The organism is Rahnella sp. WP5, assembly GCF_000745615.1.
Lineage (GTDB): Bacteria > Pseudomonadota > Gammaproteobacteria > Enterobacterales > Enterobacteriaceae > Rahnella > Rahnella aceris.
In genome coordinates, this window is record NZ_JQJR01000006.1 from 115,343 (window position 1) to 346,028 (window position 230,686).

The 230,686-nt window shown below is 52.4% G+C and carries 188 protein-coding genes, 1 riboswitch and 1 other annotated feature (2 of these 190 cut by a window edge); of the genes, 65 read left to right on the forward strand and 123 right to left on the reverse strand.

The annotated features are described in order from the left end of the window. The 5 genes from EX31_RS03155 to dgt form a co-directional block, all read right to left on the reverse strand. A protein-coding gene (locus tag EX31_RS03155) for an enolase C-terminal domain-like protein (RefSeq protein WP_013576924.1) crosses the window boundary here: on the reverse strand, positions 1–671 show its 5' portion. It extends 673 nt beyond the left edge of the window; the window shows 671 of its 1,344 coding nt (coding positions 1–671); it begins with the start codon at positions 669–671; its stop codon lies off the left edge, out of view. Next, positions 668–2,041 carry an MFS transporter gene (locus tag EX31_RS03160; RefSeq protein WP_013576925.1) on the reverse strand — a complete coding sequence of 458 codons (1,374 nt, stop codon included), beginning with the start codon at positions 2,039–2,041 and terminating at the stop codon, positions 668–670. The genes EX31_RS03155 and EX31_RS03160 overlap by 4 nt, the downstream gene beginning before the upstream one ends. Positions 2,042–2,267: 226 nt before the next feature. Beyond that, positions 2,268–3,428 (reverse strand): CdaR family transcriptional regulator, encoded by a 1,161-nt coding sequence (locus EX31_RS03165; RefSeq protein ID WP_037033363.1) that lies wholly within the window; start codon positions 3,426–3,428, stop codon positions 2,268–2,270. A 238-nt stretch (positions 3,429–3,666) separates the two neighbouring features. Next, the gene (gene degP / locus EX31_RS03170; protein ID WP_037033364.1) at positions 3,667–5,118 is read right to left on the reverse strand and encodes a serine endoprotease DegP; all 1,452 of its coding nucleotides are present in this window, start codon (positions 5,116–5,118) and stop codon (positions 3,667–3,669) included. A 207-nt stretch (positions 5,119–5,325) separates the two neighbouring features. Continuing rightward, entirely contained in the window at positions 5,326–6,840 is a 1,515-nt protein-coding gene (dgt, locus tag EX31_RS03175; RefSeq protein WP_037033365.1) for a dGTPase, read from the reverse strand. 183 nt (positions 6,841–7,023) lie between these two features. On the opposite strand from dgt, the gene mtnN reads away from it, so the two are divergent. The 3 genes from mtnN (at position 7,024) to EX31_RS03190 (ending at position 9,111) form a co-directional block, all read left to right on the forward strand. Next, the gene (mtnN, locus tag EX31_RS03180; RefSeq protein WP_013576929.1) at positions 7,024–7,728 is read left to right on the forward strand and encodes a 5'-methylthioadenosine/S-adenosylhomocysteine nucleosidase; all 705 of its coding nucleotides are present in this window, start codon (positions 7,024–7,026) and stop codon (positions 7,726–7,728) included. Continuing rightward, positions 7,728–8,540, forward strand: a complete 813-nt coding sequence (btuF, locus tag EX31_RS03185; RefSeq protein WP_037033367.1) for a vitamin B12 ABC transporter substrate-binding protein BtuF — start codon at positions 7,728–7,730, stop codon at positions 8,538–8,540. The genes mtnN and btuF overlap by 1 nt, the downstream gene beginning before the upstream one ends. 325 nt (positions 8,541–8,865) lie before the next feature. Further along, a complete protein-coding gene (locus tag EX31_RS03190) occupies positions 8,866–9,111 on the forward strand; it encodes a hypothetical protein (protein WP_037033369.1) in 246 nt (81 codons plus the stop codon). Between the two features lie 107 nt (positions 9,112–9,218). On the opposite strand, the gene erpA is transcribed toward EX31_RS03190, so the two are convergent. Both erpA and clcA read right to left on the reverse strand, forming a co-directional pair. Continuing rightward, entirely contained in the window at positions 9,219–9,578 is a 360-nt protein-coding gene (gene erpA / locus EX31_RS03195) for an iron-sulfur cluster insertion protein ErpA (RefSeq protein ID WP_013576932.1), read from the reverse strand. An 88-nt stretch (positions 9,579–9,666) separates the two neighbouring features. Next, entirely contained in the window at positions 9,667–11,130 is a 1,464-nt protein-coding gene (gene clcA, locus EX31_RS03200) for a H(+)/Cl(-) exchange transporter ClcA (RefSeq protein ID WP_013576933.1), read from the reverse strand. A 186-nt stretch (positions 11,131–11,316) separates the two neighbouring features. On the opposite strand from clcA, the gene hemL reads away from it, so the two are divergent. Further along, positions 11,317–12,597 carry a glutamate-1-semialdehyde 2,1-aminomutase gene (hemL, locus tag EX31_RS03205; protein ID WP_037033371.1) on the forward strand — a complete coding sequence of 427 codons (1,281 nt, stop codon included), beginning with the start codon at positions 11,317–11,319 and terminating at the stop codon, positions 12,595–12,597. Between the two features lie 103 nt (positions 12,598–12,700). Here hemL and fhuB read toward each other — a convergent pair whose 3' ends face one another. From fhuB to hrpB, 6 genes are all read right to left on the reverse strand, one after another. Continuing rightward, positions 12,701–14,689, reverse strand: coding sequence for a Fe(3+)-hydroxamate ABC transporter permease FhuB (gene fhuB, locus EX31_RS03210; RefSeq protein ID WP_037033373.1), 1,989 nt, complete (start codon positions 14,687–14,689; stop codon positions 12,701–12,703). Beyond that, entirely contained in the window at positions 14,686–15,588 is a 903-nt protein-coding gene (gene fhuD, locus EX31_RS03215) for a Fe(3+)-hydroxamate ABC transporter substrate-binding protein FhuD (RefSeq protein WP_037033375.1), read from the reverse strand. The genes fhuB and fhuD overlap by 4 nt, the downstream gene beginning before the upstream one ends. 1 nt (position 15,589) lies before the next feature. Next, a complete protein-coding gene (gene fhuC / locus EX31_RS03220; protein ID WP_037033376.1) occupies positions 15,590–16,402 on the reverse strand; it encodes a Fe3+-hydroxamate ABC transporter ATP-binding protein FhuC in 813 nt (270 codons plus the stop codon). A 95-nt stretch (positions 16,403–16,497) separates the two neighbouring features. Next, the gene (fhuA, locus tag EX31_RS03225) at positions 16,498–18,753 is read right to left on the reverse strand and encodes a ferrichrome porin FhuA (RefSeq protein ID WP_037033379.1); all 2,256 of its coding nucleotides are present in this window, start codon (positions 18,751–18,753) and stop codon (positions 16,498–16,500) included. A 296-nt stretch (positions 18,754–19,049) separates the two neighbouring features. Continuing rightward, on the reverse strand, positions 19,050–21,680 hold the full coding sequence (gene mrcB, locus EX31_RS03230) for a bifunctional glycosyl transferase/transpeptidase (protein ID WP_037033380.1): 2,631 nt from the start codon (positions 21,678–21,680) through the stop codon (positions 19,050–19,052). A 190-nt stretch (positions 21,681–21,870) separates the two neighbouring features. Further along, positions 21,871–24,327, reverse strand: coding sequence for an ATP-dependent helicase HrpB (hrpB, locus tag EX31_RS03235; protein ID WP_231576025.1), 2,457 nt, complete (start codon positions 24,325–24,327; stop codon positions 21,871–21,873). A gap of 84 nt (positions 24,328–24,411) precedes the next feature. Between hrpB and thpR the strand changes: the two genes are divergently transcribed. The 6 genes from thpR to folK all read left to right on the forward strand — a co-directional run bounded on the left by thpR (position 24,412) and on the right by folK (position 29,676). After that, entirely contained in the window at positions 24,412–24,954 is a 543-nt protein-coding gene (gene thpR / locus EX31_RS03240) for an RNA 2',3'-cyclic phosphodiesterase (protein ID WP_037033382.1), read from the forward strand. Between the two features lie 48 nt (positions 24,955–25,002). Further along, the gene (gene sfsA, locus EX31_RS03245) at positions 25,003–25,737 is read left to right on the forward strand and encodes a DNA/RNA nuclease SfsA (protein ID WP_013576942.1); all 735 of its coding nucleotides are present in this window, start codon (positions 25,003–25,005) and stop codon (positions 25,735–25,737) included. 230 nt (positions 25,738–25,967) lie between these two features. Beyond that, positions 25,968–26,423 (forward strand): RNA polymerase-binding protein DksA, encoded by a 456-nt coding sequence (gene dksA, locus EX31_RS03250; RefSeq protein WP_013576943.1) that lies wholly within the window; start codon positions 25,968–25,970, stop codon positions 26,421–26,423. Between the two features lie 62 nt (positions 26,424–26,485). Further along, positions 26,486–27,361 (forward strand): tRNA glutamyl-Q(34) synthetase GluQRS, encoded by an 876-nt coding sequence (gene gluQRS / locus EX31_RS03255; RefSeq protein ID WP_013576944.1) that lies wholly within the window; start codon positions 26,486–26,488, stop codon positions 27,359–27,361. Positions 27,362–27,874: 513 nt separating this feature from the next. Further along, a complete protein-coding gene (pcnB, locus tag EX31_RS03260) occupies positions 27,875–29,200 on the forward strand; it encodes a polynucleotide adenylyltransferase PcnB (RefSeq protein WP_037033568.1) in 1,326 nt (441 codons plus the stop codon). Next, positions 29,197–29,676, forward strand: coding sequence for a 2-amino-4-hydroxy-6-hydroxymethyldihydropteridine diphosphokinase (folK, locus tag EX31_RS03265; protein ID WP_037033383.1), 480 nt, complete (start codon positions 29,197–29,199; stop codon positions 29,674–29,676). Before pcnB ends, folK begins: the two co-directional genes overlap by 4 nt. 5 nt (positions 29,677–29,681) lie before the next feature. Here the strand turns inward: folK and qseC are convergent, their stop codons facing one another. Both qseC and qseB read right to left on the reverse strand, forming a co-directional pair. Beyond that, a complete protein-coding gene (qseC, locus tag EX31_RS03270) occupies positions 29,682–31,040 on the reverse strand; it encodes a quorum sensing histidine kinase QseC (RefSeq protein WP_173362117.1) in 1,359 nt (452 codons plus the stop codon). Positions 31,041–31,063: 23 nt separating this feature from the next. Next, a complete protein-coding gene (qseB, locus tag EX31_RS03275; protein WP_013576948.1) occupies positions 31,064–31,750 on the reverse strand; it encodes a quorum sensing response regulator transcription factor QseB in 687 nt (228 codons plus the stop codon). A 158-nt stretch (positions 31,751–31,908) separates the two neighbouring features. Here qseB and panB point away from each other — a divergent pair, with 158 nt between their 5' ends. The 3 genes from panB (at position 31,909) to panD (ending at position 34,061) form a co-directional block, all read left to right on the forward strand. After that, positions 31,909–32,703, forward strand: coding sequence for a 3-methyl-2-oxobutanoate hydroxymethyltransferase (gene panB / locus EX31_RS03280; RefSeq protein WP_013576949.1), 795 nt, complete (start codon positions 31,909–31,911; stop codon positions 32,701–32,703). Between the two features lie 14 nt (positions 32,704–32,717). Further along, positions 32,718–33,572: a pantoate--beta-alanine ligase gene (gene panC / locus EX31_RS03285; protein WP_037033384.1), complete on the forward strand. Its 855-nt coding sequence runs from the start codon at positions 32,718–32,720 to the stop codon at positions 33,570–33,572. 108 nt (positions 33,573–33,680) lie between these two features. Further along, on the forward strand, positions 33,681–34,061 hold the full coding sequence (gene panD, locus EX31_RS03290; protein WP_013576951.1) for an aspartate 1-decarboxylase: 381 nt from the start codon (positions 33,681–33,683) through the stop codon (positions 34,059–34,061). Positions 34,062–34,204: 143 nt separating this feature from the next. Here panD and EX31_RS03295 read toward each other — a convergent pair whose 3' ends face one another. After that, positions 34,205–34,975 carry an ABC transporter permease gene (locus tag EX31_RS03295; RefSeq protein WP_013576952.1) on the reverse strand — a complete coding sequence of 257 codons (771 nt, stop codon included), beginning with the start codon at positions 34,973–34,975 and terminating at the stop codon, positions 34,205–34,207. Further along, positions 34,975–35,898: an ABC transporter ATP-binding protein gene (locus EX31_RS03300; protein WP_013576953.1), complete on the reverse strand. Its 924-nt coding sequence runs from the start codon at positions 35,896–35,898 to the stop codon at positions 34,975–34,977. The genes EX31_RS03295 and EX31_RS03300 overlap by 1 nt, the downstream gene beginning before the upstream one ends. A 135-nt stretch (positions 35,899–36,033) precedes the next feature. Here EX31_RS03300 and can point away from each other — a divergent pair, with 135 nt between their 5' ends. Beyond that, positions 36,034–36,690 carry a carbonate dehydratase gene (can, locus tag EX31_RS03305; RefSeq protein ID WP_037033385.1) on the forward strand — a complete coding sequence of 219 codons (657 nt, stop codon included), beginning with the start codon at positions 36,034–36,036 and terminating at the stop codon, positions 36,688–36,690. 1,602 nt (positions 36,691–38,292) lie between these two features. On the opposite strand, the gene tssD is transcribed toward can, so the two are convergent. The 11 genes from tssD to cueO form a co-directional block, all read right to left on the reverse strand. Further along, on the reverse strand, positions 38,293–38,784 hold the full coding sequence (tssD, locus tag EX31_RS03315; protein WP_013576956.1) for a type VI secretion system tube protein TssD: 492 nt from the start codon (positions 38,782–38,784) through the stop codon (positions 38,293–38,295). A gap of 1 nt (position 38,785) precedes the next feature. Then, positions 38,786–39,286, reverse strand: coding sequence for a hypothetical protein (locus tag EX31_RS03320; protein ID WP_013576957.1), 501 nt, complete (start codon positions 39,284–39,286; stop codon positions 38,786–38,788). Beyond that, positions 39,283–39,642 carry a tlde1 domain-containing protein gene (locus EX31_RS03325; RefSeq protein ID WP_013576958.1) on the reverse strand — a complete coding sequence of 120 codons (360 nt, stop codon included), beginning with the start codon at positions 39,640–39,642 and terminating at the stop codon, positions 39,283–39,285. The genes EX31_RS03320 and EX31_RS03325 overlap by 4 nt, the downstream gene beginning before the upstream one ends. Positions 39,643–39,904: 262 nt before the next feature. Then, the gene (gene hpt, locus EX31_RS03330) at positions 39,905–40,441 is read right to left on the reverse strand and encodes a hypoxanthine phosphoribosyltransferase (RefSeq protein WP_013576959.1); all 537 of its coding nucleotides are present in this window, start codon (positions 40,439–40,441) and stop codon (positions 39,905–39,907) included. A 213-nt stretch (positions 40,442–40,654) separates the two neighbouring features. Then, the gene (locus tag EX31_RS03335) at positions 40,655–41,428 is read right to left on the reverse strand and encodes a glucitol operon DNA-binding transcriptional repressor SrlR (RefSeq protein ID WP_013576960.1); all 774 of its coding nucleotides are present in this window, start codon (positions 41,426–41,428) and stop codon (positions 40,655–40,657) included. Between the two features lie 79 nt (positions 41,429–41,507). Further along, on the reverse strand, positions 41,508–41,870 hold the full coding sequence (gutM, locus tag EX31_RS03340; RefSeq protein ID WP_013576961.1) for a transcriptional regulator GutM: 363 nt from the start codon (positions 41,868–41,870) through the stop codon (positions 41,508–41,510). 103 nt (positions 41,871–41,973) lie between these two features. Continuing rightward, the gene (gene srlD / locus EX31_RS03345; protein WP_037033386.1) at positions 41,974–42,753 is read right to left on the reverse strand and encodes a sorbitol-6-phosphate dehydrogenase; all 780 of its coding nucleotides are present in this window, start codon (positions 42,751–42,753) and stop codon (positions 41,974–41,976) included. A 22-nt stretch (positions 42,754–42,775) separates the two neighbouring features. Continuing rightward, positions 42,776–43,138 carry a PTS glucitol/sorbitol transporter subunit IIA gene (srlB, locus tag EX31_RS03350; RefSeq protein WP_013576963.1) on the reverse strand — a complete coding sequence of 121 codons (363 nt, stop codon included), beginning with the start codon at positions 43,136–43,138 and terminating at the stop codon, positions 42,776–42,778. A 9-nt stretch (positions 43,139–43,147) separates the two neighbouring features. Continuing rightward, positions 43,148–44,137 carry a PTS glucitol/sorbitol transporter subunit IIB gene (locus EX31_RS03355; RefSeq protein ID WP_037033387.1) on the reverse strand — a complete coding sequence of 330 codons (990 nt, stop codon included), beginning with the start codon at positions 44,135–44,137 and terminating at the stop codon, positions 43,148–43,150. Positions 44,138–44,184: 47 nt separating this feature from the next. After that, on the reverse strand, positions 44,185–44,733 hold the full coding sequence (locus tag EX31_RS03360) for a PTS glucitol/sorbitol transporter subunit IIC (RefSeq protein WP_013576965.1): 549 nt from the start codon (positions 44,731–44,733) through the stop codon (positions 44,185–44,187). A 258-nt stretch (positions 44,734–44,991) separates the two neighbouring features. Beyond that, positions 44,992–46,596, reverse strand: a complete 1,605-nt coding sequence (gene cueO / locus EX31_RS03365; protein WP_037033389.1) for a multicopper oxidase CueO — start codon at positions 46,594–46,596, stop codon at positions 44,992–44,994. 210 nt (positions 46,597–46,806) lie between these two features. On the opposite strand from cueO, the gene EX31_RS03370 reads away from it, so the two are divergent. The 5 genes from EX31_RS03370 (at position 46,807) to yddG (ending at position 51,368) form a co-directional block, all read left to right on the forward strand. Then, positions 46,807–47,154, forward strand: coding sequence for a YacC family pilotin-like protein (locus EX31_RS03370; protein WP_013576967.1), 348 nt, complete (start codon positions 46,807–46,809; stop codon positions 47,152–47,154). A gap of 214 nt (positions 47,155–47,368) precedes the next feature. Next, positions 47,369–48,244, forward strand: a complete 876-nt coding sequence (gene speE / locus EX31_RS03375; protein ID WP_013576968.1) for a polyamine aminopropyltransferase — start codon at positions 47,369–47,371, stop codon at positions 48,242–48,244. 28 nt (positions 48,245–48,272) lie between these two features. Beyond that, positions 48,273–49,067, forward strand: a complete 795-nt coding sequence (speD, locus tag EX31_RS03380; protein ID WP_013576969.1) for an adenosylmethionine decarboxylase — start codon at positions 48,273–48,275, stop codon at positions 49,065–49,067. A gap of 430 nt (positions 49,068–49,497) precedes the next feature. Next, positions 49,498–50,373 carry a hypothetical protein gene (locus EX31_RS03385; protein WP_015690452.1) on the forward strand — a complete coding sequence of 292 codons (876 nt, stop codon included), beginning with the start codon at positions 49,498–49,500 and terminating at the stop codon, positions 50,371–50,373. A gap of 104 nt (positions 50,374–50,477) precedes the next feature. Next, positions 50,478–51,368: an aromatic amino acid DMT transporter YddG gene (gene yddG, locus EX31_RS03390; protein ID WP_013576971.1), complete on the forward strand. Its 891-nt coding sequence runs from the start codon at positions 50,478–50,480 to the stop codon at positions 51,366–51,368. On the opposite strand, the gene yacL is transcribed toward yddG, so the two are convergent. The 10 genes from yacL to EX31_RS03445 form a co-directional block, all read right to left on the reverse strand. Continuing rightward, on the reverse strand, positions 51,358–51,723 hold the full coding sequence (gene yacL, locus EX31_RS03395; protein ID WP_013576972.1) for a protein YacL: 366 nt from the start codon (positions 51,721–51,723) through the stop codon (positions 51,358–51,360). The two genes, yddG and yacL, sit on opposite strands and share 11 nt — an antisense overlap. 76 nt (positions 51,724–51,799) lie before the next feature. Then, a complete protein-coding gene (acnB, locus tag EX31_RS03400) occupies positions 51,800–54,397 on the reverse strand; it encodes a bifunctional aconitate hydratase 2/2-methylisocitrate dehydratase (protein WP_037033391.1) in 2,598 nt (865 codons plus the stop codon). 706 nt (positions 54,398–55,103) lie between these two features. Next, the gene (locus EX31_RS03410; RefSeq protein WP_037033569.1) at positions 55,104–56,087 is read right to left on the reverse strand and encodes a fimbrial protein; all 984 of its coding nucleotides are present in this window, start codon (positions 56,085–56,087) and stop codon (positions 55,104–55,106) included. Positions 56,088–56,095: 8 nt separating this feature from the next. Next, entirely contained in the window at positions 56,096–58,609 is a 2,514-nt protein-coding gene (locus EX31_RS03415) for a fimbria/pilus outer membrane usher protein (RefSeq protein WP_037033395.1), read from the reverse strand. Between the two features lie 8 nt (positions 58,610–58,617). Beyond that, complete coding sequence (locus EX31_RS03420; protein ID WP_369794755.1) at positions 58,618–59,259, reverse strand: fimbrial biogenesis chaperone; 642 nt, start codon at positions 59,257–59,259, stop codon at positions 58,618–58,620. Positions 59,260–59,428: 169 nt separating this feature from the next. Continuing rightward, positions 59,429–59,953 carry a fimbrial protein gene (locus EX31_RS03425; RefSeq protein WP_037033399.1) on the reverse strand — a complete coding sequence of 175 codons (525 nt, stop codon included), beginning with the start codon at positions 59,951–59,953 and terminating at the stop codon, positions 59,429–59,431. Between the two features lie 262 nt (positions 59,954–60,215). After that, on the reverse strand, positions 60,216–61,271 hold the full coding sequence (locus tag EX31_RS03430) for an extracellular solute-binding protein (protein ID WP_369794759.1): 1,056 nt from the start codon (positions 61,269–61,271) through the stop codon (positions 60,216–60,218). Between the two features lie 57 nt (positions 61,272–61,328). Then, positions 61,329–62,165, reverse strand: a complete 837-nt coding sequence (locus EX31_RS03435; RefSeq protein ID WP_013576978.1) for an ABC transporter permease — start codon at positions 62,163–62,165, stop codon at positions 61,329–61,331. Next, positions 62,162–63,025, reverse strand: coding sequence for an ABC transporter permease (locus EX31_RS03440; RefSeq protein WP_013576979.1), 864 nt, complete (start codon positions 63,023–63,025; stop codon positions 62,162–62,164). The genes EX31_RS03435 and EX31_RS03440 overlap by 4 nt, the downstream gene beginning before the upstream one ends. Beyond that, complete coding sequence (locus tag EX31_RS03445; RefSeq protein WP_037033400.1) at positions 63,012–64,103, reverse strand: ABC transporter ATP-binding protein; 1,092 nt, start codon at positions 64,101–64,103, stop codon at positions 63,012–63,014. Before EX31_RS03445 ends, EX31_RS03440 begins: the two co-directional genes overlap by 14 nt. Positions 64,104–64,331: 228 nt before the next feature. Between EX31_RS03445 and EX31_RS03450 the strand changes: the two genes are divergently transcribed. Both EX31_RS03450 and EX31_RS03455 read left to right on the forward strand, forming a co-directional pair. After that, positions 64,332–65,162, forward strand: a complete 831-nt coding sequence (locus tag EX31_RS03450; RefSeq protein WP_037033402.1) for a glycerophosphodiester phosphodiesterase — start codon at positions 64,332–64,334, stop codon at positions 65,160–65,162. 22 nt (positions 65,163–65,184) lie between these two features. Continuing rightward, positions 65,185–66,297 (forward strand): ROK family transcriptional regulator, encoded by a 1,113-nt coding sequence (locus tag EX31_RS03455; protein WP_037033404.1) that lies wholly within the window; start codon positions 65,185–65,187, stop codon positions 66,295–66,297. A 24-nt stretch (positions 66,298–66,321) separates the two neighbouring features. Here EX31_RS03455 and EX31_RS03460 read toward each other — a convergent pair whose 3' ends face one another. The 5 genes from EX31_RS03460 to pdhR form a co-directional block, all read right to left on the reverse strand. Continuing rightward, the gene (locus EX31_RS03460) at positions 66,322–68,733 is read right to left on the reverse strand and encodes a glycerophosphodiester phosphodiesterase family protein (protein ID WP_231576026.1); all 2,412 of its coding nucleotides are present in this window, start codon (positions 68,731–68,733) and stop codon (positions 66,322–66,324) included. Positions 68,734–68,982: 249 nt separating this feature from the next. Next, positions 68,983–70,407 carry a dihydrolipoyl dehydrogenase gene (lpdA, locus tag EX31_RS03465; RefSeq protein WP_037033407.1) on the reverse strand — a complete coding sequence of 475 codons (1,425 nt, stop codon included), beginning with the start codon at positions 70,405–70,407 and terminating at the stop codon, positions 68,983–68,985. 211 nt (positions 70,408–70,618) lie between these two features. Then, positions 70,619–72,517: a pyruvate dehydrogenase complex dihydrolipoyllysine-residue acetyltransferase gene (aceF, locus tag EX31_RS03475; RefSeq protein WP_037033408.1), complete on the reverse strand. Its 1,899-nt coding sequence runs from the start codon at positions 72,515–72,517 to the stop codon at positions 70,619–70,621. 13 nt (positions 72,518–72,530) lie between these two features. Further along, positions 72,531–75,194, reverse strand: coding sequence for a pyruvate dehydrogenase (acetyl-transferring), homodimeric type (aceE, locus tag EX31_RS03480; protein ID WP_037033409.1), 2,664 nt, complete (start codon positions 75,192–75,194; stop codon positions 72,531–72,533). A gap of 163 nt (positions 75,195–75,357) precedes the next feature. Further along, positions 75,358–76,128 (reverse strand): pyruvate dehydrogenase complex transcriptional repressor PdhR, encoded by a 771-nt coding sequence (pdhR, locus tag EX31_RS03485; protein ID WP_013576986.1) that lies wholly within the window; start codon positions 76,126–76,128, stop codon positions 75,358–75,360. Positions 76,129–76,557: 429 nt separating this feature from the next. Here pdhR and aroP point away from each other — a divergent pair, with 429 nt between their 5' ends. The 3 genes from aroP (at position 76,558) to EX31_RS03500 (ending at position 80,554) form a co-directional block, all read left to right on the forward strand. Beyond that, a complete protein-coding gene (gene aroP, locus EX31_RS03490) occupies positions 76,558–77,928 on the forward strand; it encodes an aromatic amino acid transporter AroP (RefSeq protein WP_015690460.1) in 1,371 nt (456 codons plus the stop codon). 216 nt (positions 77,929–78,144) lie between these two features. After that, complete coding sequence (locus tag EX31_RS03495; RefSeq protein WP_037033410.1) at positions 78,145–79,587, forward strand: glycoside-pentoside-hexuronide (GPH):cation symporter; 1,443 nt, start codon at positions 78,145–78,147, stop codon at positions 79,585–79,587. Then, positions 79,580–80,554: a glycoside hydrolase family 43 protein gene (locus EX31_RS03500; protein WP_037033411.1), complete on the forward strand. Its 975-nt coding sequence runs from the start codon at positions 79,580–79,582 to the stop codon at positions 80,552–80,554. The genes EX31_RS03495 and EX31_RS03500 overlap by 8 nt, the downstream gene beginning before the upstream one ends. Positions 80,555–80,625: 71 nt before the next feature. Here the strand turns inward: EX31_RS03500 and ampE are convergent, their stop codons facing one another. Beyond that, positions 80,626–81,480, reverse strand: a complete 855-nt coding sequence (gene ampE, locus EX31_RS03505) for a beta-lactamase regulator AmpE (RefSeq protein WP_013576990.1) — start codon at positions 81,478–81,480, stop codon at positions 80,626–80,628. Between the two features lie 59 nt (positions 81,481–81,539). Continuing rightward, the gene (gene ampD, locus EX31_RS03510; RefSeq protein WP_013576991.1) at positions 81,540–82,112 is read right to left on the reverse strand and encodes a 1,6-anhydro-N-acetylmuramyl-L-alanine amidase AmpD; all 573 of its coding nucleotides are present in this window, start codon (positions 82,110–82,112) and stop codon (positions 81,540–81,542) included. Positions 82,113–82,206: 94 nt separating this feature from the next. On the opposite strand from ampD, the gene nadC reads away from it, so the two are divergent. The 4 genes from nadC to hofC all read left to right on the forward strand — a co-directional run bounded on the left by nadC (position 82,207) and on the right by hofC (position 86,551). Beyond that, the gene (nadC, locus tag EX31_RS03515; protein ID WP_013576992.1) at positions 82,207–83,100 is read left to right on the forward strand and encodes a carboxylating nicotinate-nucleotide diphosphorylase; all 894 of its coding nucleotides are present in this window, start codon (positions 82,207–82,209) and stop codon (positions 83,098–83,100) included. 291 nt (positions 83,101–83,391) lie between these two features. Then, positions 83,392–83,838: a prepilin peptidase-dependent pilin gene (gene ppdD, locus EX31_RS03520; protein ID WP_013576993.1), complete on the forward strand. Its 447-nt coding sequence runs from the start codon at positions 83,392–83,394 to the stop codon at positions 83,836–83,838. Continuing rightward, a complete protein-coding gene (gspE, locus tag EX31_RS03525) occupies positions 83,838–85,334 on the forward strand; it encodes a type II secretion system protein GspE (protein WP_037033412.1) in 1,497 nt (498 codons plus the stop codon). Before ppdD ends, gspE begins: the two co-directional genes overlap by 1 nt. After that, complete coding sequence (gene hofC / locus EX31_RS03530; RefSeq protein WP_037033414.1) at positions 85,331–86,551, forward strand: protein transport protein HofC; 1,221 nt, start codon at positions 85,331–85,333, stop codon at positions 86,549–86,551. The genes gspE and hofC overlap by 4 nt, the downstream gene beginning before the upstream one ends. 53 nt (positions 86,552–86,604) lie before the next feature. On the opposite strand, the gene EX31_RS03535 is transcribed toward hofC, so the two are convergent. Then, positions 86,605–87,648, reverse strand: coding sequence for a GMP reductase (locus EX31_RS03535; RefSeq protein WP_037033416.1), 1,044 nt, complete (start codon positions 87,646–87,648; stop codon positions 86,605–86,607). Positions 87,649–87,890: 242 nt separating this feature from the next. On the opposite strand from EX31_RS03535, the gene coaE reads away from it, so the two are divergent. The 3 genes from coaE to yacG are packed head-to-tail and all read left to right on the forward strand — an operon-like array spanning position 87,891 to position 89,472. Next, the gene (gene coaE, locus EX31_RS03540; protein WP_037033418.1) at positions 87,891–88,487 is read left to right on the forward strand and encodes a dephospho-CoA kinase; all 597 of its coding nucleotides are present in this window, start codon (positions 87,891–87,893) and stop codon (positions 88,485–88,487) included. A gap of 25 nt (positions 88,488–88,512) precedes the next feature. Continuing rightward, the gene (gene zapD, locus EX31_RS03545) at positions 88,513–89,265 is read left to right on the forward strand and encodes a cell division protein ZapD (protein ID WP_013576998.1); all 753 of its coding nucleotides are present in this window, start codon (positions 88,513–88,515) and stop codon (positions 89,263–89,265) included. Between the two features lie 9 nt (positions 89,266–89,274). After that, the gene (yacG, locus tag EX31_RS03550) at positions 89,275–89,472 is read left to right on the forward strand and encodes a DNA gyrase inhibitor YacG (protein WP_013576999.1); all 198 of its coding nucleotides are present in this window, start codon (positions 89,275–89,277) and stop codon (positions 89,470–89,472) included. 69 nt (positions 89,473–89,541) lie between these two features. Here yacG and mutT read toward each other — a convergent pair whose 3' ends face one another. The 3 genes from mutT to secM form a co-directional block, all read right to left on the reverse strand. Continuing rightward, positions 89,542–89,943 (reverse strand): 8-oxo-dGTP diphosphatase MutT, encoded by a 402-nt coding sequence (gene mutT / locus EX31_RS03555; protein ID WP_037033571.1) that lies wholly within the window; start codon positions 89,941–89,943, stop codon positions 89,542–89,544. Between the two features lie 114 nt (positions 89,944–90,057). Continuing rightward, a complete protein-coding gene (gene secA, locus EX31_RS03560) occupies positions 90,058–92,775 on the reverse strand; it encodes a preprotein translocase subunit SecA (protein WP_037033420.1) in 2,718 nt (905 codons plus the stop codon). Positions 92,776–92,855: 80 nt separating this feature from the next. Next, complete coding sequence (secM, locus tag EX31_RS03565; RefSeq protein WP_037033422.1) at positions 92,856–93,383, reverse strand: secA translation cis-regulator SecM; 528 nt, start codon at positions 93,381–93,383, stop codon at positions 92,856–92,858. 26 nt (positions 93,384–93,409) lie between these two features. On the opposite strand from secM, the gene EX31_RS03570 reads away from it, so the two are divergent. Continuing rightward, complete coding sequence (locus EX31_RS03570) at positions 93,410–93,934, forward strand: DUF721 domain-containing protein (RefSeq protein ID WP_037033424.1); 525 nt, start codon at positions 93,410–93,412, stop codon at positions 93,932–93,934. Between the two features lie 15 nt (positions 93,935–93,949). On the opposite strand, the gene lpxC is transcribed toward EX31_RS03570, so the two are convergent. The 21 genes from lpxC to leuO form a co-directional block, all read right to left on the reverse strand. Beyond that, positions 93,950–94,867, reverse strand: a complete 918-nt coding sequence (lpxC, locus tag EX31_RS03575) for a UDP-3-O-acyl-N-acetylglucosamine deacetylase (protein ID WP_015690467.1) — start codon at positions 94,865–94,867, stop codon at positions 93,950–93,952. Between the two features lie 99 nt (positions 94,868–94,966). Next, complete coding sequence (ftsZ, locus tag EX31_RS03580) at positions 94,967–96,121, reverse strand: cell division protein FtsZ (protein WP_013577005.1); 1,155 nt, start codon at positions 96,119–96,121, stop codon at positions 94,967–94,969. A gap of 71 nt (positions 96,122–96,192) precedes the next feature. Next, the gene (ftsA, locus tag EX31_RS03585; protein WP_009634688.1) at positions 96,193–97,449 is read right to left on the reverse strand and encodes a cell division protein FtsA; all 1,257 of its coding nucleotides are present in this window, start codon (positions 97,447–97,449) and stop codon (positions 96,193–96,195) included. Continuing rightward, on the reverse strand, positions 97,446–98,282 hold the full coding sequence (gene ftsQ, locus EX31_RS03590) for a cell division protein FtsQ (RefSeq protein ID WP_013577006.1): 837 nt from the start codon (positions 98,280–98,282) through the stop codon (positions 97,446–97,448). Before ftsQ ends, ftsA begins: the two co-directional genes overlap by 4 nt. Before the next feature lies 1 nt (position 98,283). Further along, a complete protein-coding gene (locus EX31_RS03595; protein WP_013577007.1) occupies positions 98,284–99,204 on the reverse strand; it encodes a D-alanine--D-alanine ligase in 921 nt (306 codons plus the stop codon). After that, the gene (murC, locus tag EX31_RS03600; protein ID WP_015690468.1) at positions 99,197–100,672 is read right to left on the reverse strand and encodes a UDP-N-acetylmuramate--L-alanine ligase; all 1,476 of its coding nucleotides are present in this window, start codon (positions 100,670–100,672) and stop codon (positions 99,197–99,199) included. Before murC ends, EX31_RS03595 begins: the two co-directional genes overlap by 8 nt. Before the next feature lie 78 nt (positions 100,673–100,750). Next, on the reverse strand, positions 100,751–101,818 hold the full coding sequence (gene murG / locus EX31_RS03605; RefSeq protein ID WP_013577009.1) for an undecaprenyldiphospho-muramoylpentapeptide beta-N-acetylglucosaminyltransferase: 1,068 nt from the start codon (positions 101,816–101,818) through the stop codon (positions 100,751–100,753). Next, on the reverse strand, positions 101,815–103,017 hold the full coding sequence (ftsW, locus tag EX31_RS03610; protein ID WP_037033429.1) for a cell division protein FtsW: 1,203 nt from the start codon (positions 103,015–103,017) through the stop codon (positions 101,815–101,817). The genes murG and ftsW overlap by 4 nt, the downstream gene beginning before the upstream one ends. Next, a complete protein-coding gene (gene murD, locus EX31_RS03615) occupies positions 103,017–104,333 on the reverse strand; it encodes a UDP-N-acetylmuramoyl-L-alanine--D-glutamate ligase (RefSeq protein ID WP_037033430.1) in 1,317 nt (438 codons plus the stop codon). The genes ftsW and murD overlap by 1 nt, the downstream gene beginning before the upstream one ends. Positions 104,334–104,335: 2 nt before the next feature. Beyond that, the gene (mraY, locus tag EX31_RS03620; protein ID WP_013577012.1) at positions 104,336–105,418 is read right to left on the reverse strand and encodes a phospho-N-acetylmuramoyl-pentapeptide-transferase; all 1,083 of its coding nucleotides are present in this window, start codon (positions 105,416–105,418) and stop codon (positions 104,336–104,338) included. Next, on the reverse strand, positions 105,412–106,773 hold the full coding sequence (gene murF, locus EX31_RS03625; RefSeq protein WP_037033433.1) for a UDP-N-acetylmuramoyl-tripeptide--D-alanyl-D-alanine ligase: 1,362 nt from the start codon (positions 106,771–106,773) through the stop codon (positions 105,412–105,414). Before murF ends, mraY begins: the two co-directional genes overlap by 7 nt. Beyond that, positions 106,770–108,257: a UDP-N-acetylmuramoyl-L-alanyl-D-glutamate--2,6-diaminopimelate ligase gene (gene murE, locus EX31_RS03630; protein WP_013577014.1), complete on the reverse strand. Its 1,488-nt coding sequence runs from the start codon at positions 108,255–108,257 to the stop codon at positions 106,770–106,772. The genes murF and murE overlap by 4 nt, the downstream gene beginning before the upstream one ends. Continuing rightward, positions 108,244–110,007, reverse strand: coding sequence for a peptidoglycan glycosyltransferase FtsI (locus EX31_RS03635; protein WP_013577015.1), 1,764 nt, complete (start codon positions 110,005–110,007; stop codon positions 108,244–108,246). The genes murE and EX31_RS03635 overlap by 14 nt, the downstream gene beginning before the upstream one ends. 27 nt (positions 110,008–110,034) lie before the next feature. Further along, positions 110,035–110,355 carry a cell division protein FtsL gene (gene ftsL / locus EX31_RS03640; protein WP_013577016.1) on the reverse strand — a complete coding sequence of 107 codons (321 nt, stop codon included), beginning with the start codon at positions 110,353–110,355 and terminating at the stop codon, positions 110,035–110,037. Next, a complete protein-coding gene (rsmH, locus tag EX31_RS03645) occupies positions 110,352–111,293 on the reverse strand; it encodes a 16S rRNA (cytosine(1402)-N(4))-methyltransferase RsmH (RefSeq protein ID WP_037033435.1) in 942 nt (313 codons plus the stop codon). The genes ftsL and rsmH overlap by 4 nt, the downstream gene beginning before the upstream one ends. Positions 111,294–111,295: 2 nt before the next feature. Further along, on the reverse strand, positions 111,296–111,754 hold the full coding sequence (gene mraZ, locus EX31_RS03650) for a division/cell wall cluster transcriptional repressor MraZ (protein ID WP_013577018.1): 459 nt from the start codon (positions 111,752–111,754) through the stop codon (positions 111,296–111,298). Between the two features lie 708 nt (positions 111,755–112,462). Beyond that, positions 112,463–113,467: a catabolite repressor/activator gene (cra, locus tag EX31_RS03655; protein WP_013577019.1), complete on the reverse strand. Its 1,005-nt coding sequence runs from the start codon at positions 113,465–113,467 to the stop codon at positions 112,463–112,465. A 166-nt stretch (positions 113,468–113,633) separates the two neighbouring features. Beyond that, positions 113,634–114,125 carry an acetolactate synthase small subunit gene (gene ilvN, locus EX31_RS03660; RefSeq protein WP_013577020.1) on the reverse strand — a complete coding sequence of 164 codons (492 nt, stop codon included), beginning with the start codon at positions 114,123–114,125 and terminating at the stop codon, positions 113,634–113,636. Positions 114,126–114,127: 2 nt separating this feature from the next. Continuing rightward, a complete protein-coding gene (gene ilvI / locus EX31_RS03665; protein ID WP_013577021.1) occupies positions 114,128–115,846 on the reverse strand; it encodes an acetolactate synthase 3 large subunit in 1,719 nt (572 codons plus the stop codon). A gap of 427 nt (positions 115,847–116,273) precedes the next feature. Next, positions 116,274–118,070 (reverse strand): AMP-dependent synthetase/ligase, encoded by a 1,797-nt coding sequence (locus EX31_RS03670; RefSeq protein WP_037033437.1) that lies wholly within the window; start codon positions 118,068–118,070, stop codon positions 116,274–116,276. 289 nt (positions 118,071–118,359) lie between these two features. Continuing rightward, positions 118,360–119,307 carry a transcriptional regulator LeuO gene (leuO, locus tag EX31_RS03675; RefSeq protein ID WP_037033438.1) on the reverse strand — a complete coding sequence of 316 codons (948 nt, stop codon included), beginning with the start codon at positions 119,305–119,307 and terminating at the stop codon, positions 118,360–118,362. A gap of 740 nt (positions 119,308–120,047) precedes the next feature. Here leuO and leuA point away from each other — a divergent pair. Genes leuA through leuD form a run of 4 tightly spaced genes read left to right on the forward strand, consistent with a single transcriptional unit; the run spans position 120,048 to position 124,746 of the window. Next, complete coding sequence (gene leuA / locus EX31_RS03680) at positions 120,048–121,637, forward strand: 2-isopropylmalate synthase (RefSeq protein ID WP_013577024.1); 1,590 nt, start codon at positions 120,048–120,050, stop codon at positions 121,635–121,637. Between the two features lie 2 nt (positions 121,638–121,639). After that, positions 121,640–122,731, forward strand: a complete 1,092-nt coding sequence (leuB, locus tag EX31_RS03685) for a 3-isopropylmalate dehydrogenase (protein ID WP_013577025.1) — start codon at positions 121,640–121,642, stop codon at positions 122,729–122,731. Position 122,732: 1 nt separating this feature from the next. Continuing rightward, positions 122,733–124,133 (forward strand): 3-isopropylmalate dehydratase large subunit, encoded by a 1,401-nt coding sequence (leuC, locus tag EX31_RS03690; RefSeq protein ID WP_037033439.1) that lies wholly within the window; start codon positions 122,733–122,735, stop codon positions 124,131–124,133. 10 nt (positions 124,134–124,143) lie between these two features. Continuing rightward, positions 124,144–124,746, forward strand: a complete 603-nt coding sequence (leuD, locus tag EX31_RS03695) for a 3-isopropylmalate dehydratase small subunit (RefSeq protein WP_013577027.1) — start codon at positions 124,144–124,146, stop codon at positions 124,744–124,746. A gap of 283 nt (positions 124,747–125,029) precedes the next feature. Here leuD and EX31_RS03700 read toward each other — a convergent pair whose 3' ends face one another. The 3 genes from EX31_RS03700 to sgrT form a co-directional block, all read right to left on the reverse strand. Next, positions 125,030–125,722 carry a hypothetical protein gene (locus EX31_RS03700; protein WP_037033440.1) on the reverse strand — a complete coding sequence of 231 codons (693 nt, stop codon included), beginning with the start codon at positions 125,720–125,722 and terminating at the stop codon, positions 125,030–125,032. Between the two features lie 227 nt (positions 125,723–125,949). Next, a complete protein-coding gene (locus EX31_RS03705) occupies positions 125,950–127,113 on the reverse strand; it encodes an MFS transporter (protein WP_037033441.1) in 1,164 nt (387 codons plus the stop codon). Positions 127,114–127,273: 160 nt separating this feature from the next. Next, positions 127,274–127,459 (reverse strand): glucose uptake inhibitor SgrT, encoded by a 186-nt coding sequence (sgrT, locus tag EX31_RS03710; protein WP_037033442.1) that lies wholly within the window; start codon positions 127,457–127,459, stop codon positions 127,274–127,276. 102 nt (positions 127,460–127,561) lie between these two features. On the opposite strand from sgrT, the gene sgrR reads away from it, so the two are divergent. From sgrR to thiQ, 4 genes are all read left to right on the forward strand, one after another. Next, a complete protein-coding gene (gene sgrR, locus EX31_RS03715; RefSeq protein WP_037033443.1) occupies positions 127,562–129,223 on the forward strand; it encodes an HTH-type transcriptional regulator SgrR in 1,662 nt (553 codons plus the stop codon). 40 nt (positions 129,224–129,263) lie between these two features. Next, positions 129,264–129,379: riboswitch (TPP riboswitch) on the forward strand. 43 nt (positions 129,380–129,422) lie between these two features. Beyond that, positions 129,423–130,406, forward strand: coding sequence for a thiamine ABC transporter substrate binding subunit (gene thiB, locus EX31_RS03720; protein WP_037033573.1), 984 nt, complete (start codon positions 129,423–129,425; stop codon positions 130,404–130,406). After that, positions 130,382–131,992: a thiamine/thiamine pyrophosphate ABC transporter permease ThiP gene (gene thiP, locus EX31_RS03725; protein ID WP_037033444.1), complete on the forward strand. Its 1,611-nt coding sequence runs from the start codon at positions 130,382–130,384 to the stop codon at positions 131,990–131,992. Before thiB ends, thiP begins: the two co-directional genes overlap by 25 nt. Next, positions 131,976–132,686 (forward strand): thiamine ABC transporter ATP-binding protein ThiQ, encoded by a 711-nt coding sequence (gene thiQ, locus EX31_RS03730; RefSeq protein ID WP_013577034.1) that lies wholly within the window; start codon positions 131,976–131,978, stop codon positions 132,684–132,686. Before thiP ends, thiQ begins: the two co-directional genes overlap by 17 nt. On the opposite strand, the gene EX31_RS03735 is transcribed toward thiQ, so the two are convergent. Further along, positions 132,676–133,443 (reverse strand): DedA family protein, encoded by a 768-nt coding sequence (locus EX31_RS03735; RefSeq protein ID WP_013577035.1) that lies wholly within the window; start codon positions 133,441–133,443, stop codon positions 132,676–132,678. The two genes, thiQ and EX31_RS03735, sit on opposite strands and share 11 nt — an antisense overlap. A gap of 238 nt (positions 133,444–133,681) precedes the next feature. On the opposite strand from EX31_RS03735, the gene EX31_RS03740 reads away from it, so the two are divergent. The 4 genes from EX31_RS03740 to EX31_RS03755 all read left to right on the forward strand — a co-directional run bounded on the left by EX31_RS03740 (position 133,682) and on the right by EX31_RS03755 (position 143,991). After that, complete coding sequence (locus EX31_RS03740; RefSeq protein WP_255347811.1) at positions 133,682–136,087, forward strand: DNA polymerase II; 2,406 nt, start codon at positions 133,682–133,684, stop codon at positions 136,085–136,087. Positions 136,088–136,298: 211 nt separating this feature from the next. After that, positions 136,299–139,196, forward strand: a complete 2,898-nt coding sequence (gene rapA / locus EX31_RS03745; protein WP_037033447.1) for an RNA polymerase-associated protein RapA — start codon at positions 136,299–136,301, stop codon at positions 139,194–139,196. Positions 139,197–139,262: 66 nt separating this feature from the next. Continuing rightward, positions 139,263–139,964: a bifunctional tRNA pseudouridine(32) synthase/23S rRNA pseudouridine(746) synthase RluA gene (gene rluA / locus EX31_RS03750; protein WP_015690474.1), complete on the forward strand. Its 702-nt coding sequence runs from the start codon at positions 139,263–139,265 to the stop codon at positions 139,962–139,964. Between the two features lie 205 nt (positions 139,965–140,169). After that, the gene (locus tag EX31_RS03755) at positions 140,170–143,991 is read left to right on the forward strand and encodes a S6 family peptidase (RefSeq protein ID WP_037033449.1); all 3,822 of its coding nucleotides are present in this window, start codon (positions 140,170–140,172) and stop codon (positions 143,989–143,991) included. A gap of 68 nt (positions 143,992–144,059) precedes the next feature. On the opposite strand, the gene djlA is transcribed toward EX31_RS03755, so the two are convergent. Next, a complete protein-coding gene (gene djlA / locus EX31_RS03760) occupies positions 144,060–144,881 on the reverse strand; it encodes a co-chaperone DjlA (protein ID WP_013577040.1) in 822 nt (273 codons plus the stop codon). 181 nt (positions 144,882–145,062) lie between these two features. On the opposite strand from djlA, the gene lptD reads away from it, so the two are divergent. From lptD to apaH, 6 genes are all read left to right on the forward strand, one after another. Further along, the gene (gene lptD, locus EX31_RS03765; protein ID WP_013577041.1) at positions 145,063–147,438 is read left to right on the forward strand and encodes an LPS assembly protein LptD; all 2,376 of its coding nucleotides are present in this window, start codon (positions 145,063–145,065) and stop codon (positions 147,436–147,438) included. A gap of 86 nt (positions 147,439–147,524) precedes the next feature. Continuing rightward, positions 147,525–148,820: a peptidylprolyl isomerase SurA gene (surA, locus tag EX31_RS03770; RefSeq protein WP_013577042.1), complete on the forward strand. Its 1,296-nt coding sequence runs from the start codon at positions 147,525–147,527 to the stop codon at positions 148,818–148,820. Beyond that, entirely contained in the window at positions 148,810–149,817 is a 1,008-nt protein-coding gene (pdxA, locus tag EX31_RS03775; protein ID WP_037033575.1) for a 4-hydroxythreonine-4-phosphate dehydrogenase PdxA, read from the forward strand. Before surA ends, pdxA begins: the two co-directional genes overlap by 11 nt. A 5-nt stretch (positions 149,818–149,822) precedes the next feature. Then, positions 149,823–150,650 (forward strand): 16S rRNA (adenine(1518)-N(6)/adenine(1519)-N(6))-dimethyltransferase RsmA, encoded by an 828-nt coding sequence (rsmA, locus tag EX31_RS03780; RefSeq protein ID WP_013577044.1) that lies wholly within the window; start codon positions 149,823–149,825, stop codon positions 150,648–150,650. 4 nt (positions 150,651–150,654) lie between these two features. Then, entirely contained in the window at positions 150,655–151,032 is a 378-nt protein-coding gene (gene apaG, locus EX31_RS03785) for a Co2+/Mg2+ efflux protein ApaG (RefSeq protein WP_037033452.1), read from the forward strand. A gap of 5 nt (positions 151,033–151,037) precedes the next feature. After that, positions 151,038–151,892: a bis(5'-nucleosyl)-tetraphosphatase (symmetrical) ApaH gene (apaH, locus tag EX31_RS03790; protein WP_013577046.1), complete on the forward strand. Its 855-nt coding sequence runs from the start codon at positions 151,038–151,040 to the stop codon at positions 151,890–151,892. 82 nt (positions 151,893–151,974) lie between these two features. Here apaH and folA read toward each other — a convergent pair whose 3' ends face one another. The 3 genes from folA to EX31_RS03805 form a co-directional block, all read right to left on the reverse strand. Further along, on the reverse strand, positions 151,975–152,460 hold the full coding sequence (folA, locus tag EX31_RS03795) for a type 3 dihydrofolate reductase (protein ID WP_013577047.1): 486 nt from the start codon (positions 152,458–152,460) through the stop codon (positions 151,975–151,977). A 269-nt stretch (positions 152,461–152,729) separates the two neighbouring features. Beyond that, positions 152,730–153,194 (reverse strand): threonine/serine exporter, encoded by a 465-nt coding sequence (locus EX31_RS03800; RefSeq protein WP_037033453.1) that lies wholly within the window; start codon positions 153,192–153,194, stop codon positions 152,730–152,732. Beyond that, the gene (locus EX31_RS03805; RefSeq protein WP_037033454.1) at positions 153,191–154,000 is read right to left on the reverse strand and encodes a threonine/serine exporter family protein; all 810 of its coding nucleotides are present in this window, start codon (positions 153,998–154,000) and stop codon (positions 153,191–153,193) included. The genes EX31_RS03800 and EX31_RS03805 overlap by 4 nt, the downstream gene beginning before the upstream one ends. 105 nt (positions 154,001–154,105) lie before the next feature. Here EX31_RS03805 and EX31_RS03810 point away from each other — a divergent pair, with 105 nt between their 5' ends. After that, a complete protein-coding gene (locus EX31_RS03810; RefSeq protein WP_013577050.1) occupies positions 154,106–154,720 on the forward strand; it encodes a LysE family translocator in 615 nt (204 codons plus the stop codon). Between the two features lie 55 nt (positions 154,721–154,775). Here the strand turns inward: EX31_RS03810 and kefC are convergent, their stop codons facing one another. From kefC to dapB, 6 genes are all read right to left on the reverse strand, one after another. Further along, the gene (kefC, locus tag EX31_RS03815; RefSeq protein WP_037033455.1) at positions 154,776–156,629 is read right to left on the reverse strand and encodes a glutathione-regulated potassium-efflux system protein KefC; all 1,854 of its coding nucleotides are present in this window, start codon (positions 156,627–156,629) and stop codon (positions 154,776–154,778) included. Continuing rightward, complete coding sequence (gene kefF / locus EX31_RS03820; RefSeq protein ID WP_037033576.1) at positions 156,622–157,176, reverse strand: glutathione-regulated potassium-efflux system oxidoreductase KefF; 555 nt, start codon at positions 157,174–157,176, stop codon at positions 156,622–156,624. The genes kefC and kefF overlap by 8 nt, the downstream gene beginning before the upstream one ends. 118 nt (positions 157,177–157,294) lie before the next feature. Next, positions 157,295–159,886, reverse strand: a complete 2,592-nt coding sequence (locus tag EX31_RS03825) for a glycosyl hydrolase family 18 protein (protein WP_037033456.1) — start codon at positions 159,884–159,886, stop codon at positions 157,295–157,297. Positions 159,887–160,221: 335 nt separating this feature from the next. After that, complete coding sequence (gene carB, locus EX31_RS03830; RefSeq protein WP_037033457.1) at positions 160,222–163,446, reverse strand: carbamoyl-phosphate synthase large subunit; 3,225 nt, start codon at positions 163,444–163,446, stop codon at positions 160,222–160,224. A 16-nt stretch (positions 163,447–163,462) separates the two neighbouring features. Beyond that, positions 163,463–164,614: a glutamine-hydrolyzing carbamoyl-phosphate synthase small subunit gene (gene carA / locus EX31_RS03835; protein WP_037033458.1), complete on the reverse strand. Its 1,152-nt coding sequence runs from the start codon at positions 164,612–164,614 to the stop codon at positions 163,463–163,465. A gap of 477 nt (positions 164,615–165,091) precedes the next feature. Next, complete coding sequence (gene dapB, locus EX31_RS03840; protein WP_013577056.1) at positions 165,092–165,913, reverse strand: 4-hydroxy-tetrahydrodipicolinate reductase; 822 nt, start codon at positions 165,911–165,913, stop codon at positions 165,092–165,094. Positions 165,914–166,603: 690 nt separating this feature from the next. Here dapB and EX31_RS03845 point away from each other — a divergent pair. Then, a complete protein-coding gene (locus tag EX31_RS03845; RefSeq protein WP_037033459.1) occupies positions 166,604–167,749 on the forward strand; it encodes a porin in 1,146 nt (381 codons plus the stop codon). Between the two features lie 160 nt (positions 167,750–167,909). Further along, positions 167,910–168,785, forward strand: a complete 876-nt coding sequence (locus EX31_RS03850) for an SMP-30/gluconolactonase/LRE family protein (RefSeq protein ID WP_013577058.1) — start codon at positions 167,910–167,912, stop codon at positions 168,783–168,785. A gap of 65 nt (positions 168,786–168,850) precedes the next feature. On the opposite strand, the gene ispH is transcribed toward EX31_RS03850, so the two are convergent. From ispH to ribF, 5 genes are all read right to left on the reverse strand, one after another. After that, positions 168,851–169,804: a 4-hydroxy-3-methylbut-2-enyl diphosphate reductase gene (ispH, locus tag EX31_RS03855; protein ID WP_013577059.1), complete on the reverse strand. Its 954-nt coding sequence runs from the start codon at positions 169,802–169,804 to the stop codon at positions 168,851–168,853. After that, the gene (gene fkpB / locus EX31_RS03860) at positions 169,785–170,255 is read right to left on the reverse strand and encodes an FKBP-type peptidyl-prolyl cis-trans isomerase (RefSeq protein ID WP_013577060.1); all 471 of its coding nucleotides are present in this window, start codon (positions 170,253–170,255) and stop codon (positions 169,785–169,787) included. The genes ispH and fkpB overlap by 20 nt, the downstream gene beginning before the upstream one ends. 5 nt (positions 170,256–170,260) lie before the next feature. Then, positions 170,261–170,767 carry a signal peptidase II gene (gene lspA, locus EX31_RS03865; protein ID WP_013577061.1) on the reverse strand — a complete coding sequence of 169 codons (507 nt, stop codon included), beginning with the start codon at positions 170,765–170,767 and terminating at the stop codon, positions 170,261–170,263. Next, positions 170,767–173,583, reverse strand: a complete 2,817-nt coding sequence (ileS, locus tag EX31_RS03870) for an isoleucine--tRNA ligase (protein WP_037033461.1) — start codon at positions 173,581–173,583, stop codon at positions 170,767–170,769. Before ileS ends, lspA begins: the two co-directional genes overlap by 1 nt. 61 nt (positions 173,584–173,644) lie before the next feature. Continuing rightward, positions 173,645–174,583 (reverse strand): bifunctional riboflavin kinase/FAD synthetase, encoded by a 939-nt coding sequence (gene ribF / locus EX31_RS03875; protein ID WP_037033462.1) that lies wholly within the window; start codon positions 174,581–174,583, stop codon positions 173,645–173,647. A gap of 439 nt (positions 174,584–175,022) precedes the next feature. Between ribF and rpsT the strand changes: the two genes are divergently transcribed. Continuing rightward, positions 175,023–175,286, forward strand: a complete 264-nt coding sequence (gene rpsT, locus EX31_RS03880; protein WP_013577064.1) for a 30S ribosomal protein S20 — start codon at positions 175,023–175,025, stop codon at positions 175,284–175,286. An 82-nt stretch (positions 175,287–175,368) separates the two neighbouring features. Here rpsT and nhaR read toward each other — a convergent pair whose 3' ends face one another. The 4 genes from nhaR to dnaK all read right to left on the reverse strand — a co-directional run bounded on the left by nhaR (position 175,369) and on the right by dnaK (position 180,837). Continuing rightward, entirely contained in the window at positions 175,369–176,256 is an 888-nt protein-coding gene (nhaR, locus tag EX31_RS03885) for a transcriptional activator NhaR (RefSeq protein WP_037033463.1), read from the reverse strand. 39 nt (positions 176,257–176,295) lie between these two features. Then, a complete protein-coding gene (gene nhaA, locus EX31_RS03890; RefSeq protein WP_013577066.1) occupies positions 176,296–177,471 on the reverse strand; it encodes a Na+/H+ antiporter NhaA in 1,176 nt (391 codons plus the stop codon). A 231-nt stretch (positions 177,472–177,702) separates the two neighbouring features. Then, positions 177,703–178,836, reverse strand: a complete 1,134-nt coding sequence (gene dnaJ / locus EX31_RS03895) for a molecular chaperone DnaJ (RefSeq protein ID WP_013577067.1) — start codon at positions 178,834–178,836, stop codon at positions 177,703–177,705. A 99-nt stretch (positions 178,837–178,935) separates the two neighbouring features. Next, positions 178,936–180,837 (reverse strand): molecular chaperone DnaK, encoded by a 1,902-nt coding sequence (dnaK, locus tag EX31_RS03900; RefSeq protein ID WP_013577068.1) that lies wholly within the window; start codon positions 180,835–180,837, stop codon positions 178,936–178,938. Between the two features lie 319 nt (positions 180,838–181,156). Between dnaK and satP the strand changes: the two genes are divergently transcribed. Next, entirely contained in the window at positions 181,157–181,756 is a 600-nt protein-coding gene (gene satP, locus EX31_RS03905) for an acetate uptake transporter (protein ID WP_037033464.1), read from the forward strand. A gap of 60 nt (positions 181,757–181,816) precedes the next feature. Here satP and EX31_RS03910 read toward each other — a convergent pair whose 3' ends face one another. The 3 genes from EX31_RS03910 to tal form a co-directional block, all read right to left on the reverse strand. Next, the gene (locus EX31_RS03910) at positions 181,817–183,139 is read right to left on the reverse strand and encodes an MFS transporter (RefSeq protein ID WP_037033465.1); all 1,323 of its coding nucleotides are present in this window, start codon (positions 183,137–183,139) and stop codon (positions 181,817–181,819) included. Between the two features lie 142 nt (positions 183,140–183,281). Next, positions 183,282–183,869: a molybdopterin adenylyltransferase gene (gene mog / locus EX31_RS03915; RefSeq protein WP_037033467.1), complete on the reverse strand. Its 588-nt coding sequence runs from the start codon at positions 183,867–183,869 to the stop codon at positions 183,282–183,284. Positions 183,870–183,995: 126 nt separating this feature from the next. Continuing rightward, entirely contained in the window at positions 183,996–184,949 is a 954-nt protein-coding gene (gene tal, locus EX31_RS03920; RefSeq protein ID WP_037033577.1) for a transaldolase, read from the reverse strand. A gap of 275 nt (positions 184,950–185,224) precedes the next feature. On the opposite strand from tal, the gene EX31_RS03925 reads away from it, so the two are divergent. Together EX31_RS03925 and yaaA are read left to right on the forward strand one after the other, a co-directional pair. Then, entirely contained in the window at positions 185,225–186,652 is a 1,428-nt protein-coding gene (locus EX31_RS03925; protein ID WP_037033468.1) for an alanine/glycine:cation symporter family protein, read from the forward strand. A 111-nt stretch (positions 186,653–186,763) separates the two neighbouring features. Continuing rightward, positions 186,764–187,537, forward strand: a complete 774-nt coding sequence (gene yaaA / locus EX31_RS03930) for a peroxide stress protein YaaA (protein ID WP_037033470.1) — start codon at positions 186,764–186,766, stop codon at positions 187,535–187,537. Positions 187,538–187,604: 67 nt separating this feature from the next. Here the strand turns inward: yaaA and thrC are convergent, their stop codons facing one another. The 5 genes from thrC to EX31_RS03950 all read right to left on the reverse strand — a co-directional run bounded on the left by thrC (position 187,605) and on the right by EX31_RS03950 (position 193,370). Continuing rightward, complete coding sequence (thrC, locus tag EX31_RS03935; protein WP_013577075.1) at positions 187,605–188,894, reverse strand: threonine synthase; 1,290 nt, start codon at positions 188,892–188,894, stop codon at positions 187,605–187,607. 24 nt (positions 188,895–188,918) lie between these two features. Further along, positions 188,919–189,848 carry a homoserine kinase gene (gene thrB / locus EX31_RS03940; protein WP_037033471.1) on the reverse strand — a complete coding sequence of 310 codons (930 nt, stop codon included), beginning with the start codon at positions 189,846–189,848 and terminating at the stop codon, positions 188,919–188,921. 1 nt (position 189,849) lies between these two features. Continuing rightward, complete coding sequence (gene thrA / locus EX31_RS03945) at positions 189,850–192,309, reverse strand: bifunctional aspartate kinase/homoserine dehydrogenase I (protein WP_013577077.1); 2,460 nt, start codon at positions 192,307–192,309, stop codon at positions 189,850–189,852. 34 nt (positions 192,310–192,343) lie between these two features. Then, positions 192,344–192,460 (reverse strand) — a sequence feature (Thr leader region). Then, positions 192,399–192,467, reverse strand: coding sequence for a thr operon leader peptide (gene thrL / locus EX31_RS25125; RefSeq protein ID WP_071823645.1), 69 nt, complete (start codon positions 192,465–192,467; stop codon positions 192,399–192,401). (Overlaps the previous feature by 62 nt.) A gap of 216 nt (positions 192,468–192,683) precedes the next feature. After that, positions 192,684–193,370 (reverse strand): tRNA/rRNA methyltransferase, encoded by a 687-nt coding sequence (locus EX31_RS03950; protein WP_037033472.1) that lies wholly within the window; start codon positions 193,368–193,370, stop codon positions 192,684–192,686. Positions 193,371–194,036: 666 nt separating this feature from the next. Between EX31_RS03950 and arcA the strand changes: the two genes are divergently transcribed. Continuing rightward, positions 194,037–194,753 (forward strand): two-component system response regulator ArcA, encoded by a 717-nt coding sequence (gene arcA / locus EX31_RS03955; RefSeq protein ID WP_013577079.1) that lies wholly within the window; start codon positions 194,037–194,039, stop codon positions 194,751–194,753. Between the two features lie 91 nt (positions 194,754–194,844). Here arcA and creA read toward each other — a convergent pair whose 3' ends face one another. Next, positions 194,845–195,327: a protein CreA gene (creA, locus tag EX31_RS03960; protein ID WP_013577080.1), complete on the reverse strand. Its 483-nt coding sequence runs from the start codon at positions 195,325–195,327 to the stop codon at positions 194,845–194,847. A 208-nt stretch (positions 195,328–195,535) separates the two neighbouring features. Here creA and robA point away from each other — a divergent pair, with 208 nt between their 5' ends. Next, positions 195,536–196,399 (forward strand): MDR efflux pump AcrAB transcriptional activator RobA, encoded by an 864-nt coding sequence (gene robA, locus EX31_RS03965; RefSeq protein WP_013577081.1) that lies wholly within the window; start codon positions 195,536–195,538, stop codon positions 196,397–196,399. Positions 196,400–196,411: 12 nt separating this feature from the next. Here robA and gpmB read toward each other — a convergent pair whose 3' ends face one another. Continuing rightward, positions 196,412–197,059, reverse strand: a complete 648-nt coding sequence (gene gpmB, locus EX31_RS03970) for a 2,3-diphosphoglycerate-dependent phosphoglycerate mutase GpmB (protein WP_013577082.1) — start codon at positions 197,057–197,059, stop codon at positions 196,412–196,414. A gap of 51 nt (positions 197,060–197,110) precedes the next feature. Between gpmB and yjjX the strand changes: the two genes are divergently transcribed. Continuing rightward, a complete protein-coding gene (gene yjjX, locus EX31_RS03975) occupies positions 197,111–197,644 on the forward strand; it encodes an inosine/xanthosine triphosphatase (RefSeq protein ID WP_013577083.1) in 534 nt (177 codons plus the stop codon). Between the two features lie 23 nt (positions 197,645–197,667). On the opposite strand, the gene trpR is transcribed toward yjjX, so the two are convergent. Then, complete coding sequence (gene trpR / locus EX31_RS03980; RefSeq protein WP_013577084.1) at positions 197,668–198,003, reverse strand: trp operon repressor; 336 nt, start codon at positions 198,001–198,003, stop codon at positions 197,668–197,670. A 56-nt stretch (positions 198,004–198,059) separates the two neighbouring features. Beyond that, complete coding sequence (gene sltY, locus EX31_RS03985; protein ID WP_173362118.1) at positions 198,060–199,979, reverse strand: murein transglycosylase; 1,920 nt, start codon at positions 199,977–199,979, stop codon at positions 198,060–198,062. Positions 199,980–200,575: 596 nt separating this feature from the next. Between sltY and EX31_RS03990 the strand changes: the two genes are divergently transcribed. From EX31_RS03990 to ettA, 3 genes are all read left to right on the forward strand, one after another. After that, on the forward strand, positions 200,576–203,314 hold the full coding sequence (locus tag EX31_RS03990; protein ID WP_037033578.1) for a cation-transporting P-type ATPase: 2,739 nt from the start codon (positions 200,576–200,578) through the stop codon (positions 203,312–203,314). Positions 203,315–203,637: 323 nt separating this feature from the next. Then, on the forward strand, positions 203,638–204,318 hold the full coding sequence (gene rcsA, locus EX31_RS03995; protein ID WP_037033474.1) for a transcriptional regulator RcsA: 681 nt from the start codon (positions 203,638–203,640) through the stop codon (positions 204,316–204,318). Positions 204,319–204,521: 203 nt separating this feature from the next. Continuing rightward, positions 204,522–206,189 (forward strand): energy-dependent translational throttle protein EttA, encoded by a 1,668-nt coding sequence (ettA, locus tag EX31_RS04000; protein ID WP_015690481.1) that lies wholly within the window; start codon positions 204,522–204,524, stop codon positions 206,187–206,189. Between the two features lie 64 nt (positions 206,190–206,253). Here ettA and EX31_RS04005 read toward each other — a convergent pair whose 3' ends face one another. Then, a complete protein-coding gene (locus EX31_RS04005; protein ID WP_013577089.1) occupies positions 206,254–207,162 on the reverse strand; it encodes a LysR family transcriptional regulator in 909 nt (302 codons plus the stop codon). Between the two features lie 100 nt (positions 207,163–207,262). Between EX31_RS04005 and EX31_RS04010 the strand changes: the two genes are divergently transcribed. After that, positions 207,263–208,264 (forward strand): zinc-binding alcohol dehydrogenase family protein, encoded by a 1,002-nt coding sequence (locus EX31_RS04010; protein WP_037033476.1) that lies wholly within the window; start codon positions 207,263–207,265, stop codon positions 208,262–208,264. 69 nt (positions 208,265–208,333) lie between these two features. Here EX31_RS04010 and EX31_RS04015 read toward each other — a convergent pair whose 3' ends face one another. The 5 genes from EX31_RS04015 to serB all read right to left on the reverse strand — a co-directional run bounded on the left by EX31_RS04015 (position 208,334) and on the right by serB (position 214,791). Then, positions 208,334–209,191, reverse strand: a complete 858-nt coding sequence (locus tag EX31_RS04015; protein WP_037033477.1) for a DUF2950 domain-containing protein — start codon at positions 209,189–209,191, stop codon at positions 208,334–208,336. A 17-nt stretch (positions 209,192–209,208) separates the two neighbouring features. Further along, complete coding sequence (locus EX31_RS04020; protein ID WP_037033479.1) at positions 209,209–210,744, reverse strand: DUF3300 domain-containing protein; 1,536 nt, start codon at positions 210,742–210,744, stop codon at positions 209,209–209,211. A 346-nt stretch (positions 210,745–211,090) separates the two neighbouring features. Then, the gene (gene nadR / locus EX31_RS04025; RefSeq protein ID WP_013577093.1) at positions 211,091–212,350 is read right to left on the reverse strand and encodes a multifunctional transcriptional regulator/nicotinamide-nucleotide adenylyltransferase/ribosylnicotinamide kinase NadR; all 1,260 of its coding nucleotides are present in this window, start codon (positions 212,348–212,350) and stop codon (positions 211,091–211,093) included. Positions 212,351–212,422: 72 nt separating this feature from the next. Further along, entirely contained in the window at positions 212,423–213,805 is a 1,383-nt protein-coding gene (gene radA, locus EX31_RS04030) for a DNA repair protein RadA (RefSeq protein ID WP_013577094.1), read from the reverse strand. A 20-nt stretch (positions 213,806–213,825) separates the two neighbouring features. Next, positions 213,826–214,791: a phosphoserine phosphatase gene (gene serB, locus EX31_RS04035; RefSeq protein ID WP_037033481.1), complete on the reverse strand. Its 966-nt coding sequence runs from the start codon at positions 214,789–214,791 to the stop codon at positions 213,826–213,828. Between the two features lie 234 nt (positions 214,792–215,025). Here serB and EX31_RS04040 point away from each other — a divergent pair, with 234 nt between their 5' ends. Then, positions 215,026–215,814: a YtjB family periplasmic protein gene (locus EX31_RS04040; RefSeq protein ID WP_013577096.1), complete on the forward strand. Its 789-nt coding sequence runs from the start codon at positions 215,026–215,028 to the stop codon at positions 215,812–215,814. Position 215,815: 1 nt separating this feature from the next. Here EX31_RS04040 and yjjJ read toward each other — a convergent pair whose 3' ends face one another. The 12 genes from yjjJ to EX31_RS04100 all read right to left on the reverse strand — a co-directional run. Next, positions 215,816–217,162 (reverse strand): type II toxin-antitoxin system HipA family toxin YjjJ, encoded by a 1,347-nt coding sequence (yjjJ, locus tag EX31_RS04045; protein WP_037033484.1) that lies wholly within the window; start codon positions 217,160–217,162, stop codon positions 215,816–215,818. Between the two features lie 173 nt (positions 217,163–217,335). Beyond that, positions 217,336–218,055, reverse strand: a complete 720-nt coding sequence (deoD, locus tag EX31_RS04050) for a purine-nucleoside phosphorylase (RefSeq protein ID WP_013577098.1) — start codon at positions 218,053–218,055, stop codon at positions 217,336–217,338. Positions 218,056–218,138: 83 nt separating this feature from the next. Then, positions 218,139–219,362 carry a phosphopentomutase gene (deoB, locus tag EX31_RS04055; protein ID WP_037033486.1) on the reverse strand — a complete coding sequence of 408 codons (1,224 nt, stop codon included), beginning with the start codon at positions 219,360–219,362 and terminating at the stop codon, positions 218,139–218,141. Positions 219,363–219,450: 88 nt separating this feature from the next. Then, a complete protein-coding gene (gene deoA, locus EX31_RS04060) occupies positions 219,451–220,779 on the reverse strand; it encodes a thymidine phosphorylase (RefSeq protein ID WP_037033487.1) in 1,329 nt (442 codons plus the stop codon). Positions 220,780–220,869: 90 nt separating this feature from the next. Then, on the reverse strand, positions 220,870–221,649 hold the full coding sequence (gene deoC / locus EX31_RS04065) for a deoxyribose-phosphate aldolase (protein ID WP_013577101.1): 780 nt from the start codon (positions 221,647–221,649) through the stop codon (positions 220,870–220,872). Between the two features lie 548 nt (positions 221,650–222,197). Continuing rightward, on the reverse strand, positions 222,198–222,983 hold the full coding sequence (locus EX31_RS04070) for a TatD family hydrolase (protein WP_037033489.1): 786 nt from the start codon (positions 222,981–222,983) through the stop codon (positions 222,198–222,200). Beyond that, a complete protein-coding gene (locus tag EX31_RS04075) occupies positions 222,980–224,152 on the reverse strand; it encodes a patatin-like phospholipase family protein (protein WP_369794760.1) in 1,173 nt (390 codons plus the stop codon). The genes EX31_RS04070 and EX31_RS04075 overlap by 4 nt, the downstream gene beginning before the upstream one ends. A gap of 273 nt (positions 224,153–224,425) precedes the next feature. Beyond that, complete coding sequence (locus EX31_RS25130) at positions 224,426–224,587, reverse strand: DUF1328 domain-containing protein (RefSeq protein ID WP_013577105.1); 162 nt, start codon at positions 224,585–224,587, stop codon at positions 224,426–224,428. Positions 224,588–224,906: 319 nt separating this feature from the next. Continuing rightward, entirely contained in the window at positions 224,907–225,500 is a 594-nt protein-coding gene (gene osmY, locus EX31_RS04080) for a molecular chaperone OsmY (protein ID WP_037033492.1), read from the reverse strand. 423 nt (positions 225,501–225,923) lie between these two features. Next, positions 225,924–228,479 (reverse strand): PKD domain-containing protein, encoded by a 2,556-nt coding sequence (locus EX31_RS04090; protein WP_037033496.1) that lies wholly within the window; start codon positions 228,477–228,479, stop codon positions 225,924–225,926. Between the two features lie 412 nt (positions 228,480–228,891). After that, positions 228,892–230,481, reverse strand: coding sequence for a peptide chain release factor 3 (gene prfC, locus EX31_RS04095; protein ID WP_013577108.1), 1,590 nt, complete (start codon positions 230,479–230,481; stop codon positions 228,892–228,894). 164 nt (positions 230,482–230,645) lie between these two features. After that, a protein-coding gene (locus EX31_RS04100; RefSeq protein ID WP_037033498.1) for a type II toxin-antitoxin system HipA family toxin crosses the window boundary here: on the reverse strand, positions 230,646–230,686 show its 3' end. The gene runs 1,219 nt beyond the window's last position; 41 of the gene's 1,260 nt are visible here — the last part of the coding sequence; the start codon falls outside the window, past its right edge; its stop codon occupies positions 230,646–230,648.

Consider the following 230,686-nt stretch of genomic DNA (forward strand, 5'->3'; position numbering starts at 1 on the left):
GCCAGTGCTTTAACCGCCTCGATCTCCTGCTCGCCCGGCAGCACGCCGCCTTTGAGTTTGAAATCTTTGAAGCCATAGCGATCCTGCGCCGCTTCGGCCAGCCGCACCACCGCCTCACTGTTCATCGCTTCCTGATGACGCAGGTGATACCAGTCGTGATGGCTGCGTTCCCCTTCCTGATACGGCAAATCGGTTTTCTGCCGGTCACCGATATAAAACAGATAACCGAGCACCGTGACTTCGTCGCGCTGTTTGCCCGGCCCGAGCAGTTCACACACCGGCACGCCGAGGAATTTGCCCATCAGATCCAGCAGCGCGGCTTCCAGTGCGGCGACGGCGTTAACGCGCAGTTCGAACGTCCACGCACCTTTACCGAAAGAGTCAAAATCCGATGACTGATTGCCGACGTGGATCTGATGCACCAGCCGGTTCATGCGCGCCACTTCCTGGCCTTTTACCTGAGCAATGGCCTCCACCAGCGTGTTGTAAATCACCTCCCCGCCGGGCGCTTCGCCGACACCGGTGTTCCCGGCGCTGTCCTTGAGGATAACGATATTGCGGGTGAAGTAAGCACCGTGCGCGCCACCAATATTCATCAGCATGCTGTCATGCCCTGCCACAGGAATGACCTGCATATCCGTGATAACCGGTGAGGATTGCGTACTCATCATCTTTCCCCTTTTACTGTGCCTGTACCGTGGTACGGGCGAAGCTGAATACGTTCGATTTTTCCGACAATAAACACGTAACTGACGACGGCGAGCAGTGCGTGGATGCCGACATAAATCAGCGCGCCGTTGAAGGAACCGGTGGTCCCGATAATGTAGCCGATAGCGATCGGCGTGATGATGCCGGAGACGTTACCGAACATGTTGAACAATCCGCCGCTCAGCCCGCTGATTTCTTTCGGTGCGGTATCGGCCATCACCGCCCAGCCCAGCGCACCCAGACCTTTACCGAAGAAGGCGAATGCCATAATGCCAACCACCATCCATTCGGTATCGACGTAGTTGCAGAAAATCATCGACATCGACAACAGCATACCGATCACAATCGGAGCCTTACGCGACAGTGTCAGGTTGCTGGTTCTGCGCATCAGCCAGTCGGAGATAATTCCACCCAGTACGCCGCCGAGGAATCCGCAAATCGCCGGTACTGAGGCCACCATGCCCGCTTTAAGTATCGACATACCGCGCGCCTGAACCAGATACACCGGGAACCAGGTGATGAAGAAATAGGTCAGCGCGTTGATGCAGTACTGGCCGATGTAAATACCAATCATCATGCGGGATTTCAGTAACTGTTTCATCTGGAAGGTTTTTTCGCCTTTTACGACGGCTTTTTTGGTGATTTTCTGATCCATATTGATCAGCGCACCACCGGCTTCCATGTAATCAAGTTCGGCCTGATTTACGCCCGGATGATCTTTCGGATCGTGGATCACTTTCAGCCAGATGAAACTCAGCACGATCCCCAGACCGCCCATGAAGAAGAAGACGTGTGACCAGCCCACTTCGTGCGTCAGCCAGCCCATGATCGGGGCGAAAATAACCGTGGCGAAGTACTGCGCTGAGTTAAAAATAGAGACTGCGGTGCCACGTTCCTGAGCCGGGAACCAGGCTGCGACGATACGGCTGTTGCCGGGGAAGGACGGCGCTTCGGCCAGGCCAACCAGAAAACGTAAAGCAAACAGCGATACCACAATGCCGAAGCCGCTGAAGACATCGACAAAGCCTTGCAGCAGGGTGAATAACGACCAGATGAAAATGCTGTAGAAATAAACTTTTTTCGAACCGAATTTATCGAGCAGCCAGCCACCGGGTATTTGCCCGATGACATATGCCCAGGAAAATGCCGAGAAGATATAACCCATCCCGACGGAATCCAGCCCGATATCTTTGGCCATCGCCGAACCGGCAATGGATAACGTGGCACGATCGCCGTAATTAAATGAGGTGACAATAAATAACATCACCACTATCCAGTAGCGCGCGTTAGTTCTTTTTTTGACGGCACTGGCTGCTGAAACGGTAGTTTCCATGGTGTTCTCCGGAATTAATGACAACGCCTCTAAACAGAGATAAAAGTCATTCCATTCACAGAACTGTAGGGTTCAGAGAGGAAGGAACGCAGCCAGTATATGAACAACATTCCCTTTACTCATTGGGCAATCAACCAAGCATAAATAGCCCTTTGCATTTATCCTGAGGCAAATGCCCAGCGACGTGCGAGTTGTTTCACAAAAAATGAAACGGCTGTGATGGCGGTCACAGATGGTTGTTATCTAATTGCAGGGCCACGTACAGCAATAAACGATCGTCGAAGTTCCCCAGATCCAGGCCGGTTAATTCCGAGATACGGTTGAGGCGATATTCCAGCGTATTACGATGAATATACAGTGCCTTAGACGTAGCGGTCGGCTGAACATTATGGTGGAACCACAACGTCAGCGTGCGGCGCAGTAATCCGTTGCCATCCGTCGCTTTCAGACGCGCCAGCGGACGCACCAGTTCATCGGCCTGCCAGCCACCGCGCAGGCTGTCGAGCAGCACGGGTAAGATCAGATCCTGATAGAAGTAACACCGCTGTTCCGGCATCCGCTGTTTGCCCACACTCATGGTGGTACGTGCGGTGCGATAAGAACGGGCGATGCTGCCAGGGCCGGTAAAAAAGTTGCCAAGGGAAATGCGCACGCGCAGACGACCGGTTTCGGTCATGCGCGACAGCAGATGATCAATGCGCTGGCGGTGGCCCTCCGGATCCCAGCGATCGTAGCTGTTCAGGGCCGGTTTCAGCACCACCATTTCGGTGAGGGAAACGATAGCGATCAGGTTGTCACGCTCCGGCGTGGTCAGTAAAGTTTGCAGTTGTTGCAGTTCTGCCATGGCAGAGTCGACGCCGAGCTGGCCGCTGTCGACTTCCACCACCGCCGCGACACGTGGCCGGTTGAGGTCGATGCCCAGACGCTGCGCCCACTCCATCAGCGCCGGAGAGAGTTCATCCACACGAATCAGGTTAAGCACCAGTTCTTCCCGCAGACGGCTGTCCTGCGCCAGCATATGCAGCAGACGCGCCTGTTCGAGCATCATTTCGGCGGTCATACACACCAGCTCGCCATACTGACGCAACTGGGACGGATTGCCCGTCAGGCCGATAACGCCCACGATCTGACCGTCAATACGCAACGGCAGGTTGATGCCCGGACGTACACCGTGCAAATGCCGTGCAACGCCCTCGTCGATGTCGACAATGCGCTCCTGCGAAATCGCCAGCAGTGCGCCTTCGTGCAATTCACCAAGACGCTGATCATCGCCGCTGCCGATAATCCGTCCGCGACCATCCATGACATTCACATTACTATCAATAATTTGCATTGTGCGGGCAACAATTTGTTGCGCCAGCTTTGCATCGAGATGATATGCCGACATGGAACCCCTGCCTTGCTGTTTTATCGTTGTTAAAACAGCATACTCAGGCCGCGATGCCCATACATTATGCAAATGCCCAAAGAGCGAAAGCACCTATTGAAGTTGCGGGGAATATCACATTTTTAAGCAAATGCCCAACCGGCCTCGGCTAAATCCACATGATTGATGAGAGTCACTGAAAGACAGGCAAAAAAAAGCACGCCGGAGCGTGCTTTGTGTGAGGTATAGCAGGCGGAAATTACTGCGCCAGCAGGTAAATTGAGGTATCACCACGCTGAATATCCAGCGCCAGAACGTTTGGTTTGGTGTCGAGAATTTTACGCAGCTCGCCCAGATTGGTCACTTTCTGCTGGTTCACACCCAAAATGACGTCGCCTTTTTTCAGGCCGATGCGCGCCGCCGTTGAACCCGGCTTCACTTCATCGACTTTCACGCCTTTCTGATCACCTGCCGCACCGTTACTCAGTTCAGCCCCTTCGATGCCGGTATAAATGTTGCCGGATTCGATTTTCGATGTCTGAGTGCTTTGCTCAATGGTCACGTCAATGTTCATCGGTTTGCCTTCACGCAGCAGGCCGAGCGTCACTTTGGTGCCGATTGGCAGGGTGCCGATATCAGCACGGAACGAGGCGAAGCTGCTGATCGGTTTACCGTTCATGCTCAGGATCACGTCACCGGCTTTAATGCCCGCTTTCTCTGCGGCAGATTTCGGCATGACCTGACTGATGAATGCACCGCGCTGTGCGTCAACTTTCATGGCTTTCGCCAGTTCAGAGTTCAGCTCGGTCCCCATAATGCCCAGTTCGCCGCGTTTCACCTGACCGAATTCGATCATTTGTTTGGACAGGTTTTTCACCATGTTACTTGGGATCGCAAAACCGATACCGATGTTGCCGCCGTCCGGTGCCAGGATCGCCGTGTTAAGGCCAATCAGTTCACCATTCAGGTTCACCAGCGCACCACCGGAGTTACCGCGGTTGATCGCAGCATCCGTCTGGATGAAGTTTTCGTAGTTCTCAATATTCAGGCCGGAACGACCCAGTGCAGAAACGATACCGGAAGTCACGGTTTCGCCCAGACCATACGGGTTACCGATAGCCACGGTGTAATCGCCCACACGCAGTTGTTCGGAATCCGCCATCTTAATGGCCGTCAGGTTTTTCGCATTCTGTAACTGAATCACCGCGATATCAGAACGCGGGTCCTTGCCGATGACTTTGGCGTCGAACTTACGGCCATCGTTCAGCTGTACGCTGATTTTGGTTGCGTTATCAACAACGTGGTTGTTGGTAACCACATAACCTTTGTCGGCATCAATGATGACGCCGGAACCCAGCGCGCGGAAATCTTCTTTCTGTTCAGGCGCAGGCTGACCGTCAGACCCCTGACCGCCGCCCTGACACACCGGAGACCCCTGGAACGGCGAACCGTCCTGGCACAGCGGCGAATTCTGGCCAAAGAATTGCTGGAACTGCTGACCCATGCGCGGTGTTTTTACCGGCGCACTGCCTTCAACATTGACGCTCACCACCGATGGCATCACTTTTTCAAGCATAGGTGCCAGGCTAGGAAGCTGAGTGGTGCTGGTGCTGGAAGACGCAGTTTCAGCAGCCAGTGCAGAAGAAACCGGGGCCATTGCCATACCGATGCTTAACGCTAATGCGCTGAGGAATAAACTCGATTTTTTCATTTTTCAGGATCTCTTAAAATTATTGTGGCAACCAAAATAGTCGCATTGCTTGGTAGTCGTGATACTGAGATGGTATTAATAGCGTGAAGTTCATCAGGGTCGAAATGACAATGGTAAAAAATTATTGTCAGCATTTACAAATGGCGTTTTTTCAAACAGTTCCGTAAAGAAAATTAAAGAGAGTTCAATTTGTCTTTTTAAAACAAATTACTCAGCCGCCATGAGTCTTCTGTATTCATCGTATGCATAAAGGTCAGTCATTCCGCTGATATAATCCTGAATCATTCGCGCACGGTAATAAAACTCTTGCGCGGCATGTTCCGCGACCGGTAATCCTTCCAGCGCCGCCACGGCATTGTTGTAAGCCAGACGATGTTTGGCTGAAATCTTATGCAGCAGACGGGTTTCAATCGGATATTTCCTGTGCGTATCCTCCTGAACTAGCTGGTTAAAATCGGTCAATGGCATATCCAGCAACGGGCTATAAATATCAAGTAATCCGCTGATCACCCGATAGCCTTGTAATTCCAGCTCCTCCACTTCGTGATGATTGAATACCTGTTTGAAGGCCACCGCTTTATAAATCTCTAACAACCGGTTGGCCTGGCTGTCATCTTCCAGCAACGCATGATTAAAGGTGCCCTGATAAATATCTTCTATATTATCAATGAACCGGCGGGCAGCATGCGGCACCAGTTGTTTTACTGTCTGAACGCGCAGTTCCATAAAGAAGTAATCCACCGGATTACGGAACGTTTTCGCTTTATCCATTTTCTCGTAAGCAGTGCGAACCACTTTATCGAAGAAGTCATTTTTCTCTATCGCGCCCCACTCACGGCACAGATAATTATAAAGCTGTTCCACGCTGAAAATACTTTTCTCAACCGCATCTTCCAGATCGGCAATGCAGTAAGAAATATCATCGGCCGCTTCCATAATGTAGGTAAGCGGAAAGCGGTTAAATTCACCCAGCCCGAGTTCACTGCGCAGTTTTTTGATGAACGGCTCTTCCGCCAGATAAAAACCCGGTTTTTTCATCAGGTAATCATGCGAAGGAAGTTTAGTCATTGAATACGCAGGGCGGGTATATTTCAGAATGCAGGCGGTCTGGCTGTAAGTCAGATTGAGTTTCAGCAAGGTGAAGACCAGCCGGATGGCCTGCGCATTGCCTTCAAAATTAGACAGGTCGTAGCGGATTTTACTGCGCAGCTGGTTCAGTTCAGTATCGTCTGGCGTCAGGCGCAAACACGTCACCAGACAGGCATCCGTTTCCTGTGGTGTTTCGCCGCAACCGGCGGTGTCCATCCGCTTAGCAAACCAGTTGTTAATGGCGGATTCACCAAAGTGGCCAAATGGCGGATTACCGATGTCGTGCATCAGGCAGGCCATTTCAACCACGCTTTCAAAGGGATCGGTCACCTCGTCCAGCCCGTAAGCCTCAAGCTTGTTCTGCCTGCGCAAACGATGGAGGATCTCTTTGGCGATGTGACGACCAACCTGCTGAACTTCAAGGGAATGGGTCAGACGACTGCGGACGGCAGCATTTTTCTCCAGCGGAAAAACCTGAGTCTTTTGTTGCAGACGGCGGATGGCAGCCGAGTTGATAATGCGCCCGCGATCGCTTTCGAACTGACGGACGACATCATAGTCATCGCGTGCCTCGATCGGGGCGCTGAAAGGACGCTGAAAATTGAATTTCGTTTTAAAATCGATCCCGGACATGATTTCCCACCTTTTCAGCCACTCACACATCAAACCGACGCGCTTTTTGCAGTAACAACCTGCACCCCAAACGGATTATTTCTTACCTTTAGCCATGATAGACTATCGCACATTGTTTTCGTGATTAAACCGTCAATTCCGCACACGCTGCGGCTCATTCCAACCACATCTGCGAGTATTCATATGAAAGTAGGCATTATCGGTGCAATGGAGCAGGAAGTGACCCTGTTGCGCGACAAGATTATCAACCGTCAGACTATCGAACGCGCAGGCTGCGAAATCTATACTGGCCAGTTAAACGGTGTGGACGTGGCGCTGCTTAAATCCGGCATTGGTAAAGTGTCTGCCGCCATGGGCACCACATTGCTGCTGGAACATTGCCGTCCTGACGTGGTGATCAATACCGGTTCCGCAGGCGGGCTGGCGAAAACCCTGAAAGTCGGTGATATCGTCGTGTCTGATGAAGTGCGTTATCACGATGCTGACGTCACCGCGTTTGGCTATGAACCGGGCCAGATGGCCGGTTGCCCGCCTGCGTTCACTGCTGATCCGGCGCTGATTGAACTGGCAGAAAACTGTATCCGTGAACTCAACCTGAACGCCGTACGCGGTCTGGTTTGCAGTGGCGATGCGTTCATCAATGGCGCAGCGCCTCTGGCACGTATCCGCGCAACCTTCCCGAATGTTGCTGCTGTCGAAATGGAAGCCGCGGCTATCGGTCACGTTTGCCACCTGTTCGGTACCCCGTTCGTGGTCGTTCGCGCAATTTCTGATGTTGCTGATGGTGAATCCCACCTGAGCTTTGAAGAATTCCTGGTGGTTGCCGCACAGCAATCCACCCTGATGGTAGATGCGATGCTGACAGCGCTGGCGGCTGGCGAAGAATAATGATGCGCCGGTTCGGCCTCATACTGAGTTGCCTGCTGCTGCCTGTGGCAGCAACTGCGGCGCCGGCCCAACGGGTGATCAGTCTGGCACCCAATCTGACAGAACTGGCATTTGCCGCCGGTCTGGGCGACCGGGTAATCGGAGTTAGTGCTTACTCCGATTACCCGCCACAGGCCAGCAAGCTTGAGCAGGTGGCGAACTGGCAGGGAATCAACGTCGAACGTATTGTGACGCTGAAACCTGATGTAGTCCTCGCCTGGCGTGGCGGTAACCCGCAACGTCCGCTGGATCAGCTGATTTCGCTGGGTATCCACGTTATCTATCTTGATCCGCAAAATGCGGAACAGGTGGCACAAGCGCTGGAACAACTTGCGGTGTACAGCCCTTCTCCGGAAAGCGCAAAACGCGCCGCTGCTGATTTTCGCCAGCAATGGCAGGCGCTGAAACTGAAATATCATCGCCAAAAGCCGGTTTCTGCCTTTATTCAGTTCGGCACCCAGCCGCTGTTTACTGCCGCCGCGACCACAATGCAAAGTGAAGTGCTTAACGTCTGTGGTGCAAAAAATATTTTCGCCGACAGTCGTGTGCCCTGGCCTCAGGTCAGCCGGGAACAGGTTTTAAGCCGTCATCCTCAGGTTATTGTTATATCGGGCGGAAAATCACAAAAACAGGTGATCGAGGATTACTGGCGTTCCATGCTCAGCGCGCAGGTTATCGCACTGGATCCTGACTGGTTCAGCCGCGCCGGGCCACGTATTCTTCTTGCCGCACAACAACTTTGCCCTCAGCTTGCAGCATTGCCTGAGAGGTGAATGCTCACTAACTATTTAGCCATGCCCCCGCGAAATACCGGCATGGCGCTTTTCCGAATTGTTGGTTTATTAACCGAAATCAATAATTCTGCCCTGTCATCTGGTAACATGTCCGGCGTAAAATCCTACGTACGTTGCCAGCCCTCGACTTAAGATTATCTCTTTGTATTACAAGCGAAATAATAAGAATAACGGCGCGATACACGATAAAAACGTGACTTATTTCCCGATCATAAGAAATCTGGATTAAAGGCCGTAAAATTTAGACCGATAACCTTTTCAGCCAGGCTGATTTTGTTGAACTACACCAGCAGGAATAACAATAATGAAAGCTCTTTTACTCAGTGCGCTGCTCGCACTGATCCCGCTGTCGGCTGTTGCGGGCATGGCGGGCGGTCAGATTGGCGTCAGCCTGACCATCCTGCCGGGTTGCAAGATTGATGCTGCGCACACAGGCACTTCCGTCATCTGCGCCAGCCACACGATGATGCAACCGCATATCAGCGAAATCATGCTTAATGCCGTGCCGGGAATTAGCATCGGTTCGAAGCTGGTGACTGTCGAGTGGTAACCCCCTTGTGAATGCTCACTTACCTGAGCACCCTGTTCACACCGACGGTTTCAACATAAAAAAAGCCCGTCTGCATAGCAAACGGGCTTTTTCTTTAAGACGGATATTTAGATACTAAAGGAAGAACCGCAACCGCATGTCGTTTTTGCATTCGGGTTGGTCACCACAAAACGTGAACCTTCCAGACCTTCGGTATAATCCACCGAACCGCCAACCAGATATTGCAGGCTCATCGGGTCAACCACCAGCGCCACACCGGCTTTTTCGATGGTCATGTCGCCGTCATTAATTTTGTCGTCAAAGGTGAAACCGTACTGGAATCCGCTGCAACCGCCGCCGGTGATGTACACGCGCAGTTTCAGGTTCGGGTTTTCTTCGTCGGAAATCAGGTTTTTCACCTTACGCGCCGCGGCCTCAGTAAACTGTAACGGCAACGCGGTTGTTTCATTCAACAATGCTTCACTCATAATTTCTCACTCCCAATCCGCATTTGTTCAGGCCGCCGGATTGACTGTCTGAATAATATACTCATTATCTTATACCTGAGTTAATGCTTCAAGTATGGGCATTTTTGGCTGCGCTGTCCTGCTTATTGATGCCTTCAGCGGCGATCTCACCCTGCGCTTTTTCCGCGTTCTCACGTTCCTGCCTCTGTAAGGTGCGGGTCAATATGGCGGAATACAAGGGTTTACCCCCCAGAAACTGCGCCAGCAGGGTCGCGCCCAGGCAGGTAATGATCATCGGTAAAATCAGCTGATAATTATCGGTCATCTCCAGTACCAGCACGATACCCGTCAGCGGTGCACGCACGCTGGCGGCAAATAACGCGCCCATCCCGGCGATGGCAAAGGTGGCAGGCTGAATACCATATTGCGGAAACCACGCCAGCGCGGCGGTGCCGAATGCGGTGCCGAGCAAAGTGCCCAGCGCCAGCATCGGAGCGAAAATCCCGCCCGGTGCGCCGGAGGCAAAGCACAGCAGCGTAGTCACCACCCGGACAACAAAGATCACCAGCAACATCATCAGGCTGTATTTTCCTGCCGCCGCCAGCGGGATCAACGCAAATCCGCCACCGGTGACTTCCTGATGCACCAGCCCGAGCAGGCCGCAGAATCCGCCCAACATGCCGCCGATGATCAGGATTTTTCGCAGATTTCCGCCATGCACACGGGCAAACATATCCTGTGTGCGGAAAATCAGCGCATTGAAACTGACGCCGACCACACCAAAGACCATGCCCAGCACCAGATACAACCACAGCGTATTGAGCGGCGCACTCGCCAGCCTGCCGACTTCAATCACCGCGCCGTCGCCGTTAAAAATACGGAAAACGATACTCGACATGATCACGCCGATAAACACCGCTTTTATCGAGATCAGGCTGTAACGGAACTGCAGGCGCATCTCTTCGAGAATGAACAGGATACCGGCGAGCGGTGCGTTAAATGCCGCAGAAAGCCCGGCCGCCGCGCCGGTAGCCAGCAACGAATGCCGCGCCTCCGCGCTGCGCAGCCGGAAAATATCGACCATCATTTTCCCGACATTCGCGCCCATCTGCACGGTTGGCCCTTCCCTTCCCAGCACCATACCCGCACCCAGCGTGCCCATGCCGCCAAAGAATTTCACCGGGATCACCCGCCACCAGCGCACCGGCCGTAATTCCTCCAGTGCGCCTTCGATTTCAGGGATCCCTGAACCGCCCGCTTCAGGCGCATAACACCGGACCAGATAATAGCCGACCATCGCCAGCGCGGCAGAAAACACAAATGTCAGCGGCCACAGCAGGATCCAGTAATCATTGAAGACGCCCAGCCCGGCAAGCCGGACCGCCATCACCCAGTTCACTGCTTTCTCAAAAGCCACGCCGAGTAAGCCGGCAACCGTACCGACCACTGCGGCGACCAGCAAAATGGTGACCGGCGTTTTATCACGACGCAGTAAAAGGCGCAGGATTTCGCTGCGTTTACGCGGGCCGCGCACGGGCGCATCCGCTAAAATTTCAGTGTCTGATTCATTCATCTCAGAAAGGGAAATATAAAAAATGTTATGGAAGATGGATGGATTTAATCATACAAATTGGCGTCCTGACAGGATCTGCAACAAAATGCCGCACGGTTAGCGGTTTGATAACGCCGCTCAGTTCACTAGAATGGGCGCATTAATCTTTCCGTGACATATTGAACCCAGCAATTCAGGAGCCGAATAATGAGTAAGTCAGAAAGTCTGTTCACGCAGGCGCAAGCGCTAATCCCGGGCGGTGTTAACTCGCCGGTACGTGCCTTCTCCGGCGTTGGCGGCGTCCCCTTATTCATCGCGCGCGCTGACGGCGCTTTCCTGTTTGATGCCGATGGTAAAGCCTACATTGACTACGTGGGTTCATGGGGACCGATGGTGCTTGGCCATAACAACGCCGAAATCCGTAATGCGGTGATTGAGGCGGCTGAGCGCGGCCTGAGCTTTGGTGCACCGACCGAGATGGAAGTGAAAATGGCCGAGCTGGTGACCGGCCTGGTGCCTAGCATGGACATGGTGCGTATGGTGAACTCCGGCACCGAAGCGACGATGAGCGCGATCCGTCTGGCGCGTGGTTTCACCCATCGCGACAAAATCGTTAAATTCGAAGGCTGCTATCACGGCCACGCCGACTGCCTGCTGGTGAAAGCCGGTTCCGGCGCGCTGACCCTCGGCCAGCCGAACTCGCCGGGTGTCCCGGCTGATTTCGCCAAACATACGCTGACCTGTACCTATAACGATCTCGATTCCGTCCGTGCTGCATTCGAGCAATTCCCTGACGACATCGCCTGCATCATCGTGGAGCCGGTCGCAGGCAACATGAACTGCGTGCCGCCATTGCCTGAATTCCTGCCGGGTCTGCGCGCAATTTGTGATGAATTTGGCGCACTGTTGATCATCGACGAAGTGATGACCGGTTTCCGCGTCGCACTGGGCGGTGCTCAGGAGTATTACGATGTGATGCCTGACCTGACCTGTCTGGGTAAAATCATCGGCGGCGGCATGCCGGTGGGCGCATTTGGCGGACGCCGCGACGTGATGGAAGCGCTGGCACCGACCGGTCCGGTTTATCAGGCAGGCACGCTTTCCGGTAACCCGATTGCCATGGCGGCCGGTATTGCCTGCCTGACGCAGGTCGCGCAACCGGGCGTACATCAGACGCTGACCGAACGCACCACCCAACTGGCCGAAGGCTTGCTGGACGCGGCCCAGAAAGAAAATATTCCGTTCGTGGTGAACCACGTCGGCGGCATGTTCGGGCTGTTCTTCACCGATGCAGAAACCGTGACCTGCTATCAGGACGTGATGAAATACGACGTTGAGCGTTTCAAAAAGTTCTTCCACCTGATGCTGGAAGAAGGCGTCTATCTGGCGCCGTCCGCCTTCGAAGCAGGCTTTATGTCTCTCGCGCATACGCCGGAAGATATTCAGCGCACGATTGATGCCGCACGTCGTTGTTTCGCTAAGCTTTAAGCGCCAGTCAAGTCCGCTCCCTCCCCTGCGAAGGGGAGGAACTAAGGCCGCGTCCAAAGAAAAATCTGCTCTAACATCCCTATTTTCTATTGGCTGAAATTCTCTATCCCGCCTGCTTTCTCAGCAGATAAATAAAGTACGGCGCACCGATAAAGGTGGCGAGCAGACCAGCCGGGATCTGATCCGGGAAAATGATCATCCGTCCGCACCAGTCCGCAAAGACCATCAGCAACCCGCCGAGAATACTGGCGACCATCCACTGCGGAACCGCCCGGCGAAAGCCCATCATGCGCGCCATATGGGGTGCCATCAGCCCGACAAAACTCAGCGGCCCGACAGTCAGCGTTGCCGCCGCCGTCATCACCGCCGCCAGCAGTAAAATCGCCAGACGGGTGGGCGTCAGCGCCAGTCCGACTGATTTCGCGGTCACGCTCCCCAGCGGTAAAATATTTATCCAGCGGCGGCAGAATGGCACAAGAACCATCAGCACCCCGGCCAGAATCAGCGTTCGCCAGGCGGCTTCAGCGGATACGGAATAGGTTGAACCTGAAAGCCAGGTCAGCAGGCCGCCCATTCGCGGATCGCCGCTCGCCAGCAGCAACGTCATCAGCGTGGTGAAAGCGGTACTGAGCGCGATACCGGTCAGTAACATACGTTCGGCCGAAAAACTTCGCAGCCCCGAGGCCACCATAATCACCAGCAACGTCAGCGCCGCACCCGCACTGCCCGCAGGCAGCAGCCAGACAAAGGCATCGCCCGGGACGATAAACATCATCACCACCACGCCGGTCGCCGCACCGGAACTGATCCCCAGCACTTCCGGGCTGGCCATCGCATTACCGGTCAGTTTTTGGATCAGCACACCGGATGACGCCAGCATAATACCCGCAGCCAGCGCCGCCATCACGCGTGGCAAACGCCACGGCAGCAGCGCCTGTAAATCTGCACCGGTGGACCAGCTCCAGCCAGTGGCGTTGCGTCCGGCCATCAGTGCAACCATCAACCCGAGTAACAGCACGGCGAGCGCCAGTGACATCCAGCGCACCAGATGCTGACGTTCAACCGGTACGTGATCGCCCTGATCCATTGGCGGCGGTGTCATGTTATTGCGCAAACGCGGCAGCAGCCATAACAGCAGCGGCGCGCCCACCAGCGCTGTCGCGGCACCGGTCGGAATCTCCATCCAAAATGTGGTGAGGGTTTGCATCACCTGATCGGTAAGCCAAAGCAGCAGCGCACCGATAACCGGCGCAATGATCAGCCGTGCAGCCAGACGACGAGCACCGAGCATTTTCGCCAGAAGCGGTGCAAACAGGCCGATAAAACCGATGATCCCGACCGCATTGACCAGTTGCGCACTCATTAAAATCGCCAGCGTCAGCACAGCAAGACGCGCCGCTGACAGGCCGAGGCCAAGATTTTTGGCGATGCCATCATCCAGCCCCAGGAGCGTCATCGGACGCTGCAACAGAAACGCCAGCAGCCAGACGATAATCACCCGCGGCAGCAGGAAGTTCGCGATATCCCAGTCCTGCTGGTTCAGCGCCCCGCTGCTCCACATGTACAGACTTTGCAGGTTCTGGTAGTTGAAGATGCCAATCAGGCCATTCACCGCTCCGCAATACAAGCCCAGCACCAGACCGGCGAGGATCAGCGTGACCGGTGACATGCGTTTGCCCCAGGCGATGCCGAACACCAGTGCACCAATCACCACCGCGCCAGCCATGGCGGCAAACTGCTGGGTGATCATCCCGCCCGGCAGTGCCCACAACGTGGCGACCGTCAGACCGAGCTGCGCGCCTGCCGAAACACCCAGCGTCGCGGGCTCTGCCAGCGGATTACGTAATACCTGCTGGAACAGCAAACCAACCAGCCCCAGCCCGGCACCGGCCAGCAAGGCCACAGCGACGCGCGGCAGCAGGCTGTAATGGAAAAGCATCTGCTGGACATTATCGATATCAGGCTGCCACAACGCCCCGCGCCACTGCGCATAAGGCAGTTGCTGATTCAGGTTGTAGAGACTGAGCGCACCGGCGGCCAGCGCCAGCAGAATCAGGAGAGTCAGCGAAACGCTGAATGAACGGCGGTTCATACCGGTTTCCCCAGAGTGCTGGTGAGAATTTTGCAGAAATTCATCGCGCTGAAGGTTGCACCGTAATACCAGACGGCGGGCACGATGCTGAACTGGTTCGCGCGCACAAACGGCATGGATTTCCACAGCGGCGTTTTTGCTACTGCCTCCATCATGTCGGCGTTGTCGTGTTCGAAACACAATACGCGGGCGTTTTTAATGCTGGTCAGGCGTTCGACGCCGACCGATACGCTGCCCCAGAAACTGCCTTCCCCGGCCCAGGCGTTGGTCAGCCCGAGCTCACCCATCACTTCATGGAACATGCTGCCCATGCCAAACACCAGAACGTGGCGCGTATCAATAAAGGTGATTAACAGCAGCGGCTGCTGCGCGACCGGCTTCAGCTGTTCGCGGGTTTGCAACAGCGTGTCACGGTACAGCTGCAAATGCGTTTCGGCGCGATCCTGTAAACCGAGACGATCCGCCAGTTTATGCAGGGAACTGATGGCCAGATTGAGCGGTTTTGCCGAACCGTCATTGGCTTTGACACCCAGAACCGGCGCGATGGATTCGAGCTGACTGGTCGTCGGACCATAACCGGCGGTGATCAGCAGCAGCGAAGGTTTTAGCTGCTGGATAAGTTCCATATTGGGTTCGGTACGCTGACCGACATCAATCACGCCCGGTGCCAGCGGTGGTTCAACCACCCAGGTGTTGTAATTACGGATATCGGCAATTGCCAGCGGCATCACGCCGAGTGCGATCAGCAGTTCAGCCGGTAACCATTCGAGAGCAATAATGCGGCTGAGATCGGGACGCGATGCCGACAGCGCAGGCACCGAGGTCAGCAACGGAGAAAGCGCCATCATCTGCAACAGACGACGACGGGTGATTCCGGAAAAATTTGAAATATCAGACATATCAGTATACGAAGCTCACCGGCGCGCCACCCGCAGGATGCGGCAGAATACCCATCGGAATGCCATAAATCTGTTCCAGTACCTCGCCGCGCATCATCTCTTCCGGCGCGCCCTGGGCAATCATTTCACCACCGCGCAGCGCCATCAGTTGATCGCAATAGCGGGCAGCCATGTTCAGATCATGCAGCACGGCGATCACGGTTAAGCCCTTCTCACGGCTCAGACGCTGGATCAAGGCCAGCACATCTTTCTGATGGGCGATATCCAGCGCAGAGGTCGGTTCATCGAGCAGCAGGCAACGACTGTCCTGCGCCACCATCATCGCCAGCCAGGCACGCTGACGTTCGCCGCCGGAGAGGCTGTCCACCAGACGCCGGGCGAACGGTTTGAGGCCGACCAGCGCAATGGCTTCTTCGACCTTTTCTTTATCCTGATGTTTGAAACGACCCAGTGCGCCGTGCCACGGATAGCGGCCAATCGCCACCAGTTCCTGCACTGTCATGCCTTCTGCGGCGGGGAGCTGCTGCGGCAAATAGGCAACCTGACGCGCAAAGGCTTTGCTGTCCCACTGCGCCAGCGGCGTTTCATTGAGGTAAATCGTTCCAGATGTCGCAGACTGATGCCGCCCGAGCATTTTTAATAACGTCGACTTTCCTGACCCGTTGTGACCAATCAGGCCACACACTTTCCCCTGCGCAAAGGTCAGGGATAATGGCGCGAGAAGCGTGCGTCCCGGGACGCTGAAACTTACGTCCTGCAGGCGGAAGACGCTGTCTGGCAGCGGGGAAGACGGATGTACGTTGTTATCAGGCATAAGATTTTCTACGTCGACATCGGGTTGAGAACAGGAAACGGGCACGACCTGCGTGCCCGGATTTTAGTGCTTACATACTGACTATTCGAAGACTCTTAAAAACGGAAGGTTGCGGTGGCAACCACCTGACGCTCCGCGCCCCAGTAACAGGCGTAATCGCGGTAGCAGCTTGCCACATACTCGCGATCCAGCAGGTTATTGACGTTCACGCCAACGGAAGAGCCCGGCAGACCAAAGCGTGCGAGATCGTATTTGATCGTCGCATCAACCAGTGTGTAACCGGCAACATTAAAGGCTTCGTTAGTCTTATCGCCCGTCGTGTAGAAGCTGGAGGTTGAACCGAAGTAACGAACGCCGGAACCCACAGTCAGGCCGCTCAGTGCAGTTTCGTGGAAGGTGTAATCCGCCCACAGTGATGCCATGTTCGCAGGCACTTCAGCAGGACGCTTGCCTTCATAAGCAAGGTCGTGCGTGTACTTCGCATCGGTATAGGTGTAAGACGCCGTCATGTTGATGTTGGCGTTGAGTGCGGCTTTCGCTTCCAGTTCCAGACCACGGGAACGAATCTCACCTGACTGAACGCTGAAGGTATTCGTCTGATCGGTAGGATCGTTGGTCAGGTTTTTGGTTTTCGTCAGCTGATATACGGCTGCCGTCAGACTGATCGGACGATCGTTCGGAATGTATTTCACACCCGCTTCGTACTGTTTACCGATTGATGGATCAAACGGCTTCCCATCCTTGTTCGAACCCGCTGTCGGTTCAAAGGATTCGCTGTAGCTGAAGTACGGGGAGATACCGTTATCAAACAGGTAATTCAGACCGCCGCGCCAGGTGAACTGTTGGTCATTAATTTGCGTAGCGCTGTTGCTTGAACGGGTAAACGTCGAGCTTTTTGCGAAATCGTAACGACCGCCGACGGTCAGGATCCACTTGTTCCATTCCGCCTGATCCTGTGCGTACAGACCGGTTTGCTCCTGACGGTTGAGAACTTCATACGGGAAGTACAAGGACACATTACTGTTGCCGTACTGCGGGTTGCTCATGTTCAGATTACTGGCGGAACCATAATCGGCATCAATGTCGTTACGCATACGCATGTAATCCACACCCATCAGCAAGGTGTGATCGACATCTGCGGTGGCAAATTTAGCCTGCGCCTGGGTATCCACATCGAAGTTAGCCAGTTTCTCTTTTGACTGAACGTACGCACGGCTCATCACGCCATTCCCTACATAACCGGTGCCGTAAACGCCTTTGTATTGGGTATCAAGTTTGGTGTAACGCAGGTTCTGACGCACGGTCCAGGTGTCGTTAAAGCCGTGTTCGAAGCTGTAACCGACCATTTTCTGGTTGCGGGACATCTTGTTGCTTTCTTCGCCTTCGTTGAAGTCGGTCGGCAACTTGTGTGCTTTTCCGTTGGCGTCGTAATACGGCACCACGGTGCCCTGACGCGGTAACCAGCCGTAGAAACCGGTATCCGGATCGTTCTGGAAGTTGCTCAGGAAAGTGAAGTTGGTTTTATCATCAGGACGCCAGGTGAAAGACGGCGCGATACCGTAGCGTTTCTCTTTCGCCATCTCCTGCTGAGTATCCTGGCTGTGCGCCACGCCGGTCAGACGGTAGGAATACACGCCCGCGTCGTCGATGGCGTCGCTGAAATCAAAGCCGGTCTGGTACAGGTTGTCTGTACCCATTTTAAACTGCACTTCTTTCAGCGGTTCAGTGGTCGGGCGTTTACTGACCATGCTGACTACACCGCCCGGATTACTCTTACCGTACAGAACGGAAGACGGCCCGCGCAGCACTTCAACACGCTCGAGCATGTACGGATCCATCGACACTTCAGAATAGTTGTCACCCTGAAGTTTGATGCCATCGAGATACTGGTTGGTGTTCACCGATGTGAAACCGCGGATAGCGATCGCATCATAGGTGGAGGAACTGCGGATAGCGATCGCATCATAGGTGGAGGAACTGCCACGGCTGGCGAAAACGCCCGGCGTGTAGCCTAAGGCTTCTTTTACTGAAGCAGGCTGTTTCATGTCCATTTCTTCACGGGTCACCACGGAAATAGATTGTGGCGTTTTCACCAGTGGCGTGTCGGTTTTTGTGCCGGTCGCGCTGTGTTTTGCCGCGATAGTGGCCGCCGGCCCCCACGCAGATTCGGGTGCCGCTTCGGCCATTGCCGAGCTGGTCACGTTTATAGTGTCTTCTTTTGCCGGGGCGGTGGTGGCTGCACTCGCATAAAACGCGGCAGAGCCCAGCGCAGCGGCGAGGGTTAAAGCTAACGTCCGGCGCTTAAATGCACCTTTTTGGACTGAAGTTGAAAGCGAGCATTGAGAAGCCATTGCATAATCTCTGGAAGAGTAATGGGAATGTAAACGATAATTATTATTATGAACGTTGCATATTATGCTCAATGCTTACGCGGCTGCAAGCCTATTTAATGCATGGCTTTTCCGAATGAATAAAAAGTATCCTCATGTTAAACGTGGGTAAAAACGCTTATAAATTAAACGGGAATGAATGTGACTTGCTTGCTGGAAATGTGAAATGGGGTGGGTAAATTTGGATTAAGAATGACAAATAAAAAAGGGCGCAATTTTCATTGCGCCCTTTTTAGCTTTACGGAATCAATTAATTATCAGTTGCCTGAACCAAACATATCCTTGATCCAGCCCGCCACGCCGTTGCTGTCTTTCTTCTCATCCTGAGATTGTGGCTGTTGCTGCTGTCCGGATTGCTGCTGTTGTTGCTGTTGCTGCTGCTGCTGGATCTGTTGTTGCTGTTGCTGAACAGCGCTCACAGAAGCCTGACACATGGCGTCCGGCGAATCAGTCCAGACCGGGATTGAACGCACCGCGCCACTGCCGCCCAGCAAGCCACCGCTGTTGCCACAAACAAAGTTACCGCTGCCATCAATATTCATCGTACTGATGCCTTCCGGCATTTGCAGATCCAGGGGCTGAGGTGTGCCGTTTTCCAGATACCGTCCGTAAAGCACCAGCGCACCGGTAGAACCCCACAGTTTGGACGGGCCGTTGTTGTCGCGGCCTACCCAGGTGATCGCTACCTGATTGCCATCGATACCGGCAAACCAGCTGTCACGCAGTTCGTTCGACGTACCGGTTTTCGCCGCCAGATGCAGTTTCGGGAACTTGTTCGCCAGCGCGCGCGAGGTCCCTTCCTGCACGACCTGCTGCATGGCATACAACGTCAGATACGCTGCCTGAGAAGGGATCACGCGCACAGCCTGCGGGAAGCTCTGATAGAGCACGGTGCCGTCTTCCGCAATTACCGAGCGCACCGCAGACAGTGGCGCTTTGTTGCCGCCACTGGCAATGGTCTGGTATTCCTGCGCAACTTCCATTGGCGTTAACGCAATCGCACCCAGCAACATTGATGGCGTCTGGTTCAGCGACTCTTTAGGGATCCCCAGATCAATCAGCGTTTTAGTGATGTTGTCGAGACCAACAGCCATCCCCAGATTAACTGTCGGGACGTTCATCGAGCGCGCCAGGGCATCCACCAACAGAACCTGACCGCGGAACTGATGGTCATCGTTTTTCGGCGACCATGTCTGACCATTTGCCAGTTTCAACGTCAGCGGCTGATCGGCAAGGATGGTATTGAGCCGGTATTTATCCGGCTGAGACAACGCGGTCAGATAGGTCGCCGGTTTCGCCAGCGAGCCGACCTGACGTCGCGCCTGCATCGCACGGTTGAAGCCCGCGAACTGCGTTTCCGCGCCGCCGACCATCGCCCGCACTTCACCGGTATAACGGTCAACCACCACCATCGCCGTCTCGATATCATTCAAACCGCTTTTCTTGCGCAGTAACGGAATGCCTTCCTCGACCGCTTTTTCCGCCGCATCCTGAGAAATCGGATCCAGCGTGGTGAAGATTTTCACCCCGGACATATCCTGAACTTTATCGCCCAGTTTGGCCTGCAGTTCCTGACGCACCATCTGCATAAACGCAGGCTGCGGCGAAATTACCCCGCCTTTCGGCTGCACGCCCAGCGGACGCGCGCTGAGCATGTCATACAGTTCCTGATCGATAACTTTCTGATCAACCAGCAAACGCAGCACCAGATTACGACGCTGCAAGGCCATTTGCGGATTACGCCACGGGTTGTACAGCGAGGCACCTTTCACCATACCCACCAGCAATGCCTGCTGATCCAGACTCAGTTCGTTCACCGGACGGCCAAAATAATACAGGCTTGCCAGCGGGAAACCGCGGATTTGATCAGAACCGCTCTGGCCGAGATACACTTCGTTCAGATACAGCTCAAGAATGCGGTCTTTGCTGTAATCTGCATCCAGCAGGATCGCCATCACCGCTTCACGCGCTTTACGGCTCAGCGAACGTTCGTTGGTCAGGAACAGGTTTTTCACCAACTGTTGCGTCAGCGTTGATCCCCCCTGCACCGCATGACCGGCGGTGAGGTTAGCCACCACGGCACGACCGATGGAATAGAAGTTGATACCGTCATGCTCATAGAAATGACGGTCTTCCGTGGCCAGCAGCGTATCGACCAGCAAATCAGGGAAGCCGGAACGTGGCACGAACAGACGCTGTTCACCGTTGGCGTTAGACGCCTGCAACATAGTGATCAGACGCGGATCGAGGCGGAACAGCCCGAAATCACGCTGGTTATCCAGGTTTTTAATCTCGGAAAGACTGTTGCCGTCAAACATCAGGCGGGCGTTGACCTGCCCTTCTTTCCCTTCCGGAAAATCAAACGGACGGCGCAGCAAATCAATGTAATTCGCGTGAACCGTAAACTCGCCCGGACGGGTGATGCGCGTCACTTCGCGATACTGCGTGCCTTCCAGCAATCCGACCATTTCAGCTTTGCTGATTTGCATGTCCGGCTCAAGATTGACCTGACGGCCATACACCGCCGCAGGTAACTGCCAGACTTTGCCGCCATCGATGCGGTCATGAATTTGCTTGTTGAGATAAACCGCGTAAATCCCCAGCAAAATCAGGAAGACGACAAACAGTTTGACTAATAACCAGAACAGACGGCGCCTGGCGCTTTTCTTCCCGCCTTTGTTCGCTTTACGCGGCGGGGCTTTACGGCTCATGCGTGACTCCCGTTCTTCTTCGTAGTCATCATCATCCTCATACTCGTCATCGATTTCCTCTTCGTATTCTTCGTAGTCGTCATCCCGGCGGCTACGGCGAACGGGACGAGCCCGCGCAGGCTTGCGCCCGGCAGGTTTACCTTTACGGCCAATCGGCTCGCGATCATCGCCAGACATCAGTCAATCTCCCAACGTGCTGCTGTGTTCGTCATAATGATTCTGCTTAGCTGAGTCATTTTCATTTTTGATTTCAAATGGATAGTCTATCTGGCCTGAAGTTCAGGCCGCAAGGCGCTTACTCTGTGCCCCGCTTTATGTTTCGCCCAGAAGAAATGTCTGAAAAATTGTTCTTTCCATGCACATTTCATCATGGCGCTGAAGACTTCTTGGTACGGCGCGTCGGCAATGCCTGCGCCGGATTGTCCGGCCACGGATGTTTCGGATAACGCCCTTTCATTTCTTTCTGCACTTCGCGATAAGAACCCTGCCAGAATGCCGCCAGATCGGCGGTGATCTGCAACGGCCTCTGTGCCGGTGACAGCAGTTCCAGCACCACAGCAACACGCCCTTCCGCCAGTTGCGGGCTACGCTGCTCGCCGAACATCTCCTGCATTCTCACCGAGAGCGCCGGTGGCTGGTCTGCATGATAACGGATTGGCAGACGACTGCCAGTCGGCACGGTGTAATGAGTCGGCAATGCGCTGTCCAGACGCTGACGCTGTTGCCAGTCAAGCAGCCTTAGCAAGGCATCATGTAAATCAACCTGCTGCAACGATTTCAGCGAACGAACACCCTGTAAAGAAGGCTGTAACCAGCGTTCCAGACCGTCGAGCAAAGCCTGATCGTCAACCGAAGGCCAGTCGGCTTCCGGCAACCATTTTGCGGCACAAAGAAGCCGCACGCGCAATTGCTCCGCGGCGACCGACCAGTTCAGCGCCTGCAAACCCTGCGTGCGGATCCAGTCGATCAGCGCCTGTTGCAGCTCTCCGTCGTCCGGCTTTGCCAGCGGATTGGCTTTCAGCACCAGACGCCCGATCTGCCAGCGGCGCCAGGCGCGCAGCGTGCCTTTTTCTTCATCCCATTCTACCGCCGTCTGTTCTTTGACGACATCCGGCAGGCGCGACGGAAGTTGCGAAATATCCAGCGTGATCGCCAGCAAAATACGGGCATCCGGGCTGTTGTTGCCCTGTAATAACTGCGGCGCGACCAGCCACGGTGCGCGGGTTAATCCGTCATCCTGCGGCAAGGATGCCCCCAGTCCGTTCGCCAGCAGATAACGGCCATCTTCGCCGCGACGCTGGGCAATACGGTCGCTGAACGCCCGCGCCAGTAACCACGGCGCGAGCGAAGCATCCGGCTCACCGTTTTTCGCGCCGGTACGCTGCGCCAGTTGTTTTGCCCGCCGCTGCCAGTTTCCCTGCGGACGGCTGAACCAGTAATCCATATCCGGTAATCCGCCGCGTGGCGGTTCTTCAAGCATTGCCGCCAGCAGCGCCGACGTTGCCAGCGCATCGGGACTTTGTGCTGTGGCAGAAATCAGCATCGCCGCCAGCCGCGGCTCACAACCAAGCCGGGCCATGCGTTGTCCGGCAGCGGTGAGTTTGCCCTGCGCATCGGTTGCGCCAAGCTGCTGTAAAAGATTTTTTGCGGCGGACAGCGAAGCGGGAGGCGGCGCATCCAGCCACTGAAGTTGCGCCGGATCCTGACAGCCCCACTGCAACAACTCCAGCCAGAAACTGCTCAGGTCGCTTTGCAGAATTTCGGCTTCCGCCTGAGCACTGGCGCGTTCCGCCTGCTCTTTGCTGAAAAGATGCCAGCACAAGCCCGGCTCCAGACGACCTGCACGGCCCGCACGTTGGGTCATCGACGCCTGGCTGATGCGTTGTGTTACCAGCCGCGTCAGGCCGCTGCGCGGGTCAAACTGCGCGCTGCGCTCCAGACCACTGTCGACCACCAGACGGATACCTTCGATGGTCAGACTGGTTTCAGCAATATTCGTCGCCAGCACCACTTTGCGGCGTCCGGCCGGTGAGGGCTGAATGGCTTTTTGCTGTTGTTCCAGCGACAGCGCACCGTACAACGGGCAGAGATCGACATCGTCCGCCAGTCTGCCGGTCAGCAAATTCTGTACACGGGTGATTTCCGCCACACCGGGTAAAAACAGCAGCATCGAGCCGTGATTTTCACTCATCAGACGGCTGACTACCCGCGCCACGCCTTCATCCAGCCGTTCGTGTGTCGCGAGAGAAAGATACTGCCTGTCGACCGGAAAACTGCGGCCTGCGGATTCAATCACCGGCGCATCCGGCAGTAAAGAAGACAGGCGCAGGTTGTCGAGCGTGGCCGACATAATCAGAATTTTTAAATCATCGCGCAGCGCATTCTGCACATCGAGCAACAATGCCAGCGCCAGATCGGCCTGCAAACTGCGCTCATGGAATTCATCAAGGATCACCATCGACACGCCGGTCAGTTCGGGATCAGCCTGTACCATGCGGGTCAGAATGCCTTCGGTCACCACTTCAAGACGGGTCGCCGCACTGGTTTTGCTTTCTGCACGCATGCGATACCCCACTGTCTGCCCCGGCGTTTCATTCAGTTGCTGCGCCAGACGGAAAGCGACGTTTTTCGCCGCCAGACGGCGCGGTTCAAGCAGCAGGATCTTACCCGGCAGGTTGGCCTGTTTCAGCAATTGCAACGGCAGCCAGGTGGATTTACCGGCACCGGTTGGCGCAAGCAACAGCACCTGCTGAGCCTGTTGCAGTGCAGCTAAAAGCGGTTCGAGTACGGCGCTGACCGGCAAAGAAGACAATGAATGCTCCATGAGAGTTAACTTTAAACGGCGGGCATTGTAGCATTTAGCCCCACATCCGGCATGTTGCCGTGATTTGTCTTCACAGGAATCTCTATGTCTGCCGAACGCCGCCTGTTTTTCGCCTTATCGCTGCCCGCAAAAATGCAAAAGCAGGTGATTAAGTGGCGCGCGGACCACTTCCCGGCGGACACTGGCCGCCCCGTCACAGCCGCTAATCTGCATATTACGCTGGCGTTTCTCGGTGAAGTCAGCGCCCTCAAAGAGGCCGCGCTGACCCGCGTCGCCGGGCGTATTCAGGGACAGAAATTCAGCGTAGTACTGGATGATATCGGCCACTGGCCAGGCTCCGGCGTGGTCTGGATTGGCACAAAACGCGCGCCCAATGCCTTGTTGCAACTGGCCTCCGTATTGCGATCTCACGCTGCGCGCAACGGTTGTCATCAGAGTACACTGCCGTTTCATCCGCATGTGTCGCTGTACCGCAATGCGACCCGTCCGGTCGCGGTTCCTCCGGCCACACCTGGCTGGCAACTGGACGCCACAGAATTCAGTTTGTACGAATCCCTGTTTGAGCGGGGGAGCACCCGTTATCACTGCCTGCAAACCTGGCCGCTGGGCGATACGCAGGCAACCTGATCTCTTTTAGCCCTCTTTTTAACAAAAACATTTCACACGGAAACTTTCATGCACTTCGAGCCTGCGCTTCAATCGGCTACGCTGATCAAACGTTACAAACGGTTTCTCGCTGACGTGATTACGCCGGACGGCACGGAACTGACCTTGCACTGCGCCAACACCGGCGCGATGACCGGTTGCGCGACTCCCGGCGACACCGTCTGGTATTCCACCTCGGACAATCTCAAACGTAAATATCCACACAGCTGGGAACTGACCGAAACCCAACAAAAACACTGGATTTGCGTCAATACGCTGCGGGCCAATCAACTGGTCCGTGAGGCTATCAATGAACAGCAAATACCGGAATTATCCGGTTACAGTAAATTAACAACAGAAGTAAAATACGGCGCCGAAAACAGCCGTATAGACTTGATGTTACAGGCAGAAAATCAACCGGACTGCTATATTGAAGTGAAGTCTGTCACGTTGCTGCAGGAGGGGTTGGGATTCTTCCCCGACGCAGTCACACTGCGCGGTCAGAAGCATTTACGCGAGTTACAGTCGATGGCAGAGCAGGGGCAGCGGGCGGTACTTTTCTTCGCTGTTTTACATTCAGGTATTGAAAGCGTATCCGCTGCACACCATATTGATCCGCGTTATACCGATTTACTGAAGTATGTCCAAAACAAGGGTGTCGAAGTGATGTGCTACAGTGCTGAACTTTCTGCTGAGGGTATGCGCCTCACAAAAAGGTTACCGCTGCTGGCAATATCAGCCAGTGAACATAAAGAGTTCGGATAACCCTGTAATAACCTGTCGGCGGCATAAAAAACAGGTCGCGAATACGCTTTTCCTCACAGGCTTGTCAAGCACCTGCGATGAATAATTGCCAACCTCGTTGCCTTCTGTTATTTATAGCGGCCTGATTTTTTCCCCCGTTGGGGATCGAAATGTTCGAAGCCTGTACGTTGCGGCTATGCCGGAACGGGAAAAGTGGATGAACATAGTGCGTGTTATGTAGGAGAAGCATCATGCAAGAAGGCCAAACCCGTAAGACGTCGTCCTTGAGCATTCTCGCTATCGCTGGGGTGCAGCCGTATCAAGAGAAGCCGGGCGAAGAGTATATGAACGACGCTCAGCTGGCTCACTTCAAAAAGATTCTTGAAGCATGGCGCAATCAGCTCAGGGATGAAGTCGATCGTACCGTTTCACACATGCAGGATGAAGCCGCAAACTTCCCTGATCCGGTAGACCGTGCCGCTCAGGAAGAAGAATTCAGCCTCGAACTGCGTAACCGTGACCGTGAACGTAAGCTGATCAAAAAGATTGAAAAAACACTGAAAAAAGTGGAAGACGAGGATTTCGGCTATTGCGATTCCTGTGGTGTTGAGATTGGCATCCGCCGTCTTGAAGCCCGTCCTACCGCTGATTTGTGTATCGACTGTAAGACTCTGGCAGAAATCCGCGAAAAGCAGATGGCTGGCTAAGTCCCCGGGTTCCACGCGGTGCGTCATGCACCGCGTTCCCTTTTAACGCTGTCCCCATTCGTATGCCGCAAGAACAACACTACACAGGCCGTTTCGCCCCCTCACCTTCCGGTGACCTTCATTTTGGTTCCCTGATCGCCGCTCTCGGCAGTTATCTGCACGCCCGCTCACAAAATGGCATCTGGTTAGTGCGCATTGACGATATCGATCCGCCGCGTGAAATCCCCGGTTCTGCTGACCGTATCCTGAGAACGCTGGAGCGTTACGGGCTGGAATGGGATGGCGATGTGCTCTGGCAGTCAAAACGTCACGGCGCTTACCGCGACGTGCTGGACTGGCTGTATCAGCAGCAGAAAAGCTATTACTGCACCTGTACCCGCCAGCGTATTGCGCAAATCGGTGGCACCTATGACGGCCACTGCCGCAGCCTGCAACTCAGCCCGGAAAATGCGGCCATACGTCTGCATCAGACGTTGCCGGTGTACGGTTTTGACGATGATTTTCAGGGGCATTTACAGGCCAGCCCTAAACTGGCCGAAGAAGATTTTATTATCCGTCGCCGCGACGGGCTGTTTGCCTATAATCTGGCAGTAGTGATCGATGACCATTTTCAGGGCGTGAATCACATTGTGCGCGGCGCGGATCTGATTGAACCGACCGTGCGCCAGATTTCGCTGTACCGGCATCTGGGTTATCCGCAGCCGGGATATCTGCATTTGCCACTGGCCGTCAATGAAGAAGGCAACAAGCTTTCCAAGCAGAATCACGCGCCGGCGCTGCCCGCAGGCGATCCGCGACCAGTTATCATTAAGGCGCTGAAATTTTTAGGGCAAACGTTGCCGGAAAACTGGCAGGATTATACTTTGCCTTTATTATTACGCTGGGCGACAACGCACTGGACACCATCAGCGATACCGCGTCAGAGCGCTAATGCGTAGCAGATGTGACTTCGGCATTCTCAAAGCGCCTGTCGTGAGCTATGATTAGCCGCTGTTTTTGCGTCACGTCAATTTTTTCAGTCACTATCGAGGTGTACCATTTTTACCCGAGTAGCCAATTTTTGCCGTAAGGTGCTAGTTCGTGAAGATAAAGTCGTTCGTGAAGAAAAGGCTGTTCATGACGAAGCCGCGCTTCATGGAGAACCTAATCGCGAGGAGAATTCCCGTCGTGATCCGTCTCCTGTGGCCGAAGGCAATGTGAAGGCAAACAATCCTGAACGTCGTGAAAATCGCGGCCGTCGGGAAGACAACGCGAACAGAGGCGAACGCCGCAATAACAACAGCCGCCGCTCTTCTTCATCTTATCCGCCGCGTGGTGAACGCAGCGATAACCGTGGTGATCGTAATAACGAGCCGCGCGCCGACCGCAACGTACAGCGCGCTCCGCGCCCTTCTGTCGAACATGTACAGAAACCGCGCCCCTCATTCGATTACGCCGGTGAAACCCGTGCGATGACCATTATTCCCCGCGATGAGCACAATATTTCTCGTCGTGATATCAGCGAAAACGCCCTGAAAGTCTTGTACCGCCTGAACAAGTCTGGCTTTGAAGCCTTCCTGGTCGGCGGCGGTGTGCGTGATTTGCTGCTGGATAAAAAACCCAAAGATTTCGACATCACCACCAACGCTACGCCGGATCAGGTACGCAAACTGTTCCGTAACTGCCGTCTGGTTGGTCGTCGTTTTCGTCTGGCTCACGTGATGTTTGGGCCGGAAATCATCGAAGTGGCGACGTTCCGCGGTCACCATGAACAGCACGAAGAAACCGAAGATAAAAACGTATCCCAGCAGGCTGTGAACGGCATGCTGCTGCGCGACAACATTTTTGGCACCATTGAAGACGACGCACAGCGCCGTGACTTCACCATTAACAGCCTGTATTACGGCGTCGCGGACTTCACCGTACGTGATTACACCGGCGGTCTGCGCGACCTGGAAAACGGCATCATCCGTCTGATCGGTGATCCTGAAACCCGTTATCGTGAAGATCCGGTGCGTATGCTGCGTGCAGTACGTTTCGCTGCCAAACTGGACATGAAAATCAGCCCGGAAACGGCCGAACCGATCCCACGTCTGGCGACGCTGTTACAGGAAATCCCGCCAGCGCGTCTGTTCGAAGAATCCCTGAAGCTGTTGCAGGCCGGTTACGGTTACGAGACGTATAAAAAGCTTTGTGAATACCAGCTGTTCCAGCCGTTGTTCCCGCTGATTGCCCGCCAGTTTACTGAGCAAGGCGACAGCCCGATGGAACACATTCTGATTCAGGTGCTGAAAAATACCGACCACCGTCTGCATAACGATCAGCGCGTCAATCCGGCGTTCCTGTTCGCCGCTATGCTGTGGTATCCGGTGATCGAGCATGCACAGAAGCTGGCGCAGGAAGGCGGTCTGACCTATTACGACGCCTTCGCGCTGGCAATGAACGATGTGCTCGACGAGCAATGCCGTACGCTGGCCATTCCGAAACGTATTACCACGCTGGTACGTGATATCTGGGCGCTGCAACTGCGCCTGTCACGTCGTCAGGGCAAACGTGCGCACAAGCTGATGGAGCATCCTAAGTTCCGCGCGGCGTATGATTTACTGGTACTGCGCGCGGAAGTCGAACAACACCGCGAATTGCAGAGTCTGGCGCAGTGGTGGGGCGAGTTCCAGGAAGCGACACCGGCATCGCAGAAAAGCATGCTCGGTACGTTGGGTGACGACGCTGTACCTGCACGCCGTGCACGTACCCGCCGTCCGCGTAAACGGGCGCCGCGTAAGGATGGCGGTCAATGATCCGCGTTTACCTGGCTCTGGGCAGTAATCTTGCCCGTCCGCTTGACCAGGTAAACTGTGCGCTGGAGGCGCTGGCACATTTGCCGCGCACCCGCTTTGTGGCCGCATCCCCGTTTTACCGCAGTAAACCGCTGGGGCCACAGGATCAACCTGATTATCTGAATGCAGTGGTGGCGCTCGATACGCTGCTGCCGCCGGAAGAGTTGCTCGATTGCACACAAGGGATCGAGCAAAATCAGGGACGCGTTCGCAAAGCCGAACGCTGGGGGCCGCGGACGTTAGATCTTGATATGCTGATTTATGGCGATCAGGTGATTAACACCGAGCGTTTAACGGTGCCGCATTACGACATGAAAAACCGCGAATTCATGCTGTATCCGCTGGCCGATCTGGCACCAGAACTGGTGTTCCCTGACGGCGAAACCTTGCAAACTCTGCTCGCCCGCGTGCCGCTTAACGGTCTGACCCAATGGTAAGTCGCTCAGCGACTTACCCGCACTTCCAGCCCACCTTCTGCTCTATTTTGATAAACAACATTCAGATGATGTAACTGCGCGATCCTTTGTACGATCGAAATCCCCAATCCGCTGCCCGTTTGTTCCTGTCCCGGTGGCCGGTAAAAACGCTCGCCGAGCCTTGCCAGATGTTCATTGCTGATGCCCGGCCCCTGATCTTCAACCGTCATTCCCCACGGTTTCAGTCGCACCGTCACACAGGTTCCGGCCGGAGAATAACGGATCGCGTTATCCAGCAGATTGCGCACCATCAGCGAAAGCAGCAGCGACTGACCACGCATTTCAGGCGGAACGCCCTGCTGTTCAAAACGTAATTCGATACCTTTGCCGTGCGCGCGGTAATCCTGTTCCGCCAGACTTTGAGTGACCAGCGAAGGCCAGTCGATACGTTCCAGCTCTTCAGGCGTGGAAAAACTTTCCAGCCGCGAAAGTGTCAGCAGTTGATCCACCAGCCGCGTAGCGCGATCGATACTGATCGTCAGATTTTCCAGCGCATGGTCGCGCATTTCAGCGTCATCGCCGGAAAGCTGTACGACTTCGGTTTGCACACGTAAAGCCGCCAGCGGACTGCGCAGCTCGTGAGCGGCATCAGACGTAAACCGCCGTTCACGCACCAGCATCTCACTCGTACGGTCGAACAGAGAATTGAGCGCATTTGCCAGCGGCAACACCTCGCCGGGCAACTGATGAGTCTCGATGGGCGCGGCATCTTCCGGCGAGCGCTGACGCAAACCTTCCGCCACGCGGCGCAGCGGCCGCAGTTCAAGCGTCACCATCACAATCAGCGCCAGTAACAAAATGGGCAACGAAGCCAGCCACGGCGTCAGTTGGCCACTCACCAGGCTCCAGGCCATATCATTGCGGTAATCCTGTTCCTGCCCGACCGCGACGCGATATTGGCCGTCCGGCGAAGTCAGCCAGACCATACGCCAGACATCGCTGTCCCCTCTCAGCTCGACATCGTTAAACCCCTGCGTGTCACCGTCAAAACGGATGCGTTTGCCGTTCTCGCCATCATTGAGCAGCATCTGCCCGTGACGATTGAAGATGGCAAACGTCAGCGCGTCGTCATCGGTATGGCCGCGTGAGCCCTTGCGGACCATTTTTTTAGTGTCCGGCAGCTCAGTGTCTTTTTGCAGATTGAGCCGGTCGCCTAAGCCGGTGGCAGCCAGACGTTTGGCGAACAGCATCTGCTGGGTATCGAAAACTTCGTTGATATGTTTGCGGGTCTGATGCCACGCCACACCGCTGGCAATCAGCCAGGTCAGCAGCGCCAGCAGGGAAAAAAGCAGGATAAGGCGCAGGCGCAGACTCAGATTGTTCAGCTTTTGCAGTTTCTTCAGCCGCCTCACGCTTCCCCTCCTTCACCCGGTTTTATCTCATCCCCGAGCGTGTACCCCACGCCATGCACGGTGCGAATAAAGCCTTTGCCAAGTTTGCTGCGCAGATGGTGAATATGGACTTCCACCGCGTTACTGCTGACCTCGTCTTCCCAGCTGTAGAGCTTTTCCTGAATAAGCGTACGCGCCAGCACACGACCTTTGTTGCGAAGAAACAACTCCAGCACAGTCACTTCACGCGGGGTCAGCGTCACGGCTTCTCCGTTGAGCGTCACACTGCGGGCTGCGGGATCAAATTCCACTGCGCCATGTGTGACCTTCGGCGTTATCACCCCGTGGCGACGGCGGATCAGCGCCTGCAACCGTGCTGCAACTTCCACCAGCGCAAACGGCTTACACAGATAATCATCGGCACCGGCCTGCAACCCGCCGACGCGCTGCTCCAGCGCATCGCGCGCGGTGAGGATAAGCACTGGCGTATCCCGGCCAGCCTTTCGCCATTCACGCAAAAGCTGCATACCATCCATACCCGGCAGGCTTAAATCGAGGATCACCGCATCGTACGGCGCACTGTCAAGCGCGGCCTTGCCGGTCAGCCCGTCGGTAAACCAGTCGAGCGTAAAACCCAGTTTCGCCAGCCCGGCTTTGATGCCGTCGCCAATCATCTTGTCGTCTTCAATCAATAGAATTCGCATGGTTCCCTCCGTTTTTGCCATTATAGCCGAGGCTTCTTAATCACTTCTTAAGACACAGATCATCCTGCCCGTTATCAAACAAGCTGTCTGACTTTCGGCTCATACAGTAGAATACTGGCATCGTATTCATCCGATGAATTATTCAAAGGAACGTGTTCATGAAACCAACCACGCTGAGCCAGCTTCGCCAATGGAAGCAGGAAAAACATAAATTTGCGACCATTACCGCGTATGACGCCAGTTTTGCGCAGCTGTTTGCGGAACAAGGGATCAGCGTCATGCTGATTGGCGATTCTCTGGGCATGGTCGTTCAGGGTCAGGATTCCACCCTGCCAGTGACGGTAGAAGAGATTGCTTACCATACGCGCTGTGTGCGTCGCGGCGCACCTCACGCGTTATTGCTCGCTGACCTGCCGTTCATGAGTTACGCCACGCCGGAGCAGGCGTTTGAAAGCGCCGCCGTGCTGATGCGCGCGGGCGGCAATATGGTCAAACTCGAAGGCGGAAGCTGGCTGTGTGATACGGTCAGAATGCTGACCGAACGCGCCGTGCCGGTGTGTGGCCATCTGGGGCTGACACCGCAGTCGGTGAATATTTTCGGCGGCTACAAAGTTCAGGGTCGCGATGAAGTCGCCGCCAATCAGCTGATCAAAGATGCGATGATGCTCGAAGAAGCGGGTGCACAACTGCTGGTGCTGGAATGTGTGCCGGTCGATCTGGCACGCCGCGTCACCGAAGAACTCAGTATTCCGGTTATCGGCATCGGCGCAGGCAATGTGACCGACGGCCAGATTCTGGTGATGCACGACGCATTCGGCATTACCGGCGGCCATACGCCAAAATTCGCCAAAGACTTCCTCAGCGAAGCGGGCGATATTCGTGGCGCGGTGCGTTTGTATGTTGATCAGGTCGCGCAAGGCGTGTATCCGGGTGAAGAACATTCCTTTAAATAATCGGGAGAAGGCTGGTGTTGATAATTGACAGCGTGGCGCTGCTGCGTCGCGAAATCCGGGATTTTCGTAAGAATAACAAACGTATCGCGCTGGTGCCGACCATGGGCAATCTGCACGAAGGCCATATGACGCTGGTGGAAGAAGCCAAAGCCCGCGGCGATGTGGTCGTGGTGAGTATTTTCGTCAACCCGATGCAGTTCGAGCGCCCGGATGACCTCGAGCGTTATCCGCGCACCTTGCAGGAAGACTGCGAGAAGCTGAACAAACGCGGCGTGGATCTGGTTTTTGCACCGTCACCGGCAGAAGTCTATCCGAAAGGTCTGGCGACCCAAACACAGGTTGATGTGCCAGTGATTTCCACCATTCTGGAAGGTGCGAGCCGTCCGGGGCATTTCCGTGGCGTCTCCACCATCGTCAGCAAACTGTTCAATCTGGTGCAGCCGCAGGTGGCCTGTTTCGGGCAAAAAGACTTCCAGCAACTGGCGCTGCTGCGCACCATGGTGGAAGACATGGGCTACGATATTGAGATAGTGGGCGTGCCAATTGTGCGCGCTAAAGACGGTCTGGCACTGAGTTCACGCAACGGCTATCTGACTGCCGAGGAACGTAAACTTGCGCCCCAGCTTAACAAAATCATGAATGCGCTGGCTGAACGGCTGAGCCAGGGCGAGCGCCATGTCGATGAAATGTTGCAGGAAACCGCGCAGCAGCTTCGCGATGCGGGTTTCACGCCGGACGAACTGTTTATCCGTGATGCGAAAACCTTGCAGGAGTTGTCCGTCGACAGCACATCTGCGGTGATCCTGATGGCGGCCTGGCTGGGTAAAGCCAGACTGATTGATAATCAGGAGGTTGATCTGACGCAGTAGACAGCGCAGGTCAAATCGGCAACTATGTTGGCCGCCGGAAAACATCAGTATTTGGCTATGTCAGCCCGGCGGGTTCCCAGACTATTTACGCACGAAGGGTCACACGCAATGGTACGTACAATGCTGCAAGGCAAACTGCACCGGGTTCACGTAACTCAGGCAGATTTGCATTACGAAGGCTCCTGCGCCATCGATCAGGACTTTCTCGATGCCTCAGGCATTCTGGAATACGAAGCAATTGATATTTATAACGTTGATAACGGTCAGCGTTTCTCGACATACGCCATCGCGGCAGAACGCGGTTCGCGTATTATTTCGGTCAACGGCGCGGCAGCGCGTTGTGCCTGTGTCGGCGATCTGCTGATCATCTGTTCTTACGTGCAGATGTCAGATGAACAAGCCCGCCAGCACAAACCGAAAGTGGCCTATTTCGAAGGTGAAAACCAACTGAAACGCACCGCCAAAGCCGTGCCGGTTCAGGTGGCTTGATAAAAAGCCTTCCCCTGCGAAGGGGAAGGATGGGAGGGGGTTTTAAATACAAAGCAATGAGTTAAAGCACACTTTGAATTTAGTTTTTGACCTTGATACCCCACCCCAGCCCTCCCCTTCGCAGGGGAGGGAGCATAGAAAAATCAACTTCTCAGACCACGCCCGCGCTCGATCAAGTACCACGCCAGCCAATAAAACACCGCGATAAATGCCACCAGCACGCTCATGGTAAACACCAGCGGCACGTCTGAAATCCCCAGGAAACCGTAGCGGAAACCGCTGATCATGTAGACGATCGGGTTCAGCTTAGAGATCGCCTGCCAGATTGGCGGCAACAGGGAAAGCGAGTAAAACACGCCACCCAGATAGGTCAGCGGGGTCAGCACAAAGGTCGGGATCAGGCTGATATCGTCAAACGTTGTTGCAAACACGGCGTTCAGCAGACCGCCCAGCGAAAACAGGATTGCGGTCAGTAACAGTGTCAGCGCAATGATCCACCAGGAATGGATCACCAGCGGCACGAAGAACAACGAGATCGCCGTGACCAGGATCCCCACGCAGATCCCGCGCGCCACGCCGCCGCCGACATAACCGGCAATAACGACATGCGTCGGCACCGGAGCCACCAGCAGTTCTTCAATATTGCGCTGGAATTTGGCGCTGAAGAACGACGAGGCCACGTTGGCGTAGGAGTTAGTGATCACCGCCATCATGATAAGCCCCGGCACGATAAACTGCATGTAGGTGAAACCGTGCATGTTGCCAATCTGTGCGCCGATCAGATTACCAAAGATGATGAAATATAAGGTCATGGTGATGACCGGCGGAACCAGCGTTTGGATCCAGATGCGACCAAACCGGTTGATCTCTTTCAGCCAGATACTTTTGAGTGCCACCCAATACAATTGCGACATTATTTCTTTTCCTCGCTGCCGTTCACCAGCGTGACAAACAGCTCTTCCAGACGGTTCGCCTTGTTACGCATACTCAATACCTGCACGCCCTGCTTGCTCAGCTGGCTGAACAGGGAGTTCAGTCCCTGCTCGCGCATGACTTCCACTTCCAGCGTTGACGTATCCGTCAGCTTACTGCGATAACCTTCCAGCACCGGCAGCGGACTTTTCGCCCCTAAATCCAGAATGAAAGTTTCAGATTTCAGCTTCGAGAGCAGTTCCTTCATGCTGGTGTTTTCCACCAACTGGCCGCCCTGAATAATACCGATGTTACGGCACAGCATTTCCGCTTCTTCCAGATAGTGCGTGGTCAGAATGATGGTCGTACCCTGTGCGTTCAGCTCTTTCAGGAAGCCCCACATTGAGCGACGTAATTCGATATCCACACCCGCCGTTGGCTCATCGAGGATCAGCAATTTTGGCTCGTGCATCAGCGCACGGGCGATCATCAGACGACGCTTCATCCCGCCGGACAGCATGCGCGAACGCTCGTTGCGTTTGCCCCAGAGATCCAACTGCGTCAGATATTTTTCAGCACGTTGCAATGCCAGCGGACGTGGCACGCCGTAATAACCGGCCTGATTAACCACCACCTGCATGACGGTTTCAAACGGGTTGAAGTTAAATTCCTGCGGCACCAGCCCGAGCTGACGTTTAGCGTTGACGATATCTTTATCGATGTCATAGCCAAACACCTGCACTTTGCCGGCGGTTTTGTTGACCAGTGAACTGATGATGCCAATGGTGGTGGATTTACCCGCACCGTTTGGCCCAAGCAGGGCATAAAAATCGCCAGCTTCGACGCGCAGATCGATTCCACGCAAAGCCTGTACACCACCGGCGTAAGTTTTGGTTAACTTTTCCAGTTCCAATGCATAATTCATAAAGGGAGCGTACCTTCTTGTGAAAACCCTGTTGTAAGAATGAGTAAACGGAGATGCCGAATCAGTTTGAAAAGTCGGGGCATTGCCCTATATTACTCCATCGCAGTCAGCTCGTAACACAGGCTATTAACATCAATGAATGACATAGAAAGACTCATCAGCAATAACGCAGCCTGGTCCAAAACCATGATTGATGAAGATCCTGGTTTCTTTGAGCGGCTTTCCCAATCTCAAAAACCCCGCTTTCTGTGGATTGGCTGTTCTGACAGCCGTGTTCCCGCCGAGCGCCTGACAGGGCTTGAGCCAGGCGAACTGTTCGTTCACCGTAACGTTGCCAACCTGGTCATCCACACCGACCTTAACTGCCTGTCCGTTGTGCAATATGCTATCGACGTGCTGGAAGTCGAACACGTGATTATCTGCGGTCACTACGGCTGTGGCGGTGTGCAGGCGGCGGTTGAAAACCCTGAACTGGGTTTGATCAATAACTGGTTGTTGCATATCCGGGACATCTGGTACAAACACAGTTCCCTGCTGGGCGAACTGTCGCCAGAGAAGCGCCTCGATAAGTTATGTGAACTGAACGTGGTTGAGCAAGTTTACAACCTCGGCCACTCCACCGTGATGCAATCGGCCTGGAAACGCGGCCAGAAAGTCACGCTGCACGGCTGGGTTTACGGCATTCTGGACGGACGTCTGCGCAACCTGGAAGTTGACGCCACCAGCCGCGAAACACTGGAACAGCGCTACCGTCAGGGCGTCTCCGCCCTGCTCAACGGCGACCCGCAATAACAAGCCGCCCTACTCTACAGAAATTCAAAAAACAAAAGGCACAAAAATGTGCCTTTTTTAGTGCCTTTTTATTACTCAGCGCCGTTCAACAGTATCTGAACCTGTCAGTCTGATGTTCTCAATTGTCGACGGAGATATAAGCACGCACCAGAATAGCGCATCGTTGCTTCTGCCCCTGATCCGGAGGTTTTGACCGCAAAAAGCGTCTCCGGCGCGCCCCGGCGTTCTGCCAATAACTGCGGGTTGACTAAAAGCTCAGTCACGGAGAATCGACGCCTGTCGGTGTTCAACACAGGGAGAGGAGATTAGTATCACTTGTATCTGTCCAGAAAATCTAATCATAAACAAAGCCCTGAGTAAGTATTACGAAACAAAAATGAGTTTAAATGACACCGGATGCCAGACAAGCGAGCAAATAACGTGTAAATAAGAACAATGTCTTGTTCTCTCAGCGCATGGATAGTCAGACACATTAGCGTATGAGCTTTTTACAATTCCTGGCCTGTTCTTTTCGCTACCCCTGCCGATTTTTATTTCAGCCGCATTAAGAAGTAGTCAGCAAGGTATTCAATAAAAATTCACATGGCAAGCTTACTAGGAAATGTCTTAGCCATAATTTATATTACAAAACCTATCCCCTGTTCAGATAAGGGTTGTATATAGAAATTCAAAATAAGAACAATCTTGGTAAAAGGAGTCATTACTAAAAACTAACAGAACCCCCACATATTCCCTTACGGTTTGCAAGAAAAATCCCCTTGCTAATTTCAAAAGAAATTATGTAAAGTACACTCGAGATAAAGAGTACTAATTAAGATAATAAAATCAAATAAATAACATTTAGCAAAAATTCATACACAGCAAAAGTCAGTCCGAGAGGTTTACGTGAAAAGTAATCATGTTGATGAGCATGCTACATGCGGATTCTGTGATAGTAAATTAAAGGAAAACAGCACCCTATGTCCTTATTGTGGTGCTGAAATAATCATGGCCTATATTGACAGACCTACGAGGAAGTTAATTTTATATTTACGGATCATTTTGATTTTTATTTCAGCTCTTTTAATCCTGTTACTCTACCAAAACTATAACTTTGTTAATCTATCTGTCATTTTAGCGATACCTTTATTCTTACTTGCCTGGGTTATGCCATGGTTATTTTTCAGAATAAAAAACAAGGATAACTATATTTGGAGGAAAAAGAACCCGCTGATTTAGTGTAAAATATTTTTTGTAATATAAGGCACTGAGGTTATAGCACTATGATTTAGTTACCTCCTCTTTCTACCCTCTTACTTTATTCAACCAGGCAACATTTTTGCAGACGCAGAGGTCGCTTTGGGCCTGAAATCGTAACGACGGTAAATGAGGAGGTTACTTGAAGTTATTTTCCTGGGAAAACCACTGCATTCCAACCCCGGCTTTATGGAGGAGTACTGCATGCAGTACCCGCAAGGATTTTTTACATCGAAGGATAATGTCGATGTGGTCAATGCATGGATACTGAAATAAAAACCATTTAATTCATGTCATTAATATCGTTCCCTGAGACAAAGAATAGGTGTTTTTTAGCGAGATTTTACGTCGTCATCTGCGTACTAACTATACCGTCGCCCTTTCGTTCCAGGCATCAGTGTGTTGAATATTTCCATCAAGATAAAGCCAGGTAATTTTCTGATAACGAAATTCTACGATTTCCATATGATTAAATTTTTCTTTTGCGGGATCTTTGATATCGAACATCACGGGCATCAGGTTAACGACTTTCACGTTTTCCAGCAGAATAGTAAAATACTCCGCCTCTTGTCCTGCATCGTTGATCCGATAATATTTCAGTTCTACGCGCTTCAGCGCTTGCCCCATAGAGAGGGCTTTATAGAGATAAGGTGAAGACGAATCGATTTCTTTTTCTATCAGAAATGGGAGATGCCGGCGGGTGCCGGTGAATTTACCGTTATGGTTATCGGTCGGAATATGTACACTGTGATGCAGCCCTAACACTTCCACGCTGTATTCACGGCCTTGAATGTCAATACCTCCCTTAATAATATTACCGCTATCATCATACAAAAACATATAAACAGGAATGCCCATATTAGTTATCCTCAACAAATCCGTTTGATTGACCAATAGTCTTAACAATAGTATCGATACACGCTTTGCTGTTCGAAACCTTATAAAGAGCCTGAATAGCATTAACGATATATTGATTAAATTCCGGTTCTTTGATGCTATAAAAGGGTAAAGCGCATACGTTATCGGTACTGAAGGGTAAAACCTCGCCTTTAAGAAGGGAGAGCACACCCGCTGGGTTATGTGGAATGGCCGTGGCAGCTGCAGTAGCAAGAGACTCCGCCGAATCAGCATCACTACCGGGCGCTAATAATGCGGCCACGTCCAGCCAGTTTTGTTCACCACTGCCTATTTTAGTCAGCACATACTGCCATTGGGATTCATCATCTTTGTATAAATCAGCGATAACTGCCTGAGCCCCCCGATTTTTTATCTGCTGAGTTAACTGCATGGAAGTTATTTGCATCGTGGCGACTGCCGAAAATGAAAACGTTAATAAAAAAGACAGTAAAATTTTCATCATCTGACCACCAGAATCGTGTCACCGCTATTCATGATTTGTTCGCGATTACGTACGCCATCAATAATGATGCAACCATTCGATGCATTGCGTCCGCCACTCCTTGAACCGCCATGGATTCTGAACAGGTCTCGCCCATACGTATTAGTCCCCAAAATAGGTTCCAAAATAATGGTGACAGGCGTAACAGTATTATGCGCTCCTGTTATACGATAATAACCTTTTGGGATTGGACCCTGGCTGCTCACAGACTCCATAGCTGGATTATTTATTCCTGCACCATGTCCGCTATAGCCCTGTTGGAATAGTTGTCCGTTATGCTTCAATTCACCGCTGCTTTGATTATATTCCCACGTCATAATATCCATCCTTGTAAAATAAGAACGCATTACCTATTCATTTAAAAAACTCACTTACTCATTGAATAACCACCCGCCACTTCAAAAACATACTCTTATAAAATAGCTATTACCACATGAAAAAACGATACTCGTTAATTATTCATGAGTTGAATTAAGTATTTATTTACCACACTGATCATTGATTAAAAATATATTCGATAATGACATATAAAAACGGCTTCCATTAGGAAGCCGTTGCAAAAATACTCGTTGTGAATCGCTACTCGTCCAGCATCACAACCTTACCAACATACGGCAGATGGCGATAACGCTGGGCGTAATCGATGCCGTAGCCGACAACGAATTCGTCGGGGATCGGGAAACCGACATATTCGACTTTTACGTCCACTTCGCGGCGCTCGGGTTTATCCAGCAGGGTACAAATGGCCAGGGATTTCGGGCCACGCAGTTGCAGGATTTCACGCACTTTGCTCAGCGTATTGCCGGAGTCGATAATGTCTTCGACGATCAGCACATCTTTACCGCGAATGTCTTCGTCGAGATCTTTGAGAATCTTCACGTCGCGGGTGGTGGACATGCCGTTGCCGTAGCTGGAGGCAGTCATGAAGTCCACTTCGTGCGGCACGTCCACGGCGCGACACAGGTCAGCCATAAACATGAAAGAACCGCGCAGCAATCCAACCAGCACCATTTCGCTGCCGCTGTCGCGGTAGTGTTCGGTGATTTCACGGCCCAACTCGGCAATTCGGGTTTTGACTTCCTCTTCGGAAATCATGACGTCAACACGATGTTTCATATAAAGACTAACCACCTGATTTAAGAATACTTATCGCTGTTTTTCAGAAAAACAGCGACCATATAGTGGGAAGGATTATATCAAAGAACCCGCCGATGAGTAACGCTGGTGTCAGCTTCCTGTGTAACCGGGTCAGCTAAACTTGATCATTAGATAACGCGATATTTTTTATCCCAAAAGCACCATTTTTCAGATACGTAATTGAGTAATGCGTCACTCATCGTCTTCCCCGACCAGAATAATGCGGATCCCCAATTTTTCGATGGCATCGCGGTATTGGCTGCTAAGCCCGCTGTCCGTGATCAGCGTATCGACCTTGCCTAAGTGGCATACCACATTCGGGCTTTTGCGGCCAAATTTTGACGAATCCACCAGCAGGAAAATACGCTCAGCCGCTTTACACATCGCCTGACTGACGCCGTGAACTTCGTTGAATGTGGTGACGCCGCCGTCGAGATCGACGCCATCTGCGCCGATAAACAGCTTGTCGAAATTGAATTTATCAAACGCGCTTTCGGCCAGACTGCCGTGGAAGGAGGAGGATTTTTTGCGATAGGTGCCGCCCGGCATCAGGATAGTCTGGTCATTATCCAGTTCCACCAGCGCATTGACGATATGCAGGCTGTTGGTCATGACGGTGATGTTATTAAACTGACTGAGGAAAGGCACCATCTGCATCACGGTGCTGCCCGCATCAAAAATCAGCGAGTCGCCGTCCTGAATTTCCTGAATAGCTGCGCGGGCAATGCGCAATTTTTTACCGGTATTAATGTGGGTTTTACGGTCGATAGGCTGGTCGCCTTCTTCACGGCTGAGCACCACACCGCCGTAAGTGCGGATTACTGCACCCTCTTCTTCCAGCAGGGTGAGATCTTTGCGGATAGTGGTGCCGGTTGTGGCGAAATGCGCGGCGAGATCGTCCACCGCCGTCTTTCCAAATTGCTGTAAATGCTCCAGTATCGCCGCCTGCCGTTGCTTAGGTTTCATCACGATTTTCGCTCAAATTTTAAGATAAATTCACAGCCATCATTCTTTTTGAAAGATAATAGCTTTTAAAATGAAAATATCATGATTTCGGTTCAATCGCTAATGATAGTGCAGTTTGAATATTCGGATCTTTCGGGAAGATCACACCTGTCATCAATTGTTCCCGGCTCATGCCATTAAGCGACGTTACCGGCCGGGGGCGGGCGAAAATCGTCAGGCCGCGCAGTAAAAAGCCGTCACAGACTTTTTCTTGTTTATCGAAAGCCAGCGCCAGTACCACTCTCGGTTTGAAACGTCCGCCGGAACGCCCGACGCCCACATTTCCCTGTAAACACAGTCTGTCGAATGCCCGGTTAAAACGCTGTAACTGCCACCAGCCAAGCGCGATTTGTGCCACCCAGGCCAGCACCGCACAGAATATTAATGCCGCAGTAGGGGTCATCATTTTCTCCTTAACATGATTTTGTTAATAACATGATGTTGTTAATAACATGATGTTGTTAATGACAGAATAATCCGCCCCTGCATAACAGAGGCGGAATACATCAGAACATCACCTGACCGCCGGTGATATTGATCGACTGACCGGTACAATACGAGGCTTTATCGCTGGCATAAAACAGCAGCATATCCAGCACATCCTGATAGTCGCACCCGCGTTTCAGCGGTACTTTATCGATGTAATACTGCTCGACTTCATCGGCCTGAATGCCCAGTTTTTTGGCGTATTGCGGTAATAATGACTGGAACATCGGTGATTTGAGTAAATTGCCGAGCATCAGCGAATGCACGGTAATACCGTACTCTGCCAGATCCAGCGCCAGAGACTGTGTCAGCCCCACGCCGCCGAATTTGGCCGCGCTGTAACCGGCATTATGTTTGCTGCCCACTTTGCCGGATTTGGAGTTGATCTGAATAATGCGTCCCGGAATACGGTCGCGGATCATCAGGCGCGAAAACTCACGGGCGCAGAGGAAATATCCCACCAGATTGACCTGCAACGAGAGATCAAAGTCGTTGAGGGCAAAATCCGTGATTGGCGATGCCTTCGCCATCCCTGCGCTGTACACCAGCAAACTGACCCTGCCGAACGTCTGATCCACCGCTTGCGCCAGTTGTTCTACGCTGGCTTCATTGGTGGCATCGACTGCAAATCCGAACGCCCTTTCCTCGCCAAACTGCCGGTTAATCTGCTCTGCCACCGATGCGGCATTCTTCTCATTCAAATCCGCCACCGCCACGCGATAGCCGGATTCAGCCAGCCCCTGACAGAGAAATGCGCCCAGCGTCTGCCCCCCGCCGATCACGACTGCAACCTGTTCCATAACTGACTCCTGACTCTGATAGTTAATCGATAAATTTCAATACGCTGCCCAGCGGAATATCGTCGGGCGTGGTGCCTTTTACATGTACGCTGCCGGGAAACTCAGCCTCGGCACTGCCGTCAAAACGCAGGGTGATATGCCCCAGCTCGCGCAGATTTTGCATCGCCACCTCTCCCACGGCGGTCACCGGATAACGCACATCAGCCAGTTCCATATACGCGCCACGATGCAATTCCCCTTCCATTTTCCCGGGCTGGTGAATGAAGCAATAATCCTGAATATCCGCTGGCGCCCCTTCACGGAAGGTGATCAGCATCTGGTCGGTTAAGGCTTCACGGGCGAAATCGCCGATTTGCGTAATAGTGGTTTGATAAATGGTTTGCACAGTGACTCCTTACTGGTAAATGAAAGCGGAAGCGGCCCAGGCGATAAGTACCGTCGGTGCGCCGGTCAGAAAACGGCTGACCAGCACCGAAGGCACGCCGACGCGCACGGTGTCCTGTTTGGCTTCGGCGAGCGAAAGTCCGACAGGAATGAAATCGCACGCCGCCTGAGCGTTGATGGCGAAAAGTGCAGGCAGCGCCAGATGTGGCGGGATATTGCCCAGCCCGATCTGCACCCCCACCAGCACGCCGATAACCTGCGCGATCACCGCGCCCGGGCCGAGGAAAGGAGAAAGCAACGGGAAGGAACAGATCAGCGCCAGCATCACCAGCCCGACGGGGCTTTTCGCCAGCGGCGTCAGCCCGTGCGCCACCAGATCACCCAGCCCGGAGGCCATAATGATGCCGATCAGCGCCGCCACGAACGCCATAAATGGCAGGATGGTTTTGAGCACGGTGTCGATGGTGTCGCGCCCGGCCTGGAATAAAACGGCTACGCCGGAGCCCATCCCCATCCCGACTTTCGCCAGCAGGCCGTCGCTTTGTTCGGTAATTTTTTTAGTGGTGTCGTAGTCGCGTCCTGCCGCAGCCGGTGCGGGTTTAGCCGCTGCGCTTACCGGCTCAACCGCCTCTGCGCTTTCCAGCACGATGTCATGCTCACGGACACCGGAAACATAAATGTCTTCGGTAATAAATTGTGCCAGCGGGCCTGATTTACCGGTCGAATGGATATTAACCGTCGGGATGCGCCGCTTTGGGTAGATGCCGCAGCGCAGCGTGCCGCCGCAGTCGATTACCGCCACACCGATTTCCTCTGCCGGTGGCTCACCTTCTTTAAAGCCGTCTACCGTTTCCCAGCCGGTCAGTTCTGCCAGCTTGTCGACAATCGCCGGGCGCGTGCCCGCCGTGATATACATCACTTTTTTGCCGGGTACCGCCTCAATCAGCAACGGACCACCCCAGCCACCTTCACCCCGGTTAATGCGAATCGTAACGCTCATTTTCTGCTCCGCTTTTTAGAATTTGACCTGATTAGAATTGAACCTGATTACAACTGAACCTCACGATCAAGCTGAATGCCCATCTTGCGTTCAAAGATGCGGGTGGTGAGATCCGTTACCCAGCCGCGGAAGAAGTTAGTCACCATACCGACCAGGAAATAACTGACGGCCAGCGGCCCGAGCGGTAATCCCAGCGTGGTCAGTCCGCTGGCAACGCCGAGATACACAAACAGTTCGCCGGGGTTAATATGCGGGAAGAGTCCGTTCATGGAATGGCAACTGTAGGAGCCTGCGGCGTAATAGCTGGGTTTGTAGATTTCAGGCATAAAACGCCCGAGGCTGAGGGTCATCGGATTGCAGAAAACAAAGGTGCCAATCACCGGTAACAGCAGATAACGTGAAACCGGATTTCCGGCACAACGCTGCGCCAGACGTTCGATCCGCCGCTGTCCGACAAACACGATCAGCGCGTTCATGACGACCAGCAAACTAATTAAGAGAGGCAGAATGCCGGTGACCATGCCGACAAACACCTCTCCCCCTTTTTGAAACAGGCCGATAAACCACTCGGCACCGTGCGTTATTACATCGATCATCATCTTCTCCTGTAGGGATACGTGGGTTTAAGCTTTCATGTTTTGTTACTCCACGCTGAAAATATAATCATATTGAATTTATATTAATTATATATTGATCACATTTTGAAAGTTTAATCTTTCAAATTGAAAGATAGATGTTCGAAGGAGTAGCACAGGCAAAGAAAGAAACGGGAGGGAAAGGAAAGAGGCGGGCCGGAGGATCGCCCCCGGCCGCTGATTTTTAAGAAATTACAGAAAGGAAAGCAGTAAACCGGATCACGCGGATACCGTAAAGCCGAGCATCATGCCGGTGTCTTCGTGTTCCAGCAGATGACAGTGCGCCATGTAAGCATGTTGTTTATCCGCCAGATGATTAAAGCGCACCAGCACTTCGCTGCGGGCGCCTTCAACGCGCACGATGTCCTTCCAGCCCTGACGATGAGGCGCGACCGGCTGACCGTTTTCAGAAAGAATACGGAACTGTGTGCCGTGGATATGGAAAGGATGCAGCATCATGTCGCCTTCGCCCGAAAGGGTCCATTTCTCATACTGGCCTTGTTTCACATCGAAAGCGGGCAGGTTCATGTCGTAGGCTTTGCCGTTAATTTTGTTGCCCTGCATGAAATCATAACCACCGGACGATTGACTCATGTCCATTCCTGCCATACCGCCATGACCGTCGTGACCGGAACCGGACATACCCGGCATTGCGGCCATCTCGCCCCCGCCGTGATCCATGCTCATGCCGGCCATCGCCTTGTGGCCATAACGTTTCATCAGCGCCGCCATACCCTGCTGATCAAGCTGCGGATCCATCATCAGTTGCAGCCAGCGGGTCGGCAGATTATCCACTGACACCAGCGCCGGAAGCGGCACCAGCGTGTCCGGCAATGAACTGCCGCTTTGGGTCAGCGTCGGCTGAATGCGTAACACCGGCAACGGTTTGTCGAACGGTGCCAGCGTCATGCCCATTTGCTTCACCGGCAGCGTGACCAGATCAAAGGCTTTGCCGTCGCTGCAATCAATCAGCACTTCAAAACGCTCGCCCATCAGCAGCGGCAAATCGCTGACTTTCACCGGCTCAGGCAGGAAACCGCCGTCACTGGCGATGACATACATCGGCCGCTGATCGCTGGTGGCGATATGCAGCGAGCGTGCATTACAGCCATTGAGTAAACGAAAACGTACCCAGCCACGGGAAATTCCGTGCTGCGGATACACCGCGCCGTTGGTCAGCATGTGTTGCCCGAACCAGCCGACGGCGGCGGTCATGACGTCCATCTGATAATCGATTTTACCGGCGTCGTTCAGGCGCTTATCCTGCAAAATGACCGGAATATCATCCACGCCCCAGCGTTTTGGGATCTGCAACAGGTCACTGCTTTCATCTTCGATCAGCACCAGCCCGGCGAGCCCCATCGCCACCTGATAACCGCTGGTCTGATGCGGATGCGGGTGGAACCAGCAGGTCGATGCGGGTTGATCAAGTTGCAAACTGACTTTGCGATTCTGGCCGGGTTCGATTAATCCCTGCGGCCCGCCATCCACGTCACCGGGAATTTCCAGCCCGTGCCAGTGAACGGTGCTGGCCACATCCAGCCGGTTATTGATGGTGACGCTGACCGGTTTCCCACGACGGATACGCAGCGCGGGGCCGAGAAGATTACCGTTTACGCCCCAGGTTTCAGTGTTCACGCCAGGCAGAAACTGGCTCTGCCCGCGCTGTAATGTGAGCGTAATGGCGCTGCGGATATCCGGTTCGAGTAACGCCGGGATGGGCAATGCCGGGCGGTCAGCGGCGAGCGCGAAACGGCTCCAGCCGGGCAGCATACTGGCGGCGCCCATCAGGGTCGTCCACTTCACGAAATCGCGTCGGTTCATTTTTCGGTCCTTTTGAAGGGTGATAACCAGACAGATGGCGCAGGCGTGCCATAATAGTACGACAGCCTATCCCTTCCCCTAAGGGGAAGGTCAAGCGGTTCAGCGGTAAAAGAAATTTGGTGCCGCTCAGTGCAAATATGGTAACGTCCTTTTAACTGCCTGTGAGCCAAGTCCTTCTGACTTTCAATCTACAAGAACAAGAACACACCCATGAAAAAAACAACACTGTGTTTGTTATTACTGTCGCTGCTCGGTTTCTCCTCCGCCAGTCAGGCGCTGAGTGAATCAGAAGCGGAAGATCTGGCGGATCTGACGGCAGTCTTCGTTTATCTGAAAAATAACTGCGGTTACGAACAACTGCCGAACACCCAAATCAAACGGGCTATCGTGTTTTTCGCCCAGCAAAATCGCTGGGACCTGAGCAATTACAACAGCTTTAACATGCAGTCGATGGGCGAAGAAAGCTACCGTGATCTGAGTGGGATCGCCGTGCCTAAACCGACAAAATGTAAGTCTCTGGCCCGCGACTCGCTGAGTTTACTGGCCTACACCAACTGAATCCTGTCAGCCGTTTTTCAGCCGTGTGCTCCGTCATTCTGATGCCGGAGCCTGTTTGCTTTCCTCCCTGTCCCCCGATTTTTCGCACCACGCCTGCCTCGTCTACACTTAATCTACATTCACCTGTCTGAAATTCAACCGTGCATGGACAGGCAGAGTTAGCTATCATGTGCGCCCATTTTTATGGCTGCGATTGATCAGGAGAAACAACGACATGTCCCGGAACTCGTCATCCAAAGAAATATGGTATGAGACGCTGCACGCCCATTTTGGCCAGTACTTCAGCGTCGATAAAGAGTTATACCGAGAGAAAACCGATCATCAGGATCTGGTGATTTTCGAGAACGCGGCGCTGGGTCGCGTCATGGCGCTCGACGGCGTGGTGCAAACCACCGAGCGTGATGAATTCATTTACCACGAAATGCTGACCCACGTCCCGTTGTTCGCCCACGGCAGCGCCCGCAAGGTGCTGATCATTGGTGGCGGCGACGGCGCAATGCTGCGCGAAGTGTCTCGCCACAAAGGCGTGGAGTCGATCACGATGGTGGAAATTGATGCCGGCGTGGTGGAGTTTTGCCGCCAGTATCTGCCCAACCATAATGCCGGTTCTTATGACGATCCGCGTTTCAAACTGGTGATCGACGACGGCGTGAACTTCGTTAATCAGACCACTGAAACCTTCGACGTGATCATCTCCGACTGCACCGATCCCATCGGTCCAGGAGAAAGCCTGTTTACGTCGGCATTCTACGAAGGCTGTGCCCGTTGCCTCAATCCGGGCGGCATTTTCGTGGCACAAAATGGCGTGTGCTTCCTCCAGCAGGATGAAGCGGTGAACAGCCACACCAAACTGAGCCACTATTTCAGTGATGTCAGTTTCTATCAGGCCGCGATCCCGACCTATTACGGCGGCATCATGACCTTTGCCTGGGCGACCAACAGCCCGGAATATCGCCAGATTGACAGCAAAACCTTGCAGGCGCGTTTCGACGCCGCAGACATAACTTGCCGTTATTACAATCCGGCGATTCATCACGGCAGCTTTGCCCTGCCGCAATATTTACTGAATGCCCTGTCAGCCGCACGCTGATACAGCATCCATAAGGGGGTGAACTAAATTGCAAAAGCTGAAACTGCATGGCTTCAACAACCTGACCAAAAGCCTGAGTTTTTGTATCTACGATATCTGCTACGCCAAAACCGCAGACGATCGTGATGGCTACATTGCCTACATTGACAAAGAATATAACGCCAACCGTTTGACGGAAATCCTCACCGAAACCTGCTCCATTATCGGTGCCAATATCCTCAACGTGGCGCGACAGGATTACGAACCACAGGGCGCCAGCGTGACGATTTTAGTGAGCGAAGAGCCGATGGACCCGCGTGATGTCGATACCACCGAGCATCCGGGCCCGTTGCCGAATTCCGTGGTCGCGCATCTGGATAAAAGCCATATCTGTGTGCATACCTATCCGGAAAGCCATCCCGAAGGCGGGCTGTGTACCTTCCGCGCTGACATTGAAGTCTCGACCTGTGGCGTGATTTCACCGCTGAAAGCGCTGAACTATCTGATTCATCAGCTTGAATCCGACATCGTCACCATCGATTACCGCGTCCGGGGTTTTACCCGCGACGTGAACGGTGTTAAACACTACATCGACCATTCCATCAATTCGATTCAGAACTTCATGTCGCAGGATATGAAAGCGCTGTACGACATGATGGACGTCAACGTGTATCAGGAAAACATCTTCCATACCAAGATGTTACTGAAAGAGTTCGATCTCAAACATTACTTGTTTAATGCCAAACCGGATGAACTGAGCGCGCAGGAGCGTAAAGAAATCACCGATTTGCTCTACAAGGAAATGCAGGAAATCTATTACGGCCGCAATCTGCCGTCAGTCTGATCAGAGCTGAATAAAGGAGAGGCCGGGCATTTTTGAAATGTCCGGCCTTTCTTTTGTATAGACAAATTCTGATATTGAATATTCCCCCGCCTGAAACTCAATAAGCATTACTTAAGTAAAATATATTTACATGGATGAATACCCGCTATACTCCTTAAGACAAATTAATATCAAAACAGTCATTAAATCTTTATTTAAGCTAAATTTAACGATGAAGGATCTGCTATTTAAGCCAAATTACAGAAATAATATACAGATATTAAGTCAAACAAAATAGTTATATAACCAATAATTTAGCTTATGGCAGATCAAAAGATCGCTTTTTTACTAAAAACAGATAAATAACTTTAATTATCCCCCTCCTGACATTAGCATCCCCTTATTGCTTACTAAGCAACCAGCTCCATCCACCCGTAAGTAGAAATAAAACATGAAAATGATTAAATTAAAGACCGTATCCAGCTTGCTGGTCGCGAGTTCTTTATTGGTTTCCGGGGTTTCCCGGGCCGGGGAAAGTTTGTTGAGCAGCAATACCGAAGGGATGCGGCACTATGTGAGTTATGGTGCCGAATATTATAAGTGGGACGAATCCGTCAGTAATATGGACGGTAAATATGTTGCTGAACATGGCCCGCGCCTGCGCGTTAATTTCGGATCCAATAACTATCTCGATACCCAAAGCGGCTTATTAAAAGCCTGGGACATGAGCGTGATGTTCGGGATCGTCCGTTATAAAGGCAGTACGCTGGACGATCAGGCCAACGTGCCGAACGGCTCGCTGAAGGGCAAAACCTATTACACCGGCTACAGCGCGGACATGACCCGTGGCTACCGTTACCGGGCATCCGACAGTGTGTCTTTCGATATGAAAGGCGCTGTCGGCGGCCAGGCGTGGGTGCGAAATATCCGCTCTGACGATGTGTATATTGCCTCACAAAACACCACCCGGCAGTACACCGCCGTTGAAGTGTCTTTGCAGCCTTACGCCAAAGCGTCACTGGGGGCGAACTGGCAAATGACCGCAGATTCACGTCTGAGTCTGGAAGGGGGTGCGCTGTATCCGATTAAAACCTGGACGCACAGCAATCAGGGAGGGGTCTGGCTGGAGCCGAAATCCAGGCTTTCGCCATTTACCAGCCTGACCTGGAATATCAACAAAGATGTTTTTGTGAAAGCCAGTTATGTGCATCAGAAATACGGCAAGTCGGACGAGAAACAGGGTGATCTGAACGGACGCACCGTTGGCTATTATCAGCCCGCGACCACCACTTCCACCGTGGGTCTGGAAGCCGGTTTCTACTTCTGATGATTTCAGACAATAAGCGCCTCTCAAGCGAGATTGTTCCGGTGTAAATAACCGGAACAATCGCTTATCTTAAAAGTCTCCTTTTCCAGAGGCTTACCTTTCTTATGGATCGTTTTGCAACACTGTCTGGCGTTCTCGCCATTTTATTGTGGAGCATGAGCGTGGCGCTCACCCGCAGTTTGTCCGAATCTCTGGGGCCTTTTGGTGCGGCCGCCTCTATTTATACTGTCAGCGGAATTTTAGTCTGGATGGTCGGCGGCAAACCGTCGCTGCGTGGTGAATCTGCAGCTTATCTGATCATCTGCGGTCTGTTGTTTATCTTTTATATGGTGGCATTTTCACTGGCGATCGGTCTGGCGCATACCCGCCAGCAAACGCTGGAACTCGGGCTGGTGAATTATCTCTGGCCCAGTCTGACGTTGCTGTTTGCGGTTCCGCTGCTGAAATTACGTGTCCGCTGGTGGATCTGGCCGGGAGCGGTGCTGGCATTTGCGGGAGTGCTGTGGGCAATCAGCGGCGGTCACGGGCTGGATATTCACCAGATGATGCGCAATGTGCGCGGCAACCCGGTGGCCTACGGTCTGGCACTGGGCGCGGCCGTGTCGTGGGCACTGTATTCCAATCTGGTCCGCGTATTGTGTAAAGGCAAAGGCGTGCTGCCGCTGTTTCTGCTGGCAACCGGCGGCGTACTGTGGGCGCTTTACTTCACGTATTCCTCCAGCCGTATCAGCCTGACATTACCTGCCATTCTCGAATTACTGGCGATGGGCGCGGTGACCGCGGTGTCGTATCAGTGCTGGGATATTGCGATGAAAAAAGGCAATGCGACACTGGTGGCCGCGCTGTCATATTTCACGCCGCTGTCATCGATTCTGATTGCCGGATTGTGGCTGCATACGTTGCCAGGCGCCAGTTTCTGGCCGGGCGTGCTGATGGTGGTCGGCGGTTCGCTGCTGTGCTGGACCGCCTCGCGGGGCAAGTCACTCAGCGGTTAGTCATCACGAAAGAACGGTATTTGGCGAGGACTTGCAGAAAGTCCTCGACGCCGCAAAACGCCAGACTCTCCTCGTCGTAATAACTCATCCCTTCTTCAATCTCATCGCCGTCGAAATCCAGCTGATTGGCACGGATCATCACTTCATCGTCGGCTAACAGCAGCGTGTATTCATGGCCGGCCATCTGCGTCTGGCGTTCGCTGCCCTTCAGATCGCTCAATGCCGCTTCGACGTTATCGAGCACGCTCAGGTCGCCCTTCACTTCTTCATTCAGCCAGTGACCAAGCACTTCATGGCCCATTGAAAAACGCACTTTGACCTCACCGGTGATGTCGCGCAAAAAATCGTAATCCATGGTGCAGACCTCTGAAAAAATCACAATAAAAAAGGGAGCCGAAGCTCCCTTTCAACACTGGCGCAAATATAGCGACTTAGACTGCGGTTTGGAAGATCACGCCGTCAGCTTTATCGGTATATTCACTCAGCTTGTCGAAGTTCAGATAACGGTAAGTATCCACTGCGGTCTTATCCACTTCCGCCATATAACCCAGATATTCTTCCGGCGTTGGCAGACGGCCCAGCAGGGAGGCGATCGCCGCCAGTTCCGCCGAAGCCAGATAGACGTTAGCGCCGTTGCCCAGACGGTTCGGGAAGTTACGGGTAGAGGTGGAAACGACGGTAGAGCCGTCCGCCACACGCGCCTGGTTACCCATGCACAGTGAACAGCCCGGAATCTCAACACGCGCACCGCTCTTACCAAAGACGCTGTAATAGCCCTCTTCCGTCAGCTGAGCCGCATCCATTTTGGTCGGTGGCGCAACCCATAAGCGGGTTGGCAACGCGCCTTTATGGCTGTCGAGCAGTTTACCCGCCGCACGGAAGTGACCGATGTTGGTCATGCATGAACCGATAAAGACTTCATCGATTTTGCTATTCTGTACGGAAGACAGCAGACGCGCATCATCCGGATCGTTTGGCGCACAAAGAATTGGCTCTTTAATGTCGGCCAGATCGATTTCGATCACTGCCGCGTATTCAGCATCCGCATCGGCTTCGAGCAGGGTCGGATTCGCCAGCCACTCTTCCATGCCTTTGATACGACGCTCGATGGTACGACGATCGCCGTAACCTTCAGAGATCATCCACTTCAGCAGCACGATGTTAGAACTGAGGTATTCTTTGATCGGCGCCTGATCCAGTTTGATCGTACAACCTGCCGCTGAACGTTCCGCGGACGCATCCGCCAGTTCAAACGCCTGTTCGACTTTCAGTTCCGGCAAGCCTTCGATTTCCAGAATACGGCCAGAGAAGAGGTTTTTCTTGCCCTTCTTCTCGACGGTCAGATGACCTTCTTTGATCGCGTAGTAAGGGATCGCATGCACCAGGTCACGCAAGGTGATGCCCGGTTGCATTTTGCCTTTGAAACGCACCAGAACGGATTCCGGCATATCAAGAGGCATCACGCCGGTCGCTGCCGCAAAGGCCACCAGACCGGAACCCGCCGGGAACGAAATCCCGATCGGGAAACGGGTATGGGAGTCACCGCCGGTGCCGACAGTGTCAGGCAGCAGCATACGGTTCAGCCAGGAGTGAATGATGCCATCACCAGGGCGCAGTGAAACACCGCCACGGTTCATGATGAAATCAGGCAGCGTATGGTGGGTGGTCACGTCAACCGGCTTAGGATAAGCAGCGGTATGACAGAATGACTGCATCACCAGATCGGCAGAAAAGCCCAGACACGCCAGGTCTTTCAGTTCATCACGGGTCATCGGACCGGTGGTGTCCTGAGAACCCACGGACGTCATTTTGGGTTCGCAATATTCGTTCGGACGAACACCGGCAACGCCACAGGCGCGCCCCACCATTTTCTGCGCCAGCGAGAAACCTTTGTTGCTTGCAGCGACAGGTTTCGCAATGCGGAACACTTCGCTCTGCGGCAATTTCAGGGATTCACGGGCTTTGGTGGTTAAACCACGGCCGATGATCAATGGAATACGGCCGCCTGCGCGCACTTCATCGAGCAGGACATCGGTTTTCAGTTCGAAAGTCGCGAGCACTTCGTCGGTTTCGTGATTCCGCACTTCACCTTTATACGGATAGATGTCGATAACATCGCCCATATTCAGGTTGGACACGTCCACTTCGATCGGTAAGGCACCGGCATCTTCCATGGTGTTGAAGAAGATTGGCGCGATTTTACCGCCGAGCACCACACCACCGCCGCGTTTGTTTGGCACATGAGGAATGTCATCACCCATGAACCACAGCACGGAGTTAGTGGCCGATTTACGCGAAGAACCGGTACCGACAACGTCACCCACGTAAGCCAGCGGGAAACCTTTTTTGTTCAGTTCTTCGATTTGTTTGATCGGACCGACGCTGCCCGGTTGATCCGGATGAATGCCTTCGCGTTCATTTTTCAGCATTGCCAGCGCATGCAGAGGAATATCTGGACGGGACCAGGCATCCGGAGCTGGTGACAAATCATCGGTATTGGTTTCGCCAGTCACTTTAAACACAGTGACGGTGATTTTCTCAGCCAGTTGCGGACGTGACAGATACCATTCGGCATCCGCCCATGACTGGAGGATTTTTTTTGCGTGTTCGTTGCCCGCGTGTGCTTTTTCTTCCACATCGTAGAAGTTATCAAACATCAGCAGCGTGTGAGACAGCGCTTTCGCAGCAATGGGTGCCAGCGTTTCGTTATCCAGTGCGTCGATCAGCGGGTGAATGTTATAACCGCCCTGCATGGTGCCCAGCAGTTCAACGGCTTTTTCAGGAGTGACCAACGGAGAGGTAGTTTCGCCTTTGGCGACTGCAGCCAGGAATCCGGCTTTAACATAGGCGGCTTCGTCGACGCCCGGTGGAACACGGTTAATCAGCAGGTCTAACAGAGTGTCTTCTTCGCCTTGTGGCGGATTCTTCAGGGACTCAACCAACGCTGCCATCTGTGAAGCATCAAGTGGCTTAGGGACGATGCCCTCTGCAGCACGCTCGGCTACGTGCTTACGGTATTCTTCTAGCACGACTTTCTCCTCGCTCTCATTGTCATTTATTATGCCTGGCTTCCATCATCAGCCTCGCGTCATGCCTGTAGGGACAGGGGAATTCAAACGGTCTGATGATTCGGGGACACTGCGGGTATGATTGTTTCTTTGTCGGTTTACGACACATCCTGAACCTGAGCACAGTGCCCTTTAGCGCCCGGGCAGCATAGCAGGATTTTGCCCGCTTGTTAATTCGTTCACATAAAAGCAACATTAAATCTTTGCTGAATCGTTGAGCACAGACGGATCGGCTGTTCATCCCAATTCGCCTTCTAGATCATCACAACAACCCTGATCACACAAGGGAATAAACGGCGGGAAATGCAGAAAAAAGACACAAAAAAACCGCCCCAAAGGACAGCCGGTTTGTATCTTCGAAGTGCTGGCAGGTCGGTGCTTCCTGAACAGAAAGTGAGTGAAAAGCAATCTTATAACCCCCGGACTCATCTTGGGATCGCAAAACACAACATTGGCAGGAAATACTTATTGCTCGGGAAAAACGATTTTGCTCTATTTTTGTACATTGAATTATTTGCCCTCATTCCAAAGCAGCCCGCAGTATGATTTTGATGATAAATAGCCGGAAACCGACACTCAGTGCGGACACGCCGGGAGGTCATCGTACATATCTCACTGTTTTATGAGAACAAACTTCACTTCATGTCGTCTGCAAAGGCGACCTTTCTCAATAATAAATCATCGTAAACGTGGCCGTGCCATTCGCACTCCCGCTGCTGAGTGTTTGCCCGTTGAGATAGTAGCGGGCAAAAAAGGGAATACTCAGGCTTCCTTCGCTGGCCGAAGGGGTGATTGCCCATTGTTGTCCGAGGCTCACAGGCGAGGTATCGCCTTTCAGGATCTGAATTCCCACTCCGGATGCCTGCCCTTCCGCACCATTGCTGATTTTGATCACACCGGCGGCCAGCGAATCGTCAGCAGTGCCATCGATACGGATATTCACATTCGCCCCGGCATCACAATTGAGCTCGATGCTAAATGGGACATCGGGCGTGACGCCGCCAGCGGAGGCACTGGAAAAAAGCCCCGGCCAGACCGTGCCCAGAGAGACATTAATGGTGTTATTCAGCACATCGCAGCTTTCCGTTCTGATATTGATATTGCCTGTATAAGAGAGCGTGTTGGCTCCCCCGCCCCCGAGGCCGGATTTGCCATACACCCCCAGCCCGAAACGGGTCTGGCTTTGCGCCAGTGCCGTATCCGAAATGTCATTGGCGGTTTTGACTAACGATAACGTGACAGCTATCTGATAGCTGAGGCTGCTGTCCAGGTTACCCAGCGATGTGTTGCGCGTATCGCAGCTTACCCCGCCGCCAACCACACGTTGTCCGCTGGAGTTAGTCAGGGCAATACCGATACCCTCGACACCGGTAGAGTAAACGCCGGGGAAACCCGCGATTTCTGTGCCGTTTCCGTAGTAACAGGCGATGATCGGGTCGCCGGAGAGTTCGTTGCTGCCGTTTGTACCGCAAGTACCGCTGATGCTGAAAGTATGCTGACTTCCGGGAATATCCGCCCCAACAGGCAAAGAGGATGTCACCGCAACCGAACTTAAATCCCAGGACTGCGGCATTACCGGTGCGGTAGAACAGGCTGCCCATAATTTGCCAGAAAACAGGGTCAGACAGACCAGCAGTATCATCATTTTCATATAAAGCCTCATCGACATACGCTGCTGGCCTGAGAGACCGCCGCTTTTTGCGCACCAGATAATGTAAACGGTGCTTCGCACTGTCCCCCTTGCCATGTCACTCTGACTGCGCCCTGATCCGACAGGCCACTGAGATACACCTGCCCCTGGTCGCCGACGATGGCGCGGTTTCGTTCGTCGCCCACCACAAACGCCTCTGCGCCGAAAGGCACAGGCTGCCCGTTATAGATAAGGTTGAGCAATAATCTGCTACCGGCCCGCGTGGTAAAGGACGCCATAACCACGGCACCGGCAGTGGGAACAACGGAAAGGATGTTGTCGTCAATATCGACGTTTTCGTCCAGTGATGTGGTATCCAACGCCACACGGGTTCGCTTGTACGGGCTGAGATAATTCACCACCGCGTAGCCGCGCCAGTCGGTATACACGCCGGTATTATTTTGCAATTTCACGCCCGCCGCCCCCGGGGCGCGGACAATGGCAATGGCAGAGAGATCGCTGGCAAGAGGCTGCGCGAAAGTGACACCGAAGGGATGGCCCACAATGGCGCCCTGCCATCCGTAATTGACCTGATGAGTGTCCTGATTGTAGTTGTAGCCCCCGCTGAGCTGCGCGGCGCTGCCCAGATAATTCAGGCTGGCGCTACCGCTGTTTCCCTGCCCGTGAGTGCCATAACCTTCACTGACGGCATAAGAGAGGTTGTTATCCTCAAGCAGCATGCCGTTGATACCGGTCTGATAAAGCGTCCGCCCGTGACTGGCGCTGTTCACGTTAGCCGTGGCCCAGGCGTTTGACAGCCAGCGACCCAGGGGGATACTGACATTAAAGGCGATCTGTTTATCGCTCTCAGTGCCGTAAGTACGGTTATCCGATACCGATAAGGCGTAATCGATACTGGCAATATTGACGTTGTAACTGATCCCCAGACTGCGCTGATTAACTTGCGACTGTCGGTAGTTTTGCTGATACCACGAAAGCGAAAGCGATCCCCACTGCCCGTTATTAATCATCTGAGTCAGGTTAAGGCGATACTGTTCCCGTGGCTGACCATAGTAATTTCCGTTGCTTGCGTCCTCACGCCAGTTACTGGCATCACTGAAATGATAAAAATCCCCGGCAAAGCGGATCCCTGCCAGCGACAGCGTTGAGCCTGTTGCAGTCACACTTTTGGCATATTGCAGCCGGTATGCCTGACCGCGTTCTGTGTGATTGTCCGTCAGTTCGCTGTTGGCCAGCGTGGTATCAAACGACAAAGATCCCCAATCTCCGACCATACTGCCGATACCGGCATTCGCCGCTTTATAGTTCTGCGCCAGCTGACTGCCGCCAAACAGCGTCACGCCATAACCCAGACCATAAATCAGTGATCCCTGAAGAAATTCAGGTTCATTACCCCCGGACTGATAGGTGCGGTATTTCCCCAGTGTCAGGGCATATTTCAACCGGCCTTCGCGCTGCATGATCGGGATAGCAGAAAATGCCTGGGTAAAATGTCGCTCTTCGCCATTACTTTCCCTGACGGTTATCTCCAGATCCCCGGAAGCGGAAGTCGGGTATAAGTCGTCGATGCTGAAAGCGCCGGGCGGCACATAGGTCTGGTAGATCACCATGCCGTTTTGCTTAATCGTCACCTGCGCGTTGCTTCGGGCAATACCGCGGATCACGGGGGCGAAGCCGCGTAAGCTGTCAGGCAACATATTGTCATCGGAAGACAACTGCACGCCGCGAAAGGTAAAACTGTCAAAAATATCCGCAGGTGTCGTGCTTTCTCCCGCGATAAATTGCCCTTTGAGCACCGGCACATCGCGCTGGAGAAAGCTGTACGCCGAATCCCAGTCCTGCTGCGATTGCCCGTCAATGTTGCGGCTGTAACGCCAGGTGCTGTAGTTGCGCAGCCGCCAGCCGCCCCAGTTGGCACCACTTCTCAGGCTCAGAAACTGGCTCTGATCGCTGCCGCCTGAATTTTGCCAGGTACGGGCCCCGCTGAGGTTGTAATTAAGCAGTAAGGCCGGCGTTCCCTCATCCCATAACTCCGGGCTGACCGCGCCCCTTGCCAGCGTGTCGAGCAACCCCTGCGGGATGGTGATCAGGAGTTTCTGGCGGGAAAAGTCAAACTGGCTGACCACGCCGGGCATCAGCGGCGTGAAATCCTCAACCGGCTTTTGTGCGGGCCAGTCGCGTAATGCCGGAATGCTGCGGGTTCTGAGTCCCAGATCTTGCCATTGTGCCGGAGTAAAAAGCGGGGAGAGTGTCAGATCCTTCAAGGCGATAAACGTCACATCCTGCCGCCCTTTCGGCACATTGTTCACCAGCACATCCACACGGTAAACACCCGGCTTCTGCCCGCCAGCCCGGGAAAATTGCGATATATCCACCGGCGCGCCCGGATGTTCTATTTCCAGTGCCTGAACGTTAAAACGGTCATCCGCAAGTGTTTCGGATGTTCCCAAAGCAATCCCCGCCAGAAGCCATGACCGCAAAAGGGAAGATGAAAGATGCGTAACGACATGATTTTTATTCATAACATGCCTCAGCGCATCCGGGTTTTTTCCACTGAACTGGTACCGCCATAATCATTGACGACCTGCCAGCTGACCTCGCCAGTGACCGCTCCCTGAGGCCAGGGATAGCGGGCTTCCCCAAAGGGCGGAACCATGGTGTTACCTGTCGCCACACGGTTGCTGCCAAGGTTTAACCTGAAAAAGGTGAAGTAATAAGGTGTCGGATTGGTCACCCGCAGCGTTGAGTCCTGACGGGAGAACTGCAACTGCCGCCAGGCGCTTTGCGCTGTGGGGGCGAGCAACGCTGCGGGCCGGTAAAAAAGCTTCAGGCGCGTCTTCACCACGATTTGCAATAAACCGGCGGGGGCATTTTCAGGCAAACGGGGGATGGATTTGATATTCAGCCAGAACAGGGATTCGCGATCTTCAGGCAGCACGCCGCCTGTACGGATAATTCGCAGACTGTTATCTTGACCGGCATTCAGCCGAAATAAAGGGGGAGTCACGATAAAAGGCGCAGGAACGGAGGATTTTTGTGTCCCGTCAGGTCCGTTATTATCCACCCATGACTGGATCAGAAAGGGCTCTGACTGTGCACCCTGATTACTGACGGTCAGCGAGGTTTCTTTTTTATTACCCGGATATATCACCCGCGTGGCTTCTGTAATCACACCCGCATAAACCGGAGGCACAGAAAAGAGAACAAATAACATCCCTGATAAAATAATAAAAAAACGCCGCATATATTCCTCTCATATTTCCGTCAATAAAAACAAAAGACATCCGCGTCTGAAGCTCTGGCATCCTTGCCAGTCTAAAGAGATTATTTGTTGATTATTATTATTGATAATTAATGGTGAACTGAGAGGTCCCATTTGCTGCGCCTTCGCCTACGGTTGCCTCGGTACTTTTGTAGCGGGCGATAAAGTTCATATCTACCCCTTCGGCGGTCGCATCAATGGGATAAAAACGTGAGGCCGTGTAAAGAGGAATTGGTGTCCCCTGACTATCCGCAATTTCAATACCTATACCGGTTGCGCCACCGCTAACTTCCAGCAACTGATTATCCACTGCATCGGCGGTACCATCGAATTTGACGGCAGCAGCGGTGAAGGCTGTCGGGCAGTTGGTGAGTGAAATCGTAAACGCAGTCGGCGAAGAGGTATCACCGGCTGCCGTAAATGAGGTCGCGGCGACAGTGCCTAAATCCACATTAATGGATGCGTTATTTCCGCCATTCACATCACACGTCGTGGCAACAATTTGTCCGATGAAATTAATGGTGCCATCAGCTGCATGTACGACGGGCTGACTGAAACACAAAACCGTACCGAGAAGTAAAATAAAAGGATTACGCTTATTCATGGAATAATACCTGAGATTAAAATTAAATAAATCCCACCAGATTCATTTATCAAAGCTGGCGATATACATTCACTTTAAACAAGCAGGTATATTTGAGGTAATCACATCGCCTCACATTATTTTATCGATAACATTGAGCTGAAGAAAATAAATGAATGAGGATGTAATGAGATAAATGAGGACAGGCACGGTGTATGCCACGGGTGAAAAAAGGCAAAAAAACCGGAAATGAGAAATATTTCCGGTTTTAGACATGGACGACTTATTGCATAGAAACCTGGCGTACAAACTCTTTTCTGAGCTGCATGCTGTATTCCTTGCCGTAAAACTGCGTGGCAATGTCTGGCTGCACCACGTCTGTTTTCACTTGTTTGTTCATCGGCACCGCGCCGAAAGCGACATTCAACGCACGCTGGGTTTCAGCTTGCGTTAACCAGTTCAGGAACACCGCCGACGCCGCCGGATGTGTGCTGTTTGCGGCAATAGCCGCAATATTGCCCCCTCCCGGCATACCAAAAGCCGGAATATAAAATTTCAGGCGCCCGGTAATCGCCCCGGATTTTTGCAAACCTGCCAGATGATCTTCCCAGGCGGGTACCAGCAATAATTCGCCATCATTCAGACGGGTCAGGCTATCTGCACCCGATGCGGTCTGGGTGATTTTTTCTTTATTACCGACGAACCATTCCCAACCCTTTTTCCAGTTTTTAATAATGTCAGGATCGACTTGCGTGGCATCGGCATCAAATGTGCCGGAGGAGAGGGTGACCACGCGCTGAATAAAGGCTTCGCCTGCCCCGCCGTTATTCGGATCGTTGTAACCAAACTTCTTCGGATTCGCATCGATAAAGTGTTGTAAATCATCGAGTGATTGCGGCAAAGGTTGATTGCCCATCTGTTGCGGATCGTAGGCCATACCGGTTTGGTTGCCCCAAAAGGCAACCGCATATCCTTCAGTATTCACGCTTTGCAACTGATGCACCGCATCCCCGTAACCCGGCAGCCAGTCTACCTGCGCCAGGGCATTGGCTTTACGGATGATCGGTAACTGCGCCACCGACAAGGCCACCACGTCCATTTTGCCTTTCTCGCGGCGAGCTTCCGCCAGCAGTTTATTCATGTTGCCATCAATCGACCCTTCCGGAATACGCACTTTAATTCCGTACTGTTTTTCAAAATCAGCAACGAAACTGCGCCATTGCGGTTGTAAATACCAGACGTTGAAGGTGACTGAGCCTTCTTTTTTGGCCTGTGCGACGACAAGATCCCAATCTTGTTGTGCCAGTGGTGTGGCGGTCGCTGCCCCGCTCAATAACATGCCACTGAGAAATAAAACCGTGCCTGTTTTCATGTTGAATGACTCCCTTATCAAGGATCACGCCTTGCCGGTTGACTGTGACAGATAATTCCCTTTCAACAGCTTCTCAATAATGACCATCAGGACGACATTCGGGATCACCAGGATCATTGAGACTACCGCCGCATCCGGGCGCACAAAGGAATAGCCGAGAAAAGAATAAAGAATGGTCGGCACGGTAATAAAATCTGGCGCGCCCAGGACGTATGAAATGCTGAACTCTTCTAAACTGCGCACCAGACAAAAAATCAACGCGGCCAGGAAACTTGGCTTGAGCATCGGTAAAAAAGCATTGCAGAACGTTCCCCAATGGCTGGCACCGAGATCGCGACTGGCATCAATTAAATCCTGCGGCACCGCTTTAAACCCTGCGGACATAATGCGGATCGAGTAAGGCAGTGTCAGCACAGTGTGCCCTAACACGATGCTGATAAACGGGTTGCTGATATTCAGATTCATCAGCATGGCGCTGAAGAAGATCCCGATGATCATACCTGGCATGACCAGTGGGATCAGCGTGAGCATTTCCGCAACGGCTTTGCCCCGAAAAGTCATGCGCCCAAACGCATAAGCGGTGGGTAACGACAGCAGTAAACTCAGCATCGCCACGGCAGGTGCAATGGTGTAGCTGTTAAAGAGGGCTTCTGACAGCGAAGTTTGCTGCCACACCTGTATCCAGCGGTTAATCGACAACACTTGCGGGAATAAGTCCGGGTAGCTCCACGGGTGTTGCGGGTCAACCAGCGACCATAAGATAGCCATTGAAAATGGCAGTCCAAGCCAGACCAGATTGACCAGAATAAAGAACAACAGTGAAATCGTGACGATCAGGCGTCCATTCGCCGTGCGGTTCATTTGACCTCTCCTTTGCGGGTGGCGAGCGGTGTCAGGAGGATGGCGATAAGCAAGGTACCCAATGCTGCCGTCAGCATGATAATCACGGCAATAACCGCAGAGTTATTCCATTCGCCGTATTCCATAGCCGTGGCCTGCATCAGGCGAGCCAGCGAGTAGGTATTGCGCGGACCAGCGACGGAGAAGAAGGCAAAGTCGCCCAGCGCACCGATAAAAATAAGGATCAGGGACACTTGCACTGCGGGTAACGTCAGGGGAAAGATAACGTCCCGAAAACAGCGCCAGCGGCTGGCACCCAGGTTACTCGCCGCGTCCAGTACATCGGTACGGATTGCGTTAACTGAGCCACCGACCAGAATCAGCGCGAACGGCAGATTCTTCCAGATTTGTAAGATAACGACGCCCCAGCCAAAGTCATCGTTCTGCATACGCAGCGGTTGATCAATAACGCCCAGCGCCAGCAATAGCTCATTGATCACGCCGTGATAAGCAATAATATTGATGAACAGAAATGCCGCCACGAGGCCGGGAATAAACATCGGCGCACGCAAAACAGCAACGATACCTTCTTTCGCCACCAGCGGCTGACGGAGCCACAACGCCAGCGGGTAAGAGAGCAGCACCGCACCGAAAGCCCCCAATATTGAGACTTTAACCGAATAGATCAGCGCGCTGTGCAGCACCGGATCTTGTAATACGTTTTGCCAGTATTCGAGCGAAAACTGGCTGTCGCCGGAAAGATTGAAATAGCCGATGCTTTGTACCAGCACCACGTAAAAGGTCGATCCCATCAGCAACACAATGGTGCCTAGTCCACTGATCATCAGCAGCCAGGCGGTCAGCTCATTACGCCATTTCATCGTGCCCCTCCACTACTGGCTCGAGGAAGTGAATCGCATCCTCGGGTAAACGGAAGCAAACCCGCGCCCCGCTTTCAGCCTGCGGTTTTTTGATCAGTTGCAGACGTACCGACAATTTACCGTCATCGTTATCGCCCCATGCTTCGGTCAGGTTGCCCATAAACGCCATTTTGCGCAGCGTGAGGAAGAAATGGTTATCGCCGGTTTGTGGCTGCGGCACAAAGCGCGCATCTTCAGGCCGCCAGCAGATATAGCAATGCTCAGCGAGCGGAGGACGCGGAGAACGTACATAAAACTCACCTAACTGGCAGCGAACCCGATAAAAACCAGGCTGTTCCGCAGGAGTGATGTGGGCGATATCGATATTGGCTGCACCAATAAAATCAGCGACGAAACGGTTAGCAGGACGGTAATAAATCTCTTCTGGCGGCCCAATTTGCTCCACGTTGCCCGCATTGAGCACCACGATCTTATCGGACATGGTCAACGCTTCGGCCTGATCATGGGTGACATAAATGGACGTGAGTTGATATTGCCGCTGTAATTCTTTGATTTCAAAACGCACACTTTCACGCAGTTTCGCATCCAGATTGGACAGCGGCTCGTCAAACAACACCACATCCGGGCGCGTAACCATCGCTCTGGCCAGTGCCACGCGTTGCTGCTGCCCGCCAGAAAGTTGCACCGGCATTTTCAGGTGCTGATCCTGCAAGCCAACCTGCTTCAACGCCTCCGCCAGCCGCAGTTGCTGCTCGGCAAGAGGTAAGCGTTTTTGCTTCAAACCAAAACAGATGTTATGCGCCACATTCAGGTGCGGAAACAGCGCGTACGACTGAAAACACATTGCCGTGTTGCGCTTTTCCGGCGGCAAATTATTAACGGATTGCCCGTTAATCAGAATGCGTCCGCTGTCTGGCTGATGAAACCCGCCGATCATTTTGAGCAGCGTGGTTTTGCCACAACCGCTCGGGCCAAGCAGGGTGACAAATTCACCTTCCTCGGCGGTGAAGGAGATCTCGCGGGCGGCGTAAAACGCGCCAAATTGCTTTGTAACCTGTTCCAGTGAAAGCGTCGACATAGTGTACAAATCCTGTGTTAAAACTCCGGCAATTAAATTTACACACTAAATATAAAATTTATGTGACAAAGATCCTCAAAATCAAAAACAAGCCATAAAAATACAAAAACTTATTATTTATCATGCATATGTATAACAAAAATAATCACTATAATTATTTTATTTCCATAATTAAATTTAAAGAGTAAATTTAATGGCCATATGTTCACACCATAAAAGGAACAGGCAATGGCGTTTAACTTTCATCAGGCCGCACAAGGCATCGTGCTGGCAAACAGTCACCGCGGCTACTCCAGCCGTTATCCGGAAAACACTTTGCCCGCGTTTATCGGGGCAAAAGAGGCAGGGACTCATTGCATTGAGTTAGATATTCATCTGACCGCAGATAATCATCTGGTGGTCACTCACGATCACCGCATTGATCGCGTGTCGACCGGCACAGATTTTGTCGAGCAAATGACGCTCGCGCAGTTACGGCAATTTGATTTCGGCGTTAAGTACCATGCGCAATTTGCGGGCACGCCGATCCCTTTATTGCAGGATATTCTGCGTTGGGCGGTAGAGAATGGCATGGGCCTGATCGTGGAAGTGAAGCAACGTCGTCGACATGACGAATTTGTGTATCATCTGGTTGCCTTGTTGCAGTCAATGCCAGAGGCGCTGTCACATATTCAGTTGCTGGGGTTTAATCATGTGTTGATTAACCGCGTCAAAGCCCTGATCCCAGATTTAGCATTGCAGGTCGTGACGCTGGAGCGTTACAACAATCAACTGGCCGCCGTGCAGCATTCCCATGCCAGTTGCGTCTGTTTTGAATATGAGTTCGCCCATGTTGACGATCTTCGGGCCTATAAACAGGCGGGACTGGGGGTACGCATGTACCTGCATGAAGTGAAAAATGGCATGACGCCACTGGAGCAGTACCAGCACAAATTCGGGTATGATAGTCGCCCCGAGATCATGGGCTGGCTGCGTGAAGGTCTGATCGATATGCTCAGCCATGATGATCTTCCGTACCTGCAGGCGCTGATTGAAGAAGCGGGACTGCGCTGGGCCTGATAACAAAAACGATAGCCATATTATGAATGTAAAACCTGACCGTCTGGAACTGCGTCCTACCCAACGTTTGCTGCTGGAGCTGATTCGTCGCCATGCACCGGTGACACGCGCCGAACTGGCGCGCTATTCAAATCTCACTGCGGGGGCAATCACCCAACAATGCCGGGAGCTTTTATTTTCGGGTCTGGTTATCGAAGGCGAACGCAATATGGGACAGCGCGGACAACCGTCGCTGCCCCTGCGGCTCAATCCTGGCGGCGCGTGTGCGGTCGGGCTGGCTTTCAGCCCTGGCTTTATCGACATGACGCTGGTCGATCTCAGTGGCCGCAAACTGTTCAGTATTTCTGAGCCTCATCAGGAAAATCAGCCGCTTGCCACCACACTAAAACAGATTAAAAACCTGGTGGAGCTGACGTTAAAAAAACGCCAGCTTAAACATGCGCGCATCCTCGGCATGGGTTATGCCGTGCCGGGTTTTCTCAAGCCCGATGGCAAAAAGCGTCACTGTGTGGCCTGGCTTTCAAGCTGGCGCGATGTCGACCTGCAACAGGCGTTTGAGGACAATTTGCCGTGGCCGACATGGGTTGAAAACAACGCCAATGCCTCGGCGATTGGCGAGCTGTATTCAGGTACGTGGAATTCCTATCGTGACATAACCTTTATCGATCTCGGTTACGGGATCGGTGCCGGGATTATCGCCGATGGCAAACTCCTGCGCGGCGGGTTTCTGAATGCCGGTGAAGTCGGTATGGCATTTCCGGGCGATAAACCGCGTCCATCCTATAAAGATCTGGTCGCGACGCTCACACAAGCAGGGTTAAGCGAAGCGCAACTACCGGCACTCACCGCAGAACAGCATCCCTTGCTGGAAGTCTGGTTTTCACGCTGTTGCGATCAGGTCGAGCAGAGCATCATGGGATGTCTGCAATGGCTGGATCCACAGTTGATTATTTTAGGGGGTGCCATGCCGAAAACCATCACCGAAAGGCTGACTGAGGTTTTAACGCAAAGGCTCGATGCCAGGCTTGATCCAGACCGCCCGAAAGTCCGGCTGGCGAACTCCCCGATGGGTGCCGAAAGCGCCTCGTGGGGCGCGGCGATGATCCCGTTGTATCAGGTGATTAATCAGGCATAGCGCACTATGCCTGACGACCGCGTGTTATTTTGCTGTGCCGAATGACCAGTAGTAAGGATCCGATAGCGTTGACGGTTTATCGACGTAGACATAGCCATAGGAATAGGCGTAATACAGTTTGCCCGAGTATGCCCAACCCAGGCTCATATGATGGGCATCAATTAGCGAAAACCAATCATCACTGCCGCTTTTAGGTTGCATCTCCCACAATGTATTCTCCGAGGTGCAATCCTTTTTCCAGCCAACATAATCCCACGAATGGTTGCTCAACGCTGAGCGCAAGCATTGCTCCTTATTATATGCGGGTGAAATACGTACCCGTCCATCGGGCTGTCGTTTAACTGACATCCATGCGTAATAGCCGGCTCGCATCACCGCAATAGGTGGGTCGGAACGATAGGTCCATGCATAGGAATCATCGTTATTATAGAGAGCATAAGCATCTTTCCCGGAAGCCAGACTCTTGTCTTCCATGACTGCACTACCCAATTGCCAGGACAAAATCGATTGCATATAAAAAGAAGGTGTCCAGACATGTGGCGTTAATGCTCTATCGAGCACTCCAGTGCCAGAAAAATAAGTATTAATTGAATCCGTGTCGTCAGCCGTAATGACATTTGCGCCGATATCCCGCAGCCAGCCGAGGTTCATGCGATAATCATTTTTTTCTGCCGCTATTGTTGACGGACTGAGCTTATCCAGCACGCGGTAACAGCATGATGAGTCGTTATTATAAAATGCTTCTCTGACCGAGATATCCTGCGGGATATTTTTGTCATAGACCGTTTCGGTGTAGAAATTTAAATTTTTCCATAACATGTAATCTGGTACGGGTGAGAATATCTCCAGCGCTTTCCCTGCCCCTTTAATTACCGCCACCATTTCAGCCACCGTACCACTCACCGTATTTGATAACTCGAAATTGGCTGGCGCGTCATAGCTGCCCTGTTCATTTTGTTTGGTGCTCACTTCCTCAAAATCGGCGGAATCTTTAATTAACACAGAGACCATCGGGGCCAGTGTCGCTGGCGCGTTTGCCCATGCGCGAACGGCACAAACCGCCTTGCTATCGGAGATCCCGGCAGGACAGGCAAAGGTGGTGTCAGGCAAGTCATTTATTTTACTGGCATCATTAGGTGTAATCACCGGATCGATCATGATGGTGACCCCCGCCGGGATACCGGCGTTAATCAGTGCATTATTCCAAAGGTCTGGCGAGGGATATTCCGCCATATTCACTTTCATAATGATCCGCTGTAACAGGTTGCTGCCCGAATACGTAACCGATTTATTATACAGGGCCAGTGCAGTGGGCATGATGACGGAAGATGACTTGGTTTCGAGATAAATGAGTGACTGGCCATTATAGGCAATGTAATCATCTATCAGTTGATTGACCGTCGGTACCGTATACGTGGTCGGTTGTCGCGTGGCAACATTGACGAGGTACTTTTGCTGCAATTCTGCCAGTGTCAAACTACTCAGCGCCACATTCGGCCCGGAGTTCGCGATAGGATCATAAGTTGGCTCAAGCATCTTACCGATGTTGAGATCATGAAACACAACCAGTTCACCGTCTGACGTCGCGCGGACGTCCGTTTCTACGTTAGCGCGGCAACGATCATAGGACAGATGAAAAGCACCGAGGCTGTTTTCTGGCTGCGTGTCATTAAAATCCCCTCGATGCTGGGCCGTGACTATTTGGTTATTCTTCGCAAGCTTGTTTTGTAATTCATTCAACAATGTCGCCGACGTTGGACATTCCGTGGCATTCTTCCTTAATTCAGCGACAAACTGCACCGTTTCAACCGTAGCCTTCCCCTGCGCATCATCACCATCCGTACCGGAAAGTTTGAAATTGCCGTGTTCCTGTATCGGGATATTTTGAATCGCGATGGTATCTTCCCGCGGCTGGTAATCTGAATTCATAAAGAAAGCCAGGTCAAAATAATAAGGCTCATCACTTTTCAAACACGATTTTTCATCGTCATCGCCAACATCATAGAGAAACGTCCAGTCTTTACTCGGGGGAACATAGCCCCCCATTTCCGGGCATTTTTTGCTATACATTTTTACCGCATAAAATATGCCGGGAATAGACGTGCCATAAAGTTGCACGTTTTTACCATTTATGGCGGTAAAAATATCTAATGATCCCTGATATCCGGCAACACTGCCTGAAAAAGCTTGCCCGTCCTGACCTGCATTACAGGTTGAATGAATCTCGGTTGAAGGAATATATTGCGTACTGGTTTGCGTGGTGAGTTGCTTAAAACCATTGGCAGGCGGCGCTTCATCAGTAATTACAATCGTATCGCTGTAGGTGATATTTACGTTTGATTGTGAGGTAAACATACATTCGGTTGCGGCCTTAGCCGACGGACATAATGACAATAAACATAATACGCTGAGCGTAGTCCTTAATTTAACGTCCATTGTTGCTCCATTTATATATCCAATGTAATTAAAACAATTAACCCCCTCCGTTTTAACATTGAATTTAAAATAAAATGCTACCAAGCTCACGAATAAAGCAATCAGACACCAAACATTAAACAATCAACGCATTAAACATATTCAATTTATATTTATCATTAACAACCCATTTGATATATAAATAACTAGCACCTAATATCAGGCAAAAAAAAACGCCTCCGGAGAGGCGTTTATCAGCAAAGGAGAAAATTACTTTTTCTTCGCTTTCGGGTTTGGCAGGTCGGTAATGCTGCCTTCGTAGATTTCTGCTGCCAGACCCACGGACTCGTGCAGAGTCGGGTGAGCATGGATGGTCAGCGCGATATCTTCTGCATCACAACCCATTTCGATCGCCAGACCGATTTCGCCCAGCAGCTCGCCGCCGTTGGTGCCGACAATCGCACCACCGATGACACGGTGAGATTCTTTGTCGAAGATCAGTTTGGTCATGCCGTCTGCACAGTCGGAAGCGATAGCACGGCCGGAAGCTGCCCACGGGAAGGTGGCGGTTTCGTAGCTGATGCCTTTTTCTTTCGCTTCTTTCTCAGTCAGACCCACCCAGGCAACTTCTGGCTCAGTGTAGGCAATGGATGGAATGACTTTCGGATCGAAGTAGTGTTTCTTGCCGGAGATAACTTCGGCAGCCACGTGGCCTTCGTGAACACCTTTGTGCGCCAGCATTGGCTGACCGACGATATCGCCGATAGCAAAGATGTGTGGCACGTTGGTGCGCATTTGTTTGTCGACGTGGATGAAACCACGGTCGTCCACTTCAATGCCAGCAGCGCCCGCTTCCAGCAGTTTACCGTTAGGCACACGGCCGATAGCCACCAGCACGGCGTCATAACGCTGTGGTTCAGCAGGGGCTTTTTTGCCTTCCATCGTGACGTAGATGCCATCTTCTTTGGCTTCTACGGCTGTCACTTTGGTTTCCAGCATCAGATTGAATTGCTTGCTGATTTTCTTGGTGAAAACTTTCACCACGTCTTTATCAGCCGCAGGGATCACCTGATCAAACATTTCTACCACGTCAATCTGAGAACCCAGCGCGTGATAAACGGTGCCCATTTCCAGACCGATAATACCGCCGCCCATGACCAGCAGACGCTCAGGGACGGTTTTCAGTTCCAGCGCATCGGTAGAATCCCAGACACGCGGGTCATCATGTGGAATGAATGGCAGTTTGATTGGACGGGAACCCGCCGCAATGATGGCATTGTCGAAAGTGATGGTCGTCGGACCATTTTCGCCTTCAACAACCAGAGTATTCGCGCCAGTAAATTTGCCCAAGCCGTTAACGACTTTGACTTTACGGCCTTTCGCCATACCGGACAGACCGCCGGTCAGCTGGTTGATGACTTTTTCTTTCCAGACGCGGACTTTATCGATGTCCGTTTTCGGCTCACCGAAAACAATACCGTGTTCAGCCAGTGCTTTTGCTTCAGAGATCACTTTCGCGACGTGCAGCAGAGCTTTAGAAGGGATACAGCCAACGTTCAGACACACGCCGCCAAGCGTGGAATAACGTTCAACCAGAACAGTTTCAAGACCTAAATCAGCGCAACGGAAAGCAGCAGAATAGCCCGCAGGACCCGCCCCAAATACCACGACCTGAGTTTTAATTTCAGTACTCATCATGACCTCTTAATTTATGTCCGGCGGGTCTGACGTCATTTTATATCGTAACGCCCATCATCCACCGGGTCGTTCTATCCGCCCGCAGTTTACAAAATTGTTAACAAATTTGAAACAACAAACGGCATCCGATTTGTGCTTTGCCCTGGAAAATCTCAAACAGCATGAAGAGATTATCAGAAAAAAGCCGGCCGTCTGGCCGGCTTTTCACTTACATCACCAGGCGGCGAATGTCTGACAACACGTTGTTGATGATGGTGATGAAGCGCGCACCATCGGCACCGTCAATGACACGGTGGTCGAAGGAGAGCGACATTGGCATCATCAGACGCGGTGTGAACTCTTTGCCGTTCCAGACTGGCTCAATGGCAGACTTGGAAACACCGAGGATAGCCACTTCCGGCGCATTAACGATTGGCGCGAAGTGGGTCGTCCCGATACCCCCGAGGCTGGAGATAGTGAAGCAACCGCCCTGCATTTCGCCAGCAGTCAGCTTACCGTCACGGGCTTTCTTGGAGATAGCCATCAGCTCACGGGACAACTCGGCGATGCCTTTCTTGTTCACGTCTTTGAAGACCGGAACAACCAGACCGTTTGGCGTATCAACCGCCACACCGATGTTGATGTATTTTTTCAGCGTCAGTTTCTGACCATCTTCGGACAAGGAACTGTTGAAGCGTGGCATCTGCTCAAGGGCAGCGGCAACGGCTTTCATGATGAAGACCACCGGAGTGAATTTCACGTCCAGTTTGCGTTTAGCGGCTTCATCGTTCTGCTGTTTACGGAACGCTTCCAGCTCAGTGATATCAGTTTTGTCGAAGTGCGTAACGTGCGGGATCATCACCCAGTTACGGCTCAGGTTCGCACCAGAGATTTTCTGGATACGGCCCAGTTCAACTTCTTCAATCTCACCGAACTTGCTGAAGTCCACTTTCGGCCAAGGCAACATGCCAGGCAGACCGCCACCCGTTGCTGCTGCCGGCGCGGCTTCAGCACGTTTGACCGCGTCTTTCACGTAAGTCTGTACGTCTTCACGCAGGATACGACCTTTACGGCCAGTGCCTTTGACTTTCGCCAGGTTAACACCGAATTCACGGGCCAGACGACGGATAACCGGCGTGGCGTGAACGTAAGCATCGTTCTCTGCGAATTCGCCTTTGCTTTCTGCTTTAACAGCAGGAGCAGCGGCTTTTTGTTCCTGTTTCGCCGGGGCAGCCGCTTCTTCTTTCTTAGCCGCCGGAGCAGCAGGCGCAGCGCCTTCTACTTCGAAGACCATGATCAGAGAGCCGGTGCTGACTTTGTCGCCCGCAGCAATTTTGATTTCTTTCACGGTACCCGCGAACGGAGCCGGGACTTCCATTGAGGCTTTGTCGCCTTCAACGGTGATCAGTGACTGTTCTGCACTGATTTTGTCGCCCACTTTCACCATGATTTCAGTGACTTCAACTTCGTCGCCACCGATATCAGGCACGTTCACTTCTTTGCTGCCGGACTGAGCCGCAGCCGCAGGTGCCGCGTCTGATTGGGTTTCTGCAGCGGCGGCAGGTGCGGCTGCACCAGAACCTGCCACTTCGAAGACCATGATCAGGGAACCGGTGCTGACTTTGTCGCCCGCAGCGATTTTGATTTCTTTAACTTTGCCCGCGAACGGCGCAGGGACTTCCATAGAGGCTTTGTCGCCTTCTACGGTGATCAGCGATTGTTCCGCTTCTACTGTGTCGCCCACTTTCACCATGATTTCAGTGACTTCAACTTCGTCGCCACCGATATCAGGTACGTTCACTTCTTTGCTTTCGCTGGAAGCAGGGGCGGCGGCAGCAGCAGGTTTCTCTTCTGCTTTGGCTTCCTGTTTCGCAGGTGCTGCATCAGCAGCACCGTCAGCGGCGTCAAAGATCATGATCAGTTTGCCGGTTTCGACGGTATCGCCGACCGCAACTTTAATTTCTTTGACCACGCCAGCCTGTGGAGAAGGCACTTCCATAGAAGCTTTATCGCCTTCAACGGTGATCAGCGATTGTTCTGCTTCAACTTTATCGCCCACCTTCACCATAATTTCGGTGACTTCCACTGCATCTGCACCGATGTCCGGTACGTTAATTTCAATAGCCATCTGTCTTTACCTCTTATGCCAGACGCGGGTTAACTTTTTCTGGATTGATATCGAATTTCTTAATGGCTTCAGCCACTACAGACGTTTCGATTTCGCCGCGTTTAGCCAATTCACCCAGCGCAGCAACCACAACGTAAGACGCATCCACTTCGAAGTGGTGACGCAGATTTTCGCGGCTGTCTGAACGACCAAAGCCATCCGTACCCAGTACGCGATAATCGCTGGCCGGAACGTATGTACGAACCTGTTCAGCAAACAGTTTCATGTAGTCAGTAGACGCCACCGCTGGCGCGTCGCTCATCACCTGGGCGATGTACGGAACGCGTGGGGTTTCAGTCGGGTGCAGCATGTTCCAGCGCTCACAGTCCTGACCATCGCGGGCCAGTTCAGTGAAGGAGGTCACGCTGTAAACGTCAGAACCTACGCCGTAGTCTTTGGACAAGATCTCTGCCGCTTCACGTACGTGACGCAGGATGGAACCGGAGCCCAGCAACTGCACTTTCCCTTTGCTGCCTTCCAGCGTATCCAGCTTGTAGATACCCTTACGGATGCCTTCTTCCGCGCCTTCCGGCATGGCTGGCATGTGGTAGTTTTCGTTCAGCGTGGTGATGTAGTAATAAATGTTTTCCTGCGCTTCACCGTACATACGCACCAGACCGTCATGCATGATGACAGCCACTTCGTACGCGTAAGACGGGTCGTAAGAAATACAGTTAGGGATAGTCAGAGACTGAATATGGCTGTGACCATCTTCGTGCTGCAGACCTTCGCCGTTCAGGGTAGTACGACCTGACGTACCGCCGATCAGGAAGCCACGCGCCTGTTGGTCACCCGCTGCCCAGCACAGGTCGCCGATACGCTGGAAACCGAACATGGAGTAGTAGATGTAGAACGGGATCATTGGCAGATCGTTGGTGCTGTAAGACGTCGCTGCGGCCAGCCATGAAGACGCGGCACCCAGTTCGTTAATACCTTCCTGCAGGATCTGACCTTTCTCGTCTTCTTTATAGTAAGCAACCTGCTCACGGTCCTGCGGGGTGTACTGCTGGCCGTTCGGGCTGTAAATACCAATCTGACGGAACAGACCTTCCATACCGAATGTACGCGCTTCATCGGCGATGATCGGCACCAGACGGTCTTTAATGGAGTCGTTTTTCAGCATCACGTTCAGTGCACGGACGAAAGCGATAGTGGTAGAGATCTCTTTCTTCTGCTCTTCCAGCAGTTGTGAGAAGTCTTCCAGTTTCGGCATTTCCAGCTTCTGAGTGAAGTTTGGCAGACGGGTCGGCAGGTAGCCTTTCAGCGCAGCGCGACATTCGTGCAGGTATTTGTATTCTGCAGAGTCTTTTTCCAGCGTGATGTACGGCAGTTTTTCCAGATTTTCATCGGTTACTGGCACGCTAAAACGATCACGGATATAGCGCACGCCATCCATGTTCATTTTCTTCACCTGGTGAGCGATGTTTTTACCTTCGGCAGCGTCGCCCATGCCATAACCTTTAATGGTATGCGCAAGGATAACGGTCGGCTGACCTTTGGTGTTCTGTGCTTTGTTCAGCGCAGCGAAGACTTTCTTCGGATCATGGCCGCCACGGTTCAGCGCCCAGATTTCGTCGTCGGTCATATCTTTGACCAGAGCGGCGGTTTCAGGGTATTTGCCGAAGAAGTGGTCACGAACGTATTTACCGTCGCGGGACTTGAAGGTCTGGTAGTCGCCATCCACGGTTTCGTTCATCAGCTGGATCAGTTTACCGCTGGTGTCTTTACGCAGCAGTTCATCCCAGCGGCTGCCCCAGATGACTTTGATCACGTTCCAGCCAGCGCCTGCAAAGATGCCGTCGAGTTCGTTGATGATTTTGCCGTTACCGGTGACAGGGCCATCAAGACGCTGCAGGTTACAGTTGATGATGAAGCACAGGTTATCCAGTTTCTCACGGGTCGCGATGGTGATCGCCCCTTTGGATTCTGGTTCGTCCATTTCACCGTCGCCCAGGAATGCGTAAACGCGCTGTGCGGAGGTGTCTTTCAGACCACGGTGTTCCAGATATTTCAGGAACTTGGCCTGATAGATGGCACCGATCGGGCCCAGACCCATGGATACGGTCGGGAACTGCCAGAATTCAGGCATCAGTTTAGGGTGCGGATAAGACGACAGACCTTTACCGTGAACTTCCTGACGGAAATTGTTCATCTGGTCTTCAGTCAGACGGCCTTCAAGGAAAGCACGCGCGTACACGCCCGGAGAGATGTGGCCCTGGAAGTACACCAGATCGCCGCCGTCTTTTTCGTTGCGCGCACGGAAGAAGTGGTTGAAGCACACTTCGTACACGGTCGCAGAAGACTGGAAGGAAGCCATGTGGCCGCCGAGTTCCAGGTCTTTCTTGGACGCACGCAGAACGGTCATGATGGCGTTCCAGCGGATAGCAGTACGAATGTTACGTTCCAGCTCCAGGTTACCCGGGTATTCAGGTTCGTCTTCAACAGCGATGGTATTGACGTAGTTACGGCTGGCTGCGCCAGCAGCGACGCTTACGCCGCCCTTGCGCGCTTCACTGAGAACCTGATCGATCAGGAACTGTGCACGCTCAACACCTTCTTCACGGATGACCGATTCGATCGCTTGTAGCCAGTCGCGAGTTTCGATCGGATCCACGTCATTATTTACACGTTCTGACATGGTGCTTTTCCTTATCTGTCTCTAATACGTTGGTTTATCTGGAGCCTGTCTTCCTGCGCTCTTTCTAAAACGCGCTTCGCCGCTAAGAGAACGCACGAAGACAGGCCCGTCATGTAGTTGCCGTGAGCCCTCAAATGAAGGCTCTAAAAATTAACCCTGATGGTTAACTTTCATCTTTTCGTTGCTGGAGCCGTCGTAAAGACCGATCCCGCCGGGTGTGTTCCCTGCTGAGATCCAGCAAAACTTCTTCAATGAACGCCAGGTGACGGTGAGATGCGGCACGCGCTATTTCTGGTTCCCGTGCAACAATCGCCTCGAAAATACTGGCGCGGTGGTTGCTTACCGTCGCCAGCATTTCCCGGCGTGAGTAAAGCAATTCAAAGTTCTGTCGAACGTTCTTCTCGAGCATCGGCCCCATACAGCGAACCAGATGCAGCAGCACCACATTATGGGCTGCTTCTGTTACAGCGACCTGATACTGCATAACCGCGTCGGCTTCTGCGTCCAGATCTCCGCTGTCTTGTGCGGTCTGAATGACCACGTGACAATCGCGAATGCGCTGCAGATCTTCCTCTGTGCCACGAAGCGCCGCGTAATACGCAGCGATACCTTCAAGGGCGTGTCGTGTTTCAAGGAGATCGAATTGTGATTCAGGATGGTCGGCCAGTAACTCAGCCAGCGGATCACTCACGCTTTGCCACAGGTTACTTTGTACGAAAGTACCACCACCCTGACGGCGCAGGAGTAGCCCCTTCCCTTCCAGGCTTTGGATTGCCTCTCTGAGAGAAGGTCGCGATACATCAAACTGTTTGGCAAGTTCGCGCTCTGGCGGAAGCTTTTCCCCGGGTCTCAAGGTGCCTTCGAGGATCAGAAACTCAAGTTGCTGCTCGATCACATCGGATAACTTAGGCTGTCGGATTTTGCTGTAAGCCATATATGTGCGGTTCTCTGCGAGTAGCGACTCTGTTAAGTTGCCGGAGTCAATTGGTAATACCAATTTAAAAAACGTGGCCGTAAAGTAACAAAGTATTCACCTTGTGTCCATATGGCTACCCAGTAAATGCGTCGACCCCGCACATTTTAACAAATTTTTATCATTTATCTTTTTTACCCGGCCTCAGATCACATTTTATGGATCCTGAACAAATTTACAGTCAATTTGGCTATTTGTTATGCAGATGATGCATAAACCCCGTGCAAACTTTTCCGCATAACATTATTCTTGCCCGAACGGTAGATGATCCTGATTTTTAGGCACAATCCAGCCGTAAATAATTAGATACAAAAAGTGTAATTATCGCCTTACATTCTCTCTAACACACAGAATGTTATGGGTTTTGCCCCAATGACAGAGGACAGGTAAATGGTTGATCAACAACAAGGCGATGAGCTGAAGCGCGGTCTCAAAAACCGGCATATTCAGTTGATTGCATTAGGTGGGGCCGTCGGTACAGGGCTGTTTCTGGGCAGCGCTTCCGTCATTCAGTCCGCAGGGCCGGGGATTATTCTCGGTTATGCCATTGCGGGTTTTATCGCATTCTTAATTATGCGTCAGTTGGGTGAAATGGTGGTTGAAGAACCGGTTGCCGGTTCATTCAGTCATTTTGCCTATAAATACTGGGGCGGATTTGCAGGTTTTGCTTCCGGCTGGAATTACTGGGTGCTGTACGTTCTGGTCGCGATGGCCGAACTGACTGCCGTCGGTAAATATATTCAATTCTGGTGGCCAGAAATCCCGACATGGGCTTCTGCCGCGGTTTTCTTCGTGCTGATCAACGCTATCAACCTGACTAACGTTAAAGTGTTTGGCGAGATGGAGTTCTGGTTTGCGATCATCAAAGTGGTTGCCGTGGTGGCGATGATTCTGTTCGGTGGCTGGCTGCTGTTCAGCGACACGGCAGGCCCTCAGGCAACAGTTCGCAACCTGTGGGAGCAAGGCGGTTTCCTGCCCCATGGCATGACCGGGCTGGTGATGATGATGGCGATCATCATGTTCTCTTTCGGTGGCCTGGAACTGGTCGGGATTACTGCTGCTGAAGCGGATAATCCGGAAACCAGCATTCCTAAAGCGACCAATCAGGTTATCTACCGTATTCTGATTTTCTATGTGGGCTCACTTGCCGTCCTGCTTTCCCTGATGCCATGGACCCGTGTCGGGCCGGATACCAGCCCGTTTGTGCTGATCTTCCATGACCTGGGTGATGCACTGGTAGCGAATGCTCTGAACGTGGTGATCCTGACGGCAGCGCTGTCGGTTTATAACAGCTGTGTTTACTGCAACAGCCGCATGTTGTTTGGTCTGGCTCAGCAAGGCAACGCGCCTAAAGCATTGCTCAACGTCGACAAGCGCGGCGTGCCGGTGGCTTCTATCCTCGTTTCTGCTGCCACCACAGCGCTGTGTGTTCTGATTAACTACCTGATGCCGGGTGAAGCGTTTGGTCTGCTGATGGCTCTGGTGGTGTCTGCACTGGTGATCAACTGGGCGATGATCAGTCTGGCGCACATCAAATTCCGTCAGGCGAAACGTCGTGAAGGCGTGGAACCTAAGTTCAAAGCGCTGCTGTATCCGCTGGGTAACTATATCTGCCTGCTGTTTATGGCGGCAATTCTGGTGATCATGGCTATCACCCCGGGCATGGCGATCTCCGTATGGCTGATCCCGGTGTGGCTGGTAGTTCTGGCCATCGGTTACTGGGTCAAAAATCAGCAAAGCGGGAAATCCGTTAACGCTTAAGTATTCGTTTTAAAATTGAAACGGAAATGCGCCCCGGTTAAGTGAAGACTTACCGGGGCGCTTTGTTAGGTACGTCACATTTCCTCCCGTATGACCAAAATGTCCATCTTCATGACTCTTACCTCCTGACCCCTCTTCCCTTCTCCGGCCAATACTCAGGGCTAACAAACAGTTTTTTAACAAAATCCTTTTATCCACAATCCGGAGAGAACATCCATGAAGGAAGGCGCACTGTCGTTCAAAGAGAAAGTGGCGTACGGAATGGGGGATGCGGGCTGCAATATGATTGGCGGCGCCATCATGCTGTTTCTTAATTATTTTTACACAGATATCTTCGGTTTAGCCCCGGCACTGGTTGGCGTATTGCTGCTATCAGTGCGTGTTATCGATGCCGTCACCGACCCGATCATGGGCGCGATTGCTGACCGTACCACCACCCGCTGGGGCCGTTTCCGCCCGTATTTGTTATGGGTTTCGGTGCCATACGTACTGTTCAGTGTGCTGATGTTCACTACACCAGAATGGAGTTACAACAGCAAAGTTATCTATGCGTTTGTAACCTACTTCCTGATGTCCCTGACTTACACCGCCATCAACATCCCCTACTGCTCGCTGGGCGGCGTTATTACTGCCGATCCGCATGAGCGTGTTGCCTGCCAGTCTTACCGCTTCTTTATGGTAGGGATCGCGACACTGATCCTGTCTTCCACCTTACTGCCGATGGCCGACTTTTTCGGTGGCGCAGACAAAGCCAAGGGCTATCAGATGTCGATGGGGGTGATGGCAATCATCGCGCTGTTCATGTTCCTGTTCTGCTTCAGCTCGGTAAAAGAACGTATTCAGCCTGCTGTACCGTCAAAACATGCCTTAAAATCTGACCTGAAAGATGTGTGGAAAAACGACCAGTGGGTAAGCATCCTGCTGCTGACGTTCTGCAACGTGTGCCCGGGCTTTATCCGTATGGCAGCCACTATGTATTACGTCACCTGGGTAATGGAAAAATCCACATCCTTTGCCAGCATGTTTATCAGCCTCGGCGTGGTGGGCATGATGATCGGCAGTGCACTGGCAAAACCGCTGACCGATAAATACTGCAAACTGAAAGTGTTCTTCTGGGCCAATATCATCCTGACCATTTTCTCCTGCGGATTCTATTTCCTCGACCCGCACGCCACCACGCTTATTCTGGTGGCGTACTTCATCCTTAACATCATGCACCAGCTCCCTTCCCCGCTGCACTGGTCGCTGATGGCCGACGTTGACGATTACGGCGAATGGAAAACCGGCAAACGTGTTACCGGCATCAGCTTCTCCGGTAACCTGTTCTTCCTGAAATGCGGACTGGCGGTAGCGGGCGCGATGGTCGGCTTCCTGCTCTCCGCGTATGGCTACAATGCCAGCGCAACGCAGCAAAGCGACCATGCCATCAACGGCATCATGTTGTTGTTCACTGTCATTCCTGGCGTGGGCTACCTCATCACTGCCGGTGTTGTACGCTTACTGAAAGTTGATCGCGAAACCATGCGTACCATTCAGGCAGATCTGGAGATTCGCCGCCGTAATTACCGCGAGCTGAATGAATATCACGACGAGAAAAATGCACAGGACGCAGAAGCACTCAGCGTCCCACTGACCAGCAAGGAGCTGAAACATGAGTAATTATCCCAACCCGCTGATTGAGCAACGTGCAGATCCGCATATCTGGCTGCACAGCGACGGAAACTATTACTTTATCGCATCAGTGCCTGAATATGACCGGCTGGAGATCCGCCGCTCGCCAACGCTGACAGGGCTTGCCGACGCGCCTGCCACCATTGTCTGGCATAAACCTGATACCGGCCCGATGAGCGCACTTATCTGGGCACCGGAGTTGCATTTTATCGACGGACAGTGGGTGATCTATTACGCAGCCGCCCCCTCGCAGGAGATTGTTGACGGTTTATTCCAGCACAGAATGTATGCGCTGGTGTGTGAAGAGGCGGATCCGCTCACAGGGAAATGGCAGGAGAAAGGCCGGATCCAGACGCCGATCGACAGCTTCTCGCTCGATGCCACGCACTTTGAGCATCAGGGCAAAAGCTATTATCTGTGGGCGCAGAAAGACCCGGAAATTCGCGGAAACTCCAATTTGTATCTGGCTGAAATGGAAAACCCGTGGACGCTGAAATCACCGCCCGTCATGCTCAGCAAGCCGGAGCTGGACTGGGAAATCATCGGTTTTTGGGTTAATGAGGGGCCGGCGGTGATCAAACACGGTGATAAAATTTTCATCACCTATTCCGCCAGCGCCACAGACGAAAATTACTGTATCGGCCTCCTCACTGCAGACATCAACAGCAATCTGATGGATCCGGCGAGCTGGCATAAATCCCAGCGTCCGGTATTCACCACGCAGGCTCAGAACCGGCAGTTCGGGCCGGGACATAACAGCTTCACTCGCAACGAACAGGGCGCAGACGTGCTGGTATACCACGCCCGAAATTACACTGAAATTGAGGGTGATCCGCTGTACGACCCGAACCGGCATACGCGCATTAAAACCTTCCGCTGGGACGAGAATGGCATGCCCGATTTCGGAGAACCCGCCGCCGATAACCGTCCGCTGACGTTACAAAAACAGCACTGACAAAAAACAAAAAGCCCGGACACTAAAAATGTACCGGGCTTTTTTATGCAATATCGGATGATAAAAGAGAATTAAATCAAGGTGCCGTAAATCGTCAGCAGCGCAACAACCACCAGGATTATCATCGTCACTTTACGCGCGAGGCTCACAGCAGCGCGAGGTGTCTGTACCGGATCGGTATGCGGATCGCGCGCCAGAGAGAACTGCGCCAGCCGCGTTAATACATGATATTGCGAAGAGTGAATATCGCCCAGCGAAGCAAACCAGGCCGGTAAGGCTTTCTCGCCATGACCAAGCAATGCATAAGCCACGCCGGCCAGACGAACAGGGATCCAGTCGAGAATATGTAACAGGGCATCCACGCCGGACTGCGAACGTTTCAACGGCGGCATATGGCGCGCCAGCCAGGTCTGGTAACCGCGCAATACGGCATAACCGCCCAGCGCTATCGGTCCGTAAGGCCCACAAACCACGAACCAGAACAACGGCCCGAGATAGTAACGGTAGTTAATCCAAAGCAGCGCATTTTGCAGCTCTCTCAGCCGGGCTTCTTCGCTGCAATCTGTCGGCAACCCATGGATCAAGGCCAGCTCTTCTGCCATTTCCTTACAGGCATCAGCATCGCCCTGACGGGCGGACTTAAGGTAAGCGCGGTAATGCTTGCGTTTGATGCCAGCGCCAATACACAGCAGACATAAAATCACCCAGAAAATCAGGGTTGGCACCCCGAAGAAGATCCCCTGCACTGCGCGCAATACTGCCCAGATGATCACCATCCAGACAATCGTAATGACCAGCGTTTTAGCCAGAGAAGCCTGCCGGCCGCGGCGGAAAATCACCTCAAACCGATGATCCAACTGCCAGTGTTCACCCAGTTTGAACAAGCGTTCCCAAGCCAGCACCAGGAGCAAAGTAAATAACGTCATCGATTGTCACTCTCTCTCAACACATCACACCCGTAAAAACGAAACCGAAAACCGGTTAATTACAGGTCAGAAAGGTCATTCTGCCCTACCGGCAGCGCTAACAGCTTGCGATAAAATGCCCAGTCGAATTCAGGGCCGGGATCGGTCTTACGCCCGGGGGCAATATCACTGTGTCCGGTAATCGCCTCAAGACTAATGGGATAATGCTTCATTAACAACTCAGTAACGGCAACCAGGTTGCGATATTGCGCATCAGTAAAAGGCTCAAAATCCGTCCCTTCCAGCTCAATACCAATCGAAAAATCATTACAGCGCTCACGCCCCCGCCAGCTGGATACACCCGCATGCCAGGCGCGTTTATCAAAGGGCACATATTGCACAATCTCGCCATCACGACGAATTAAACAATGCGCAGCAACGCGTAAGTGACTGATCCCTTCAAAATAAGGATCATCCTGCGGATTCAGTGTACCGGTAAACAATTGATCAATATAAGGACCGCCGAATTTTCCAGGCGGCAAACTGATGTTATGGATCACCAGCAATGAGGGAATTTCATCTTCAGGACGGAGATCAAAATGAGGGGAAACGACCTGCCGGGCTTCTGTTATCCAGCCTTGTTTTAAGTGCATCAAAGACCTCAATGATGTGCTCAGGTGGTACTTATCACAGCAACAGGGTAGCATGTTTTTTTGTCCTTCTTATCCGCCATTTCGGAGTATTTGTATGTCTACCCGCAGCTACAGCCGTGAAAGTCGCCGCGCACAGTTACTCGAACGTATCCAGAATGATATTCCTTCTCTTGTTACTCAGGCTCTCGGTGAGGATCTTGGGGGCGAAGCCAATGCCAACAATGACTTAACTGCTCAACTGTTGCCGCAAGACAAAAATGCTAACGCCACCATCATTACCCGCGAAGCCGGTATTTTCTGCGGACAGCGCTGGCTGGACGAAGTCTTTCTCCAACTGGCAGGCGATAAAATCACCGTCAAATGGCATGTCAAAGACGGCGACCACGTTTCTGAAAACCAGACCTTATGTGAACTCTCAGGCTCCGCACGCATGCTGCTGACCGGTGAGCGCACCGCTCTTAACTTCGTGCAAACCCTGTCCGGTGTGGCAACCGAAGTGAATCACTATGTGAAAATCCTTGAGGGCACAAAAACTCAGTTGCTCGATACCCGGAAAACCTTGCCTGGCCTGCGTACGGCACTGAAATATGCCGTGTTATGCGGTGGCGGAAGCAACCACCGCCTTGGTCTTGCCGATGCATTTCTGATTAAAGAAAACCACATCATTGCCTGTGGCTCGATAAAAGCCGCCGTAGAACGCGCCTTATGGATCCACGCCGACGTGCCCGTCGAGGTAGAAGTCGAATCCATGGATGAACTTCAGCAGGCGCTGGATGCGGGTGCTGACATTATCATGCTGGATAACTTCACCGTGCCGATGATGCGTGAAGGCGTTGCCCTCACCGCAGGCCGTGCGCTACTTGAAGTCTCCGGTAACGTGACGGAAAAAACGCTACGCGAATTCGCGGAAACCGGCGTGGATTATATTTCTGTCGGCGCGCTGACCAAGCATGTCAGGGCCATGGATCTTTCCATGCGCTTCAGCTAATCGCTGCGCTGTTGCCCCTGAATTCCTTTCGAGGGGCAACACGAATTCTTGCGATCTATTTCATCTTGCCGCACTACCCTCGCATTCACCCTTTCTGAACACCACCCCCTTTTTCATTTCATCTTTATTGTTGCGAGACATCGCACATATGTTTTGCCTGCCTTGCTGGCATACATATTTATCCTGGCAGATGTCGTGGAAAAGCCAGCAATAGCGCTGGAGTCAGGCTTTTTCTCCGTTTAGTTTGCTGCCTGAGAAACAACCACGCAGTCTTACGAAACGGAGAACGCCATGAAACGGCAACAAGGATTTACCCTCATTGAACTGATGGTAGTGATCGCGATTATTGCGATCCTGAGTGCCATCGGCATACCCGCTTACCAGAGTTATATCCAGAAAGCAGCCATGACTGACATGCTGCAAACTATGGTGCCCTACAAAACCGGCGTCGAACTGTGCGTCATCGATACGGGGGCGCTGACGAATTGCAGCGCCGGCAGTCAGGGAATTCCGGCGGCAGCTACCAGTCGTTATGTCAGCCAGATTCAGGTTAATGCGGGCGTAATTTCACTGACAGGTCAGCAGGCACTGGACGGTCTCAGCGTTGTGATGACACCGGTCCGGGATAATCAGGCGGGCGGTATCACATGGAGCAGAATCTGCACCAATGCCAGTAATACTTCGATGGTTGAAGCTTGCGAAAGCGTTTTTCGGTTTGACACCACAGGAGCGCCATAATGAGTGATATGCCACTGCGCCCCGAGTCTCCGCCCGATAATGATCGCCTGCAAAGCGAAGCGTCACTTGAAGCACTGTGTCAGCGCTACAAAGCCGTTGTATTGCATCGCGACAACCAGACTCTTCATGTTGCATGCCATGAAACAGAAGCAGACACGGATGCCTTAAGTAATGTACTGCGCTTTACCACTGGCTTAAAAGTGCAGCTTGAACGCTGGCCACAAACGCGGCTTGAACAAGTCATGGAGCAAGGAAATTCAGAAATAAAGAAAAAAACGGCCGCAGACGAATCGTGGGCATCCGCACAAACCGATGAAAACAATGAACTGAATAATCAGAGTGATGCGCCGGTCATTAATGCTCTCAATCAGATACTCAGGCAGGCCATCACCCGCAGGGCTTCGGATATCCACTTTGAGCCGTACGAGCACAGTTTCCGGGTTCGTATGCGAATTGACGGAGTATTGCAGGAAGTCCCCGGACCTGAATTTTCGATGACAGCGGGCGTGTGCGCACGACTAAAGATTATGGGGCAGCTGAATGTCGCTGAGCGACGGTTACCCCAAGATGGCCAGCTCTCAGTCATGCTGCAAAATCAGAGATATTCTATGAGAGTATCTTCTCTGCCGACCTTACACGGCGAAAAGATCGTGCTGCGCATTCTGCATATGACTCAGCAGGATCTCTCTATGCCTCAACTGGGCTTCACACCACGGGATCTGGACTATTTCAAAGCCGCACTTAAACATCCACAAGGGCTAATTCTGGTCACCGGCCCGACAGGCAGCGGAAAAACGGTCACGCTTTACAGTGGTCTTCGTCATCTTAATGCCATCTCCCGCAATATTTGCAGCGTGGAAGACCCGATTGAGATCCCGGTCAGTGGCATCAATCAGACCCAGATTAACAGCAAAACAGACCTCAGTTTTGCCAGTGTCCTGCGTGCGTTATTACGTCAGGATCCTGATGTAATTATGGTCGGAGAGATCCGCGATAAAGAAACGGCCGAAATCGCGGTAAAAGCCGCTCAGACCGGACATCTGGTGCTCTCAACACTGCATACCAATTCCACTTGCGAAACACTGACCCGCCTGCGACAGATGGGGATTGAAGGTTTTCATATTGCTGCCAGCTTACGTTTGGTTATTGCCCAGCGGCTGGTACGAAAACTCTGCCCGCATTGCCGTAAACCGCATGTATCACTGGTCGAAAAAGGTGCTGATGGCAGCAGCGGACACATGCAGTTGTGGCTACCTGCAGGATGCCATCAATGCTTTTCGGGCTATTACGGGCGCACCGGTATTTATGAAACGCTGAACATAACACCCGGTTTGCAGCAGGCGCTGGTGGCAGAGGCAAGTGTCAATGAGTTGAGTAAGATTGCCCGCGAACAAGGGCAGAAAACGTTGCAGGAAGCCGGTATGGCGCTGGTCGAACAAGGGATCACCTCACTTGAAGAACTTTATCGTGTTACCGGTGAAGGCGCGGATACATGAAAACTGACAGCGGCGCGCCTCAGTCCTGGCGGTTATATCACTGGCAGGCTATCGACACTCTGGGAAGCCTTCAGCAAGATCACTGCATTGAGGTGGGTAAGGACGGCATTTACCAGCAGCTTTTTGCTGCTGGATTGCAACCGCTGAAAATCAGAATGAAGCAGCGATTGGGACGACGTTTCTGGAAAAATCAGGAACGTGTTGCATTCGTCAGGCAACTTGCAACGCTGCTACAAGCCGGGCTACCGCTGGTCAATAGCCTGACGTTGCTGGCCAACGAGCACCCGAAACCCGCGTGGCATTGTGTACTGTCAAATGTTGCGAAAGGCGTTCGCGAAGGAAAACCGCTGTCGGTAACACTGAATCATTATCCCGATGTATTTCCTGATATTTACAGACAGATAATTTCTATTGGTGAGATAACGGGACAACTGGACAAATGCTGCCTGCAACTGGCGACTCAGCAGGAACAACAGGCTGAATTAAGAAGCAAAGTAAAAAAGGCGTTGCGGTATCCGCTGATTGTCAGCGTTATCGCTATCGTGGTCACTCTGCTGATGCTGACTTTAGTATTGCCTGAGTTTGCCAAAATCTATGCTTCCTTTGATGCCGAACTCCCCTGGTTTACACGCATGCTGGTCATTGCTTCTGGTGCCCTCATCAGCACCGGCCCCTGGCTGGTGGGTATTTTTTCGCTTTGTTGTTTCGGCTATCTGCAGAAGTTACACCCGCTTAAGCACTGGCAACTGCGTGAGCAGATGTTACTGCTCAGGTTACCTCTGACGTCACGACTGGTGACAGACAGTTGCCTCAGCCAGATATTTCAAACGCTGGCAATGACACAACAGGCGGGCATGACGTTAATTGCCGGGCTGGCAGCAGCGTCTGCATCAATGTCCAATCTGCATTTTCAGGCCGCACTGAACCAGATACGTGAGCAAATCATGCAAGGAACACCGTTACACAAAGCTTTTGTCCAGTCGCCACTGTTCCCGACCTTATGTCATCAGCTGATAAAAATCGGTGAAGAATCAGGGTCTCTGGACGAGTTACTGCTGAAACTCGCATATCTGCATCATGACAAAGCTAACTCGCTGGCAGAAACGTTGTCACAAACGATTGAGCCGGTACTCATGGCCGTAATGGGGGTGATTGTCGGTGGGCTGGTGATTGCGATGTATCTGCCAATTTTCCAGCTAGGTTCGGTTATGGGATAAATCAAAGAGGAAAAAGCGGCGAAAAATGTTTCGCCGCCATTGTGGTCATATCCTTACTTACTGCCGAACAGACGGTTTTCCTGTTCCGCAACGCGGATGAAGGTTGTACGTTTGGTCAGTTCTTTCAGGCGCTCTGCACCGACGTAAGTACAGGCAGAACGCAGCCCACCGAGAATGTCACGCACGGTGTTTTCAACCGGACCACGCAGAGGCAATTTGACTGTTTTACCTTCCGCTGCGCGGTATTCAGCAACACCGCCGACGTGGCGTTTCATCGCAGATTCTGAGCTCATACCGTAGAAAAGCATGAACTTTTCGCTATTCTCTTCAACGACCGTGCCTTCACACTCGTCATGCGCAGCCAGCATCCCGCCAAGCATAACGAAATCAGCACCGCCGCCGAACGCTTTTGCCACGTCACCCGGAACAGCACAGCCGCCGTCGCTGACAATCTGTCCGCCCAGACCGTGAGCAGCATCAGCACATTCGATAACAGCAGAAAGCTGCGGATATCCCACGCCGGTTTTTACGCGAGTCGTACATACCGATCCCGGACCGATGCCGACTTTTACAATATCCGCGCCAGAAAGAATAAGTTCTTCCACCATTTCACCGGTCACCACGTTGCCTGCACAAATGACTTTATCGGGGCAAGCTTCGCGTACACGTTGCAGGAAACCCACAAAGTGCTCGGAATAACCATTAGCGACATCCAGGCAAACAAACTTCAGCAGAGGCGACAAAGCAAGAATTTGCAGGGTTTTAACGAAATCAGCTTCTGACGTCCCGGTCGATACCATGATATTACGCAGCACGGATTCATCGGAGGAAGTCACGAATGCCTGCCACTGTTCTACGGTGTAATGTTTGTGCACGGCCGTAAGCAAACCAAAAGACGCCAGTACGGTCGCCATACGGAATGTGCCGACGGTATCCATATTCGCAGCAATAATCGGGGTGCCGGTCCAGTTAAAACCTGAGTGTTTGAATGTGAATGTGCGCTCCAGTTCAACTTCGGAACGACTTTTGAGGGTAGAGCGCTTAGGGCGGATGAGTACGTCTTTAAAACCTAACTTTAAATCTTCTTCAATGCGCATGGCGGGTTAGTCCTGGTTTGGCGACGGGTCGCTAGGGTGCACGAAAAATTTTTACACACCCTTTCCAGTGGTTTTATCATACACAGGAAAATGACAACGGCAAGATGGCTTTTACAACCTTCATCACAGACTTTTGATTGTGCAGATTAATAATTTTTCGCATCAAAACCGAGAACACCACGGCTTGCACTTACTCATAATCTCTTTATCATTTACCTAACTAATTTTATCAGAGCACCAGCATGAGCTATATCGTTGCATTGACCGGGGGTATCGGTAGTGGCAAAAGTACCGTTTCCGAAAGCTTCGCCCGTCATGGCGTAAGCATTGTCGATGCAGATGTGATTGCCCGCCAGGTCGTTGCTCCAGGTGAGCCAGCGCTGGAAGAATTAAGACAGCGATTTGGTGAAAGCATTATTTCCACTGATGGCTCACTGAACCGCCCGGCCCTTCGGGCGCGGATTTTTAGCAATCCTGATGAAAAAGAATGGGTTAATAAATTATTACACCCCATTATTCATGCCAGAACACAACGTTTGATTGCTGAGGCGCAGACGCCGTACGTGCTCTGGGTCGTACCGCTGCTGATTGAAAATGGATTACAGACGCAAGCAAATCGCGTTCTGGTGGTGGATGTTGAGCCACATATTCAACTTTCCCGGACGATGTCGCGCGATGGCATCAGCCGCCAGCAGGCTGAAAGTATTATTGCTGCACAGGTCAGTCGTGAAAAACGTCTGGCCTGTGCGGATGACATTATTGATAACAGCGGTGATCCGAAATTAATTGAACCGCGTGTTGCCCAACTACATCACCGCTATTTGCAACTTGCGGTGTGAGTAAACAGACAGGATATTGCCAAGCATGACTGATGTAGCTGCAACCGTTCTCTTTGAACATCCACTGAATGAGAAAATGCGCACCTGGCTTCGCATCGAATTTTTGTTGCAACAGATGCATTCCAACGCACAACTCACTGATATTGCTTCTGCTCTGCTATTTTTTCGCACCGCTTCAGATTTACTGGATGTACTGGAACGTGGTGAAGTCCGTACCGATTTACTGAAAGAGCTTGAACGCCAGCAGCAAAAATTGTCTCAATGGAAAGATGTCCCGGGCGTTGATTTAGCAAGGATCGAGGGGCTGCGCGCTGAGCTTAAGCAATGTGCATCTGTGTTAATGAAAGCACCACGCATAGGGCAAGCGCTGAAGGAAGATCGCCTGATGGCCCTGGTTCGCCAGCGTCTGAGTATCCCCGGCGGGTGTTGCAGCTTTGATTTGCCGACACTGCATATCTGGCTGCATCTGGCACAATCACAACGTGATCGTGAAGTGCAAAACTGGCTCGAAACACTGGCTCCGCTGAATAATTCGCTCATGATGGTACTGGATCTGATCCGCCAGTCAGGCGCGTTTCGCAATCAAATCAGTCTGAATGGTTTTTTCCAGGACAACGCTGAAGGCGCAGATCTGTTACGATTGCGGCTCTCGATGGAAAATCAGCTTTACCCGCAAGTATCCGGGCATAAAACCCGTTATGCCATTCGCTTTTTACCCCTCGACAGCGAACATGGCGTGGTTCCCGCGCGACTGAATTTTGAACTTGCCTGCTGCTAGGAGTTGCAAATGGACCCTGAAATCATTGAAGTAAATTGCCCGACCTGTCAGAAAATCGTGGTTTGGGGTGAGCAAAGCCCTTACCGCCCTTTTTGTTCCAAGCGTTGCCAGCTTATTGATCTCGGCGAATGGGCCGATGAAGAGAAACGCATCCCAAGTAAGGGTGACGTGAATGATCTGGACGACTGGAGTGAAGAAGAGATTTAATCCAGACAACGGGTATAGAAAAAGGGGCTTCGGTCCCTTTTTCTATATGCCATCAAATTCTACACGTAATCAGTACTGATTGTTTTTGAGGGCTGTAACAACCACTTCGTTGGCGGGAGGGAATTCCTCCTCTTTCAAATCGGCCTGCGCAACCCAGCGCTTCGGCTGCCCTTCTTTGCCATACGGCTCGCCCTGCCAGTCTTCCACCAGGAAAAAATAGAGTGTAATGATGCGATCCGGGAATCGGTGCTCCAATGTTTTCAGCAGCACAGGAGATTTAGCATCAATGCCGACCTCTTCCTGTAATTCGCGAATAACAGCCTGTTCAGGTGTTTCACCCGCTTCAATCTTACCGCCCGGAAACTCCCAGAACCCCGCCATATGTGATGATGCATCGCGTTGAGTGATAAAGATTTCTTTGCTGGCATTCCGGATAATGCCCGCTGCGATATTAAGTTGTTTAAGCGCCACAGTTTCCACCTATCCGCTGACTGCAATGACTGTCTTTATGGGGACTTTTTAGACAAAAATAAAGGCGGCAATTACGCCGCCTTCAAGATTAACACGATGACTTAGCCGGAGATCTTACTTTTGCAGGCGGCCATGGCATTGTTTGTATTTTTTACCAGAACCGCACGGGCAGAGATCATTACGACCCACTTTGCGATCACCAGAAGAAGCAAGACGTGCAGCTTCAGCTATTTCGATTTCTTGCTGATCCTGATGGCTAAGCTGCTGCTGACGAGCCAGACGTTCAGCTTCTTCACGACGCTGAATTTCCATCGCTTCAACTTCTTCAGGCATACGAACCTGAACTTTGCTTAGTACGCTGACCACTTCATATTTCAGAGATTCCAGCATGGCAGCAAACATCGCGAAGGATTCGCGTTTGTATTCCTGCTTAGGATCCTTTTGAGCGTAACCACGTAAATGGATGCCCTGACGCAGGTAATCCATTGCCGCCAGATGTTCTTTCCACAGAGAATCCAGCGTTTGCAACATCACGCCTTTCTCAAAATTGCGCATCATTTCAGCGCCAACCACTTCTTCTTTACGGGCATAAGATTCTTTCGCGATTTCCATGATACGTTCGCGCAGGGTTTCTTCATGCAATTCCGGCTCTTTGTCCAGCCATTCTGCAATCGGCATTTCCAGCTCGAAGTCTTTTTTCAGACGTTCTTCCAAACCCTGTACATCCCACATTTCTTCCAGAGACTGTGGCGGAATGTAGCTGTCGATGGTCGCCTTGAACACGTCTTCACGGATGCTGGCGATGGTTTCGCTCACATCAGACACGTCCAGCAATTCGTTACGCTGGCTGTAGATCGCACGACGCTGATCGCTTGCCACATCATCGTATTCCAGCAGTTGCTTACGGATATCGAAGTTACGGCTTTCGACTTTACGCTGCGCATTGGCAATCGCTTTGGTCACCCATGGATGCTCAATCGCTTCGCCCGGTTTCATACCCAGTTTACGCATCATGCTTGATACACGGTCAGAGGCGAAAATACGCATCAGTGCATCTTCCATAGACAGGTAGAAGCGGGATGAACCGGCATCACCCTGACGACCCGCACGGCCGCGCAGCTGGTTATCAATACGACGGGATTCATGACGCTCGGTACCAATAATATGCAAACCGCCGGAAGCCAGAACCGCGTCGTGGCGAATCTGCCAGGCAGCTTTGATTTCTGCAATTTTCTCATCGGTGGCTTCTTCACCCAGGTTTTCAACTTCAACCTGCCAGCTGCCGCCCAGCACGATATCGGTACCACGACCCGCCATGTTAGTAGCGATGGTCACTGCGCTTGGCTGGCCTGCCTGCGCGACGATATCCGCTTCTTTAGCGTGGAATTTGGCGTTCAGAACGCTGTGCGCAATGCCTGCTTTGGTCAGTTCGTTAGAAACAACTTCTGATTTTTCGATGGAAATAGTACCGACCAGAACCGGCTGGCCTTTGGCAGTACACCGACGGATATCTTCGATAATCGCGCCAATCTTTTCCATTTCAGTCATGTACACCAGGTCGGCCATATCTTTACGCACCATAGGGCGGTTAGTTGGCACAACAATGGTATCCAGCTTGTAGATAGAGCTGAATTCGAACGCTTCGGTGTCCGCAGTACCGGTCATGCCGGCCAGTTTTTCGTACAAACGGAAGTAGTTCTGGAAAGTAATGGAAGCCAGTGTCTGGTTTTCGTTCTGAATGTCCACGCCTTCTTTGGCTTCAACCGCCTGATGCAGACCGTCTGACCAGCGACGACCTTGCATGGTACGACCGGTGTGTTCGTCAACGATGATAACTTCGCCGTCTTTGACGATGTAATCGACATCGCGGGTGAACAGGACGTGTGCGCGCAGTGCTGCGGTCACGTGATGCATCAGCATGATGTTAGTCGGGGAATACAGGGATTCACCTTCTTCCATAATACCGGCTTCAACCAACAATTCCTCGATCAGGACCAGACCACGTTCAGTCAGGTGAACCTGACGTGATTTCTCATCAACAGAGAAGTGACCTTCCCCCTGGAAGGAATCGGAATCTTCTTTTTCCTGGCGGATCAGTTTAGGGATCAGTTTATCCACACGGGTATACATTTCTGAGCTGTCTTCGGCCGGGCCGGAGATAATCAGCGGAGTACGTGCTTCATCGATCAGGATGGAGTCAACCTCATCCACCAGCGCGTAGTGAAGTTTACGTTGCACGCGTTCTTCGGGGCTGAATGCCATGTTGTCACGCAGATAGTCAAAACCGTATTCGTTGTTTGTGCCGTAAGTGATATCAGCAGCGTAAGCAGCACGTTTAGCCGGAGAAGGCATGCCTGGCAAGTTGATTCCGATGCTCAGGCCAAGGAATTCAAACAGCGGACGGTTATTTTCGGCGTCACGCTGTGCCAGGTAATCGTTGACAGTGACGACGTGAACGCCCTTTCCGCTCAATGCGTTCAGGTAAGCGGGCAGGGTTGCGGTTAACGTTTTACCTTCACCGGTACGCATTTCCGCGATGCAGCGCTCGTTCAGTACCATACCGCCGAGTAACTGCACGTCAAAGTGACGCATCCCGAAGACACGTTTACTGGATTCACGCACCACAGCAAAAGCTTCCGGGATCAGGTTTTCCAGCACTTCACCTTTCGCCAGACGCTCACGGAACTCATTGGTTTTCGCCTGCAGTTGCTCATCAGTCAGCTTTTGGATTTCAGGTTCCATGCGGTTGATCAGGTCAACCACTTTACGCATGCGGCGCAATGTGCGGTCGTTACGGCTACCAAAAACTTTGGTCAATAATTTGATTAACATAGTGCTTAATATCTCTTGGAGGCCACCAAATGCAGCCAATAATTTGTTGATTTATAAATAGAGTTTAGAATTACAGTCTGTTAAATCAGAGAGAACGGGCCGGCACGAATGCCTTGCACCTGTGCTAACCACAGGCCGGTTTGATGCGATGAAGCAAGAGGGAGGAATGGCTGTTGCGTCTGACGGATGATAACCGGAGGTTTTGGCTCATGGGTCAGTAAAGCATTAAGGGTAACCAGCAACGCGAGTTGCTGAACATGCAACGGCTCAGCGGCCTGCATTTCTGCTTCCGGCTGCGCTACGGTGTAAACCACCTGCGGGGCCAAAGCAAAAGAAAGATGACGGATGACCGTGCGTAATGCATGCTGTTGCCAGTAATCAACACCAAAAGCCGGGCGGCGATTCGCCTGGAGTAACGCAAGATTACTCAGCCCTGTACTGGCGATGTTAAGACGATTTAGACTTGAGGACGTATTAGGAACCGCTGGCAGTTCCGTTTGCGACAGGCTCGTGGACACGCCAAGGCTTGCCGCGACCATCCCCAACAGGAGATGCGGCCAAAAATACCTTCTGCCAAATTGTCGCCAACGATTTAGAATGCCAATCACAAGTTTACAATCCGCCGGAGCCCATCATGCGCGATAGTCGCCCACAATTATTAGATATCCTGTTCGATGATGCCTCTTCGACTGAACAAAGCCCGCTGCGTATTGTTCAACAGCGTGCTGCGGCGTTATTGAAACTCAACCGCGCAGTGAAAGGTCTGTTACCGACGCCCATGCAACCATGGTGTCGTGTCGGTAATTATCGACAGGGAGTTTTAGTACTTGAAATAGCTAATGCCAGCTGGATGATGCGATTACGCTATGAACAACCCGCATTACTCTCTGCACTTCGAGCGCAAATTCTACCATCATTGTCATCAATCGACATCAGGATTAATCCTTCGCTCATGGCGAAAATGGAAAATGCTTCGCAGATCGCGATTAAAAATAAAGCGATCGCTGCAGAATCTATGCCCGTCAGGCATTTAAGCGCGCAGAGTGCAGAAGAATTAAGGGGACTTGCGAGCCGTAGCCCGGAGAAACTCAGAAAGGCTTTAGAACGACTGGCTGGCCTGGCCGGAGAGAGTGCCAAACCAACCAGTCGTAATAAGTAATACCAAAAGTACCGATTACGCCAATACTGTAGACGGTGCTTTAAAAGCCAGTGGCATTTCAGCTTCATCTTGGAATGTAACTAATTCCCAGGCTTCCTGCTTAGCCAGTACCGCTTGCAATAACTTGTTGTTCAACGCGTGACCCGATTTGTATGCGGTAAACGCACCAATGATGTTATGGCCACACATGAACAAGTCACCGATAGCATCCAGCATTTTGTGACGAACGAATTCATCTTCAAAACGCAGGCCATCTTCGTTAAGCACGCGGTAATCATCCACAACAATTGCGCAATCAAAGCTGCCACCCAGGCACAAACCGCGTGACTGCAGGTACTCGATATCACGCATGAAACCAAAAGTACGTGCGCGGCTGATTTGGCGAACAAATGCTTCTGCGGAGAAGTTCATTTTGTAGCGCTGTGAGCTGGAATCAATCGCCGGGTGATTGAAGTCGATAGTGAAGTCCAGAGAGAAACCATTAAATGGTTTGAACTCGGCCCACTTATCACCGTCTTCAACACGCACGGTATCTTTGATGCGCAAGAATTTCTTCGCGCTGTTCAGCTCTTCAATCCCTGCATCCATCAACAGATAGACGAAAGGTGCAGCACTGCCGTCCATAATCGGCACTTCAGGCGCATCGACTTCGATAACAATATTATCGATGCCCAGGCCAGCTAATGCCGCATTAAGGTGCTCTACCGTAGAAATACGTACGTCATGCTCATTAACCAGGCAAGTACAGAGCATGGTATCACGCACGGATTTTGCATCTGCCGGGAAATCAACCGGTGGATTCAAGTCAGTGCGACGATAGATGACCCCGGTATTTGCCGGTGCAGGACGCAGAGTCAGGGTGACTTTCTTGCCGGTATGCAAACCGACGCCCGTCGCCTGAACGATACGTTTTAATGTACGTTGTTTGATCATCGTTTTTATCTCGCAATGTTTATCCATCCAACCGACCTAAGCATACCTTAAGGTCGGCGGGACAGTTTAGCACAAAGAGCGGAGATCCTACAATTCGGACTAGTCTGCCTGCTTACGCAGGAAGGCCGGGATGTCCAGATAGTCGGGCTCTTTATTAGATTGCGCGCTTTGATCATTGACCACTTTCGCCGCGGGTTTCGTTTCCTGCGGCAACGGAGACATCCCGTGCTGCTGGTAACGATGATCCATGACTGGCTGGCTGGCCGGTTTGTTGGTCACCAGAGTGATCTCAGGACGTTTGTCCATGCCGATACCCGTTGCAACAACGGTCACACGCAATTCGTCGTTCATTTCCGGATCAAGAGACGTACCGATAACGACGGTTGCGTTGTCTGATGCGAAAGCACGAATGGTGTTACCCACGGTTTCGAATTCATCCAGACGCAGGTCGAAGCCCGCAGTAATGTTGACCAGAACGCCGCGCGCGCCGGACAAATCGATGTCTTCCAGCAGCGGGCTGGAAATCGCCATTTCAGCGGCTTCTTCAGCACGGTCTTCGCCACATGCCACACCGGAGCCCATCATGGCATAACCCATTTCGGACATAACTGTGCGCACGTCAGCGAAGTCGACGTTCATCAGACCTGGACGGGTGATCAGTTCAGCGATACCCTGCACCGCACCTTTCAGCACGTCGTTGGCCGCACCGAAGGCGTCCAGCAGAGAGATACCACGGCCCAGAACTTTTAAAAGCTTGTCGTTCGGGATAGTGATCAGGGAGTCCACATGTTTGGACAATTCAGCAATACCCTGCTCCGCGAATGCCATGCGCTTTTTGCCTTCGAAGTTGAAAGGCTTAGTCACAACAGCAACAGTCAGAATACCTAAATCTTTTGCTACTTCAGCAACCACTGGCGCTGCACCGGTCCCGGTACCGCCACCCATGCCCGCTGCGATAAAGACCATGTCAGCACCTTCAAGCGCAGCGCGGAGGGCTTCACGGTCTTCTTCTGCAGAATTGCGACCCACTTCCGGGTTCGCACCAGCTCCCAGACCTTTGGTAATACCGCTACCGATCTGAATCGTCTGGCCTACTGCCGTTTTACGTAACGCCTGAGCGTCTGTGTTAACGGCAAAGAATTCAACACCTTCGATGCGCTCACGCACCATGTGTTCGACAGCATTACCGCCGCCACCACCGACGCCGATGACTTTAATCACCGCGTCATTGGTCAGTTCCATAGGTTCAAACATAGTTTCTCTCCGTTTTGTGCCTGTCGCGTCGGGATCAAAAACCTTAACAGCATGATCCCGTTGTTAAAACATTAGAACTCTTTTCTCAGCCAGCTGTTGATTCGTTTGAACCAGTTGCCCACTGAGGCACGTTTTTCTACTTCGGCCTCACCGCTCAGGTGAGACTCCTTCCCGTAGTGCAGCAGCCCTACAGCCGTTGAGTAGTAAGGTTCCTGCGCATAATCCGTCAGCCCGGTGATGTTCAGGGGTTGCCCGATACGCACCTGGGTATGGAATACCCGCTGCGCACAAGCTGCCAGACCATCAATTTGTGCTGCACCGCCTGTCAGAACAATGCCGGCGGCCAGATGATGTTTTACGCCTTGCTGACGTAACTGCTCCTGCAATTGCAAAATTTCATCGTTCACTAAATTCAGCAATTCTGTGTAACGAGGCTCGATAACTTCAGCCAGTGTCTGACGCTGCAGACTGCGTGGTGGACGCCCACCGACGCTCGGCACTTCGACGTTTTCGTCTTTGCCGACAATTGAACCTAATGCACAACCGTGGCGAACCTTGATCGCTTCGGCATCGGTCGGTGGCGTTCCAAACGCATAAGCGATGTCGCTGGTGACCACATTCCCTGCATAAGGGATTACCTTAGTATGACGTAGTGCGCCGCCGGTATAAACCGCGATATCCATGGTTCCACCACCAATATCAACGACACAAACACCTAATTCACGTTCATCTTCCGTCAGAACGGCATAACTGGCTGCCAGACCGGCAAAAATAAGCTGGTCGACTTTTAAGCCACAGCGTTCTACCGCTTTCACAATGTTCTTCGCCATATCGTTATGGCAGGTAATCAGGTGAACTTTAGCCTGCATACGCACGCCGGAAAGTCCGACCGGGTTTTTAATCCCTTCCTGATAATCAATGGCATATTCCTGAGGGATCACATGCAGAACCCGATGCTCATCACGTACGCGTACCGACTTAGCGGTATGCACCACGTTCTCTACATCTTCCTGCGTGACTTCCTCTTCTGAAATAGGAACCATCCCTATTTCATTCTGACAACTGATATGTTTACCAGACAAAGCAAGGTAAACAGAGGAAATTTGGCAATCCGCCATCAATTCAGCCTGATCGATGGCGCGCTGTACGCATTTCACCACCGATTCCAGGTCATTCACGCCACCCTTGTCCATGCCACGGGATGGGCAACTGCCCACGCCAATAATATTGACCATGCCATCGGGCAGAACTTCCCCCACCAATGCGGCGACCTTTGCCGTACCGATCTCCAGCCCAACTACCAGTTTTCTGTCCGTCGACTTGATCATTGTTGTTTAGCCTGTGCCTGATTCTGTTGCTGATTACTGTTTTGCTGGTCAATAAACTCTGGTGCCCAACCTACTGACGCACCGCTGTCATAACGTAAATCGACATAAGTGATGCGTTTTTTATCGGCTTCAGCCTGTTGCTGGAATCGCGGGTAAAGCTCGATAAAACGTTGTAAACGCCCCATCCGGTCATCTCTCCCCAATTCCAGCCGGACGTCATTATCCAGAGTTAACTGCCACGAGTGACGTGCACTCATTGCCACTGCTTTCAACGTGAACTTGCCGGCGGCCAGCGCCTGACTCATCGTTTGAAAGCCCTGCAAAACATCCTGTTCGCTGCCTTCCGGACCGTAAAGCAACGGCATTTTTTGTTTGACCACACGCTCGGCGGGTATGCTGAAAGATTTGCCATCGGCATCAACCATATGCAGATCATTCCAGTGTGCGACCGGCACATACTCCACGAGATGTATCTTCAGTTCATTCGGCCATTGCTTACGTACGCTGACCTGTTTTATCCAGGGTAAACGCTCAATCTGCTGCTGAATGACGTTTACATCCTGCGTCATGAACGTTCCCGGTGCCCCTAAGGACAGAATCGCCTGACGAATATCATCGTTGGTCGTGTAATGCCGCTCCCCGGTGACAACTAACTGGGACAACGGCAATCGGTTTGCATCCTGCATCCAGCCCACAACGGCCCACGCACTCCATAAAATCGTTCCTACCACCAACAGCAGAAACACGATCCCTGCCAGCTGGCCACCGTTACTGCGACGGCCGTTGCTCTCGGCCGTCTCACGCTCTCGGGTATTCAGGGCGGCTTGAGACATATCAGTCTGCCAGTTCCAGAATACGGAAAACGAGTTGCGGGAAACTCAGCCCGGCGTGTTTAGCCGCCATCGGCACCAGACTGTGGCTGGTCATTCCCGGCGACGTATTCACTTCCAGTAAGTTGAAGTTGCCGTCACCGTCCTGCATGACGTCGACACGTCCCCAGCCGCTGCAATCAAGCGCCTGATAAGCCTGCAAGGCCAGTGCAGTCAACTGCTGCTCCTGCGCTTCGCTTAAACCGCTCGGGCAAAAATATTGTGTTTCATCAGACAGATATTTTGCCTGATAGTCATAAAACGTACCGGCTGGCTGAATGCGAATCGAGGGCATCACCTGGCTGCCCACGATAGCCACGGTATATTCCGGGCCACTCAGCCATTTTTCGATCAGTACGTTATCGTCATGCCTGAAGCCTTCCTGCAGGGCGGGTAACAACTCTTTTTCAGTCGTCACTTTGCTCATCCCGACGCTGGAACCTTCACGGCTTGGTTTGACGATCACCGGCAGGCCTAATTCGGCGATTTTTGCCGCCAGAGCGCCCTGCCCTGCTTCCTCAATTTGTGCACGATGCAGTGCGACAAACGGCGTGACCGGTAACCCTAAAGCCTGCCACACCAGTTTGGTGCGGAACTTGTCCATAGTGAGCGCCGACGCCATCACGCCGCTGCCGGTATAAGGCAAACCGATTTGCTCCAGCAAACCCTGCAACGTTCCGTCTTCGCCACCGCGACCGTGAAGTGCGATAAAGACTTTGCTGTACCCTTCTTCTTTGAGAAGCGCCACATTAAACGTTTTGGTATCAATGCCGTGGGCATCAACACCGGATTCGCGTAAACCAGCCAGCACTGCGGCACCTGACTGTAATGACACATCGCGTTCTGCGGAAGTACCACCCAACAATACCGCTACTTTCTCAGACATGATGTTCTTCACCTTTCTTTACTGGTTGCAGCTTTTGATCTGCCAATTTACGGGCCACTCTGCCGACATTACCGGCGCCCTGAACCAGAACTAAATCGTCGCCTTCGAGGATTTGCGCCAGACTTTCCGGCACCGCCTCAATATCAGAAACCAAAATCGGATCAAGCTTGCCGCGTGCGCGAATAGTGCGGCACAACGAGCGGCTGTCTGCGCCAGGGATCGGCGCTTCACCGGCCGGATACACATCCAGCATGATCAGCACATCAACCTGCGAAAGCACATTTGCGAAATCGTCGTACAGATCGCGAGTACGGGTATAACGGTGCGGCTGGAAGATCATCACCAGGCGCTTGTTTGCCCAGCCCGCACGCGCGGCTTTGATCGTCGCATCCACTTCTGTCGGATGGTGGCCGTAGTCATCGACCAGCATCGCGCTACCTGTTTTACCGTTCACATTTTCCAGCGCGTATTCGCCCAGAAAATCGAAACGGCGGCCGGTACCCTGAAAACCTGCCAGCGCACGCAAAATAGCATCGTCGCTGATATTTTCGTCCGTCGCGACGGCAACTGCGGCCGCGGCGTTCAGCGCATTGTGACGACCCGGCGCATTGAGCGTAACGCTTATCAGCGGCAAGTCCTGACGGCGCAGCGTGAAGTGACCTTGCGCGCCCACCTGACGGTAATTTTCGATAATCACATCGGCGTCTTCGCTGAAACCGTACGTCGTCATATGACGTCCTACGCGTGGGATCAGCTCACGGATAACCGGATCATCAATACACATCACTGCGCGCCCGTAGAACGGCAGGTTGTGCAGGAAATTGATGAACGTCTGCTTCAGGATTTCAAAGTCACCCTGATACGTGTCCATGTGATCCGCTTCAATGTTGGTCACGATGGCCACCATCGGTTGCAGATGCAGGAAAGACGCGTCGCTTTCGTCTGCTTCAGCGATCAGAAAACGGCTTGACCCCAGACGCGCATGCGTACCTGCCGCTTTCACCAGTCCACCGTTTACAAAGGTCGGGTCTAGTCCGGCCTCGGCATAAATACTGGTCACCATCGCCGTGGTCGTTGTTTTACCGTGCGTACCTGCCACGGCAATACCGTGACGAAAACGCATCAGTTCAGCGAGCATTTCTGCGCGACGGATCACCGGAATACGGGCTTCACGCGCCGCAACAATTTCCGGGTTATCGGATGAAATAGCGGTGGAAACTACCACCACACTGGCATCCAGCACGTTCTCCGGGCGGTGATTGAAATAAATCGTCGCGCCCAGCGCGGTCAGTTGCTGAGTCACCGCGTTAGGTGCTAAATCAGAACCGCTGATCTGATAGCCTTCATTGGCCAACACTTCGGCGATACCACCCATGCCGGCACCACCGATGCCAACAAAGTGAATGTGCCGGACACGATGCATCTCGGGCACGAAGGTACGCAGTTTCGCCAATTGTTGTGTATTCACGTTTTTATTCACTATTTCAGGTTACTGATTAATCCGTTTCTTACGGCTGGGACCCCACACTGCGTGGCCCGTTCATTTTCATTTTTTGCTTGCGGCAACCACTTCAGCGGCTACACGCTCTGTCGCATCAGGGATGGCGGCGGCACGTGCTGCCATCGCCATTTCCATCAGATGGGTTCTGTCCCATCCGGCCATCAGATCAGCGACGGCGGCGGCACTAAAATCTTTCTGTTCGATAATCTTCGCGGCACCGGCTTTTTCCAGCGGTAGCGCATTCCAGTACTGTTGACGGTCTTTATGCTGGAAAGGCACAAAAATCGCGGGTAAACCTGCGGCGGCAATTTCACTGACCGTTAACGCACCGGAGCGGCAAACCACCACATCGGCCCAGGCATAAGCCTCTGCCATGTCATCAATGAATTCGGTCACTTTATGCTGCGTCTGACCGGCTTTTTCATAAGCCTGATTCACTGACGCCAGAGCACCTTTACCGACCTGATGCCACAACGTAATCTTATCGCCCATCAGCGCTGCCACTTCCGGCATGCTCTGATTAAGGACTCGCGCGCCCTGACTGCCACCAATCACTAATACGCGGATTGGACCTTCGCGGCCGGCCAGTCGGGTTGCCGGTAATTCCAACGCCAGCACGTCAGTACGCACCGGATTGCCAACTACGTCAGCATTAGGAAATGCCCCCGGAAATGCCTGCAATACTTTTTTGGCAATGTGCGACAAACCTTTATTGGTCATGCCGGCAATGCCATTTTGTTCGTGTAACACCACCGGAATACCCAGTGACCAGGCAGCCAGGCCTCCGGGACCGGACACATATCCGCCCATACCCAATACCACATCAGGCTGGAAGCGCTTCATGATGGCCTTCGCCTGACGCCACGCATGATATATGCGAACCGGTGCCGTTAGTTGCGCTTTCAGACCTTTCCCACGCAATCCGGCAATTTTAATGAAATCAATCTCGATACCATGTTTTGGAACCAAATCCGCTTCCATTCGGTCTGCTGTACCCAGCCAGCGAACTTCCCAACCTTGCGCGATAAGATGATGGGCTACTGCCAGTCCCGGGAAAACATGTCCCCCGGTACCACCTGCCATCACCATTAAACGCCGGGTATTGCCACTCATCGGGCACTCCTTACAAACGCCTGGGCTTTTGCCAGCCGCGTTTCAAAATCCACTCGCAGCAATAACACGATTGCCGTCGACATAATTAACAGGCTCGACCCACCGTAACTGATGAGCGGCAATGTCAGGCCTTTAGTTGGCAACATGCCCGCCGCAGCCCCGACGTTAACCAACGCCTGGAAGCTAAACCACACGCCAATTGAACAGGCTAAAAACCCAGAAAAACGCTGGTCGGTTTCTAACGCGCGACGCCCGATGGACATGGCGCGAAAAGCGACGAAGAATACCATTAACAAGGCGAGAACCACACCGAAATACCCCAATTCCTCGCCTAAAATGGAGAAGATAAAGTCGGTGTGTGCTTCAGGTAAATACTCCAGTTTCTGGACTGAATTACCTAAACCTTGTCCCCAGAATTCGCCACGACCAAATGCCATCAGTGACTGAGTTAACTGGTAGCCACTACCAAACGGATCCGCCCACGGATTCCAGAACGATGTCACACGGCGCATACGGTATGGCTCGGCAAGAACCAGCAGTACCACTGCGAATACGCCCGAACCGATAATGGCCAGGAACTGCCACATTTTGGCCCCTGCCAGGAATAACATCGCCAGCGTGGTGATGAACAGTACAACCACCGTACCAAGGTCCGGCTGAGCCAACAGCAATACTGCCAGCACGACCATCACACCCATCGGTTTGCAGAAGCCCCAAAAGTTACTGCGCACTTCATCCACTTTTCGCACCAGATAGCTGGCGAGGTAGCAGAACAGTGACAACTTGGAGAACTCTGCCGGCTGAATACGCAGCGGCCCGAGAGAAATCCAGCGAGATGCCCCGTTAACCGAGCTGCCCACCACCAGCACCACCAGCAACATGATGACCGACAGCAGCAGCAGGACATTGCTGTACTTCTGCCAGATCGCCATCGGCACACGCAATGTCACCAGTGATAAACCAAAGGCCAGACCGAGATAAATAGCATCACGTTTAGCAAACAAAAACGGATCGTCTGCCAGACGCTGACCAATCGGCATCGACGCTGATGTCACCATCACGAAGCCGACGATAGCCAGCCCGAAGGTCAGCCACAGCAAAGTCCGGTCATACAACACCAGTGTGACGGACTCGCTTTCTTTGGCGCCCATCACCCAATCATTAAATTTGCCGACGAGGCTCAGCCCGGGTATCCGCATCAACCCAACTCCTTCGCCAGCGCGGTAAAGATATCGCCGCGTTGTTCAAAACTGCGGAACTGATCCAGGCTGGCGCAGGCTGGCGACAGTAAAACCATATCGCCGGAAACCACACGCGTGCTGATATCACGCATCGCCTGTTCCATCGTTTCAAACAAGGAAGAAACGTCAGGGCGCAAATCCGCCAGCTCTGCGCCATCACGGCCAAAGCAGTAAATACGCAGATTGTCGCCCTGCAAATAACGCGTCAGTGGCGAGAAATCAGCAGATTTACCGTCACCGCCTAATAACAGATGCAGCGTGCCTTCAACGTGCAGACCGTTCAATGCGGCTTCGGTACTGCCGACATTGGTCGCTTTAGAGTCGTTAATCCAGCGAACGCCGTTATGTTGCCATGCCACCTGAAAACGATGAGCCAGACCGGTAAAGGTCGTCAGGGCTTTCAGGCTGGACGCATGAGGAATACCGACTGCATCCGCCAGCGCCAGCGCCGCCAGGGCATTGGTGTAGTTATGGCGTCCTGTCAGTGGCATCTCACGGGTATTCAGGACTTTCTCGCCACGCACACGTAACCAGATATCATCCTGCTGACGGGTCAGATGGTAATCACCCACATCAACACCAAAACTCACGCAGCGTTTATCCGCGCCACGTACCGGCATGGTCAGCGCATCGTCGGCATTGACGACGCATAATGCTGCGTTCTCATAAACTTTCAGTTTGGCTGCACGGTATTGCTGCAAACCAAACGGATAGCGGTCCATGTGGTCTTCAGTTACGTTGAGAATAGTCGCCGCCGCCGCATGAAGACTGTGTGTGGTTTCAAGCTGGAAGCTGGAAAGCTCAAGCACAAACAGATCGTATTCGTGATCCAGCATGGTCAGCACAGGCAAACCGATATTGCCGCCCACGCCCACGCGCCATCCGGCCGCTTTCGCCATCTCGCCGACCAGCGTGGTGACGGTGCTTTTACCGTTCGAACCGGTGATAGCCACAATTGGGGTTTGCGTTTCGCGGCAGAACAATTCGATATCGCCAATGATTTCCACGCCAGCCTCTGCAGCTGCGCTCAGTGCTGGCGTTGCCAGCGCAACACCCGGACTTGAAATGATCAAATCAGCGTCCAGCAGCCAGTCTTCATTGAGTGAACCGAGATGACACTCAATGTTATCCGCCAGTTTATCGAGTCCTGGCGGGCTGACGCGGGTATCAATGACACGCGGCGTGACGCCACGTGCAACAAAGAAATCAACACAAGACAGGCCGGTAAGACCCAGCCCGATGATGACCACTTTTTTACCCTGATAGTCAGCCATAATTACCGTACCTTCAGCGTCGCCAGGCCAATCAGCACCAGCATCAGCGAAATAATCCAGAAGCGCACAATAACGCGCGGTTCCGGCCAGCCTTTAAGTTCGTAGTGATGATGGATAGGCGCCATACGGAAAATGCGCTGCCCACGTAACTTAAAGGACCCAACTTGTAAGATTACCGACAGGGTTTCGACAACAAACACACCGCCCATAATCACCAGCAAAAACTCCTGACGCAGCAGCACAGCGATAGTGCCCAGCGCGCCACCCAGCGCCAGAGAACCGACATCGCCCATGAAAACTTGTGCCGGATAGGTGTTGAACCACAGGAACCCAAGCCCGGCACCGACAATTGCGGTACACACGATCACCAGTTCACCTGCATGACGCAGATAAGGGATGTGCAGGTAGCTGGCGAAATTCATGTTACCGGTCGCCCACGCCACCAGCGCAAAGCCCGCCGCGACGAAAACCGTTGGCATAATCGCCAGCCCGTCCAGACCATCCGTCAGATTGACAGCGTTACTGGTACCGACAATCACAAAGTAGCTCAGCAGGATGTACATCAAACCCAGCTGCGGCATGATGTCTTTAAAGAACGGCACCACCAGCTCGGTCGCTGGCGTGTCTTTACCAATGGCATACATCGTGAAAGCGGCGGCCAGCGCAATGACTGACTGCCAGAAGTATTTCCAGCGGGCGATCAGCCCCTTGGTGTCTTTACGCACGACTTTGCGATAGTCATCGATAAAGCCCACCACACCGTAACCCAGCAATACGAACAGTACGCACCACACGTATGGATTGGACGGATAGGCCCACATCAATACGGAAATCGTGATAGACGCCAGAATCATCAGGCCGCCCATCGTTGGTGTACCACGTTTACTGAAATGTGATTCCGGGCCGTCGTTACGGACAATCTGGCCGAAAGACATTTTCTGCAGACGGGCAATCATGCGAGGCCCAATCCACAGCGACAGGAATAAAGCGGTCAGCAGGCTGACAATGGCGCGAAACGTCAGATAAGAAAAGACGTTGAAGCCGGAATAATATTTGACCAAATGTTCGGCCAGCCAAACTAACATGTTGCATTCTCCTGTAACGCGCGTACTACCTGCTCCATTGCGGCACTACGTGAACCTTTAATCAAAACGGTAATTACCGCATGTTCAGACAGTAAGCTCGTTAAACGGGCCGTCAGGGCTGCCTTATCTTCCAGATGTTCACCACACCCGCTGACATCACTGATGATGCGGCTGTCATGACCAATACTGAATACTTTGTCGATACCGGCGTCGCGGATAGCTTCACCGACCTGACGATGGCACTGTTCGCTTTCAGCGCCCAGTTCAGCCATATCGCCCACTGCCATCACGCGGTAGCCCGGCATCTCCGCCAGCACCTGTGCGGCAGCGGTCATTGAACCCACATTTGCGTTGTAGCTGTCATCAAGCAAGGTTTTGCCCTCGCTGATAACGATCGGGAATAAGCGCCCTTTCACGGATTGCAGCGTCGCCAGCCCGGCGCGCACGTTCTCCGGCGATGCACCGACAGACATTGCCAGCGCAGCCGCAGCGAGTGCGTTAGCGATATTGTGACGACCCGGAACCGGCAGCGAGACATCAATGCTGCCCTGAGGAGAATGCAGTGTGAACGCGGTATTCAGCGGGCTGATGTTGACATCAGTCGCACTGAAATCGATGCCTTCACCGAAAGCGGGAGAAAAACGCCAGACGGTTTTACCGTTCAGCTTATGCTGCCAGTTCGCCCAATCGTTGTTATCCGCATTGATCACGGCAATGCCGTTTTCCGGCAGCCCATCGAAAATCTCGCCTTTCGCACGGGCCACGCCTGCGAGGGAACCGAAACCCTCCAGATGTGCGGCGGACAAGTTATTCACCAGCGCCGTTTCAGGTCGTGCCAGCGCAGTGGTGTAGGCGATTTCACCCGCATGATTCGCGCCCATTTCGATGACAGCAAAATCATGTTCTGCCGTTAAGCGCAGCAACGTCAGAGGAACGCCAATGTCGTTATTGAAGTTGCCTGCGGTATACAGCACATTGCCGCACTCGCGCAAAATCGCCGCGGTCATCTCTTTCACAGACGTCTTGCCGGATGAACCGGTCAGGCCGACGACACGCGCCGGAACCTGCTGACGCACCCAGCCGCCCAGTTGCCCGAGCGCAATACGGGTGTCAGCAACCACTAACTGAGGAACATCTACCGGTAAGCGCTTACTTACCAGTAAAGCCCCTGAACCGGCTTTTACGGCATCAGCGGCAAAGTCGTGGGCATCGAATTTTTCGCCTTTCAGGGCGACAAACAAACAGCCTTCAGTGATCTGACGGGTGTCCGTCGTCACGCTGTCAATTTGAGTATCAGTGCCGATGAGCTCAGCGTTGAGCGCATCAGCCAGCGTTTGCAGGGAAACACGGATCATGCGATCACCCCCAGCAAACGTGCAACCGTCACACGGTCGGAATAGTCGAGACGCTGGTTTCCGACGAGCTGGTAATCCTCATGCCCTTTACCGGCAATCAACACAACGTCGTCTTCTTTCGCCTGCATGATCGCGCTGGTGACTGCTTCTGCGCGGCCATGGATTTCCTGCACACGTCCTGCATCAAGCAGACCGGCAAGGATATCTGCAACGATAGCGCGAGGCTCTTCGCTGCGAGGATTATCATCGGTAACAATCACGCGGTCAGCGTATTGCTCAGCAATAGCGCCCATCAGCGGACGCTTGCCTTTATCGCGATCTCCACCGCAACCAAAAACGCACCACAACGTGCCGCGACAATGTAGCCGCGCTGCCGCCAGCGCTTTTTCCAGTGCGTCAGGAGTGTGCGCATAATCAACCACTGCCGTAGGTTTACCCGGCGCATTGAAAACTTCCATACGGCCACAAACCGGTTGCAGCTGAGAGGCGGTCGCCAGTAATTGCGCCAGCGGATAATCCAGAGAAAGCAGCGTGGCCAGCGCAACCAGCAGATTGCTGACGTTGAAGGCCCCCATCAGGCGGCTCTCCAGCTTGCCTTCACCCCAGCTTGAATCGATGTTTACGGTGGCACCGTTATCGTGATAATTCACGCTACGTGCCACCAGCCAGCGGCCACTCCAGCCTGCCGGAATTTTGTCTTCCATGCTGACCGCAATAGCATTTGGCGTTTTCGCCAGCCAGCGTGCACCGACTTCATCGTCAGCATTGATAATTTTTTGACCGACCTGATGTGAGGCGAAAAGCTGCCATTTGGCATCTTCATAGCTTTGCATATCACCGTGGTAATCAAGGTGATCACGGCTCAGGTTGGTAAATGCGGCAGCGGCAAACGGCAGTGCGGCAACACGGTGCTGAACCAGCCCGTGTGAAGAAACTTCCATTGCGGCAAAGGTTGCACCCAGTTTCACCAGGTCAGCCAGAATGTGCTGAACCTGTACGGCAGAACCGGTGGTGTTTTCCGCTGGTATCACGTTATCCAGCAGGCCATTGCCCACAGTGCCCATCACGGCACTGGTTTCGCCCAGCAACTGGCTCCATTGCGCCAGCAGTTGCGTGGTCGTGGTTTTGCCGTTGGTGCCAGTTACGCCAACCAGACGTAATTCTTTGCCCGGTTGCTGGTAAAAACGTCCCGCCAGCTCTGACAGCAGAATATTGAGATCCTCAAGATAAACCACCGGTACGCCATGCATCTGGCAGACCGTTCCGTGCTGTTGCTCACCCTTTGCCTCGGCCACAACGGCGGCGACGCCCTGGGCAATTGCCTGGGGAATAAAACGACGCCCGTCACTGGTATGGCCTGAAACCGCGACAAACAGATCGCCGGCAGCCGCAACGCGGCTGTCCAGAATCATGTCTTTTAGCGCTACCGCCGGGGCATCACTCACCCAGGGCGCTAAGATGTCGCGCAAATTACGATCTGCCACCTGAAGCCTCTTTTTGATTATTCACTATGTCTGCGTTTTCATCGGCAGTCAGCGCATCCGGTTCAACGTTCATGGTGCGCAATACGCCGCCCATGATGGCGCCAAACACCGGTGCGGAAACGGCCCCACCGTAATATTTCCCTGCCTGTGGATCGTTGATAACCACCACAAGGGCAAATCTTGGATTGCTTGCTGGCGCAACGCCGGCGGTATAGGCAATGTATTTGTTAACGTACTTCCCATCCGGGCCGACTTTTTTTGCGGTACCGGTTTTAATCGCAATGCGATAGCCCTTGATTGCCGCTTTCACGCCACCGCCGCCAGGCAGTGCCACGCTTTCCATCATATGTACAACGGTACGTACCAGCGGTTCAGGGAAGACGCGCTCGCCGGAAACCGGCGGATCAACTCGTGTGATCGACAATGGGCGATAAACGCCCATGCTGCCGATTGTTGCGTAGACTCGCGCTAACTGGAGAGGTGTCACCATTAGCCCGTAGCCGAAAGAGAAGGTGGCCCTCTCTATGTCAGACCACCGTTGTTTTTTAGGGTATAAGCCACTGCTTTCTCCGACCAGCCCCAAATTGGTCGGTTTTCCCAATCCGAATCGCGAGTAAGTATCTACCAGCTCAGCGGATGGCATCGATAACGCCAGTCGTGAAACACCGACGTTACTCGACTTCTGCAAGATACCCGTAACGGAAAGCTCCGCGTAACGGGCCACATCTTTAATCTCATGACCGTTAATCCGGTACGGCAAGGTATTCAGTACGCTGTTCTCGCGCACCACACCGTTTTTCAATGCCGTCATCACCACCATCGGTTTCACTGTGGAACCCGGTTCGAAGATGTCGGTGATGGCACGGTTACGCATCACGTCTTTTGGCGTATCCGGCATGTTGTTCGGGTTGTAGGACGGGCTGTTAGCCATCGCCAGCACTTCACCGGTTTGCACGTCGACCAGCACCGCAGTGCCCGACTCGGCTTTGTTGAATGCCACGGCGTTGTTAAGCTCGCGGTAAACCAGCGCCTGCAAACGCTCATCGATGCTGAGCGCCAGATTGTGTGCCGCCTGGCTGTCTACAGTAGAAATATCCTCGATGACGCGCCCGAAACGGTCTTTACGAATGGTACGTTCACCCGGTTTACCGGTCAGCCAGCGGTCAAAACTCTTCTCGACGCCTTCAATACCTTCGCCGTCGATATTGGTGACGCCAATAACATGCGACGTCACCTGCCCGGCCGGATAATAGCGGCGGGATTCCTGACGCAGGGAAATCCCCGGCAGTTTGAGTTTACGGATATATTCGCCGACCGCAGGATTGACCTGACGCGCCAGATACACGAAGCGCCCATTTGGATTGGCAGTAATGCGGGAAGAAAGTTGGGCAAGAGGCATATTCAGTGCATCGGCCAGCGCTTTCCATTTGGTATCGGAGGTGATACCGCCGCGATCGCTAATTTCTTTTGGGTCAGCCCAGATGGCATTAACCGGTACACTGACCGCCAGCGGGCGACCAGAGCGATCGGTAATCATGCCACGGGAGGTTGGAATGGTTTGTACGCGAAGGGAACGCAGGTCACCTTCCTTCACCAGCTTATCCGGATTAATCACCTGCAGATACGCCACACGCAACATCAGGCCAACCAATGCCAGCAGGATACAAGCGCACAACAACGCAAAACGCCAGCTGATAAAGCTGGCTTGATTTTCGGGACGCTTTAACTTCGCGGTGCGTGTTGCTTTCATTCGCTGCCTGTATTCTCCGTGCGCATTTTAAGGCTGAACCACAATAATTTCTTGAGATGGATCAACGTGTTGCATTTGCAATTTCTCCGTTGCGATGCGTTCTACCCGGCTGTGATCACCGAGGGCGTTCTCTTCAAGGATCAGGTTGCGCCATTCAATGTCCAGCGCATCCCTTTCCAGGACTAATTGTTCACGCTGAGCCGTCAGCAAACGCGTACGGTGAGCGGTAGTGACCACTAAAATTGCGCTGACCAAAACGGCGATCATCAGAATTAACGGGATCTTGCCGTTGCGAAGGATATCGCTGGCGATCACTCCTACTAATCCGTGGCGTTCGTTGCCTATCACGCGGTTGTTCTCTCAGCAAAACGCAGAACAGAACTGCGTGCCCGCGGGTTTTCTGCCACTTCGGCTTCAGAGGGCATCATTTTCCCGACTGATTTCAGAGAACGTCCACCAAGTTCCGCGATTTGCGCTTCCGTCATCGGGATACCGGCTGGCACCTGCGCGCCACGGCTATGCTGACGGATGAAGCGTTTCACAATCCGGTCTTCCAGAGAGTGGAAGCTGATCACGGATAAACGTCCTTCAGGTGCCAAAATTTCCAGTGCGCCATCCAGCGCACGTTCAATCTCTTCCAGCTCACTGTTGATGTAGATACGGATCGCCTGGAAGCTGCGCGTGGCCGGATGCTTGTGCTTCTCACGCACTGGCGAGGCATTAGCGATCAGATCCGCCAGCTCTTTAGTCCGGGTCATCGGCAATTCGCGGTTACGCTCAACGATCGCGCGTGCAATGCGTTTGGCAAAACGCTCTTCACCAAAAGTTTTCAACACCCAGGCAATATCTTCGGCTTCGGCTTTCATCAGCCATTCAGCTGCTGAATAACCACGGGTAGGATCCATGCGCATATCCAGAGGCCCGTCACGCATAAATGAGAATCCACGTTCAGGATCATCAAGCTGAGGAGAAGAAACGCCTAAATCCAGCAGTACGCCGTCGATCTTGCCTTCGAGCCCCCGATCCCGCACATAGTCGGCCAGATCAGAAAAAGGTCCGTGAACGATAGAGAAACGCGGATCATCAATAGATTCTGCGGCTTTGATCGCCTGTGGATCACGGTCAATCGCCAGCAAGCGTCCGTCCGGCCCAAGCTGGGACAGAATCAGACGTGAATGGCCACCACGGCCAAAAGTTCCGTCTATGTAAATGCCGTCCTGTCGAATGTTGAGGCCGTTAACGGCTTCATCCAGCAAAACGGAAGTGTGTTTGTAGTTTTCAACCATGCTTATAATGACAAGTCCTGTAATCGGTCAGAAAGTGGCTCCTGAGACGATTGTTCAGCGTCGATGTCTTCCTTAACTTGTTGATACCAGGTCTGTTCATCCCACAATTCAAACTTATTGAACTGCCCAACCAGCATCACTTCTTTTGCGAGCCCGGCATGCTGACGCAATGTTGTTGCAATCAGCAAACGCCCGGCGTTATCCATCTGACATTCACTGGCATGCCCCAGTAAAAGGCGCTGAATACGGCGCTCAATGGGGTTCATACTCGACAGACGGGACAATTTTTGTTCGATAACTTCCCACTCAGGGAGGGGGTAAAGGAGGAGACATGGGTGATGGAGGTCTATGGTGCACACCATTTGACCTTGCGATTCTTCGCTCAGTAAATCCCGATAACGGGTGGGTACGGCAAGTCGCCCTTTACTGTCGAGGTTAACCATCGTCGCGCCACGAAACATGACCGCTCTACCCCTCTGTGACCCTTTTCACCACTTTCCCCCACAAATTCCCACAGAAAAGAGTTTACGGATGGTTTTAAAACCTTGTCAAGCCAGAGCGGAGACGGTTTGGCAATATTTACGCAGCCACACAAATGCTTAGCGCAATGTGATGAGGTTTTTTAGAGGGGGTATAGAAAATAACGTCATGATTAGTTGAAGAAATTTCGGAGGGTTAATAATTTCGTTTAAAAAAAAGCCAAACTGAACATTATTTAACTATTTATATTCTTCTGCTATCCAACTCTCATTTCCTGACCGTTTTGCCTTAACAAAAATCATTTTCAATTTTTTTCTGGCTGTCACGTCTAAATCAACATCATTTTACATGCCAACCCGCATGGCATAAGCCTTCGGGCAGATTTAAAAGCCATCAGTACCGCAGCAAACTCACACCGCTGGAATTTAAGCGGGGAATTCTACAGCACTTTTGCGGCGAGCATTAACGTATTTTAGAAATTGATTGGAAGGTTTATATCAGCAGAAGGAAAGCAAAAACATTTGTTAATAATTCAGCAGTATGGGAATGCTCCTAAATTGCCCATTAAAGTCATATGGGAATTCTCGTATTTTGATTATCAGAAACGGCAACGCAAATTACCGGAATGTTTTAACGCGATTCAGCAACGGTGAAAAAGACGGGCAGTCAGGTGAATACCCGTCCGGGGTTTATTTGCGGCTCAGGCGACCACGGCGGAACAAATTACGGCGGATACGGGTCAGCCCGGCTTTCGGCTTCTTCGGCTCATCCAGGCAGGCCAGAACCAGCTCCAGTACACGTTCAGCCACATCGCGGTGACGCTGCGCCACGGCCAGAACAGGGCATTCGAGGAAATCGAGCAGCTCGTTATCGCCGAATGTGGCAATAGCGAGATTGACCGGTAAACGCCCTTCCATTTTCAGCGTAACGTCCATCACACCCTGCAACAGCTGGAATGACGTCGTAAATAACGCCTGCGGCATCGGGTGCGTTTTTAGCCATTCGGCAAACACTATGGCCGCTGATTCACGATCATAAGCATTGGCATAAAGGTATTCCGGCTGGCGTGGATCTTCAGCCCATGCCTGGCGGAATCCCTGCTCGCGCAGAAAACTCACGGAAAGCTCAGGCAACGCGCCGAGATACAATACCGATTCAGCAGGAAAGGTGCGCAACTCCTGCGCCAGCATCAGTGCGTCATCCTGATCGGCACCCACAACACTGATGAAGTGTTCGGGATCCAGAGCGCGATCAAGCGCAATGATCGGGAAATCATCGTTGGCCCAGCGCTGATAGAAAGGATGTTCCGGCGGCAATGACGTGGAAATAATGATCGCATCTACCTGACGTTGCAGCAGATGTTCGATGCAGCGCATTTCGTTGTCAGGCTGATCTTCTGAACAGGCGATTAGCAGTTGATAACCCCGCTGACGGGCCTGACGCTCGAGGAAGTTGGCGATTTTGGTGTAACTGGTATTTTCCAGATCGGGGATCACCAGGCCAATAGAACGGGTGCGACCGGCGCGTAAACCCGCTGCCACCGCATTCGGGTGATAGTTATGTTCCTTCACGACAGCCATAACTTTTTCGACTGTCTTATCGCTGACACGATACTGTTTCGCTTTGCCATTAATCACATAACTGGCCGTTGTACGCGAAACGCCCGCTAACCTCGCGATCTCATCCAGCTTCACTGAGAAACCCCTTAATAAAGATAATGCTTTATCTAACCGCAGAAGCCTCCGGCGGGCAAGGTGTTTTACCGAATCGCTTCACCTGTCTCGCAAAAAATAAAGCCCAACTCAAGAGCCGGGCTTTTAAATATCAGATAAGTTTCACATCTTGCTGATTATTTACGCTTTAGCGCATGATTTTGTCGCCACGGGAGACACCCACTACGCCGGAGCGCGCAACTTCGACGATTTCAGCCACATCACGGATACTGGCTAAAAACGCGTCCAGTTTGTCACTGGTACCCGCCAGCTGAACGGTGTAAAGCGTTGCTGTGACATCCACAATCTGACCGCGGAAAATCTCGGTAGAGCGTTTAACTTCTTCCCGGCCATAACCGGAAGCCTGCACCTTCACCAGCATGATTTCACGCTCAACGTGAGCGCCCTGCACCAGTTCCGTGACTCGTAATACGTCTACCAGCTTATGCAGCTGTTTTTCGATTTGCTCGAGTACCTTGGCATCACCCACGGTCTGAATCGTCATGCGCGACAAGGTAGGATCATCCGTCGGTGCAACGGTCAGGCTTTCAATGTTATAGCCACGCTGAGAGAACAGGCCAACCACGCGGGACAACGCGCCCGATTCGTTTTCCAGTAATACTGATAAAATCCGGCGCATGATCAGGTCCTCTCCGTTTTGCTTAACCACATTTCGTCCATCGCACCGCCACGGATGTGCATAGGGTAAACGTGTTCTGTTTCATCCACGCTGATATCAACAAATACCAGACGATTTTTCTGTTCCAGCGCCAGCGCCAGCTTGCTTTCCAGCTCATCCGGCGTGCGGATAGCAATACCCACATGCCCGTAAGCTTCCGCCAGTTTCACGAAATCAGGCAGCGATTGCATGTAAGACTGAGAATGACGGCCGGAGTAAATCATGTCCTGCCACTGCTTCACCATGCCCAGATAGCCATTGTTCAGGTTCACGACGATCACTGGCAAATCGTATTGCAGCGCGGTCGACAGCTCCTGAATGTTCATCTGGATACTGCCGTCACCGGTCACACAAATTACCGTCTCATCCGGCAGGCCAAGTTTCACACCCAGCGCAGCAGGCAGGCCAAAGCCCATCGTGCCGAGGCCACCGGAGTTGATCCAGCGACGCGGTTTATCGAACTTATAATACAGTGCAGCAAACATCTGATGCTGCCCGACGTCCGACGTGACGTAGGCATCGCCTTTGGTCAGACGGTGCAGCGTTTCGATAACCGCCTGTGGCTTGATGGTACCGGTATTTTTGTCGTAGCTCAGGCACTCACGCCCGCGCCAGTTCTCAATATTTTGCCACCAGTCGCGCAGCGCATCGAATTCCTGCTTTTCGTCGCTTTGTGCCAGCAATTCCAGCATCTGAATCAGCGTCTGCTTCGCATCACCCACAATCGGAATATCCGCATTCACGGTTTTGGAAATGGACGTCGGGTCGATATCAATGTGCATAACCGTCGCATTCGGGCAGTACTTCGCCAGATTATTGGTGGTACGGTCGTCGAAACGCACACCCACACCGAAGATTAAATCCGCGTTGTGCATCGCCATATTGGCTTCGTAAGTACCGTGCATGCCGAGCATACCGAGGCTCTGGCGATGGGTTCCGGGAAATGCGCCCAACCCCATCAGGGAACTGGTGACGGGCAGATTCAGTTTCTCTGCCAGTTGCAACAGTTCAGCATCACACTCAGAATTAATCGCACCGCCACCGACGTACAGCACCGGTTTCTTCGCCGCCAGTAAAGTCTGGACTGCGCGCTTGATTTGCCCGCGATGGCCTTGCACCGTCGGGTTATAGGAGCGCATCGCAACCTGATCAGGATAGGCGTAAGGCAGTTTAATCTGCGGGTTCACCACATCTTTTGGCAGGTCGACAACCACCGGGCCAGGACGGCCGGTAGAGGCAAGATAAAACGCTTTTTTCAGCACAGTCGGAATATCTTCCGCACGTTTTACCAGAAAACTGTGTTTCACCACCGGGCGTGAAATCCCTACCATGTCGCATTCCTGGAATGCGTCATAACCGATGAGTGAACTGTGTACCTGGCCGGATAGCACCACTAGCGGAATGGAATCCATATAAGCCGTGGCAATGCCGGTGATCGCATTGGTTGCGCCGGGACCGGAAGTCACCAGCACGACGCCCACGTCACCCGTGGCACGCGCATAACCGTCAGCCATATGAACAGCACCCTGTTCATGTCTCACCAGCACATGATCTATCCCACCGACCGTATGCAGGGCATCATAGATATCCAACACCGCACCGCCGGGATAACCGAATACGTGCTTAACGCCCTGGTCGATTAACGACCGGACGACCATCTCGGCTCCTGACAACATCTCCATGGTTTTGCCTCCAGGCTTTTTGCTTCTTTTATAGGATGACTTGTGTTTCAGCTAGCTGTTCTATCAGCAGCAATTTAAAGATAAATTGCTGAATTTTAGGACTCTCTATCGGGCTCACAAAACCCTGCTGTTCTTATTGGCGTTCAAGAATCTAACTCAGTACCTTAGCGTCAGAACCGGAGTCAGGCAAACGCCAAAAATTCTGCACAGGCATGATTTTATCGCCTCGCACTGCCTTCATTCTCCCGCTCGGGACAAAACACTGCCTGTGAGCACTAATCAGTCAGAAATATCAGGAAGGCTGGAAAAATTACAGTATTAAATTATGTCCATAGCGGACCTGAAACTAAAACGAGGGAAGAAAACCGGCGAAGTGACATACGCCGGTGATTAAGAAAGGAAAGTGATGAAACGGGCAGATGAAGCATTACTCCTGATAAAGCTGATCGATTTCCTTCTGATAACGGCTGAAAATATTTTTGCGGCGCAGTTTAAGGGTCGGGGTCAGTTCACCCGCTTCCATCGTGAAAGGTTTGGTCAGCAACACAAACTTTTTCACCTGCTCAAAACCGGCAAGATCATGCTGAATCTCGCGTAGCTGGTGGGCAAACAGCGAGAGGATCTGCTCGTTTTTCACCAGTCCGGCGCGATTGAAATAATCAATACGGTGCGCCTGGGCATACACGTTCAGCACATCAAAATCAGGCACGATCAGCGCAGAAACAAAGTGCCTTTCATCGGCGATGACTGCCGCCTGCTCGATATAACGATCCTGCACCAGCGTGCCTTCGATACGCTGCGGAGCGATGTATTTTCCGCCCGACGTTTTCATCAGATCTTTGAGTCGTTCGGTAATAAACACATTCCCTTGTGCATCCATTTTCCCGGCATCACCGGTTTTAAACCAGCCGTCGGCAGTGAAACTGGCCGCCGTCTCTTCCGGTTTATTGAAGTAACCCCGCAGGAGTGTTGGGCCGCGAACCTGAATCTCATTCTCCTCGCCGATCCGCACTTCAATCTCTGGTAACGCCGTTCCGACAGAACCAAAGCGGAAATCATTTTCTTCCCAGCAGGTCACCGTCGCGCACGTTTCCGTCAGGCCGTAGCCGTATTTGATTTTCAGACCGAGTGATTCGAAAAACAGAATGACATTGTCGTCCAGACTTGCACCGGCGGCAGGCAGAAAACGCAGATTGCCACCCAGCAAATCACGCAGCTTTTTTAGCACCAGTTTATCGGCGAGAAAATGCGCAGGCGCCAGCCAGAACGGATAACGTTCGCCACGGCGCTCGATCAAAAACTTCTCTTTGCCCTGCCCGACGGCCCAGTGGAAAAGCCGCTTTTTGAGGGTTCCCGCGCGAGAGACTTTGTCGTGGATCGCGCTGAACACTTTTTCATAGAAGCGCGGTACCGCACACATTACTGTCGGTTTAATGACCTGCAAAGCATCACGCACCAGATCAGTTTCGCGCAGGAAGACGTTTTGCGCACCGCAATGCATCACGAAGAAACTCCATGCGCGTTCAAAAACGTGCGCCAGCGGCAGAAAACAAAGGGAAACATCATGCTCCGAAATGCTCAGACGCCTTTCATGCTGCATCAGTTGCGTCGCCATGCTGCGGTAATCCAGCATCACGCCTTTTGCTTCTCCGGTGGTGCCCGAGGTATAGATGAGCGTGAACAGATCACTCAGGTCACGGGCATTCACCCGCACTTCACGCTCAGCAGCTAAAGCAGCATCCCGGGGAACAACGCCTGAAACATGCCGGGCAATGGGTACGCCACGTAAATCGACATCATTGTCCAGCACCAGTATGTGTTTCAGCTGCGGGCAGAGATCACGCACAGCCACCGCCGCGTCATATTGTTTCTGACCGACGACAAACAAAATACGGACATCCGCATCATTGAGTACATATGCAGACTGCGCGGGTGTATTGGTGGCATAAACCGGCACGGTGACAGCACGCAATTGCAGGATCGCAAGATCTGCTGTCGCCCAGGCCATCGAATTATTCCCGCAAATGGCGATCCGTTCCTGAACGCCCACTTGCTCCTGCAATAACACGTCGGATAAGGCATCCACTTTCTCGCCCAGCTCACGCCAGGTCAGGGCAGATTCTGCCGCTGGCGACCACTCGCGAAATGCAGTCTGTTCAGCGCGGGCAACGACTTGCTGACGAAAACGGGAAATCAGATGGTAATCATTTAAGGTTGGATTCATTGAGCGTTTATACCGGCGTCCAGCGTAGTCAGTAAAAGGAGGGAGCTGACTGCATTGCTCTGTTACAAAGATTTAACGCAGTCTACCGACAAAGATTGCAAGGCGAAATGAAATTGTAGGAGCTGCAGCAGGGTTTTGGAAATATCACGCGGAATTTCTAAGACAAAAAAAACCTGCAGGACTCTAACGAGGAGAAAAAAACCTGCAGGATAAAAAACTATCTGATAAAGAACAGGCAGCCACTTTCGCTGCAATCGCGGCTGCCAAAAAAGTCGTAATGACTGACTGATTACAGAGAAACAACACACTGGCTCAATAATGTTTTCATCCACATATTACCTTTGTCTTTGCTGGATGATTCGTGCCAGGAAAGATAACAAGTCAGCGTATTTTTCATCCACGGCAATGGAATGACGGATAAATTAAGTATTCCTGCATTTGCCTGTGCCAGCCAGCGCGGCACCAGTGCAACCATGTCGGTTTTGGAGACAATTTCCATGACACTGAACAGATCGGTTCCTTGATAGGAAATCAGCGAAACTAATTCAGAGTCGTCGTAATAAGGTGAACTGAAAGAATAGAAGCGGTCCATCATCATGACAGCATGTTTTTCTTTCAGATACTTTTCATCAGACATATGCGGGCTGATGCGGGGATGATTTTGCGCTGCAACCAGAACCAGCTCATCATTAAATAAGGCATGATTGCAAAAATCAGCACGCTCAAATTTACGATAACTGATCACAAATTCTATATTCTGGTAACGCAGCTGATGTTCAATATCATCGTTAACAATCGTTTGCAGTTTAACACTGACACCCGGCGATAATTCTTCGGCGGCATTCAGCACCAGGCTGGTGAAGCGTTTATCGAGCGGGCTGCAAATAGCGACATTAAACTGGCGTGTGCTGAGATAAGGGTCAAAACCTGCCCCCGGCAGTTCGTTCATCACCAGTTGCAAAGCCTGTCTGATCGGGCCAAACAGTTGACGTGCGCGCATCGTCGGTTGGATCCCGCGCCCGAAACGCACAAACAAGTCATCATTAAACATCACTTTCAAACGGGCAACGGCATTACTGACCGCTGGCTGGGACATCCCCAACATATTGGCTGCACGTGTAATATTTTGTAATTGCATGACGGCATCAAAAACCGTTAATAAATTTAAATCAACATTGCGAAGGTGCGTTTCTGCCTCAGCGGTTTTAGGTTGTATTTCTGTATCGGCGTCAGACATGATATCCCTCATAATAGACATTCGAATCCAAATAAAATGATTATCTTCAATAATCTATTTCGTAAAGCGCAGCATTGAGATGGTATTGGGGAACATAAATATTGGCAGAGAAAACGCAGCAAATTCTCATCAATTCATTTTCAGAAAAATATGAATTTTTGTTTCCAATAATCAGAAACAGAAATACAAATTTTATTTCCCACAAAGAAACTGATGATATCAAACAGCAAAATATTTCCGTAAACAACATTCTAAAAATGAATAATAAGTTAAGCCATACTAAATCATTTTTAATTCACTGTATTAAATAGAGTATTTATCCAGGTGCCCCCGGGCGGGTGCATTTTTTTTGTTCTTATTTTTCCGCCCCCCCTTTAAAACCTTCATCCCGAGCACCTCCGCGACGCCAGTGTTTTATGCTAAATGAGATTCAATATCATTTTGGCGATTTTCTGGAATTTCCACACAGTGAAGGTTGACATACCGCACACATTCCCGTATCACTTTAGTCACTGTTTGAACGATATCCGTTCTGACCACCCGATGATGAGAAGCTGAAACACATGTTCATGATGACCCGTCTCCTAGGCCTACTACTCAACGCAGAATATTTGCGCGGTAAGCCAGTGGGCGAAAATCAGAACTGATTCAACTTCCACAGACAATAAACCCGCGCCGATGCGCGGGTTTTTTTTTATCTCCCGCAGGGCGCGAAAGTAAAAGCAGACAAGGAATAACCCATGAGCGAGCAAGTCATTATTTTCGATACCACGCTGCGTGACGGTGAACAGGCGTTACAAGCCAGCCTGAGTGTTAAAGAGAAGATTCAAATTGCAATGGCGCTGGAAAGAATGGGCGTTGACGTGATGGAAGTCGGCTTCCCGGTCTCCTCTCCCGGCGATTTCGAGTCGGTACAAACTATCGCGCGCCAGATAAAAAACAGCCGTGTTTGCGGTCTGGCCCGCTGTGTGGACGGTGATATCGACGCCGCTGCCGAAGCATTACGCGTCGCAGAAGCTTTCCGTATCCACGTCTTCCTGGCCACTTCTACCCTGCACATTGAATCCAAACTGAAGCGCTCGTTTGATCAGGTATTGGAGATGGCCACGCATTCCGTGAAACGCGCCCGTAATTACACTGACGACGTCGAATTCTCCTGCGAAGATGCCGGCCGTACCCCACTGGATAATCTGTGCCGCGTGGTCGAAGCTGCAATCAAAGCCGGGGCGACCACCATCAACATTCCTGACACCGTGGGTTACACGACGCCGGTTCAGTTCGGTGGCATCATCACCAATTTGTATGAGCGTGTTCCAAACATTGATAAAGCGATTATTTCCGTTCACTGCCACGATGATCTGGGCATGGCTGTCGGTAACTCCATCGCCGCGATACAGGCCGGTGCGCGCCAGGTTGAAGGCACATTGAACGGTATCGGTGAACGCGCCGGTAACACTGCGCTGGAAGAAGTGATCATGGCGATCCGCACCCGCAGCGACTACATGAACGTTCACACCAACATTAATCACAAAGAAATCTACCGCACCAGCCAGATTGTCAGCCAGATAACCAACATGCCGATCCCGGGCAACAAAGCCATTGTCGGCTCTAACGCCTTCGCACACTCCTCCGGGATCCATCAGGACGGCGTGCTGAAAAACCGTGAAAACTACGAAATCATGACCCCGGAATCCATCGGTCTGAATCAGGTTCAGTTGAACCTGACTTCCCGTTCCGGTCGTGCTGCCGTTAAGCATCGCATGGAAGAAATGGGCTACAAAGAAGCTGATTACAATCTGGATCATCTGTATGCCGCGTTCCTGAAGCTGGCCGACAAAAAAGGTCAGGTTTTCGACTACGATTTAGAAGCACTGGTCTTCATTAACAAGCAGCAGGAAGAACCTGAATTCTATCGTCTGGATAACTTCAGCGTGCAGTCCGGCTCAAAAATTACCGCCACTGCGTCAGTCAATCTGGCCTGTGGCGAAGAAATCATTACCGAAGCCGCTACCGGCAACGGTCCGGTAGATGCCGTTTATCAGGCTATCAACCGCATCACCGGTTATCAGATTGAACTGGTGAAATACCAGCTGAGCGCCAAAGGTCAGGGCCGCGATGCTCTGGGTCAGGTTGACGTGGTCGTCTCCTTCAATGGCCGCCGCTTCCACGGTGTCGGGCTGGCGACAGACATTGTCGAATCCTCCGCAAAAGCGATGGTACACGTACTGAATAACATCTGGCGCAGCAAACAAGTTGAGATCGAAAAACAACGTTTGCAGCAGACAGGTCAGCAACACAACAACATTCAAAATAATCAGGAAACGGTGTGAACATGAGCAAGACCCATCATATTGCCGTCTTACCCGGAGACGGAATTGGCCCGGAAGTCATGGCCCAGGCATACAAAGTTCTGGACGCAGTACGTCAGCGTTTTGGCCTGAAGATCACCACCAGCGAATACGATGTGGGTGGCGCAGCCATCGACAAACATGGCAGCCCGTTGCCGCCAGCGACCGTTGCCGGTTGCGAACAAGCCGATGCGATTCTGTTCGGCTCCGTGGGTGGCCCGAAATGGGAACATCTGCCCCCAAACGATCAGCCTGAGCGTGGCGCATTATTGCCACTGCGCAAACATTTCAAGTTGTTTAGTAATCTGCGCCCTGCGCGCCTGTATCAGGGGCTGGAAGAGTTTTGTCCGCTGCGTGCCGATATCGCCGCAAAAGGCTTCGACATTCTGTGTGTTCGTGAACTGACGGGCGGTATTTACTTCGGTCAGCCTAAAGGTCGCGAAGGTCAGGGCATGCACGAGAAAGCATTTGATACCGAAGTGTATTACCGTTTTGAGATTGAACGCATCGCCCGCATCGCCTTTGAATCAGCGCGCAAACGCCGCAGCAAAGTGACCTCCATCGATAAAGCGAACGTGTTGCAGACTTCCATTATGTGGCGTGAAGTGGTTAACGAAATCGCTAAAGATTACCCGGATGTCAGCCTGAGCCACATGTACATCGATAACGCGACCATGCAGCTGATTAAAGATCCGTCGCAGTTTGACGTGTTGCTGTGTTCAAACTTATTCGGCGACATCCTGTCGGACGAATGCGCGATGATCACCGGTTCGATGGGGATGTTGCCTTCTGCCAGCATGAACGAGCAGGCGTTTGGTCTGTTCGAGCCTGCGGGGGGGTCAGCCCCGGATATCGCCGGTAAAAACATTGCCAACCCGATTGCACAAATTTTGTCCGCCGCACTGTTACTGCGTTACAGTCTGGGTGCTGATGATGCAGCCAATGCTATCGAGCAGGCGGTTAATAAAGCACTGGAAGCAGGCCACCGCACCGGCGATTTAGCTAACGGTCAGCAGGCGCTGGGTACCAATGAAATGGGCGATATCATTGCCCGCTTTGTGAAAGAAGGGGCATAACATGGCCAAAACTCTGTATCAGAAATTGTTTGATGCGCATGTAGTTTACGAAGCGCAAAACGAAACGCCATTGTTATACATTGACCGCCATCTGGTTCACGAAGTGACCTCTCCGCAGGCGTTTGACGGCTTGCGTGCGATGGGCCGCCAGGTTCGCCAGCCAGGTAAAACCTTTGCGACCATGGACCACAACGTGTCCACGCAAACTAAAGACATCAATGCGAGCGGCGAAATGGCGCGCATCCAGATGCAGGAATTAATCAAGAACTGTGCTGAATTCGGCGTGCAGTTGTATGACCTGAATCACCCGTATCAGGGCATCGTTCACGTTATCGGCCCTGAACAGGGCATGACGTTGCCGGGTATGACGATTGTCTGCGGTGATTCCCATACCGCCACGCACGGCGCATTTGGCTCACTGGCATTCGGTATCGGGACTTCGGAAGTTGAACACGTTCTGGCGACACAAACCCTGAAACAGGCTCGCGCTAAAACCATGAAAATTGAAGTGACCGGCGAAGCTCCTGTCGGTATCACAGCGAAAGATATCGTTCTGGCGATTATCGGGAAAACCGGCAGCGCAGGCGGCACCGGTCACGTTGTGGAATTCTGCGGTAAAGCGATTGAAGCGTTAAGCATGGAAGGTCGTATGACCCTGTGCAACATGGCGATCGAAATGGGGGCGAAAGCCGGTCTGGTTGCACCGGATGAAACTACGTTTGCTTATCTGAAGGGCCGTCAGTTTGCGCCGAAAGATCAGAACTGGGACGCGGCGGTCGAATACTGGAAAACCCTGAAAACCGAAGATGGGGCGAAGTTCGACAGCGTTGTTACGCTGGATGCGTCTGAAATCGCACCACAGGTCACCTGGGGTACTAACCCGGGTCAGGTGATGGCCGTGAATCAGACCATCCCGGACCCGGCATCCTTTGCCGATCCGGTAGAACGTGCCTCAGCGGAAAAAGCACTGGCGTATATGGATTTGCAGCCGGGCATTAAACTGACCGACGTGGCGATTGATAAAGTGTTCATCGGCTCCTGCACCAATTCCCGTATCGAAGATTTACGCGCTGCGGCAGCGGTGGCCAAAGGCCGTAAAGTGGCGAACGGCGTACAGGCCATTGTGGTACCGGGATCCGGCCCGGTAAAAGCGCAGGCGGAAGAAGAAGGGCTGGATAAGATCTTCATCGAAGCGGGCTTTGAATGGCGTCTGCCAGGCTGCTCTATGTGTCTGGCGATGAACAATGACCGTCTGGAACCGGGCGAACGTTGCGCGTCTACCAGCAACCGTAACTTCGAAGGCCGTCAGGGTCGTGGCGGTCGCACGCATCTGGTCAGCCCGGCAATGGCGGCGGCGGCGGCGGTCACCGGCCGTTTCGCTGATATCCGTGAACTGAACTGAGGAAAACACCATGGCTAAATTTACCCAACACATCGGTCTGGTGGTTCCGCTGGATGCAGCTAACGTCGATACCGATGCCATCATTCCTAAACAGTTTTTACAGAAAGTCACCCGTACCGGTTTCGGCCAGCATCTGTTTAATGACTGGCGTTTTCTGGACGATGCCGGTCAGGTGCCAAATCCTGATTTCGTGCTGAACAAACCGCGCTACAAAGGCGCGAGCATTTTGCTGGCACGCGAAAACTTTGGCTGCGGTTCTTCCCGCGAACATGCGCCATGGGCACTGACCGATTACGGTTTCCATGCGGTGATCGCGCCAAGCTTTGCCGATATCTTTTACGGTAACTCATTCAACAACCAGTTGCTGCCAATCACGCTGAGCGACGCCGAAGTGGATGAACTGTTTGAGCTGGTGAAAGCTAACGAAGGCATTCAGTTCGAAGTGGATCTGGAAGCGCAGACTGTTAAAGCGGGCGATAAAAGCTATCCGTTTGTCATCGACAGCTTCCGTCGTCACTGCATGATCAACGGTCTGGACAGCATCGGTCTGACCCTGCAACACGAAGAAAATATCTCCGGCTACGAGAAGAATCAGCCTGCGTTTATGCAGTGATTATTATCTGTAAACGATGAAGAAGGCGGGCCCAGCCCCGCTTTCTTCATCAGCCTTCAGACATCCCCGAAAGCCTCTGCAAAGTTACTCCTGCATAGTCATCCGGTCTTCAGTTTCTTTGTCACGATTATTTCACTTACAGCGATGGGATCCTGGTACTTGCCTGATAAAAAATCGACTTAACCATAATTTTTTTCGATGGAAATGACATTAATCATATTCAAAACACTTCTACTATTTTTACTCAACAACGGCGAATGCACAAAAATCGGCCACCATTTAATTAGCTTTTCTTAGAAACTATAAATTCCATTAATGGAACAGCCTCTCTGTATACTTGTTTAATATATTTAGTAATATCTAACATAGGATAAGAAGAGGATGTTTTAAATAATCCTAAATTGGGATCGAGAAAAAAACATTCCGAAGCACTGTAGCGAAACGCCGCAACGGCATGATAGCCAACCTCACCCGGCACCTCAGAAAACCGGAAAGCAATGATCGCTCCGGTGAGAGGGTGAGCCTGACCAAAACTGTTTACCCCGTTAAATAACATGAAATCATTACGTGTTATCAGACGATACTGTAAACCGGGAACGCCAGTTATTCTTTCCTTTTCTGCCTGACGGAAATTTTTATAATTAACAAAGACCTGATGGCGTCCTGCCTGACGTGTCGGATCCTGCTGGCTCTCCTTGCAGCTCCTCAGATAGCTCTCGTGCCGCCGGTATGAACGTTCAAGCAATAGCCTCAGCTTCTCAGTATCAGAGGGGATTAAGGCTTTCTTGTCAGGTGTCAGTGGCGTGGAGAACCAACCGGAAAGCCAGCCGGAAAACCAGCCCCCCCTTTGTTGTACCGGCCTTTCTTTTAATATATCGCCCAGCCACGTCAGGCATAACCCAATACAGCAGCCCTCAGATTTTTTCTCATCAATAAATGAATTATATGTTTTCCTGATAAGTACAACTGGAATCATATTTAACACCCTGCATTAGAATTTTAAGAAAGACGCTATTATAGAAAATACTTTTCATTAGCCATACAGGTAAAGAGGATGCGAAGCACTTAAAATATTAATCTTTGCAGGATAAAAACAGATACTTCAAAATCATTAAGACGTTGCCGGAACAAGCAAAAAACGGAATATATTATTCAGTTGAATAGGTTAAAGAGCGAATAAATCGCTCATTAACCTTACGTCATTTAAACATCTTTGACTTTATACATCAGCCCGAGCGCCACCACCGCCAGCACAGTTGCCGCCCAGTAGACCGGATAATGGCCGAAGTTTTCCACGATAAAGCCCTGCAGCAACCCCGCGCAAATCACACCGGTGGAAATGCTGTTGGTGAATAGCGTAGTCGCTGAACCTGCCCTTCCCGGCATCAGATCCTGAAAATACAGCATGCCGATCCCCGCCACGATGCCGATGAAAATCGCATTGAACAGTTGCAGGATCATCAGCGCCGCCTTGAACTGAAACGCCACCAGTCCGGCATAGAAAATCACACCACTCGCCACGGCGTACAGCATCAGCTTGCGTTTGCCGGTACGTTTCACCAGATATCCGGCCAGCAGCATGGCAGGGATTTCCAGCCCGGCCGCCGTCCCCATCAGCAAGCCTGCCAGCCCTTCCGGCAGGCCCAAATCGCTGGTGATGTACAGCGGCATATCAATGACATACATGATATTGCAGGTCCACATCAGCAAAGAAGAAAAGAACAGCAGACGAACATCTTTGTTACGCCAGGCGCTGGCATGCACTACTTTTTCGTCCACTGGCAGTTCAAGGCGTGGTACTGAGGGCAGGAAAAACAGGATCATCAGTATGCTGCCGACAAACACCGCTGCCGCACTCAGGTACATTGGCGTAAAGCCGTAGTTCAACGCCACCATGAACGACAGCGGCGGGCCAAGCACCCAGGCCAGCGAGAGCATCGCACGCATCATCGAGCTGAACATCACCACTTCACTGGCGGAGCGATCCGCATGTTCCCGCGCCAGTGCAAAGAGCTGGGGCATCGACGCGTTACCTATCGCTGCCAGCAACACACCGACAGTGATCAGCACCAGATAATCGCGGCTGAAGGCAAAGACCAGACTGTTGCCGATCGCCATCAGGCAGCAGAACATCAGTAATTTCCGCCGGTCGCCTTTGTTATCCGAGCGGTTAGCCAGCAGGAAGCTGATGGCAATCCCGGCGATAGCGTTAACGGTATAAAAGAAGCCGACCCACAATGGCCGGACTTTCACTTCATTGGTCAGAAACAGACTCAGCGTCGGCGCCTGTAATGCACCCGCCACGCCGCACAGCAAGGAGACCACCAGAAAGGTGACATAAATACGATTAAAACGAGGTTTTGACATGACGTCGTCCCTGAGAAATGAATGCAGATAAAGCAAGACAGACAGTGTAGCGAAGTTTCAGTCGGTTCAGGAAAATGAGCATAAAAAAACCAGTGAGTTTCCTCACTGGCTGGTGACAATACACCATTACTCAGAAAATCGAATTTAGTCAGACCTGAAGTCACAGTCGCCGGCGGTATTGTTCGTCGTCCATCGTTTCCATATCCCACTGCGTGAGACGGGACAGAATATCCAGACGGTACTGCACCGGTACCCATGACAGCCAGTCTGCATGATTTTTAGAGGCGTTCTTTTTGATGGCTTCAAAATAACGCTGATAGAAACGGGCGTTCAGACTGCGTTTCATGATGATCTCCGGTTGTTCACAACAGGCTTTCGTTGAGAAACAGTATCGGCGTAATATGAGGAAAGATAAATTGATGAAGATCGGCCACGGAGTTCCTCTTTTATGTCCTCATCCCGTTTGCAACAACAGTTCATCCGCTTATGGCAAAGCTGTCACGGTGAAGAAACTGAAACGACATTACAGGCACTGTCAGAAGTCCTGAACTGTTCACGCAGACACATGCGCTCGTTGCTCAGCACCATGCAGGGACAGGGCTGGCTGACGTGGGATGCAGAGGCCGGACGCGGCAAACGATCCACGCTGAAATTTCTTTATACCGGGCTGGCACTCCAGCAACAGCGAGCTGAAGAGCTGCTGGAACAGGACAGCATTGATCAGCTGGTACAACTGGTCGGCGACAAAACCCTGGTGCGTCAGATGCTGCTGTCCCAGCTCGGGCGCAGCTTCCGTCAGGGCAAACATATTCTGCGCGTACTGTATTATCGCCCGCTGATGAATCTGCTGCCCGGCACCATGTTGCGCCGTTCAGAAACCCACATTGCCAGACAAATCTTTAGCGGCCTGACACGCATAAATGAGGAAAATGGGGAAGCAAAAGGCGATTTAGCCCATCACTGGCAGGAAGTTTCGCCGCTGCACTGGCGGTTTTATCTGCGCCCCGCCATTCATTTTCATCATGGTCGCGAACTCGAGATGGCAGATATTATCGCCACGTTTATTCGCCTGAAATCACATCCGCTGTTCAGCAACCTGAAATCAGTCACGACGCCCACGGCAAATGTCATAGATATCCACCTGAATGAACCCGACCGCTGGCTGCCGTGGTTGTTTGGCAATATCCACGCGATGATCCTGCCGCAGGAATGGCAGTCACTGCCTGATTTTGCCCGCCATCCGGTCGGCACCGGCCCTTACGCCGTGGTGCGTAATCTGAAAACACAGCTGCGCATCCGCGCCTTTGACGATTATTTTGGCTTCCGGGCACTGATCGACGAGGTGAATATCTGGGTATTACCGGAACTGAGTGAAGAGCTGGTGCATTCCGGCGTACAGCTTCAGGCTGATGAATCAGGCAAAAGCGAGCTGGAAAGTCGCCTTGAAGAAGGCTGCTATTTCCTGTTATTTGACCAACGTTCGCCGGTCGGACAATCTGAAGAAACACGCCAGTGGTTGTGCGATTTACTCAATCCCATCGCCTTACTGAATAATGCCGAACCGATTTACCAGCGCTACTGGTCTCCGGCGTATGGCCTGCTGCCGCGATGGCATCACAAAGCGCCCCGGCCACGTCCGCCCAAACCGCAAAACCTGACGCAGGTAACGCTGACATTTTACGGCGAGCATTCCGAACATCAGGCGATCTGCAACGCCCTGCGCCCGTTGCTGGCGGAAGAAGGTATCGAACTGATTATTCAGATAGTGGATTACGCAGTCTGGCACCGCGGCGATGCCAAAAGTGATCTGTGGCTCGGCAGTGCCAACTTCACCCTGCCGCTGGAGTTTTCACTGTTCGCGCATTTCTACGAATTGCCGCTGGCAAAGCATTGCTTTAGCGAAGAGATGAACGACGATGCCGCCCTGTGGCACGCCGGGAATTTATCGATGGCGAAATGGAGCCAGAAACAGACGGTCAGCCATCAGATCCATCCCCTGTTCCATCACTGGCTGGTGCTACAGGGGCAACGCAGTATGCGCGGCGTGCGTATGAACACCCTCGGCTGGTTCGACTTTAAATCCGCCTGGTTTGCACCACCGGACAGTTAATCGGACTATCGCATCGCGCCGTTAGTCTCTAGAATGACATCCGTTCTCAACGGGGTGCCAGCACTTGTGAAAGCAAGTTTAAATATGGCTGAGACCTGATACCCGTCGAACCTGATCCGGTTAATCCCGGCGGAGGGATTTGAGACTGCGCGATGCTTACTCAAAATCCTTTGCCCTTTCATTTTTTTGGAGCGCAAAGTTGAAAAAATTACTGTCCTGCCTGCTGTTACTTTCTGCACCTGCATTTGCGGCAAAACCTGTTCTGACGGTTTATACCTACGATTCTTTCTCTGCTGACTGGGGCCCCGGTCCCGCCATTAAAAAAGCCTTTGAAGCCCAATGCGGCTGCGAACTGAAATACGTGGCGCTGGAAGATGGCGTGTCTTTGCTCAACCGTCTGCGGATGGAAGGTAAAAACAGCAAAGCCGACATCGTGCTGGGGCTGGATAACAACCTGTTGCAGGCCGCTGAACAAACCGGTTTATTCGCCAAAGCACCGAAAACCAACGCCAGACTGACGGTGCCGGGCGGCTGGAATGACAGCACTTTCGTGCCTTACGATTACGGTTATTTCGCCTTCGTCTACGACAAAAATAAACTGAAGAATCCGCCAAAAAGCCTCGATGAACTGATCAACAGCGACCAGAAATGGAAAGTCATTTATGAGGATCCACGCACCAGTACACCGGGTCTGGGCCTGATGCTGTGGATGCAAAAAGTCTACGGCGATAAAGCGCCGCAAGCGTGGGAAAAACTGGCGAAGAAAACTGTCACCGTCACTAAAGGCTGGAGCGAGGCTTACGGTTTATTCCTCAAAGGCGAAAGCGACCTGGTGCTGAGCTACACCACCTCTCCGGCATATCATATTGTCGAAGAGAAGAAAGATAACTACGCCGCAGCCGATTTTACCGAAGGGCATTACATGCAGGTCGAAGTGGCGGGCCAGCTGGCAAACAGCAAGCAACCGAAACTGGCTGAACAGTTTATGAAGTTCGTCACTACGGAAGATTTCCAGAAAGTGATCCCGACCGGCAACTGGATGTATCCGGTGGTGGATACGCCGCTGCCTGACGCGTTTAAACAGCTGACGGTTCCGGCCAAATCTCTGCAATACAGCGCACAAGATGTCGCAACTCATCGTTCACAATGGATCCAGGCATGGCAGAACGCCGTCAGCCATTGATCCCCCGCTGGCTGTTGCCGGGCGTCATCGCATCACTGGCTATGTTGCTGGTGGCCGTACTGGCTTTAGGCTCTCTGTGGCGTCATGCGCCACAGATGAACGGCACCTCGCTCTGGCAGGATCCTTATCTCTGGCATGTGATCCGCTTTACTTTCTGGCAGGCGCTGCTTTCAGCGCTTTGCTCGGTGCTGCCCGCGATTTTGCTGGCACGCACCTTGTTCCGCCGCCGTTTTCCCGGCCGTCAGCTGTTACTGCGTTTATGCGCGATGACGCTGGTCTTGCCGGTTTTAGTCGCCGTGTTTGGCATCCTCAGTGTTTACGGAAGACAGGGCTGGCTGGCGCAAATTTGCGGCTGGCTGGGCATGGATTACCGTTTCTCGCCGTATGGTTTACAGGGCATTTTGCTGGCGCACGTGTTTTTCAATCTGCCGCTGGCAACCCGTCTTTTAGTGCAGGCACTGGAAAATATCGCCGTTGAGCAGCGCCAGCTCGCCGCACAACTCGGTATGAATATCTGGCAGCAATTCCGCTTTGTGGAATGGCCTGCCATTCGCCGGCAGATATTCCCCGCCGCCGCCTTAATCTTTATGCTGTGTTTCGCCAGCTTCGCCACGGTGCTTTCACTGGGTGGCGGTCCGCAGGCAACGACCATTGAACTCGCCATTTATCAGGCGCTAAGTTACGACTACGATTTAAGCCGCGCCGCCACGCTGGCCCTGATCCAGCTGTTTTGTTGCCTGGCGCTGGTGTTGCTCAGTCAGAAACTCAGTCAGGCGTTGCCGGTGGGCCAAACGCATTCTCAGCGCTGGCGTAATCCTGACGATTCCTGGCTGCGGCGCATCGCCGATGCCGTACTGATTGGCCTGGCGTTGTTGCTGATCCTGCCGCCGTTACTCGCCGTCATTACCGATGGCGTAAACCGTGCAGCGGTCGGTGTCTTGCAACAACCCGCGCTCTGGCAGGCATTATGGACATCCGTGCGTATCGCGCTCGGCAGCGGATTATTGTGTGTGCTGCTGACCATGATGCTGCTGTGGAGCAGCCGCGAACTGCGGTTACGCAAGAGAAATAGCTGGGCGCAGGCGATGGATCTGAGCGGCATGCTGATCCTCGCGATGCCGGGTATTGTGCTGGCGACCGGTTTCTTCCTGTTGCTCGGCGATACCACCGGTTTGCCACAATCGCCATGGCCGCTGGTGATCCTCACGAATGCGCTGATGGCCGTACCTTATGCATTAAAAGTGCTGGATAACCCGATGCGTGATGTGGCAGAACGCTACACGCTGCTGTGTCTTTCGCTGGATATGCATGGCTGGCAGCGGCTGCGCCGGGTTGAACTCAGCGTACTGAAACGCCCGATTGCGCAGGCACTGGCTTTCGCCTGTGTACTTTCGCTGGGGGATTTCGGTGTGATTGCCTTGTTCGGCAACGAGAATTTCCGCACCCTGCCGTTTTATCTGTATCAGCAGATTGGTTCCTACCGCAGCCAGGACGGCGCGGTGACGGCGCTGTTATTACTGCTGCTATGCTTCCTGTTATTCACCCTGATTGAGAAACTGCCGGGCCGCCATGCTGACGCTGAATAAACTGACGTATTTGTACGAACATCTGCCGATGCGCTTCGATTTACAGATCGACGCCGGTGAACGTGTGGCAATCCTCGGCCCGAGCGGCGCCGGGAAAAGTACCCTGCTGAGTCTGGTCGCCGGTTTTCTGGCGCCGGTCAGCGGGCAGATCCTGCTCAACGGCGCAGATCACAGCGTGACGCCACCGGCAAAACGTCCGGTGTCGATGTTGTTTCAGGAAAATAATCTGTTCTCGCATCTGACGGTGCGTCAGAACATGGGGCTGGGATTGCATCCGGGGCTGAAACTTACCGCGCAGCAGAAGCAGGAACTGGAAGAAATTGCCCGGCAGGTCGGGCTGACTGAATGTCTGGACCGGCTGCCATCACAACTTTCCGGTGGCCAGCGTCAGCGTGTCGCGCTCGCGCGTTGCCTGCTGCGCAGTCAGCCGGTTTTATTGCTCGACGAGCCCTTTTCAGCACTCGATCCGGCGCTGCGCAGTGAGATGCTGACGTTGCTGGATAAGGTATGTGAGCAACGCCATCTCACGCTGCTGATGGTGTCGCACAATCTGGATGATGCGGCACGGATCGCGCCGCGCACGTTGCTGATCGTCGATGGCCGGATTTTTTACGACGGGCCGACGCAGGCACTGACCGACGGCAGTGCACCGCAGGCCAGCGTGTTGGGGATAATGCCGGGGATCAGCGGGTGATCACTTGCCACAGCAAATGACCATAAACCGGCATCATCGGCTGTTCGCTCAGCATCACCAGACTCACTGCGGTTGCGACCAGACTTAGCACACAGACGATGCGCAAACGCGCTAAGGGCAACCATTTTGTCATCGCATCAGGTGAAGCTTTGCCCGAACGGAACCAGCGCCACAGCAACCAGGCACTCAGCCAGATCAGCACCACGGCGGCAAACAGCATCCATTTGAAGACCGAACTGTTGTGGCTGGCCGGAATATCAATGGCCACGCCCGCCAGAATACCCGGCAGGAAATACACCGGTGGCCAGGTGATGCAGCCAATAATATTCGGCGGTGCAAATTTGTAAGGCGGAAGGTTCAGCATACCGGCAACCATCGGCACCAGCGGGCGTGTTGGTCCGATGAAACGCCCGATAATCACCGTCGCAAAACTATGGCGATCCAGCGCATAACCGGTTTTATCCAGTAATGACTGGTAACGTTTGAGGAAGCGCCAGCGATGCAGCGGTTCCTTGAAACCGCGGCCAATGAAATACGAGGCCCAGTCGCCGAAGAAACATCCCAGCCCCGCCGCCAGCCAGGCTTCGTACAACCCCACCTGACCGCTGCCGATCAACGTCCCGAGCGTCGCCATCATGACGGTACCCGGCAGGATCAGGCCCACCAGCGCCAGCGACTCGAAGAAAGCCACCACCGCGACGATAATTAATGCCAAGCCCACCGACTGAGCGACCAGATGTTGTAGATAGGCTTCCATATCTTCCCAGAATTCAGTTGCGCCAATTGCGCAGATAAATGAGACAAGTGTGAGTTTTCTGCATTCTCATTGTAGTAAATACATCAAGCGGCTGAATTGTCAGCGCATGAACTATCACAGTCAACCGGGTAATTGTATGCGTATTTGGCAGAAACCTGAGCCATAGACAAAGACTGTATAAATAACCATACTCTGTTCTGATTCCTTATCTGTTCATCTTTACCGTTCCGAGGCGCTTATCACTTCCACCTTTGTCCGTCCCGCTTCTGCTGCCACTGACACCCCGCCGCGTCAGGGATTTGTGCTGACCCGCCACTGGCGCGACACGCCACGCGGTACCGAGGTGGAATTGTGGCTGGCGACCGACGAAGGTCCGCAGAAAGTGCGCCTGCCTTTACAGGAATCGGTGGCGTTTATTCCGGCCGAACAACGCGCGGCGGCGGAGCGCATTCTCATTGATGAAAAAAATATCAGTCTGCGTCCGTTGCCGTTGCAGGATTTCCATTCCCGCGCCGTTCTCGGCCTGTATTGCCCGCAACACCGGCAGTTAATGCGGATTGAAAAACTGCTGAAAGAAAATGGCGTCAGTGTTTTCGAAGCGGATATCCGCCCGCCGGAACGCTTCCTGATGGAACGCTATATCACCGCACCGGTGTGGTTCAGCGGTAAACCGGGGCCGGACAAGCTGCTGATGGACACCAAAATGAAACCGGCGGAGGACTACCGCCCGCCGCTGAAACTGTGTTCTCTGGATATCGAAACCAGCGGCAACGGCGAGTTGTACTGCATCGGGCTGGAAGGCTGCGGGCAGCGCCACGTGTATATGCTCGGCCCGCCGAACGGCGATCCTAATGCTCAATTTGATTTCAACATGGTTTACGTCGACAGCCGCCCGCAGTTGCTGGAAAAACTCAATGAGTGGCTGGAAATCTATGATCCCGACGCGATAATCGGCTGGAGCGTAGTGCAGTTTGACCTGCGGGTTTTACAAAAACACGCCGACCGCTACAAAATCCCGCTGAAATTCGGGCGCGGCGGCGGTGAACTGGAATGGCGTGAACACGGTTTCAAACAGGGGCACTTTTTTGCTGCCGCTGCGGGTCGTCTGATCATCGACGGTATTGAAGCACTGAAATCGGCGTTCTGGAACTTCAACTCATTCAGCCTGGAATTCGTCTCGCAAAGTTTATTAGGCGAAGGCAAAGCCAGCGACAATCCTTATCAGCGGCTGGCCGAAATCGAACAACGTTTTCGGGAAGATAAACCGGCGCTGGCACGCTATAACCTGAAAGACTGCGAACTGGTGACGCGTATTTTTGCCAAAACTGAACTGATGCCGTTTTTGCTGGAACGCGCCTCGGTCACCGGTCTGGCCGTGGATCGCAGCGGCGGTTCAGTGGCGGCCTTTACCCATCTTTATTTACCGCGCATGCACCGCGCCGGTTACGTCGCGCCCAATATGGGCGAATTGCAGGGCGAAATGAGTCCCGGCGGTTTTGTGATGGATTCGCGTCCCGGTTTGTACGATTCGGTGCTGGTGCTCGATTATAAAAGTCTGTACCCGTCGATTATCCGCACCTTCCTGATCGACCCGGTCGGACTGGTCGCCGGGCTGCAACAACCGGACGATGAACATTCGGTGCCGGGTTATCGCAACGCCCGCTTCTCGCGGGAAACACATTGCCTGCCGGAAATTGTCCGCCAGATCTGGATGGGTCGCGAAGAAGCCAAGAAGCAGAAAAACAAACCGCTCTCGCAGGCACTGAAAATCATCATGAACGCGTTTTACGGTGTGCTCGGTTCGAGCGGCTGCCGCTTCTTTGATCCGCGTCTGGCTTCTTCTATTACCCTGCGCGGGCACGACATTATGCGTCAGACCCGCGAACTGATTGAAGCCGAAGGTTATCAGGTGATTTACGGTGACACTGATTCCACCTTTGTCTGGCTGAATAAAGCCCATTCACAGGAAGACGCCGACGTTATCGGCCGCCATCTTGTGGAGCGGGTTAATGTCTGGTGGAAAGCCCATCTGCAACAGGAATACGGGCTGGAAAGCGCACTCGAGCTGGAATTCGAAACCCATTATCAGCGTTTCCTGATGCCGACCATTCGTGGCTCGGAAACCGGCAGCAAAAAGCGCTATGCCGGGCTGGTGAATGACGCCGACGGTGAGCACATCGTTTATAAAGGGCTGGAAACTGTACGCACCGACTGGACGAAGCTGGCGCAGGAATTTCAACAGGAGCTGTATCAACGCATATTCCACCGCCAGCCGTATCAGGATTACGTGCGCGAATATGTCGCACGCACGCTCAGTGGCGAGTTTGATGACAAACTGGTGTACCGCAAACGCCTGCGGCGCAAACTGAGTGATTATGAAAAAAACGTGCCGCCGCATGTTCGCGCCGCGCGGCTGGCCGATGACTATAACGCGCTGCATGGCCGGGCAAAACAGTATCAGAATGGTGGCTGGATAAGCTATGTGATGACCACTTCCGGCCCGGAGCCGCTGGAAAACCGTCAGTCACCTGTCGATTACGATCACTACATCGAGCGTCAGCTCGAGCCGGTCGCCGATGGCATTTTACCTTTCCTTCACGATGACTTTGCTACACTGATTACAGGTCAGATGGGTTTATTTTAAACAAAAGAAGGCGCAGCTCTTGTGATTCACAGGTGACGAATCGCTTACCTTCCATTACCATAGCGCCCTTTCCCATTTCTGAATCATCCTCACACAGTGAATTACTCCGCGCCTCCGGGCGGGGAAAGAAAACTATTGCCCGTGAAACCTCTCGGGCTGAACAAGCATTGCGCAGTCGCCGTATACAGAGCACACAACACAGAGAGAAATTATGCCGTTTACATTAGGTCAACGCTGGATAAGCGATACGGAAAGCGAATTAGGATTAGGAACCGTAGTCGCGCTGGATGTGCGCATGGTCACCCTGCTTTTCCCCGCCACCGGTGAAAACCGTTTGTATGCCCGAAATGATTCCCCGATCACCCGCGTGATGTTCAACCCCGGTGATACCATCAGCTGTCACGAAGGCTGGCAGTTGCAGGTCGAAGAAGTTGTTGAAGACAAAGGTCTGTTGACCTATATCGGCACCCGTCTGGACACAGAAGAAACCGGCGTTGCCATGCGCGAAGTGCTGCTCGACAGCAAACTGACCTTCAGCAAACCGCAGGATCGTCTGTTCGCCGGTCAGATTGACCGCATGGACCGTTTTGCCCTGCGTTTCCGCGCCCGTAAATATCAGCGTGAACAGTTCCGTCTGGAATTCGGCGGTCTGCGCGGTATGCGTGCCAGCCTCATCCCACATCAGTTGCACATCGCTTATGAAGTCGGTCAGCGCCATGCGCCGCGCGTTTTACTCGCCGATGAAGTGGGGCTGGGCAAAACCATCGAAGCGGGCATGATTATTCATCAGCAACTGTTGTCCGGCCGTGCCGAACGCATACTGATCGTGGTGCCAGAAACCCTGCAGCACCAGTGGCTGGTAGAAATGCTGCGCCGCTTCAATCTGCGCTTCTCTTTGTTTGACGACGATCGCTACGCTGAATCCATCCATGAAGCAACGAACCCGTTTGAAACTGAACAACTGGTGATCTGTTCCCTTGATTTCGTGCGCCGCAATAAATCCCGTCTGGAGCAGTTATCCGATGCGGCCTGGGATATGCTGGTGGTCGACGAGGCCCACCATCTGGTGTGGAGCGAAGACGCGCCGAGCCGCGAATATCAGGTTATCGAACAGCTTTCCCAGCAAATCCCGAGCGTTCTGCTGCTGACCGCTACGCCGGAACAACTGGGCCAGGAAAGCCACTTTGCGCGCCTGCGCCTGCTGGATCCGGACCGTTTCCACGATTACGAAGAATTCATCGAAGAACAGCAGCAATACCAGCCGGTGGCTGATGCCGTGACGCTGTTACTCAACAAAGAACCGCTGACGCCGGAAGCGCTGGCGCTGCTCGGTGAAAGTGTCGGCAATGCCGATACCGATGCCCTGCTGACCGCCGCCAATAAAGGCGACGAAGCCGCAGCGAAACAGCTGGTTTCCATGCTGATGGACCGTCACGGTACCAGCCGCGTACTGTTCCGTAACACCCGTAATGGCGTGAAAGGTTTCCCTGAGCGTCATCTGCATGCGGTTAAACTGCCGCTGCCGACGCAGTATCAGACCGCGATAAAAGTCTCGGGCATTATGGGCGCGAAGAAAACCGCCGAAGCCCGTGCGCACGACATGCTGTATCCGGAACAGATTTATCAGGAATTTGAAGGCGAGAACGCTACCTGGTGGAACTTTGATCCGCGCGTCGAATGGCTGCTCGGTTATCTGACCGCCAACCGCGACGAAAAAGTACTGGTGATCTGCGCTAAAGCCGCCACTGCATTGCAACTGGAACAGGTTCTGCGGGAGCGTGAAGCAATCCGTGCTGCTGTGTTCCACGAAGGTTTGTCGATCATCGAACGTGACCGCGCCGCCGCTTACTTTGCTTCCCAGGAAGAAGGCGCGCAGGTTCTGCTGTGTTCTGAAATCGGCTCCGAAGGCCGTAACTTCCAGTTTGCCAGCAAGATGGTGATGTTCGACCTGCCGTTCAACCCGGATCTGCTGGAACAGCGTATCGGGCGTCTGGATCGTATCGGCCAGCAAAACAATATCGACATCATGGTGCCATACCTCGAGCAGACCGCGCAGTCGGTACTGGTTCGCTGGTTCCATGAAGGTCTGGACGCATTCGAACATACTTGTCCGACCGGCCGCACCATTTACGACAGCGCTTATGAGCAACTGATTGCGTTCCTGGCGGCACCGGCCGCGCAGGAAGGTCTGGACGAGTTCATTCTTACATGTCGCGCCGAACATGACGCGCTGAAAGAGAAGCTGGAAAATGGCCGTGACCGCCTGCTGGAGATGCATTCCAACGGTGGCGAACGTGCTCAACAACTGGCGAAGGAAATCGGCGAGCAGGATAACGACGTTAACCTGGTCAACTTTGCGCTGAACCTGTTCGATATCGTCGGCATCAATCAGGAAGATCGCAGCGATAACCTGATCGTCCTGACACCGTCTGATCACATGCTGGTGCCGGATTTCCCGGGTCTGCCGGAAGACGGTTGCACCGTGACCTTCGATCGTGAACAGGCGCTCTCGCGTGAAGATGCACAGTTTATCAGCTGGGAACATCCGATCGTGCGTAACGGTCTGGATCTGATCCTTTCCGGTGATACCGGCAGTTGTGCGGTATCGATCCTGAAAAACAAAGCGCTGCCGGTCGGTACCTTGCTGGCGGAACTGGTTTACGTGGTGGAATGTCAGGCGCCGAAGCATCTGCAACTGACCCGTTTCCTGCCACCGACACCGGTGCGTATGCTGATGGATCGTAAAGGCACCAATCTGGCAGCTCAGGTTGAATTTGAGAGTTTTAACCGTCAGTTGAATGCCATCAACCGTCACAACTCCAGTAAACTGGTGAATGCCGTGCAGCAGGATGTTCACGCCATGCTGCAACAGGCGGAAGCGGAAATTGCCGATCAGGCGCGCGCCCTGATTGAAGCAGCGAAAGTGGAAGCTGACGAGCAACTGACCAAAGAACTGGGTCGTTTGAAAGCGCTGAAAGAAGTGAACCCGAACATTCGCGATGACGAACTGGAATCGGTAGACTCTAACCGTAAGCAGGTGCTGGCGAATCTGAACGATGCCAGCTGGCGTCTGGATGCGATCCGCCTGGTGGTGGTCAGCCATCAGTAAGCCCGACGGGATGCAGCCGGTCTGCATCCCTTATTTATTTCAACCTGAATGCAGACTGAAACCGCTATGAGCGAACATCAACCGACTATCCCTGAACCGTCGAAAACCCGGCCGCTGGAGAATTACAATCCGCCGACCGATCCCTGGTTACAGGTGATTTTTCAGGATGAACACATCATGGTGGTCAATAAGCCGAGCGGGCTGCTTTCCGTGCCGGGCAAGCTGGCCGAGCATCAGGACAGCCTGATGACGCGTATTCAGCAGGAATTTCCTGAGGCTGAGTCCGTCCATCGTCTGGATATGTCCACCAGCGGCGTGATCGTGGTGGCGCTGACCAAAGACGCTGAGCGTGAACTTAAACGCCAGTTCCGCGAACGCGAAACCAAGAAAGTGTATATCGCGCGGGTCTGGGGACGGGTTGAAGAAGATTACGGCATTATCGATTTGCCGCTGATTTGCGATTATCCTAACCGGCCGAAACAGAAGGTCTGTCACGAGACCGGCAAGAAAGCGCTGACGCAGTATGAAGTGATGTCATGGGATGATGACGGCACAACGCGGGTGAAACTGCGGCCGATTACCGGACGTTCGCACCAGTTGCGCGTGCACCTTCTGGCGCTCGGGCATCCGATTCTGGGCGATAAATTCTATGCCCATCCGCAGGCGCTGGCAGCGGCCGGTCGTTTGCAACTGCACGCACAGGAATTATCGTTTTATCATCCGATAACCGATGCGCCGCTGGTATTTAACTGCGAACCGGATTTTTAACCATTCAAATAATACATATTTCTTCAATCACTATTAAGTAATATGTATTACATTAGCATCGTGTTGTTTTATCAGAATTTACCTTGCCAAAAATATAATATCGGCTTCCTCACCTATTCCCTTCCCTGTTAATTCGCCCCGCACGACTGATAACATCCCGCCCTATTTATTCAAATTTAATTATTCACCCTTCAGGGAAGACGACATGAAATGGAAACCAAAGCTGCTCAGCAGCCTGATTGCATTGGCGCTTTTTGATGCCGATGCCGGTATCATGCGTGAAGATGTTGCGGTTCAGGACTACCGCGACTTCGCAGAGAATCTGGGGAAATATGGTGCCGGTGAAGAAAACATTGAAGTTTTCAAAATGGACGGCACGTCAGCCGGAATGCTGAACTTTCCTATGCCTGATTTTGGCGCAGTCAACAGCCTGGGTTTCGCGACATTAATTTCACCTTCCTATATTGCCAGCGTTGCTCATAACGGTGGATATACTTCCGTTGATTTTGGGAATCACGCAAAATACCGAACCACCTATAAATTAATCAGCCGAAATATTCATCCAGCTTATGAAACATGGAATAAAGACTTTCATGTTCCCCGTCTGAATAAAGTCGTGACCGAAGCCGCGCCAGTACCAATGGTAGACACGCAGCAGGTGCGTAATAACCCGGAACGTTATGTTTACTATGCGCGGGTTGGCTCAGGAACGCAGTATCAGGTCGACCCGGTCACCAAGAAACCCGTCTATATCACCGGGGCTTACGATTGGAAAAGCGGCGGCACGATGGTTAATCCCACTTTTGAACCGTCACGTTTACGCTGGGTGAACTACGGGCCACCTGATGCACGTGCTCAGCCATTCAGTTCAGCGATACAAGCAGGCGACAGCGGAAGCCCGCTCTATGTTTACGATAACGTGGAAAAAGAATGGAAAATCTATGGTGTCTCACCATGGGGAGGCACAGGAAAAACAGGATATGAATACATCAGTTATACGCTGGATATGCAGCTGAATTTCCTCAAGGGCGTTATTGCTGAAAATACCGATCCTGATGTGACCGATATCGCCGCCGACGGCGACATTCACTGGACGGCTGCCAATATTACGCAGGGCGAAAACAGCTGGCAGTGGCACGGCGTCAACACGGCACTGCCTTCGCAAGCCTCCAATGATGAACTCAATGCCTCGAAAGACCTGCGCTTTGCCGGTGATGGCGGCCTGATCGTACTCGATAGCGCCGTCAATCATGGTGCCGCAAAACTGCAATTCTCGAACGATTACCGGGTGGTGTCGGCTGAAGGTGCGAACAGCACCTGGGTGGGCGGCGGGATCGAAGTCGATGCGGATAAAACCGTTGACTGGGAAGTGAACGGTTTAGCCGGAGATACTTTACATAAAATCGGCGAAGGTACGCTGTACGTCAATGCCGTGGGGAATAATGGCGGCGCGCTGAATGTCGGCGACGGGCTGGTGGTGTTAGCCCAGCAGGCCAATGAAGCCGGGGAGCAAAAAGCCTTCTCCAAAGTCACCATTGTCAGCGGTCGACCGACCGTGCAGATCGGCGGCGAAAACCAGATTGAAAGCAGCGATATTTACTTTGGTTACCGTGGCGGTAATCTGGATCTGAATGGCTATGACATGGCTTTCAGCACCATTAATCACAGTGATTCCGGTGCGACAATTATTAACAGCAATGCAGACCAGATCAGTACGCTGACGTTGAATAACTCTGATAACCAGACATTTATTGGCCATCTCGGCAGTCAGGAAACGGCGTCGAATTTGAACGTCGATTATGCGCCGGACTCCTCCGCAGGCGTCTGGGAACTGGCGGGCGGAGCCGATCTGAATCAGCTCTCCGTGCAAAATGGCATTCTGAGACTGGCGGGTCGCCCGACACCGCATGCCGGTAACGTTGTTTTCAGTGATGACTGGATTGATGAAACCTATACGATAAACAATGTGGATGTGGCCAGCCATGCCACCCTGCGGGTGAACGAACATGCCACACTGGATGCCAACGTTAAGCTCAATGAGCTGGCAAACCTGATGCTGAACAGTAAATCGCATCTGAGCGGCAAGGTGGAACTGGCTTCCGGCAGTATGATTTCTGTTGATCAGACAGACAGTAAAACCACCAGCACCGACGGCAATAATGACGTGGTGATTGACGCCACTATTTCCGGTAACGGAACCCTGAAGAAAATGGCGCCGGGCGCGCTGTACATCAACAGCGAGAATACGTTCACCGGTGCCACCAATATTTACAGCGGCGCGCTGATCCTCAACGGCTCCCTTGCGTCCACCGTCACGATGGAGAAAAACACGGTGCTGGCCGGTAACAACACCGTCGCCGATCTGATCCTGAAAGATGATGTGCAGCTTCTGCCACACTGGCCAGCCGAAAACGAAAGCGAGAGCGATACATTTGTCGCGGCCACGCAAACCGTTAACGGCACAATGGCGGCGGGCAGCAATAATCTGCTCAGCCTGCGCACGCATTTCGATCCGACTTTCACACAAACCGACAAGCTGCTGATCAACGGCGACATGGTTTCCTCTGCACCGGTGAGTGTTCAAGTCACACCGTCAGGGGCGGGTTTCTTCACTGATACGGATAATGATGGCGCAGCGGATAATCAGGAAGGCGTGTCGCTGATCCAGGTGGCCGGTAAGGCAACCAAAGACAGCTTCAGACTGGCGGGGGAATACGTGGCGCGCGGCGCTTACGCCTATAACCTGTATGCCTTCGCACCGGGCCGCAGCTCTGAAGAACAGCGTGAAGTGGCAGGCAGCGGCGATCAGTTCTGGGATTACCGTCTGCAAAACAACATGCTGACCGAAGGCGACAATACGGTACCGGTCGATAACACACCGGTTCCGCCAGAACCGACGCCGGATGATGAAGACGATGGCGAGGACGACGATACACCGGTTCCTGAACCAACGCCGGATGACGGCGGCGATAATACGCCGGTTCCTGAACCAACGCCGGATGACGGCGGCGATAATACGCCGGTCCCGCCGGCACCGACGCCAGATGACGATGATAGCGGAAAAAATACGCGTCCGGCCGTTACGCCGCAGGTGCCTTCTTATCTGTCTTTACCTTCCGCCCTGCTGAGCTACAACAGTCGCGTGAGTGAAACCTTCCGCAATCAGGTTCTGGCACAGGATGATAAGAAACAGAATCTCTTCTTCCAGTATCTCAACGGAGAAGACAACTATCATTCAGCACTCGGCTTTATGGATTATGGCTACGACTACACGCAGAAAGAAGAAGGCTGGCTATTGGGTGCCAAAGTGATGCAACTGGGTAACGACACCCACTCGCTGGCACTGAGCCTTGGCCTTTCCAGCGCTAATCTGGATGTCACGCCGGATGCCGCCGACGGCAACAGCAAAACGCAATACACCACCTGGGGACTCTCTTCACTGCTGTCGTATCAGTATGTCAGCGGTTTAACGGTGGATGTAGCTTCGGACGTCGCCATCTATGACGGCAATGTATCGACTGACCTGCGCGGCAGTGACGTGGCGGATATCAGTGCGACCTCCTTCGGTGGCTCTGTGGATGTGGGATATAAAATCCAGGCGGGTAATCATGTGCTGACGCCATTAGTTGGATTTGGCATTCAGCGCCTGCAAGTCGATGATTTTACGGATATTGATAATACGAAGGTTCATTATGACGATATCACCCGTCAGACTGCCCGCTTAGGGATGCGTTACCGCTACGACTGGGATACCGCAAATGCTGGTAAATGGGCGATTACGGCGAATACATTGTTCATTACAGATCTCAGAGACGATGCGTCAGTGGACATCGGAGTCACCTACAGCGACGTCAGCAACAGCTTCCACAGCGGTGCTGCAGGCAGTTCCGGGATGCTAGACCTGGGGATTATCAGCAATCCGATGCCGAATGTGTCACTGAATACCGGTGTACAGTATCAGCACAGGCTGGAAGATGAAGGGGTAGATTACTGGCAGGCTGTCGCAGGGGTGACGTTTAAGTTCTGACACTGACACAAATCTGTGTCCCACAAAGCAAAAGGCGCTCTGAAAAGAGCGCCTTTTTAATGATGACGTTATTTAAAGCCTTTTTCACGTTTGATCAGGTCATACGCCGCCTGAATCGCCTGTGCTTTTTCCTTCGCCATTTCCATCATTTCAGGCGGTAAACCTTTCGCCACCAGTTTGTCAGGATGATGCTCGCCCATCAGTTTGCGGTAGGCACGTTTAATGGTCGTTGCGTCGTCGGTGGCATTCACGCCCAGCACTTTGCAGGCATCTGCCAGCGTCGGGCCTTGCTGCGTCTGGTGATAACCGCCGCCATACGAGCGTCCCCCCTGCTGGTGACCGCCAAACTGCTGGCCGCCTTCCATCATGCGCAGGAACTGATCGAACTGCATCCGTGAAATCCCGAGCTCTTCAGCAATCACGTACAACACTTCGCGTTCATTGGGATGCAATGAACCGTCGGCGTACGCGGCCTGGATCTGGATTTCCAGAAAAGTCCGTATCAGGTCAAAACGACCAAAACACGCAGTGCGCAGTTCGCGCATTTTCTCACGCAAGGGATAGTCAGCTTCTTTCCCGTCGCGAAAGGCGCGTTGTGCGGCTTCGCGCTGCTCGCCGTGCAACTGCATACGTTCCATGTAAAGACTGGCGATCTGAATATCCGCCTCGGTAACTCTGCCTTTTGATTTAGTCAGATTTCCCATCACCTCAAACGTGGTGCGGAAAAAGATGGTTTGACGTGTCTGCTGATCGGCAAAATACCCTCTGCGTTTCGCTGAACGCGCGGTATCAAACATATGCCCTATCAGCAGCCCTGCTACAATTCCCCAGAAGCCTAAACCGGACCATAAGCCCAGGATAAGTCCGAGCAGTTTTCCCCAATACTGCATATACTCCTCAATTCGCCATGCCGTCGCTTAAAAATTGCTTTATCATAACCGGCATTTATCGTTGTGCCTAACGGCAGCAACGTAACAGGTGGGATTTAACACTAGCGCAACCATGATGAGTGAGATAGTCTCTGACCGTTTGCCGGCATGATGCCTCTGATGACGGAACACCATTTTACGTATGAAAAACAGACGTCTGAAAACACGCTTACCGACAATGCTGGCCGCCACAATCTGGTCAGTATTGTACAGTCACGGCGCAATGGCCGATCTCGCAGCACAATGTATGCTCGGCGTTCCGACCTATGACAAACCTTTGGTGCAGGGTGATCCTAATTCACTGCCTGTGACCATCAACGCCGATAAGGCGACCGGCAATTATCCTGACAGTGCGCTGTTTAGCGGCAACGTTAACGTTGTTCAGGGCAACAGCACACTGGATGCTGATCAGGTTCAGCTTAATCAAATCGCCAATCCCAATCAGCCGACCCCGACCCGAACCGCTACTGCGACCGGCAACGTGCGTTATAACGATAACCAAATCAAGCTGAATGGCCCGAAAGGCTTTGCGAACCTGACCACCAAAGATACTGATGTTCAGGATGGCGACTATCAGATGGTCGGCCGTCAGGGACGTGGTCAGGCTGACAAAATGAAGCAGCGTGACAACAACCGTTACACCATCATGGATAACGGTACATTTACCACCTGTCTGCCTGGCGATAACAGCTGGAGCGTCGTCGGTTCCGAAGTGATTCAGGATCGTCAGGAAGAAGTGGCTGAAATCTGGAATGCCCGCTTCCATATCGGTCCGGTGCCGGTGTTCTACAGCCCGTACATGCAGTTGCCGATTGGCAATAAGCGTCGTTCCGGTTTCCTTATCCCTAATGCTAACTACAGCAGCAATAATGGCGTTGGTGTCACCGTTCCTTACTACTGGAACATTGCGCCAAACTACGATGCCACGATTACGCCCAATTACATGAGCAACCGTGGTCTGCAACTGCAAAATGAATTCCGCTACCTGACCGTTGCCGGTGCGGGTCTGATGGAATTCGATTATCTGGGTAACGATAAGAAAATCGATCAGCAGTATGTCGAAGATGAAAACCGTACCAGCGATAAAACCAAGCGCTGGATGTATTACTGGCGTCATGCCGGTGTATACGATCAGGTTTGGCGCTTCAACGTCGACTATACCAAGGTCAGTGACCCTTATTACTTCACCGATTTCGATTCGAAATACGGTTCCAGTACTGACGGCTATTCCACGCAGAAATTCAGCGTAGGTTACGCGAACCAAAACTGGGATGTCACACTGGCCAGTAAGCAGTTCCAGGTGTTCTCAGATTTCGGGAACGCCAACGCTTACCGTGCACAGCCACAGCTGGATATTAACTATTACAAAAATGATGTGGGCCCGTTTGACCTGCATCTGTACGGTCAGGCGGTGAAATTCACCAGCGTAAACCCTGACAACCCGGAAGCAGTGCGTACACACTTCGAGCCGACTATCAGCCTGCCACTCAGTAATGGCTGGGGAAGTCTGGATAACGAAGTGAAGCTGATGACAACCCACTATCAGCAGGATATTCCGGACGCGTATTACGATAGCAATCCGAATACCAAACTGCGTTCATCCGTGAACCGTACGATGCCTGAGTTTAAAAGCGACGGCAAAATGGTGTTCGACCGCACGATGGACTGGAACAGTGACTACACCCAGACCCTCGAACCGCGCGTACAGTACCTGTATATCCCTTACCGCAATCAGAGCTCGATCAATACCTATGACTCGACGCTGTTACAGTCCGACTACACCGGCCTGTTCCGCGATAAAAGCTACAGTGGTCTGGACCGTATTGCCTCTGCAAACCAGGTGGCAAGCGGTTTAACGACCCGTATCTATGACGAAAATCTGGAAGAGCGCTTTAATGCCTCTGCCGGTCAGATTTATTACTTCCAGCCGCCACGTACCGGTGACGTTGATAGCGTCCTGGATAAAAATGATGATACGGGCAGCCTGGTGTGGGCCGGTGACAGCTACTACAAAATCAACAATTTCTGGGGTATCCGTGGCGGCGTGCAGTATGACACCCGTCTGGATGCGCTGGCTTTAGGCGATGCAGTGCTGGAGTACCGCGCAGACTCAGAAAGAATGATTCAGCTGAGTTACCGTTACGCCAGCCCGGAATATATTCAGGCAACGTTACCTAACGTTACCAACCCGGGTTATCAGGACGGTATTTCGCAGGTTGGCGGCATCGCCAGTTGGCCGATTGCTGACCGTTGGGCAATCGTGGGGGCGTATTATTACGACACCAAAGCACAGCAGCCAGCCGATCAGCTTATTGGTTTGCAATACAACACATGCTGCTGGGCTATCAATGTTGGTTATGAACGTAAGATCACCAGCTACGATACGGTTAAGTCAGAAAGTAAATATGACAATAAGATTGGTTTCAATATTGAACTTAGAGGCCTGGGTAACAATCAAACCCTCGGAACGAAAGAAATGTTGGCCAGCGGCATACTGCCTTATCAACGCGCTTTCTAAGCCCGAAACACGATTCATTTCGTGAAGACACGACGAATTCAGTGAACTTGAAACCCGCGCTTGCGGATTAGACAAATGGAAAAAGTATGAAGAACTGGAGAACACTTCTCCTCGGCGTGACGCTTTGTGCCAGCACTGCGTTTGCTGCCCCTCAGGAAGTTGATAAAGTTGCCGCCGTCGTTAACAACGGCGTGGTATTGCAAAGTGACGTTGATAGCTTGTTTAATTCTGTAAAACAGCAGGCACAGCAGGCTAAACAGCAGTTGCCGGATGATGCGACTCTGCGTCACCAGATCCTCGACCGTTTGATCATGGATCAGATCCAGTTACAAATGGCGACCCGAATGGGCATCACGCCAACCGATCAGGACGTGGATAAAGCCATTGCCGGTATTGCACAGCAAAACAACATTTCTGTTGATCAACTGCGCAGCCGTCTGGCTTATGACGGAATGAACTACAGCACTTACCGTACGCAGATTCGCAAGGAAATGATCATCAGCGAAGTACGTAACAGTGAAGTGCGTCGCCGTGTCACCATACTGCCTCAGGAAGTGGATCAGCTTGCCAAACAGGTTGCGGCGCAAAACGGCAGCGGTGCTGAATTCAACCTCAGCCATATCCTGTTGCCACTGCCAGAAAACCCAACTCAGGATCAGGTTGATTCTGCAGAACAGCTGGCGAAGAAAATTGTTGCTGATCTGAACAATGGTGCGGACTTTGGCAAACTGGCTATCACCTACTCGGCTGATTCCCAGGCACTGAAAGGCGGCAACATGGGCTGGGGCAAATTGCAGGAACTGCCTTCCCTGTTTGCTCAGGCGTTAAGCACCGCTCAGAAAGGCCAGGTCATTGGCCCGATTCGTTCTGGTGTTGGTTTCCACATTCTGAAAGTGAACGATATCCGTGGCGACAATAAAACGGTTTCTGTCACCGAGGTTCACGCCCGTCACATCCTGCTGAAACCTTCTGTCGTAATGACGGATGCGCAGGCGCGTGCGAAGCTGGAACAGGTTGCGGCTGATATTAAGAGCGGTAAAGCCACATTCGCTGATGAAGCCAAACAGCTTTCTCAGGATCCTGGCTCTGCTAATCAGGGCGGCGATTTAGGTTGGGCGTCACCAGATATGTACGATCCTGCGTTCCGTGATGCGTTGATGAACCTGAAAAAAGGCGAAATCAGTGCACCGGTTCACTCTTCGTTTGGCTGGCACTTGATCCAACTTATCGACACCCGTCAGGTCGATAAAACAGATGCGGCACAGAAAGAACGTGCTTACCGTATGCTGTTCAACCGCAAATTTGCGGAAGAAGCCCAGACGTGGATGCAGGAACAGCGTGCTGAAGCGTATGTGAAAATTATGGATGGGAATGGAAAATAATACTTCCGTGACAAAATCTGTGGTCATTACCCCCGGCGAACCGGCCGGGGTTGGGCCGGATCTGGTACTGGCGCTGGCTCAGCAGGCATGGCCTGTTGAGTTAGTGGTCTGTGCCGATCCGGCCTTACTGCTTGAACGTGCTGAGAAACTCGGCCTGAATATCCGCTTACGCGATTATCAGAAAGCGCGTCCGCCAGAGCCTCAGGCTGCGGGCACATTGACCATTTTGCCTGTTAAACTCGCCGTCCCGGTGACCGCAGGTAAACTTGATGTGGCTAATGCGCCCTACGTGGTGGAAACGCTGGCGCGTGCCTGCGACGGTGCTATCAGCGGTGAATTCGCTGCACTGATCACCGGCCCGGTTCAAAAAAGCATTATCAACGATGCCGGAATTCCCTTCATCGGCCATACCGAATTCTTCGCTGACCGCAGCCATTGCGACCGTGTTGTGATGATGCTGGCAACCGAAGAGTTGCGCGTTGCGCTGGCGACCACGCATTTGCCTTTGCTGGCGGTGCCGGGTGCAATTACCCGTGAATGCCTGCATGAAGTCATCACCATTTTGCATCATGATCTGAAAACCAAATTTGGTATTACCGAGCCGCAAATTTATGTGTGTGGCCTGAATCCACATGCCGGCGAAGGTGGCCACATGGGGCACGAAGAGATCGACATTATCATTCCTGCCCTGGACGAACTGCGCCAGCAAGGGATGAATCTCATCGGCCCGCTGCCCGCTGATACGTTATTCCAGCCTAAATATCTGCAACATGCCGATGCTGTTTTATCGATGTATCACGATCAGGGCCTTCCGGTGCTAAAATATCAGGGATTTGGTCGCGCAGTGAATATCACACTCGGCCTGCCTTTTATCCGGACTTCCGTTGATCACGGTACCGCCCTTGAACTCGCCGCCACCGGCACCGCCGATGCGGGCAGTTTCAAGACAGCAATAAATCTCGCCATTCACATGGCAAATAACAGCAACGATAAATAACAACAATGAATAGTAGAGTCCACCAAGGTCACTTTGCCCGTAAACGTTTTGGGCAAAACTTCTTAACCGATCAGTTTGTTATCGATAGCATCGTGTCGGCCATTCACCCTATGCCGGGCGAGGCTGTCGTTGAAATCGGTCCCGGTCTGGCGGCGTTAACTGAGCCTGTTGCTTCGCGCCTGGACAGCATGACGGTCATCGAACTCGACCGTGATCTGGCAACGCGTCTGGAAAATAACCCTAAGTTTCAGGGCAAACTGCGGGTCATCCAGTCTGATGCGATGAAAATCAATTTCGGCGAACTGTCTGAAGAGCTCGGTCAGCCACTGCGTGTCTTTGGTAACCTGCCGTACAACATTTCTACGCCGCTGATGTTCCATTTGTTCACTTATACCAACGCCATCAAAGACATGCATTTTATGTTGCAGAAGGAAGTGGTAAACCGTCTGGTTGCAGGCCCGAACAGCAAAGCGTATGGTCGTTTAACGGTGATGGCGCAATATTATTGCAACGTGATCCCGGTTCTGGAAGTTCCACCAGAATCCTTCACACCGGCGCCTAAAGTGGAATCCGCTGTGGTACGTTTAGTGCCACATGAAGTGATCCCGTATCCGGTGCCTGATATTCGCATTCTGAGCCGTCTGACAACGGATGCTTTCAACCAGCGTCGTAAAACAGTGCGCAACAGCCTCGGTCACCTGTTCACTCCTGAACAAATGACCGAACTGGGTTTAGATCTCAGCATGCGTGCTGAAAATATTTCTGTAGAGCAATTCTGTAAACTGGCTAACTGGTTGTCCACACGACCTAAAACCCCGGAACTTCAGGAGTAGCGTTATGCTTAATTCGCCCCGCGTTTGTGTTCAGGTGCAAAGTATCTACGTTGAGTCACAGTCGATACCCGAAGAAGAACGTTTTGTCTTCGCTTACACCATCACCATCCGCAATCTGGGGCGTTTTAATGTGCAACTGCTTCGCCGTTACTGGCTGATAACCAACAGTAACGGTCGCCAGACAGAAGTCCAGGGCGAAGGGGTCATCGGTGAACAACCGCTGATCCTGCCTGGCAATGAATTTCACTATACCAGCGGCGCTATTTTAGAAACGCCACTGGGCACGATGGAAGGCCATTATGAAATGGTCGCACAAGACGGTGAAACCTTCCGTGTGCCTGTTCCGGTCTTCCGCCTCGCCATCCCTACGCTGATAAATTAATCCTCATGTCGACATATCTTATTGGTGATGTTCACGGCTGCATCGATGAACTCAAGGCGCTATTGGCGCAGGTGGATTTTAATCCGCAAAACGATGTCCTGTGGCTGACGGGTGATTTAGTCGCCCGCGGTCCGTCCTCGCTCGAAGTGCTGCGTTTTGTCAGCGGTTTGGGGGATTGTGTCCGGATGGTGCTCGGTAACCACGATCTGCATCTGCTGGCGGTTTACGCGGGGATCAGTTTCAACAAACCGAAAGACCGCATCACGCCCTTGCTTGAAGCCGAAGACGCTGACGAACTGATCAACTGGTTGCGCCGCCAGCCGGTACTGCAGGTTGATGAAGATCTGAAGCTGGTCATGGCCCACGCAGGGATCACGCCGCAATGGGATCTCGACACCGCTCAAATGTGCGCCCGTGAAGTGGAAGCCGTCCTGAGCAGCGATACTTATCCGCTGTTTCTGGATGCGATGTATGGCGATATGCCGAATAACTGGCATCCTGAACTGACGGGTCTGGCGCGTTTGCGTTTCAGCACCAATGCGTTCACCCGCATGCGTTATTGCTTCCCGAACGGACAACTGGATATGATCTGCAAAGATATCCCGGAAAACGCGCCAAAGCCGCTGAAACCCTGGTTTGATATTCCGGGGCCTTTACAGGAAGCAGGCTACAGTATTGCGTTCGGACACTGGGCTTCACTGGAAGGGAAAGGCACGCCGGAAGGCATTTATGCGCTGGATACCGGCTGCTGCTGGGGCGGTGACCTGACCATGCTGCGCTGGGAAGACAAAACCTACTTCGCCCAGCCTTCAAACCGCCAGAGCGAAAAACAGCACTCTGAAATCCCGAAAGCCGTTTGATCAAACAGCGGACATTCAGACAGCAAAAAGGCACCTGCAAAGGGTGCCTTTTTATTGTCACACGGCTCACGCAGCCGTAGGATCAGGCGCGGCGATCAAGGATTTCGAAGCAATAACCATGAGAGTTCTGCTCATCCGCATCGTGGAATTCGCTGAATGTGCTTTCCCAGTCATCCGGCTCATAATCAGGGAAATGTGTATCCCCTTCGACTTCGGCATCAATGTGAGTCAGATATAAACGATTGGCCTTCGGCAGCAGTTGCTCATACACGCGACCGCCCCCCATCACCATCACTTCTTCCACATCGCCGGCAGCCGCCAGCGCAGCGTCAACAGAGGTTACCCAGGTCACGCCTTCATGCTCGCCCGGTTTAGAGCTGATGACAATATTCAGCCGGCCAGGCAACGGACGTCCGATTGACTCAAACGTCTTTCGCCCCATGATGACGGGTTTGTTGAGCGTATTACGCTTAAACCAGGCCAGATCACCAGGTAAATGCCAAGGCATAGCGTTTTCCATGCCAATAACGCGATCGGTCGCCAGTGCGGCGATCAGGCTAATAATCATTGTGAAGCCCTGTGTAGAAAAAGGATTTGTGCGTGACCCCAAAAAAGAGCTGCCACTATACGGAAAGCCCCATCAGCCGTCGATAGGGAGACCCACGCTTTACAAAGATATAAGAGAGCTCTTACCCTGCCGGGATATTCCCCGCCAAAAGTAGCGGTTCCGGCGGCAAAGGACGCTCAAAAGCAGGAAGGTATCGCCGTATTCCAGTCGAAAATGCTGAAGCGCTCACCTGCTTTTTTGCATGGTAGCTCCACGTTGTACAACAACGCTTACACACCGGGGCGTTTACGGTACAGCCACAATCCCGGTAACGATAATCCGATAGATAATGCCCCGACGATAAAACTGGCTTTCAGAAAATTGGTGAGTGCCGTCGATAGCAATGCTTCGCTGTAGCCCAGATGCGAAATCTCCACGACTGAGATCATCGCCGTGTAGGCAGAAATGCCGGGGAACATCGGTATAACAGCGGCAACGGTGAAAACTTTAGGATGTGCCAGTAACCAGCGTGACCATCGAATGCCCATAATGCCAATCAGTATAGCTGCCAGCAGGGAGGCCCATTCGATGTTTATCCCGCCGTGGATCAGCAACATCCGCGTGCCGTGGCCAACTGCGCCGAGCAGTGCGCAATAACGTAATGCCCGCGGCGGCACATTAAACACCATCGCAAAGCCCAGTGCGGGCACGGCAGCGAAAAGCATATCCTGAATCAGTGCCCATAAAAGGCTCATGACCACCCCCGTAAACCCCACAATGCCATTGCCATGACCACACCAATGCAGGTCGCCAGTGTCAGCAGGCTGGCCATAGTCCAGCGCGCCAGTCCGGTATTCACATGCCCTTTGAACATATCCGCCACGGCATTAATCAGCGGAAACCCCGGCACCAGCAATAACACGCTGGCAGCCATTGCGACATTTGATGACTGCTGAAAAATGCCCAGCCGCAACAGCAACCCTGAAATGGAAGTCGCCACGAATGCCGTGCAGCAAAAGTTGATGAGCGGATTCATATGCCGTGCAGTAAGGCTCTGGCGTACGGCCATGGCGACGCCGCTGGCGAAAAAAGTGACAATGAATGCATCCCAGCCGCCACCATTAAGTTTGCTGAAACACCCGCAGGAGAGCGCCACCATCAGGATCATCAGCCAGCGCGGATACCGCAGCGGTTTGATTTTTTGCAGGCGTTTTGCCACCAGCTGACTGTCGAGCAGTTTATGCTCAGCCAGGATCACCGTATGTTGGACTTGTGTCACAACCTGCATGTTGATCCCGCGGTCAACATTTTTACGCGTCGAGGTCAGACAATAACCGCCGCTTAAGGTGCTGAGCACAATGGCATTGGCGGAGATCGAGCTTTCCACCCGGTCCATTCCCAGCGCGACGCCAAGCCTCGCCGACAGCTGTTCGACCAGCATACTTTCGGCACCATGCTGCAACAGCATCAGGGCACATTCGATGCACAAACGGGTAATTTCACGTTGATGATGCGCCTCGGGGCTTTCACGCACCGGGTATTCTATGACCGGATCCTGCATACCATTCACCGCCCGCAAAAAAAGCAATAAGAGTGATTTAACTTACTGAGGATTGGCGTATCATGCCGCCTTCTTTTGTTCCGAACATTGACGACGGTTATTTTCATGCTTGAAACCACCCTTTTTGTTGCCAGTATCGCCTTCCTCGGCATGCTTTCTCCCGGTCCCGATTTCTTTCTGGTCATCAAAAATGCGGCCCGCTATCCGCGCATCGCGGCACTCATGACGTCACTGGGTGTGATTTGTGGTGTGATTACGCATATGTCTTACTGCGTGGCCGGTCTGGCAGTGGTGATCACCACCACGCCGTGGTTATTTGATTTACTGAAATACGTCGGTGCGGCTTATCTGATCTGGGTCGGTATTCAGGCGTTGTTTTCCCGCAGCAACAGCAAGATGAACCTCGACGGACTGGAGCCACAGCAGGTAAAACTGCGCACCGCGTTCGTGCAGGGTTATCTGTGTAACCTGCTCAATCCAAAGGCGACACTTTTCTTCCTGGCGATGTTTACGCAGGTCTTGCAGATTAACTCCACCTTCGGTGAAAAGCTGTGGTACGCCTCTATAATCGTCGGTTTGTCGGCCATTTGGTGGCCTTCGCTGGCGTTACTTATCCAGAGCCCGCCGGTGCGTCGTGGTCTGGCGAAAGCGCAGAAACTTATCGATAAACTGCTGGGCGGTGTACTGATCGGTTTGGGCATTAAAGTCGCACTGAGCTGAGTTCAGAAAGAAAAAACCGGTGCATCAGGCACCGGTTTTCTGTTTTAACGGCGGCTTAGCCCTTCGCTTCAATCACCTCTTTCTCAGGCGCTTTTCCGTCAATACTGCCACGCCAACCCTGTTGCTGACCGGAAGCCAGACGCTCCTGATCCTGCTCGATAGCGGCTGTCAGCATATCTTTCGCACGCTGCATGCTGGCGATACGGAACTCAGTATCTTCGTAATTCTCGATAGTGGCTTCCAGCATTTTCAGGTTATAGCGGCGGAACAGATCTGCCTTCTCGCGGGCTTCATACGCATCCAGCCCCAGCGCCTCCAGCACATCGCGGCCGACGCGCAAGGAGCCTTCAAACAGTTCACGTTCCGGCGCTTCGACACCCAACTGACGCAACTGATACCAGTGATCGACATCACGGGCACGGGCAATCACTTTCAGATTCGGGAAATGCTCTTTCGCCAGTGCCGTCAGCTGAAGGTTGGCTTCCACATCGTCAATGGCATTAATCAGAACCTTCGCCTGCGCGGCACCGGCGGACTCCAGCAAATCAACGCGTGTGGCGTCGCCGTAAAACACTTTGGTGCCAAATTTACGCAGCGTTTCGATGTGATCCGGATCGTGATCCAGGACCACCGTGTGGACGTTGTTTGCCAGCAGCAAACGACCGGCAATCTGACCAAAGCGCCCGAAACCGGCAATAATTACCTGCGCGTTCTCATCATCAATGGTGTCATGCGGACGGTCATCCTTCGGCGCATTGCGCTCAAGGCGCGCGGACAGTACCAGCAGCAATGGCGTCACCGCCATGGAAAGCGCCACAGCCAGCGTCAGGGCCTTCGACCATTCAACCGGCAACACACCTGCCATTTGAGCGGTGCTGAAAATCACAAACGCGAACTCACTGCCCTGCCCGATTAAGATGGCAAACAGGCCGCGCTGCTTTTTCGGCACACCCAGCCATGGCGCAACCAGCCATAACAAGGCCGCTTTCAGCGCCATAAAACCGACCAGCAATGTGGCAATAAGCAGCGGCTGATGGACCAGCGTGCCGAAGTCGATGGACATACCGACACCGATAAAGAACAGCCCGAGAAGCAGACCTTTGAACGGCTGAATATCACTTTCCAGTGCATGACGGTATTCAGAACTTGCCAGCAAGACACCCGCCAGAAATGCGCCCATCGCCATCGACATACCGGCCATTTCCAGCAGAATACCGAAGCCGAATACCAGAAACAGCGCAACGGCACTGAACACTTCACGCATGCCGGAGCGTGCCACGAAGTGCAGCAAGGGCCGCGTGACATAGCGCCCGAGCAACACCACCAGCACCAGCGCACCGGCCACTTTTGCTGCTGACAAACCAAAACTCATCAGCGTTGTGGCTTCGCCGGTGCTCGCCAGTAAGGGGATCATCGCCACCAGCGGGATGGCGGCGATATCCTGGAACAGCAACACCGCAAAAGCGCTGCGGCCAATGGGTGAAGCCGTCAGACTGCGCTCACTCATCGCCTGCATGGCAATGGCCGTTGAAGAAAGCGCCAGCGTCAGGCCGATCAACAGGGCGATTTTCCAGTCCAGTCCGAGGAAATAACAGAATGCGCTGAGCACTGCGCCGCAGCCCACCATCTGAATGCTGCCGCCGCCGAAAACCGAGGCACGCATCGTCCACAACCGTTTGGGATCCAGCTCAAGTCCGATGACAAACAGCATCAGCACCACGCCGATCTCCGCAAAGGTCAGAATTGATTCGGCATCAGAGACCAGTTTCAGCCCCCACGGGCCGATAATGCAGCCCGCAATCAGGTAACCGAGCACAGAACCCAGCCCCAGACGTACCGCAATCGGCACAAACAGCGCCGCCGAGCCGAGATAAATCAGGCCTTCAATCATCAGGTTATGGTTATCCAAGGCTCACCTCCGGCGGGCAGCCTTCTTTCAGACTCAGACAGGCGGTTAAACGGCGACGATATTCTTCTCCCGCCGCTTTCAGCGCCACTTCATCGCAAATGAAGGTGTTGTGCACGGCGAAATACGGCAGCCAGTGCATGCCGCAATAAATGGCTGTCGCCTGTAGCGGCTGCGCCAGCACGTCAAAATCGGGGTGATCGCCCAGCTCGAAATGGTGCTCGTTACCGCCGGTCGTTACCGCCCACAAGCAATGTTTGCCATTTAAGGCATTGCCTTCATGGCCGTACGCCCAGCCGTGCTCGAGCACTTTGTCGATCCACAGTTTCATCAGTGGCGGCAAGCTGTACCACTGGATCGGATGCTGGAAGACCACCAGATCTGCACGTTCAACAGCTTTCTGTTCAGCGGCAATGTCGATATTGAAATCGGGATAGAGGTCGTAGAGCGAACGTACTTCGACGTTGGGCAAATCACTGACTGCCGACAGCAGCCCCTGATTGGCTCTTGAATGGCGCGGATAGGGATGGGCGTAAATTATTAAAATCATCTGTGAACTCATATCGACAAAATATGCATTCATCATAAAGTATTTTTAACATTTATTAACTGCCGTAAATACGATGAAAAACAGGGCCCTCAGGCCCTGTCGATTTACATGAAAGGATTCACGGACAACTGACTGCCCCGAGATCCAGCCAGTTGTCACCTGCAACCGGCGTGACACCCCGAGTCCAGACCTTCGCTTTCCAGTTATGGCCGCCGTAAGTGGCCATTTCCCCCTGAACATACGTGGCCGCATTGTCGTAAGGCAATGTGATATTGCTGACGAGTTGCCACTGATCACTGCTGCGCGATGGCGGGTTGTTTTGCGTCCAGTATTTCGCCTTCCATATCAGCTGGTTGTAGCTGACGGCATCGCCGGTATTGTAGATTTTGCTGCTGTCCCAGGCAGGCACTTGCGCCGCCGCAGGATCCGTTGTCACACCACACCCGCCCGTGCTCGCCGGGTTAACCGTCAGTTGTAAGCTGGCAGACGTGGATGATTTTCCATCGCTGACCATCACACTGACCGGATACACTGTGCTGCTGGTGACCGCCGGAGCGGTAACGTTGATGGAGCTGGTGGTCAGCGAGCTGGCGCTCAGACCGGCGGGCAACGTCCACTGATACGTGAGCGGATCGTTATTGGCATCCGTCGCCTGTGCCACCAGCGCGAAGGTATTACCTGCCGTTACAGCCATGGTCGCCGGCAACGTCACCACCGGCGGCTGGTTCGCCTGAACCGCCGAGTTTGTCACCTGAACCTGCGCCGTGGCGCTCAGCCCTTGCGGATCGGTCACTTTCAGCTGGAATACCCACACCTGATCTTGCGCGGTAGTAAGGACGTTAAACTGCGCTTTGGCTTTGTCTGCATTGGTCAGCGTCACCGCAGGCCCGGAGACTTTGGTCCACAAATACGTCAGGGCTGCATTTTCCGGATCACGGGAAGCAGAACCATCGAGCGTCACGGTCAACGGACCGGTCACGTTCTGATTTGTCCCGGCACTGGCCAGCGGCGCAAGGTTCGTCGTGCCGCCGCCGGTGCCATTCCCTAAGCCTTCATGCATGGCATTTAAAATATCGCCATTATCCGCATCAATTTCCCATGCAAACAGGCCACCCAGCTGATTAGCCAAAACATATTTACCTTTCGCGACCACTGAACGGTTGTCGTCGTAAGTGATCAAATCGCCGGTGGAAGGCTTCCACAAATACGGTGCTTCAGCTGCGGCATCATACTTGTACTGCCAGTCACTGTTGGCTTTAAGTTTCGCCACCTGACGGTAATCAAGAATGCCATTTTCCCAGGTACCTGCGGTCGGGCCGGTCGCGGTCCCGGTGAAAGGATCGTTATTCTGGAAATTCTTCACCCCCGTCCAGCCGCGCCCATACATGGCCGCACCCACTACAATTTTGCCTGGCGTCACGCCCTGTGAAAGCAACGCCTGCACGCCATGATCGGTGGTGTAATCGGTATCGGGTTTCGAGGCGGAGCCGTACAACGCAGTTTGGTGTCCCAGCGTCGTCAGTGAGAAAGCACCATAGAAGTCATAGCTCATCAGGAAAATATGATCCATATACTGCTGTGCGGCGCTGTAATCCACGTTATCAATTTTGTCCCGGCCTGCACTGATCGCCGAACTCAGTTCATAGGTTTTTCCGGTTTGGGCGGATAATTCATTGAGCATAGTCCGTAGCTCTTTCATCAGCTGCACATAAGTATCTCCATCCGCCGTGCTGCCCAGTGCAGGATTTTCACCGCCACCGCCCGGAAATTCCCAGTCGATATCCACACCGTCGAAGAATTTCCAGGTTTGCAGAAACTCCTTCACCGAGGCCACAAAAACATCCCGCTTCGCTTTGTCTTTCATGAAATAGAACGGGTCGGATAGCGTCCAGCCACCGATGGAAGGGACAATTTTCAGATTCGGGTAGGCTTTCTTCAGCGCCATCAGCTGGCCGAAATTGCCTTTGTAAGGCGCAGAATATTCACTGACACCTTGCTGAGGCATTTGCACTGCAGCCCAGGGATCATGGATCGCGACTTTAAAATCCTGACGCCCTGCACAGGCGCGTTGCAAGGCCTGAAAACTGCCCTCAATGCTTTTTAAGCTGTCGTTAATCCCATTCCCGCCGCAAATCGGCGTAAAGCCGTACAGGATATGAGTCAGGTTCTGTGCAGGGATTTTATCCACCGGGAACCCGCGACCGTACACGCCCCACTCGACAAAATAAGCGCCTACGACCTTGCCGGATTTATTGTTATAAGGCTGGTTGTTTTCCTTCAGCGTGCTGGTCAATGGTAGCAAATGGCTGCCATCGGTATCCGCCACTACAATTTGTTTGGCGTCACTGGTGGTACAGCCTTCGCTGTTACATAACGCAACCTGCAACTGATAGCGCCCGCCTTTATTGACAGCAAACGTGGCGCTGCCCGTTGCGCCGGAAGGGCCGCTCCAGACCTGCGCACCGTTCAGTAACACTTTGGCCGTCTGCCCCGCATCGCCGGTCCACAAATTCCAGGTGACGGTGACATCCGCCGCATTCTTTACAGTGACCAGTTGATTGTAGGCCGAGGCGGACTGATTGATATCAATGATGGCAAAGGTGGTTTCATCCGCACCGAGTGTCGGCTTTCCGGGAAGTGCCGCCTGTGAGACCGGCGCAAGAACCGCGCCGATGAGTAAAGCCAGAAGGGTGACAGGTGTTTTGTACATGTGAAATTCCTCATTTTGACTGAAAGCGCTGCAAGAAGGGTTAATTCTCGATGTGAACTAACCCAAGCTCCGAGTATAAAATCAGGAACAAAAACATAACAATAATTAAACATTAAAACATCATGACGCCCATCACATTAACACAAAATATCGATCTAAAATAATAGCTTATGATAAATTCACTTTCATATGAAGACTTTCATACATAAAAAATATAATTTTAATGATAAACATATTTAATGATTATATTTAACATTTTAGCCAAACACATATAAAAAGACGCCCGCCCCTTTCGGGAGCGGGCGTCTTAACGACCGGATGGAAACAGAAGATACTTATTTGCTGATTTTGGCGTGCATTTCCTGCACTGAAATCACCTGTTCAGTCGGGTCAGAAGATAATGCCATTGCCGTCGCGAAACCACCGTTCAACGTAGTGTCGTAATGCACTTTGTATTGCAGCGCACTGCGACGGATAAGCTTGGAGTCTTCAATCGCCTGACGACCCGCCGTGGTGTTCACGATATACACATATTCGCCGTTCTTGATACGGTCCTGAATATGCGGACGGCCTTCATGCACCTTGTTGACCAGACGCGGGTTAATCCCGGCTTCGCCCAGCACTACCGCAGTACCGTGAGTCGCATCCAGCTCGAAACCGCGTTTCAGCAGTTTCGCGGCCAGATCCACCACACGGCCTTTGTCGCCTTCACGAACCGACAACAGTGCGCGTCCGGCTTTCTTCATGCCGGAGTTGCTGCCCAACTGCGCTTTGGCAAAGGCTTCTGCGAAGGTACGGCCAACGCCCATCACTTCACCGGTAGAACGCATTTCCGGCCCAAGAATCGGGTCAACGCCAGGGAATTTGTTGAACGGCAACACCACTTCTTTCACGGAGTAGTAAGGCGGGATGACTTCTTCGGTAATGCCCTGCTCTGCCAGAGTCTGACCTGCCATCACGCGAGCCGCAACTTTCGCCAGTGGTACACCGGTCGCTTTAGAGACGAACGGAACGGTACGGGCTGCACGCGGGTTGACTTCAATCAGGTAGACTTCGTTGTTCTTCACGGCGAACTGGACGTTCATCAGGCCGCGAACGCTCAGCTCGAAGGCCAGTTTCTCGACCTGCTGACGCATCACATCCTGAATCTCTTTGCTCAGCGTGTAGCACGGCAGTGAACATGCAGAGTCACCGGAGTGAACGCCCGCCTGTTCGATGTGCTCCATGATACCGCCAATCAGCACGCGCTCACCGTCGCAGATAGCATCAACGTCAACTTCTACGGCGTCGTCAAGGAAGCGGTCCAGTAGAACCGGTGCGTCGTTCGACACGCTGACGGCGTTCTGGAAGTAACGGCGCAGGTCGATTTCGTCGTATACGATTTCCATCGCGCGGCCGCCCAGAACATAAGACGGACGTACCACCAGCGGATAACCGATACCCGCAGCTTTCTCAACAGCCTGTTCGATAGTCGCGACTGTGGCGTTTGCCGGTTGTTTCAGCCCCAGACGGTTAACCGCCTGCTGGAAACGTTCACGGTCTTCGGCGCGGTCGATGGCATCCGGGCTGGTGCCGATAATTGGCACGCCAGCGGCTTCCAGTTCACGCGCCAGTTTCAGCGGAGTCTGGCCGCCGTACTGAACAATCACGCCTTTCGGCTGCTCGATACGCACGATTTCCAGCACGTCTTCCAGGGTGACGGATTCGAAGTACAGGCGGTCAGAGGTGTCGTAATCGGTAGACACAGTTTCCGGGTTACAGTTAACCATGATGGTTTCGTAACCGTCTTCACGCAGCGCCAGCGAGGCGTGTACGCAGCAATAGTCGAACTCGATACCCTGACCGATACGGTTCGGACCACCGCCCAGCACCATGATTTTTGGCTTATCATTGGTCGGGTTAGATTCACACTCTTCTTCATACGTGGAGTACATGTAGGCGGTATCGGTAGAGAATTCCGCCGCACAGGTATCAACACGTTTGTAGACCGGGTGCAGGTTGTATTTGTGACGCAGTTTGCGCACTTCGCTTTCTGACACGCCGACCAGTTTAGCCAGACGCAGATCCGCAAAGCCTTTACGCTTGAGCATGCGCAGGTAGTCGTGGGTCAGAATGTTGAAGCCGCCCTCGGCCACTTCATTTTCCAGTTTCACCAGCTCTTCAATCTGCACCAGGAACCAGCGGTCCACGTTGGTCAGGTTGAAGATGCCGTCAACAGACATCCCGGCACGGAAGGCATCAGCGATATACCAGATACGCTCGGCACCGGCTTCTTTCAGTTCACGACGAATTTTGGTCAGCGCTTCCGGATCATCCAGACTCACTTTCGGGTCGAAACCGCTCGCGCCGACTTCCAGGCCGCGCAAGGCTTTTTGCAGAGATTCCTGCTGTGTACGACCAATCGCCATCACTTCGCCGACAGATTTCATCTGCGTGGTCAGACGGTCGTTGGCACCGGCAAATTTCTCGAAGTTGAAGCGAGGGATTTTAGTCACAACGTAGTCGATAGACGGTTCAAACGACGCTGGCGTTTTGCCGCCGGTGATATCGTTCATCAACTCATCGAGGGTGTAACCCACCGCCAGTTTCGCTGCCACTTTAGCAATCGGGAAACCGGTCGCTTTGGAGGCCAGGGCTGAGGAACGGGAGACACGCGGGTTCATTTCGATAACAATCAGACGACCATTTTTCGGGTTCACCGAGAACTGAACGTTGGAGCCACCGGTTTCTACGCCGATTTCACGCAGCACCGCCATCGAGGCGTTACGCATGATTTGGTATTCTTTGTCGGTCAGGGTCTGCGCTGGCGCCACGGTAATGGAGTCACCGGTATGGATGCCCATCGCATCGAAGTTTTCAATGGAGCAGACGATGATGCAGTTGTCGTTTTTATCACGCACCACTTCCATCTCGTACTCTTTCCAGCCAATCAGCGACTCATCAATCAGCAGCTCTTTGGTCGGGGAAAGATCCAGACCGCGTTCGCAAATCTCTTCGAACTCTTCACGGTTGTACGCAATACCGCCACCGGTGCCGCCCATAGTGAATGACGGACGGATGATGCACGGAAAGCCAACGTCAGCGGCAACAGCCAGCGCTTCTTCCATCGTGTGTGCAATACCGGAACGTGCGGTGTCGAGGCCGATTTTTTTCATCGCCACGTCGAAACGGCGACGATCTTCGGCTTTATCAATGGCGTCTGCAGTCGCGCCAATCATGGTCACACCGAATTCTTCCAGCACGCCCTGACGTTCCAGTTCCAGTGCACAGTTCAGTGCGGTCTGGCCGCCCATGGTTGGCAGCACGGCATCGGGACGTTCTTTTTCGATAATTTTGCGCACAACTTCCCAGTGGATCGGCTCGATGTAAGTCGCATCCGCCATTTCAGGGTCAGTCATGATCGTTGCCGGGTTGGAGTTCACCAGAATGACGCGGTAACCCTCTTCACGCAGCGCTTTACACGCCTGTGCGCCGGAGTAGTCAAATTCACAAGCCTGGCCGATAACAATCGGGCCGGCGCCCAGAATCAGGATGCTTTTTATGTCTGTACGTTTTGGCATTTTTTATTCGCTCCTGTTATCTGGCGTTGTTTGTGCGAAAAGCTTCAATCAGTTCGATAAAGTGGTCAAACAGCGGTGCCGCATCGTGCGGGCCCGGGCTGGCTTCAGGGTGGCCCTGGAAACTAAACGCCGCTTTATCGGTACGGTGGATACCCTGCACCGTATGGTCAAACAATGATTTGTGCGTCACGCGCAGATTGGCTGGCAGGCCGGATTCATCAACCGCAAAGCCGTGGTTCTGTGTGGTGATCATCACGATATTTTTATCGAGATCTTTTACCGGATGGTTACCGCCGTGGTGGCCGAGTTTCATTTTCACGGTCTTAGCGCCGCTGGCGAGTGCCAGTAACTGATGGCCGAGGCAGATGCCGAAGACCGGTATGTCGGTTTCCAGGAAGGTTTTGATGGCGGCGATGGCGTAATCACAAGGCTCCGGATCGCCCGGGCCATTGGACAGGAAGATGCCGTCCGGATTCATTTTCAGGACGTCTTCTGCCGGAGTCTGTGCAGGAACGACCGTCAGGCGGCATCCGCGATCCACCAGCATGCGCAGGATATTGCGTTTCGCGCCGTAGTCATAAGCCACCACGTGGAATGGCAAGTCTTCGGCTTTTTTTGCTTCAGGCAGTTCACCTTCCAGAGTCCAGCTACCTTGTTGCCAGCGGTAAGATTCCGTCGTGGTCACTTCTTTCGCCAGATCCATGCCTTTCAGGCCCGGGAATGCTTTGGCTTTTTGCAGCGCCAGTTCAGCATCCGGTGAATCGCCCGCGATAATACAGCCGTTCTGTGCGCCTTTTTCGCGTAACAGACGGGTCAGTTTGCGGGTATCAATATCGGCGATGGCAACAATATTGTTGCGCTTGAGGTAATCAGAAAGATTTTCTTCACTGCGGTAGTTGCTGGCTATCAGGGGTAAATCGCGGATGACCAGGCCTTGAGCATGTACTGCGGAGGATTCTTCATCAGCGGCATTGGTGCCGACATTACCGATATGGGGATAAGTGAGAGTGACAATCTGGCGGGAATAGGAAGGATCAGTGAGGATTTCTTGATAACCGGTCATCGACGTATTGAAGACCACTTCCCCCACTGCCGACCCTTCTGCCCCGATGGCCCGACCGTGGAATTGGGTTCCGTCTTCCAGAACCAATAGCGCTGACTTTATCAAAGCATCCTCCAAGAATAATAAATCACAATATCTGCATATTAATTCAGATAACCCGATCTAAATCAATGCAAAAATCGCTCCCGAAGCCAATTTTTGGCAAATTGCGCGCATTCTAATGATGGCAGTTCGGTTTGTCTACCAAAAGCGCCAATATTTCTCTGTTTTTCGCACAACTCAGTGAAAATGGACTCTCACTGCCATAAAAACACAGCCTAAGTCAGTATAGTAACCGTTTGCGGAAGAGGATGTCTGAAAAATGACGAAGAAAGGAGTTTTGTTACAGCTCAGGGAAACAAGGGAGTGCAAAAAACAAACAATACAGCATGAGGGATCGGGATAAAGTCAGTAAAACACAGGATTCAAAATTAAAACAAACCCAAATAGCCATTTTAAATAAAAAAGAGAAGGGCAATCAAGGAACTGCCCTTTTATCAAAAGATTATGACCAAAACAACCACATCACATCTAAAATGTTGACTACAAATCTTCTAAACCAAGGACATCCCGCATGTCATAAAGACCACTTTTATGCGAGAAAAGCCATTTTCCTGCACGAACTGCGCCATTTGCGAAGGTCATACGGCTGGAAGCCTTATGGGTAATCTCAACACGCTCCCCGATATCGGCAAACATCGCGGTATGTTCACCGACGATATCGCCGGCACGAATGGTGGCAAAACCAATACTTTTTGGATCACGTTCACCGGTATGACCTTCACGGGCATACACCGCACAATCTTTCAGATCACGCCCTAACGCATCAGCAATCGCTTCACCCATTGCCAGTGCTGTACCTGATGGTGCATCAACTTTATGACGGTGGTGCGCTTCCACGATTTCAATATCCGTGTAATCGCCCATGACTTTGGCCGCTTTTTCCAGCAGCTTGAGGACAACATTCACGCCCACGCTGAAGTTGGCCGCAAAAACCACCGGAATAACCTCAGAAGCCTGCTTAATTGCAGCCTTACCGGCATCGTCAAAGCCCGTAGTGCCGATAATCATACCTTTATGGTGTTTCTGGCAAAATTCCAGATGAGCCAGGGTGCCTTCCGGACGGGTGAAGTCGATCAAAATATCGAAGTCATTCTTCACGGCATCCAGATTGTCATGCACTTTAATGCCAGCAGTACCCACGCCAGCCAGTTCACCCGCATCGGTGCCCACTAAGGAAGAACCGGTACGTTCCAGCGCTGCGCCCAACACCACGCCTTCGGCGTCAGAGATGGCCTGAATCAGCTGCCGGCCCATACGGCCACCCGCGCCAACAACAGCCATGCGAATATCAGCGTTACTCATAATTACTCTCTTCTTTTTGTGGTTCTGCCGTGAAACAGAATCAGGTTATCGACCCCGCGATCTGGGAGCCAGCAAAATTGCCTCATAATTAGAAAATTATGATACAGCCCCGTTAATATCAGTAAAAGCCATCTGGTTTCAGGTTACGCAATCTGTGATTTTGTGTTAAACGACTGGCAAAACTGGAACTAACGGACAAAAAAACACCAAAAAGCCCGCCTTAATGCGGCTCGCATAACCATGCAATGTAGTGCATAAGTTTCAGCTTTCGTCCGCCCTTCTCCCTGCATCTTTCGCGACACAGATTTTATCACTCTCCCCCAGGGCACCGTCTGACAATATGTATTAAAGGAGAAAGAAGAATATGACGGTGATTTCTGAAAACGCGTATTCACATCCTTGCGTGAGACAGATAAGCAGCAAACAAAACATTTCTTAGATCTTAAACATTAAATTTTTATTATATATGGCGAAATAATATTGATAAAATCAATGATTATGATAATAAATAGCAACCTAATTTTAACTGCCGAAATTTGATTTAAACGACAGTCAAAATAAGTAGCCTGGCTTCATAAGGCGCGTCTTCACCCTTACCAGACAGTCATCAGTAAGGGGAATATAAAAAAATACACACTGCCAATTTTGTTGCTGATTTTTCAGATCAGTATATTGGCACAGGGACTTAACATGAAATTCAAACTGAACAAAGTCACACAAGTGGCGACCGCAGGTCTTTTATTTGGTTTAACTTCTTTTGCTGCACACGCAGAAATCACTCTGATTAAACAAGACCCACAGCCGAACGATCCGCTGAGCCGCCTGAACTTCCAGGTTGGCGGCAGTATTCGTCCGCAGTTCCAGTTCCAGAACGGGGTGAAAAACTACAAGACCAATGGTTTTGATGGCGGTACACGTTTCCGTTTTTCTGCTGATTATTATCTGTTTGATGACATCAGCTGGATTAACTACTACGAACTGGGTGTGAATATTCCTGCCCTGACTGGCTGGGATAATCACCACGCAGATGGCGCGCATAACACCAGCCGTCGCATGCTCTACACCGGTCTGAAAAGCAAAACTTACGGCCAGCTGACCTTCGGTCAGCAAAACAGCGTTTATTACGATGTGGTCGGGGCAAAAACCGATATCTGGGACTACGATATGCTCGCTCAGGCACCGGGTAATGGTGTGAACGGCGACTACGATGGTTCTTACCGTTCCCGTAAGATGCTGAAATACAAAAACACCTTCGGCGATGCAGATGTCTATGCCTCTTATCTTTTCGAAGACAGTGAACTGCTCACCGGCAAAAACGGGCTGCGTTACAAACGTAACGGCGGCGGTTCTGTCGGTGTGGATTACCACATCACCAAAGATCTGACCTGGGGTACGGCGTACAACTACACCGACGCAGAAATGAGAAACCCGGGCGACAACACCTCTAAAGACTACAACCAGAGCATTGTTGGTACTGCGCTGAGCTGGAAACCCGGCAACTGGACAGCGTCCTTCGGTGGCGGTTACTACCATGACTTCCTGACGACTGGTGTGAAAACTGAAGATCGCTTCTTCGCGGGCGATGCTTATGGTCTGGAATACTTCCTGGGTTATGCTTTCCCAATCAATCAGCTGGCGGTCAAAACCATTCAGCCGTACTTCATGGGTGACCGTCTGACCTATGTAACCGGCCGTAATTACCAGCGTATTGATAACGGGTTGGGTGTGTCCTTCCAGCTCGATTACGGCTTCCGTGTTGATTACGAGCACGTGTTCACGTCCTCTACCGATAATCTCGGTGATATGAATCTGATCCGTCTGCGTTACGATTTCTAAATCTTAACGACTGAACTTTTGGGGCCAGCTTTACGTCTTATTGACGGGCTGGCCCTTTCTTTTTACACCATTTCATCTATCCCACGTACGCAAAGCCAGACTAAACTCATAGAGACAGCTGTCGCTATATCCACTATGTAACCTGCAGGAGAGCTTTGCGATGTCAGCATTTTTCCGGTCCGACGTGACTGCCATTGGCGACTACCGAGCCGAATTGGGTGAAACTCCCGTCTGGTGCCAGCGTACACAATCTTTGCTTTGGGTCGATATTCTGGCTCAGTGTGTTTTGCGCTACTGGCCCGACAACGGGCAAACTGAAATTCATGAACTCCCCTCGCTGACCAGCGCCGTGTTGCTGACCGAAAAAAGAAATCAATTTTTGCTGGTTTCCGTCGACGGGATCCATCTTTACGAGTACGAACAGAAAACCCGCCAGAAGCTTTGTGATTATCCCGGCGCAGAAGGCACCCGTCCGAATGAAGCAGCCATCGCGCCCGATGGTTCTCTGTGGTTTGGTACGCTGGATATAAAGGAAGAAAAAGATAACGGCGAATGGTTCCGCTATGAAGCGGGCGCAGAAAAGCCGGAAATGATGCTCGATGGCGTCGGTTGTACCAACACACTGGTCTGGTATGAAGGCAAAGTCTGGTTTGCAGACAGTAAGAAAAAACGCTTTTTCTCCGCCAACGCCCGCCGCATCAATCCACTGAAAATATCCTGTTTTTCTTCGGGCGATAAGATCCCCGATGGCTCTGCGCTGGCACAGAATGGCTGGCTGATCACTGCCTGCTGGGGTTCAAAATGCCTGCTGCGCCAGCAGATCAATCAGGGCGAATTACTGACACTGGATACCCAGCCAGTGCCGGTCACACAACCGAGTTGTTGCACGTTTGGCGGGCCGGATATGACTGAGCTGTTTATCACCTCGGCGCGAAAAAACCTCGATGCGCCACATGCGCTGGAGGGTGCGTTGCTGCACGTTGAAACCACCACCGTGGGTGCACCGCAGAATTTGTTTAAACTCCCGCCTCATTGATGCCGCAGGAGTGCAGACATAAAAAAACCGGCCACTTTGAGCCGGTTTTCATTTAGGATCTGAGATCAGTCGATCTGACGCACATCCACACGCAGTTCTTTTGGCACTTCGAACACGATATTTTCCTCGCGCCCTTCGATGTTGATCACATCAAGCCCGCCAAAGGTTTTCAGCTTGCTGATCACGTCCTGCACCAGAATATCCGGTGCGGATGCGCCTGCCGTAACGCCAATGCTTTTCGCATCTTTCAGCCAGTTTTCCTGAATATCTGCCGCCGAGTCGATCAGATAAGAAGGTACACCGACACGTTGTGCCAGTTCGGCCAGACGGTTGGAGTTCGACGAGTTCTTTGAACCCACCACCAGCACAACATCTGCTCCGTCAGCCAGCGTACGCACGGCTTCCTGACGGTTCGTTGTGGCATAGCAAATATCATCTTTACGCGGCCCGATGATTTTCGGGAAGCGATCGCGAAGCGCATCAATCACCGCAGAAGTGTCGTCAACCGACAGCGTGGTTTGCGTCATAAAGCACAGGTTGTTTTCGTCTTTCACCTGCAATTTATAAACATCTTCCGGCGCCTCGACCAGGTACATTCCCCCGTTCGGATTGCTGTACTGCCCCATGGTGCCTTCCACTTCCGGATGCCCGGCGTGACCAATCAAAATGGCTTCAGTGCCTTTACGGCTGGCGCGCGCAACTTCCATATGAACTTTGGTCACCAGCGGACAAGTCGCGTCAAACAGCATCGTCAGATCACGCGCTTTCGCTTCTGCACGTACCGCCTGAGAAACACCGTGGGCAGAGAAAATCAGAATAGACCCATCAGGTACTTCGCTGATTTGCTCGATAAAAACAGCACCGCGCTGACGCAGGCTGTCGACCACGTAGCGGTTATGCACCACTTCATGGCGGACATAGATAGGTGCGCCATAAATTTCCAGCGCACGTTCTACAATACTGATTGCGCGGTCAACACCCGCACAAAATCCTCGCGGATTAGCCAGCAATATCTGCATGTTTCCCCTCAAGCTCCGGGTCAATTTCCAGCACTTCAATATCGAAATCGATATGTTGCCCTGCCAGCGGATGGTTGAAATCTACAGTGATTGAATCTTCTGTCACTTCACGGACAACGCCCGGCATTTCGCTGCCATCACGACCACTGAACAACATGATGGTGCCGACATCCGGCACCCCAGTTTCCTGAAAGTCACGGCGGGAGAAGAACTGAACCAGATCCGGACTTTTGCTACCGAATGCCGATTCAGGGGCTAACGTGAACGCCCGTTTATCCCCTACGTTCAACCCTAACAGCTGATTTTCCAGCGCGTCAGACAAGCTGCTGTCGCCAAGGCGAAACAGTGCAGGTTTGCCATTGGCGCGGGTTGATTCCGCCGTAGAGCCATCTTCCAGCTTCAACGTAAAATGCACCAGTACAGCGCTGTCATGTTTCACCTGTTGAGACATAGACCTTATCCTTTACTCTTTGTAGCTTCTGATGGCTTTGCCAGAAAACCTTCCAGCACCACCATGGCTGCGCCGACACAGATAAAACTGTCAGCCAGATTGAACGTAGCAAAATGCCAGTTACCGACGTAAAAATCGATAAAATCGACCACAAAGCCGTGATACAGGCGATCAAACAAGTTGCCCAGCGCCCCGCCGATAATCATCGCAAAAGCGATATTGTTCAGCTTTTGCTTCGCGGTGCCGCGGTACATCAGCACGACCAGCGCCACGACAATCACCAGCGCGATTAACGCAAAGAACCAGCGCTGCCAGCCGCCTTTATCAGCCAGGAAGCTGAACGCAGCGCCATGATTTTGCGCGTAGAACAGATTTAAATACGGGATCAACGGCATGGATTCACCGAGCTGGAAGTTTCCCATAATGAGAAACTTACTGCCCAGATCCACGATGATGACCACGACCGCCAGCCAGAGCCAGCGGAGTCCGGTGGAACAAATCGATTTACTCATTATGCAAACTTACGCTCTTCGCCGTCACCGGCGATGTTAGTGACACAACGGCCACAGATGTCGCTGTGTTCCGCGTTCTGACCAACGTCAGTTGTGTAATGCCAGCAACGCGGACATTTGTCGCCTTCCGCTTTCGCCAGACCGATTTTCAGGCCTTTGAGCAATTCACTCGGCACAGTGGCATCGTCAGCTTCAGACAAAGCGGCGACTTTCGCGCCTGATGTCAGCAGGACAAAGCGCAGTTCGTTGCCCAGAGAACGCAGGTCCGTTGCCAGCGCATCATCAGCAAACAGCGTGACCGCCGCTTCCAGAGAACCGCCCAGACGTTTATCAGCACGCGCCTGTTCGATCACTTTGTTCACTTCGCCACGGACTTTCAGCAGTTCATCCCAGAACGCATCGTTCATGGATTCGTTGCCCGCCAGACCGAACAAACCGTCATACCATTCTTCGGTAAAGACGAATTTCTCACGACTTCCCGGCAGTTCTGCCCAAATTTCATCGGCAGTGAACGACATGATCGGTGCCATCCAGCGGACCAGTGCTTCGCTGATGTGATACAGCGCGGTCTGACAGCTGCGACGTGCAACGCTGTCGCTTTTCGCGGTGTACTGGCGATCTTTGATGATATCCAGGTAGAAGGAACCCATTTCGATCGAGCAGAACTGCATCAGGCGTTGAACGACGCCATGGAAATCATAGGCTTCGTACGCGGCAATGATTTCGTCCTGTGCGGCTTTCGCACGGCCAACAGCCCAGCGATCCAGAACAACCATGTCTTCCGGTGCCACGCTGTGCAGCGCCGGATCGAAACCGTTAAGGTTCGCCAGCAGGAAGCGCGCGGTGTTACGGATGCGGCGGTAAGAATCCGCAGCACGTTTAAGGATTTCGTCGGACACGGCGATTTCGCCGGTGTAATCCGTAGATGCCACCCACAGACGCAGGATGTCGCCACCCAGCTTGTTCATCACGTCTTGCGGCGCAATAGTATTGCCGATGGATTTAGACATTTTGCGACCCTGACCATCCACGGTGAAACCGTGCGTCAGAACTTGTTTGTAAGGCGCTTTGCCTTTCATGGCAGTCGAAATCATCAGGGAAGACATGAACCAACCACGATGCTGGTCAGACCCTTCCAAATACAGATCCGGTGAATGACCGTTAAACTCAGGACGCACATCCACCACGGAAGAATGCGTTGAACCGGAGTCAAACCACACGTCCAGCGTATCCGGCACTTTGACGTATTCAGCAGCGTCCGCACCCAGAATGTCTTCCGGATTCAGATCCCACCACGCCTGAATGCCATCCACTTCAACACGTTTCGCCACTTCTTCCATCAGCTCAAGGCTGCGCGGATGCAGTTGCTCAGTGTCTTTGTGAACGAACAGAGACATCGGCACGCCCCAGGTACGCTGACGGGAGATACACCAGTCAGGACGGTTAGCGACCATGTTTTCGATACGCGCCTGGCCCCAGTCCGGGATCCACTGCACGCCTTTGATCTCTTCCAGAGACTGCTGACGCAGGCCTTTCTGATCCATGCTGATGAACCATTGTGGCGTCGCGCGGAAGATGATTGGCGTTTTATGACGCCAGCAGCACGGATAGCTGTGCGTTATTTTCTCAACGTGCAGCAATGCGCCTTTTTCGCGCAGCAACTCAACGATCAGATCGTTGGCTTTAAAGACGAATTTACCGTCCAGCGTCGGGTAAGTGCCTGGCAGATAGCAGCCGTTTGGCCCTACCGGGTTCGCCACTTCCAGACCGTATTTCTGGCCGATAACAAAGTCGTCCGGGCCATGCCCCGGTGCGGTATGCACGGCACCAGTACCGGCATCGAGCGTCACGTGATCGCCAAGGATCGCCGGCACATCGAAACCGAGGAATGGGTGTTTGAAGCGCAGCAGTTCGAGGTCCGCGCCTTTACATTCGCCCAGTACAGTCCATTCTGCGATACCGGCACGTTTCATGACGCTTTCAACCAGATCGGTTGCCAGGATCAGGCACTGGCCTTCAACCTGAACCAGCTGATAAGAAAACTCAGGGTTCAGTGAAATCGCACGGTTAGCAGGCATGGTCCACGGCGTGGTGGTCCAGATAACCAGTGAGATCGGGCCGTTAAAAGCAGATACGCCAAACTTCGCAGCCACGGCGGCAGCGTCAGTCGCGTTGAACGCCACATCAATTGAAGGAGACGCTTTGTCGTAATACTCAACTTCTGCTTCTGCCAGGGATGAACCGCAATCTGTACACCAGTGAACCGGCTTAGCCCCTTTGTGCAGGTGGCCGTTACTGATGATTTTACCCAGCGCACGAATAATGTTGGCTTCAGTTTTGAAGTCCATGGTCAGGTACGGGTGATCCCAGTCGCCCAATACGCCCAGACGGATGAAGTCTTTCTTCTGGCCTTCAACCTGCTCTGCTGCGTATTTACGGCACGCTTCACGGAATTCTGCCGCAGTGACTTTCTCGCCCGGTTTGCCGATCAGCTGCTCGACTTTAAGCTCGATTGGCAGACCATGACAGTCCCAGCCAGGAACATACGGCGCATCAAAGCCCGCCAGTCCTTTGGACTTAACGATCATGTCTTTAAGAATTTTGTTTACTGAGTGACCAATATGAATGCTGCCATTCGCATACGGAGGGCCGTCATGCAAAATAAAGGTTTTCTTGCCTTTCTTGGCAGCACGAATAATCCCGTACAGATCCTGGTCATACCAATTTTTCAGCATGTCAGGTTCACGCTTGGCCAGATCGCCACGCATCGGGAACCCTGTTTCCGGCAAATTCAGGGTGTTCTTGTAGTCACTCATAGATTCTCGGTTCCGTTTTCGGCTGGATTCCAGGCTTTGTTACACGCCTGTCAGTACATGTTTAGCGCAGTGTCTTTAACCCAAAGAATTCCCGGGCCGTCACTTCATCGTTCGCAATCTGTTGCTTTAAAGCATCAAGCGAGGAGAAACGCTGTTCGTTGCGCAATTTCGCGCGGAGCACCACATCAATGTGGCGCCCGTATAAATCTAATGTGGTGTCGAGAAGGTGCACTTCCAACTGCTTGCGCACGCCTCCGACTGTAGGACGTATTCCAATGTTCGCCACGCCCGGCAGAGGTTCAGGCCCGAGGCCTAAGACTTCAACCGCATACACGCCGCGCACCGGAGACACGAGCCGCTTCAACGGCACGTTTGCCGTCGGAAAGCCGATGGTGCGTCCCAGTTTATCGCCGTGTACGACCCGGCCCGAGATACTGAACGGATGGCCCAGTAAATTCTCGGCCAGCGCCAGATCATCGTCGCGCAACGCATTACGGATCGCCGTGCTGCTGATGCGGTTCTCACCTTCACGGAACGTTTGCGTGCTGATCACTTCAAAGCCGTATTCTTCACCGGCTTTCTGCAATAGCTCAAAATCCCCCAGACGGCTGGCACCAAAGCGGAAATCATCCCCGACAGTCAGGAATTTAACACCCAGCTTCTCTACCAGCAGTTGTGAGATAAAGGCCTGCGCCATATGTGCGGCAAACCGGGGTTCGAAACGCACACATAAAAGGTAATCAACCCCGCACTCCGCCAGATACTTGGCTTTGTCACGCAAACTGGTCAGGCGTGCAGGTGCTTTATCACCGGCAAACAATTCCAGAGGCTGTGGCTCGAAAATCATTACCATCACCGGCAACCCCAGACGTTGACCTTCCAGCTTAAGCTGTTCAATCAGGGCCTGATGACCACGGTGTACACCATCAAAATTGCCAATAGTCAGCACACATCCATGATGACGTGCTCGAATATTGTGTATTCCGCGAATTAGCTCCATAGCTGGCTCAAATCCAATGCTGACTCATAACGATGGAAATCGGCGGATTATACCTTGTACAGCCTCCAAGGTTAACCAGCGATTAGCAGGATCACACCATTCTCTCTTGCATACGGCAGATATTGCGGTTCAAATGGCGGCGTGGCGATGAAAATCTTTCGTTGCATACAGGGAATGCGTGACTTTTCGCATAAACAAAGCGTTAATGGCCGTAGTGGGCAGTTTGTACACTCTCCTGTCGATTTTTCTCGCGAAAGACTGTATTCCGATGCCGGAAGCTGTTAAAATCCTGCGCCATCACAACGTAACAAGCGACGAGTAAAGTTCACTCTTTAAAACGCCGCTTATTTGCACAAATCCGTTGACAAAAGAAGACCGAAAAGGCATATTCCTCGGCCTTTGAATTGTTCATCAATAGAAAAATATTTGGGAGTTGGCCTTGGCTAATATCAAATCAGCTAAGAAACGCGCCGTACAGTCAGAAAAACGCCGTAAGCACAACGCGAGCCGTCGTTCTATGATGCGTACCTTTATCAAGAAGGTATACGCGGCTATTGCAGCAGGCGACAAAGCTGCTGCACAAAACGCATTTAACGAAATGCAACCAATCGTGGACCGTCAGTCTTGCAAAGGCCTGATCCACAAAAACAAAGCAGCGCGTCATAAGTCAAACCTGACTGCGCAAATCAACGCAATGCAATAATCGCATTACGCTGAAATGCTTGATAAAAAAACCGGCTCACGCCGGTTTTTTTATATCTGAAATTTGAGTTCAACACTAAAAGCTATTCAAACAACGCTGAAAAGTCCGTATGGCAAATCCGCTGTACCGAAGGATGCTGAATCATTCTTTCAGCAAATATCACGTAGTACTCTTCCATAATCCCTTCCACCCGTCCGACTTCCTCTATTTTTTCATCCTGAAATTCAGTTGATGAATAAATAGCCGGAGCGACAAATATCGCGTTGTTGTTCATTCCAAACGCTTTCATCAGCGCGGCATCATCAAACTCACCGAGAATATTGACCTTCAGCCCCTGCGTATTAAACCAGTTCAGCAGTTTGCGCCCCAGCATTGAACGCCTGCCGGGGATGAGTAATGAACGACGCTCCAGACAAGCCGGGAAATTCATGCCTGCCGGTGGATTACAACAAAAGAAGCTGATCGGACTTTCACCCAGTTTGACCGAGAACAGCCCTGCCTGCTGCGTGGAGTCCACCGGGCAATCAGACAAAATCATGTCCAGTTTATGCTGGCTCAGTTGTTCGAGCAGCATTTCGTGAGTCGATTCAAAACAGCGCAGATGAATTTGCGCGTTGTCCGGCACGGCAGCTTCCAATACGCGACTGACCAGTCGTTTGGATAACGCATCCGCCACACCCACATCAAACAACAGGCTCGCCTCTTTGCGGTAATTCACGATATCCAGCATTTCCTGACTAAGGGTGAACATTTTATCCGCATAGCGGTAAACCAGTTGCCCTAACTCAGAAGGCACCAGCCCACGCCCCTGCCGTTTGAAGAGTTTCCCATCCAATCTTTCTTCCAGGGATTTAATCTGCCCGGTGATCGTTTGCGGAGTAAGGTGCAACACTTCCGCAGCTCCCACAACAGAACCTGATTTACACACGTGCCAAAAATAATACAAGTGGTTGTAATTGATATGAGGCATGGTTTCACCCTTTCCGAAAGTATGAAGTCAGCATCATTATTAATTTGCACGTTTCTTAGGCAAGGCCCGGCTCAGGAGCAGGTATCCCAGAACCGCTGATGCGACTGATCCCATCAGGATGCCCATTTTGGCGTACGTCAGCAACGCAGGCTCCAGCGTCGCAAAGGCCAGAGAACCAATGAAAATCGACATCGTAAAACCGATACCGCACAGCACGGAGACTGCCGAAATTTGGCTAAAAGTTATGCCGGATGACAGCCGTGTAATCCCTGATTTCAAGGCGATCCCGCCGAACAGAATGATACCCAGCGGCTTACCGAGAAGAAGCCCGGCAGCAATACCCATGGGTAATGTCGAGAATGAACCCGCAACTGTCACGCCCTGCAAAGAGATACCCGCATTGGCGAACGCAAACAGCGGCAAAATAAACCAGGAAACATAGGGGTGGATCCCATGCTCCAGGCGGCGAGCAGGTGACCTTTTATTCTCTTTGGTTCTCAGCGGAATTAAGAAGCCAAGAATGACACCCGCCAGCGTCGCGTGGATACCTGATTTCAGCACACACACCCAGAACACAGCACCAATCAGCAGGTACGGCGTCAGCTTCGTTACCCCCCGCCAGTTCAGTAGAGCCAGTACAGCGATGCACACCGCCGATAACCCCAGTGCCATCATCGACACATCGTGACTATAAAACAGTGCGATGATCACGATGGCACCCAAGTCATCAATAATGGCCAGTGCCAGCAGGAACACTTTTAACCCGGTCGGCACTCGTGACCCCAGCAGTGCCATCACCCCCAGCGCAAACGCAATGTCCGTTGCCGCCGGAATAGCCCAACCCTGACGGGCTATTTCATCGCTGCCGTTAAACAGTAAATAGATTAATGCCGGAACAACCATACCCCCGAGCGCGGCAATGGCAGGAAACATCGCCTGCTCGCGGTTGGCCAGCGCGCCTTCGCACATCTCACGCTTGACTTCCAGACCAATCATCAGGAAAAACACTGCCATCAGGCCATCGTTAATCCACAGCAAAAGTGGCTTGTCGATCAACAGCTCGGAAAAACGCAGGGTGACGGGAATATCCAGAAATGCCTGATAAATCCCCTGCAACGGACTATTCGCCATGATTAATGCCACAATGGCTGCGATGATTAATATCACACCACCGGCGGCTTCCATCCGTAAAAACTGACGAATGATATTTGACATTCTGACTCTCCTGTAGAAAAAACGTGGCAAAAAAAAAAGCTCACCACAAGGGTATGTCTGAATTGTACGCAAACTATCACTTCGTAAAAAGTCGATTATTTCTGGATTATACTTCGCTTTTTACGAATCATTGGTTTTCACATTGTTGAATAAAAATCCATAAAAAATCCCCGGCGCGTCAACCGCTGCCGGGGATGTTATCTGGCTTTCCGTCGCTCGATTCGCGAAAGCTTAGCGGGTCAGATCATCAAAGAACTTTTTCACGCCGTCCAGGAAGCTTTTAGAGCGCGGGCTGTTTTTCTCACCCGAAACGCCACCAAAGCTTTCTTCCAGATCACGCAGCAACTGCTTCTGCTTCTCGTTCAGGCTGACCGGAGTTTCCACTACCACCCGGCACATCAGGTCGCCCTGAACGCCACCACGGACAGATTTCACACCGCGCCCGCGCATACGGAACATTTTGCCCGTTTGCGTTTCAGCAGGAATTTTCAGGCTCACGCGGCCATCAAGCGTTGGCACTTCAATTTCGCCACCCAGTGCTGCCATGGCAAAATTGATTGGCACTTCGCAGTACAGGTTATTACCTTCGCGCTCAAAGATTTTATGCGCTTTAACCTGAACCTGAACGTACAGATCACCTGACGGAGCACCATGCTCACCGGCTTCGCCTTCACCCTCCAGACGAATACGGTCTCCGGTATCCACACCCGCAGGAATCTTCACTGACAGCGTTTTTGAACGTTCTACGCGACCATGACCATGACATTTGGTGCACGGATCTTTAATCACTTTACCGCGCCCCTGACAGGTCGGACACGCCTGCTGGACTGTGAAGAAGCCCTGACGCATCTGAACCTGACCTGCACCATGACAGGTCGGACAGGTGGTCGGAGAACTCCCCGCTTTCGCGCCGCTGCCGTGGCAAACGTCACATTCATCCAGTGTCGGGATGCGGATTTCTTTGGTGACACCACGAACGGCCTCTTCCAGAGTCAGATCCATGTTGTAACGCAGGTCTGAGCCCCGGCTGGCACGCTGACGGCGCCCGCCGCCAAAGATGTCGCCAAAGACGTCACCAAAGATGTCGCTGAAATCTGCACCGCCGCCGCCGTAGCCACCACCGCCGCCCATGCCACCTTGTTCAAAGGCTGCATGACCATACTGGTCGTAGGCCGCACGCTTTTGCGCATCGGTCAGAATTTCATAAGCTTCTTTAATTTCTTTGAATTTGCTTTCAGATTCTTTATCGCCCTGATTGCGGTCAGGGTGATGTTTCATCGCCAGACGCTTATAAGCCTTTTTGATTTCACGCTCATCCGCTGTTTTGGATACGCCTAAAATCTCATAATAATCTTGCTTCGCCATGCTTTAACCTACCCTCAACATGCGTGCACGGGCGTAGAGTTTCCTCGACGCCCGTGCTGGTTATCAGTAAAGCTTCTTACTGTGCCCGCTTAAGGGCGATTATTTTTTGTCTTTAACTTCTTCGAATTCAGCGTCAACAACGTCGTCATCTTTCTGCGCGCTGGTATCGCCGCCTTCAGCCTGACCTTGTTGCTGAGCCATTTCCATCAGTTTGCCGGAAACCTGTACCAGCGCCTGGATTTTCGCTTCGATATCAGCCTTGTCTTCACCTTTAGCAGACACTTCCAGTGCTTTCAGGGCTTCTTCTACTGCGGTTTTGTCTTCAGCTGGCAGTTTGTCGCCGGCTTCTTCCAGTTGCTTACGGGTACCGTGGATCAGATGGTCCGCCTGATTGCGGGTCTGAACCAGTTCTTCAAACTTACGGTCAGATTCAGCATTGGCTTCAGCATCGTTAACCATTTTCTGGATTTCTTCTTCGCTCAGACCAGAAGATGCCTTGATGGTGATCTTCTGCTCACGGCCGGTATTTTTGTCTTTCGCAGACACGTGCAGGATACCATCGGCATCAAGGTCGAAGGTGACTTCGATCTGAGCCTGACCGCGTGGTGCTGCCTGAATACCGTCCAGGTTGAATTGACCCAGAGATTTGTTATCACTTGAACGCTTACGTTCACCCTGCAACACATGGATGGTTACTGCAGACTGGTTGTCTTCCGCAGTAGAGAACACCTGACTGTGTTTGGTCGGGATGGTGGTATTTTTAGTGATAAGCGGAGTCATCACGCTGCCCATGGTTTCGATACCCAGAGACAACGGAGTCACATCCAGCAGCAGAACGTCTTTCACGTCACCTGCCAGGACACCACCCTGAACTGCTGCACCGATTGCCACAGCTTCATCCGGGTTCACGTCTTTACGTGGTTCTTTACCGAAGAAATCAGCAACTTTCTTCTGAACCATTGGCATACGGGTCTGACCACCCACCAGGATAACGTCCTGAATGTCAGAAACTGACAGGCCTGCGTCTTTCAGCGCCACTTTCAGTGGTTCGATAGAACGGTTAACCAGGTCTTCAACCAAAGATTCCAGTTTTGCACGGGTCACTTTGATGTTCATGTGTTTTGGACCTGACGCATCAGCAGTGATGTACGGCAGGTTCACGTCAGTTTGCTGAGCAGAAGACAATTCGATCTTCGCTTTTTCAGCGGCTTCTTTCAGACGTTGCATCGCCAGTGGATCGTTACGCAGATCCATGCCTTGCTCTTTCTTAAATTCTTCAACCAGATAGTTGATCATACGGCTGTCGAAGTCTTCACCACCAAGGTGAGTGTCACCGTTGGTCGCCAGTACTTCAAAGGTTTTTTCGCCGTCAACTTCATCAATTTCGATAATAGAGATATCGAAAGTACCACCACCGAGGTCGTATACCGCGATAGTACGGTTGCCGATTTCACGATCCAGACCATAAGCCAGTGCCGCAGCAGTCGGTTCATTGATGATACGTTTGACTTCCAGACCTGCGATACGGCCAGCGTCTTTCGTTGCCTGACGCTGAGCATCGTTGAAGTAAGCAGGTACGGTGATAACAGCTTCAGTTACAGGTTCACCCAGATAATCTTCAGCGGTTTTCTTCATTTTCTTCAACACTTCTGCAGAGATCTGCGGAGGTGCGATTTTCTGACCTTTAACGTCGATCCAGGCGTCGCCATTGTCAGCGCTTACGATCTGGTAAGGCATGATGCCTTTATCACGTTGTACTTCTTCATCCTGGAAGCGACGGCCAATCAGGCGCTTGATCGCGAACAGGGTGTTCTGCGGGTTAGTCACAGCCTGACGTTTAGCCGGAGAACCTACCAGAGTCTCGCCATCTGCCGCATAAGCGATGATGGAAGGAGTGGTGCGGTCGCCTTCAGCATTCTCCAGTACACGAGCAGTCGTGCCATCCATGATAGCTACACAAGAGTTGGTGGTGCCCAGGTCGATCCCAATAATTTTACCCATCTAAAACGTCTCCACTTAAATTCATATTCGTTCAGGTTGCTACTGTATATGTGGCCGATCTTTTCGATTTCAACAGCCCCATTTAACGGATTTCCCGACGGTAACAACTGCGGTTGGGAATAAGATGGGGCCATGCAGCTCAGCATCAAGGGGCAAAGTGAAAAAAAATCTTCAATTGCTGTTACGCCAGATCAATGTTTGCTGACGCAACCCTCCTTATGATGCCGCGCGCTTCTAAAGATATGTGGGTTTTTTACTCATTTCCCAAGCGTTTCTTCCCCCGATTATCAATTAATAATAATTCCGATACAGAGGATCTATGCACAGCAAAACGTTGGCAAATCCAGGCCCGCTCGGGTTGATGGGATTTGGTATGACCACTATCTTATTGAATTTACACAATGCAGGCTTTTTTCCCCTGACAGCAGTGATTGTCAGTATGGGGATTTTTTATGGTGGTTTGATTCAGATTCTTGCCGGGATGATGGAATTTAAAAAAGGGAATACGTTCGGCACGACCGCATTCACTTCTTATGGCGCATTCTGGTTAAGCCTGGTTGGTATCCTGATGCTGCCGCGCATGGGCATGGCTGAAGCCAGCAGCGAAAGCTTCCTTGGCGCTTACCTCGGCATCTGGGGCGTGTTCACCTTATTCATGTTCTTTGGCACCCTGAAAGCAAACCGCGGTTTACAGATCGTTTTCGGCAGTCTGGTTATTCTGTTCGCGCTGTTGTGCTTCGGTAATATGACCGGAAACACGGCGGTACTGCATTTTGCCGGTTTCGAAGGGATCTTCTGTGGCGCCAGCGCGATTTATCTGGCGATGGCCGAAGTGCTGAACGAGCAATATGGCCGTACCGTTTTGCCGGTCGGTGAGCCGAAAAACCACGCTCCCCAGATTGACGCTGTTGTGGCATAAACCCCCTCAGCCAGACGTAAAAAGCCCTGCATCGCAGGGCCTTTTTATGCATAAAAGAAATCACTGGCCGGAAGTTGCGCCTTCGGCAAATTTCTCTGTACGGATCGTTTCGCTGTTCAAATCGCGGCTAAGGTAAATACCGGTCAGCAAGCCAATCACCGACAAGGCCAGCACATAATAAGCCGGAGCCATCGGCGTCAGACGCATAATCAGCGTGACGAAGACCGGAGTCAGGCCGCCGAAAATCGCGTAGGCCATGTTGTATGAGAAAGAGATGCCGGTAAAACGCACTTCCGCCGGGAAGGCCCGCACCATCACATAAGGTACTGCGCCGACCACACCTACGCTCAACCCCGCCAGCGCATACATGCCCATCAGCACCGAGGCATCAGCCGCGACCATGTGATAGAAAGACCAGCTGCAAATCCCGAGGAAGAGGCTGCCGAAAATAAAGGTTTTGCTGGCACCGAGGCGATCAACAATGCTTCCAGAGATAATGCATCCAAACATCAGCGCTACTGTAGCCAGACAGTTGGCCTGTAATGCGGCTGCCGCCGGAATGCCGAATTGCTTCTGCAACCAGGTTGGCGTCATCAGGATCACCACCACGATACCGGCGGATAACAGCCAGGTCATCAGCATCGATACCACGATTTCTTTTTTATGATTGGCCACGACAGATTTCAACGGCAATTCTTCCGCCAGCGCCTTATGCGCTTTCATTTCCATAAAGACAGGCGTTTCCTGTAACCATCGGCGCAGATACATGGCGATCAGACCAAAAATGCCGCCGATGAAAAACGGAATACGCCAGCCGTACTGACTGATGGTCGCTGGCGTCAAGCTGGTGTTCAGTAAAGTTGCCACCAGAGAACCCAGCAGAATCCCCAACGTTAAACCGGCGGTGAGGGTGCCGCAGGCGAAACCGATGCGATTACGTGGCACATGTTCAGCGACAAACACCCACGCGCCCGGCACTTCGCCGCCGATCGCCGCGCCCTGTAACAGACGCATCAGCAGCAGCAACAGCGGTGCTGCCATGCCAATCGAGGCGTAGGTTGGCAACAGCCCCATTGCCAGTGTCGGTAAAGCCATTAATAAAATACTCAGACTGAACATGCGCTTACGGCCAACCAAATCACCGAAGTGCGCCATGATGATACCGCCCAACGGGCGCGCCAGATAACCGGCAGCGAAAATACCAAAAGTCTGAACCTGACGCAGCCAGTCGGGCATATTGGCCGGGAAGAAGAGATCGCCAATTACCGCAGCGAAAAAGACGAAAATGATGAAATCGTAGAATTCGAGGGCGCCACCCAGTGCAGCCAGGGAAAGCGTTTTGAAGTCCTGCCGGTTCAACCGGCGCGATTGTGTGTGTTGCATAGGATACCGTCAGACACCAGAGTAAAAAATGGAAAAAGGTTTTGCCACCTTATGTAAAGTAATCCTTACTATAGCGGCAAATATTTTTCACACCAGTGGTGTCTGACGCTTAACGTCGCTAAATTTCAAAAAGGAACTGTATTCAGTTTTTTATCTCGCGGCGGGCACTTTTCGGACGGAAAGCTGCTACCACCTCATCATGCGTTTCAATGTAAGGTCCGTCGAGCAACTGGATGCAATAGGGCACACTGGCAAAAATGCCGGAAACAATCACTTTACCGTCGGCATCTTTCAGTCCTTCCAGCGTTTCCTGAATAGATTTCGGCTGGCCAGGTAAATTCAGGATTAAAGCCTGTTTGCGGATCACCCCAACCTGACGTGACAAAATTGCCGTCGGTACAAAGTGCAGGCTGATCTGACGCATCTGTTCGCCGAAACCGGGCATTTCACGATCGGCAACAGCCAGCGTGGCATCCGGTGTGACATCCCGGCGCGCAGGCCCGGTCCCCCCGGTGGTTAACACCAGATGGCAGCCGCTTTCATCAACCAGTTCACTGATAGCCTGTTCAATCAAAGGCTGCTCGTCCGGGATCAGCTTTTTCTCCAGCTTAAAAGGCGTAATAAGCGCTTTTTCCAGCCATTCTTCCAGTGCCGGAATACCTTTGTCCTGATAAACACCGCTTGAGGCGCGGTCCGACACTGATACCAGACCAATCCGTAATGTATCCATGCTATTTCTCCACAGCATTTTTCTTCGTAGTCACAGTACTCAGTATATCGGTAACCGGCCGGTGGTTTTATCGCAGGCACAAAAAAAGCGGCTGATTAGCCGCTTTATGCTGGAACTGAATGCTGATTACAGCAGGTCAGAAATCATTTTTTCCAGTTTACCCTGGTCGATTGCAAACTTACGGATGCCGTCAGCCAGTTTATCGATCGCCATTGGATCCTGGTTGTGCTCCCAGTAGAACTGAGATTCAGTCAGTGGCGCAGGACGTGGCTTGGTCTCACCGGAGAAGGACAGTTTACGTTCCAGCGGACCTTCGCTTTCTGCCAGTTCTTTCAGCAGTGCAGGGGCGATGGTCAGACGGTCACAGCCAGCCAGTTCGATGATTTCACCGATGTTACGGAAGCTTGCGCCCATCACGACAGTTTCGTAGCCGTGTTGTTTGTAGTATTCGTAGATTTCGGTTACGGACACAACGCCCGGATCTTCATGCGGTGCGAACTCTTTTTTGTCGCCATTGGCTTTGTACCAGTCAAGGATACGACCAACGAACGGAGAAATCAGGAACACGCCCGCTTCAGCACAAGCACGCGCCTGTGCGAAGGAGAACAGCAGCGTCAGGTTGCAGTTGATGCCTTCTTTTTCCAGTTTCTCTGCAGCGCGGATGCCCTGCCAGGTAGAAGCCAGTTTGATCAGAATACGGTCGTTGCTGATACCCGCATCGTTATACAGTTTGATCAGGCGTTTGGCTTTGGCCACGCTTGCGTCAGTGTCGTAAGACAGACGTGCATCAACTTCTGTTGAAATGCGGCCCGGTACCAGTTTCAGAATTTCCAGACCGATGTTCACTGCCAGTTTGTCAGCTGCATCAGTAATCTGCTGATCGTGATCGCTGCTCTGGTCACGTGCCCAGGCGATTGCTTCGTCGATCAGTTTACGGTATTCAGGAATTTGCGCAGCGCTGAGGATCAGTGACGGGTTCGTGGTCGCATCCTGCGGCTGGTACAACTTCATTGCCGCGATATCTCCGGTGTCAGCAACAACCTGAGTCATTTGGCGTAGGGAAGTCAGTTTATCGGTCATTTTGGCATATCTCATCGTTTGGACGTTTTCGTATAGGCATTTTCATGCCTTGCCTTTGGCTGATGATAACATGCAAAAAGCCAGGCGCAAGGCGCATATCACGGCATGCTCGGCTACGAACATCTATGGATTTCTCACCTTCCAAAACACACAAAATTAGCCAAAATGCATATGTTACCCGTTCAATAAAACAGGTATGTTAGCCACCCAAAGTGGTCATTGCCCGCAAGCAAACAAATAAAAATGATGAAGGGCAAATCAACCAAGGACAACTTATGAACGACCTGCTGGATTTTTTCGATACTATTCTCTGGAGTTCAATCCTGATTTACCTGCTATGCGGCACCGGCATTTACCTTACGTTTCGTCTTGGTTTCATTCAGTTTCGTCACTTTGGCCACCTTTTCTCCCCCACTCTTTATAAGCGAAAACACATCACACGAGGTATTTCCCCGTGGCGGGCGCTGTGTCTCAGCCTTGCATCGCGTATTGGTACCGGGAATCTCACCGGTGTCGCCATCGCCATTACGCTCGGCGGCCCTGGCGCTATTTTCTGGATGTGGATTATTGCAGTTTTCAACATGGCGACGGCAATGATAGAAAACACGCTGGCGCAGATTTACAAAGGCAATGTAGCCCATGAAAAATTTCGCGGCGGGCCGGCTGATTACATGGAAAAAGGGCTTGGAATGCGCTGGATGGGTATCTTGTTTTCCTTGCTGATGGTGATTTCCTGCGGCTTTATTTTCAGCGCCTTACAGGCCAATTCCATTGCTCAGGCTTCTTTCCATCTTCTGCATGTACCGGCGCTGTCCACCGCCTGCATTTTATCCGTGCTGGTCGCGATACTGATTTTTGGCGGTATACGCGCAATCACCTGGCTTTCGAAATGGCTTGTACCGCTGATGGCCTTCGCCTACTTGTTGCTGGCCATCTGGGTTATTGGTCATCACATTGAAAAGTTGCCACAGGTGCTGGCGCTGGTATTCAAAAGCGCCTTCGGCTTACAGCAGGCCGCTTCCGGCGCACTGGCGTATGGCGTGACACAGGCCATTACTCAGGGCATGCAACGCGGCGCCTTTGCCAGCGAAGCCGGTGTCGGTTCTTCACCCAATGCGGCGGCGATGGCGGGCGTAAGCCACCCGGCTATGGTGGGGTTCAGCCAGATGTTTGCCGTCTTCATCGATACCATGGTGATTTGTACCGCAACCGCGCTGATCATCCTGACGTCAGGAGCCCTTGATCAACCTGACGCCCCGGTTGGCATCCGGCTGATACAGCAATCGATTATGCCGGTGACCGCAGGCTGGAGCCATGTGGTTCTGGCCATTCTGGTCTTCTCTTTTGCGTTCACGTCGATCGCCGGAAACTATGCCTATGCCGAAAACAATCTGAATTTCTTTCACGGTTCTTCGCCCGTTAAATTACTGATTTTCCGGTTGATGGTCATCAGCATGGTGTTCTGCGGATGCCTGATGGAATTACAAGTCCTGTGGAAACTGGCCGATATTGTCATGGCGCTGATGGCAATACTCAATCTCACCGCACTGTTGCTGCTTTCGGGCATCGCGGTCAGCGTGGTGAAAGATTATGAACGCCAGCGACGGATGGGGAAAACGCCGGTGTTTAATCCTGATCACTACCCTGAATTACGCGGTCAGCTCCAGCCCGGCGTCTGGGATAAAAAAATGCCTCCGCGCTGATTTCCTGCGCTTTTACCTATCGATATCATGCCTCCATCGCAGTGACTTTTTTGCTACAGTAAGGCAACAAAAATCCTGAATGTGAACCGTCACTGACCAACGGACGAGACTATGCTGACCATTATTTCACCTGCCAAAACGCTCGATTACGAAAGCCCGCTTGCGACAACGCGCTATACCCAACCGGAACTGCTGGATAAATCCAGCCAGCTGATCACCGTGGCACGTAAAATGTCTCCTGCGCAGATTTCTTCACTGATGGGGATCAGCGACAAACTGGCCCATCTGAACGCCGAACGTTTTAATGACTGGCAGCCGGATTTCACGCCGGATAACGCCCGTCAGGCCTTGCTGGCCTTTAAAGGCGATGTGTATACCGGTCTGCAGGCAGAAGATTTCAGTGAGAAGGATTTTGATTTTGCACAGAAACATCTGCGGATGTTGTCAGGTTTATATGGCCTGCTGCGTCCGCTGGATCTGATGATGCCTTACCGTCTGGAAATGGGTATCCGTCTGGAAAATCCCCAGGGCGCGAATCTGTATGCCTTCTGGGGAAATTTGCTGACCGAAAAACTCAACCAACTGCTCAGTGAACAAAAAAGCAAAGTGCTGGTGAACCTGGCGTCTGATGAATACTTCAAAGCGGTGAAACCCAAACTGCTGGATGGCGAAATCATCAAGCCGGTATTCCTCGACGAGAAGAACGGCAAATACAAAGTCATCAGCTTCTACGCCAAAAAAGCGCGCGGCCTGATGAGCCGCTTTATTATTAAAGAGCGTCTGGATAAGCCGAAACAGCTTCAGGATTTCAATCTGGAAGGTTATGAATTTGATGAATCACGTTCGCAGGGCAATGAACTGGTGTTTACCCGTCCTGAGCGCTGATTGACCTGATCTGCGGATACAAAAAAGCCCTCACGAAGAGGGCTTTTGCCTGTCTGAAACACAATATTTATTCAGGCAGCGCCATCAGGAATGCACGCATCTCGCTGAAATCAGCCGGAAGATTATGCGACAACAATGGCAGGTCAGCGCGATCCGCCAGTTCTTTCGGTAAACCGATGTCCTGATCCAGAATCGCTTCCACGCTTTCCTTGAATTTTGCCGGATGCGCCGTCCCGATGAACAGGCCGAACTCGCCCGGTTGCAGCTGGTCACGCAGCACACGGTAAGCAATTGCCGCGTGAGGTTCAGAGATATAACCGATATTGGCCAGCTCGCGCATCGCGTCTTCGGTGGTGTCATCGCTGACCGCACCGAAGCCCAGATCTTTCAGCTGCCAGGTTTTACGACGATACAACTCTTCCACACGCGGCCAGTTGTTGGGCTGGCTGACATCCATAGCGTTCGACAGAGTGGCAACGGTTTTCTTCGGTTCCCACTCGCCGTTAGACAGGAAACGCGGCACCGTATCATTGGCGTTGGTCGCCGCAATAAAGCGTTTCACCGGCAGGCCGAGGGATTTCGCCAGCAGACCGGCGGTCAGATCACCGAAGTTACCGCTTGGTACGGAAACCACCAGCTGATTGCGCGCTTCCTGAGGCAGTTGGGCAACCGCTTCAAAGTAGTAGCAAATCTGCGCCAGCAGGCGGCTGATATTGATGGAGTTGGCTGAGTTCAGTTTCAGCGCGTGTTTCAGTTCTTCATCATCAAACGCCTGTTTCACCAGCGCCTGACAGGCATCAAAGTCGCCGTCGATGGCGACGGTATGAATATTTCCGCCAAGCGTACAGAACAGTTTTTCCTGCAACGGGCTGATTTTGCCGCGCGGATACAGAATCACCACACGAACATTTTTCAGACCGTGGAACGCATGTGCCACTGCCGCGCCGGTATCACCGGAGGTCGCGGTCAGAATGGTCACCGGCTGATCGCCAGATACCTGAGTCAGGATCTGCGCCATGAAGCGGCCACCGAAATCTTTAAAGGCCAGGGTCGGGCCGTGGAACAGTTCCAGACAGGCAATGTCGTCTTCCACTTTGGCAACGGGTGCCGGGAAGGCAAACGCATTTTTTACACGCTGATATAATTCTTCTTCCGGAATTTCATCGCCGATGAAAGCAGAAAGAATTCGGCTGCTGCGGGTGACGAAATCCAGTTCCAGCAAGCGATCAATTTCGGTCAGTTCAAACTCAGGCAATTCCAGCGGGAAGAATAATCCCTGCTGTTTTCCAAGACCTTGTTTGACGGCCTGAGCAAAGCTGACCTGCTCGTTGTGATCCTTCAGGTTGTACAGTTTCATTAGTTATCCCAATAAATTATCGAGTTATCCCAATACCCGCGCGCCCGCGGTATCAAGACGACAAATATGAACAAAGCCTTCGTCATTTTGCAGATAATGCGTCTGCAACCAGTCAGCCATACGTTTCGCTGTCGCACTGTCGTTACACACCGCGAACAACGTCGGGCCGGAACCGGAAATCCCGCAAGCCAGCGCACCAATTTCTTCTGCGGCGCTGCGGGCTTCGGCAAAGCCTGGCAGCAGACGGGTGCGGTAAGGTTCAGCAATCACATCTTTCATCAGTTTTGCGGCCAGCGCAGGTTGCTGAGTGTGGCAGGCATGAATAAAGCCCGCCAGATAACGTCCGTGGCTGATGCAATCCTGACGGCGATACTGCGCAGGTAAAATGGCACGCGCCTCGGCCGTCGAGACTTTAATCCCCGGATACGCCATCACCCACAGCCAGTCATCAAAGCCTGGCACGTCCTGGCTGATGATATCGAGTTCTTCCAGCATCAGCTGAATACCGCCTAAATAGCATGGCGCCACATTATCGAAATGTACGCTACCGGAAATCCGCCCTTCCAGCTCGCCCATCAGCAACAGCATCTGGTTTTCATTCAGCGGTTTACCGCAAAACTCATTCATCGCCATCAGACCGGCGACCACCGAACAGGCGCTGGAGCCCAGACCTGAGCCGATCGGCATGTTTTTTTCCAGCGTCATCGCCACCGGCACTTCTTTGCCGATTTCCTGACAGAAACGCTGCCAGCACTGATAAACGATGTTGTCTTCCATGCGATCCGGCAGTTTAGACACAAACTTGCCTTCGTTTTTCAGACTGAACACTGTGGCCGCCTCAACGGAAACACAGTCGCCCAGCAGCGTGCCATCCACCGGAGACACGGCCGCGCCCAGAACATCGAAGCCTACGCTGACGTTCCCGATTGAAGCCGGGGCATACACCTTAACCATATTAAACTCCTAACTTCCATGACAGCGTTCTCAAAAGATCGGCAAACACACCTGCCGCCGTCACATCATTACCGGCACCGTAGCCACGCAGAACCAACGGCAACGGCTGATAATAGCGGCTGTAAAACGCCAGCGCATTCTCCCCATTTTTTACTTTATAAAGCGGGTCATTACCATCGACGGCATCGATTTTTACTTTGCATTGTCCGTCTTCGATAGCACCGACATAACGCAATACTTTACCTGCCGCGGTGGCATCCGCAACACGCCTGGCAAATTCGGCATCCAGTTCCGGCAGACGCGCCACAAATTCATTCACAGTGCCTTCGCTATTGAAGGACGGCGGCAGAACGGATTCCACATCAATATCCGTCAGCTCCAGTTTGTAACCGGCTTCACGCGCCAGGATCAGCAATTTACGGGCAACGTCCATACCGGACAGATCATCACGCGGATCCGGTTCGGTATAGCCCATCTCTTTCGCCTGCAATGTTGCAGCAGATAACGACATACCTTCATCCAGCTTACCGAAGATGAAGGACAGCGAGCCGGAGAGGATGCCGGAGAAACGCATCAGCTCATCACCGGCATTCAGCAGGTTTTGCAGGTTTTCGATGACCGGTAAACCCGCGCCGACGTTGGTATCGTAGAGGAATTTACGGCGTGAACCATCCGCCGCTTTACGCAACTGATGGTAGTAATTCATGGAAGAAGTATTGGCCTTTTTGTTCGGCGTTACGACGTGGAAACCGTCGGCAAGGAAATCGGCGTATTGATCAGCCACTTCCTGACTGGAAGTACAGTCAACAATCACCGGATTCAGCAGGTGGTATTCTTTCACCAGACGGATCAGGCGTCCCAGATTCAGCGGCTCTTTCGCGGCACCCAGTTCATCACGCCAGGTTTCCAGCGCAATGCCGTGAACGTTAGTCAGCAATGCCCGGGAGTTGGCGATGCCGCAAACGCGCAGATCAATATGTTTGGTTTTCAGCCACGCTTGTTGACGGCGGATCTGTTCAATCAACGCCCCGCCCACGCCGCCTACGCCGATCAGGAAGACTTCGATAACCTGATCAGTGTTGAACAGCATCTGATGGCTGACGCGCACACCGGTGGTCGCATCGTCGTTATTGACGACCACCGAGATAGAACGTTCAGACGACCCCTGCGCAATCGCCACGATATTGATATTGGCGCGCGCCAGTGCCGAGAAGAATTTCGCCGAGATACCGCGCAGGGTGCGCATGCCGTCGCCGACGACAGAAATAACCGCCAGCTTCTCCATCACATCCAGCGGCTCAAGCAGGCCGTCTTTCAGCTCCAGATAGAACTCGTCTTCCAGCGCTTTACGGGCGCGTTCCAGTTCGCTTTGCGGCACACAGAAACTGATGCTGTATTCAGAAGAAGACTGGGTGATCAGCACCACCGAAATGCCTGAACGGGACATCACCGCAAACACGCGCGCCGCCATGCCGATCATCCCTTTCATTCCCGGACCGGAAACGTTGATCATCGCCATGTTGTTCAGATTAGTGATGCCTTTCACCGGCGTATTATCGCCGAGGCTTTCGCTGCCAATCAGCGTGCCTGGCGCCTGCGGGTTGGTGGTGTTTTTGATCAGGCAAGGGATCTGGAACTGGGCAATCGGCAGGATGGTACGCGGATGCAGCACTTTCGCACCAAAGTACGACAGCTCCATCGCTTCCTGATATGACATGGATTTCAGTAAGCGGGCGTCCGGCACGATGCGCGGATCGCAAGTATACACACCGTCGACGTCAGTCCAGATTTCACAACAGTCGGCACGTAAACAGGCAGCCAGCACGGCGGCTGAATAATCGGAACCATTACGTCCGAGCACCACCAGTTCGCCCTGTTCGTTACCGGCAGTGAAACCGGCCATCAGCACAATGTGATCGGCTGGAATAGCGCTGGCGGCGATACGCCGGGTGGATTCGTTGATGTCCACGGTCGATTCAAGGTAATGCCCCTGCGCGAGCAGTTTTTCGACCGGGTTAATGACGGTGACGCCAAAACCTTTGGCAAGGAACACCGCTTCCATAATAGCGATAGAGAGCTTTTCACCACGACAGATGATGGAGGCATTTACGCTGTCCGGGCATTGTCCCAGCAGGGCAATACCGTGCATCAGTTGTTTAAGCTGAGCGAATTCGTGATCGACAAACGCTTTCACTTTCGGCAAATCAAAACCCGGTTGCGCGGCCGCCAGGCCGGTTATCAGCTGACCAAAAATGTTTTCCGCATCACTCATGATGGTCTGAATGTCCTGCCCTGCGACAGTTCGTTCAATCATAGCAACCAGATAGTTGGTGATTTTGGCAGGCGCGGATAATACCGTCGCGACCTGTCCCTGACGTGCATTGCTTTCCATAATGTCCGCAACCCGCAAGAAGCGTTCTGCGTTTGCTACCGAGGTCCCGCCAAATTTCAACACTCGCATTTCTGGTTCTCTCCTGAAGCTCTCGTTTAAATGTAAAAAAAAAGCCCGCACTGGTTAGGTGCGGGCTTTTTTTCTTTTTCCTGTACGCGTCAGCCCGCCCCGTTACCTGTGGTATCGGTGGTGGTAATAATTGTTGTGTTCAGGCTGATGATTCGCATTTTTATTTTCTGTCTGTCTTTAGGTTTGTACTCTGTCTGCCTCTATTAGCTAAAGCATAAGGCACAATAAGTCAATTTTTTTCTATTTTCGGCAGGTTAATCACGGACAGACTGAAATGGATAATTATCTGCCTTTAAAAGCATTTCCAGTACGATCGATAACTCTGCTAGCACCGCACCGGATATCGAACTGTAGCGGTAAGGATTCCCCTCACATCATTGGGTCAGTTTTTTTTCGATGTCATGTAGCAAAGTATGCAGCATTGCCGCATCGCGCTGCTGCAAAAGACCGAGACGCTGATGCAGCCAGTCGGACAATTTCTGGTCATCTTCTGCCCCGACATTTTCCAGTAATCGCCCGACCCGTGCACGCAATGCCGACAACTGTCCCGCTTCGGCATTTTCAGATTTCACTGAGGCCACCTGATTGAGCGACGATAACTGATAACAGAATACCATCACGGCCTGCCCCAGATTCAGCGACGGGTAATCCGCCACCATCGGTACGCCGGTCAGCACATCAGCCAGTTCCAGCTCTTCATTGGTCAGCCCGGAATCCTCACGGCCAAATACCAGCGCAGCGTGATTCACCCACTGGCTTTTCTCTTCAAGCTGCACCTGCAATTCCTGAGGCGTGCAGTAATAGTGAAATTTAGCCCGACTGCGGGCCGTCGTCGCGACAGTAAAATCAATATCAGCCAGGGCTTCTGCCAGTGTGCTGAAATGCAGAGCATTTTGCAGGATGTCCTGCGAACCATGTGCCACCCAACCGGCTTCCGGCTTGAGATGTGCCTCGCTGTCCACAATACGCAAGGAAGCAAAGCCCATGGTTTTCATTGCGCGGGCTGCCGCACCGACATTTTCCGGGCGAGCCGGTGACACTAAAATAATATGAAGTTGCATATGACGCCTTTGCAGGAAGGAAAAAGAATTTGCCGCCTGTATTTCAGCGATGAAATTTTATCCTGTTTCAGACCTATTCATCGTTTATATTCTTCACAAGAACTTAACAGTCGACTTGATATATTCCTTTATTTTATCGGAAAAGCTTAACCGGGAGGTAAAAAAGCTGCTGGCAGGGTTAAGCACATTCCCTTAAAAAATTAGTCATTATTTTTCATATGGATATATAATAATGATACATACAGATTTTGCATTTATCTTGGGTTTCCTGAGGATTAGCTGAATCGTGTACAATAAAGGCCGAAATGTGACTCAAACGTGCATTCTTGTAAGTGTTTTTCACTGTTCTGTTACCGTGCTACAATTGAACTTGATATATGTCAACAAACCGTAATTTTGTTGGGTGGTAATTTCGACACTCGCTGTTATATTGCTGTTAATAGGGTTAGGATATGCGCCGCTTTAGGACCCCGTGGAACTGCAGAAAGTGGAATCCCTGACCGAGCTTGCGATGTTGTTGCCGTTGATGGAAATTGCATCGAGAACGCATTTACGTACTTTAGTCATGTAACGAGTGAGATGGCCAATAAGGCATCAAAATTCATTGGGATATCAAGGACTTCTGTACTCCTATTTTCTATTTGTTGGCAATCTTAGGTAGCAATCATGCAGACCCCTCACATTCTGATCGTCGAAGACGAGTTAGTGACACGTAATACGTTAAAGAGCATTTTTGAAGCAGAAGGCTACATGGTGCATGAAGCCAATGATGGCGCTGAAATGCACCACATTCTGTCCGAAAATGATATCAATCTGGTTATCATGGACATCAACCTGCCAGGCAAAAATGGCCTGCTGCTGGCACGCGAACTGCGTGAACAAGCCAGCGTTGCTTTGATGTTCCTGACCGGCCGCGACAACGAAGTTGATAAAATTTTGGGTCTGGAAATCGGCGCTGATGACTATATCACCAAGCCATTCAACCCGCGCGAACTGACCATCCGCGCACGCAATCTGCTGTCCCGCACGATGAACCTGGGTACTACCGGTGAAGAACGTCGTCTGGTTGAAAGCTACAAATTCAATGGCTGGGAACTCGATATCAACAGCCGTTCACTGATAAGCCCGCAGGGCGAACAGTACAAGTTACCGCGCAGTGAATTCCGCGCCATGCTGCATTTTTGTGAAAACCCGGGCAAAATCCAAACCCGTGGCGATTTGCTGAAGAAAATGACCGGCCGTGAGCTGAAACCTCATGACCGTACTGTTGACGTGACTATCCGTCGCATCCGTAAGCATTTCGAAGCGACTCCGGATACGCCGGAAATCATCGCCACTATCCATGGTGAAGGTTACCGTTTCTGCGGTGATCTGGAAGACTGATACAGAAGGTTGCCAACCGCTCTGCAGTCGATGTGATAAAACGTAAAGGCCAGCGAAAGCTGGCCTTTTGATTTGGATCCCTTGGTGAAACTCAAGGCTCAGCATGTCCCCACGGAATGATCGGCACCGCGCTGAGGGCATTTTTCGGTGAACCGTCCACGACTTTATCGGAATAACTCAGGTAGATAAGCGCATTACGTTTTTCATCATAAAAACGTACCACCTGCAGCTTTTTAAACACCAGAGAGGTACGTTTCTGGAAAACCACGGTGCCTTTGTCTTTGCCCTGCTTAATCTTATCGCTGAGCTCGATAGGCCCTACCTGCTGACAGGAAATCGCCGCATCCGATGTATCTTCGGCCAGACCTAATCCGCCCTTGATGCCGCCGGTTTTTGCACGACTGATATAACAAGTTACATTTTTAATATCAGGATCATCAAAGGCCTCGACCACAATTTTATGGTCCGGACCGAATAATTTGAAGACGGTATCCACTGATCCCACTTGCTCTGCACGTGCTGCTCCAGAACAAAAAATAAACATCCCAAATACAAAAATCCAACATTTATTCATTAAGTTACTCCACGTCATCAGCATGACGTTGTTTTCTAAAGAAACCACAATCAGAAAGCGTGCATTCACACTTTCGGAATGAAATACTCTGTAACACCTGTAAATAGCACAGATAGCCAAAAAAATCTTAAGCAGTCTTATCGGGAAAAAGTTGCTATTATGCCGCCCATCATTCTGTGCATTTATCTTAGTTCAACGAGGACGATCTATGGATCAAGCAGGAATCATTCGTGACCTTCTTAGCTGGTTAGAAACCCATTTAGACCAGCCCTTGTCACTCGACAATGTCGCAGCCAAGGCCGGCTATTCCAAGTGGCACCTGCAGCGCATGTTTAAAGACGTCACGAATAATGCCATTGGTGCTTATATTCGTGCCCGCCGCCTGTCGAAAGCGGCTGTCGCTTTGCGTCTCACCAGTCGCCCGATATTAGATATCGCCCTTCAGTACCGTTTTGACTCCCAACAAACGTTTACCCGGGCTTTCAAAAAACAATTCGCACAAACGCCGGCATTGTATCGTCGTGCTGAAGACTGGCATTCGTTTGGTATTTGCCCGCCGATCCGACTGGGTGCATTCATTCTGCCGCAACCCGAGTATGTCTCATTACCAGAACAGCATCTGATCGGCATGACGCAAAGCTATTCATGTACGCTGGAGCAAATCACCACGTACCGCAACGAGATGCGTCGTCACTTCTGGCGTCAATACATTGGGGAAGCGAAAACGCTGCCGCCAATTCTTTATGGCCTGCACCATTCACGTCCAAGCCAGGAAAAAGATGACGAGCAGGAAGTATTGTACACGACAGCGCTGGAAGCTCAGCACCTGCCGGAAAACGTTGAAGGTCAGCCTATTGTGTTGCAGCACGGTGAATATGCCATGTTCCACTACAATGGCACGCCGGAACGTTTGCAGGAATTTATTCTGACGTTGTACAGCACCTGTCTGCCAACATTGAAACTGACCCGCAGAAAGGGACAGGATATCGAACGCTTTTACACGAATGGCCATGCTCCCGGCACTGCGCCAACCGAAATACAGTGTGATTACCTGATCCCAATCCGCCGCTAACGCCTTCTGGCGTTAGCGTTGCAACTCGTCTAACGCGGGCAGATCAAGATGTGAGACATCGCCCGCCGTTTCCACAATCCAGCCATTTGCCAGCCAGGCGCTTTGCTGGTGATCAACACGCGACAGCGAACAGTTACGCAGGCGCAGACGGCGTTCCGCATACGCAGGCAAGCCGAGGATCGTACTGATCAGACAGCCCAGCGCAATACCGTGGCTGACCAGCAGCGGCTTGCTTCCCGCCGGTAAATCCAGACAGCTGTCGAGCGCGGCACGCATACGCACGGCCAGTTCAGTCATCGTTTCACCTTCGGGGATGCGCCCTTTGGGTGAACCATCAACCATCTGCTTACGCCATATTTCTTCCTGCTCCGTCAGACCATCCAGAATACGTTCTTCCAGCACGCCCATGTGCAGTTCGCGCAAACGTGGCTCATTGATCACTTCACACCCGCAGGCATCAGCGATAATCTGCGCCGTGTGGCGGGTACGTCCTAAGTCACTGGTGATAACGTGAGTGATCCCTTCTTTACGCACGCGCTCAGCAACCTGACGGGCCTGGTAAAGACCTTTAGCCGTCAGCGGGCTGTCTGACTGCCCCTGAATACGGCGGGCGGCGTTCCATTCTGTTTCGCCATGACGGACGAGATATACCTGTAACATGAGTGTTTTCCGTTATACTGCGTGAAATTTGCTAAAGGATGCTAAAACTCTATGTATCATGTTGTCGCTGCAACCACTAACCCGGCAAAAATCAAAGCTATCGCCATGGCTTTTGAAGACATTTTCGGCGCTGAGGCATTTCGCATTGAAGGCGTTGATGTCGACAGTGGTGTTCCAAATCAACCTATTGGCAGTAATGAAACCCGTACCGGGGCACGCCATCGTGTAATCGGTGCGCGTCAGGTTCGTCCCGAAGCAGACTTCTGGGTCGGCGTGGAAGCGGGTATCGAAGACAATATGACATTCGCCTGGATGGTGATTGAGAATATGCACCAGCGCGGCGAATCACGTTCAGCCAGTTTAATGTTACCTGAAATCATTTTACAGGGGATCAACCAGGGCAGTGAATTGGGGGATGAAATGGAAAAACTGACGGGTATCGCAGAGGTGAAGCGTAAAGGCGGCGCCATCGGCATTTTTACCGCCGGGAAACTGAACCGCACCAGCGTTTATCATCAGGCACTGGTGCTGGCTTTAGCGCCTTTTCATAACCCGGTTTATCAAACCCGCGCCCAGACCCATTAAAATTTCAGACTGAAACGGGCACTTCATTCGCCCGTTTTGTCTGCCAGCAGTTGCCCGCTCAACCAATCCTTTAGCGCTGCCGGAGCCGTTTTCAGGCCATTCGATCCCCGGGTTATCGTAGCGATACCGGCACCCAGCTGGCTTTTCAGTTCGCGCTGACTCATCTCTCCCCGCATCAGCTCCTGAATAATGCGTACCCGCGTTCCCAGCGCCGCACGTTCGTCGGGCGTCAGAAGCAGTTGCAGCAGATCCTGATGCAGATTTTCAGCAAAAGATTGCTGTAGCAGTGCCAGAAAGCACTGCCAGTCCTCATTGCCTTGTTGGGAAAGAGCAGGGTCAGTGATGGGTCGTTGATTCATGATTGGGCTGCCATACTATTAAACTAGTACAGCAGCTTATCATAAACGATACGGGATCAGTAACGCCTCTGCCATTCGGCATCCGTCAAAATCTTGGCCGGTTGATGTAAAAAATAGCGATAAAATGCATCATATGCCAACACATTTTTAACATATCGGCGAGTTTCGGAGAAAGGGATACTCTCAATGAACGCGACCGAATCTACCCTGCCCGCGCTATTGCCCAGCCAGGTATTCACACGGGAAGGCCCGGCGTTGTAAGCAGCGCTGGATAAAATACGGTTGCGGCCAAACATCTGATAGACATATTCCAGATAGCTGGTACCGATGGTGATGTTCATTTGCGGATCCAGCAGCTGAGCCGGATTGCTGTAGCCCTGTAAACCAAACATATCCACGGTATGCTGCGCTGTCGCAGGCATCACCTGCATCAGACCAGAGGCTCCTACCGGCGAACGGGCTTTCGGGTTCCACGCGCTTTCCTGACGGGCAATCGCCATCGCGTAGCTTTGCGTGATGCCTTTGTCATTGGTCGCACGGCGGAATTCATCCGGCCACGCCAGCGGGAAACGTTCTTCGAGATAATCCCAAAGCTTGCCGGTAATGGTCGCCTGCACGCTGAGATCGGGCCATTTCTGCTCGAAAGCGTAACGCGCCAGTGCCGACTGCTGAGATTCAGAACGACTGCTGACCAGATAGCTCCATTCAGTGCGTGCAAGATTGTCCATCTGCCAGTACATCAGTTCACGAACGCGGGCGACTTCCGGCAATTTCGCAATGCTGGCATCAGGCTTCGCAGCCACAGAAATTTGCATCGGATAAGCGACATTCAGCTTTTGCGCGGCGGCCATCGGATAGAATCCACGCCCTTTCATTAATGTGCGCAGCATCGCTTCACCTTGTGAGCGCTGACCGTTGTCGATCATCACTGACGCACGCCAGTACTGCCATTCATCTTCCTGCAGGGCATCCGAAGGTAAACGATCCAGCCACTGTCTCAGTCCCTGACGATCACCGGCGGCCAGCGCCATACGAATCCGACGCTCCACCAGCGTGGTGGAATGGCTGCGCAGAATAACGTTATCGCGCCATGCCGCCTGTTCCGGTGTGGCGTCGCTGCCCATATAGCGCCAGGCGACCGCTTCTTCCAGATCCAGACGTTCGCTGTCGCTCATCTTCTGCAGACGCACGAGAACGGGGATCATCGAACGGGCATTTTCCGCATCATCACGGGCGATACGCGCAAACGTAATGCTGGTGGCATTGCGGGTAAAATCAGTCGGCCCGACACTGCGCGCAAAGCTTTCAATGGTATTCGGGTTATTTTGTAAATCCAGCAGCGCATCGCGCATGGTCTGGTAATCCGGCGGTAACTGCTTCGCCAGAAAGTTCACCAGATTCGTATTGCCGGTTTTCATCGCCAGGCCGATGCGTTGCAGCGTAGTCAATGCAGTCTGATTGCCTGCGCCCTGCCAGACGGAGAACAGCTTGTCGCAGGTATTCGGCAGTGACGTGCCGGTCAGCCAGATATCTTTCGCGCCATCAAACGCGGTTTTCTGATCGCCGGTCGCCCATTTGGCGTAATAGTAGTTGCAACGTGCAGCGACCGGTTTCGGCGGCTGCGGGCTGAAAGAGAGCAAACTGTTCCAGTCCTGACGACGCGCCAGCTCATTCACAAAGCGGGCCGGGAGGGAACGCGCAGGCGGCAATGTCGGGTTGGCTTTAACAAAGGCATTCACCTGCGCGGGCGTGGCATCGCCCAGTTCCTGCGTCAGTTGCCGGTATTCCAGATAAGGGTAAAGCGGATAATCTTCCAGCGTGGGCATCAGCTGACTGACGACGTCCAACTGATTGTTATCCCACGCCTGTTTAATCTGCATATAGTGCTGGCGTTGCGAGTCCAGCGAGTCAGCTTTCGCCACGCCCGATACTGTTACCAGCAACACGCTCATTGCCAGAGAGTGCCATTTGTCCACCTTGACCATACTTACCTTTATCCTCACGGGTTGTGCCGAAACTGTTTTGCATTCTGTAGACAGCCACTACGCTAATCGATTCATTTTTAAAATTGAAGCGATGTGCGGACAGCATCACAAACTTTACACAGTGTGGTGCAAGCGACGGACAGTTACCAGACAGCGGCAGATCTATTTTCTGTCACAGAACGTGGCGGCGGGAATAATTTCTCAGAATTCAATATCCGCAATTAATTAGCGGGTATTGCCCGGTAAAACGCCAATAGATAGCACCCTTACCATTTCAACCAAAATAACTACGCTGACAAAACTGAGATTTACTTACTTCAATTTACTTAGATATTTAATTCCTAAACAAACCCTAAATGAAGTGTAATTAATACCGAAATTCCTAAAGGACTTATCCATCTGTTTTTAAAGCAATTTATCTATTAATGCTGATACAAAAAAAGTATTTATTGGCTCAGATCAAATTTATTCACAGATAATTAATTATGATCACACCCTATTGTAAAATTGATTTTTTGATATTCACTATTTCGCCGTCAGGATTGAAATATTAATAGCAGCGCAGTTCATGGCTTATGGAAAAGTATATGACTCACTCAACTTCATCTGTAAAAACGAATGCCAGCCCCTCTTCTTCTGTCGCGACAGAAAACAAAAACTGGTATCAGATTAGTGGTAACGACGCCATGCAGCGTCTGGGAACTGGCGAGAATGGCCTGACCCGGCACGATGCCAGCGAGCGTCTGAAAGAATATGGCCCGAACGCCTTACCGGAAAAAGCCGCCAAAAGCGCCCTGATGCGTTTTCTGGCGCACTTCAATGATGTCCTGATTTATATCCTGCTCGCGGCTGCCATCGTGACCGGTGCCATGGGACACTGGGTGGACACGCTGGTGATTTTGGGCGTGGCCGTCATCAATGCGCTGATCGGTTTTTTGCAGGAAAACAGCGCTGAGAAATCACTGAAAAGCATTCAGAATATGCTGTCAAGTCAGGCAGTTGTCATGCGTGACGGACAGATACAAACCATCAATGCCGACCAGCTGGTGCCCGGTGATATCGTGCAGTTGCGCCCGGGAGATAAAATCCCGGCGGACTTGCGCATTGTCAGCGCGCATAACCTGCAGGTCGAAGAAGCCATTCTGACCGGTGAATCCACCGTGGTGGTGAAAAACGCACAGGTCATTGACGATGAAGTCATGATCGGCGACCGCCACAACCTGCTGTTCTCCGGCACCATGATCAGTGGCGGCACCGCAACCGGTGTGGTTTATGCCACAGGTAAAGACACCGAACTGGGTCACATCAACCAGATGATGTCGTCGATTACGCCGCAGCGCACCCCGCTGTTGCAGCAAATCGACAAACTGGGCAAAGGCATTTTCGCCCTGATTCTGCTGATGATGGCGTTCCTGTTTGTCTTCGCCTTTATCCTGCGCGATATGCCATTGGGCGAACTGTTGTTGTCGCTGATTAGCCTGGCCGTGGCTTCGGTTCCCGAAGGTTTACCGGCGATTATCTCGATTATTCTCTCCCTTGGCGTGCAGTCGATGGCGCGTAATCACGCCATTATCCGCAAGCTGCCGACAGTCGAAACACTCGGCTCCATGACGGTTATCTGCTCGGATAAAACCGGCACGCTGACCATGAATGAAATGACTGTGAAAGCCGTCATTCTGGCAGACCGCGTTTATCAGGTTGAAGGCGAAAGCTATCAGCCTAAAGGCCGGATTGTTGACGCACAAACCCGGCAACAGATTGATGTCACTCATACACCGGTGCTCAATACCTTCATCACTGCAGTTGATTTATGCAACGACAGCCAACTGATGCAGGACGATAAAGGCCACTGGGGCATTACCGGCGGGCCGACTTCCGGCGCACTGAAAGTACTGGCGGCGAAATCAAACCTGAATACCGGCAAAGTCGAGCCGCTGGATAAAATCCCGTTCGATTCCAAACACAAATACATGTCGACGCTGCAACGCATCAACGGCAAAACCCGGTTGTTCGTGACCGGCGCACCGGACGTACTGTTCTCTTTAGCCTCGTTTGAACTGACCGAAAACGGCGTGCAGCCTTTCCGCCGGGAATACTGGGAAGAAGAGATGGCGCGCTATGCCCGTCAGGGTCTGCGCATGGTCGCTGCGGCATTGAAAGATGAGCCGGAAATCGGTGGCAACCTGAACCATAGCCATCTGCAACAGGGTCTGATTTTCGTCGGTATCGCTGGCATGATGGATCCCCCTCGCCCGGAAGCCATTGATGCGATTGCCCAGTGTCAGCAGGCCGGGATCCGCGTGAAGATGATCACCGGCGACCATCAGGAAACCGCGATGGCCATCGGCAAAATGTTAGGGATTGGCAACAGCAGTGATTCCATCACCGGTTACCAGCTCGAGCATATGGATGATGCAGAACTGGCCGCTGCCGCCAGCCAGTATGATATTTTCGCCCGTACCAGTCCCGAGCATAAATTACGGCTGGTAAAAGCGTTACAGGATGCCGGTGAAGTGGTCGGAATGACCGGTGACGGTGTCAACGATGCGCCCGCGTTGAAACAGGCTGACGTCGGTATCGCGATGGGGATCAAAGGCACCGAAGTTACCAAAGAAGCCGCTGACATGGTGCTGACCGATGACAACTTCGCGACCATCGCCAGCGCGGTCAGGGAAGGTCGTCGCGTTTACGACAACCTGAAGAAAACCATTCTGTTTATTCTGCCGACTAACCTCGCGCAGGGACTGCTGATTATCCTGGCCATTCTGGCCGGGGCAGTCATCCCGCTGACACCGGTTCAGATCTTGTGGATGAACATGGCAACGTCGACCACGCTGTCCTTCGGTCTGGCCTTTGAGCCGGGTGAGAAAGGCATGATGAGGCGCCGTCCGCGCGCGCCGGGTCAGCACGTTCTCGACCTGCATGCTGTCTGGCGTATCGCCTTCGTGGGTATTCTGATTGCCTGCAGTGCCTTTGTGCTGGAAGCCTGGATGCAACCGCGTGGTTACAGTAGCGATTTGATCCGCACCGTGCTGTTACAGACGCTGGTCACCGCGCAGTGGGTGTATATGTTTAACTGCCGCGTAATGGACCGTTTCCCGCTGACGCGCGAAGTGTTCGTCAACAAAGGGTTATGGATTGTTTCCGGTGTCTTACTGCTCCTGCAACTGGCGTTGATTTATCTGCCAGTCATGAACCAGTTGTTTGGCACCGTGCCGATGCCACTGAAATTCTGGGGGATCACGCTGGTGGTTGGCGCGATGATCTTCGTGATCGTCGAAATCGAGAAATGGCTGGTTAACCGCTTCATCCGCAAGAAAGTCTGACGATTTATGCTTATGCCGGGTTACCTTGTGTAACCTGGCTTTTTCACATAAAAAACGTCACAATTCTGAAACTTTAGTCTTTTCCCCGCTCAATTCGTCTCAAAGATCTCACAAAACGTCCCAAAGCCCATTCTGCTGATTTACATCAATTCTTTACCGCCTTATTACTCTCTCCAGGGGCATCCCTTCTCACAGCAATGTTAGTTTTGCCAGCATCCGGCAACTTTTACGGGAATGCCCCATCGCTATACGATCAGTTTTATAAAAACGAGCTCTCTGGCTGTACCGCAGTCAAACAAAGGCCAACAAACAGGTAACACACAATGTCATCGCTCATTGTAGATAAGTGCTATTACACACAGCTGGCATTGCATTCGCTATTGCAATTAAACGGACAACATCCGAAAGATATTCTTTCGCTTAAGGACATCGACGAACTGCAAGCGACATGCAATTCCCTGACGCCTGAAATCATCTTCGTGAATGAAGATTGCTTTACGTCTGATGCGCAATCAGGTCACGTTCTGCGGGAGGTGATCGACGCGCATCCCGGTACGCTTTTTTTTGTTTTCATTTCCAAGGAAAACCTGAATTATCAGAACTATGTGCCGATCCGTAAAAACATCATTATTTTGTCAAAATCCATCCGGACAGCCACTATTTATCAGTTGATTGCCCATAACCTGCTGCTGGCGCGCTCGGCAGAAACGGAACAACCGCTGGATCTCACGCCGGTCAGCCTGAGCCGGACTGAATCCAGTATTCTGAAAATGTGGATGTCGGGGCTGAACACGCAAATCATTTCTCAGCACCTGAATATCAAGCAAAAAACGGTGGCGTCACACAAAGGCAATATCAAGCGCAAAGTAAAAACTCAGAATAAACAGGCTATTTATCATGTTGTTAAACTCACCGATATTCTGACATCCGGGATGTTTGTCGGGCGTACTCAGCCACTGCGCCCGGACCGCGAAACGGATGAATTCACCATTCCGTTCGGCTGATTTCTCCGCCACCTGCCGCCCGCCAGCAACATTCTTGCCTTACTGTGAACCTGATGGTTGGGAACCCGACTGAAACACGCTAAACTTCGCAGTCGGAACCCTTATCAGTCATGCCGCAATCAGGCGGGGCTGGCTTTAATTTGCCGCAGCGCCTGCCCTTCGCAGACAGCGCGCGGCCCGCAGAGAAAGAGGCTCAAAACAACGTGGCTCAATACGTATATTCCATGCATCGCCTCGGCAAAGTTGTTCCGCCGAAGCGTCATATTCTTAAGAACATCTCCCTGAGTTTCTTCCCTGGCGCCAAAATCGGTGTTCTGGGTCTGAACGGTTCAGGTAAATCCACGCTGCTGCGCATCATGGCCGGTATCGATACTGACATCGAAGGTGAAGCACGTCCGCAGCCAGATCTGAAAATCGGTTATCTGCCGCAGGAACCGCAACTGAACATGGAACACACCGTGCGTGAGTCCGTGGAAGAAGCCGTTTCTGAAGTCGTTGGCGCGTTAAAACGTCTCGATGAAGTGTATGCGCTGTACGCCGAACCGGACGCTGATTTCGACAAACTGGCGGCCGAACAGGGCAAGCTGGAAGAAATCATTCAGGCACATGATGGCCATAACCTGAACAGCCAGCTCGAACGTGCCGCCGATGCACTGCGTCTGCCGGACTGGGATGCGAAAGTGGCAAACCTGTCCGGTGGCGAACGCCGCCGTGTGGCACTTTGCCGCCTGCTGCTCGAAAAGCCGGACATGCTGCTGCTCGACGAACCGACCAACCACCTGGATGCCGAATCCGTGGCATGGCTGGAACGCTTCCTGCATGACTTCGAAGGCACCGTTGTGGCGATTACCCATGACCGTTACTTCCTCGATAACGTGGCAGGCTGGATCCTGGAACTTGACCGCGGTGAAGGTATTCCGTGGGAAGGTAACTACTCCACCTGGCTGGAACAAAAAGATGCACGTCTGGCGCAGGAAGCATCTTCTGAAGCGGCCCGTCGTAAGTCTATTGAGAAAGAGCTGGAGTGGGTTCGTCAGGGCGCGAAAGGCCGTCAGTCTAAAGGCAAGGCACGTCTGGCACGCTTTGAAGAGCTGAACAACACCGAATACCAGAAACGTAACGAAACCAACGAACTGTTCATTCCACCGGGTCCGCGCCTGGGCGACAAAGTTGTCGACGTGAAAAACCTGAGCAAGTCTTACGGTGATCGCGTTCTGATAGACGACCTGTCCTTCTCCGTCCCGAAAGGCGCAATCGTCGGCATTATCGGCCCGAATGGTGCCGGTAAATCCACGCTGTTCCGTATGATGTCAGGTCAGGAAGAAGCGAACGGCGGCACCATCGAGCTGGGTGACACCGTGAAACTGGCCTCTGTGGATCAGTTCCGTGATTCCATGGATAACAGCAAAACCGTATGGGAAGAAGTGTCCGGTGGTCAGGACATCATGCGCATCGGCACCACTGAAATGCCAAGCCGCGCCTATGTGGGCCGCTTCAACTTCAAAGGTGTTGATCAGGGCAAACGCGTTGGCGAGTTGTCCGGTGGTGAACGTGGTCGTCTGCATCTGGCAAAACTGCTGCAGGTTGGCGGTAACATGTTGCTGCTCGATGAACCGACCAATGACCTCGACATCGAAACCCTGCGCGCGCTGGAAAACGCCTTGCTGGAGTTCCCTGGCTGCGCGATGGTCATTTCCCATGACCGCTGGTTCCTCGACCGTATCGCGACGCACATCCTCGATTATCAGGATGAAGGTAAAGTCGAATTCTTCGAAGGTAACTTCACCGAATACGAAGAATACAAAAAACGTACTTTAGGTGCCGAAGCGTTAGAGCCGAAGCGCATCAAGTACAAAAAGATGATCAAGTAATCGTCTTTCGCCTGAATATAAGGCCCGGAAACGGGCCTTTTTTATGCCTTCAATTCACTGAAATCTAGCCTGCCAGCGCCTCGCTGTAACTCTTCGCAAAGCCATATTCTTCCAGCATAAACTCAATAAAACAGGCCAGTGCCGGAGAATTCAGTTTTCGTCCCGGATAGACCAGATACAGATCATTCCCTTCCGCTTCCCATTCCGGTAACACGCGCACCAGTGTGCCTTTCGCCACTTCGTCATGGCATAAAAATGCCGGTAACAGCGTGATACCTGCGCCTGCCAGCGCGCATTCCCGCGCATACAACAAATTGTCGGTGGTATGCGCCGCAGGCAGCAGCCAGCGGTGCCAGGTGTCGCCGCGATGTAGCACCCATTCCGACCACGCCCGGTGCGCGATACAGTGATGCGACGCCAGTTGCTGCGGCGAATCCAGCGACGGATGCTGCGCCAGATACGCCGGTGAAGCCAGCAGGTAACGCGGGCTGTGCCCCAGTTCGCGGCCAATCAGCGAGGAATCCTGTGGTTTACCCGTACGCAGCGCGATATCAAACCCTTCCTGCACCAGATCGACCAGCGCATCGGAAACGGAGACTTCCAGCGACACATCGGGATAACGCTTCTGAAACTCAACGTTCATGCGCGCCAGCAACGTCGCGCCGAGTCCCGCCGGACTGGTGATCCGCAGCCGTCCGCTCGGGTTATCGCGTAAACGGCGGATCGCCAGTTCTGCCCGTTCGCTGGCCTGCATCATCTCCTGACAGTGGATCAGGTAGCGTTCACCGGCGAACGTCAGATTAAGCTGTCGCGTCGTGCGGTTCAGCAACCGCAGGCCGACGGATTTCTCCAGTTGGCTGATGCGATGACTGACACTCGATTTGGGCAATCCTGCGCGGCTTGCGGCCTGTGTGAAGCTGCCACACTCCGCCACCAGCGCAAACAATGCCATATCCTGCAACTGTTTAAACATGATTGTTCACCTCAGACGAACACTTTGTTAGTTATTGTCCATCTTATCAGCTTCCCGCCGGAGGACTAGACTGTCTGTATACCTAACGGAGAGAGAGAACATGACAATCAAAGCTATTGCCGTAAACCCGAAAGATCCGGCCCATTTTATTGCTGTTGAATTGCCACAACCCGTCGCGAAGGATTACGACCTGCTGGTGGAAGTGAAAGCCGTGTCGATCAATCCGGTCGATACCAAAGTGCATAAAGGCGTGCAGAAAAGCGGTCTGGACGCGCCAAAAGTGCTGGGCTGGGATGCCAGCGGCATCGTCAAATCCGTCGGCAGCGCAGTGAAAAACTTCAAAGCCGGTGATGAAGTCTGGTATGCCGGGGATATCACCCGCTCCGGCAGCAACGCGACAGAACAACTGATCGACTCACGTATTGTGTCCGTCAAACCGCAAAGCCTGAACTGGGCTGAAGCCGCTGCCATGCCGCTAACCACGCTGACCGCCTGGGAAGCACTGTTCGAGCACCTGAAAATCCAGGACGCGTCTGCCGATAAAACCCTGCTGATCATCGGCGGGGCCGGTGGCGTGGGTTCGCTTGCGATCCCGTTCGCGTCACTGCGCAGCAAAGTGAAAGTTATTGCCACCGCTTCGCGTCCGGAATCCGCACAATGGTGTCTGGATCGCGGTGCGGATCTGACCGTGAACTATAAAGATCTGAAAGGTGAACTGGCCAAACACGACATCAGACAGGTGGATTTCATTCTGTGCCTGAATGACACCGACGGTCACTGGGAAGCGATCTCTGATCTGATCGCACCGATGGGCCACATCTGTACCATCGTTGAAAATGAACATCCGCTGGATATGAATAAACTGAAGCTGAAAAGTGCCGCACTGCACTGGGAACTGATGTACACCCGCAGCATGTTTACTACGCCGGATATTGCCGAACAGGGCGAAATTCTTAAGCAGGTCGCGGCGCTGGTTGATGAAGGCAAAGTACAAACCACACTGAGTGAAACCCTTTCTGGCCTGACAGTGGAAAGCATCGAAGCCGCCCACGCCAAAGTGCTCGACGGCCATATGCAAGGTAAAGTCGTCGTCGCCTTCTAAGCACAATGCCGCTTTAAAAGAAAAGCCCCGTCACTTTCATGGCGGGGCTTTTTCATTCACGTATGTCCCCTATTCGCCATCGTCCACTTTTTGCCATTTGGCATCGGGGTCAAACGCGGTGATCGCTTTTGCCGCAGCGTCGGTATGCTCGCCTAAATCCTGCTGATATACCTCGCCCTGCTGATTGATCATAAAACTGGTCACGCCGGTATGGCCGTAAACCGCCGGCCAGGCGATCAGCGCAAAACCTTTGGTCATCTTGCCATTTTCGATGTAACTGTACGCTCCGCCGCTGGCGTTTGCGCCTTGCGCGGTGAGGATGCGGTAAAAGTAGCCGTGATAATCCGATCCCGGCTGATCATTGCCAAAGGCCGGACCTAACGGGCTGGGCGCTTCGCCCTGTTTCACCGGCCAGTACAGGCCGTCATGCTGGCCTTCCGTGCTGATAAAGCGCTGAGCATATTGCCCGGCAATCTGCTGATATTCGTGCTGCGCATCGGCGTAAGCGGAAACCGCCTGAATGGCGGAAAGCTCATTGCGGCCGATAGCACGGGTTTCGATTTCGGCGGCACCGGCGGCCATATCAAATGACCAGCCCTGCGCCGTGTGTTTCATCGGGATCGGCAACTGCCAGTTTTCCGGCCCGACATTCAGGTGTGCGGTGTCGCCGTGTTCTGCGATTTTATGGCTGATATGCCAGTCACGCAGAAAACGCGCCACCTCGTCCGGATCCACCTCTTTTGGCGGCAGATACACCTGCCAGTTATTCCCGAGAAGCTTTTGCATAGACGCATCATCGTGCGCTTCAATGGCTTTTACCAGTGCCTGCGCGGCAAGTTCCGGGGTGGTGAATGTCTGCTGTGCGAAACCGGTTAAAGGCAGCAACATCAGACCTGTGGAAATTAAAAAATTACGCAATCTCTTCATGACTTTTCCTCGTCAGTCTAGCGACGGTGCAAATGAGCTGGCTCTGTATTGGCAGGGCGTGACTGCTGGAAGTTCCGCATATGCTCGCGGCTCTGATTACCCCGCGATTGCTGCTGTTGCCACGACGGCCCGCGGCTGGAGTTACCGCTGAATGCCGTGCTGCGTGATGCATTAAGATTCTGCCGCTGATGCTGGTTGATTTGCTGTACTGGCTGGCGCTTAGCATTGTGTTGAGACAGTGGCTGGTGCTGCGGCACCTGGCGACTGGCCGGATTATGCATACCGGCAGCCGGTGCTGAATGCGGCAGGTTTCGCTGCTGGGTATGCGCCTGCTGCAGCGTATTCTGATGCTGATTCATCACCGATGCCGCCTGTTGACGGCGCTGATCCAGATTTTGATTCTGCACACCGCCGTTGTTACGCCCGACCGCGTTGTTGTCGAAACCACGATAGTTATTACGCTGCGCCGCCTTGCTCAGCACCTGGTTTTGTGTCGCACCGTTCAGGTTTGCGCCGTGATTTGGCAGCCCTGCGTTGTAGGTCGGATTGTGCTGCCAGCCCGTGGTATTCGCATTTCCAGCAGGGTTGATCCCATTATTGTTGCCCGAGATACGGTTGTAGTTGTTGACGTTCACGTTGACATAATTGTTCTGCGAACCACCGTGATGATCATAATCATCGTGATGATGATCATCATCGTCCCAGTCAATACTACCGAAAATGGCATAAGTCGCTGCCACACCGACACCAAACCCGATGCCAGACGCCACACCGTTAACAAACTGCTGTCCCGGAGGAGGTGGCAGATACACCGGCGGATAGGCTGGTGTCGGCCATGCGCCATACACCACATTCGGGTTGTAGCTCGGTACGTAAACAACCTGAGGATCCGCTGGCTCAATCACGATGGTTTGCTGCGCAGGCGCACTTTTCACCACTGTGGTTGAGCTGCTTTGTGCCGCCGGTTTGGGTTTGACTGTCACGGTCTGCTGCGGCGTGCTTTTCAGTGCCCCGCTGCTTTGTGCCACCTGACGGAATTTCTGCACGGTATTCATCACGTCGTCCGGTTGTGCCAGAAACGCGTTACCCAGATTCTGCACCCATGCCGGATCTTCTCCCATCAGCGCCAGCAATTGCGGGAAAGCCACCAGCGATTTCACACTCGGATCCCACGGCTCATTCGCCACCTGAGCGACGGCAGCGTCGCCCTGGTTTTGCGGATGGTCGCGTGACCATTGTACTGCCTGAATCACGTTAGTGGGATAAGTCGATGCCATGAGTACCTGTGAAAGCAGGCTGTCAGGATAAAGCGCAACAGGAGCCACCCACTGGTCGAGCTGAGCTTGTGTAAATGCCGCAGGTGCAACGGGTGCAGGAACCGGGGCTGCTGGCGGAGGAACGGCGGCTGATGCAGGCGGAGGCGCAGTCTGCGCCGTGGTTTCGGCCTGACTGCTGACCGGAAGCCAGCCTTGTATAAACATCACACTGGCCAGAGCAAATGCCCCTGCGCCGCACAATACTGCGATACCCCAGGGCTTGAATGATAAATTCATTCGGATCACCTTAGAAAGCCTCAGCGGGAATGAGAGGCAGATTGAATGAGTATAATCGGATAAATAAAACTCAACGGCCGCCACTGTATTTTTATTTCATGTCAGGGATTTACACATAAAATGCGCAATAAAAAGCCTTAAAAAAAGCACACATACAATCCAATGAATAATAAGGATATTTAATTTTACAGTGTTACAAACTGAATTAATAAAATGACCAGAAAAGATAATCAGATCAATTAATTAATAATTGTGAGAGATAGATAATATATAAAATATTCATAGTGTGAATAATAAAAAAGCGCGTATTCCGAAGAACACACGCTTTCTTATTGCTGCTTGTTGATCAGCTCACAGGCGGCTCATTCAGCCGGCTGGTATCTGCTGCCAGCATATTCTGCACCAGCTCCACACATTCGAGAAAACGCTGGTCATAATCCGATGATTCAACGTGAACATAATCGACGTTGTTCTGTTTCAGCATGTCGATCAGCAGGTTCTGGAAAGACATCCGGTCAGACGTACTTCCCAGACTGCGCAGGCCATCAGCGACCCACGGTGTATTGTTTTCAAGCAAGATAACCAGATCAAACCGGTATTCATCCATCAGCGCCTGCACGAACGGATGCTCACGCCCTTCATATTTTTTGCAGAAGGCCTGCGTGGTCAGAAAATCGGTATCAATAAACGCCACTTTATTGGCATATTTCACCGCGAAATCAATGTACTGCGCCTGACCGAGCGCGATTTTATCGTAATCTGAATATTGCAGCGCCATTTCGTCGCCACCAAGATGCGAGAAAACATAATCGCGGCCATATTCCCAGGCGCTGGTAGTGTTGAAGATATTAGCTAACTTGTTGACCAGCGTGGATTTTCCGCTGGATTCGCCACCTAAAATCGCCACGGTACGCACGAAGAACGGCTTCACTTCTGTCGGAATATAATCCCAGTAACGGAACGGATCCTGACGGATCTGGCGGCCACTGATATTCATAAAGGAACGTTTCGGGTCGATCAGCACCGTTTCAATCCCCAGATGTTCACGGTACTGCGGCGCATCAGCTTCTTCGCTGGAATAAATGGTATTGGGTTCAATGCCTTTCTGGCTCATGAACTCTTTAATGCCACGTCCCCAGACGTCCCAGCCGTGCGGATACGGCTCCATCCCCTCTTCGTTAAAGGCATGAATGCGGATGTTTTTCTGGTATTTGAAGGTCTGTAATAACCAGCGCAGGCGGTCGCTGACTGTAGGCTGCTGAGACATCGAACTGTTCTCAAACAGCTCGCGGTCACGCGGTTCGTCATAGCCCATGATGATATGCAGTTCATCAACCTGGCTGCAGGCACGCTGGATCAGATAGATATGGCCGGTGTGCAGCGGATAAAACTTACCGAACACCACGCCGATATTCTTCTCGCGACGGGGAAACTCAAGATCCAGGAAGCGGTGCAACGCCTCGAGCTTTTGGGCGCTGGGACTTTTTATCTTTGCATTCAACAACTGGCTGAGATAACCCTTGGTCATCCCGCTGGCTTCGGCCACCTGTTGCAGCGTGCGTCCCTGTTGTTTTATCGCGGTTTTTAGATAGTCGAACTGTGACATGCCTTGTCCTCAGGTTTTTTTTACTAAACAAAAAATAGCACAAAGGCACTGAGCTGCGACAGCGGTTAACCGTTACAAATCGTCGAGGATCGCCAGCGCATCAGCCAGTTTTTTGACGCCAAACACCTGCATACCGGCGGGCACTTTTTTTGGCACGTTGGCGTGCGGCACAATGGCGCGTTTAAAACCGTGCTTCGCCGCTTCGGTGATCCGCTCCTGACCGCTCGGTACCGGGCGAATTTCCCCCGCCAGCCCGACTTCGCCGAACACCACTAAATCCTGCGGCAGCGGACGGTCACGCAGGCTGGACACCAGCGACATCAGCAGCGCCAGGTCAGCACTGGTTTCGGTGACTTTCACGCCGCCGACCACGTTAACAAACACATCCTGATCCGCCATCTGCAAGCCGCCATGACGGTGCAGCACGGCCAGTAATATCGCCAGACGATTTTGCTCAAGACCGACCGCCACACGACGCGGATTGCCCATCATCGACTGATCGACCAGCGCCTGAACCTCAACCAGCAACGGACGCGTCCCTTCCCACAGCACCATCACCGAACTGCCGGAGGTGATTTCATCGCCACGGCTGAGGAAAATCGCCGACGGATTGCTGACTTCACGCAATCCCTGCTCGGTCATGGCAAATACGCCCAGTTCGTTCACGGCACCAAAGCGGTTTTTGTGGCTGCGCAGCGTACGGAAACGCGAATCAGCATCGCCGTCGAGCAGCACGGAACAGTCGATACAGTGCTCGAGCACTTTCGGCCCCGCCAGTGAACCGTCTTTAGTGACATGGCCGACCATGACGATCGCCACGCCGCGCGTTTTAGCGAAACGGGTGAGGTAAGCCGCCGTTTCACGCACCTGCGCAACCGTCCCCGGCGACGACTGGATATCCGCCATGTGCATCACCTGAATGGAGTCGATCACCATCAGTTTCGGCTGTTCTTTATCCGCTATTTCGCAAATTTGCTCGATGCTGGTTTCCGACAACATATTCATGTTAGCCGTCGGCAGACCCAGACGGTGTGCACGCATCGCCACCTGCTGCAAAGATTCTTCCCCGGTGACGTACAGGGTTTTCATGTTTTCGCTGAGATGACACAGAATTTGCAGCAGCAGCGTACTTTTACCTGCGCCGGGGTTACCACCAATCAGAATCGCACTGCCCGGCACTACGCCGCCGCCTAATACACGGTCAAACTCTTTAAAACCGGTGCTGAAACGCGGAAGTTCATCAAGGCTGATATCAGAAAGTTTCTGTACGCGGCTGACGCCCGCATCACCGGCGTAACCGGTCAGACGTTCATTACGCGCTACGGTCGGAGAAGCGGCCAAACGGATTTCAGTAATGCTGTTCCAGGCCTGACAGGCACTACACTGCCCTTGCCAGCGCGGATAGTCTGCGCCACATTCATTACACACAAATGCACGTTTTGCTGCTTTTGCCACAACTTACCTCTTTGTATTGATTAAGACTGACTACCACTTAAAATGCAGAGAACGCCAAGAAGATCGGCATGACGGATGCATACTGCGGCCTGTTCGTAGACTTTCGGTTTGGCGTGATAAGCAATGCCCATGCCCGCTACCGCCATCATTTTCAGGTCATTCGCGCCGTCACCGATGGCGACGGTTTGCTCATGGGAAATACCCAGTTTTTCCGCCAGTTTCAGCAGGGTATCTGCTTTATATTGCGCATCGACGATTGGCCCGATCACACGGCCGGTCAGTTTACCTTCACGGATTTCCAGCTCGTTCGCGGCCACGTCGACCAGATTCAGCTGATCACGCAGGTATTCGGCATAATACGTAAAACCACCGGAAGCAATCGCCACATGCCAGCCCGCTTCCTGCAGACGCTGAACCATGACGGTCAGGCCCGGCATCAGCGGCAGGGTTTCACGCACCTGCTGGAGAATGCTGGCATCCGCATCTTTCAGTGTCGCGACGCGCTGACGCAGACTCGCGGCGAAATCCAGCTCGCCGCGCATGGCGCGTTCAGTGACTTCAGCCACCTGCTCACCGACGCCAGCCAGTTTGGCAATTTCATCGATGCATTCAATCTCAATCGCGGTAGAATCCATGTCCATAACCAGCAGGCCCGGTGCACGCAGATACGGCACTTTCCCCAGCTGAGCAACATCAAATTCAAAGGATTCGGCGAGAAGCTGTACATCAGCGGTAAGTGAACCGGCCAGACGCACAACTTGATAACCTTCGACTGCCCAGGCGCTCACAATCACCAAAGCGCGGCCTAACCGGCGCTGGAACAGCGTAATACTCTTCTTATCGAGTTTTCTTCCATAAAGGAGCCATCCGGTATGCCCCGCCCGGTAATCCAGCGGCATGACTTCGTCACCGCTCAGTGAAAGGGGAAGTCCCGGCCATTTGTGGATCTCCGCAGGAAGATCGCAATAGGTCAGACTGTTTGGCATGATGGCTCCTGTAGGGCGTTATGGCATTAAGAAAAACAAATATCACGATTTACCCAAAATCATTCAGTTGACTCAAGGCAGCAACTGAATGCACCTCCGGGAACTGACACGGGTCAGTGACCGGTATAAATGAAAGCAGCAGCTTGAAGGATGCCGGGTAAAAACTGGCATCAAGCTACCTTATCGTAGCGGCTTCTGGCAACATAAAGTCATCGAAATACGCAAGGAAACAGAATGGCCAAGGCCAAACTTAAATTTCGCCTGCACAGAGCAGCTATCGTATTGATAAGTCTGGCATTATTAGTCATCCTGATGCAAGGCGCATCCTATTTCAGTCTGGGACACCAACTGGCCCGTTCAACGCAGGTGGAACAGCTTGCTCAGACGCTCGCCAGACAGGTGGCGTTTTCCCTCGCGCCACTGATGGACAGCGACAATGATGGCGCTGATATCGCACAAATTTCCACTATTTTGAGTCAGCTTACCGATAGCAGTCGCATTCTTGACGCCAGTGTTTATGAGTCCGACGGTTCTCTGGTGGCGCATGCCGGTGAACAGGTGCCGGTTCGCGACCGTTTGTCGCTGGATGGCAAACGTGCGGGCAGCTACTTCAATCATCAGATTGTGGTGCCGATCGAAGATAAAAACGGTCCGAGCGGATTTTTACGCATTACGCTGGATACGCACGTGCTGGCGACAGAATCCAAACAGGTGGATAACACCACCAACCTGCTGCGTCTGATGATGCTCGCCGCGCTGGGCGTCGGTATTATTCTGGCCCGCACCCTGTTGCAAGGCCGCCGTTCGCGCTGGCAGCAATCTCCGTTCCTGCTGACCGCCAGCAAGCCGGTGAAAGAAGATGATGAACAGGAAGAAGAGCCGGATGAATTCGGCCCGCCGCCGGTGCTGAACATTCCCGAGCCGGAATCTGAGGTCGCGCCGGCAAAACCTGCCACCGAAGCGCAAACGAAAGAAGCCGCACAAGCCGCTTACCGCAGCCTGAAACGCAGCAGACCGAAGTGATTCAGGCCAGCCGCTGAATAATTGATGTTAACCCTTCCACCTGCGCCAGCATTCCGCTGGCCAGTTGGCGGAATTCAGGACTGATTGCCATATCGCTTTCTACCTTCCGCCAGAACTCACCCGCCCAATCCTGTGCATTCAACCACTTTTCTTTAGACACTAAAGGGTCGGGCGTTAAGGGTAAGGTTTCACGACGCATGGTACCGGCGTTGGTCGGTGCAAAAGCCATCGGCAGCATGTCATACACAGGCGATATCGAAAGAGCCTGCTTTAAAGGGTCAATGGCAGGATCGATAAATGACAGATTTCCCTGATGCATATCGCTGTTGGCGATCAGTTTTCCGAAGGCATAAATCTGCTCAATTTTGTCGACTGTAGCGGCTGTAATGACCTTGCTTTGGCGTAACCGCTGCGCGGTCAAAAACCAGTTGCTGTTTCCTCCGCCAAACTCAGCAGAGACGGCCTCAAGGGAAACCAGCCCGCGACGCCCGCGCTCACCTGTCCGGTCAAATCTTTCGACCTCAAGGAAAACCTCGCCCTTTCTGCCGGTAAAAATTTCGGCTGTTGCCGCCGGAATGCCGGCCTCCCGCAAAACGTTTAACGCATGAGCTTCAGAGCGCAGTAAATCGCCCCACCGGGAGGCGTTTTCATTGACAGCCGGAGGCGAAAATTTAACTAAAACCTGAGAGGCGTCCCGGCCTGCATGTTCTGCATAGCAGCTGAATTTAGGCTGCTCGCCTCCCGCAGATGATCCGACTTCCTCCCCTGCCAGACTTCTCTGTGCCAGCCGTTCATACACCTGAATTTTGTCTTCACGGGGAACGGGAATATCTTCAGGTTTATGAAACCATCGTTGATAGGCCATTTCTCCAATGACAAAATTCCCGACCGTTTCATCCCCCGCTCTTGCGAGAGCCACCAGCGTCTGAGATTCGGTCCACCTTTTAATGTCATCCGGAAAATGCAGGGCAGCGTTAATATCACGTCCCCACGCCCGACCTAAAAAACCCTGAGGCCGCATATCGGTGATAAACCACGGCAGACCGTCGTAAATCAGCGACTGGCCGCTGACAACTTCCACTGCACAACTTTCACCCGGCCAGATGGAATATAGCGTCCCGACCTTTTCGGCATTTCCTGCCTCATTAATTTGGTAAAGCGGGAAGCTCCATTGGCCTTCCAGCGGACGCGGCAGAATATAACGGGTCGAGCGGCTTTGCCCGATTTTGACGATCTCAGGAATTTTAGTCAGCCGCCTTGAGAGCGTTGACTGGGTGATGTGCAGTTGCTCCGTGATCTCTTTTGCCGTCAGACTGCCCTGACGCAGTAAATCTACAAGTTCAGACATGAGCGGCTCAGTGATGAATAGGAAAATGCATAGCTAATAGCATAGATAAAAAATTAAAATAAATCGATATATCCTAAAGATATAAATTTGAATACGCAAAAAAACACGAAAAAACGCATAGCAAAACGGGCGCCATCCGGCGCCCGTTTTAGTGACTGCAATATTTGCAGAATTTATTCTTTGTCGCCCAGCAGAACGGATTCCAGCGCGATTTCGATCATGTCGTTGAAGGTCGTCTGACGTTCAGCGGCAGTGGTTTGTTCGTGCGTACGGATATGGTCGGAAACGGTACAGATGGTCAGTGCTTTCGCGCCGAATTCTGCGGCCACGCCGTAGATACCGGCGGCTTCCATTTCCACACCCAGAATGCCGTATTTTTCCATCACGTCGAACATTTGCGGGTCCGGCGTGTAGAACAGGTCAGCGGAGAAGATATTGCCTACGCGCGCGTTGATGCCTTTGGCTTTCGCCGCGTCAGCCGCGTTGCGCACCATGTCGTAATCAGCGATAGCCGCGTAATCGTGGTCTTTGAAACGCATGCGGTTCACTTTGGAATCGGTACAGGCACCCATGCCGATCACGATGTCGCGCAGTTTGATGTCGGCACGCACAGCACCACAAGAACCCACGCGGATGATTTTTTTCACGCCGAATTCAGTGATCAGCTCTTTGGCATAAATTGAGCAGGAAGGAATGCCCATGCCGTGGCCCATCACGGAGATTTTGCGGCCTTTGTAAGTGCCGGTGAAACCCAACATGCCACGCACGTCGTTCACCTGCTTAACATCCTGAAGGAACGTTTCCGCGATGTGCTTAGCGCGCAGCGGATCGCCCGGCATCAGCACGACGTCAGCGAAGTCGCCCATTTCAGCATTAATGTGTGGAGTTGCCATCTTCTTATTCCTTAATCAGCGAGGTGTCATATTCATTATAAAAAACGCGGCCAGTATAAGAGACTGGCCGCGTAAGAAAAGTATCAGAGCATGGATTTGCCGTAATCCATCGGTGACAGGTCGAAGTATTTAGCGACTGTCTGGCCGATGTCCGCGAAGGTTTCACGGTGACCTAATGAACCTGGTTTTACTTTCGGGCCATAGATTAAGACCGGAATGTGCTCACGGGTATGGTCGGTGCCGCGCCAGGTCGGGTCACAACCGTGGTCAGCGGTGAAGATGATGATGTCATCTTCTTTCACCAGTTCCAGCAGTTCCGGCATACGGCGGTCAAACAGTTCCAGCGCGGCAGCGTAGCCTGGTACGTCACGGCGGTGGCCGTAAGAGGAGTCGAAATCAACAAAGTTGGTGAAGACGATGGTCTTGTCACCCGCTTCTTTCATCTCTTTGATCGTCGCGTCAAACAACGCATCCAGGCCGGTAGCTTTCACTTTTTTAGTGATACCAACCTGCGCGTAGATGTCAGCGATTTTACCGACAGACACCACATGGCCGTCTTTCTCATCCACCAGCTTTTTCAGGATGGTCGGAGCCGGTGGTTCAACCGCTAAATCATGACGGTTACCGGTACGTTCGAAGTGACCGGCTTTGTCACCGATGAACGGACGGGCAATCACGCGACCAATATTGTAGCCACCTTCAGTCAGTTCTTCACGGGCGATTTCACACAGTTCATACAGGCGATCCAGCCCGAAGGTTTCTTCGTGACAGGCAATCTGGAAGACGGAGTCGGCTGAGGTGTAGAAAATCGGCTTGCCGGTTTTCATGTGCTCTTCGCCCAAATCATCCAGTACCACGGTACCGGAAGAATGGCAGTTGCCGAGATAACCCGGCAGATTAGCGCGCTCAACCAGTTTATCCAGCAGTTCCTGCGGGAAGCTGTTGGTCGTTTCACTGAAGTAGCCCCAGTCAAACAGAACCGGCACACCGGCGATTTCCCAGTGGCCTGATGGGGTGTCCTTACCGGAAGACAGTTCGCTGGCATAAGCATACGCACCGGTAATTTCAGCATTACCGTCCATGCCGTCAGGAATTTTACCGGTAGATTCTTCCGCAGCTTTCGCCAGCCCCAGACGGGTCAGGTTAGGCAGATTCAGAGGGCCTTTGCGGCCTTTGTCCGCATCGCCACGCGCACAGGCAGCTGCGATATGGCCCAGCGTGTCAGAACCGGCATCGCCAAAGCGCTCGGCATCTTCACTGGCACCGATACCGAATGAGTCTAACACCATGATAAATGTACGTTTCATTTTGCTCTCCTGCGAATGGTTACGCATTGGGTCACGCGGAACTGCCGCGCACCTGATCAATCTTAAATGGGGGCGATTTGGCCTGAAATCAAGCGTTACCACCGATCCGGCGGTAAACCACCGACGTGCTTTCCGGCGCTTTGTCGCTCAGGACAATGGCCGCACGCACTTCCTGCGCCGCCTGCTGCCAGGCCGCTTCACTGTTCGCGTGGATCATCGCCAGTGGCTGACGGGTATCCACTTGCTGGCCAAGCTGCGCCATATGGGTCAGACCGACGCTGTAATCGATAGCATCGCTGGCGCGGCGACGTCCGCCACCCAGTGAAACGACGGCCATGCCCAGCGCACGGGTGTCCATCGCGCTGACAATCCCGTTGCCTTCGGCGTAAACCGGTTTGCTCAGCGTGGCCTGTTGCAGATAACGATCGTAATTCTCGATGAAATCGGTTGGGCCTTTCTGGGCGGCAATCATGCGGCCAAAGACTTCTGCGGCTTTGCCGTTATCCAGCACGGCCTGCAACTGACTGCGGGCGTCGGCGTCATCTTTTGCCAGTCCTCCGGACAGCAGCATTTCAACACAGAGCGCCATTGTCACTTCCAGCAGACGCGGATTCCGGTATTCACCCGTCAGGAAGCGCACGGCTTCGCGCACTTCCACCGCATTCCCTGCGCTGGATGCCAGCACCTGATTCATGTCGGTCAGCAGCGCCGTGGTTTTACAACCTGCGCCATTCGCCACATCGACAATCGCCTGCGCCAGATCTTCGGATAGCTGGTAAGTCGGCATGAAGGCGCCGGAGCCGACTTTGACGTCCATCACTAACGCATCCAGCCCTTCGGCCAGTTTTTTGGCGAGAATCGAAGCAGTGATCAGCGGGATAGAATCGACAGTTGCGGTGATATCACGTGTCGCATAGAAACGCTTATCCGCCGGAGCCAGCGAGCTGGTCTGGCCGATAATTGCCACGCCGACATCCTGAATGATGCGGCGAAAACGGCTGTCATCCGGGAAAATATCGAAGCCCGGGATGGCTTCAAGTTTATCCAGCGTACCGCCGGTATGACCGAGGCCGCGGCCGGAAATCATCGGCACATAACCGCCGCATGCCGCCACCATCGGCCCCAGCATCAGGGACGTCACGTCACCCACACCGCCGGTCGAATGTTTATCAACGATCGGGCCGTTGAGGTTGAGCGATTTCCAGTCCAGTACAGTACCGGAGTCGCGCATTGCCATGGTCAGCGACACACGCTCATTCATGGTCATATCATTGAAATAGATAGTCATTGCCAGCGCGGCAATCTGGCCTTCTGAAACCTGACTGTCGCGAATACCATTAATAAAGAAACGAATTTCTTCATCGCTTAAAGGCTGACCGTCACGTTTTTTACGAATAATTTCTTGTGCGAGAAACAAGGTATCCCCCTGCCTGAGCTGAACGCTAAATGTAGATGCGAATACCGGACGCTGTAAAACAGCGCCACGGTATTGGCATAACAACAGTGATTAGTAGCTGCTGGTGGCTTTCTGGCCAGCGTGACCGAGAGTGGTGAGCAGGCTTGCCAGCAGACTGGATGCGCCGAAACGGAAGTGACGTGCGTCAGCCCATTCGCGGCCCAGCAGGCGATCAGCCAGTGCCAGATATTGCGCAGCGTCTTCAGCGGTTTTCACGCCACCGGCCGGTTTAAAACCGACAGCTTTGCCCACGCCCATCTCAGCAATCACGCTCATCATCAACTCAGCGCTGTGCAGCGTGGCGTTTTCTGGCACTTTACCGGTAGAGGTTTTGATGAAGTCAGCGCCTGCGTTGATGGCGATTTCAGAGGCTTTGCGGATCAGCGCATCCTGCTTCAGCTCACCGGTTTCGATGATCACTTTCAGCAGCACATTGGCAGCCGCACAGGCTTCTTTGCACTGTTTCACCATCTCAAAACCAATCTGCTCGTTACCGGCAATCAGCGCGCGGTACGGGAAGACCACGTCAACTTCATCGGCACCGTAAGCAATTGCCGCGCGGGTTTCTGCCAGCGCAATCTCAAGATCGTCATTACCGTGCGGGAAGTTGGTGACGGTGGCAATACGGATGTCCGGCGTGCCTTGCTCGCGCAGGGTTTTACGGGCAACAGGAATAAAACGAGGATAAATACAGACAGCAGCGGTGTTACCTGCCGGGCTTTTCGCCTGGTGACAAAGCGCGATCACTTTTGCATCAGTGTCGTCTTCGTTCAGGGTGGTTAAATCCATCAGGTTCAGCGCACGTTGCGCTGCGGCGGTTAAATCGGTCATATAACTCTCCAACAATTTTCAATTCCAGCGACCGGCCGGGACTGAGCATACAGTCATGAATTCGTTCCGGCGTTTAACGTCGGCAAGAGAATTCTGCACGTTGGCGAGCGGACTTGGTTCCTTGAAGATAGCGTGCGTAAGCGGCGTGGAACGGCTTACGTGGCAACTGAGATCCTTCTCACCGCGCTTGGACTGGCTGACGCCAGTTCGTTGTGACTATTTGAACACGTCACATCAGGTTCCTGTGTGCATTATTTCACACAAAATGAAAACCGATTGCAACGTTGCTTGGCTAAATGAGACCTTGGTCACAATTATTAGCCCTTATGCTCAGTATTCGACCCTTAATAAGAGTGTATACCCGAATCATGACAAACGGAGTTCGGGTGGCCACACCGCGATCACCAACCGGCGATCTTACGAGCAATGTTATAATAATAACATTTTAAAGAGAAATGAAATCGCAATACGCCAGAAACCCTTTCTGGAAAGGTTTCTATACGTCAGGGTAAATGTTATTTAAATCACAAAATTAAAATTTCGACGGTTTACCGGGAAGGGAGATTAAAGATGCGGCGGGTATTGTCGAGCAGTGCAAGAGCAATCTGTTCCGGCGTTTCACTGCGCAGGCTGCACAGAATGTCGAACACGGTTGCCGCCCGTTCCGGGCGATTAGGCTGCCCCTGAAACCCCTGCAACGGCATATCCGGCGCATCGGTTTCCAGCAACAATGACGAAAGCGGTAATTCTGCCATCACATGACGGGTTTTCTGCGCGCGTTCGTAGCTGATAGTGCCACCCACGCCTATCGCAAAACCCAGTTTGATAAACGCCTGCGCCTGAGAAAGACTGCCTGCAAACCCGTGCACTACCCCGGTTGCCGGCAGTTTTGCCTGACGCAGCAGCGCCGCCAGCTGATCGTGGCTGCGACGGGAGTGCAGGATCACCGGCAACATCTCACGCTTTGCCAGCGCGAACTGCGCTTTCAGCAACCGCTGTTGTTGCTCAAACTTCGGCGCTTCCATGTATAAATCCAGGCCGATTTCCCCGACTGCCACCAGGCGTGGATCCCGCTGGCTGAGCAGTGAATCCAGTAAATCCAGACAACTGTCTTTATGTTCGGCGATATAAAGCGGATGCAAGCCCAGCGCGGCGTGCAATTGCGGGAATTTTTCGGCCAGTGTGAGAATGCCGCTGAAACGGTCAGACGTGACCGCCGGAACAATAATCTGCCCTACGCCAGCTTCTGCGGCGAGGCGCAGGCTTTCCGTTTCCGCGCCGGTAAACGGCGGAAAATCGAAATGACAATGCGTATCGACGAAGGTGAAACTCACAGATTTTCGCCCTCACTGGACGGATAATTTTCTGATGACGCCGGACTTTCCGGTGGCGGCATGTCTGAGGATGCGTGCTGCGGTTGCGGCGCACTGACCACGTTGTCTTTAAAGGCTGCCGGACGCACCATACCGCCGTCGGCGACCATATCCGTCAACACGGCTGGATCCAGAATGATTTGCTCAACCGTACTGACCGAAGCAGCCAGCGGGATCACATTTTCCGGTTCATCCTGCGGCACGATAACCTGTTTTGGCTGGCGGAATATCCGTGGTTCGATTTGCGGATGAGGGCGCTCGTTTTCACGCGGTAACAGCCAGTGTGCCGCAGCAGAAAGGAAGTACCGTCCGCAGCGACGGCCAAGATGGTAATCCTGATTAAGCGCAGGCAGACGACTGCCAAGCGCGTGGCTGGCCAGCGGTTTTGGCGGGAAGATTTCGAAAATACGCACATCGTCCGGCGGATTCTCAATAAATTGCTGAATGCGGTGATAACTTTCTTCGTGGTGCTGCATCATGCGCACCAGTTGTTGCAGGCTGCTTTCACTCAGCCATTGCTCCATGCGCTTCATCCATTGCGGTGTATAGAACATCGCCGAAGGCACGGTACGGATGACCACAATGGTATCCGCGCCACGGCGGTACGCTTCTTCAACCGGGATCGCGTCACTGATGCCTCCGTCCTGATAGCTGACACCATCCAGATCCACACCCATGCGGTAAAAGCCCGGAATAGCACTTGAGGCTTTGATCACGGGTAGCCAGTTTTCCCGCGTCGGCGAGAAATAATTGGCCGCATAATCATCACTGCGACAGGCACACATCAGGAATTCCCGGCCGTCGATCAAAAGCTTTTCAGCACTGTCCATCGCCAGCGGCATGTTTTTGGCCGTTTCTTCAACCAGCCAGTCGAGATCGATAAGATGTCCGCCACGCACAAAACGCAGCGGGTTGAAAAAGTCAGGGCTGGTGGTGTAGCGGGTGATCACCCTTCTGGCATAGCCGGGCTGCCCGCAGACGAAAGCAGAGAGATTTTGTGCACCCGCAGAGGTGCCCAGATATAAATCAAAGGGATTGAAACGCGCGCGCTGAAACTCATCCAGCACGCCTGCCGTAAAAATGCCTCTCTGCCCGCCGCCTTCGCACACCAGGGCAATCTTCCCCGGCATATAGGGTTTGTACGCCAGCGGTTCTATATTCCCCAGCGTGACAGGTATTCTGTATCCCAACGCATCGTCCTCACGCAAATGGCCCCACTCAGTTGGCCTTCATTTCAGAGCATACCTCGTCTTCCTGCTTTGCGTAGATTTCTTGCCAAAATCGGGCGACAAAATCGTTACGTCCTGTTAACGGCCAGATTGTACACATAAAAGAATCGCCCCCTTCAGTGAAGGGGGCGATGTCATTAATTAACACATTTTGGCATCACTGGAATGATGCGGTCAGAGTCGTTTACGACCGGTAAACAGGCTGACAAGAAACAGAATGATACCGACTACGAAGACGATTTTTGCAGCCCAGGCCGCTGTACCCGCCAAACCACCGAAACCGAGAGCCGCCGCGATCAACGCGATGATTAGAAAAATAATGCCCCAACGAAACATAAGCTTCTCCTTTACCCTATTTTCACTTTGCCATTTTAAAAGGTTGTGCCCCGCTTCGGGCCGGACTCATTGTGAAACATTTGCCTTATGACGCTTTATCAACCGACAGCATGCCGGTAACAAAAAAATGCTTACCTAATAAAGGTAGTCGAAAAATGAAAGTCTTAGCGTTTCCGACACAATATTTTTCTGACAGCAGGCAAATCTCGTCCAACACAAATCTTCAGCGGGCAACGTAAATGTAATTATGTGTTATTCAAAAAATGAAGCGCCCTGCCCGTGGGAAGGCGCTTCGTACTACAGACAGAGCACGTGATCGTTATGGTGCGACTTTCAGGTCATTTTTGACGCTTTTCACGCCATCAACGGTTTTCGCAACGCTTTCAGCACGGTCAGACTGTGCCTGATCTTTCACTGCGCCTGAGAGCTGTACCACGCCGTCGGTCGTTTCGACTTTCACGTTACGTGACGGGACAATGTCATCCGCCAGCAATTTGGCTTTTACAGAAGCCGTGGTCGCGCTGTCACCGGCATAGGCCTTAACGCTTTGATCTTTGCTGTCTTTGGTATGCAGTTTGTCGCTGACGGATTTAACACCTTCAACTTTGGTTGCCGCAGCAACAGCCTGCTCGGCTTCAGCCTGCGAACTGACAAAACCACTCAGCGTAACAACACCGGAATTCGTCGTGACGGAAATATCGCTACTTTTAATGGCTTTATCATCTACCAGAGCACTTTTCACTTTTGCTGTGATAGCGCTGTCGCCCATGTAGTTATCAACTTTCTTCATGGAACTATCGATTTTTGCACCTGCGCTATCTGTAGTCGTCGTTGCTGCCAGAGCGCTACCGCTCATCAGTGCGGTACCCAGAACTACGGCCATCATTGAATAGGCAAATTTAGAATTTTTCATCGATTTCTTCCTTTTGGTTTATGAGCCTTGTTGCGACTCTGCACGCCACATTCTTGGTGACGCCTTATAACAAATTGTATTGCTGCTGTTTTTACTTCCGTTGTAGCAGAGTACATCGTTTTATTCTGGCTTTTAATCACCATCCGACATAACTCTCTATTGAGTGACTTTAAAGCAGTGCTTTAAGCCACCCTGTCCTGAACACACATTTAATATAGTCAAGAATGTTCAGATTAGTAGGGAGATCGTCGAATATGGCCTCTAATGCAGACAAGTCCGAAGGTTTACGCCAAAATTTGCGCAAAATATCGGCATATTGATAACAAAGCCTAAGATCCGGAAGGATATCAGATAAAAAAATGGCTCCCTTTACAGGAGCCATTGGAAAATTATTGCGTTAGAAATCAGTCTTCGGTGGTGAAATTACTGTTTATCCCACGCATCCTGCCAGTTAGTGCCGGTCGCAGGAGCATACGCCCAGGCCGCCTGACTACACCAACCGGAGTATGGGAAAGGCTTACATTGATAGATGCCACCATCACTGCCTAATACCCGGGTTCCCGCGACGTATTTCTCACTACTTTGCGGATAAACATACTCATAATCCGCTGCCGCTGTTTTGGCTTTTACCAGAATCGTGGTCGTTGCAGTATCGGTTAAACGGGTGTTATCGGTCACGGTCACGTCAACAGTAAAGCGCGTATCAACTGTCACTTGTGGTGCATTGATCACTTCAGTGTTGGATGCTGCCCCCTGAGCCGGTGCGACTGGCAATCCAGCCGGATTAGTCCACTGATAATGTAAATCAGCAGCCTGCGTATCCGGATCTGTCACTTTTGCTGTCAGCGTCAGCGATTCACCTGAAGTCACGGTATACGTGGATTCAAGGGTAACGGACGGTGCAACAGGCTTAGACGCATCAATCACATTCACGCTGGTTTGCGCTGTGGTGCTGCCTTCGCCGTCACTCACGGTCAGCGAGAAGGTATACACCGCATTGGTCACCGGCTGCGCCACGCTGAATGTCGCTTTTGCAGCGTTGCTGTTTTGCAGCGTCACTGCTGGCCCGGAAACTTGCTTCCACTGATACGTCAGGGCGTCGCCTTCTTTATCGGTGCTGGCTGAACCGTCAAGCGTGATAACAGCGGTTCCATTAACCTGCTGAGCAATACCGGCATTAGCGACCGGCGGCGTATTGGTTTCTACCGGTGCCGGTGAACCGCTGGTGATTGGCGCAAAGATTTCGCTGTAAGCGTACATCGGAGCCTGTTCCGGCGTCATACCACTGTGTTCCGCAGAAACTTGCCCTGAAACACCCGGCTGATCACGCGCCACAGACCACGCACCGATCATACCCAGGCCATAATCTTTTGCCTGCTGATAAACCAGACGCGCATCGGAAAGATAGAACACTTCTCCCTGCACATCGTTATAGCCAATCATCGGCGTTGTCCCCAGCATGGCGTAAACCTGTGCGGCGCTCTTCTCAGGGTATAAACCTTTCACCTGAGTGAACAGATTATCGATGGCAGAAGTGGCACATTTACCGTGAATATTCTGACCTTCAGTGTTGGCTGACTGACATTGCACGTTGCCGTAATCCATCGCCATCACGTTAATCCCGGTCAGCACGACGCCCTGATCTTTGGCATCCTGCAACACTTCCATCCCTTCATGGGTTAAACCGGTTGGCAGAACAGGCAGGGTATACCAGACACCGATGTGACGGCCTTCGGCAGCCCAGCGATCCTGTACTAATTTGACGGCGGCATTGCGGCGCTGAATAGATTCTTTATCAGCCAGCCAGTTTCCTTCGATATCGAAGTCAAGCACCTGCAGGTTCAGGTTTTCGACAATGTCATAATAATGCTGTTGCAGATCATTCACGTTATTACAGGCTGCGGCCAGAGGCGCATTGTTCGCGCCGCCGATCGACACCATGATATCGCCACCTGCTTCACGCAATGCTTTGATTTTGCTGTATTGCGCGTAGTTGGTAACGCTGTAAGCGGTGCCCCACGTCGGTACACAGGTGTTAGCATCTTTAGCGACCATAAAGGCCATGGTGAAGTGGTTAACGTTCTGGTTTTTCGCCAGACCGACAAGGTCAGGCTGCATATTTAAGGTGAAATCGACATAAGGCGCATAGAACTGAGCAGGCCACGGATTTTTCGGCGTACCCACGCGCTCTTTCGTGCCGCTCCAGTCCATATATACAGCCCACGGTGAAACATCGTCAGGTTTAACTTTCTGAACTATTACAGAAGACTGATAGTTTTTGCCGTTATATTTCACTAATGAATTAGCAGGATATAAGGTATCGATATTCAACGTTGGCGCGTTATCAATTTGATCCTGAGAGTAGGTTTGAACCGGACCTAAAGGTTTCCACGGATGGCCATTATTTCCGTCCGGGTTCTGATTAGCCGTCAGCGACGGATCATTATTAATGGTGTAAAACAGAGCTTCATACATAACTCCGTCTTTCTGAACTTTATCACCCTGATTATAGGTTGCACTGCTGCTCCAGACCGGCGTCGGTGCATACACTACCCACGGGTTATTTTCTGCTGGTGCGAAACTGTGAGCAGGCGTTGGTTTAGACGTTTTGTATGTCATGCCATTTGCCAGAACAATATCACCGGCTAAATAATCACGGCTGCTGTCATAATCGACATAATTATTCTGCGTGCCGTCACCGGCAATCTCACAAACGGTCGGGTTGCCATATTGGCTCATTTCAGTCGCAGATGCGTCGCGCACCTTACGCCAAGGGTTGGCACCTTGATCTTGTTCCGCTGTGCCCGGGCAGTTTGTCGCACCGACCCACCAGGTATTTGAGTAAACACTGCCGTCAAAGATGACTTCAAAGGTGTCACCCCCTTCCTGTCCGTTCCAGGCTTCAAGGGCAAAAGCGCTGGCTGAAGCCATCGTCAAACCGGCAACACAGAGCATCTGTGTGATTTTATTCATTCTCATAACTACATTCCTTATATATATATCATTGCCATGGCGGGATATTCATAGAATACATATATGTTTCGCGAGAAAACCTATTGTAATTCCTGTGAAATTAAGACTTTTGTTACTATTTCATAAACAAAAAATATTAATTACCCCCAAAACATATTAAATAAATATGAGGTAATTTATTCACCACACATAATGGCATATCTATTAAGGAATGGACTCATCTAAACATAACTAATCGCACTAATAATTAAAATTAAGATTATTTAATAAGTCAGGTATATTTTTCATCAAAAGGCATACAAATATATAATAAATACTTTGCCTTAACAAAATAAATTAATATATGTTTTATTAATACAAAATTAAGAAACAATAAAAAAGGCGACATCAAAGTCGCCTTTTCAGAAACAGGAATGAATTAATGTTCGCGTGTTTTACGGAATTTCACTTCAGGATAACGTTCTGAAGCCAGATTCAGGTTCACCATAGTGGGTGCGATATATGCTAAGTTATCGCCGCCATCCAGTGCGAGGTTGGTTTCGTTCTTGCGTTTAAATTCTTCGAATTTCTTCACGTCGCTACACTCCACCCAGCGGGCGGTCGAGACATTCACCGATTCGTAAATCGCTTCCACGTTGTATTCGCTTTTCAGACGCGCCACGACCACTTCAAACTGCAGCACGCCGACCGCTCCGACAATCAAATCGTTGTTGGCGATTGGGCGGAAGACCTGTACCGCGCCTTCTTCTGAAAGCTGTACCAGCCCTTTCAGCAACTGTTTCTGTTTCAGCGGGTCACGCAGGCGGATACGGCGGAACAGTTCAGGGGCAAAGTTAGGAATGCCAGTGAACTTCATGTTCTCACCCTGAGTAAAGGTGTCGCCAATCTGAATTGTGCCGTGGTTGTGCAGACCGATGATGTCGCCCGGATAGGCTTCTTCAACGTGTGAACGGTCACCAGCCATAAAGGTCAGGGCATCGGAAATCACGACGTCTTTACCCGTACGCACCTGACGCAGCTTCATGCCTTTTTCATATTTGCCGGATACCACACGCATAAACGCCACGCGGTCACGGTGTTTCGGGTCCATGTTGGCCTGAATTTTAAACACGAAACCTGTGAATTTCTCATCATCAGCTTTCACTTCGCGCAGGTCAGTTTTACGTGGCATCGGCGCAGGAGCCCAGTCCACCAGACCATCAAGCATATGGTCGACACCAAAGTTACCGAGCGCGGTACCGAAGAATACCGGCGTCAGCTCACCTTGCAGGAAAGCTTCGTGATCGAATTCATGTGATGCACCCTGCACCAGTTCCAGTTCGTCACGAAGTTGCGCAGCCAGATCTTCGCCGACGGCAACATCCAGCTCCGGATTGTTCAGGCCTTTGACCACGCGAACTTCCTGGATGGTGTGACCTTTACCGGTCTGATACAGATACACTTCGTCTTTATAAAGGTGGTAAACCCCTTTGAACAATTTACCGCAGCCGATCGGCCAGGTAATCGGAGAACAAGCGATCTTCAGCTCGCGCTCCACTTCGTCCATTACTTCCATCGGATCGCGGATATCGCGGTCGAGTTTGTTCATAAAAGTCAGGATCGGCGTATCGCGCAGACGGGTCACTTCCATCAGCTTACGGGTACGATCCTCGACACCTTTTGCGGCGTCGATAACCATCAGACAGCAGTCAACGGCAGTCAGGGTACGGTAGGTATCTTCGGAGAAGTCTTCGTGCCCCGGGGTATCGAGCAGGTTAACCAGACACTGTTTGTACGGGAACTGCATCACGGACGTGGTGATGGAAATACCACGTTGTTTTTCCATTTCCATCCAGTCGGATTTGGCGTGATGGCTGGAGCCACGGCCTTTTACAGTGCCGGCTGTTTGAATGGCCTGTCCGAATAACAGAACCTTTTCGGTAATGGTCGTTTTACCGGCATCGGGGTGAGAGATGATGGCAAATGTGCGGCGCTTAGCCACTTCAAGGGCGTATTCACTTGGAGACATGTTTTTCACGTTTCTGCGGTTGGTCCGCCCTGCATAGGATTCACATCACGTCAGAAGGTGACGTCAGGCAAAGCGGTAATAAAAGTTATAGCCGGCTATTTTCACTGATTTAGACGGGATGGGCAATCAATGGTTTTTTTGTGTGGTGTGACTAAGAGAGCGCTTTAGAAACGGAAGTCGGTTGAAAGTGCGGCCCAGTGTTCTT

Excerpts from the sequence above, each read along its gene's own strand:
- EX31_RS03355 (WP_037033387.1), bottom strand. The coding sequence starts at position 44,137 with ATGAGCGTTACGATTCGCATTAACCGGGGTGAAGGTGGCTGGGGTGGT.
- EX31_RS03570 (WP_037033424.1), top strand. The coding sequence starts at position 93,410 with ATGCGCGATAGTCGCCCACAATTATTAGATATCCTGTTCGATGATGCC.
- sgrR (WP_037033443.1), top strand. The coding sequence starts at position 127,562 with ATGTCCTCATCCCGTTTGCAACAACAGTTCATCCGCTTATGGCAAAGC.
- murD (WP_037033430.1), bottom strand. The coding sequence starts at position 104,333 with ATGGCTGACTATCAGGGTAAAAAAGTGGTCATCATCGGGCTGGGTCTT.
- clcA (WP_013576933.1), bottom strand. The coding sequence starts at position 11,130 with ATGAATGAATCAGACACTGAAATTTTAGCGGATGCGCCCGTGCGCGGC.
- srlD (WP_037033386.1), bottom strand. The coding sequence starts at position 42,753 with ATGGAACAGGTTGCAGTCGTGATCGGCGGGGGGCAGACGCTGGGCGCA.
- nhaR (WP_037033463.1), bottom strand. The coding sequence starts at position 176,256 with ATGCCTCATATCAATTACAACCACTTGTATTATTTTTGGCACGTGTGT.
- deoC (WP_013577101.1), bottom strand. The coding sequence starts at position 221,649 with ATGACCGATTTAACCGCCGCAGCGCAACGTGCGCTGAACCTGATGGAT.
- nhaA (WP_013577066.1), bottom strand. The coding sequence starts at position 177,471 with ATGTCAAATATCATTCGTCAGTTTTTACGGATGGAAGCCGCCGGTGGT.
- coaE (WP_037033418.1), top strand. The coding sequence starts at position 87,891 with ATGAGCTATATCGTTGCATTGACCGGGGGTATCGGTAGTGGCAAAAGT.
- leuC (WP_037033439.1), top strand. The coding sequence starts at position 122,733 with ATGGCCAAAACTCTGTATCAGAAATTGTTTGATGCGCATGTAGTTTAC.
- murG (WP_013577009.1), bottom strand. The coding sequence starts at position 101,818 with ATGAGTGGCAATACCCGGCGTTTAATGGTGATGGCAGGTGGTACCGGG.
- ilvN (WP_013577020.1), bottom strand. The coding sequence starts at position 114,125 with ATGCGCCGGATTTTATCAGTATTACTGGAAAACGAATCGGGCGCGTTG.
- lpxC (WP_015690467.1), bottom strand. The coding sequence starts at position 94,867 with ATGATCAAACAACGTACATTAAAACGTATCGTTCAGGCGACGGGCGTC.
- EX31_RS04075 (WP_369794760.1), bottom strand. The coding sequence starts at position 224,152 with ATGCCGGGGAAGATTGCCCTGGTGTGCGAAGGCGGCGGGCAGAGAGGC.
- thpR (WP_037033382.1), top strand. The coding sequence starts at position 24,412 with ATGTCTGCCGAACGCCGCCTGTTTTTCGCCTTATCGCTGCCCGCAAAA.
- EX31_RS03700 (WP_037033440.1), bottom strand. The coding sequence starts at position 125,722 with ATGATTCCAGTTGTACTTATCAGGAAAACATATAATTCATTTATTGAT.
- apaG (WP_037033452.1), top strand. The coding sequence starts at position 150,655 with ATGCTTAATTCGCCCCGCGTTTGTGTTCAGGTGCAAAGTATCTACGTT.
- creA (WP_013577080.1), bottom strand. The coding sequence starts at position 195,327 with ATGAATAAATGTTGGATTTTTGTATTTGGGATGTTTATTTTTTGTTCT.
- thiQ (WP_013577034.1), top strand. The coding sequence starts at position 131,976 with ATGCTGACGCTGAATAAACTGACGTATTTGTACGAACATCTGCCGATG.
- panB (WP_013576949.1), top strand. The coding sequence starts at position 31,909 with ATGAAACCAACCACGCTGAGCCAGCTTCGCCAATGGAAGCAGGAAAAA.
- mrcB (WP_037033380.1), bottom strand. The coding sequence starts at position 21,680 with ATGTCTGGCGATGATCGCGAGCCGATTGGCCGTAAAGGTAAACCTGCC.
- nadR (WP_013577093.1), bottom strand. The coding sequence starts at position 212,350 with ATGTCACAGTTCGACTATCTAAAAACCGCGATAAAACAACAGGGACGC.
- dksA (WP_013576943.1), top strand. The coding sequence starts at position 25,968 with ATGCAAGAAGGCCAAACCCGTAAGACGTCGTCCTTGAGCATTCTCGCT.
- dgt (WP_037033365.1), bottom strand. The coding sequence starts at position 6,840 with ATGTCCGGGATCGATTTTAAAACGAAATTCAATTTTCAGCGTCCTTTC.
- can (WP_037033385.1), top strand. The coding sequence starts at position 36,034 with ATGAATGACATAGAAAGACTCATCAGCAATAACGCAGCCTGGTCCAAA.
- EX31_RS03425 (WP_037033399.1), bottom strand. The coding sequence starts at position 59,953 with ATGAATAAGCGTAATCCTTTTATTTTACTTCTCGGTACGGTTTTGTGT.
- yacG (WP_013576999.1), top strand. The coding sequence starts at position 89,275 with ATGGACCCTGAAATCATTGAAGTAAATTGCCCGACCTGTCAGAAAATC.
- prfC (WP_013577108.1), bottom strand. The coding sequence starts at position 230,481 with ATGTCTCCAAGTGAATACGCCCTTGAAGTGGCTAAGCGCCGCACATTT.
- EX31_RS03595 (WP_013577007.1), bottom strand. The coding sequence starts at position 99,204 with ATGTCTGAGAAAGTAGCGGTATTGTTGGGTGGTACTTCCGCAGAACGC.
- yaaA (WP_037033470.1), top strand. The coding sequence starts at position 186,764 with ATGCTGACCATTATTTCACCTGCCAAAACGCTCGATTACGAAAGCCCG.
- EX31_RS03445 (WP_037033400.1), bottom strand. The coding sequence starts at position 64,103 with ATGTCGACGCTTTCACTGGAACAGGTTACAAAGCAATTTGGCGCGTTT.
- EX31_RS03325 (WP_013576958.1), bottom strand. The coding sequence starts at position 39,642 with ATGACGTGGGAATATAATCAAAGCAGCGGTGAATTGAAGCATAACGGA.
- erpA (WP_013576932.1), bottom strand. The coding sequence starts at position 9,578 with ATGAGTGAAGCATTGTTGAATGAAACAACCGCGTTGCCGTTACAGTTT.
- EX31_RS03415 (WP_037033395.1), bottom strand. The coding sequence starts at position 58,609 with ATGAATAAAAATCATGTCGTTACGCATCTTTCATCTTCCCTTTTGCGG.
- EX31_RS03450 (WP_037033402.1), top strand. The coding sequence starts at position 64,332 with ATGGCGTTTAACTTTCATCAGGCCGCACAAGGCATCGTGCTGGCAAAC.
- dapB (WP_013577056.1), bottom strand. The coding sequence starts at position 165,913 with ATGAGTAACGCTGATATTCGCATGGCTGTTGTTGGCGCGGGTGGCCGT.
- lptD (WP_013577041.1), top strand. The coding sequence starts at position 145,063 with ATGAAAAACAGACGTCTGAAAACACGCTTACCGACAATGCTGGCCGCC.
- speE (WP_013576968.1), top strand. The coding sequence starts at position 47,369 with ATGTCCCGGAACTCGTCATCCAAAGAAATATGGTATGAGACGCTGCAC.
- kefF (WP_037033576.1), bottom strand. The coding sequence starts at position 157,176 with ATGATTTTAATAATTTACGCCCATCCCTATCCGCGCCATTCAAGAGCC.
- EX31_RS03805 (WP_037033454.1), bottom strand. The coding sequence starts at position 154,000 with ATGCAGGATCCGGTCATAGAATACCCGGTGCGTGAAAGCCCCGAGGCG.
- hpt (WP_013576959.1), bottom strand. The coding sequence starts at position 40,441 with ATGAAACATCGTGTTGACGTCATGATTTCCGAAGAGGAAGTCAAAACC.
- lspA (WP_013577061.1), bottom strand. The coding sequence starts at position 170,767 with ATGAGTAAATCGATTTGTTCCACCGGACTCCGCTGGCTCTGGCTGGCG.
- ftsW (WP_037033429.1), bottom strand. The coding sequence starts at position 103,017 with ATGCGGATACCCGGGCTGAGCCTCGTCGGCAAATTTAATGATTGGGTG.
- carB (WP_037033457.1), bottom strand. The coding sequence starts at position 163,446 with ATGCCAAAACGTACAGACATAAAAAGCATCCTGATTCTGGGCGCCGGC.
- rluA (WP_015690474.1), top strand. The coding sequence starts at position 139,263 with ATGAGCGAACATCAACCGACTATCCCTGAACCGTCGAAAACCCGGCCG.
- gpmB (WP_013577082.1), bottom strand. The coding sequence starts at position 197,059 with ATGTTACAGGTATATCTCGTCCGTCATGGCGAAACAGAATGGAACGCC.
- EX31_RS03825 (WP_037033456.1), bottom strand. The coding sequence starts at position 159,886 with ATGTACAAAACACCTGTCACCCTTCTGGCTTTACTCATCGGCGCGGTT.
- EX31_RS03670 (WP_037033437.1), bottom strand. The coding sequence starts at position 118,070 with ATGAATCCAACCTTAAATGATTACCATCTGATTTCCCGTTTTCGTCAG.
- gutM (WP_013576961.1), bottom strand. The coding sequence starts at position 41,870 with ATGACCCCTACTGCGGCATTAATATTCTGTGCGGTGCTGGCCTGGGTG.
- mtnN (WP_013576929.1), top strand. The coding sequence starts at position 7,024 with ATGAAAGTAGGCATTATCGGTGCAATGGAGCAGGAAGTGACCCTGTTG.
- rsmH (WP_037033435.1), bottom strand. The coding sequence starts at position 111,293 with ATGGTTGAAAACTACAAACACACTTCCGTTTTGCTGGATGAAGCCGTT.
- rapA (WP_037033447.1), top strand. The coding sequence starts at position 136,299 with ATGCCGTTTACATTAGGTCAACGCTGGATAAGCGATACGGAAAGCGAA.
- EX31_RS03300 (WP_013576953.1), bottom strand. The coding sequence starts at position 35,898 with ATGAATTATGCATTGGAACTGGAAAAGTTAACCAAAACTTACGCCGGT.
- aceF (WP_037033408.1), bottom strand. The coding sequence starts at position 72,517 with ATGGCTATTGAAATTAACGTACCGGACATCGGTGCAGATGCAGTGGAA.
- yddG (WP_013576971.1), top strand. The coding sequence starts at position 50,478 with ATGGATCGTTTTGCAACACTGTCTGGCGTTCTCGCCATTTTATTGTGG.
- ampE (WP_013576990.1), bottom strand. The coding sequence starts at position 81,480 with ATGACGTTATTTACTTTGCTCCTGGTGCTGGCTTGGGAACGCTTGTTC.
- fkpB (WP_013577060.1), bottom strand. The coding sequence starts at position 170,255 with ATGTCTCAACAGGTGAAACATGACAGCGCTGTACTGGTGCATTTTACG.
- thrA (WP_013577077.1), bottom strand. The coding sequence starts at position 192,309 with ATGCGAGTGTTGAAATTTGGCGGGACCTCGGTAGCAAACGCAGAACGC.
- EX31_RS04020 (WP_037033479.1), bottom strand. The coding sequence starts at position 210,744 with ATGAATTTATCATTCAAGCCCTGGGGTATCGCAGTATTGTGCGGCGCA.
- thrB (WP_037033471.1), bottom strand. The coding sequence starts at position 189,848 with ATGGTTAAGGTGTATGCCCCGGCTTCAATCGGGAACGTCAGCGTAGGC.
- EX31_RS03160 (WP_013576925.1), bottom strand. The coding sequence starts at position 2,041 with ATGGAAACTACCGTTTCAGCAGCCAGTGCCGTCAAAAAAAGAACTAAC.
- trpR (WP_013577084.1), bottom strand. The coding sequence starts at position 198,003 with ATGAATCAACGACCCATCACTGACCCTGCTCTTTCCCAACAAGGCAAT.
- robA (WP_013577081.1), top strand. The coding sequence starts at position 195,536 with ATGGATCAAGCAGGAATCATTCGTGACCTTCTTAGCTGGTTAGAAACC.
- ftsQ (WP_013577006.1), bottom strand. The coding sequence starts at position 98,282 with ATGTCTCAAGCCGCCCTGAATACCCGAGAGCGTGAGACGGCCGAGAGC.
- EX31_RS03430 (WP_369794759.1), bottom strand. The coding sequence starts at position 61,271 with ATGTTATTGAGCGGGGCAGCGACCGCCACACCACTGGCACAACAAGAT.
- EX31_RS03410 (WP_037033569.1), bottom strand. The coding sequence starts at position 56,087 with ATGAAAATGATGATACTGCTGGTCTGTCTGACCCTGTTTTCTGGCAAA.
- yacL (WP_013576972.1), bottom strand. The coding sequence starts at position 51,723 with ATGGATTACGATTTTTTGCGCGACATCACCGGTGAGGTCAAAGTGCGT.
- pcnB (WP_037033568.1), top strand. The coding sequence starts at position 27,875 with ATGACCATTATTCCCCGCGATGAGCACAATATTTCTCGTCGTGATATC.
- serB (WP_037033481.1), bottom strand. The coding sequence starts at position 214,791 with ATGCCAAACAGTCTGACCTATTGCGATCTTCCTGCGGAGATCCACAAA.
- EX31_RS03460 (WP_231576026.1), bottom strand. The coding sequence starts at position 68,733 with ATGGACGTTAAATTAAGGACTACGCTCAGCGTATTATGTTTATTGTCA.
- EX31_RS03455 (WP_037033404.1), top strand. The coding sequence starts at position 65,185 with ATGAATGTAAAACCTGACCGTCTGGAACTGCGTCCTACCCAACGTTTG.
- deoD (WP_013577098.1), bottom strand. The coding sequence starts at position 218,055 with ATGGCAACTCCACACATTAATGCTGAAATGGGCGACTTCGCTGACGTC.
- EX31_RS03705 (WP_037033441.1), bottom strand. The coding sequence starts at position 127,113 with ATGTCAAAACCTCGTTTTAATCGTATTTATGTCACCTTTCTGGTGGTC.
- EX31_RS03735 (WP_013577035.1), bottom strand. The coding sequence starts at position 133,443 with ATGGAAGCCTATCTACAACATCTGGTCGCTCAGTCGGTGGGCTTGGCA.
- leuO (WP_037033438.1), bottom strand. The coding sequence starts at position 119,307 with ATGTCTGACGCCGATACAGAAATACAACCTAAAACCGCTGAGGCAGAA.
- hrpB (WP_231576025.1), bottom strand. The coding sequence starts at position 24,327 with ATGGAGCATTCATTGTCTTCTTTGCCGGTCAGCGCCGTACTCGAACCG.
- lpdA (WP_037033407.1), bottom strand. The coding sequence starts at position 70,407 with ATGAGTACTGAAATTAAAACTCAGGTCGTGGTATTTGGGGCGGGTCCT.
- secA (WP_037033420.1), bottom strand. The coding sequence starts at position 92,775 with ATGTTAATCAAATTATTGACCAAAGTTTTTGGTAGCCGTAACGACCGC.
- gluQRS (WP_013576944.1), top strand. The coding sequence starts at position 26,486 with ATGCCGCAAGAACAACACTACACAGGCCGTTTCGCCCCCTCACCTTCC.
- pdhR (WP_013576986.1), bottom strand. The coding sequence starts at position 76,128 with ATGGCTTACAGCAAAATCCGACAGCCTAAGTTATCCGATGTGATCGAG.
- EX31_RS03370 (WP_013576967.1), top strand. The coding sequence starts at position 46,807 with ATGAAAAAAACAACACTGTGTTTGTTATTACTGTCGCTGCTCGGTTTC.
- fhuD (WP_037033375.1), bottom strand. The coding sequence starts at position 15,588 with ATGTCTGATATTTCAAATTTTTCCGGAATCACCCGTCGTCGTCTGTTG.
- fhuB (WP_037033373.1), bottom strand. The coding sequence starts at position 14,689 with ATGAACCGCCGTTCATTCAGCGTTTCGCTGACTCTCCTGATTCTGCTG.
- aroP (WP_015690460.1), top strand. The coding sequence starts at position 76,558 with ATGGTTGATCAACAACAAGGCGATGAGCTGAAGCGCGGTCTCAAAAAC.
- EX31_RS03500 (WP_037033411.1), top strand. The coding sequence starts at position 79,580 with ATGAGTAATTATCCCAACCCGCTGATTGAGCAACGTGCAGATCCGCAT.
- dnaJ (WP_013577067.1), bottom strand. The coding sequence starts at position 178,836 with ATGGCGAAGCAAGATTATTATGAGATTTTAGGCGTATCCAAAACAGCG.
- EX31_RS03635 (WP_013577015.1), bottom strand. The coding sequence starts at position 110,007 with ATGAAAGCAACACGCACCGCGAAGTTAAAGCGTCCCGAAAATCAAGCC.
- rsmA (WP_013577044.1), top strand. The coding sequence starts at position 149,823 with ATGAATAGTAGAGTCCACCAAGGTCACTTTGCCCGTAAACGTTTTGGG.
- mraY (WP_013577012.1), bottom strand. The coding sequence starts at position 105,418 with ATGTTAGTTTGGCTGGCCGAACATTTGGTCAAATATTATTCCGGCTTC.
- pdxA (WP_037033575.1), top strand. The coding sequence starts at position 148,810 with ATGGAAAATAATACTTCCGTGACAAAATCTGTGGTCATTACCCCCGGC.
- EX31_RS03495 (WP_037033410.1), top strand. The coding sequence starts at position 78,145 with ATGAAGGAAGGCGCACTGTCGTTCAAAGAGAAAGTGGCGTACGGAATG.
- EX31_RS03800 (WP_037033453.1), bottom strand. The coding sequence starts at position 153,194 with ATGAGCCTTTTATGGGCACTGATTCAGGATATGCTTTTCGCTGCCGTG.
- EX31_RS03535 (WP_037033416.1), bottom strand. The coding sequence starts at position 87,648 with ATGCGCATTGAAGAAGATTTAAAGTTAGGTTTTAAAGACGTACTCATC.
- EX31_RS04010 (WP_037033476.1), top strand. The coding sequence starts at position 207,263 with ATGACAATCAAAGCTATTGCCGTAAACCCGAAAGATCCGGCCCATTTT.
- EX31_RS04040 (WP_013577096.1), top strand. The coding sequence starts at position 215,026 with ATGGCCAAGGCCAAACTTAAATTTCGCCTGCACAGAGCAGCTATCGTA.
- osmY (WP_037033492.1), bottom strand. The coding sequence starts at position 225,500 with ATGAAAAATTCTAAATTTGCCTATTCAATGATGGCCGTAGTTCTGGGT.
- EX31_RS03950 (WP_037033472.1), bottom strand. The coding sequence starts at position 193,370 with ATGCAACTTCATATTATTTTAGTGTCACCGGCTCGCCCGGAAAATGTC.
- ampD (WP_013576991.1), bottom strand. The coding sequence starts at position 82,112 with ATGCACTTAAAACAAGGCTGGATAACAGAAGCCCGGCAGGTCGTTTCC.
- sfsA (WP_013576942.1), top strand. The coding sequence starts at position 25,003 with ATGCACTTCGAGCCTGCGCTTCAATCGGCTACGCTGATCAAACGTTAC.
- panD (WP_013576951.1), top strand. The coding sequence starts at position 33,681 with ATGGTACGTACAATGCTGCAAGGCAAACTGCACCGGGTTCACGTAACT.
- EX31_RS04090 (WP_037033496.1), bottom strand. The coding sequence starts at position 228,479 with ATGAGAATGAATAAAATCACACAGATGCTCTGTGTTGCCGGTTTGACG.
- satP (WP_037033464.1), top strand. The coding sequence starts at position 181,157 with ATGCACAGCAAAACGTTGGCAAATCCAGGCCCGCTCGGGTTGATGGGA.
- thrC (WP_013577075.1), bottom strand. The coding sequence starts at position 188,894 with ATGAAACTGTACAACCTGAAGGATCACAACGAGCAGGTCAGCTTTGCT.
- folK (WP_037033383.1), top strand. The coding sequence starts at position 29,197 with ATGATCCGCGTTTACCTGGCTCTGGGCAGTAATCTTGCCCGTCCGCTT.
- leuD (WP_013577027.1), top strand. The coding sequence starts at position 124,144 with ATGGCTAAATTTACCCAACACATCGGTCTGGTGGTTCCGCTGGATGCA.
- hofC (WP_037033414.1), top strand. The coding sequence starts at position 85,331 with ATGAAAACTGACAGCGGCGCGCCTCAGTCCTGGCGGTTATATCACTGG.
- gspE (WP_037033412.1), top strand. The coding sequence starts at position 83,838 with ATGAGTGATATGCCACTGCGCCCCGAGTCTCCGCCCGATAATGATCGC.
- EX31_RS03910 (WP_037033465.1), bottom strand. The coding sequence starts at position 183,139 with ATGCAACACACACAATCGCGCCGGTTGAACCGGCAGGACTTCAAAACG.
- EX31_RS03990 (WP_037033578.1), top strand. The coding sequence starts at position 200,576 with ATGACTCACTCAACTTCATCTGTAAAAACGAATGCCAGCCCCTCTTCT.
- ppdD (WP_013576993.1), top strand. The coding sequence starts at position 83,392 with ATGAAACGGCAACAAGGATTTACCCTCATTGAACTGATGGTAGTGATC.
- ispH (WP_013577059.1), bottom strand. The coding sequence starts at position 169,804 with ATGCAGATATTGCTGGCTAATCCGCGAGGATTTTGTGCGGGTGTTGAC.
- btuF (WP_037033367.1), top strand. The coding sequence starts at position 7,728 with ATGATGCGCCGGTTCGGCCTCATACTGAGTTGCCTGCTGCTGCCTGTG.
- dnaK (WP_013577068.1), bottom strand. The coding sequence starts at position 180,837 with ATGGGTAAAATTATTGGGATCGACCTGGGCACCACCAACTCTTGTGTA.
- yjjJ (WP_037033484.1), bottom strand. The coding sequence starts at position 217,162 with ATGTCTGAACTTGTAGATTTACTGCGTCAGGGCAGTCTGACGGCAAAA.
- yjjX (WP_013577083.1), top strand. The coding sequence starts at position 197,111 with ATGTATCATGTTGTCGCTGCAACCACTAACCCGGCAAAAATCAAAGCT.
- sgrT (WP_037033442.1), bottom strand. The coding sequence starts at position 127,459 with ATGAAACGCAGTCTGAACGCCCGTTTCTATCAGCGTTATTTTGAAGCC.
- deoB (WP_037033486.1), bottom strand. The coding sequence starts at position 219,362 with ATGAAACGTACATTTATCATGGTGTTAGACTCATTCGGTATCGGTGCC.
- mraZ (WP_013577018.1), bottom strand. The coding sequence starts at position 111,754 with ATGTTTCGTGGCGCGACGATGGTTAACCTCGACAGTAAAGGGCGACTT.
- EX31_RS03295 (WP_013576952.1), bottom strand. The coding sequence starts at position 34,975 with ATGTCGCAATTGTATTGGGTGGCACTCAAAAGTATCTGGCTGAAAGAG.
- fhuA (WP_037033379.1), bottom strand. The coding sequence starts at position 18,753 with ATGGCTTCTCAATGCTCGCTTTCAACTTCAGTCCAAAAAGGTGCATTT.
- leuA (WP_013577024.1), top strand. The coding sequence starts at position 120,048 with ATGAGCGAGCAAGTCATTATTTTCGATACCACGCTGCGTGACGGTGAA.
- EX31_RS04005 (WP_013577089.1), bottom strand. The coding sequence starts at position 207,162 with ATGTTTAAACAGTTGCAGGATATGGCATTGTTTGCGCTGGTGGCGGAG.
- EX31_RS04015 (WP_037033477.1), bottom strand. The coding sequence starts at position 209,191 with ATGAAGAGATTGCGTAATTTTTTAATTTCCACAGGTCTGATGTTGCTG.
- ftsA (WP_009634688.1), bottom strand. The coding sequence starts at position 97,449 with ATGATCAAGTCGACGGACAGAAAACTGGTAGTTGGGCTGGAGATCGGT.
- EX31_RS03360 (WP_013576965.1), bottom strand. The coding sequence starts at position 44,733 with ATGATCGATGTAATAACGCACGGTGCCGAGTGGTTTATCGGCCTGTTT.
- leuB (WP_013577025.1), top strand. The coding sequence starts at position 121,640 with ATGAGCAAGACCCATCATATTGCCGTCTTACCCGGAGACGGAATTGGC.
- degP (WP_037033364.1), bottom strand. The coding sequence starts at position 5,118 with ATGAAAAAATCGAGTTTATTCCTCAGCGCATTAGCGTTAAGCATCGGT.
- arcA (WP_013577079.1), top strand. The coding sequence starts at position 194,037 with ATGCAGACCCCTCACATTCTGATCGTCGAAGACGAGTTAGTGACACGT.
- aceE (WP_037033409.1), bottom strand. The coding sequence starts at position 75,194 with ATGTCAGAACGTGTAAATAATGACGTGGATCCGATCGAAACTCGCGAC.
- djlA (WP_013577040.1), bottom strand. The coding sequence starts at position 144,881 with ATGCAGTATTGGGGAAAACTGCTCGGACTTATCCTGGGCTTATGGTCC.
- fhuC (WP_037033376.1), bottom strand. The coding sequence starts at position 16,402 with ATGCCTGATAACAACGTACATCCGTCTTCCCCGCTGCCAGACAGCGTC.
- murF (WP_037033433.1), bottom strand. The coding sequence starts at position 106,773 with ATGATCCGTGTTTCCCTGCAAACGCTGGCTGATGCGCTCAACGCTGAG.
- folA (WP_013577047.1), bottom strand. The coding sequence starts at position 152,460 with ATGATTATTAGCCTGATCGCCGCACTGGCGACCGATCGCGTTATTGGC.
- ileS (WP_037033461.1), bottom strand. The coding sequence starts at position 173,583 with ATGAGTGACTACAAGAACACCCTGAATTTGCCGGAAACAGGGTTCCCG.
- mog (WP_037033467.1), bottom strand. The coding sequence starts at position 183,869 with ATGGATACATTACGGATTGGTCTGGTATCAGTGTCGGACCGCGCCTCA.
- EX31_RS03850 (WP_013577058.1), top strand. The coding sequence starts at position 167,910 with ATGTCAGCATTTTTCCGGTCCGACGTGACTGCCATTGGCGACTACCGA.
- thiP (WP_037033444.1), top strand. The coding sequence starts at position 130,382 with ATGGCAGAACGCCGTCAGCCATTGATCCCCCGCTGGCTGTTGCCGGGC.
- qseB (WP_013576948.1), bottom strand. The coding sequence starts at position 31,750 with ATGCGAATTCTATTGATTGAAGACGACAAGATGATTGGCGACGGCATC.
- tssD (WP_013576956.1), bottom strand. The coding sequence starts at position 38,784 with ATGGGCATTCCTGTTTATATGTTTTTGTATGATGATAGCGGTAATATT.
- EX31_RS03755 (WP_037033449.1), top strand. The coding sequence starts at position 140,170 with ATGAAATGGAAACCAAAGCTGCTCAGCAGCCTGATTGCATTGGCGCTT.
- rcsA (WP_037033474.1), top strand. The coding sequence starts at position 203,638 with ATGTCATCGCTCATTGTAGATAAGTGCTATTACACACAGCTGGCATTG.
- zapD (WP_013576998.1), top strand. The coding sequence starts at position 88,513 with ATGACTGATGTAGCTGCAACCGTTCTCTTTGAACATCCACTGAATGAG.
- hemL (WP_037033371.1), top strand. The coding sequence starts at position 11,317 with ATGAGTAAGTCAGAAAGTCTGTTCACGCAGGCGCAAGCGCTAATCCCG.
- apaH (WP_013577046.1), top strand. The coding sequence starts at position 151,038 with ATGTCGACATATCTTATTGGTGATGTTCACGGCTGCATCGATGAACTC.
- EX31_RS25130 (WP_013577105.1), bottom strand. The coding sequence starts at position 224,587 with ATGTTTCGTTGGGGCATTATTTTTCTAATCATCGCGTTGATCGCGGCG.
- ilvI (WP_013577021.1), bottom strand. The coding sequence starts at position 115,846 with ATGGAGATGTTGTCAGGAGCCGAGATGGTCGTCCGGTCGTTAATCGAC.
- EX31_RS03845 (WP_037033459.1), top strand. The coding sequence starts at position 166,604 with ATGAAATTCAAACTGAACAAAGTCACACAAGTGGCGACCGCAGGTCTT.
- EX31_RS03435 (WP_013576978.1), bottom strand. The coding sequence starts at position 62,165 with ATGAACCGCACGGCGAATGGACGCCTGATCGTCACGATTTCACTGTTG.
- tal (WP_037033577.1), bottom strand. The coding sequence starts at position 184,949 with ATGACCGATAAACTGACTTCCCTACGCCAAATGACTCAGGTTGTTGCT.
- EX31_RS03925 (WP_037033468.1), top strand. The coding sequence starts at position 185,225 with ATGAACGACCTGCTGGATTTTTTCGATACTATTCTCTGGAGTTCAATC.
- EX31_RS03165 (WP_037033363.1), bottom strand. The coding sequence starts at position 3,428 with ATGTCGGCATATCATCTCGATGCAAAGCTGGCGCAACAAATTGTTGCC.
- EX31_RS03440 (WP_013576979.1), bottom strand. The coding sequence starts at position 63,025 with ATGAAATGGCGTAATGAGCTGACCGCCTGGCTGCTGATGATCAGTGGA.
- surA (WP_013577042.1), top strand. The coding sequence starts at position 147,525 with ATGAAGAACTGGAGAACACTTCTCCTCGGCGTGACGCTTTGTGCCAGC.
- ribF (WP_037033462.1), bottom strand. The coding sequence starts at position 174,583 with ATGGAGCTAATTCGCGGAATACACAATATTCGAGCACGTCATCATGGA.
- EX31_RS03320 (WP_013576957.1), bottom strand. The coding sequence starts at position 39,286 with ATGATGAAAATTTTACTGTCTTTTTTATTAACGTTTTCATTTTCGGCA.
- EX31_RS03335 (WP_013576960.1), bottom strand. The coding sequence starts at position 41,428 with ATGAAACCTAAGCAACGGCAGGCGGCGATACTGGAGCATTTACAGCAA.
- nadC (WP_013576992.1), top strand. The coding sequence starts at position 82,207 with ATGTCTACCCGCAGCTACAGCCGTGAAAGTCGCCGCGCACAGTTACTC.
- EX31_RS03385 (WP_015690452.1), top strand. The coding sequence starts at position 49,498 with ATGAAAATGATTAAATTAAAGACCGTATCCAGCTTGCTGGTCGCGAGT.
- cueO (WP_037033389.1), bottom strand. The coding sequence starts at position 46,596 with ATGAACCGACGCGATTTCGTGAAGTGGACGACCCTGATGGGCGCCGCC.
- ftsZ (WP_013577005.1), bottom strand. The coding sequence starts at position 96,121 with ATGTTTGAACCTATGGAACTGACCAATGACGCGGTGATTAAAGTCATC.
- EX31_RS03810 (WP_013577050.1), top strand. The coding sequence starts at position 154,106 with ATGCTTGAAACCACCCTTTTTGTTGCCAGTATCGCCTTCCTCGGCATG.
- EX31_RS03190 (WP_037033369.1), top strand. The coding sequence starts at position 8,866 with ATGAAAGCTCTTTTACTCAGTGCGCTGCTCGCACTGATCCCGCTGTCG.